Below are 230,686 nucleotides of genomic sequence, written 5' to 3' on the forward strand. Positions count from 1 at the left end.
GCTTTTGCCAATAAACCACTTGATGAAAAAGCCTGTGCAACTGTGCTCATCTGCGCAAAATTACCGAGAAAAATAACAAAGGCGCTATTATATCGGTAGATTGTGAGGATTAAACAAAAATATCTAAATGCTGGTCGTTGTCGTGATCCTTGTCGTGCTTACAGCCGTGATCATCGTCTTTTTCGCTAGCCACAGAGTTACCAACTGTTGGCCGCTGGTAAACAACCTGCGCTAATGCTTCATCGCTTGGCACTTCGACACCTTCTTGTTCAACGCGCTTCTGAATGTTGCTATCTATTTTCGGCTGAATGGTATTAGGTTGGGCTGCTGCATTTACGGGTGCACTAGTATGCTCGGCATCTTCCGATGCTACAGAGCTTTGTTTTTTATCTACTATGCCTTCTTCATCATCCGCATTAGCATTTTGTTGGTGCGCTATCTCAGCATCAACGACTTTAGAGAATTGCTGTTTCGCGTGTTGGAATGTGGTGGTAGTTGTATCGTGAGCATCTAGATGCTCGTGCTCTTCATCAATATTTTTAGAAGGGCTTTGCTTGGTTAAGCGATTGACTTTGAGTTTTTTCGGTTGCAATCGATTTGGAGCAAGCTTTGCAAGCTGAGTCGTAAAAATATCCATTGTTTACTGTGCACCTTCTCCCGCTTATGTAGCTAATATAATGAAAGAGAATATTGTTGATGATGTTTTCATATTGGTCAGCGCTAATGCCTACTATTTATGACCACTATAAAAGCTAGAAATTCTCCCCCTGTATCGGCTGGTTTTTCAACAACATTAGCGCTAGCAGCAATAACTAACAACTTTTTGTCATAAAAGAATCATTTTTAGGGGTTGCGAAGCGCAACTTTAGCCAGTATTGTTATTTGCAAGACGCATACGAACAGTTATGCACTAAAAGATAGAAACGAATATTAAGCTAATTAAAAGCTAAACAAAGGCAACTTAAATGTTATTAAACCTCAGCAAAATCCATCATCATCACCATCACACGGATTAGCCGCTCAGGTTTATTCGCTGAGGGCTATGGCTCTTTCAGCGGCATGCGAATTGAAGAATTCTAAAAACCCCGAAAGAGTCAAACTCTCTCGGGGTTTTTTACGTTTTATGGCCAAGCAATTTAGCACTAAACAAAATAGACAACTTACAAAGCATTTTAAATTTATACTTATTTTAGGAAGGGAAAATGACTACAGAAACACGCTTACGCATCGCCATGCAAAAGTCAGGTCGCCTGAGTGACGAAACACAGCAACTACTTAAACGTTGTGGCTTAAAACTTAATGTCGGTGATCGTCGTCTGTTAGCGCATGTCACTAACATGCCTATCGACATTATGCGTGTTCGCTCTAGCGATATTCCTGGCCTAGTGATGGACGGTGTGTGCGACTTAGGTATTGTTGGCGACAACACACTTGAAGAAACCGCACTAGAGCGTGAGTTATTAGGCCAAAACTCTGCATACACTAAAACCACAGGCTTAAACTTCGGCGGCTGTCGTTTATCACTTGCAATGCCTGAAGAGTTTAACTACACCGGCCTAGCCTCACTTGACGGTTTGCGTTTTGCCACTACCTATCCGCAATTAATGAAGCGCTTTGCCAAAGAAAATGGCATTAACGTTGATTTTTGTTTATTAAAAGGCTCTGTAGAAGTGGCGCCACGTGTTGGCTTAGCCGACGGCATTTGTGACTTGGTATCAACCGGTGCAACGCTTGAAGCCAATGGCTTAAAAGAAGTGGAAGTGATTTACCGCTCTAAAGCCTCACTAATCCAAGGCGTTGAACTTGCACCAGAAAAACAGGCGATTCTCGATACCTTATTACCGCGCATTCAAGGGGTAATGAAGGCCAAAGAAAGCAAGTACATTATGCTGCACGCACCAAAAGACAAACTAGAAGAAGTCAGCAACCTAATGCCAGGTAAAGAAACGCCAACGGTATTGCCACTAGCGGGTCGCGACGACTTAGTGGCAGTACACGTCGTTGCCACCGAAACTTTCTTCTGGGAAACCATGGAAGCATTAAAAGCACTCGGCTGTGACTCAATTTTGGTCATGCCAATTGAAAAAATGATGGGTTAAGGGCAAACACCATGGGCACACAATCTTTATTGTCATTACTGCCAACGACTACTTGGTCAAATATCTCTGATCAAGAGCAACAAAACGCATTGGCAAGACCAGCCATTGCAGAAAGCAGCTTACTTGCCACGCAAGTCGACAACATAGTTAACCAAGTAGCTGAGCAAGGCGACGCGGCGCTCATCAACCTAACCGAGCGCTTTGACGGCATCCGCCTTGAATCACTGAAAGTGACGGAAGCGCAAGTACAAGCGGCAGTTGATAGCTTATCACCAGCTCGCCTTGAAGCGCTAGAAACCGCTTACGGACAAATCAAACGCTTTCACCAAGCACAACAACAAGAAGATATCGTGGTAGAAACCTGCCCCGGTGTCACTTGTGTGTTAAAAACTGAAGCCATTGAAGCGGTGGGTTTATACATTCCAGCTGGTAGCGCGCCATTACCTTCGACCGTTTTGATGCTAGGTGTGCCAGCAGAACTTGCCAATTGCCCGCGCAAAGTATTGGTCTCACCGCCAGATAAAAATGGCGATATCGCCCCCGAAGTGCTAGCTGCGGCAAAGCTTTGTGGCATTGATGAAATTTATGCCGTAGGCGGCGCACAAGCGGTTGCGGCCCTTGCCCTTGGCACAGAGTCAATCAAACCCGTCAATAAAGTGTTTGGCCCAGGTAACCGTTTTGTGACCGAAGCGAAAAAACAGCTGTCACAAAAAATCCCCGGTTTTGCCATTGATATGCCAGCAGGCCCATCTGAAGTGTTAGTGATTGCTGATAGCGGCGCAAATGCTGATTTTGTTGCCGCTGATTTACTGTCGCAAGCCGAGCACGGCGAAGACAGCCAAGTGATTTTATTGTCAGATAACGAAACGCAAATTGTCAATGTACGCGAAGCACTAGATCGCCAATTAGCAGAACTACCGCGTGCCGATATTGCTCGTGCTGCGCTGTCAAAAAGTCGTTTAATTTTAACCGACGATATCGCAATGGCTGTTGAAGTATCAAACCTTTACGGCCCAGAGCACTTAATTGTACAAACGGCTGAGCCAGAAAGCCTAGTGGGTAAACTGCGTAACGCTGGCTCTATTTTCTTAGGGGCTTACACGCCAGAATCTGCTGGTGATTACGCCAGCGGGACTAACCACGTACTACCGACTTACGGCTACTCAAAAGTGGTCAGTAGTTTATCGCTTGCTGATTTCTCTCGCCGTTACACAGTGCAGCAAATTACTCGTCAGGGCTTGGCAAATTTAGCGCCAGCAATCATCGAGCTAACCAACGCGGAAGGTTTAATGGCGCACCAAAAAGCGGTAACCATACGACTAGAGGGTGAAGGCTAATGGCAACGAAAGATTTATCTAGTGCAGAAAAGCTCGCCCGTGCTGAGCTTATCGAAATGGTGCCCTATCAGTCGGCACGCCGCTTACAAAAAGCAGATGCAGATGCTAATGGCAAGCAAGCCTTTAATAGTAAAATTTGGTTAAACGCAAACGAAGCTTCAGGGCCCGGAAAATACCAGCTAAGCGCCGATTGCATTAACCGCTACCCAGATTTTCAACCAGAAAACTTGATGGCAGCGTACAGCGACTATAGCGGCTTACCTGTTGAGCAATTGCTGGCAACACGCGGGGCTGACGAAGGTATTGAATTGATTATTCGCACCTTCTGTACAGCATACCAAGACAGCATTTTAATCTGCCCGCCAACATACGGCATGTACGCCATTAGCGCTGAAAACCACGGTGCAGGTATTGTTAAAGTGCCACAAGTAAATAATCAGTTGGATGTTGACGGCATCATCGAGCAACTTGATAACGTCAATGTGGTGTTTTTATGTTCGCCGGGCAACCCAACGGGCAACTTACTACCTAAAGCACAAATTAAAGCCGTGTTAGAGGCAGCACAAGACAAAGCCATTGTCGTTGTTGATGAAGCTTACATTGAATTTTCACCCGAAGATTCAGCGCAAAGCTGGTTAGCTGACTACCCTAATTTAGTGGTGCTACGCACGCTTTCTAAAGCCTTTGCGCTCGCCGGTTTACGCTGTGGTTTTACACTGGCGTCAAAAGAAATTATCACGCTGCTAAGCAAAGTGATCGCCCCTTACCCTATTTCAGCGCCAGTTGCAGAAATTGCCAGCCAAGCGTTAACTGGTGATAACTTACAGTTGATGAAAGTGCGCGTTGAAGAAACAAAAATACTTCGCCAAAGCCTAATTAGCTGGTTAGAAACGCAAAGTTGGGTCGATGAAGTGTTTGTCAGCGACGCCAACTTTGTATTGTTTCGCACGCCATTAAAAACTGACATTTTTGACGGGCTAAAAGCGCAAGGCATATTAATTCGCGATCAATCAAAACAACTGCAATTGGAAAACTGCCTACGCATTTCTATTGGCAGTAAGCGCGAGATGGACTTAGTACAAAAAACAATGACAAATCTGGTCACAAATACTTCTGCGTTATCAGTACAGGAAACAAATTAATGAGTGGACAAAATATTTTATTTATCGATCGCGACGGTACTTTAATTGAAGAACCGCCAGTAGATTTTCAGGTCGATACCCTAGAAAAACTGGTCTTTGAGCCAAAAGTTATTCCTGTACTGCTTGCCTTACAAGCGAAGGGCTTTCGCCTTGTTATGGTGTCGAACCAAGACGGTTTAGGCACCGACAGCTACCCGCAAGCGGATTTTGACTTGCCACACAACAAAATGATGGACTTTTTCACCTCACAGGGGGTGGTTTTTGACGATGTGTTGTTATGCCCGCACTTTGAAGAAGACAACTGTAGCTGCCGCAAGCCAAAGCTTGGCATGGTGTCTGACTACTTGCAGCAAGGTAAAGTTAACTTTGCCAACTCTTATGTGATTGGCGATCGCGAAACCGATATGCAGCTAGCGGCCAATATGGGGATTCAAGGGCTGCGCTACAACCGTGACACCCTAAACTGGGACGCCATTGCCGAGCAGCTATTAACCCAGCCGCGCAAGGCAACCGTGACCCGCACCACCAAAGAAACCGACATCACCATTGATGTTAATCTTGATGGCACAGGCAATAGCATTAATACTGGCCTTGGCTTTTTCGACCACATGCTAGAGCAAATTTCAACGCACGGCGGTTTTGCCCTGAAGGTAACAGTAGACGGCGATTACCACATCGACGAACACCACAGCGTGGAAGACACCGCATTAGCACTAGGCAGTGCATTAAAACAAGCACTCGGTGATAAGCGCGGAATTGGTCGCTTTGGCTTTGTCTTGCCGATGGATGAATGCCGAGCCGAATGTGCGATTGATTTATCTGGCCGCCCTTGGCTTGAATTCGATGCTAACTTTACCGACAGCCGCGTTGGTACGATGTCAACGCAAATGGTATCGCACTTTTTCCGCTCATTGGCCGACAGCATGGCGGTAACCTTGCACCTTTCCACAACAGAAGGTAACTGTCACCACCAAGTAGAGAGTTTATTTAAAGTATTTGGCCGTGCATTGCGCCAAGCCATTACCGTGCAAGGTAGCGAATTACCAAGCACCAAAGGAGCACTGTAATGCCAGAGCAAGCAAACAGCCGCTTTGTCATTGTTGATACTGGCTGTGCCAATCTTTCCTCGGTAAAATTTGCCATAAAGCGCCTAGGCTTTGACGCCGAAATTACTGACGATGTCACCAAGATCAAAGCGGCAGAAAAAGTGATTTTACCCGGTGTCGGTAATGCCAAGCACGCGATGGAAAATATTCGCGAGAAAAACTTGGTGGCCTGTATTCAAGGGTTAACACAACCGGTATTAGGTTTTTGTTTAGGTATGCAGTTAATGTGCAGCGACTCCCGCGAAAGTTCAGCGCTGAGTCACACAAAAACGGATTCGGATGAGGGCATTGACATTATCGATTGCTTAGATTTAATTCCCACCTCAGTTGCACCACTTGAAGCGAACGGACTGCGTTTACCCCACATGGGCTGGAACACACTAACGTCAGTGATTGACCACCCAGTATTTGCTGGCATTAATGTTGGCGATTACTTCTACTTCGTACACAGCTTTGCCGCGCCAGTGAGTGATTACACGGCAGCAGCCTGTGAATACGGCAGCGCGTTTTCAGCCGCGATTGTTAAAGACAATTTTGTTGGTTGTCAGTTCCACCCTGAGCGCTCCGGCGCAAACGGCAGTAAAATCATTAAAAACTTTTTGGAGATGTAAGGTGCTGATCCCTGCAATTGATTTAATTAACGGCGAGGTAGTTCGCCTATACCAAGGTGACTACGAGCAAAAAACCAGTTACCAAACCTCTGCCGCCGAGCGTCAAGCCAGCTATGCCCAAGCAGGTGCAAAAGTAATGCACTTTGTTGATTTAGACGGCGCAAAAGACAGCACAAAACGCCAACTCACCTTACTAAAAACCTTAGTGAATCACTCAAGCATGATTATTCAAGTCGGTGGTGGCGTGCGCTCAAAACAAGACGTTGACGATTTATTGGCATTGGGCGCAGATCGCGTGGTCATTGGCAGCCTTGCGATTAAAGAGCCGCAACTAGTACGCGAATGGCTAGTGGAATTTGGCGGCGAGAAAATTGTACTTGCGCTTGATGTAAAAATTGATGAACAAGGCAACAAAACGCTACCAACCCACGGCTGGATTAAAGACAGCGGCGTTAACCTTGAAGAATTGTTAGACGACTACCTAGCCGCAGGCTTAATTCACGTACTTTGTACTGACATCAGCAAAGACGGCACGCTTTCTGGTAGCAATGTTGGCATGTACAGCGAACTTTGCAGCCAATACCCTAGCATTCAATGGCAAGCTTCTGGCGGAATCGGTTCGTTAGCGGATATTGAAGCACTTAAACCCACAGGTGTGAGTGGCGTAATTTTAGGTCGCTCATTATTAGAGGGTAAATTCACTTTAGATGAAGCGTTAGCATTATGGCCGAACGACTTTAAAAGCGCCACACAAGGAGCACAATAATGCTAGCGAAACGTATTATTCCATGCCTTGATGTACGTGATGGCAAGGTAGTCAAAGGGGTGAAATTCCGTAACCACGAAATCATTGGCGATATTGTACCGCTGGCGCAAAAATACGCCCAAGCTGGTGCCGATGAGTTAGTATTTTATGATATTACCGCCAGCTCTGATGGCCGCGTAGTGGACAAAAGCTGGGTGAGCCGTATTGCCGAAGTGATCGACATTCCATTTTGTGTCGCAGGTGGTATTAAATCCGAACAAGACGCGCGTGAAATTTTAATGATGGGCGCCGATAAAACCAGCATTAACTCCCCTGCCCTGCAAGATCCAAGTTTAATTGAACGCTTGGCAGATCGTTTTGGCGTGCAATGTGTGGTGGTGGGTATCGACAGCTATTTCGACAAAGAAACGGGCGCTTACCAAGTGTACCAATTTACCGGCGATGAAAGCCGCACGCAAAAAACCAGCTGGCACACCTTTGACTGGATTGAACGGGTGCAACAACTGGGCGCGGGTGAAATTGTTTTAAACTGCATGAACCAAGACGGCGTGCGCCAAGGTTATGATATTGACCAACTAAGCAAAGCGCGCGCGGTTGCCAACATCCCTTTAATCGCTTCCGGTGGCGCAGGTGAAATTGCCCACTTTACTGACGTATTTAAACAAGCAGATGTTGACGGCGCACTCGCTGCTAGCGTATTCCACAAAGGCATAATTGATATGGCAGAGCTGAAACAAACACTAAAAGCTGCCGATGTAGAAATAAGGATTTAACCGTGATTGTTACTCTCGAAAATTTTAACGAATTAGCATGGCAGAAAATGGATAACCTATTGCCGGCTATTATTCAAGACAGCGCAACCGGCGCCGTGTTAATGCAAGGTTTTATGAACCAAGAAGCGCTTAAAGTCACCTTGGAATCTGGCAACGCCACTTTCTTTAGCCGCTCAAAACAGCGCCTATGGATGAAAGGTGAAAGCTCTGGCAATGTACTCGCGGTTAAACAAGTGCTAGCCGATTGCGATCAAGACTCTATTTTAATTGCTGCAGTGCCGCATGGCCCAACATGCCACTTAGGTAATCACTCTTGTTTTCCTGAAGAAAAACTTAGCCAGCAAAACTTCCTATCTTACCTAGAGCGTTTTATCGGCGAACGTAAAAACGACCCAGTCGAGGAGAGCTACACCGCTCGCCTGCTCGCTAGAGGCACAACAAAAGTTGCCCAAAAAGTGGGTGAAGAAGGCGTAGAAGTTGCCCTTGCTGCCGTGGCGGAAACCAAAGAAGACTTACTTGGCGAATGTGCCGACCTTTTCTACCACACACTAGTATTACTTGAAGACAAAGGGGTTAAGCTAAACGAAGTAATGGAAGTGCTTCAGAAGCGTCATAGTAAGTAGTTTAACCATTTCCATTGAATAAAAAGATCAAACTAGGACTGTCTAGTTGATAGTTTAACGTTTAACACTTTCACTCGTTTGATCTTTTTTCTTCAGTATCAATATTGTTGTCACAGCTATAGTGCTTTTAGTCACTTCACTTAACACCTCTAGCCATGTAATTTAGCGGTACCCGGCAAATTCGTTTTTATATTAACAGCGGCATATATCGATACTGTTTATTTATACATAACGACTAAATTTTTTTTATTTTCAGGATCGTGGACATTTTGTCCAACTTTATCCAGAGCTAACATAGTCAAAGTTAAAAACCTTGAAATATTATTAACTGAATCGACCAGATTTTCCTAGACACAAATAAGTTGTAAACTTTGTGTCCTAGGAGGATGAATGAGCGCTAAAAGATTTCCCGAAGAATTTAAGGTTCAGGCCGTTAAGCAAGTGACTGAAAAAGGTCACTCCGTTGCAAGCGTTGCAGAACGGTTAGATATCTCGACAAATAGTCTTTATATCTGGTTAAAACGCTATGGCAGTAACAGCGAACACTACCAAGAATTATCCGAGCAAGAAAAGCGTATTAAAGCGCTTGAGAAAGAACTAAAGCGTACTCAACAAGAACGTGATCTATTAAAGGAAGCCGCCGTGTACTTTGCGGGCGAGTCAAAGAAAAGTACACGTTCATAAAGTCTCGGCTCAACCAATACCCCATAAAGCTGATGTGCCAAGCGTTGCAAGTTCACCGCAGTGGCTTTCATGCTTGGTTGCAAAAGCCAGAATCCAAGCGAGCTAAGGATGACAAGCGCTTAACGGGTTTAATCAAACAGTCTTGGCTTGAAAGCGGCTGCGTTTACGGTTATCGCAAAATTCAAAGTGATATGTTGGATTTAGGTGAAGTTTGCTCAAAGAATAGAGTTCATCGATTAATGCAGTTATCAGGCATTCAAGCTCAAGTCGGCTATAAGAAGCGCAAAGGCAACTATGGCACTAAGCCTTCTGTGGTCGCAGATAACCAGTTAAAACGACAGTTTGATGTAGTACAGCCAAATCAAGCTTGGGTAACTGATATCACTTATATTGATACGCACGAAGGCTTTCTCTATTTAGCCGTAGTTATCGACTTGTTTTCTCGGCAAGTCGTTGGCTGGTCGATGCAATCGATGATGCATACTGATTTAGTCTTAAGTGCATTACTCGCTGCTGTATGGCGAAGAAAACCTAAGCAAACGGTTATTATACATTCCGATCAAGGCAGCCAATTTACAGGTTATGACTGGCAACGATTTGCTGCTGAGCATAATTTATCACTCAGTATGAGTCGTAGAGGTAACTGCCATGATAATGCTGTTGCTGAGAGCTTCTTTCAGTTGCTAAAACGTGAACGGATCAAGCGAAGAAAATACAAAAATAGAGAAAAAGCTAAGGAAGATATTTTCGATTACATCGAAATGTTTTATAACAGCAAACGTAAACATGGTTATCTAAATAATCAGTCTCCAACTGACTATGATAAAACCTATTTTATGAATCAAGAAAACGTCTAGGGTAGTCTGGTCGATTCAGGTATTCAATCTGACAACAGTATTTTGTACTGGTTTTTAGTACTTTGTTCTTTTGGGGTCGGTAGTTTTATTGGCCTTTATTGTGAGCAAAAGCTAATAAAAAAACGCCTAAAGAAAATAGTACGCCTAAATCTTAGCTAATCAGCTAGTTAGCAAGAGCAAATGCCGCTGGCTTTTGCTCTTTCTTCGTTAGTTTTAACCAAGTGCAACAGGCAGTTTAACGCCGAGTTATCAATATCAGAAATTAGGTGGCAATGGAAAGCTCTAATCACCAATGTGAACACGAGAAAAACTCGAAAAGATTGAGCTTAATCGCTAAGGTCTTTTTTCCATCAATTGCCGTTTTCAGCGCTTTAATTTATCAACAATATCGATTTAGCGTCGATACTATTGAAGTTAAAATCTTCTCAAAAAATATTACATGGACAGAATTTTGTGGCGAGTACCAATGCATTGAATCTCCGCAGTTCAACATTATTACATTGGAAGAGCACTTTACGACATCAGAAGATATTTACCACCAAATAGAGCCTAACAACACGTATTTTCTCAGCATCAAAGGCTGGACTTTGTTCAAGTCCAAAAGAAAGGTTGTAAAGGTTTACTAGTAAACATGCTTTTAGCATTATCTTTAGCAGCACTTATAGCAAAATAACAGGAAACAACTATGTCTGGCATCACTGATTTAGACGAGTTATTACGCGCTATGCGCCCCAAACTAGTGGGTTCAGAATTTGTATTCTGCACGGTTTCTGGTGTGCTAGCAGATTATGCTCAGCTAAATCCAGTTGCTACCTTTATTGAATCTGAAGGGTTAACTTTGGTGCTAGAAAAGTCAGCGGCAGAAGCCGCAGGTTTGTCGTTTGATGGCACGTATCGCCAAATTACGTTAACGGTTCACTCTAGTTTGGAAGCAGTTGGTCTTACTGCTGCAGTTGCCAGCAAGTTAGCATCAAAGGGCATTAGTGCTAATGTTATCGCCGCTTATTATCACGACCATATTTTTGTGCAAAGTAGTAAAGCTGAAGCAGCAGTTTCAGCGTTAGAAGAATTTAGTGGCCAGAGTTAAGCTAAATTAGCTGAGCTGAATGAGTTGAGCTGAATTAGCTGAACTGAATAAGCCGAGCCATATGGCTAACTAAACATTTGGAGTGACGTTCTACTCCCGCTGATTTTCTCGCTAATTTTACGTGTGTTTCACGTCACTGGTAGCAATGCCATAGATACTAAATCCAAATAAAGTCGCATTTAATATGACTAGACCCCCACTTCCTAAACCCTAAATACACTCTAGTTATTGTTCTAATATCAGCATTTATTGTATTTGCCTTCTTTGCAAACGAAGCGAGAAAAGAAGTTTACTTTTTGTGTGGGAATGTTAATCAAGGCACTTCAATTGAAAGCATAGAGCGGCAATTGGCCACTATTACGTTATCAAGTTGAACTTGGCGATCAAGGTAAACGTATTGTGCACAGCAGCTGGTTAAATTTTCATAGCATGAGCTGCACGATTGAGTTTGACGAACAAGATAGAGCTACAATGGTAACCTACACCTCGTTTACGCGCTAACTGGCAAACGTGCTAGCTGACTCTGGCTAACGACTAGCCTGACTAACAAAACAAGGGTTAGCCAAGTAAAAACTCAATGCTTACGTTAAATTGAATACTTTATTCATTTTGTTATCAATTTGTTACCAATTTGTTTTGATTTGATCGTTGCAAACGCCTAATACAGTTGTATAATTCTTGACCTTGAATTATGGGCGGCAATATGACGTCTGCCGCGTTGTAAACGCTAAGGAATAGCTATGTTTAGATATTGGTCATTAAAAAAGTACGGCACTAAGTTGCAGCCAACACTTGAAAAACGCTACGGAAAACAAGAGTTCTACTCTGCCCACCAAATACGTGCAACCGTCTATCAAAAAGACTTTAACCCTAAGTTCCTTCCTCTCGGCTATTTGCTTTTTTTAGAGCCCAGTGAGCTTGATAGTGTGTTAGCAAGAGAGTTTCCTGAGATGAACATTGAGGAATACAAGCAGGAAATTATTAGTTATTTAGCTAACAAAAGTTATGAAGGGCACCTGCAAGTATTAAAACAAGCCAGCTAGTTGTTAAGACAAGCAAAACTGTGATTCAATATCGCCATTCTTTGGCGATATTGAATTATGATGAACTGGCAAATTAAGTCTTTTGAGCAGCTTACCACCAACGAGCTTTACGATTTTCTCAAACTTAGAATAGATGTGTTTGTTGTTGAGCAAACCTGCTATTACCCCGACCTTGACGACCTAGATCGTCACCCTCAAACTTTGCATGTATTCCAGTATAGTGGCGATAACATTGTGGCCTACTTACGTATTCTTCCTAAAGGAACCACTTATCAAGAATACAACAGCATTGGCCGCGTGATTATTGCTGATAGCGCTCGCGGCACAGGCTTAGGTCATGATCTGCTAAAGACAGGCATCGCCACCTGCCAAGCGCACTTTAACGAAAGGGCGATTAAAATTTCAGCGCAAGAGCATTTGGCAAAGTTTTACGGCCGACATGGCTTTAAACAAGTGACCGAAATGTACCTAGAAGATGATATTCCACATATCGGTATGCTGTTAAGTGAAAACTAAACGCTGGCTAAGTGTTGACTAAATACAGACTAGATACTGACTAGGTATTAGCCATGAAAAAACGCGCATAAAGCGCGTTTTTTAACGTTTATTACTTGGTATTTATTGTTTGATATTCACTTTCTGGTATTCACTGCTTAATACTTTTCTTTATAACTAAGTGTTATCGCTACGCCCTATTCACTGGCGATAGCCAAGGAGTTGCAGAAGGCAATTGGCGGTAATAGTCAATAGACTATTAGTTACAAGCCAGTGCGCCAAACGCTTATAGGTAAGTCATCACCAAGAAAGTAACTGGCATTACAAGCAATATAATAAAAGTTGCCAAGGTACCGATTTGGCGCGCTAGAGAAACCCCTAAAGTTTTAGTTAAGCCCATGGCATGAAGCACACGTCCTAGTAAAATAGTTAAGCCAAAAATGTGTAGCCACATTTCAGCTAAGCCAGCCAGTTCCAATACGGCTAACATAATTAATGCTAGCGGCACATATTCAGTAAAATTGGCTTGAATGCGAATGGCTTTTTCTAATGCCCTTACCCCATCACTGCCAATGCTCACTTTATGCTTTAAGCGCAATCGGCTGACATTGAATGACAAGGCAATAAATAATATTGCTAGCAAGCTGGTGTACAAACCCGTAATTGCTAACTCTGCTGAGATACTCATAGTGAATTCCTTATTGTTGTTATGTTTTTTTATTTAATATTAAAAGCTTATTGAAGTTACTAAGCTAAAAGCAAGCTAAATCATACAAATCGAGCGAATCATAATTGAGACTAGGAGCCCAGCTCAGCGGATAAAAAAATAGGAGCGGTTATGCTCCTATTAAATTCAACCAGTCAATTACCGTGCTGCTATACCGAGAACGGGTATGCAATAGCGTCGTGATGCTCGTAGCCTTCTACTGAGAAGTCATCAAGCGTCACCCAAGTTTCAATATCTTCTAGGGTTTTAATATCCGGATTAATATTGAGTTTTGGTGCTGCAAACGGCTCACGCTTAAGCTGCACATTCTTCATTAAGTCTAACTGGTCTTCATAAATATGTGCGTTAACGATTTTATGATACGCCATACCAGCTTTGTGACCAGTAATTTGCGCCACTAACGCCAGCAACACATACACTTGAATTTGGTTAAAGTTAAGCCCTAAGGGCACGTCGCACGAACGCTGATAACTCGTGAGGTAAAGCGTATCACCCAACAAAGAAAAGTTGTGTGTGTGCATACATGGGCGTAAACAGCCCATATGGAATTCACCAGGGTTGTAGAAAGATAAAATTTCACCGCGATCGTCAATGCCGTTTTTCAGGTCGTTAACCAATTTAGCTAGTTGATCAACCACGCCGCCATCAGGCTTTGCCCAGCCGCGACCTTGCACGCCATAAACACGCCCCATATCATCGTCACCTTTGCGATGAGGGTTGTTTAACCAAGCGTCGTTCTCGTTGGCGTTAGCATTCCACGTGTTACAACCGATGGCACGAAAATCGGCAGCATTGTCATAACCGCGCAAATAACCAAGCAGTTCTGCAATGGCTGCTTTCCAAAAGCTCTTACGAGTTGTAATTAACGGGAATTCATTGTTGCCGACATTATAGTTAAGTTCAGCATCAATAACGGTTAGGCAACGTTTACCTGTGCGTTTGTTATCAACCCAAACACCTTCATCAACAATGCGCTGGCATAAATCTAAATACTGTCTCATTTGCTTGCTCCAGCAATCGCCGCTTTTGCTTGCATATTACGACCAATCAAAATAATGATAACGCCTGTTAGGATCATCGGGAAACTCAAAATTTGGCCTTGGGTAATATTGGCAAAAATAAAGCCTAAGTGTGCATCGGGTTCGCGGAAAAACTCGATAAAGGTTCTAAATACACCGTAACCAATTAAGAAAGTCCCTGACGCTAAACCAAGCGTTCGAGGTTTACGCACAATCCAGTAAAGAATGGCAAATAACACCACGCCTTCAAGTGCAAACTCATATAACTGCGAAGGATGGCGCGGCACTGCTAGCGGATCATTCGGGAAGACAACACCCCACGCCATATCAGTTTGGCGTCCCCAAAGCTCAGCGTTAATAAAGTTACCAATACGCCCCATGCCTAAGCCAATTGGCACAAGCGGCGCAACAAAATCACCTACTGCTAAGAAGCGTTTATTGGTTTTGCGGGCAAATAAGAAAATTGCGGTAATTACGCCTAGCAAGCCGCCGTGGAACGACATGCCCCCTTCCCAAATTTTAAAGAGATACATCGGCTCAACCAGCAAATATTCAAACTGGTAGAAAAATACGTAGCCTAAACGACCACCTAAAATAACTCCAAGGAAACCATAAAAAAGTAAATCGCTTACTTGGTCACGTGTCCATTCGCCTTTGCTGTTATCAGCAGCGCGATTAGCGATAAACATGGCGGCAATAAAGCCTATTAAATACATTAACCCATACCAGCGGATTGCTACCGGGCCAACACTAAAAATTACCGGGTCTATAGCCGGAAATTGAATAAATTCAGAGGACATGAAAATTCTTATAATTCCACCAACTTTGCATTGGCGATAGGTTGTTAAAATTTGATTAGATTATGCCTAGTTCCACGAGCAAATTCTAGCACTGCTCTATGCTTGCTCTCAGTAATTTGTAAATTGTTTTTTAGCAAGGTTTTAACGACAGCTAAAATGCCATTCTTATCGCCACGAGAATTAAAAACACCGCGAACGCTTTTTTTAACGTTCGCACGGGTAATTTCGCTGAAAGCTTTACGCCGTAACGCGCAAACAAAGATGACGTTAAACTGATCCCCACCAGTGCGGGCAAATAGATATAGCCTAAGCTCCAATTCGGCAAGTTAGTTTGTTCAAGCCCTGTGACGATATAGCCAAGTGAGCCAAACAGCGCGACCACTAAACCACAGGCAGTGGCAACGCCAATGCTTTGCCGCATTTGCACGCCAAAATAACTCAGTAATGGAATTAATATTGCGCCCCCTGCAATCCCCATCAAACTTGCCATAATACCCGTAATTAAGCCTGAAACTTGAAACACAAATGCGCTTGGCATCGCTCTAGAGGTAGGTCGTTTAATGGAAACCAGCATGTAAACCGCTAACAAGCTAACCGCAGTGGCAAAAATGTAGGTTAATGTTTGGCCTGACAAGGTATCAGCGATAAAAGCGCCAAGTAAGGCACCGACAGCAACCACGAGCATGATTTGTCTCGCCAATTCCCAAGGAATATTGCGATTTTTATGATGTGCACGTACCGCAGAGACAGAAGTTAATACGATGGTTGCCAACGAAGTTGCTAGCGCTATTGGCATAACAATCGATGGGTCAACGCCAGCAATTGGCAGTAAATAGACCAGTGCTGGCACAATCACTAAGCCACCACCTATGCCAAGTAAACCCGCTAGCAGGCCAACGAGTGCACCTAATACCAAACAAGAAATAAAAAACGTGGTTAGCATCTCAGCTCTTTTGTTTGTGTGAATGCTAAATTTGCCTATCGCAATAACGCAACGAAAGCTACATACCCGCTCTAACAAACCCGCCTAGGCCAAGTGACTCCAATTGTTCGCTCAGGTAATTGTGAACTTGTTGAGCATTACTAAGGGTTAGTGCGTGTGACAACATGACTTTGGCGCGTTGCAATTCAACGTGGCGAATCACCCATTTAACGCGGCTAATGTTGTACGAATTCATGCTTAATTTATCGTACCCCATGGCTAATAATAGCAGAGCTCCCGCAGGCTCACTGGCTAATTCACCACATAAACTTAATGGCACCAAATACTTATTCGATTCTTGCGCAATAAAGTTGAGCGCTCGAAGCACCGCTGGATGATAGAAATCATAAATATTTGCAACTCGTGAATTGTTGCGATCTACGGCCAATAAATATTGAGTTAAGTCGTTACTGCCAACCGAGAAAAAGTCTACCCGCTGAGCTAACTCTTTTAATTGATAGAGCACACCCGGCACTTCCAACATAATGCCAACACTCGGCTTAGTCAGCTTTTGCTCATATTCAGTACACAACTCATGATACGCCTGATTAATTAAGCGCACAGCATCATCAACTTCGCCAACGCTGGAGATCATCGGCAACATAATTTCTAAATTATTGCAGCCGATATTGGCGCGGATCATCGCGCGTACTTGCAGTAAAAATATTTCAGGATGATCGAGCGTAATGCGTATACCGCGCCAGCCCAAAAACGGGTTATCTTCTTGAATGGGGAAATAAGGTAGTGCTTTATCGCCGCCCACATCTAAAGTGCGCATGGTCACGTTATGGCTTGGAAAGGCTTTTAAAACTTCTTGGTACCACACCGTTTGTTCATGCTCTGACGGGAAACAGCTGCGATTCATAAAAGGAATTTCAGTGCGATAAAGTCCAATGCCCAGCGCACCCACCTTTTGCGAATGTTCAAAGCCCGCACTTAAGCCGGCATTAAGCACCAGCTCAATACCCCGACCGTCAGGTGTTACTGCTGGTAAACCAATTACCGCCTTTACTTTCTCGGTTAATGCCGTTTCTTCGTCAATCAGGTGACGATATTCTTGAACTAACGTGGCATCGGGTGAGATAAATAAATCACCGCTGTAACCATCCAATATCGCTTCTTGATGGTCAAGGTGGCTAAGCGACAATGAACTGATGCCCATTATCGCAGGCAGCCCCATGGCACGCGCTAGAATCGCTGCGTGTGAGTTGTTAGAGCCCGTTACCGAAACAATCCCTTGCAGGCCGCGTTGCTGGTATTCGGCAATCATAGATGCGGTTACATCATCGGCGACTAAGATAAACTGCTCAGGTAATTTTTCGCTTTCCAACGACAGTTGCTGTAAGTTAAACAGCACACGGTTACCAAGGTCGCGAATATCGCTCGCACGTTCGCGCAAGTACGCTTCTTCAAGCGCTTCAAACTGTAAGGCATAGTGATCAATTACTAGCTTTAACGCACTTTCAGCACACCAGCCTGTTTTTATCTTGGCCTCAACCTCTTTGCCAATACTGGCGTTGTCGAGCATTTGCTTGTACATCTCGAAAATATCAAGCGTGTCTTGCGCGACGATGTGGTTGAGTTTCAAGCTCATAGCTTCAAAATCAACGCGCGTTTTTAGCACCGCTTTGTGATAACGCTCAATTTGCTCGGCACTGGCATACACTTTTTGCAGCGATAGTTTTTTTAAATCAGCTCTGGGCTGCACCACTCGCATAGGCGCCATGGCAACACCGGCAGAGCCCGCAATACCCGACAACTGTTGAAACGGCTGCAAGCCTGTTTGTGCCGCTTTGCCATGCTTTTCAGCATCCGCTAACACCGTCGCTAGCTGCGCCGAAAGCGTAACTAGAAAGGCTTCTTCATTCTCGTTAAAGCTACGTGATTGCTTTTGTTGAATTGACAAAATGCCAATAACTTTACGCTGATGAATAATCGGTGTGCCCAAAAACGCCCGTAAGTCGTCTTCTTGAACTTCTGGTGCTTGCTTAAAATGAGGATGCGCATGAGCATTGGCGATATTGAGCGGCTCTTCACGTTGTCCTACTAAGCCGACAAGGCCCTCAGTAAAACCGATACGAGTGTAACCCAATGAGCCTTTAGCAAGGCCATCTGAGGCCATTAATAAGAAGTGCTGATGCTGATAATCAGCTAAGTAGATAGAGCAACAGTCAGTATTCATCGCCTGTTTTACTTGCGTTACAAGTTGTTGCAGCGCGATTTCCAACTCCGGTTCGCGGCCAAACTCCAACACAATGCGGCGTAACGTGGTTAACATGCAATTCCTTTTCTAAGCGCTTACTGCGCAATTTGCTCAGATATATTTGCTCTAATGTTTCTCTAAAAAGAAGTCGTGGTGATGGCTCCACATTACTGCAGAATCTTAAGCAGAAAATACGGCAGAAGATACAGCAGAAGATAATAAAATCGCCCGCGATAAGCAGGCGATTAACACATAATAATAATCTTTTACGACAATCAGCTACGACGTTTTCTACGGTCATGACGATGAAAAGGCATTGCGCTTGAGGCAAATTCCTTCATCACTTTGCGATAAACATCCTTCTTAAAAGATACTACCTGTCTGACAGGATACCAGTAGCTTACCCAACGCCAATCATCGAACTCGGGGTGTGATGAGTGCATTAAATTCACAGCAGAATCATCTGCCACTAGTTTTAGCAAAAACCATTTCTGTTTTTGGCCAATACATACGGGTTTACTATCGTGTCTGATAAATCTCTTTGGTAATTTGTACCTTAGCCAATGCTTACTTGTTGCAACAATTTTAACGTGTTCTGGCTTTAAGCCCACTTCTTCGTATAGTTCGCGATAAAGTGTTTTTTCAGCAGACTCGCCCTCATCAATTCCACCTTGTGGAAATTGCCATGAATGTTGCCCAAAACGCCTTGCCCAAAATACCTGTCCCCTGTCATTGATTATTACTATGCCGACATTGGCTCGATAGCCTTCGGCATCTATCACAGGAACTCCCAGCAACAAATTCGTTATGCTTTGATTCTTCCACAAAGTCATGGCCTGAGCAAATTATTTGCCAGATTATTTTTTGCTGCTGAATAATCAGGTTAGAATGTCGACAAACTTAACCTCGCTCCACTACCTAACGTCACTAAATGATTACCCCAAAAGAAAATATTCCCGATTCTGAGCACGCATTAATAACTAAAGCACAAAGTCTTGCGGGCTTTACCCTTGGTGAAATTGCGGCACAAGCTGGCATTGAAGTACCTACTAATTTGCTCCGCGATAAAGGCTGGCCGGGACTGTTATTGGAACATACTTTGGGTGCAACCGCTGGCTCAAAACCAGAGCCTGACTTTCCTGAACTTGGCATTGAACTTAAAACCATTCCCATTAATCGCCAAGGTAAACCACTGGAAACCACCTTTGTGAGCGTTGCTCCATTCACCGGCCTAGTGGGTGTGAATTGGCAAAATAGCCATGTAAAAAATAAATTAAAGCGCGTGCTTTGGGTGCCGATTGTGGCTGAACGTGAAATGCCAGTGCCTGATCGCATTGTCGGCATGCCTTTTTTGTGGTCGCCATCACCAGAGGAAGAAGCGTTACTCGCAAACGACTGGCAAGAGCTGATCGACATGATAGTACTCGGTGAAGTAGAAAATATTAGCGGCAAACACGGACAAGTGATGCAGCTAAGACCAAAAGCCGCAAACAGCAAAGCTAAAACTGATGCCTTTGATAAACATGGCCGCCGCTTTAAAACGCTACCGCGAGGCTTTTATCTTAAAATACCCTTTACCCACGGCTTAATTAAAAAGTACTTAAGGGTTGGCTAGCTTTAGTAGTCAAAGGTTTATGGCTGAAAATACCGTTTATTCTGGGCGAGCGCATATTTCTGTATAGTTGCAACCGCATAACATCCTCAATATGATGTGGTTTAGTTTTAGACTGCGGTGCATGTGAGTACATTAGATGAGGTTAACAAAACGATTTGATCGACATGTAACCTTAATATTTATCACCACCGTTATCGTGCTGATAATTACCTCATACTTCACCTTTAATAAAGTGATTCGTGATCACTTTAACCATCAGCAACAAGCGGTAGTGCCGCTATTATCTCTTGCCACCAATGAAATTATTCGCCCGCTGACGATTTCTCACCATATCGCCAAAAATCACTTTATTAATCAAGTGGCTCAAGCTGATACGGTTAATATCGAACAACTTGGCTCTTACCTTAAGGGCATTAGCGATGCCTACGGATTGTTGGCGTTTGTTGCTTTTGAAAAGCATAACTTCATGCTTGACTCAGACTATAAGCAATCGCCACTGACCAGCGATCGTGCAGAGTGGTTCCACCGTTTGAAGGACTCCGAGCAAGAGCAAATTGCCGATATCGGCAATGTAGAAAACCCACACCTTTATTTTGATGTAAAACTGCGCGATGCACAGGGCGCATTTCTAGGCTTTGCCGGTGTCGGGGTCGATCTTGACCACTTCTCTGCGAGTTTTGGCACTTTTCGCGATAAATTTGGCTACGAATTATATGTTGCCGATCAGCAGCATAATATCACCATCACCTCATCATCACTGATGAAAACCGAAAGCCACCACCGCAAAGACGAAATTGTAAATTTAACCAGTTTGCCTTGGTTCGAATCTTTTGCTGCGCAAGAAAAAAAAGGACGTTCAAGCGATATGGTTGAGGTCAATGGCAGTCAATATGTGATCAGTAAAATTGCGATTCCTGAACTTAAATGGCACCTTTATCTTGTCGCTCCTCCGCCTTATAAACAAAGTACTTACTGGCAGCAACTCGTTAGTACGGTTTTTGTATTTTTGCTGGTTGTACTGGCGTTGTATTTTGCCTTTGAATACAAAAATACTGCGTTTAAGCATGATTTAGTCAAAGACTCTGAAACTGACTTTCTAACTAAACTCCCCAATCGCAGCTTTATTAATTGGAAGGCAGAAGATATTCGCAGTAAACATCGGTTTTTGTCTGTGGTAATTGCTGATATCGACAAGTTTAAAAGTATTAACGACCAGTACGGACATTTGGCTGGCGATGAAGTGTTAAAGTTAATCGCCACTGAACTGTCGAACTCACTGCGACAATTTGATGTAGTAGCCCGTTGGGGCGGTGAAGAGTTTATTATTATGCTACCCGATACCGGCCGCAACCAGGCATTTGAAATTGCCGAACGCGCTCGCCAAACCATAGCGAGCCGACAAATAAGGCTAGAGAAACAGTCGCCCATGGTTAACGTAACATTGAGCTTTGGCTTAGCCGAGGGTGATTTAAACGTAGAATCGCTAAATGCTATTGTCAAACGCGCTGATCGCGCCCTTTATCAAGCAAAAGAAAATGGTCGAAATTGCGTTATTATTGGGTAGCTATTGGCTAGCTTACGTTTACCTTAGCTAGCTATAGCTGAAACATTACTTACGATAAGCTGGTTACACTAATCACTTGGCCAAACGTCACCGACTTTCCCGATGCAACGGAAAGCGGCTGAGTATTCGCCGCTTCAAGACAAACATACTCTTGTTCGCCACCTGCATGGACATCTGCCATACCTGCCGCCGTTTTCTGCCCAGGATTCCATAGTACCCAATTGTTCACCTGGCTAGGCATTAGATGAATGACTCGCTGCTTGCCAGCGTCGACGATCTTCATTTGCTGATCAAAATAGTAAATACGATCCAGTGGCCCTACTGCGTTCTCAAGTGAGTCTTGCTGGCCTTTTTGTTCGCTGAGTTTGCAATCAAAAGGCACATTATCAAGGTTTGGAATAGTCACCTGAGCAGGGTTACTAACGGCGAAGTAGCTATGTAATGCGCCGGTAAATTCAATTGTGTCTGGTGATTGGTTTTCAATGGTTAGTTGCTGCGTAAACGTTTCACCCAAGACAAGTTTTTGTACAACTTTGGTTTTAAAAGGCCATTGCGGGTGCTGGTTTTCTCCTTGCCATACCAATTCAAGCTCTACACCTGCTTCAGTAATTAGTGAATTGCTTAGTTGCCAGACGACGTTACGAGCAAAGCCATGATTACCCGCACCCTCAGCGTTAGGGTGTGCACCAAACCAAGGCCAACACAGCGGAATACCGCCGCGAATCGCCTTGCCTTGTGAATAATCAGACGAATTCGATAGCCAAAAGACTTCTTCTTGCTCACGTGGCTGCCAAGCAAGTACTTGGCCGCCATACAAGCTAACACGGGCATGACAAGATTGATGTTCCATCACTAGCTGCGCTAGCGACTCCCCTAGCCCTTCTTGCTTGATACGGCCAAAGTTATTCTCACCAATCAATGTCATGTTAGCTCCGTAGTCGGTTTACAAATAAAATATCTAGTTAAATGGTAATTAGTTGCTGGCTAAGCGCTTATTTAACCGTAACGTGCGGTGAGCGCTTAACAACTTCATCGTTAAGCTCAATGCCGATACCCGGTGTTTCTGACACTTCAAAGAAACCATCAACTGGCTGTGGATCTTGAATACAAAGTTCACGGTTCCACGCTTTGATGGCGTAAGTGTGATGCTCGTGAATCAAGAAGTTTGGAATAGCCGTTTCTAAGTGTAATGACGCAGCCGTTGCTACAGGCCCGCCACAAACATGCGCTTGCACGCGAATATCGTAAGTGTCGGCATAGTCACACACTTTTTTCGCTTCAGTGAAGCCGCCACACAAGCCAACATCTGGTTGTAATACATCAATACTTTGATCTTCAAAATAAGGGCGGACATCCCAACGGTGGTACAAACGTTCACCACCAGCAATTGGCACATTGACGCGATCAGACACTTTTTTGTGCACTTTTGAATTTAAGTAGTTCACTGGCTCTTCGTACATCATACAGCCAACCTCTTCGATCACTTCACCCATTTGAATTGCAGAAGCGGCGCCCATTAGTGAGTGTGATTCAAAAATAATATCAACGTCTTCACCCACAGCGTCGCGAATAGCGCGCAAGCGATCACCAAATAAACGCATTTGTGGTTTAGTAAATAACTTGGTTCGATCAAACGAGGATTCGCCATTGGCGTCATAAACAATAGGGTCTACTTTTACTGCGTCATAGCCTTCGGCCATCGCTTTTAATGCAGCTTCGGCATACTCGGCAGGCTCAATCAATTTTTTACACTCTTTATCCCAGTCAAACTGCAACTGGCTCGCGTAAGTGCGTAGTTTGGTATTTGTTTTACCACCAAGTAACTGATAAACCGGCAAGCCTAATGCCTTACCTTTGATGTCCCAAAGCGCGGTATCAATGGCACTCATCGCCGCATAAAGTACAGGGCCACCACCTAGTCCCCAGAAGCTTTCACGTAGCATTCGCGACCACAATAGTTCGGTTTGAAACGGGTTAAAGCCAATTAATACCGCCTCGGCAATTTCTTTGATCATCGCGGCTGCAGCACTATGACCCCAGTCATAAGCCAAACCAGCTTCACCCACCCCGTGAATCCCCTCGTCGGTATGAATACGAACAAATACCGGATTCCATGGTGGGCGCTCAGGGCAATGGATATCAAAAATTTCTACGTGGGTAATTTTCATTGGGGATTCTCTGTTATTTATTTGAAATTATCAGTTTGGTGTTATCTAGGTTAAATAAAGCTGGACGAAATCGTGCAGTTATTAACTTGCAAAGCTTGGGTCAAGGCGATAAATACGGCGCAACATTGCTGGCCATGATTTTTGCCCACCAGTTAAACCTGTATGTACGACATTCGCTTGTGCTTTGATGTTATCGACAATGCTTTGGTCAACTTCAATCAGTTCTTGGCCTGTTGCTTGAACTTGCAATTGTACTTGGCAAGCGCGCGTTAAGTCATACATATGCATAAAGGCATCACCAATGGTTTTACCGCAGGTTAAGCCACCGTGATTGCGCAGTAACATAAAGTTAGCCGTACCTAAGTCTGCTTGTAAGCGCGCTTTTTCATCTTCGTTTACCGCTAAACCTTCATAACCGTGATAGCTCATTGATGCCAACGCAAATGCCGAATATTGACTAAGTGGCTGCAAGCCATTTTTTAAGGTTGCCACCGAAATGAGTTCATTGGTGTGCAAATGCAATACGCACATAGCATCGTGGCGCACTTCGTGTACTGCGCTATGAATGGTAAAGCCTGCTGGGTTGATTTCAAACGGGCAATCTTTATCTAAAATGTTGCCTTGCAGATCAATTTTCACCAAGTTAGACGCGGTGATTTCGTCAAATGCTAAGCCAAAGGCATTAATAAGAAACTCGTCAGTGCCGGGAATACGTGCTGAAATGTGGGTATAAATCAAATCATCCCAGCCGTGTAAGTAGGCTAAACGGTAACAAGCCGCCAAATCTATACGGGTCTGCCATTCGGCGTCTGAAACTTTATCTTTTAGGTTAAGTTGAGGAAGTTCGAACATGTTGTTTTCCACTATATCGTGCTGGCGACAACTTTAACGCACCCCAGACTTTTGTTAAAGGCTGGGATCCGCTAAGTTATAGCGATTACTCATAAATTAGCCGCCGACTTTAGCAAATATGTGTATTTTGTTTATTGCCTTACATCAACATCCTAAATATCCGTTAATCATTGCGGCAAATCGTGACGAATTTAGGCAACGACCAACAGCCGCAATGCATTGGTGGCAATCACCAACAGCTGATGTTGAACCTTCCGTACTTGCAGGCAAAGACTTAAGCGCAGGTGGCACTTGGCTGGCGATTGCTCGTTCAGGAAAATTTGCCGCACTAACCAACTTTCGCAAGCTGCCAATTGATAATTCACGTCAATACACCAGTCGTGGTGAACTTGTATTAAAAGCGCACCAATTGGGAAATGCTGAGCTAACCCAGTTACTAAGCACGCAGTACCAGCAATATCAAGGTTTTAACTTACTATATGGCGATCAACATGGTTTAACCTGCTTTGATAGCGTTAATCATCAATTTACTGAGAATAAGGCTGGATTTTTTAGCCTGTGCAATGGTGCACTAGACGACATTTGGCCCAAAATGGCACGTGGCGAGCAAGCCCTTGAGCGCTTTATCGCAAGCCAAAGCACTAGGGAGCTTAACCACCAAGACCTGCTTGGTTTATTGCAAGATAACCAAACTGCACCGGATAATCTGTTACCCAAAACTGGCTTGCCCTATGAATGGGAAAAGCAGTTAAGCGCTATTTTCATTCGCGGCGAGGAATACGGTACTCGCTCTTCGTGTGTTTATACGCTGCGCTTTGACGGTGTGGCACAGGTGACCGAAGTGACCTACGACAGGAGCGGCGATATTGACAGCCAAGTTGAATTTTCTTGGCAAACTGAAACTAAATCGCTGCTAACTTAAAACACTAACCGTTAGCCAAAGGCATTTTTTAGAATTGCGATAAATAAAGAAGCAAACACAAGCACGATTAAAATCTTACTGTATTTTTGTTGTGTCGGCTGATCGAGCGGTTTACCAAATTTTTCCCCTAATATCACCATAATGGCAACACTGATAAACACAAGGGCAAGAATAATAAGTAACGTCATGTGGAATCCTGATTAATGCATCCTATATTTATACCAATTTCAATAAATACTTGATCATTCTGGCTGGTTAAAATGCCCACAAACTGCGTTGTTATTTTTGAAATTAGAACAACTAGTTACCAAAAAATAACGCCTTGTTTATGAACCTTTTTCCTACGCCATAATTGATCAACTAATTAATTCAATTGGTATTACTTGATTAACGGCTAATAGCTAATGGCTTAATTTACGGTAAAAAATACGTAAATTGGTTACTTTAGCGCCGTTAGGCATACGCAGTATCAAGTTTTGACTGTAAAACTAACAAGATTTGTTTACCATACGCTAAATAAGTGTCAAAGCAAGAATAATCAGGGTTTAACCAGCCATGCCACAAAGTGCAGAATTCAAACAAAAGCGCCGATTTATCATTAGTTTAGGTAAAGCGCTTCATAAGTTTGGCACTAACTCTTTTCGCTCTGAAGCACACCTGCAAAACGTCGCCAATTTTCTTGGCGTCAAAGCATCTTTTATTATTACACCGACCTCGCTTACTTTTGTCTTAATTGATGATGAACATTGCGAGCACAATTATATTGTGCGAGTAAAACCCGGTGATTTGGACCTGGGCTCGCTTGCAAGAACTGATGAGTTAGTTGAAGAGTTAAGCTCGGGTCAACGCAGCTTAGCCGAAGCAACTGAGCGCATTGAAGAGATCTACAACAAACCCAACCCATACGGTAAAACCATCACATTTTTAGCATTTGGTGCGTCAAGTGGTGCCTTTGCTATGTTAATGCACACCAGTTGGAATGACGTACTTTGGTCAGGCTTACTCGGTTTGGTGGTTGCCCTATTTGTTTTCTGGTCTGAACGCTCACAGCGAATTTCAGAGTCGCTAGAGCCTTTATCTGCGTTGGTTTGCGCCTTAATTGCCTCTGCGGTGACTAATTACGATCCCCACATCAATATGGCACTGGTGATATTGTCGGCCATTATTGTGTTTATTCCCGGCCTGTCACTAACGCTGGGCTTGTCTGAGCTTGCTGCTCGACACCTTGTGTCGGGAACCGCCCGCATAATGGATGCCATTATGGTGCTCTTTAAGCTGTACTTTGGCGCTGTTTTGGGTATCGCTATTGGTAACTTAATTTGGGGAACAGCTGAATTTATCCAGCCGTCAGCTATGCCAAATTGGACCTCTTGGGTTGCGGTAACCATTTTATCTATGACCCTAGTCATCATGTTCCAAGTGCGCAAAAAAGATGCGCCTTGGGGGATAATATCCGGCTATATCGCTTATGGCGCGACACTTTGGGCGACACCTTATTTAGGCTATGCCCTTGGCGCCTTTGCCGGCGCGTTTGCTTTAGGCGTTTACAGTAACTTATTCTCACGTGTGATGAATTTGCCAAGCAGTATTGTTATGCTACTTGGTCTGGTTGTATTGGTACCCGGCAGTAAAGTGTATATTGGGTTAAACTCCGCTGTTTCTGGCCAAAATATGTTGAATACGCCAGATACCGCCTCGCAAACTTTTTTGATTTTTATGTCGCTTGTTGCAGGCTTAATTTTCGCTAATGTTGCGGTACGTTCACGCAATACGTTGTAAACAAGAAAGCCTTGTAAATTAAATGACTGCTAAATCAACCACCGACAAAAAACAAACTAAGCCACTGACTAATCAGACCGACCCCAATACATCAGCCAAAAGTAGCTATCACCACGGTGACTTGCGCCCTACTTTGTTGCAAGCCGCGTCAGAAATGATTAATGCGGGTGGAGTTGAAGCGCTTTCATTACGTAAACTTGCGGAGAAAGTTGGCGTGTCGCGTACCGCCACTTACCACCATTTTAGAAACAAACACGACTTATTGTGTGCTGTTGCGGCAGAGGGGTTTTTTCGCTGGCAAACCATCGAGCAAGCAATATTCAACGATACAGAGCGGCCAATTAACGACAGGTATCGTCAATTTATCTTTAAATACATCGACTTTGCTGCCAACAACCCAGCAATTTACGACTTGATGTTTGGCCATACCCTATGGAAAAACGATCATTCAAACCAAGAACTGCGCGACATCGCCTATCCTGTATTTCAACATCAGGTAGAAATGACCAAAGCTTGGCAGCAGGCAGGCATTTTACCCAAAGAGGAAAATACCTTGCGCCTCGCGCAAGTAACTTGGGGCACTATGCACGGTATTGCACGCTTGTTGATTGATGGTATATACGCTGACGCTAATAGCATTGAAGAAATGTGCGAGTGTGCAGTTAATGTCTTTCTTGCCAAAAAATAAATGGCGTCGTTGGCAATGCGCTAAGCTGATTTCCCAATAAGTTTACATATTTTGTAACACAATTAGCACACACAAAATTAACACATCATTAACTTTTGATAGCGCTTCCAGATCAGATTCATTACTATCTGGTGCGTTAAAACATTCCAAGTAGAAAATGTAGAGTAACTATATGAAAACAATTCTATCTTCTGCAATTTGTTCATCATTGCTATTGCTAGCTGGCTGTAACGCCATATCAGAATCAGCAACTACTGAAACAAGTTTCAAACAAACCGCACTTGCCTCTGGTATTAGCCAAGCAAACATGGACATGAGTGTTCGCCCGCAAGATAACTTCTACCGTTACGTTAACGGTGGCTGGTTAAAAGCAACTGAAATTCCAGGCGATAAAACGGCTATTGGCTCATTCTACGATTTACGTGATGACGCTGACGAAAACGTTAAAGCGATCATCGAAGAGCTAGCTGCTACGCCTAACTTGCAAGCAGGTTCAGATGAGCAAAAAGTTGCTGACTTATTCCGCTCTTATATGGATCAAGAAAAGCGTAACGGTTTAGGCATCATGCCAATTAAACCAATTTTAAATGACATTAAGGCATTGAAAAACAAGTCTGATTTAATGGCGTTTTTTGGTCAATACCAATCAGTTGGTGTGACCAGCCCAATGTATTTATACATTAGCGTTGATGCCAAAGACTCTAGCCGTTATGCAACCCATGTGTGGCAAGGTGGTTTAGGTTTACCTGACAAAGATTACTACTTTAACGATGCACAGCGCTTTGTTGATTTGCGCGCCGGCTACAAAGCACATATCGCGAAAATGTTTGCATTAGCAGGCTTTGACAATGGTGAAAAAGCAGGCGAAACAGTATTAGCATTAGAAACTAAGATGGCTGAATACCACTGGACACGTGTGCAATCACGCGACAGTGAAAAGCGCTACAACAAATTTGAAACAGCTAATTTAAAGAGTGTTTCGGAAAACATTGATTGGTCAGCATACCTAGCAGCTCAAGGTGTTGCTTCGCAAAAAGACTTAATTGTTAACCAACCAGACTTTATCGAAGGCTTTGGTAAAGTATTAGCAGAAACGTCACTTGCTGATTGGCAAACTTACTTAAAATTCCACACGTTAAGTGCCTACTCAAGTTACCTAACTGCCGATTTAGACAACGAAAACTTTGAGTTTTTCTCAAAACAATTAAGTGGTCGTAAAGAGCAACGTCCTCAATGGAAACGTGGCGTTAGTGTAGTAAACAGCAACTTAGGTGAAGTGATCGGTAAAGTTTACGTATCACGTCACTTCAAGCCTGAAGCCAAAGCACGCATGAGTGAGCTAGTGGAAAACTTACGTAGCGCTTACGGTAAATCAATTGATAACCTAGCGTGGATGTCTGACGAAACCAAGCAAGCGGCACAAGTTAAACTTGCGGCGTTTACTCCGAAAATCGGCTACCCAGACAAGTGGGAAGATTACTCATCATTGATGATCAAAGGCGATGACTTAGTGGGCAATATCATTCGCTCAGGTAAAGTATCGCACCAAAAAGAAGTCGAAAAATTAGGCGGCCCAATTCGCAAATGGGAATGGGGTATGACACCGCAAACGGTCAATGCTTACTACAACCCAACCGTTAACGAAATTGTTTTCCCCGCGGCAATTTTACAACCGCCATTCTTTAACATGAGTGCTGATGATGCGGTTAACTACGGTGGTATTGGTGCAGTAATTGGTCATGAAATGGGTCACGGCTTTGACGACCAAGGTAGCCGCTATGATGCTGACGGCAACCTGCGTAACTGGTGGACTGAAAACGATTTAGCCGAGTTCCAAAAGCGCGCGGCAAACTTAGTTGAGCAGTACGATGGTTACCAAGTATTTGAAGACTTAAACGTTAACGGTAAGTTGACGCTAGGTGAAAACATTGGTGATTTATCAGGTGTGACGATCGCTTATAAAGCTTATAAGGCGTCGCTTAATGGTAAAGAAGCACCAGTGATTGATGGCCTAACAGGCGACCAACGCTTCTTTATGGGTTACGCACAAATTTGGCGTTCAAAAATCGTTGAAAAATCAATGCGTAATCGCGTAGCGACTGACCCTCATTCACCGGGTGAGTTCCGTGCACTAGGTTCACTATCGAATATGGATGAATTCTACCAAGCGTTTGATGTAAAAGAAGGCGATGCGATGTATATCGCGCCAGAGCAACGTGTGAAAATTTGGTAATAAAACCATAACGTATAGGTCAACTAATTCAGGGTTATGCTGGTTTAGTTGGCCTACAACTCAAATTTTATCCCCTTCCGGCAATTTCGCCCCACAGTTTTCATATTGACCACTTGCCTCAATTTTTAACTCTCTCCCTCATTTAGCTTTGAAAAAGTCGAACAGCTACTTGCTCACCTATTAGGTGTGTCGGCAAATTGTTGTAAATAATATGTTAATGCTTTACTAAATGGTATTTTTAGATTAGATTTCGCCCTGTTTAATACGCTAGCGATATTTGCTGGCAATGTTGTTATAAACTTTAGTAATGCAAGGATGAAGTATGAAGAAGTTAGCTAGTTTCATTACCGCAACGATGCTTAGCCTACCAGCAACTGCTGGTATGATCGTAAGCCAAACGGATTTTTCCGACACTTCAGCATGGCAACTTAATGGCGATGCTACGCAGAATAATGATCGCTTGGTACTCACTCAAGGGCTCTCACAAAGTGGTAGCGCCTTTTTAAGTTCGTCGATTAATTTATTGAACGACACCTCATTTAGTGCGTTTTTTACCTTTGAAATTTCTCAACCAGTGGGTTTAACCGACGTTGATGGCATACAAGGTGCTGACGGCTTAGTGTTTGTCGTACAAACAAATGACACCAATGTCGGGAGTCAAGGTTTAGGCATTGGCTATCAAGGGATTGCCAATAGTTTAGGCATTGAGTTCGACACTTGGACAAACACAACGCTAAACGATATTGATGGCAACCATGTTGGTATCAACCTTGGCGGTAACAGCCAATCAGTTGCACAAGCATCTGAAAGCGATGCATTTAATACTGGTGGTATTTGGTCCGCATGGATTGATTACAACGGTATTAATGATTTGCTGGAAGTACGGTGGTCAAATACAGGAACTCGCTCTAGCGATGCAGGTTTATCACTAAATGTTGATTTAGCTAGTGAACTGGGCAGTAGCGATGCTTTCTTCGGCTTTACCTCTGGTACCGCAGCTGGTGGCGGCTTACACGAGATTGTTAGCTTTGAATTTCGCAATGATTTTGCGCCCATCAGCGCAGCTACGGCAATTGATGCACCGCCAGCTATTGCGCTAATGTTAGCTGGCCTGATTGGCATCGGGTATCGCAGAAAAGTAAAGTAGTTATATAACGTATTGATGCCAATCCGCATAACCTTAGGTATGACAATGCTTGCATAGCTGGCGTTGTCATACTGCTTTTACAGTGCTTGCTTAGCACTACATTCCCCAGACAGTTCTTTAATCAAACCCGCGACAAGCTTAATAATTGTCTACATATCGCTTAATAATCTTATCGATATCGCCTGCTTCAACCATCTGTTCCAGTGCCATGCGCCATTTTTCAATATCTGTTGATGACATATTTAAGCCACCAGCTAAATACAATTCAGGTTCAATAAGCACTTCATGTTCGCTCAAGTTTTCTACTGGATAACTAGACTTTGAGGTTAAATAGCGGGCTAAGTGGAATTCTGTAAACCAATGTTTTACCAACTTTTCTGCCAGTAAGCTTAAACAGGCTTGTTCACTGGTTACCGAAATATAGTCTGTTTCACCATGGTTTTTCAGCCACGCTTCCATTGGCGTGTCGTAATGAACACAAAGCTTTGCACGATAATGCGGCGCTTCAGAGGCGATTGAATCTACTTGATCTGACTCTATTGCGCTGCCCGCCATTAACTGCTCGCCTTGGCTAGCGTTTATAGTTTCTTGCCAACTTAACAAGCCCACTTTTATTGATACAACGGGCCCAATCCAAGTGTATAGGTGCTCACGCTCTGGGGTGCGCGCTAAGCCCGCCATCAAGGTATTTGGTTGATGTGATAGGGTTGATAGCGCGCGCTTTAGTGGCAAAATTTTACGATCAACTTGATAACCTATGCTTTGCGCTGCTTGTGCGGCAACATCCATATTAATACCAACAACCTTATTTTCCTGCTGCCATGAAAACGGAGGAACTTCCGCCCCAATTAACGTGACTTTAGGTGTCGCATAGATGGCGGTCGATGCAGGTAAAATGGTGAAAACAACCAGTGGTCGTAATAACGTTTTCAGCAGCTTAATGGTCAATGGCAAAGGTACAGCACTCAAGTTGAAGAAAGAATCAAACCAAGAATCAACCAATGGTAGCCTTAACCCCCTTCTACTGCAATTTAAGTTAGTTCCGTATATTTAATGATATTTTGGTGCGTAGCCAAACAAAATGATTAAAATCTAATACAGCAAAATAGTTAATGCTTGGATGAGGCCAATTTTATAGTTTTTTTGTGCTAATAATTGAGCACTAAATCACCATTTAGAAAAACGGTTCAATAATCAACTATGAATTTTTTAATTCAATTACATGACAACCGATAAGCTGGCAATTAAAAACAACCAATATACCCTTATAATTCAACAACCTAACAATTTAAACTTCATCGTTCACTTTTTTCGATTGCAACAATCTACTCAATTAATTTTGAATTAGACACAACTTCCCCTATCATTCTCCCCGTAACAAACAAACAGACTTTTTTAGTTCATTACAGAACAACTATACGGAGAACGAAAATGACTCAATCATTAATCAATACAAAATTACAACCATTTAACTCAACAGCTTTCCACAACGGTGATTTCGTTGACGTAACTGAGCAAGACTTACTAGGTAAATGGTCTGTAGTAATGTTCTACCCAGCAGATTTCACTTTCGTATGTCCTACTGAATTAGGTGACATGGCTGACCACTACGCTAAGCTTCAAGAAATGGGCGTTGAAGTATACTCAGTATCAACTGACACTCACTTCACTCACAAAGCATGGCACGATGCGTCAGACACAATCAACAAGATCAAGTTCCCAATGCTTGCTGACCCTACAGGTAAAATCTCTCGCAACTTCGGCGTACTAATCGAAGAAGAAGGTTTAGCATTACGTGGTACTTTCGTCATCAACCCTGAAGGCGAAATCAAAGTTGCTGAAATTCACGACTTAGGTATTGGTCGCTCTGCATCTGAGCTAGTTCGTAAGGTTCAAGCTGCACAATACGTAGCTGAGCACGACGGTGAAGTATGTCCAGCAGCTTGGACTCCAGGTGAAGAGACACTTGCTCCTTCTTTAGACCTAGTAGGTAAAATCTAAGCTAGCCTTTAGGTTAACGCCTAGAAAAGCTCTAATTGCAGATAAGGCTTAGGCCTAAGCCTTATCTGCTGACTCAAAGAGTTTCTAAATGGCTTAGCTAGATAACAAAGCGTAACAGTAGTTCTCACTGTCACGACTTAAGCTAAGCCACCATAATCCCAATTTTATTAGCATTGCTGCATCAATTGATGTGAGCGCAGGAGTTTATCATGTTAAATTCAGACTTAAAAACGCAGTTGAAAACTTATTTAGCGAACATCACAAAGCAAGTAACATTGAGCCTTGCCCTTGATGACAGCGCTAAATCACAAGAATTAAAGCAGTTGGCAGACGATATTGCATCGCTATCAACACTTATCAAGATTGAAAACAGCACAGACGCAGCAGCACGTAAGCCGTCAATGACTGTTATCTCAGAAACTGGCACTAAATTAGCTTTTGCCGGTATCCCATTAGGCCACGAGTTCACGTCACTAGTGTTAGCACTATTGCACTCAGGTGGTCATCCGATCAAAGTATCGGAAGAAGAAATAGAACAAATTAAATCGTTAGAAGGTGAGTTCCATTTTGACACTTACATTTCTTTAAGCTGTCAAAACTGCCCAGACGTAGTCCAAGCCTTAAACATTATGGCAGCAATCAATCCGCAAATTACCAGCACTATGATTGATGGTGGCTTGTTCGAAAGCGAAGTAAAAGATCGCAACATTATGGCGGTGCCAAGTGTTTACCTAAACGGTGAAAGCTTTGGTCAAGGCCGTATGTCACTAACCGACATTTTAAAGAAAGTTGATAAAAACGCAGGTGCTAAGCAAGCAGAAAAGCTTAACGAAAAAGAAGCATTTGACGTATTAATCGTCGGTGGTGGCCCAGCGGGTGCTTCAGCTGCTGTTTACGCAGCGCGTAAAGGCATTAAAACGGGTATTGTTGCTGACCGTTTCGGTGGTCAAGTTTTAGAAACTGTCGGTATTGAAAACTTTATCTCAGTGAAGAAAACCGAAGGCCCTAAATTAGTCGCTAGCCTTGAAGAGCACGTAAAAGACTACGACGTTGACATTATGACAGGTGCAAAAGGCGTTAAGTTAAGCAAAGACGAGCTAGTCAACATTGAGCTAGACAATGGTGCCACACTAAAAAGTAAGAGTGTCATTGTTGCTACGGGTGCACGCTGGAGAAAAATGAACGTACCTGGTGAAGCTGAATACAGCGGCTCTGGTGTAGCTTACTGCCCACACTGTGACGGCCCACTATTTAAAGGCAAAAAAGTGGCGGTGATCGGTGGTGGTAACTCAGGTATTGAAGCGGCGATTGATTTAGCAGGTATTGTTGAGCACGTGACTGTACTAGAATTTGATTCAAAACTACGTGCTGACGAAGTATTGCAACGCAAAGCAAAGTCTATGGGTAACATTACTATTCTTACTCAAGCGCAAACTACCAAAGTATTAGGCGACGGTAACAAGGTAACTGGCCTTGCTTACACTGACCGCGCCACAGGTGACAGTCACGAACTTGAACTAGCAGGTATCTTCGTTCAAATCGGCTTAGTACCTAACGCTGAATGGTTAGATGGCGACATTGATTTAACTAACCGTGGTGAAATCATTGTCAACGAGCGCGGCGAAACGTCAATGGATGGTGTATTTGCAGCCGGTGATGTAACCACTTCACCATACAAACAAATCGTTATCGCTATGGGTAACGGCGCCAATGCTAGCTTAGCAGCGTTTGATTACTTGATTCGCCAGGTCGATGAAAAAGGCGAAGAATCAGTTGAAAAAGTGGCTTAGTTTCATTTAAAAGCCAAATACGGCGTTATCGCCTACATTGAGAAAAGTTAAAAAGCAGCCTCGGCTGCTTTTTTTGTTTTTTGCGCTATAATCGGCGAAATAGTTATTGCTAACAGCGGTTTATGTCTGCCTTTTGAAAAACTTCCTGTACGGGTAAACCAGTGGTATTGTGCCAAACAATGGCAAAACAGATACAGCCTCTATTAGATAGCAGAGTGAGTAACGTAGACGAATGCTTAGTGTTGCAGAATTCATGACTCGCGATGTCATCAAAATTAACCTTGATGAGCGCCTGAACAAAGTTAAAGAGATCTTTGATCAATATAAGTTCCATCACTTACTTGTGGTTGATAACAACAATGCGCTATGTGGTGTACTCTCGGATCGCGACTTATTCAGAGCACTGAGTCCTAATGTTGGCCTTGCTTCTGAAACCGCAAGAGACGCGGCGACGCTAAATAAGCGGGTACATCAAATCGCTGCTCGCAATCCCGTTTGCTTACCAACAAGTGCTAGTATTACCGATGTCGTCAAGCAGTTACATGAACACCAAGTAACCTGCATGCCAATTGTGGACGAAATCAAACGACCTGTGGGTATTGTAACCACCAAAGATATTATTCGCTTACTTCACGACAAAATTGAACCATCAAACACCAACCTTTAGCCAATGTCCAAAGCCCAAAGCCCAAAGCCCAAAGCACAAAGCACAAAGAGAGTATAATGACTCCAATAACTATTCGACCAGCAACGCTAATTGATATACCTACACTTGAATTATTCGAGCAAGGGGTCATCAGCGCGGAGCGCCCTGTGGCTGACAACTTGCGCAGTGGTGATATTACCTATTATGACTTAGCAGCACTTATCACAAGCGACGAATGCCAATTATTGGTAGCTGAAACTAGCAGCAAGCTAATTGCCAGCGGTTACATTAAAGTTAAACCCTCGCCTGCTCACCACAAGTACACAAACCACGGCTATATTGGATTTATTTATGTAGAACCTGAATTTCGCGGCCAAGGCATTAGCCAACAAGTGATAAAAGCGTTATTTGATTGGGCTAAACAGCAAGGAATTACTGAAGTGCTGCTCGATGTTTATAACGACAACGCCCCCGCCATTAAGGCCTATGAAAAACTAGGCTTTAAAAAAAGCCTAGTGCAAATGCGAGTTGAAGTTTAACTGAGCTTGAGCGTTGCCCTCTTGTCTTAGCGTCTTTAAGCAGCGTCTTTAAACAAAAGCGCATGGCAAAACGAGCAAGGTTCAAGTTTTTATCCTTTGGTTTTGCTGGTCTTAATACCGAATATTGCATACGCTGGGCAAAATTTAACAAGACCAGTTGCCACTAAAACAGCACCAAGCCAAGCCCATAGCGGCCCGCCAATAATCACCCAAATAATAAGTAATGAACCTAATAAAACCCGTAATATGCGATCAATCGTGCCAATATTTAACGTCATTGATTTTTCCTCTTGTTATCCAAAATCTCTTAAAAGCTGGCTTCGAGTATATGGTGGGAAAAATTAGTTTCAGTGACTAAAGTCACACAAGCTAATCGACAAACAACCTTAGTTGATCTGGGTCAATAAGCTGGATCTGTTTTCTCGACAAGGCAACTATTCCCTTGTCTTCAAACTGTTTTAATAAACGACTGATGATTTCACGAACGCTCCCCAATTCATCGGCAATTTTCTGATGCGAGCAACTAATAACTGGGCCTTGCTCTAATAAGTAGAGCGCTAAACGTTTGTCTAATTTTTTAAACGCGACAGCATCCACTAATTGCATTAAATGGGTAATGCGGTATGAAAAAGTATGAAATATTTGTGCGCTAAAGCTCGGCTCATTCGCCATCAACTCTAAGAAAAGCGATTTAGGTACGCTAATACCTGACACCTCTGTTTCGGCAATACTGCTAGCAGGATAGCGATCGCCACTAAGTAAACAACTGATTGTTAAGATACAAAGTTGCTCAGGGCTAACGCGATAAAGTGTAATTTCTCGGCCCGTATCACTTTGCGAAAACACCCTTATTGTACCGCTGGTGACAATTGGCATCATTTGACACTCATTTGTTATTTCAAATAAACGAGTACCGACAGACACACTAAAAGTGTTAGCTTGCTCTTTAACAAAACTCATACTTGACGAAGAAAGACTATCGAAAATCGGACACGCTATCAGGTTCATTTTAATTCACTAAAGAAGTTAATTTCGCATATTCCAGCAATAACAATTAACGCAAAGAATGTTATGCAACAGTATTTTTCACACTAGGTTTGTTGCGCTTCTTCCAAGGCTTTTTTCAACCAAGCTTTCGGCGATAACTGACATGTTTTATTAAAAGCGCGCGATAGTGTTGACGGGCTTTCATAACCGACAAGCTGAGCACAATGGTCAACACTTTTACCGCTTAAAAGATGCTTTTGTGCCAATGAAACACGCCAGCGAGTTAAATAATCATTCGGTGTTTCACCTAGTACTTGCTTAAACAGCGGAGAAAATTTAGAGCGTGACATCAATGCTACTTCAGCCATTTCATCTAGCCCCCACGGGTGAGCAGGTTCGTTGTGCACAGCGCTAATCACTTTAGATAAAAACGGATGTGATAAGCCCGCAAGCAAACCTTGCTCAATTTTACGCTCAATAATTAAATGCCTTAATAAGCACACTATAAAGACTTCCATCAGGCGATTTAAAATAGTCTGCTTGCCTAAATTGTCTGATAAGGCTTCGTTCACCATCCAAGCAAAGCTATCGTTTAGTGCAGTTGCTTGACGCAAGGGTAGAATAATTGCCTCTGGTAATGCTTGGGTTAGTGGACTTTGCTGGCCAATACCATATTGCACGGTTGCACAAATCACCTCTGCATTGTCAGACTCAGTTGCGCGCAACAGATGCTGTTTAGGCCGAGGGAAAAATACAATACTTGGCTCATCAAGCAACTGCTCGCTGCCGTCTGCATCAGCAAGAGTTAAGGTGCCGCTGTGCAATATATGAATATGGCCTTCAACATGGCTTTCGTCACCAAACGCCGATAAACCACACAGCTGGCCAGTGTAAAAAACCCCTGCTTGAATACTAAAATCTTGAATAATTTGTGATAGTTGATCCATTGAATTACTTTATTTAGGTTTTTCAATCACTTAATCGAAAACCATTTAGGTTTGGACGATTTGCACGATTTTGTGGACGATTGTAGCCCAAGCCGTTTCATTTCGGCAGTACTATTTTCATCACTACGACGCAGCAGCAAATTGGCTGCAATCGAATTTAAAATGATGAGGATATACAAAATGAAAAACTTTGCACTTAAATCAATTACTGCCAGCCTTTTATTAGCAGCTTCTAGCTTCAGCTTCGCCGCTGATGTTGAGATGAACGCAGATGCTAACGACTTAGCCATTAAAGGTTTTGATCCAGTGGCTTACTTCACAATGAATAAGCCGGTTGAAGGTGACATCAACTTTACTGCAACGCATAAAGGTGCCATCTACCGCTTTAGCTCAGAGTCTAACCGCGACAAGTTCAGAGCAAACCCTGATAAATACGCACCACAATACGGCGGTTACTGTGCTTTCGGTGTGACGATGGAGAAGAAATTCGACACTGATCCAACAGCTTGGAAAATCGTTGATAACAAACTTTACCTTAACCTGAACAAAAATGTACAAAACCGTTGGGTGCAAGACACGCAAGGTAACATTGATAAGTCAGACGATATTTGGGGCGATATCAAAGATAAAACATTAGAAGAGCTTGCAGAGGACTAATAATGGCGGCAATTGAAGTAACCGATATTGATCATTTTGCTGAGTTAATCGCTAACAATGACAAAATCGTAATTGACTTCTGGGCACCGTGGTGCGCGCCATGTCGCGCCATGATGCCAGTATTCGAAAAAGTATTTAGTGGTGATGCCATCGAGGCAACAGGTGTTAAAGCAAATGTAGATGAACTGCCAGTGTTGGCACAAAAATTCGGCATTCGCTCAATACCCGCAATAATTGTTATCGAAAATGGCGAAGTAAAAACCCAAAGCTCGGGTCTAATGAACGAACAGGCTTTGCGCGACCTTGTCGCCTAACCGTTCAGCCTAAGCATTAACGTTTAACAGGAGATTTTTTATGAAAAATCAATTAGCACTTTCAGCGGCACTTGCAGCGGTCGTATCTATGGGTGTCATCAACAGCGCTGAAGCTGCTGATAACGAGCGTAAACGCGCTCCCAAAGAGCGTTGCTACGGCATTAGCCCTGCTGGCCAAAATGACTGCGGTAACTTAGCAGGTACCCACTCTTGTGCGGGTCAATCAACCATTGACAACGATCCAGGCGAGTGGCGCTTAGTGAATAAAGGTAGCTGTGAGTCACTAGGTGGCATGCTACGTAAAGAAGCGAAAGCTAAATTTAAGGCGATGCAAAACAGCTAGCCGAACTAGGTGGTTGCCTCGGGTAGCCACCAAAAAGGTTCAATTAAGACAGTTCATCATGTTGGGAAGGAAGCGATGTCTTATCAATTAACACAACGTCAAAACCATAAAAGCATCAGCAGCGAGCAATCGCAAGTACTACCTCTTATTGGTGTTGGTTTGCGTCATGTTCATTATCAAGACGCGCTGACTTCCCCCTTTAATATTGATTTCGTTGAAGTGCACGTGGAAAACTTCTTCGCTAAAGGAGGGATCACCCAAGCGATTCTCAACGATATCAAAGCGCAATACGCGGTTAGCCTACACGCAACCTCACTTGGATTAGGTTCAACCGAGCCAGTACCTGAACCACACCTAAAACGCTTTAGTGAGTTAGTGGAACAAGTTCAGCCAATACTGGTATCAGATCATGCTTGTTTTAGTTGGGGACAACTAAACGATTTAACGGTACACGCTGGTGATTTACTGCCTGTGCCATTTAATCAAGAAAGCTTGGCTGTTATGGTGGCGAATGTAAACAAAGTTCAGCAACAACTTGGCCGTCGTATTCTCGTAGAAAACTTGTCTGCTTATATCACTCCAGCAAATTCGACTATGAGTGAAAGTGAGTTCTTGATTGAGCTCTGCCGACAAACAGATTGTCGTTTATTGTTAGATTTAAACAATTTAATGGTTAACGCAATTAACACTCAAGCTGCCCATTCGAAACAAAATGGCACCCATGACAAAGCAACAAAACCCGTTGATCTTGCCTTGGCACAGTTATATGAGTTTCCAAGTCATGTGATTGGTGAAATTCATTTAGCGGGATGTAGCCCAGTTGGCGAAACAGGCATAATGATTGACGACCATAGTCAGCCAGTGTCTGGCGATGTTTGGCGATTATACGAAACGGCATTAACGCGTTTTGGGGCAGTGCCAACCTTGATTGAGTGGGATATGGACTTACCTGACTGGCAGACGTTATGCCAACAAGCCCAGTTAGCGAGAAAAATTGCCAAGCAGGTGTTGCCATGTCATTAACCAAACCATCAATTAAATCATCAAGCAACGCGTTAAAGCGCTATCAGAGTGATCTATTGGCAGCAATTATGCAGCCAAATTCTGACGGCAATGGTTTTGACAACAATGATTTCGACAACGTTGGATTAACGATTTATCAAAACAACTTTTTAGCGAGTGCCAAACGTTCACTTGCTAACAGTTTTCCCGCTGTAAAAGCCTTGCTAGAAGAAAATTTTGATGTCGCTGTTAATCATTACTTGCGAGCTCACTTAAAAACAAACGCCGATTGGGCATTGATTGGTGAGCAATTTGCCAGCTATTTAGCCAATGAGCCAGCATTAAGCGCGTTACCTTACCTTGGCGATCTCGCCGAGTTTGAGTATGCAATGTTTATTGCAGAGCGCGCCAGTGATAAAGCACTCGCACTTGGCAGTCTGTCATTGCTTGAAAAAGTTGATAGCCAACACTTAAAGATGAATTTTGCACCGGGTTTTGCCTTGCTAAATTCACCTTTCCCGATTGCTGAACTCCGTTCTCTGCTCACTGCAGAGCATGGTAATGAGCAAGATACCGAACAAGTAGCTGAACAGGCGATAAACCAAGCGTTCAATGCCTTGCTTGAACAGCCGATACAAACACATTATTTCGCTGTTTATCGCGTTGGCTACCAAGCGAAATCACTATCGCTATCAGCCGTTGATTACCTAGGCTATGAAAGGTTCAGCTCGTCTGCGTCCATCAATGATGCACTCGTCGCACTTGAAGCGCCTTATTCTCAAGCAGAGCATAGCCCTGAGCAAGGCAATGAGCACAAAAGTGAGCATAGCCTTGATGAATTTGATTTATCGCACTGGCTTGCCGACGCCATTAAGCATCAATTACTACTGGGCATTTTCGAGCTCAGCGATGTTAGCAAAGGCTCAAGTGCTGCCAGCAATACAAGTTAATCACCACAACAACTTTAACGCACTGTGATACAAGGCTAACTAAGTTTTGATGTCACGCTGCAAATCAACAAAATTTTACAATGAGGAAATTATGAATAGCAAAATTACCCTGCTAAGGGACTACTACAACTTTTTATTCGGTTTGTTTGATTACTTGCAGGCGCCAGCCTTGGCATTTGCAAGGCTCTACATCGGCTGGATTTTCTTTAAAGCCGGCTTAAGCAAAATTGACGACTGGGAATCAACATTATTTCTGTTTGAATATGAATATGTTGTGCCGTTTTTATCCTATGAAGTCGCCGCTTATATGGCAACGATTGGTGAGTTAGTATTACCTGTATTACTCGCGGCTGGCTTACTTACACGCTTTGCTGCAGCAGGTCTAACAATTGTAAATATAGTTGCTGTTATTGCCTACTTAGACATCTCATTAGCAGCAATTAACATGCATATTGTTTGGGGATTAGCACTAGCAGCTGTAATGTTGCTTGGCGGTGGCAAATTCTCACTCGATAATAAGTTAAAGATAAGCTAAACACTTATTCAGTATGCAGTAAAAAAGGCTAACAGATTAATTTTGTTAGCCTTTTTTTGTTTTTTGTGCAAGGACGTTGTAAAGTTAATAGGTTAAATAAAGCAGTTTCTCTATTGGGTAATGGTTCAATTGGGTAATGGTTCAATTAGATACTGGTGTTGGCTTGCAAATAAAGAGAGTAACAACTGAAATAACAAGGCTAAGCCGATTGCTGATTCAGTTCAATAGAACAGAGCGATTTCTTCAATACGTAGCATTCTGAACAAACAACTTTCACAAAAAACAACTTTCACAAAAACAACTTTCGCAAAAACAACTGACAAAAAAAAGCCACTGGTTGATTAACAACAAGTGGCTTTTATTTTTTAGCTTGCACCTACGGCTGCTACAAAAGTAAATTGAGGGGTTTAGCTCGCAGTATCTAGCGGCTCAAAACCTTTTACTAAATCATCAATCGCTTTCATCTGTGCTAAATAAGGCTCAAGTTTATCGAGTGGCAGTGCACAAGGGCCATCACATTTCGCTTCATTTGGGTTCGGGTGCGCTTCAATAAACAAGCCTGCGATACCCAATGCCATACCGCTGCGAGCAAGCTGTGCCGCTTGTGCACGGCGACCATCCGCAGAGTCGCTACGACCACCTGGCTTTTGCAAAGCATGTGTCGCGTCAAAAATCACCGGCGCTTGTTGCGTCATTTCATCCATTGCCAGCATATCAACCACAAGGTTGTTATAACCGTAACAACTACCGCGCTCACACAACATAATTTGCTCGTTACCTGCCTCACCAAACTTTTTGATGATATGTCGCATTTCGTGAGCGGCTAAAAACTGAGGTTTTTTGACATTGATTGCAGCTCCGGTTTTTGCCATCGCAACAACAAGGTCAGTTTGACGAGCAAGAAATGCTGGCAATTGAATAACATCAACCACATCAGCCACAGGTTGTGCTTGGTAAGGTTCATGAACATCCGTAATGATTGGCACATTAAAGGTCTTTTTGATTTCTTCAAAAATTTTCATACCTTCGTCAAGGCCAGGGCCACGGTAAGAGCTCACCGAAGAGCGGTTCGCCTTGTCAAACGACGCCTTAAACACATAGGGAATCCCCAACTTTTGGGTGACTTCCACGTAGTGCTCACAAATTTGCATCGCTAAATCACGCGACTCAAGTACATTCATACCACCAAAGAGCACAAATGGATTGTTATTTGCCACTTCAATGCCTGACACAACAACCTTTTCAATTGTCATAAGTTTTCCTTAAAAATTAACCTGATGCAGCTTGCATTAAGAGGCCACAAAGATACGCCATGTAAGTGCCAACACCGTAGCCTAGCACAGCCAATAGTACACCTACTGGTGCAAGCGATGGGTGAAATGCCGAAGCAACCACAGGGGCAGAGGCCGCACCGCCGACATTAGCTTGACTACCCACAGCCATGTAAAAGAGTGGTGCTTTGATCAACTTAGCCACCGTCAGCATCAATGTGGCGTGGATTAACATCCAAATCGCCCCAATAACGAAATAAATCGGCGTTTCCGCGATGGCTAGAATATTCATATGCAAGCCAATCGACGCAATCAAAATGTAGATAAAACTCTGTGCCACTTTGGAAGCACCATAAGCTTCTATTTCGCGAACGCGGGTAAACGACAAACTAATACCAATAGTCGTGGCGATAACCACTAACCAGAAGAATTTACTGTTTAAGCTAAACTCTTTTGCCCAAGGGAAGGTTTCGCCAAAGTACGGCCCAAGAAAATCTGCACAGAAGTGGGCAAAACCCGTGATGGTAAAGGCAATAGCAATCATACGAATATAATCGTTTAACTGCGGTGTTTTGCTATTTTGTGCTTGGTACTCTTCAACTTTAACTTTTAGTTCTTCAATCGCAGAAGTGTCGGCACCAGTTTTCGCATCAATTTCTTTATGCTTAGCCGCCATAAACAGCAATACCGCCAACCATAAGTTAGCGACAATGACATCAACAGTCACCATGGCTGAGAAAATATCGCCGCCCACTTCAAACATTTCTTTCATTGATGCTTGGTTGGCACTGCCGCCAATCCAGCTACCAGCTACTGTTGTCATCCCACGCCATACCGCGTCTGGGCCATGCCCGCCAATCGCTTCTGGGACTAGCGCGCTCATAATTAAAATGGCAATCGGGCCACCAATCACAATACCTAAAGTACCGGTTAAGAACATGATCAAGGCTTTAGGGCCAAGGTTGATAATGGACTTGAGATCAATACTAATCGTCAACAACACCAAACAGGCAGGTAACAAGTAGCGAGAGGCAACATAGTAAACATTTGAACTATGGCCATCAGCAATACCAAAGGTGTTAAGTAGCGAGGGAATAAAGTAGCACAGCAATACTGCTGGTACATAAGTATAAAACTTACGCCAAAACGGGTGGCTGCTATGCGCGGTTTTAAACACTGTCCCTAGAATAAGGGCCAGCAAACCTAAGACCACCGCATCATTAGTGATTAAAGGATTATGAGTCATTAAGGCTCCGTGAATTAGTGTAAAATTGTATTGGAAATTTTTATATTATCTAATTGTATTTTTAGTATTTGTGCTGCCGGATCTTGTGGGCATTCATTCACAAAATATTGATAATCATCGTACGCCACTTTAAAGCAATCGAGTTGATGAAGCAAAAACCCGCGATCGCGACGCTGGAATGGATCATCAGGCTTTAAGGTAATTAACACATCAACACAACGCAGCGCTTCTGTGTATTGTTGCGCGTCAATTAGCGCATTTTTCAACGCGCTAAGGTACTCCACCAACACCGCTTTGGTGTCCATGGATTCAAGATATTCTGAAGGTTCTTGCGGTAATTCGTCTAAGCGAGTATCTAACTCTTCCCAGTTAAGTGACTCACCATTAAGCGGATCGAAAATAATGGCAAACTGCTGATCACAAATCAGCCTTAACATGACCTTTTCTGGTACAAAAACGAGATCAATTTCAAAGCCACATTGTTCGCCTATCGTTTTAAATACAACGGCTTTTAGTACAGGGTGAATTTCACGGTGTGAAACTGCTTCAGCAAGTTTTAATGCAGCTACAGGCCAGCTATTTCTTTTCGTTTCAATAAACAATAAATCAAGAAACAGCAAATTAATGAAATGTTCCGCTTGTGCCAACGGCTCTTCTATATCCGCCAGCTCTTGCTCGCAATATTCCACCATTTCGTCAATCAGAGGGAGTACCGATGACTTATGTTCAAAGATAAATTCTTCAACAAGCATAACTGCACGCAGCAAGTCTTCTCGTTCGGTATTTATTTCAGACAACAACAAATCATTCATGAAAAGAAAAATTAGACCCAATAAAAACTAAAGGGACAATATGGGGATGGAAAACTACAAATTAAAGGGCTGAATAAAATTGTTCAGCCCAACTGCTTATTTACTAGACGTTAACTTTCAAAAAGACAGTTAAAAGAAGAAGGTTTCTTTGGTATGAGCGATTTTAAAGACCAGCATAACCCAGCCCATTGCTCCGACATAACCGAAAATCTGCATGGTGCGATTGCGAGCGAATTTTAAGGCATAGATGCCAGTAAAGATATAAGCGACTATCGCCATCAGCTTTTCAGCTAACCACAACTGCTCTGTTGGATTCAATGCTAGTTTTACCGCCATCACAACACCAATACCGAGTAAAAACGTATCAATTACGTGCGGAGATATCTTCACCCATTTTTTGTCTAGCATTTGCGGTGATTTCAGTAACCAGAAAAAGCGCAATGTAAAAAAGCTTACGCTGATAATTGCCAGCGTCATGTGTAAGTGTTTCATATTTCTACCTTAATGGTGTGCCCTAGAAAATTATTGTTATATACCCATGCGACTTCAAAGAGCTTGTTTCAGTTGGAATTAAAAGCGGTTTAGGCAAGGCATTGATTACAGAGAATGGTCGTTCCCTTGTCACAATCAATAACGCAGCATAAATCGCTTTTAAACCAACCCTTTGGGCGCTTCACAGGAACTCACTCTATGCGTTGCAGCTTATTGAAAGGGAATGACCATTCCGGCAAGCTGCGCCTTGATATTGAGCCCCTGTGACAGCGCTGAAATCAAGCTTCTTGATGTAGCATGGGTATAACATTAGGCCAAAGCTGTTAACTCAGCCTAATTAAGCTAAGCATGCCCAAGTTATCCGATCATTGCCAGCTAAGTCTTGCTCAGTCTGTGCATTTTGATAGCCGTTGGCAATCAGAATACCCCTTACTGCTTGGCCTTGCTGATAGCCATGTTCGAGATATATTGCGCCGCCGCTAGCAAGGTAACTTTTCGCTTCACTAACGATATGCTCAATATCAGCAAGCCCTTGATTATCCGCAACCAGCGCAGATTTCGGTTCAAATCTCACATCGCCAGCCACTAAATGTGGATCAGCTTCATCAATATACGGTGGGTTGCTTACAATGATATCAAACTTATCTTCGTTGCTTTGCGCATTGACCTCGCTAAACCAATCAGACTGATAAATCTTAACGTGATTAAGCGCTAAATGCTGTGCATTTCGCTGCGCCAATTTTACCGCATCAGGATTAAAATCAACTGCTTGCACTTGCCAACTAGGATTTTCTGAGGCCAGTGCTAAGGCGATTGCACCTGTGCCAGTTCCTAAGTCTAATAGTTGTAGGTTGCCTTTATCATGGTTTGGCGAATAATTAGGCTGATGATTAGCTTGATGATTAGCTAAAACCAACTCAATCAAGGTTTCGGTATCTGGGCGTGGGATGAGCGTTGAAGGTGCAACAAAAAATGGCAGCGACCAAAACTCTTTAACACCAACAATATAAGCAATTGGCTCGCCTGCTAAACGTCTATCGAGCATTTGTTGAAATGCGCTTAATTGAACTTCGGTGAGCTGCTTATCGTGCCAAGTAATAAGATAAGTTAAGGTTTGCTCAAATACGTCGGCAAGCAGTACTTTCGCATCAAGCAAGGGGGAGTCAGAGACATCAGCAAGCTGCTTGCTTGCTGATGCTAAAACAACTTCTATGCTAGGAAGTACTTCACTGTTCAAAACCAAAACTCGACAGTTTAGTTTTGATCAGCAAGTGACGCTAATAAGTCTGCTTGGTTTTCTTGAAGGATTGGCTCCATCACCAACTGCAAGTTACCTTCAATCACTTCGTTTAAGCGATATAAAGTTAAGTTAATGCGGTGGTCTGTCATACGCCCTTGCGGGTAGTTGTAAGTGCGAATACGCTCAGAGCGATCACCACTAGCGACTAGGCTGCGACGTGACGACTCTTCTTCTGCGCGGCGCTTGTCATCTTCCGCTTGTTGTAAACGTGCTTGTAGCACAGACATCGCTTGTGCACGGTTTTTATGTTGTGAACGTTGATCCTGACATTCCACCACCAAGCCGGTTGGAATGTGGGTAATACGAATAGCAGAGTCGGTTTTGTTAACGTGCTGACCACCAGCACCAGAGGCGCGGAAAGTATCGACTTTTAAGTCAGCTTTGTTAATTTCAATCGCTTCAGATTCCGGAATTTCTGGCATTACCACGACAGTACAAGCAGAGGTATGGACACGACCTTGTGATTCAGTTTCTGGTACACGTTGCACGCGGTGACCACCCGACTCGAACTTCATCTCACCGTAAACGCCTTCGCCGTTAATTTTTGCGATGATTTCTTTGTAGCCGCCCTGCTCACTTTCATTCATGTTCATTACTTCCACTTTCCAGCCTTTTTTCTCGGCATAGCGGCTGTACATGCGGAAAATATCACCAGCGAAAATAGCAGCTTCATCACCACCGGCACCAGCGCGAATCTCAACGAAGCAGTTGTTATCATCGTTAGGATCTTTCGGCAGTAAGAGAATTTGTAGCTCTTGCTCTAGCTCTTCAATTGCCGCTTTTGCTGCTTTGTGCTCTTCTTGCGCCATTTCGCGCATATCTGGATCACTGTCTTTAAGCATTTCGTTGGCCATTTCCAAATCTTCTTCAGCAGATTGGAAAGTTTGGAACACCTTAGTGGTGCCTTCTAGTTGAGAGAACTCTTTTGACAAGGCTTTGAACTTTTCCTGATCAGCAATGGTTTCAGGATCAGACAATAACGCCTGTACTTCTTCAAAACGCTCAACTAAACCTTCGAGCTTGCGGTATACGGATTCTTTCATTTTGTTAATTGTCTTTTCTGATATCGCGAGAGTTTAGTTATTTGGCTTATCCAAATCAAAAATGTCGCGTAAATAAATGAGTTTATCGAGTTCGCCGCCTTGAGCAGCAGATTGCAGTGCACTAGTTGGCGCATGCATTAATTTGTTTGTCAGCTTAGTGGCGAGCTCTGCCACTACCGCTTCTGGATTTTTGTTGTTGCTAAGCTGTGACAGTGCTTTTTCTAACAACACGTCACGCTCAGCCATGCATTGTTGGCGATAACTTAACACCGCATCTTGGGTATTTAAACCGCGCAACCATGACATAAACACGCCTGACTGCTCAGTCACGATACCTTCCGCTTGCACTGCAGCTTTACGGCGGTTTTCAATATTTTTCGCGATAATGCCCTGCAAGTCATCAACCGTGTATAAGAAGACATCTTCTAAATCGGATACTTGCTCTTCGATATCACGCGGTACAGCTAAGTCCACCATAAAAATAGGTTGATGTTTACGCTGCTCTAGTGCACTTTCCACCATACCTTTACCGATAATAGGCAAAGTGCTACCTGTTGAGCTAATGACAATATCGGCTTTTGCCAAGTAGTCAGGAATTTGCGCTAGGGTGATGACATCTGCGCCAATTTGCTTTGCCATATTTTCCGCGCGAGAAATTGTACGGTTTGCTACTGTGATGCTACCAACATTATTGTCGTATAAATGCTTGGCAACCAGCTCAATAGTTTCGCCTGCGCCCACAAGCAGTACACGCGCATTTTTCAGGCTCGCAAAAATATGCTTAGCAAGGTTAACGGCTGCAAAAGCTACCGAAACCGCGCTTTCGCCAATTTCAGTTTCAGTGCGAACTTGTTTAGCGACACCAAAAGTGCGTTGGAATAACCGATCCATGACCAAAGCCATTGAACCCGCCGCTTTTGCTTGCGAGTAGGCTTGTTTCATTTGGCCTAGTATTTGTGGTTCGCCCAAGACTAGCGAATCTAAACCACACGCGACGCGCATCATGTGGTTTACCGCTTGTTTATCGGTGTGCCAATAAAGGCTTGGGATAATCGCACTAGCTGGAATATTGTGGTATTGCTCGAGCCAGTTAACGACTTTCGCTTGCGTTGCTTCTAAGCTTTTGTCTTGAACCAAGTAAAGTTCAGTGCGGTTACAGGTCGATAAAATTGCTGCTTCATTACATTCCACTTGCGCTAGCATCTCTTGCAACGCTGAGCTTAATTGGTCGGGGTTAAAAGAGATTTTCTCTCGAACCGACACGGGTGCAGTTTTATGATTGATACCAACAGCTAGTATGGACATTTCGTAATTTCAGCCTAACGCAGAATGTAAATTTGGTCTTTAAAACCAAATATTGGGTAAGCGAGAGTTTTTCTTTACTCAGCCATGTCCAACTATATCAGCCTGTGCTGATTGCAAATTGAACTAGCTTAAGTATAGGAAAAATACCCAGAAAAAATTTGGCGCTAATTTTACGGAAAATTGCTCGTGATTGAAAGTGGCTAACCATTACTATATTTAAATATAACAATAGAAAAAACGAATCATCAATTAAGTTAGTAGTAGCGTTGTTTGTGAAGTCATCACTAAATTAAAAGTGACTTTAAAATAAGAACTAACCGCATTCTTATTCATTAGGTGATGAATTAATCCACTTTACTTTCCAAATATAATTCATTGGTGTTAGTTGCTAGCTATTTGCGCTACCATTTCGGCTAAGTAAACTTACCATTTAGTCACTCATACATTCCATGAAACAAGCTTTGCAATTAGTTATGTCTCGCCAATATTCGCCAGTAACACTGTCATTAAATTTAGAGCTATTGATAGCTAAGACGATGAACAGTCATTTGTTAATGGGGTTAATAGTGTGCTTAACGCTAATGCTTGGGGGTTGCGCCCAGCTAGGTAGCTTTGGCAAACAACAAAACTATGATCCAAGCACAGATCGCACAGAGCTACTAAGCAATATTAATGACTGGCAAATAAAAGGACAAATTGCCTTTATTCAGCCAAGTAAACGTGAAAAGGCTAGTATTTTTTGGCAGCACGGCGAAGATAACCAAACACTTAATTTAACCACTTATTTAGGCATCAATGTGATGTCACTGGAAAGTATTAACGGTTCACATCAACTAACTATTGATGGCAAAGATTATCAAACCCGTAACCTTGACCAACTTATTTGGCAACTAACTGGCCTTACTTTTCCCAGCGATGCGTTGACACATTGGATCAAGGCCGTACCTTATTCAGACAGCGATGAAATAAACTTATCGGCTGAAAGCCAATTACCTGCAACGATCACTAGCTATTACAATAATCAGCAATGGCGAGTGCAATACAGTCGCTACCAAGAATTTCAAGGCGTGCAACTGCCAACTAGCATCTTAATTAAACAGCAAGGCTTAACCATTAAGCTGGCAATAAGGCAATGGCAAATTTGATTGTGCAGCTAAAGCTTTTCCATAATCAATCCGCTAAGCGGCTCGCTTCAATGAATGAAAACCAAACTCAGCATTAACTTCTAACCACGAACTAAAGCCACCTGTTAAATGATAAATACAACCTACACGTTACCCTCTCCGGCCAAGCTTAATTTATTTTTACACGTTAACGGTCGCAGACCAGACGGGTATCACGAACTGCAAACCTTGTTTCAGTTTCTCGACTACAGCGACACCATTTCACTCACGCTAACTGACGATAATAAAATTACCCTAGCGACACCAATTGATGGTGTCGCCGAAGCAGATAACCTAATTGTTAGAGCCGCTAAAATGCTTGAGCCGCTAAAAAGTAACAATTTAGGAATAAACATTGCCATCAATAAAGTGCTACCGATGGGCGGTGGTTTGGGTGGCGGCTCGTCAAATGCCGCGACCATTTTGTTGGCATTGAATGAGCTTTGGCAGCTTAAGTTACCGCTGGAAAAGCTTGCTGAGTTGGGCTTATCGCTAGGGGCTGACGTGCCGATTTTCGTGCGCGGCTTTGCTGCCTTTGCAGAAGGTGTTGGCGAACAATTAGTACCCGCAGAACCTGCAGAGTGCTGGTACCTAGTAAGCAAGCCAGAAGTGCACATTTCCACCCAAGAAGTATTCCAAAGTGATGATTTACCTAGAAATACTAAGAAAATTTCGGCTTTTGAGCTAAACACTGATCACCGTCAAAATGATTGCGAAGTGGTGGTAACAAAACACTACCCTGAGGTTGCCAAGCTGTTGGCGACATTGTTAGAATACGCGCCGTCTCGAATGACGGGTACAGGGGCATGCATTTTTACCGCTTGTACCAGTGAGCAAGAGGCTTGCGATATTCAAGCTCAACTGCCTAACAACATTGAGTCGTTTGTCGCTAAAGGTGTCAACCAATCGCCTACCCATTCTGCGTTAGAAACACTGCGCAAAAATCTGGGTTAATTAACTGGCGAAATATGAATAGTTTGCTGATAGTTAAATCACGCTGGCTATCAGTGTTTACGTTTAATGTCATAAGCTTCTGAGGAACTTACAGTGCCTGACATGAAGATCTTTGCGGGTAACGCCACCCCTGAACTGGCTAAAAAAATTGCCGATCGCTTATATATCGGTTTAGGTGAAGCGAAAGTAGGTAGTTTTAGTGACGGGGAAATCAGTGTTGAAATCACTGAAAATGTTCGTGGTGCCGATGTGTTTATCATCCAATCAACTTGTGCACCTACTAACAATAACCTAATGGAATTGATTGTCATGGTTGATGCCCTGCGCCGCGCTTCTGCAGGTCGTATCACCGCTGTTATGCCATACTTCGGCTACGCTCGCCAAGACCGTCGTGTACGCAGTGCTCGTGTACCAATTACCGCTAAAGTAGTAGCAGACTTCCTTTCAAGCGTTGGTGTTGACCGTGTCCTAACTGTTGACCTACACGCAGAGCAAATTCAAGGCTTCTTCGATGTACCAGTAGATAACGTTTTTGGTACTCCTATTCTGTTAGAAGACATGAAAACCCGCAATTTAGAAAACCCGGTAGTGGTTTCTCCTGATATCGGCGGTGTTGTACGTGCTCGCGCAGTAGCAAAATTACTTGATGACGCTGATTTAGCGATTATCGATAAGCGTCGCCCGAAAGCCAACGTTGCACAAGTAATGCACATTATCGGTGATGTTGAAGGTCGTGACTGTATTATCGTTGACGACATGATTGATACAGGTGGCACATTAGCGAAAGCTGCTGCTGCACTTAAAGATCACGGCGCGAAAAATGTTTACGCTTATGCAACACACCCAGTACTTTCTGGTAATGCAGCGCAGAACTTACGTGAGTCTGTGATTGATGAAGTCATTGTGACTGACTCAATTCCATTATCAGATGAAATTAAAGCGTTAGGCGACCGTGTGAAGCAACTAACGTTGAGCGGTATGCTATCTGAAGCTATTCGCCGCGTAAGTAACGAAGAGTCTATTTCTGCAATGTTTGAAGCTTAATAGCAGTAAACATTAAAGACGTTAAAAGCCGTGCTCAAGCAAATGCTTGGCGCGGCTTTTTTGTGCCTGTAAATTACATGAAAGGCGCTAATTCAATGATAGCGCCAGACTCTTGATTTGTTCTAGCTATCAATTCACGTTATGGATTCAACCCTTAGCGATGACTTTGTAGTTCATAATCTCGGATCAAAAGCGGCCTCAATTGAGGCCGCTTTTAATTCTATGAGATTTACTCTAGATAACTAGTTTAAGCTTTCTTTTTAGCAGGCGCTTTTTTGGTTGCCGCCTTTTTAGCTGGGGATTTTTTTGCAGCGGTTTTCTTAGTCTGCTCTTCCTGCCATTTGCCATCAATGTACTTGGCTACCCAGCCAGTCGCTTTACCTTCTACCTCAGTCATTACATACTGTTCTTTCGTTTTACGACTAAAGCGAACAATGGCTTGGTTACCCTCTGGATCTTGCTCTGGCGCATCTGCTAAGTAATAGAACTTAGATGAAATTCTATCTCTAAAGCGCTTTAACTCAGCCACTTTAGGAGCACGTGTTTCACGCGATTTCGGGAAAGTGCTCGCTGCAAGGAAAATACCCGCTGCACCATCACGTAACACGAAGTACGCTTCAGATTTTTCACACGGAAGCTCAGGCAATTGCACCGGATCTTCTTTCGGTGGCGCTGCTTCACCATTAGCTAACAACTTACGAGTGTTTTTACACTCACTGTTAGTACAGTCGAAATACTTACCAAAACGCCCTGATTTAAGCTCCATATCAGAGCTACAGCGATCGCACTCTAACACTGGGCCATCATAGCCTTTAATCTTGAAATCGCCCTGCTCTAGCTCGTAGCCGTCACAAACAGGGTTATTACCACAAACATGCAATTTGCGCTTTTCATCGATTAAGTAGCTGTCCATCGCCGTTGAACACTTAGGGCAGCGATGCATCGCACGTAGCGCTTCAGTTTCCTCATCTTCCGCCAGCACGCTGACCGCTTCTTCACCTGGAATAAGGTTCATGGTGGTAGTACAACGTTCTTTTGGTGGCAACGAGTAGCCAGAGCAACCTAGGAATACGCCGGTAGATGCCGTGCGAATACCCATTTTTCTACCACAGGTCGGACAATCGATATCCGTTAATACTGGCTCGTTGCTACGCATACCGCCTTCCTCTGATGGCTTATCAGCGTTTTCTAACTGGCCTTTGAAGTTGGCATAAAACTCGTTAAGTACCGCTTTCCACTGCGCTGAGCCTTCTGCGATATCATCAAGCTCTTGCTCCATGTTCGCGGTGAAGTTATAGCTCATCAGATTTTCAAAACTTTCCGACAGGCTATCGGTGACGATTTCACCCATTTTCTCAGCGTAGAAACGTTTTTTCTCCAAACGCACATAACCACGATCTTGAATGGTGGAAATAATGGATGCGTAAGTCGATGGGCGACCGATAGAGCGTTTTTCTAGCTCTTTTACGAGTGACGCTTCACCAAAACGCGCTACTGGTTTTGTGAAGTGCTGAGTCGGGTCTAGCTTATCAAGATTAACCGCATCACCTACCGCCAAATCTGGCAAGTGCTTGTCATCACCTTTATTAAGCTGCGGGTGAACTCTTGTCCAACCGTCAAATCGCATAACACGCCCTTTGGCTTTAAGTTCAAAGTCACCTGCACCAATGGTTAAGGTAGTTACGTCATAACGGGCTGCGGTCATTTGACAAGCCACAAACTGGCGCCAAATTAATTCATATAAGCGTTTCGCATCAGCATCAACACCGTTTAACAATGCTGCTTCTAATTTCACGTTGGATGGACGAATTGCCTCATGCGCTTCTTGAGCGTTACCTTTACTGCCGTAAACTTTTGGTTTTTCAGGTAAGTAATCAGCACCAAATTCATTGGCAATAAAATCACGGGCCATCTTCACAGCATCAGCACTTAAGTTGGTTGAATCGGTACGCATGTAAGTAATGTGACCTAATTCATACAGACGCTGTGCTAAGCCCATAGTGCGCTTAACACCATAACCTAGTTTAGTACTCGCAGCTTGTTGTAGCGTTGAAGTAATAAATGGCGCTGATGGTGAGCTTTTCGAAGGCTTGTCTTCACGTTTAGCAACCATTAACTGCGCTTTTTCAAGTAGCGCAACTGCTGCCATGGTTTGCGTTTCATTAGTTGGTTTAAACGCTTTACCCTTTTCATGGGTCACCGCTAGAGTTAATGCAGTGCCATCAGCTGTCGTTGTGTCAGCACTGACTTCCCAAAACTCTTCCGGAATAAAGGCTTTAATTTCGCGCTCACGTTCAACAACAAGCTTTACTGCGACTGATTGCACACGACCTGCTGACAAGCCTCTAGCGACCTTCTTCCACAGAAGTGGACTGACCATAAAGCCGACTACGCGGTCTAAGAAACGGCGTGCTTGCTGGGCATTAACGCCCGGCATACTTAACTCACCTGGCGTAGCAAACGCCTGTTGAATGGCATTTTCTGTAATTTCATTAAATACCACGCGCTTAAACTTATCATCGTCACCACCGATGATTTCTTTTAAGTGCCACGCGATTGCCTCTCCCTCTCTATCCAAATCGGTTGCGAGATAGATAGTGTCTGCTTTATCGGCTAGTTTGGTCAACTCACTGACCACTTTTTCTTTACCCGGCAAGATATGATAAGACGCTTGCCAATCTTTCTCTGGGTCTATGCCCATGCGATTAACCAAGGCTTGGCGGTCACGCTTGGCTTTGTATTTAGCCTTGGTTTCAGGCGACATCTTTCGCACTTCGGCCGCTGGCTTTGTAGCGACTTTTTTCCCGGTACTGCCCGTAGGCAAGTCACGTACGTGACCGACACTCGATTTAACAACGAAGTCTTTACCAAGGTATTTGTTAATTGTCTTTGCTTTGGCTGGTGATTCGACAATTACCAATGATTTTGCCATATGTTCTTTAATTCCTGCTTAGACAGCCGACATTTTTATGTATAAGCGATTTAACGCCGTCGAAAAAGTTAAGATGTGTGCGAGCTACAACTGGACTAACTTTGACGCGAGGCAGATAAAGTTTGTCTTAAATATCGTGTAAATTATTATTAGTAGATATATCCATAAATATGCAAGGTGACAAGCATTTATTCAACTTGACCTATGTAAATCTCTTATTTGATTATAATATCCACCAGTTTTCGCGCATCATAATCGACTTTGCCGAAAAACTTAAGAGGCTATCGATAATAAAATTGAATCAGTAAGATTTCTAACCAGAAAACTAACAAACATTATCCAAGTGCCAACCACTTATGGTTTGTCGACATATAAGCCGAATTTCAGTTTTTACGACAATGCATTTGAAATAACGTAGAAAGACGCAAAATGTATCACTAAAAATTAACAGCAAGTTTAGGTCTGACGGTTAACTTGATACTTAGGCAAGTTGCTAAGACTAGGTATAAAAAAGAAAAAGCTGGCATGGCCAGCTTTTGTAGATTTGGAAAAGGGGTAGCTTGAAGCTGTTAAAGAACGCCTCGCTCCATTTGGTTTAATTCAATCGATTTAAATAATGCCGTAAAGTTACCTTCACCAAAGCCTTTATCGTCAACTCGTTGAATCATCTCTATAAAAATAGGGCCGAAAATATTCTTGGTGAATATTTGCAATAGATATGAATTTTCTTTTTGGCTGTCTACCAAAATCTGGTGCTGACGAATACGTTCATGATCTTCCTTTACCCAAGGAATGCGCTTAAACACATCATCGTAATATTCAGGCACAATATTCAAGGTATCAATAATATCGCTATCAATTTTGTCTAACGAACTCACTAAATCATCGGTAATAAACGCTAAGTGTTGTACGCCTGGGCCGTTATACTCGTCCAAGTACTCATCGATTTGATTGTTATTAGTGCCCTTACCTTCGTTAATTGGGATCGAAAAATTACCGCAAGGCGATTGTAAGGCGTAAGAGACAAGTGCTGTTTTCTCGCCTTTAATATCGAAGTAACGCACTTCCGTAAAGCCAAATACTTCTTTGTAGAAATTCGCCCACTTTTCCATCGTGCCTTGGTAAACATTATTGGTTAAGTGATCAACGGCTTTAAAGCCTTTATCTTGAACTTCAACGGGATCTGGATGATCTTCAAAATCTTGCTGATAAATTGAGCCACTTAAGCCAAAGCGTTCAATAAAGTAAATTAGGCTATCGCCGATGCCATAAATCGCTGGGTATGGCAGCTTGTTCGCTGCATTTTCTGCTGATTTGGCACCACGTTTAATTGCTTGTTCAAACGCGAATTCAGCGTCTTCTACCCGCCAACCCATAGAGCAAATCGCTGGTCCATGACTTTTCGCAAACTCTTTAGAAAACCCCGACTGCTCATTATTCAGTAAAAAATGGATATCATTTTGATTAAAGTAGTCGATATCACGCCCTTTAAACTTTTTGGTTTTCGAGAAGCCAAAACCGTAAAAAGCTTTTTCCATAAAATCGATGTCAGGTGTCGCGTATTCTGTAAATTCAATACCACACAATTTTAGTGGGTTAGCAACGTCATTCATTATTATCTCCCTGTGACCTGTTGTACCTTTCCTTTTATTATTCATGGAAAAACTCTGGTGAGAAGATAACCAGTGGCTAAGCAAAATCTGGCGATGTAAATCATGTGATACGTTTGTTTTTCAAAAAAAATGACTAACATCTAGCCAGCCTTGATAGGCTCTGTAGCGGCTCTGTAAAGCTATAATTACACCTATGTATTTGGTCACCGATTAGGCTCGGGTAGTGAGCAAATAAGTTAACTGAAGAAAGTAAACAAACGAGCGTTTAAGATGGCTTAAATCGCATTAGTAAAGGCAGGATTTTTGTTGCTGAACGTGACAGAAAAGCATTAAAAAAGGCACTGTAGCCTAGCTAGCAGCACCTTTTTGATTCTATTGTTGTAAAAGGCTCTTGTTAAGCCTTAACCATAGTTAGCCGTTATTGCGACGCTCACGACGTTTTGGACGTTCAGTGACAACTGGCGCATCAGCAACTGAGATTTCTAACGCTTGACGACGAATGCGAACACGCTTTAATTGCTTAAATGAAGCAGTCGGCATACCTTTTGGCAGTTGTACAAAGCTGTGACGTTCATGCAAGTTAATTGCACCAATGTAGCTGCTATCCAACGAAATTTCGTTAGCAATTGCACCAACGATATCACCCGGCTTAGCACCGTGCTCTTTACCTACCTCTAAGCGGTAAGTTTGCCAGTCAATATCATTACGTACTGGTTTTGCTTTACGTGGTGCACGTTCGCCACGACCATCGCGTTCACCTCGTTGACCTCGACCATCACGCATATCGCGACGACGCCCATCACGGCCACGGTCATTGCGATCATTACGGTCAAATTCACGACGAGGTTTTGGATCTTCTTTTGGCTGAAGCGGTTGTTTTAATTGCTTTAAGTAAAGCAATGCTGCAGCTAAATCAGTCATTGAAACTTCTGATGTCTCAGCCATCTGCTCGATAATAGCGCGCATACCGTCAAGCTCTTTCGACTCGATAACTTCTAACAATTGTTGCTGAGTTTTTTCGATACGTGCTTTACCAATCTCTTGAATGCTAGGTAATTCAAATGGATTGATGACGCCAGAAGTTAAACGCTCGTAATGACGTAATTGGTACATTTCTCTCGGGCGAACAAAAGAAATAGCGGTACCGCTGCGACCAGCACGACCGGTACGACCAATACGGTGAACGTATGACTCATTATCACCCGGCAAGTCGTAGTTAATAACTAAGTCGATGCGAGGAATATCTAGACCACGTGCTACCACGTCAGTTGCGATCAGAATAGAAGAGTGACCATTTTTAATTTGATCAACCGTACGTTCACGCTGTGCTTGGTTCATATCACCATTTAACGCTACTGCAGGGTAGCCTTGGCGCTCAAGTTTTTCAGCTACTTCAACGGTGTCGTTACGGGTACGCACGAAAATAATCATGGCATCGTAATCAAAGGTTTCAGCGATACGCTCTAGTGCAGTTAGTTTGTTAATACCACTCACTTTCCAAGCAAACTGTTCAATATTTGCTTTGGCTTTTTTCACTGCCGCAATTTTTACGTGCTCAGGATCAGTTAAGAAACGATTAGCCACTTTACGGATTGCTGGTGGCATTGTCGCAGAGAATAACGCCATTTGCGTATCATCGTTAAGGTGCTCTAGGATCCACTCAATGTCTTCTAAGAAACCCATGTTAAGCATTTCATCAGCTTCGTCTAATACACAAAGCTTAAGCTCGTTAAGTTTTAGGCTCTTACGACGTAAGTGATCCATTAAACGACCCGGCGTACCAACAACAACTTGCGCACCGCGCTCTAATTGTTGAAATTGTGGGCCATATGATTGACCACCGTATAAAGTAGCAACACGTAAGCCTTTAATATTGGCAGAAAATGACTCTATTGCTTCAGCAACTTGAATTGCTAACTCACGAGTAGGCGCAAGCACCATTAATTGTGGCTTGCGAATACTTGGGTCAATGGCAGCAAGTGCAGGCAAACTAAATGCCGCAGTTTTACCCGTACCTGTTTGTGCTTCACCAAGCACATCACGACCATCTAAAAGTGGCGGAATAGTTTGGGCTTGAATAGCCGTAGCTGATTCAAAACCAAGCTTGTTTAAGGCTGAAAGAATATTTTCAGGCAAGCCTAACGCATCAAAGCCAGTTACGGCATTGTTCTGTTCACTCATAATTTTTTATCTCTTGGCAGGAAGTCCTGCGATACAACTTTGAGGAAACCACCAAGAAGACTTGAGGCACATTCGAAAGGACAGCGTTATCGCTGAACAAGGCAAGTCTATTGGGCGGATATAACCCCTACGAAATTAGACATCTTTACCGACATTAGATGTTAAGCAACACGAGCTATTTAGCCGATAATGATTGAGGCGCGCATTATACAGAGACTAGCTTATTTAGCAAGGTAATTGAGAAGTCTAGTTTGTTATTAAATGTTGTTAGATAAAATAATCGTGGAACTCAAGTACGATATTCAAGAGAAAAATATCGACATTTGTTAATCATTCAATGACATCTGTTGAAAAGAAAAAGCCCCTTGCGGGGCTTTCAATTAACTATCAACTTTTTTATAACTTTTTACAGCGCACTTGAGCAACTTTGCACGCCGCCAAAAGGCCCTGTTATACCAACATTTTGCGTCGGCGGTATTACGTCTTCTTCCGTCAAATCTTCAGCAGATGTAGGAATGGTAAACACTGTAAACTCTTCATCTTCAGTACCTTCAACCCTCGCTTTAATAACTAGCTCAATATCAACCCAACTTCCTAGTGACTGCGGGTATAAAATATCAACTAGCGCTCGTCCTTGTTCATCTGTGGTAACTTCACCTTGAATAGCGACAGCGTTACCAGGTGTTAAAATTCCATCTCCATTAATATCTTCACCAGCATCTAAGATTCCGTTGCGATTTACATCTTCATTGGTACAGCTAATAGGCGAGGTGATAGACAAATCATCAGTAGATTGTGCTCTACCAGATGTAGTCCAACGAACAAATGAACCTGTAGCATCAAACAGTCTCGCCCAATACCCCTTATAATAACGTGTTGGAACTGCGCTAACAGTAAGCGATACATTTTCCACAGGGGCTGAGTCAACGTCGGTCACGAATACCGTAAACTGTTTGTTGTAAGTGGTAGTATCTACTTCTACGATATTGTTACCTGTTCCCAAGGTGATAAATAACTCACGATCAGCAACCGTCAGGTTAACAGAGCTTGATTTATCCTGTTGCTCTCGAACGGTTGCCGTAACCGTTACGCCTTCTTGAGCTGAAACAACATTGGATGTGTAAACAGTTGATGCATTGCCGTTACTATCCGTAATTGCACTAGCAGGGAAGATTGAACCGCCATTTGTGTCATCTAACGTAAAGTCAACCAGCTTACCTTTAACCAAGTTATCATTGGGATCGCGCAACGTTACCGAGATAACCGAAGTCTCGCCATTAGGTTCAACTGAGGCTGGAGAGGCTTGTGCTACAACGGTTTCAACCGTTTCAGCAACAAATTCAAAAGTTAATAGGTTACTAAGCGCTGTTTCTCCATCACCACCAGTAAAAGTAACAACCGCAGGACCAGCATTGTCCGCTTGAACAGTAACTGACACTTGGCCATTTACCGTGGTGCCACTTAAGGCTGAAAGCGTTCCACGAGTGGTAGTAAAATCAACTCTAGTACCATCTTCAACAGGTGTACCGTTATCTAACCAAGTTAACGTAATATCTGCCGATTTTGATAAACCCACATCTGGTGCTAAAGCATTGCTTGGGTTAACAACTGAACCGTTGTTGTTATCGAAGGCTGTAAATAAAAATGAATCTGATTGAACAGAAACTGGTAGGTTTTCGCTTGCGCCTAGGGCCTCTGCAACAATTGAGTTTGTACCACCAGATAAGCCAGTAGCAGTGAAAATCGCTTGACCTGTAAAGTCTGTTGTCACCACTGATGGTATATCGATTTGTGCCGATGAGCCATTCGCTAACGATAAATTGACAGCTTGATTAGCAATACCATTACCATCGCTATCTCTAAGATTTAACACATAATCAGTAGAGTCGTTAATTGCTAGCGCAGATGAACCATTAAGTTGAATAGCTGTGCCAACAACTTGTACGAGCACACTATCTGTGATGCTTCCGCTTGAAGCGGTTATCGTAACTAGACGATTTTCAGGGTTTCGAGTCGTTAGTTTAGCTGAAGCAAGGCCATCGGTTTCCGTTTCTGCTTTTTCAACTTCTACTTCGCCAGATGACACTTCAAAGCTTACCGTCGCACCTTCAACCAAGTTATTTCGGCTGTCCTTAACGAGAGCTGTTAATTGTACTTCCCCCGCGCCACTTGATGCTATTTGAGGACTGTCAGCGAACAAAGTTAAACTAGTTACCTCAGGCCCTTCGTTGCCGATGCTATTGCCTTGGCTAGTAAAGACAATCTCGGCTGTTGATTGGGAATCATCGTCATTTAGCACAGAGGCACGAATTGTTCCTGCGCCAGCAAGAGTGCCAACAATTATTTGTATGGTTGCAACACCATCTGCGTTTGTAGAAGCCGCACCGTTTTCCGGATTAAGTGAAGCCAGCATGGGTTCATCAACAACAAAGGAAACAAGTGTATTGGCAACTGGTTGATTATCTTGTGTCACTGTTGCTGTTAGCTCAATCGGAGCAGCTGCTGTGACAAGGTTATTATCTAGTGTGAGGCTTATAACTCGAGGAGCCGTTTGATTTCCGCCCCCATTATCAGGATCTGGGTTTCCTTCTGAACTTAGACCACCATCACCACCGCCACAACCTACCAAGGTCATAAGCGCCATGGCAAAACTTAAGCGTCGAAACAGCTCCATACTGTCATCTCCATGTACATTTTTATTATAGATCTATCCCATCTTAACTGATAAAGATCGAAAAGGTCACTACCTAAATGCAAAAAGCCAGACCAGTTCAGCAATTAATTTAGTTTTTTCAATTAAATTTAACTGTTACTCTTACAGCCAAATTTCTATAACAATAAGTGGTTGTATTCGATACCATGTCGTCAGATCAAAGTTCAAATCTAACGCGCCGCATTGTTACCGCAATGGTTTCAGGCATTTTACTTGGCGCTTTGTTGCAATGGTTAATGCCCAACGGCAAAGATTTTGTTATTCCGCTCGGCCTTTTTGATTTTTCACTTCGCGCCTTTTTAGTGGATGGTATTTTTGAAGTTGTCGGTAAAATCTTTATTGCCAGCTTGCAAATGCTGGTTGTGCCCTTGGTATTTGTATCGCTAATTTGCGGTACTTGCTCATTAAAGGACACTTCTAAGCTTGGTAAAATAGGCGGTAAAGCCGTTGGCCTTTATCTTATTACCACAGCAATCGCGATTAGCTTCGCAATGACCTTAGCCATGGTTATTAGCCCAGGTGAAGGTGTTAATATGGCAGCAGATACCACTTTTGCCAGCCGTGAGGCGCCATCGCTTGCACAAACCATTATCAACATGTTCCCAAGCAATCCGTTTGCGGCCTTTGCTGAAGGTAACATGCTGCAAGTGATCGTTTTCGCATTGCTATTTGGTATTGCGATAGCCCTTTCAGGACAAGCGGGTGAACGTATTGCAGGAATTTTCGAAGACTTAAATGTTGTTATTATGCGCCTTGTAACCATTCTAATGAACATTGCGCCATACGGTGTATTCTGTTTATTAGCAGGCCTGTTTACCGACTTGTCTATCGAAACCTTTGGTAACTTGATTGTTTACTTTATGGTTGTGTTCTTCGCCCTAGTGATTCATGGCTTACTCACCTACCCTATTTTGCTAAAAGCATTTACTGGTTTAAACCCAATTATTTTCCTTAAGAAAATGCGCGAAGCCGCTATCTTTGCTTTCTCTACATCAAGCAGTAATGCCACAATTCCTATTACACTTGAAACAGCAACGAAAAAGATGGGGGTGAAAAACTCTATCGCTTCATTTACCGTGCCGCTTGGCGCCACCATCAATATGGACGGTACCGCAATTATGCAAGGTGTTGCCACGGTATTTATTGCGCAAGTGTTTAACCAAGACTTAACACTCGTTGATTACCTTATGGTCGTACTAACAGCTACATTAGCGTCTATTGGTACCGCAGGTGTGCCAGGCGTTGGCTTAATTATGCTAGCAATGGTGCTAGAACAAGTTGGCTTACCTGTAGAAGGTATTGCATTGATAATCGGTGTTGACCGACTGCTAGATATGACCCGTACGGCAGTTAACGTAACGGGTGATAGTATGGTTTCGCTTGTCGTTGGTAAATCTGAGGGGCAATTCGAATCAGATACTTACCACAACTTAGATGCTGGAAAAGATATTGAAAATATCGACTTTCATCATCTAAAAGACTAGTCGTCAGCATAAGGCCGCACTAGCCACTCAATACTAAGCTATAGTTAAGCCAGAAGTATGGTTAAGCTAGAAATATCATTAAGCCCGATTTAGTTCGGGCTTTTTTGTAGCTGCTAAATCGCCCCATTACCTTTGAACCGAGTGATTTACAGACAAAAAAATAGCGCCTTCCGGCGCTATTTTTATGAGATTCTCTATTAGAACGGCATTTTAAAACCTGGAGGCATTTGCATACCACCAGTAAGATCTGCCATTTTAGATTTATTTTGCTCTTCAACACGACGTACAGCATCGTTAAATGCCGCGGCAACAAGGTCTTCAACCATGTCTTTGTCGTCTTCCATTAAGCTCTCGTCAATTTCAACACGGCGTACACTGTGAGAGCCCGTCATGGTTACTTTAACCATACCTGCGCCTGATTCACCAACAACTTCCATATTTGCCAGTTCTTCTTGTGCTTTTTGCATTTTTGCTTGCATTTGCTGGGCTTGCTTCATTAAGTTGCCCATGCCACCTTTCATCATAATATGTCTCCAATACGTAGTTGTTGCCAAAGATAGTGACTCTTGGTGAACAATTCAAGGGAATTAGAGTTTACCAAGTGGTTTTGTTGATCGATGCTTGCACTATCTCGCCACGATACTCGACTCATCGAGCACCGCTTGAAAGTTTGTTTGTAAATAGTTAACGATAGGGTCTGTTGCTAATACCTGCTTAGCATATTCGTATCGCTTACCATTGATTTGACTCTGGATTTGCAGCGGATCGTCTATAGTTTCATCAACTACAACCAAATCAACCTGCATTGGCTGACTAAAATGCTCTGACACAAAGCTGCGCAGCTGGGTTAATGCCAAATCAGTAATCAAATGCTTAGCTGACTGGTTTAACTCTAGCACCAGATGATTGTCAGTGGTTGCGTTGCCAATAACTGACTGCTGAGCCAAAATTCGCAAACGGCCATTGAGCGCCATAGCGTCAATCATATTCGCCCATTTATCGACTTGGTTGGCTTTTTTGACTATTGATGGGTCAACCTGCTCTATCGCGAATCCCTGCTCTGGTAAAGTTTCAGGTGCAGGAACATCAGGTTTGGGCTTAGCTTGTGCTGCAAGAGTCTGACGCTCAGTCGCGTCGTCAGGCTTTTTTACCGACTTGCTCTCCAGCTTTTTCTTGCGGCTTCGAAGCATATTTCGAGTCGCTAATGCCGATTCCACACTCGCACTTAACAAACCATCTTCTGAAGAAGTTTGAGCTGTTTCTGTTGCAGAATGACTTGCTTCGGGCAAAACATCTTGAGCAATGTTTTGCCCAATATTCGCTGTTGCATCTGCAGTGGTTTCGGATGTCGTCTGATTAGCAACCACTTCCTTTAGTTGCGGCTCTTGCAACTGTGCGTTTTGTATATTTGCTGTTTGTGACTGAGCTTGTTGCTCTATTGCCAGCAGCTCTTGAGCAAGTTGTTGCTCACTTACCTCTTCAGCCTGTATTTCGCCTTTCATTTCGGGCTGTGTTTGATTGGCACTGCTGTCGTTTTCTGCGACTGGTATTGATTCAGGATGAATTGTCTTTTCTTCTGCACTTACTTGAGCAACCTGAGCCACTTGAGCTGTCTGGGTTACTTGTGTCTCAGGTAGGGTGACATCATCAAAGTCTGCTATCGAGGCGTCTTTCTTTGCGTAGCTTTCAGTTTTGTTCTGTGCTGAATTATTTTGTGCTGAAGTATTTTGTTTCGGGCTAATAGCTGGCGCAGCAATATCGGCATCTGCCATCGGCTTAAACGCTAATAACCTCAGCAAAGTCATATCAAATGCAGCTTGCTCATCTCCTGCATAAGGTAAGTCTTTTTTGCCATTAAGCACGAGTTGGTAATACAGCTGAATATCTTGTGCTGACATCGCACCAGCAAATTTTTTGATCAGCTTGCTGTGCTCTACCGAAAGATCAAAATGTTGCTCGGTAATTTGGTACATCGCCACATGGTGCAACAACTGCAACATCTCAGCATGCAAGCGCTGGTAACTCGGCGCATAAGCGGCAATTTCTTGCGACAACGCCATTAAGCCCTTGGTATCTTGCTTGACCAAGGCGATAAGAATTTTATACGGCCAATGCTGATCCACACCGCCCAGCATGTGCTGCAAATTCTCAACACTAATATGGCCTTGCCCTTGAGCAATGGCTTGATCTGTCAAACTAAGTGAATCACGCATACTGCCACGAGCTGCTTTAGCTAGCACATTTAAGCTTTCAGCTTCGAATGTCACTTGTTCGGCGTTGAGAATTTTCTCTAGTTGTTGTTCAATTTGTGCAACAGCCAAGGCTTTTAAATGGAACTGTAAACAGCGCGATAACACAGTTACAGGTAGTTTTTGTGGGTCTGTTGTGGCGAGAATAAATTTAACGTGTTCAGGCGGTTCTTCAAGTGTTTTAAGCAGCGCATTGAAACTACTTCTCGACAGCATATGCACTTCATCAATCAAATACACTTTGTAACGCCCACGCGTTGGAGCATATTGCACGTTGTCTAATATTTCGCGCGTATCATCAACCTTTGTTCTTGAAGCTGCGTCAATTTCCAATAAATCAACAAAGCGACCTTGGTCGATGTCTAAGCAAGTATCACAATTGCCACAAGGTTCAGTGCTAACCCCTTGCTCACAGTTTAAACTCTTCGCAAAAATTCGAGCTATCGTCGTTTTACCAACACCGCGCGTACCGGTAAATAAGTACGCGTGGTGCAAGCGTTGCTGGCTAATTGCGTTCACAAGCACAGAAACAACGTGCTCTTGTCCCATCAACTCAGCAAAGGTTTTTGGGCGCCATTTGCGCGCCAGCACTTGATAGCTCATTGGTTGTTATTCGCCTTCGTACTGAATTAGCGTAGTAATGTTCAAGCCAAGCGCAGCTAGCTTTTCTTCACCACCTAAGTCTGGCAATGAAATAACGAACGCAGCATCTTGTGTTGTTGCGCCTACGCGACGAATTAACGCGGTAGTCGCTTCAATGGTGCCGCCAGTTGCTAATAAATCATCAACAATCAGTACCTTGTCTTCTGGTAGTAAAGCGTCTTGGTGAATTTCTAAGGTATCAGTACCGTATTCTAGTTCGTAATCTTGCGCGAAGGTTTCGCGAGGTAGTTTGCCTGGTTTACGCACTGGCACAAAGCCAACGCCTAATGCTAAAGCTAATGGCGCACCGAATAAGAAGCCTCTTGCTTCCGTGCCAACTATTTTGGTAATCCCTTGGTCTGCATATTTATTTTTAAGCAGTTCAATCGTTAACGAAAAAGCTTGGTGGTTTTCTAAAATCCCCGTGACATCACGAAACATAATGCCTGGTTTTGGGTAATCTTCGATGGTGTGAATGGCACTTTTTAAAAGTGAAATATCTGATTCTGTCATTGCTTCATTTGAGTCTTAATCTTGGAGGTTAAGGATAAATGAATTTAAACAATTTTTACAGAGAAGCGACGCGAGTATTTTGCTTGTTCAGTTGGGCGATTAATGTTAGGAATTTAACATCATCAATGGGCTTGTCGAGAATACAATCACAAAGCGATTGTTCGATTAAATGCTTCATTGACTCACGACCTTGGGTGGTCATAAAAATGATGGGGATCAAGTGCTCGTCTTGGCTGATGTTTTTTAGCAGCTTAACACCATCCATTAATGGCATTAAGTGGTCGATAATAAGCAAATCAAAAGGCTGCTCTTGGTATTTTTTATAACCATCTAAGCCATTTTTCGCATTGGCCACATGGTGTCCACGGCCAGCGAGTAAGCAATTGATTTGTGCCAATACGGCAGAATTATCATCTACCACTAAAATGTTCATCGAGATATGCTGTGATCCAGCAGAACCTATTAAGCTAGGTAAGTGTACCAGCCCATTAGCATAGGTAATAAAGGCATTGAAACTAGGGCAACTAGAGCTAAAAACAAATGACGCTTTGACGCACTATCTTTGAAATTCTCGTTGTGAGACATCTTCTACTTCCTACACAGGTTAAAAACGTCGCGCATTATAATAGATGATTGATTTTATGAACAGAGATTTTGATCTAGATCAAGTTTATAACCAACATGTTGGCAGTTAATATGCAGGCTAAGTTACTGAGCTATTTATGTTAGTTGGTAGCGTTTGTGAGTTAAAAAATAATAGTTCAGTTCCTCATTTAGCCCAGTATTTACCAAGTCAGTGACAAGAAAGCTCACAACAAAATCTACAACTAAAGCCGTGCAATCATACCTTTTCAGCTTGATATTATTAGCGATTTAAGCCCAGCAGAATCGATACTGAGCTAAAAACCAACTAAGGCCAATAAAGCGCATTAACGGCGACATTGCCCTTTAACAGATGCTTGGTAATCTCCATTAACATTAGGCAAATTATTGGTTAACTGACGAATTCGTGTATCGCTTGATGGGTGAGTTGATAAAAACTCTGGCGGAGCGCCCTTGCTCACCTTTGCCATATTGCGCCAAAGCTGAATCGCCGCCTGTGGCTCATAGCCGGCTTTGGCCATTAATTTTTGACCAACAATATCAGCCTCTGACTCGTGCGTGCGCCCATAAGGCATTAACACGCCATATTGTAAACCCAGACCTAACCCAGCCATCCATGCATTTCGATTTTGCACATTTTGGCTAGCCAGTGCAGCGTCAGCAGCTTGCAAGCCAATTTGCGCCAATTGGCCTGAAGACATACGTTCATTAGAATGCTGCTCAATAACATGGGCAACCTCATGACCAATAATGGCTGCTAACTGTGCAGGCGTTTCAGCAACCTTTAGAATGCCAGTGTAAACACCTATTTTGCCACCCGGTAGGGCAAAAGCATTCACTTGTTCAGAGTCAAACACCACCACTTCCCAATCACTTGCCTTAGGCTGGCCTGGCAATTGTTGAATAATGTCGTCAGAAATACAGCGAACATATTGATTAGTCTTGCTGTCTTGGTAGATTTTCTCTTTTTCTTTTAACTGCTCAAACGAAGATGCGCCCATTTTGTTGAGCTCACCAGCCGAAAATAAGGTGATCTGCTGGCGTCCCGTTGACGATGTAGAACAAGCATTAATGAACAAGGCCAATGCGACTACTGCCAAACTACGTTTCATACGAATTCCTTCTACCTAACGTTATCATTTGTTTTTTTATTGTGTATTGTTGTGGGGGTATTCACTAGCTTAAACAACTTACTAAGGTGCAATGTTAACTAGGGCGAAACTTTAACAAGCGTGCTTTCGTCTTTACTAACCCCATAAATGTCTGATGGCGAGAAGCCCAAGGTAATGTGAAAGTCTTTTGGCGCTAGGCCAAATGCCTTACGTAAGTCATCTGCTTGCTCTGAACTAAGTACCACAAAATACGCTTTTCCTTGGTCTTTTATGACACGCCCTAGCCCTTTCACCTGAAACTTAATTTGACGACCACTGGCTAATAACGCGTTAACTTGCTGCTCACTAACCTCTTTGATCTCATAAGGGTTAATTAAGGTGACGTGAAACTTGCCATGGTCGCGGTTGGCTTGGCCAGCTCTGAGTGTTTTAAAAGCATCAGTTTCAATAGCCTGTAACTGCTGCAAATAGCCAGCGATGATATCTTGTTGAACTATGCCACCAACGTAACTTAAACCCGTACTATCACTTAGTTCGCTAGCGCTGACAGCAATTGATTTAACCAAAGCGTCCTCACTTATGTTTAGCTTATGCTGGTCAGCCATAGCGCTGCTCACCATTGTTGATACCCATAAAACTACTAAAATACCTATCGCTTTTACATTCATTATTCTCTTCGCTTTGCTGTTGTCGTTAGCCCAGTATTCTTATTTTACGTTAGGGCTAAGCTATTGTGTATAACACCTATATATGTCGCTGTTTTTGGGCGTACATGCCTAGTCCAACAAACACAGATACCACAACCGGCACTAGGTATAGATCAGAAATTTGCGCCAATAATTCAGCTAGCAATCCACTTAGCCATACAGTTGCAGCACCATAACCAAACGCACAAACTAGAACAAAAATTAACGTGCGTACTACCAAGTGCTGGTTTTTAATGAGTTGGCGAATCGATTGAGAAATTTCACCGCCAAATAGTACCAGCAATGTCGCAATGATCGCCATTGCACATTGCCCTTGATACGGTCTAAACCACTGACCTAACTGACCCGCCAATTCAATTAACTGCGCTTGCACTATTAAGCCTCGTGCTTAGATAGCAAATCGACTAAATCTTGCTCAGTTAATACCGTTACACCCAAGTCTTGTGCCTTGGTCAATTTTGAGCCAGCCTTTTCACCCGCAACAAGATAATGCGTTTTAGCAGAAACACTACCAGAAACTTTTGCACCCAAGGCCTGAAGTTTTGCTTTAGCCTCATTTCGCCCCATTTGCGACAAGGTGCCAGTTAACACAAAAGTTTGGTCGGTGAGTGGCTGCTCATCTGCCGATTTAACGGCTAATGCTGGCCAAGTTACACCGGCATTTAGCAACTTTTCAATAACCGCTAAGTTCGTTTCTTGAGCAAAGAAAGTCGCGATATTATTGGCAACTACTTCACCAACATCAGATACCGATTGCAAAGACTCTCGGTTAGCCTGCTGCACCGCATCTAATGTTAGATAGTGATTAGCTAAATTCGCAGCCGTCGCTTCGCCAACTTCACGAATACCTAACGCATAAATAAATTTAGCAAGCGTGGTCTTTTTCGCTGTTTCTAATGAAGCAACGAGTTTCTCTGCTGACTTCTTGCCCATACGTTCTAAGCTGCTGAATTGTAATTCGTTTAAGTCAAATAGATCAGCAGGGGTTGCAATCAGGTTTTCGTCTACCAACTGCTCAACTAACTTGTCACCTAAACCGTCAACATCGAAGGCTTTACGTGAAGCAAAATGTTTAATCGCCTCTTTGCGCTGTGCACCACAAATTAAACCACCAGTACAACGCAGCACAGCTTCACCTTCAGGTTTAGTGACCGGAGAGTCACACACAGGGCAAGCGTTTGGGAATACTACTGGCGTGGCATCATCTGGGCGGCGTTCAACAACCACGCTAACCACTTGCGGTATAACATCACCTGCACGTCGAATGACCACAGTGTCGCCTTTTTGTAGTCCTAAGCGATCAATCTCATCTTGATTGTGTAAGGTTGCATTACTTACCGTTACCCCACCAACAAATACTGGCTTTAATCGAGCTACCGGCGTAATTGCGCCAGTACGCCCTACTTGAAACTCTACATCTTCAAGTAATGTAATTTCCTCTTGGGCAGGGAATTTATAAGCTGTTGCCCAGCGCGGTGCTCTAGCAACAAAGCCTAGTTGCTGTTGCAGTGCAATATCATCAACCTTCAATACTGTGCCATCAATTTCGTAGCTTAAAGCATCGCGTTTATTAAGAATATCCTGATAAAACGCCTCGCATTCGCTAGCATTGGCTAAGAACTTCACCTCTGGACACATTGGCATACCAACCGTTTTAAGCTGGTTTAAACGAGCGAAATGAGAGTCAGCTAACCAAGCTTGACCTTCATCGCTGACATAACCAATACCATAGGCATAAAAAGCAAGGTTACGCTGTGCGGTAATTTTAGAGTCTAGCTGACGTAGGCTACCAGCAGCGGCATTACGCGGGTTAGCAAATACCTTTTCACCTTTCGCTTTGGCGCGCTCATTAAGCTGCTCAAAGCTGGCTTTGGGCATGAATACTTCTCCACGTACTTCCAACACAGCTGGATAATCAGTGCCCATCAGCTTTAAGGGAATTGATTTAATCGTGCGAATATTTTCCGTGATATTTTCACCTGTTGTCCCGTCTCCTCGCGTTGCCGCTTGCACCAGCACACCTTGCTCGTAGCGCAGGCTCACCGCTAAGCCATCAAGTTTAGGCTCTGCACAAAACGCTAGTGTTTTGCTACTCGCCAGTCGATCATTAATGCGAGTAACAAAAGCCTGCCATTCTTCTTGGGAGAAGACGTTATCAAGCGATAGCATAGGTAATTGATGAGTCACTTGCGTAAAGGCTTTTAGCGCCTCTCCACCTACCTTTTGCGACGGTGAATCAATGCTTTTTAGCGCAGGAAATTCTGTTTCGATAGCAATAAGTTCGCGCATTAGTCGATCGTATTCGGCATCGGGTACAGAAGGCTGATCTAGCACGTAGTATTCGTGATTGTATTGGCGGATTTGCTCGGAAATTTTTTCCACTTGCTGCTGTGCAGTTTCTAGTGACATATTCAATTCTATTCTTTGGTAAAAGCGTGGTGAAAAAAGTCGTGAAAAAAGCCTCCAACTGGAGGCTTTTTATCTTCTAACTCATTCTATTAACTTTGCGCAATACGCTGTTTTCGGTCGAACTCTCTGATTTTGCTCAAGTAATGCTGTTCAGTTTGCTTGGTCATCGCACTGCGCTTGTCATCAAGGATCTGACCATTAAACTCTTGTGCAAGCTGCTTAGCTGCCGCTAACATTTGTTCAAATACTTCAAATGGATCACCCGCATTTGGCAAGGTCATAAACATGCTGACCCCTTGCGTAGTAAAGTTTTCCATATTGTCTAAATCAAAGGTGCCAGGGTTCATCATATTCGCAAGGCTAAAGGTAACTTTTCCGTTGCCTGCACTGTCTTGATGGCGGTGGAAAATGTTCATATCACCGTACTTCATACCCAGTGTTAGCAGGCTTGGCAATAACGCCGCACCAGACATTAACTGCCCTTGCGGCATTACCACAGATAACACAATAACTTCTGTTTCAACTTCTGGTTGCTCGAGCTCTGGCGTATTGTCAGACGCTTCAACTTCGTCAATTGACTGAGCGCCGAAGGTTGGCTCTTTGCGATCACCTGCATCTGCAGTATCAATGCTGTCATCAAAATTTAGCTCAATTTGATTTTTCTTGAGCACCGCACCGCTCGTTGCTTTGGCAACATTGGCAGCAGAAGCAGGTGTAGTAACTTTCGGCTTAGCTTGAGTGACCGGAGTTTGGTAAACGCTAGGCTCAGATTCTAGAACCAGCTCTTCGGCCGCTGGTGCTGCTTTTTCTTCCTCTGGCAACTCAGGAGCAACAGTTTGTTCAGCAATATCCACCGGCAAAGGTTCATCATTGTATGCCGGTGCAGGCGCTGGCTGATTAGGAATTTCTTCGTCTGCTGGCGGGTGCTCAATTTCGCCAGTAAGCGCGGAATCGGCAACAACTCTCGCCTCGCTTACGCCATCTTGATCGAACCCTTTGCCATCAAAGTCGCGCGACATCGGCTCAACTTTGGTGTCACTTGTTTTTAACTTATACGGATTTTTGTTTTTGCGAATAGTCCACAAACCGTGGATAAAAATGGCGGCAATTACAATTGCACTGATAATGATTAATGCGTTTCGAAAATTATCTTCCATCATCGAGCCTGTTTATTATGATACTTCTGCCATGGCGATTGCTTCATCTATGTCTACTGAGACCATGCGAGACACACCGGGTTCCATCATGGTTACCCCCGTAAGATGAGAAGCCATCTCCATCGCGATTTTATTATGACTGATATATATAAATTGCACAGTTTTAGACATTTCACCAACCAGATTACAAAAACGCTCAACATTGGCGTCGTCTAGCGGTGCGTCTACTTCATCCAGCATACAAAATGGCGCTGGTGTCAGTCGGAAAATGGCGAACACTAATGATAATGCCGTTAGCGCCTTTTCTCCACCTGAGAGCAAATGAATTGTACTATTTTTTTTGCCGGGAGGACGCGCCATAATGGTCACGCCAGTATCAAGCAAATCATCTGACGTTAATGCCAAATAGGCTTGCCCGCCGCCAAACACTTTCGGGAAAAGTGCAGAAAACCCTTGGTTAATCTGCTCAAAAGTGGTTTTAAACTTCTGCCGACTTTCTTTATCAATCTTTGCTATTGCAGATTCTAACGTGGCAACTGCTTGAGTTAAATCCTCAATTTGTAAATCTATTTGATTTTTTCGCGTTTGTTGCAGCTGAAACTCATCAATCGCTGCTAAATTAACCGCTCCAAGCTCTCCGAGCTGGCGTTGCACTTGTTTTAGCTGTTGCTGATAGCTAGCCACTGAGCCTGTTGGCTCACCAAACACTTGCTGCTGATTAAGCTCTTTCAACTCGCTGAGTGACTCTTTTGCAGCGTTTAATTCAAAAACGAGTTGCTCTTTTTTCAACGCTTGTTGATGAGCCGTATCGTTATGCTGATTAACTTTTGTCTCCAATTGGGAAATTTGCTGCGCTAGCTGAGACTTCTTAGCCTTGCTTTCATCCAGTTGCAATTCAGCACTGGCAAGTTTTACTTTGGCTTTTTCCACACTTTCGTTGGCAGCAACGACTTGTTGCTCAAGCGTTGCCGTTTTGGGCAATTGTGCTAATTCTTGTTGATAGTGACTTAATTGATCATCCGTACTATGGCGCTGCTCACTGGTGTGAGCCAATTGCAATTCACTTTGTCGAAGGCTTAACGAGTGCTGTTGGTGTTGAAGCTGCAACTGCTGCAATTGTTGCTGCGCATCATTGAGCGCTTGTTGCTTCGAATGTTTTTGCGCAATTAGCGCAGCTAGCTGCTCTTGCAGCGCCCGTAAGGCTTGTTCACTTTGCTCAATAGCCTCGGCGCTTAGCGCTTCACTCGCTTGCCCAGCTTTGCTTTGTTCTAATGTTGAAATAGCACTTTGGTGTTCTAGCGTCAGCTTACCAAGCTCTTGAGAAAGCGAAGCTAACTGGCGATTTCGTTGATCAACTTGTGATTGAGCAAAGTCATACTCGCTTTGCGCTTTTTGTAGCGCTAATTTTTGCTCAGCAAGCTGATTAGCAATCACAGTACTTTGCTTCGCAAGTGACTGTTGCTGACCTTGTAGCTGTTTCAGTTTTTCTGACTGTGCATCAACAATTGGCGATAGCTCAGTTATTTGCTGGTTAAGCTCATCATACTCGTATTGCAGGGTTAAACGGTTAATGCCTTGTGATGCTCGCCCCTTTGACAATATCGCCCTTGACCACAAGGTGCCGTCAGCACTAATGATGTATTGCTCATCTGTTAGCGTATCCACTGATGCCAACATGGCTTGTAGCGAGGCTTCATCTTCTGCGACTTTAACTTGATTGAGCAAAGGCACAAAGCCCAGATGAGTGGTTACTTTGCTGGCTAGACTGCCAATATTGGCATGTTGTTCGAGGTTCTCTTGGTTAATGAACCAAAATCGTTCAGCAGCTTTATGCTCATTATTTTGAGAACTGTTTTTAGAATCGCTTTGAGAATTGTCGTGAAAGCAGCTTTGAGAATCGATTGCGCTGCTCTCTAGCGTATTCGAAATATTAGCTGATATAAGCTGGAAGTTATCAGCGCTAAGTAAATAAGCGTCCAGCCATTGACCGAGCACTTTATCTACAGCCGCCTGCCAGTTTTTATCAACTGAAATAGCCTCGCGATAACTATTAAATTCAGTAATGCCTTGCGCCGTAAGCCAGTGCTCACATTCACTTTGCCACTCTTCTTTTACCGCAAGTTGCTTGGTTAATTGTGCCAATTGCAGGTTGAAAGACAATTGCAATTGCTTGTTGTCAGCTAAGGCTAACTCTGCTTGTTTGATATCTTGTTCAAGCTGGTTGTTACTTTGGGCTTGCGCGTTTAGTTGAGCTTGGCTGTTAGTAATTTGGTCTTTCAATCGCTGAATTTGCTCTGTTAGCGCGCTCAGGTCCGCTACTGGCTGTTCATTAAGCTCTTTGAATTGCAATTGCTTTGCTTCTAGCTGAGCAGTTAACTTAGCCAATAGTTCTTGGCTCGCCAGTTGAGCTTCTTGCTGCGCCAAACGCTGCTCTTGGGCGGCGAGGCGCTCTCGGCTTTGCATTTGCACAAGCTGTTCTTGTGATGCCACTTGTTGTTCAAGGTTTAACAGCTCAGCTTTAGCGCTAACAAGTGCTTGCTCTGCCGCTAACGTTTGCGGGGCAAGTGCTGCTAGTTTTTCCTGCCAGCGAGCAATTTCTTGATGATACTGCTCGCTTTTGGCGACAATATCTTGCTGCTTTTGCAGATAACGGGCGACTTGCTTTTCATTATTACTCAATAAATGCTGAGCGGTCGCGAGTTCTTGCTGGTAACGACTATGCTCTTGATTTGTACTGGTTAACGTATGTTGAGCGTCGCTAAGTGTTTTGTAATCATGCTCTATCGCTTGTTCTTGTTTTGATAAGGCAAGTTTCTGTTCACCTAGTGCGTTTTTCGCCTCTGCCATGTGCACATTTAACTCAGCAATCACGGTATTGAGCTTATCTAATTGCTTTTGCGCCGATTGATACTTTACCGTTGCAATAATCGATTTCAGTTCACGTTCTTGTGCTTTTAACTTGCGATATTGGCCTGCTTGCTGCGCTTGCTGATCTAAAACATTTAGGTGAATGCCAATCTCTTGACTGATATCGGCAAGGCGCGACAGATTATCGCTGGTATGGCCGAGTTTTAGTTCGGTTTCACGGCGGCGCTCCTTGTATTTTGAAACACCTGCGGCTTCTTCCACAAAAACGCGCAGCTCTTGAGGTTTTGACTCAATCAGCCGAGAAATCATCCCCTGTTCAATAATCGCGTAGCTTTTTGGACCAAGGCCTGAGCCAAGAAACACGTCGGTAATGTCTTTTTTTCGACACTTACAACCATTTAGGTAGTAAAGATTTTGGCCATCGCGATTTACCGTGCGCCTGATCGCCACTTCATTTCGCTCTGCAAGATTAGCCGCCAGATGAAAATTATTGGTAGGTAAGTCCTGCGTGCCTTCGCCCTGTGTTTCGAAAATGAGTTCAACACTCGCCTGCCCTATAGGTTTTCGCTCAGCTGAGCCATTAAAAATGACGTCAGTCATCGCATCGCCACGCAGGTTTTTAGCTGAGCTTTCGCCAAGCACCCAACGTACAGCGTCGATAATATTTGATTTACCACAACCGTTAGGGCCAACGATCGCAGTCATTTGATGAGGAAAAGGAACTTTTGTGACATCGACAAACGATTTAAAACCAGCAAGTTTGATTTGTTTTAAACGCATATCTGAGTGAAATTAAGGCGATGCCGAGTTGTTCTTGTTATAGGTGCAATTTATCAAATTTTGTCATACTTTGTCACACCTAATTGCGCTTAAAGGCGGTCTTAGCCCTTGGCTCCTAATGAAATTTTCTTATAATCGGAAATATCACATTTATCACTGCGGCACTTTGCCCGCATGACACATCAAAGGCGCATATGTTAGCAAACAGCGGTTCCGGCTATTTTTTTCAAGGTTTTAACTTAATTAACTCCAAAGGGTTAAGGCGTTTTGTATTAATTCCACTAGCCGTTAACTTGGTCATTTTTGGAATCACTTTTTATTGGCTACTGCTGCAACTCAATGATTACATCTCACAATTATTAGGTTGGCTACCAGAGGCATTATCTTGGCTAGAGTATATGGTGTGGCCAGTTGCTGTTGTCGCAATTTTAATCGGCTTTTCCTTTATTTTTAGCGCTATTGCTAACTGGCTCGCAGCGCCGTTTAATGGCCTGCTCGCCGAAAAAGTAGAAGCAAAATTAACGGGGCAGCAAGATAACAGTGGTGGCCTATCTGATGTGTTTAAAGACATTCCACGAACGCTCAGCCGAGAGTGGTGCAAACTGCGTTATTATCTGCCACGCGCCATTGGATTTTTTATTATCATGTGGGTTCTGCCACTCATTGGGCAAATAATTTGGTTTTTGTTTGTTTCATGGATGATGGCGGTTCAATACTTAGACTACCCATTCGATAATCATAAAATTAACTTTGAGTTAATGCGTGGTCGCCTCAATGAGCATAAAGGTCAAAGCTATAGTTTCGGCATAACAACGGCGCTGTTTTCAATGATCCCTTTTGTTAATTTAATTGTCATGCCAGTGGCAATTTGCGGTGCTACCGCACTATGGGTTGATCACCATAAACAAGAAATGAAGGCGCAAGTTAACACCCGTGACACGCAAATGTAAAAAGGAACTCGCAACGAGAATTCTTTTTCATTTCAGCTATTTTGCCCAAAAAGGTTGACCCTTATATCGCTAACTTTTACAGTTAAATAAAAGTGATGGAGCAATTTTTGATGAAAGCTAAATTAACCGTTGGCGCCTTGTTAGCAATGTGTCCTCTGACTTGGGCTAGCGCGCAAAACACGGATGCAAATTCTACTGAGCTACAAACTGCAGAAACACCTGTAGAGCAGGTAGCAAACGAGTCACAAGCCGTTGAAGAAAAAATGATTGATTTAGCGCAAGCATCAAAAGAGCAAGAAGCTCCATCTGATAGCTCTGTGCCTCCCACTGAAGAAACGACTGAAGTAACAACTGAGGTAACAGATGAATTTGAACCCTCAGTCGCTGAAATGCCCACTGAAGTGTTCAGTGTCGAAGAACAAACAGATTTATCAGCCACCTTAGATGACCTGTCGAGTGACGTTCAAGCTGCAGAAGCCACTATCGAAAGTTCTGTAGACGATACACCTTACAATTTTGTCCGCCCTGTCCCTGAAGAAGGCGATGTTTTTATTCCTGTGCTCTCCGATGCAAAAGTCTTTGCAGAGTTTATCGATGAACTACCGGCTGTAGTGAACTTTTTTACGATGGCTAGCGAAGACGAAATTATCGCTTTTTACAGCGAAAACTATGGTGAACCTGTTGAACAAGAACGCAAGCGTGGTCGCTTAAATGTTACCTTTTACCTGCAAGATGTAGCGACGCGTGTGGTGATTTCGGAGCAAGATAATCGTCGCCAAGTGGATGTACTGCAAGAGAGTGCAGCGCTGTAGCTTAAACTTATCGATAGCTAACAAGTTCAAACTCGAATACACGAACAATAAAAAGCCGCAATTACTTATTTGAGTAATTGCGGCTTTTTTAGTTTCTGCCTCTGGCAATAGCTACTTTCGCAATAGCTAATAGCTTTCTTTTGTTAAGCTTTGCGCCAAGTCGTTTTACCAGCGCTATCTTCTAGCACAATATTCATGGCTTTGAGCTTATCGCGTGCTTCATCTGCAAGCGCCCAGTTCTTATCTGCACGCGCTTGGTTACGTTGAGCGATCAAAGCTTCAATTTCAGCGACTTCGTCACTATCACCGCCACCTTGTAAAAACTCAGCAGGGTCTAGCTGTAAAATGCCAATTAAGCCACCTAAGCCTTTAAGGGTTCCAGCAAGCTCTACCGCTAATGATTGCTCACCCTGTTGCTTTGCAACGTTTAGCTGTTTTGCCAACTCAAATAACACAGCAATCGCTTGTGGCGTGTTAAAGTCGTCATCCATCGCCGCACAGAACTCAGCAACTTGCGGATGTGCTTTTTCAAGTACAAACTCTGCTGGCACATCAACATCACGCAACGCAGTGTAAATTCGCTCAATAGAAGCTCTTGCTTGATCAAGATTCTCCGTCGAGTAATTTAACTGGCTACGGTATTGACCAGAAGTTAAGAAAAAGCGCGTGGTTTCCGTATCGTACTTTTCCAATACTTCACGAATGGTAAAAAAGTTGCCCAGTGACTTAGACATTTTCTCTTGGTCTACTTGCACCATACCGGTGTGAATCCAGTAGTTCACATAAGGTGTGTCTAATGCACAGCAGCTTTGTGCAACTTCGTTTTCATGGTGTGGAAAAGACAAGTCAGAACCGCCACCGTGAATATCAAAATGGTGACCAAGCTCTTTCGCATTCATCGCAGAACATTCAATGTGCCAGCCTGGGCGACCGTTGCCCCAAGGTGATTCCCAGTATGGCTCACCAGGCTTTGCCGATTTCCACAAAACGAAATCAAGAGGATTGTTCTTGGTTTCATCAACATCTACGCGCGAGCCAGCTTGCAACTGTTCTAAGTTTTGACCACTTAATTTACCGTAATCTTTAAAACTTGAAACATCGAACAACACATCACCACTGTCAGCTACGTAGGCGTGCTTCTTGGCAACAAGCGTTTCGATCATTTCGATAATTTCGTTCATGTGTGTGGTAACACGTGGTTCGATATCTGGGCGCAGTAAATTCAAGGCATCAAAGTCTTGATACATTTCTGCGATATTACGCTCGACTAACTCTAACGGCTGCTCGCCATTTTCATTCGCGCGCTTAATGATTTTATCTTCAACGTCAGTGATATTGCGCACGTAATTAACATCGTAACCAGAAAACCTTAAGTAACGAACAATGTTGTCAAAGCCAATATAGGTTCTAGCGTGGCCTATATGACACAAGTCGTAAACGGTAACACCACAAACGTATAACCCAACCTTGTTGGCTTCAATAGGTTTAAACACTTCTTTTTGTCGAGTTAGGGTGTTGTATATTTGCAACATTGTGTTTTGGTTTCCTTTAGTACAAACAAATTAATAAACATAACCTTGGTGGCAAGAAGCAAGCTTTTCAATTCATCGTGCCTCAGCCCAGCGCGCCATTGTAACGTATCATTTATAGTCAAACCACAGCCTAGCTTAGACAAAACGAGAAAAAGCGAATTAATTACGCTACAATCTGCCAACACTTTTAAAACAGGATAAATTCATGATTACTTTTAAAACAAATTTAGGCGATATCAAAATCAAATTAGACTTTGACAACGCTCCTGTTACCGCAAAAAATTTCCAACAATACGCTGAAGACGGTTTCTACAATGGCACTATTTTTCACCGTGTAATTAAAGGCTTTATGGCGCAAGGCGGTGGTTTAGCTTCAGGAATGGACGAAAAAACAACGCGCGAGCCAATTCAAAACGAAGCAAACAATGGCCTAAGCAACAAGCGTGGCACATTAGCAATGGCACGTACGCAAGATCCACATTCAGCGTCTGCTCAGTATTTCATCAACTTAGTTGACAACGGCTTCTTAGACTTTAAGAGTGAAGACATTCAAGGCTGGGGCTACTGTGTATTTGGTGAAGTCGTTGAAGGCATGGAAGTGGTTGATAAAATGACTACAGTTGAAACAGGTCGCTTTGGCTTCCACGATGATGTGCCAAAAGATGAAATTATCGTTGAAGAAACCATCGTAGAATAATTCGATAGTTTAGGTACCTATGAGAGTGGTTAAGTTAAATACTTAGCCACTTTTTATAATTGATGAGCAGTTTAAACACCACCTCTCCTGTCAGCTACTTTATTGCTGACTTGCACCTCGCCGATAACAGGCCAGATATTACCGCTTGTTTTTTATCGTTTTTACAAGACCAAGCACCTAAGGCTGAAAAGCTATTTATTTTAGGTGACTTATTCGAGTATTGGCTGGGTGACGATGACGATAGCCCTTTTGTCGAAACGATAGCAAACGCGCTAAAAACACTTAGCACACAAACGGATATTTTCTTTATCCAAGGCAACCGCGATTTTTTATTGGGCAAAGCATTTGCTAAACGCAGTGGTATGACACTGCTGCCGGATGTTGAAAAGATTTCACTTTACCAGCAAGAGTTAATTATTTTACATGGCGATACCTTATGTACTCGCGATCTTGCTTACCAAGCGTTTCGAAAGAAATCACGCAGTTGGTGGTGGCAAGGCATTATGAAAAACTTGCCCTTGTTTTTACGCAAACGCATTGCTGAAAATTATCGTAAGAAAAGTGCCGCTTCCACTGCGATGAAATCTCAAGATATTATGGATGTCACTCAACAAGAAGTTGAACGCGTAATGGCAGACATGCAGGTTGATTTAATGATCCACGGCCATACCCATCGCCCTGATGTGCACCACTTTACCAGCGAAAATGTGGCACGCACACGCGTTGTGTTGGGTGATTGGTACGACCAAGGTTCATGGCTTAAGTTTACGCCACAAGGCTACGAGTTAATGAACCAGCCATTTGACAATAAATAGTTGAGCAGTTAATAGTTGAACCGTAAATAATTGAGCACTGATAAAAGACAAAAGCCCGCGCATTGCGAAAACAGTAGTTGTAAAAACAACTTGCGGGCTATTAATCGCTAATAAACTAGCCTTTTAACTTCACGTTATTTACCCAACGTTTAACGCGTTTTTCCAATAACGGCAGTGGCATCGCGCCGCCGCCCAGTACCGTATCGTGGAAGCCTTTAATGTCAAAACGCTCTTTTAGCGACTCTTTGGCATATTCACGCAGCTTCAGAATCTCTAACATACCAATTTTGTAGGCTGTCGCTTGCCCCGGCCAAACAAGGTAACGACGCACTTCTGAAATCACCGCATCTTCAGCAACAGGAGAATTTGCTTTAAAGTAATCAATTGCTTGTTGCTCTGTCCACCCCTTGGCATGCAAACCAGTATCTACCACTAACCTTACCGCGCGCCAAATCTCGGTTATTAAGCGGCCAAAATCAGAGTAATCATTTTCATAAGCACCCATCTCTTTTGCTAACAGCTCAGAGTAAAGTGCCCAGCCTTCTACATAAGCGGTAAACTGCGCATTAGTGCGGAATTTTGGAATACCGGTTAACTCTTTTGCTATAGAAATTTGCATATGGTGACCAGGGTTACCTTCGTGATAGGCAATGGCTTCCATTTCATTTTTCGGCATAGAGCGCATGTCTGAAAGGTGAGCGTAGTAAACACCGGGACGAGAGCCGTCAGCGGTGCCCGGGAAGTAATGCTGAGCAGCGCCATCTTGCTCTCTAAAAGGTTCAACACGTTTTACCACTAAATCAGCTTTGGGCAAAATACCGAAATAATTTGGCAGTTGGCCTTTAATGTAGTCTAAATACGCTTCAGAGTCGGTAATATAACCTTGGCGGCCTTCATCGGTATTTGGATAAAAGAACTGATCATCGGTTTTAATAAACTGGAAAAAGGCTTGTAAATCTCCTTCAAAACCAACCTTTTCTTTAATCGCTTTCATTTCACCAATTAAACGCTCAACCTCAGCTAAGCCAAGTGCATGGATCTCTTCTGCGGTTAAGTCTGTGGTGGTTGAATGCTTGAGGCGCATATTATAAAAATCAACGCCATTTGGCTGTTTAGCGACACCAGTGGCAATTTCATCAGCATTAGCAATATCTTTTTCAAACCAAGCAACTAGGGCTTGGTAAGCAGGTAAATAGTCATTAACAAGCACGGCTTTGGTTTGTGCAAGTAATTCTGTAGCTTGTGTTTCATCGAGCTTACCCGCTTCGGTCAACGCCTTTACTTTTGCTTTTGCATCAGCCCAAAGAGGCGCATCTTGTGCGTTTTCATCATCGCTAAAAGGTAGCCCCGTGATCACGTTTTTTGATTGTTCAATAACACCTTGGTAGGCAAATTTTGGTGGTCTAACACCATATTCAGCATGCTCTTTGGCACGCGTAAGTAAACTTGTTAATGCGCTTGATAAGCCAACAATGCGTTTGTTGTATGCTTGCATATCACTAACGTCTTCAACTTTATGAAAGTTAATCATAAATTGGGTTAAAAACGCTTGTGCGCCATTCATTTGAGTAAAGACATAACCGTTTTTCGGGAATTCAGCCGCTTCTTTTGCTTGCTGATATTGATAAAGCCATAAGTCATAAGACTCTTTTGCGTCATCGTCTAATTTTTCGTAATTAAACTTACCCTTTAGTTCATTCACACTCGCCGCTTGCCAATCTAATAACGCTTGTTCTTCTTCGCGGGTCATGGCATTAAATTCGTCATAGCGATCTTTGCGGCCAAGGAAGGTCATCATTAACGGGTTCATTTGTAGTTGCTGTTCGTATTTTTCATCGAACCATATATTTAGCTTCTCAGACTCCGTCATAACCGACTGAGCAATACTCGATGGATTTTCTGCAGCATTTTGGGCGGTGGCTTGAGCATTTGTGCTTTCACCAGTGTTATTACTTGGTTGGCAAGCTGCCAATACGGCGACAGCACAGGCAGTGAAAATAAAGGTACGCATCTGACTTCCCTATATCATTATTATCGTTTTATGGTTAGCTATTGATAATAGCCAACTTTTTAAACGCCTAGCAAGAAAATATAAACACCTATGCTTTGAAGAAAATCAAGCGTGATAACTAAACCAGACTTACTACGGCTCTTTATCTATGCTTCTTTAACTGAGGCCGTTTAACTAAAAACGACACAGATCATTTTTTATTGGCAGCCAACAAGGTAAAATGCCGCCTCTTTTGTTATCTGATCAAGCAACGAATTACTACATATGCAAGCTGAACACCAAGCATTACTTGAACCAATAAACCAGTTTTTACAGTGCTCTACACCTCAAGCGTGGATCGAAGCCGCGAAAAAGCCCGAAAACTTACCCATGGTGTTGCTAGATCATCTGGTGTGTGAGTTAAAAGCAGGTCAGCAAGCAATGTACTTAATTCGCAAGTATGCCGTAGATAAAGAAAGCGGCGACGCTTTGCTCAAGTGGTTAGAACCATTTGAACGCTTAATTTATAAAAAAGAAGGCGATTGGCGTGAACTCGCCGATAAAAACAAATTATCTAAATCCGTGCTGCCTAAATCTAATTCGCCTTATGGTCAGGATTTGATCGATAAAATGGTCTTACTGATTAAAGAAGAGTTACATCACTTCTATCAAGTGCTAGAAATCATGGACGAATACAACATTGAATATCGCAGCATTACGCCTGCTCGCTATGCTAAAGGACTAATCCGCAACGTGAAAACTTATGAGCCAGACACGTTAATCGATAAGCTCATTATTGGTGCCTATATCGAAGCGCGTTCATGTGAACGATTTGCCGCACTCGCACCACACGTAGATAAGCGACTTAGCGACTTCTATATCTCGCTGTTAAGAAGTGAAGCACGCCACTACCAAGACTATCTAGCACTTGCTAAACAAATCGCTGGCGAAGGTAATGAAGATAAAGTAGAAGAGCGAATTAAGTTCTTTGGTGAAATTGAAGCTGAATTAATTTCGTCGCCAGATACTGATTTTAAATTCCATAGCGGTGTGCCAGCGTAAAATTAACCTCTGTTACGAACAAGTTAATTCCTGATAGCTTAGCAAAACACAAAGCACAGCACAGCACAGCACAGCACAGCAAAAAGCTAACAGCGTAGCGCGCTACTAAATCACTAATTAGCGCGCTCTTGTTGTACTCTTCTCGCCTCTTATATTCTCGCCACTTGTTTTAAAGCTTTAAGGCTTTAATTGTATTATTCGTGAAACCGACATGAGTAATAGTATGCCCGCAGCTAAATAGCTTGGCTCTGGTACCTCAACAGGCGATGCTGATAGTGCTGTGCCATTAACCCTGATATTTCTAAACGCAATTGCTTCAGTGCCACCATTGGTATTAGCAGAAATTCTTACGCCAAGCGTGCTTCCAGTGTTAACAACCATTTGATTAAATGAAGTAAAACTATTGGTTAGATTAACACCACTGACAGCCATAGGATCGTCCAACGTCGTCGTATTGCCATTTTCCAATTGATAAGTTTGCTGGCCTGCATTGTCAGCAGTACCCGAAAGCATTAACTGCCAAGCACCGCCATCTAATTGATATTCGATCGAGAAAATATCACTTGGTTCAAAATCTCCCATTGCGGCAATATCAATTGCCAAACTTAACTGATTAAAACCATTAATATCAAACAGCCAAATAGCATTAACATCGCCACTCAGATTATCGGGATTAGTGGTATCAACTATGCCAAAAAATGGCGCTGCGTCTGCAGCTTTAATGATGCCTAAACTATCATTGGCTGAGGCCAATGAATCATCTAAGAAAACAAGTGGTACTGAGCCTGCTCCTCGGCGATAAATTTGAGCACCATCACTTGATGAGCCAAATGCATCTGTAAATGCATTTTGATAGCTAATTAGACCTACTGTGGTTTGGTTAGACAGGTCTCGTCCAATTAATGTGGCCGAGGCAGAGGTGGCTGTTAAGGCACAAATGACGCACCAAAGTGCAAGCAGAAAAGCTTGTGTTTTCATAAACTAATATCCTTATTGTTGTTGATGTAATCCATTTACAACAAAAATTTTAGCCCAGAAAAACAAAACCGCCACTCGAGATAGCTCATAGGTGGCGGTTTTGACTAGTTACAGTAGTAATTTTTACTTTAAGATTGTATCAACTGTACCTTGGGCCAATGGATGGTAGCCTGGGCGAGCTTGCTGATAAACACGTGTTGCCCACGCTTTACCTTGCTCGGTTTCTGCTAACTTTTTATAAAGTGGCACAATTAATTTGCGACGACCAATGCCCACTAAATATTTTTCCATTGCGGGATATACGGCATCGTAGCCAGTGCGCAGCGCTAATAAATACCAAGCGTGGGCTTTTTCAGCATTAGTGCTATTGGTTAGGTTGAACTGCTTATCTAATGCTTGCATTTGCGCTTGGCTGATCGTTAACGGAAGGTTATTAATGAAATGCAGCCATTGATGCACAGTCCACTCAGTTGTTGGCAATGTGTCTACTGACAATGTTCCAGTAATGAAGTCATTAATTTGCGTATCAATGATGGTAAATGCATTTGATTTAGGCTTTGGTACATAGCTTGGTAAACCTTGCTCAAATATCCATTCATTAATCTCTTCTTGAGAAACAATACCCGGGTGCTTAGCTAAGAGCTCGGCGTCAATGTATTTAACGAATGCTGCAGTGCCTAAAGGCTGGAAGGCATGGTCGTCAAAATACTTGCGTACAAACTTATCAAAAATTTCACGGCCAAATTTTTGTTCTAGGTAGATAAGGAATAACTGACCTTTCGTGTACGGTACGCCAGAGAAGGCGTCGTCGGGGTCTCGACCCGCTAAATCAATGTATAGCTGGGTATCACCCGGCGCTAATTCTGCAATTTCAAAGCTTAAGCCTTGTGCGTCTAACGACTGCTCCATCACTGCGCGATCTCGACCAAACACACGCTCCATGATGCGGTTTTCAACATAGCTGGTAAAACCCTCGTTTAACCATAAATCGCGCCAGCTTTCGTTCGTCACTAAATTACCTGACCAAGAATGTGCTAACTCGTGGGCGATTAAGTTGACCAAGCTTTTATCACCAGCAATAACGGTTGGAGTGATAAAAGATAGTCTCGGATTTTCCATGCCACCAAACGGGAAGCTAGGTGGCAAAATTAGTAAATCGTAACGGCCCCAACGGTATTCACCATACATTGCTTCGGTTGCATCAATCATGGCTTGGGTGTCATTAAACTCAGCAACCGCAGAGTCAACTAAGCTAGGCTCGGCGTAAATACCGGTAATGTCACTCATTGGTTTAAACACCAAATCGCCGGCTGCAATCGCAATTAAATAAGGCGGTACCGGTTGTGGCATATCAAAGAAATAGTCGCCATCGCGCTTAGTGTCTGGGTCATTATTAGCACTCATCACCGCCAATACGTTATCAGGCGTTGAAATACGGGCTGTGTATGTCATCCGAACACTTGGCGTGTCTTGCACTGGGATCCAAGAACGAGCGTGAATTGCTTGGTTTTGGCTAAACATAAATGGTAGTTTTTTGCCCGCAGTTTGCGCTGGCGTTAGCCATTGTAAACCAGAAGCCTTGGCGGTCGATTCGTAATATATTCTGAGTTTGTCAGCTTTAATACGCGCATTGACCGTTAATTTGCTACCCAAAACTTTGTCGCGAGGTGCCAGTGTATAGTCAGCTTTTTGCCAAGCACCACCCGTGCGCTTTGCCATCACGCGATGAATAATCAAGTCGCGCGTATCTAAGTAAATTGGCTGCTTGTTATCAACTAACCACTTTAAATCTAGCTCGGCAAATCCTTTTAACGCCTTGTTGTCAAAATCAATGGCCAAATCTAGGTAAGTATGCGTGGTTATTACCTGATCATAATTTGCGTAAGTATAAGCATCTTTCGTTTGTGCAAATGCGCTGCCAACCAGCCCAGCACAAAACACTAATGCCGTTATTATTCTTTTCATTAGTTTTTCTCGTGAATGAAGGAGACAAAAAAATATGGCTGTAAGTTAACCCTAACCTACAGCCATATTCAAAATTGTTAGCAGTATATGCTATTAGAATTCGATCGGCTTTTCCATGTGAATAACCACACGACGGTTCTGGCCGCGACCCAAGATAGTTTCATTCGATGCAATATGGCGCTTCTCACCATAACCTTTGGCTTCGATACGGCTTGTATCAATGCCGTTTTTAACAAAATATTCGCGAATTTTATTCGCACGGCGTTTTGATAACTCTAAGTTATTCCAACGGCCACCGTAGCTGTCTGAATATGCATCAATCAACACCAGTTCTAACTCAGTGTCTAGTTTTAAGTACTGTGAGATCATCGCCATTCTGCGCTCTGATGCTTTGGTAAACTTGTCACTGTTTGATTGATAATTAAGTACGGTATACGAAATATCGTCGAAGCTATAATTTAATAAGTTGCCAACACAGCCAACAAATTCTTTGTAAGCACGCATAAAACGCGCATTGGATAAACCAACAGATATTTTGTCGTTGTCACTATACCAATCGTTGTAGTAAAACGTTGGATTCATGCCCTGCTCAAGTTCGCTTAGCATAGTCCACGCAACTTTCTTATCTAAACTCGGTGAAAACTGCTTGTATAGCTTCATATCAGCGATAGTGTAGCTGTTCATGCCAGGGCGATAATTCGGCGCGACAGATCTTACCTCAGCAAGCGAGTAGTTATCTGGCAAACGCAGCATATCAAGTTCAAACAGCATGTTATTATTGCGGTTCGCTTTACTGACAAATTTAGCTTCGCCGTAATTGGGAATATTGTGCGATAAAGTACAATTTAAACGAGAATTATTGGTAACCTGCCAGTGTGAATTTTCCAAAGATGCAGTATATTGACGAACACCAGCATTAGCAGTGCTTGCGGTTAAGATGGTAGCCACAGCAAGGCCAGTACCCAAAATAGTACCTAGCTTTTGAGTTACTTTTGTTGAACGACAACTTGTATCTAATTTGAAAAATGACATCTTTTGCGAAACCTTGCCTAGCGTGGAAAGCAACAAATTATTCATAACAGGAACTTACATTCTTTATCCGACAGGTTTTTATCGGCATTTATTTCACTAACTTTAGCGATAATTCGCGCATTTTTAAATTGCTAATGTCGAGATTAACATGATTTTTTGCGATAATGCCTGGCATTTTAGGCTAGATCAAAAAAAGCATGTCAGACGTTGTAAACACTAATGCCGAACCCACCACTGAAAAATCACTTTTTGCGCAGCGGTTTCGCGGTTATTTCCCTGTTGTTATTGATGTTGAAACCGCTGGTTTTAATGCCAAAACAGATGCCCTATTAGAAATTGCAGCCAGCGTATTATCACTTGATGAAAACACTGGTGAACTGAGTATCGACGAAAGCATATGTTTTAACATTGAGCCGTTCGAAGGTGCAAACTTGGAACCATCTGCACTGGCTTTTACTGGTATTGACCCTACTCACCCACTGCGCGGCAATGTTCAAGAAGCGCATGCACTTAAAGAAATATTTAAATTAGTTAGAAAGAAAATGAAGGCAGCAGGTTGCCAGCGCGCTGTGATGGTTGCCCACAATGCCGCCTTTGATCTAGGTTTTCTTAATGCAGCAGTGGAACGTTGCAATATTAAACGCAGTCCGTTTCACCCGTTTGTAAGCTTTGATACCACCACGTTATCTGGCCTTGCCTTTGGGCAAACCGTGTTAGCAAAAGCATGTGAAGCCGCACAAATCGATTTTGACAACGGCGAAGCCCATTCAGCCCTGTACGATACAGAAAAAACAGCAGAGCTGTTCTGCACAATTGTTAACAAGTGGCGTAGTTTAGGCGGCTGGCCATTAGGCTAACGCTTTTATTCAAATTGTTATTGCACGTGCAATAGCATAACAGACAATAAAAAAGCCCGATTGAGCGTTTCAATCGGGCTTTTTTAAGTTCAGAAAATATTAATACAAGAAAATACTATGAGTTTTCTTCGGTATTCATTTTCGCCGCAGCTTCTTTAATAACGGTTTGCAGCTCACCCTGTTGGAACATTTCTAGAATAATGTCACAACCGCCAATTAGCTCGCCTTCAACCCATAGTTGAGGGAATGTTGGCCAATCAGCATATTGTGGAAGTTCTGCACGAATGTCTGGATTTTGTAAAATATCAACAAAAGCAAATTTTTCACCACAAGACATTAGCGCTTGAGCCGCTTGCGCTGAGAAACCACAGCTTGGTAATTTTGGCGAACCCTTCATGTAAAGTAAAATAGAGTTCTCAGCAATTTGCTGTTTAATGCGTTCAATCGTTTCCATAATAACCTCTTGTGATAACTACGCGTTGACTATGCACATAACTATGCGATAACAATGATTGATATGGGCAGTTAACGATATTTTCAACACCAACCTACCAACAAATAAAAATCATCTATTTTATAGCGTTAAAGCCTTGATAATAGCGCTAGCAATACCTATAAATTTCGGTACACTATGCGTGGCTTCAAAAAACCTGAGTATTTTACTAGGTTTTTCAGAAAAACAAACCTATAGATGAGTTTGTTTAAGAATAAAATTTTCTAATCAATATAAATTTCTGGAGAATAACATGGCTATTGAATTACCAGCTTTACCGTATGCAATGGACGCATTAGCACCTCATATTTCACAAGAAACTTTAGAGTTCCACTACGGTAAGCATCACAACACTTACGTAGTTAAATTAAACGGCTTAATTGAAGGTACTGACTTTGCGGGTAAATCTCTAGAAGAAATCGTTAAGTCTTCAGAAGGCGGCGTATTTAACAACGCTGCACAAATCTGGAACCACACTTTCTACTGGAACAGCTTAAGCCCTAACGGTGGCGGTGAGCCAACAGGTGCACTAGCTGACGCAATTCACGCTAAATTCGGTTCTTTTGAAGAATTCAAAGCGGCATTCAACGACAAAGCAGTAAACAACTTCGGCTCAAGCTGGACTTGGTTAGTTAAAACAGCTGATGGCGGTGTAGACATTGTTAACACTTCAAATGCGGCAACACCATTAACTGAAGATGGCGTAACTCCACTAATGACTGTTGATTTATGGGAACACGCTTACTACATCGACTACCGCAACTTACGTCCTAGCTACCTAGAAGCATTCTGGGCGTTAATCAACTGGGAATTTGCTTCAGCAAACTTTGCTTAATTGACCCTGTGTAAGTTGATCTTGGTTTAGCCACCAAGCGTAGCTAAACTAGCAAGCAATATTTATCGAAAGCCGACATTGTCGGCTTTTTTTATGCCGCAAATTCAGCGTCTTAAATACACTTAGTGAGCAAAGAAAATTACAAAAAACTGTGAGTTTTTTTCGCCGAAATCTAAAATCCAACTAAGCTTATAAATATATCCCCTGTTTTGTCGGTCTTAATTATTGTTGCCTTAATTTAGGTATGGGAGACAGTTATGAGCATTTTCACGCACTACCAATCTCGCTATGAACAGGCGCAGCAAGAAGAATTTTCTCTGCAAGAATTTCTCAATATTTGTCGTTCAGACAAAATGGCCTACGCCAGCAGTGCAGAACGCTTACTCAGCGCCATTGGCGAGCCAGAAATGATTGATACATCCACTGAGCCCACGCTCAGCCGGATATTTTCTAATCGTGTTATTGCTCGTTACCCCGCATTCAAAGATTTCTATGGTATGGAAGATGCCATAGAGCAAATCGTTTCCTACCTAAAACACGCGGCACAAGGCTTAGAAGAGCAGAAGCAAATTCTTTACTTACTCGGCCCCGTTGGTGGCGGTAAATCATCTTTGGCAGAAAAGCTGAAGGCGCTAATGCAGCAAGAGCCCATATACGTATTAAGCGCTAATGGTGAGCGCAGCCCAGTTAATGATCACCCTTTTTGCTTATTTAGCCCTGACGCCGATGGCAAAATTTTACAAGAAGAATACGGCATTCCAGCCCGCTATTTAACGTCTATTATTTCGCCATGGGCAGCTAAACGTCTGCACGAATTCAAAGGCGATATTGCGCAATTTAAAGTCGTTAAAGTATACCCGTCTATCTTGGATCAAATCGCCATTGCGAAAACTGAACCGGGGGATGATAACAACCAAGATATTTCGGCATTGGTAGGTAAAGTTGATATCCGTCAGTTAGAACATTTTGCTCAGAATGACCCTGATGCCTACAGCTACTCAGGTGCGCTGTGCCGCGCTAATCAGGGGGTGATGGAATTTGTTGAAATGTTTAAAGCACCAATTAAAGTGCTACATCCGCTATTAACCGCAACACAAGAAGGCAATTACAATCCAACCGAAGGATTATCGGCGCTACCTTTTAGCGGCATGATTCTAGCGCATTCCAATGAAAGCGAATGGCAGACTTTTAGAAACAACAAAAACAATGAAGCGTTTCTCGACCGCGTTTATATTGTAAAAGTGCCTTACTGTATGCGTATTTCTGAAGAAGTCAAAATTTACAGGAAACTAATTGAAAACAGTGAGTTAAAAGAGGCACAGTGCGCACCAGACACATTAGAAACACTAGCCCAGTTCTCAGTGTTGTCACGCTTGAAAGAGCCTGATAATTCAAGCATTTATTCAAAAATGCGAGTTTATGATGGCGAGAGCCTAAAAGACACAGACCCTAAAGCTAAGTCTTACCAAGAGTATCGCGACTATGCAGGCATTGATGAAGGCATGTCAGGGTTATCAACCCGCTTCGCCTTTAAGATTCTATCGCGGGTGTTTAACTTCGATCATTTAGAAGTGGCTGCCAACCCTGTGCACCTTTTTTACGTGCTCGAACAGCAGGTAGAACGAGAACAACTTCCCAAAGAAACCCAAGAGCGTTACTTAGAATTTATTAAAGGTTACTTAACACCTAAGTACATCGAGTTTATTGGTAAAGAAATTCAAACGGCATATTTAGAATCGTATTCAGAATATGGTCAAAATATATTTGACCGCTATGTCACCTATGCCGATTTCTGGATTCAAGACCAAGAATATCGCGATGCTGAAACAGGCCAACTATTTGACCGTGAGGCATTGAATAACGAATTAGAAAAAATCGAAAAGCCAGCAGGTATTAGCAACCCCAAAGACTTTCGTAATGAAATTGTTAATTTTGTTTTACGCGCAAAAGCAAACAACAACGGTAAAAACCCTAATTGGACAAGTTACGAAAAGCTGCGCACGGTCATTGAGAAGAAAATGTTCTCAAATACGGAAGACTTGCTACCGGTTATTTCATTTAACACCAAAACTTCAACTGACGATCAACAAAAGCACGACGATTTTGTCGAACGTATGATGAGCAAGGGCTACACCAAGAAGCAAGTGCGACTGTTATCTGAATGGTATTTGCGCGTAAGAAAGTCGTCTTAGCAAAGATGTAATAGCTAAGCCGTTAAGGAGTTGCAGTATGGCGAACTTTATTGACAGACGATTAAATAGTAAGAATAAAAGTACGGTTAACCGCCAACGTTTTATTCGCCGCTATAAAAGCCAGATCAAAAAGTCGGTTTCCGATGCCATTAACAAGCGCGGTGTCACTGACGTTGATAGTGGCGAAAGCATTACTATTCCTAAAAAAGACTTAAGCGAACCTATATTTCATCAAGGCAATGGTGGTATTCGCGACCGCGTTCACCCCGGCAATGATCAATTTACCCCCGGTGATCGCATTAATCGACCACCACAAGGTGCAGGCCAAGGATCAGGTAATGGCAACGCGAGTAATTCTGGCGAAGGGGAAGACGATTTTGTCTTTTCCATCTCCAAAGATGAATACCTCGATTTACTGTTCGAAGACTTAGCACTACCTAACCTTGAAAAAAATCAACTAGACAAGTTAGTCGAATATAAAACGGTGCGAAGTGGCTTCTGTGCTGAAGGAGTGCCAGCAAATATTGATATAGTTAAATCACTACAAGGGTCAATTGCTCGCCGAATCGCCATGACATCAAGTAAACGCCGCGAGCTCAAGGAATGCCAAGCAGCGCTTGCTAAGCTTGAGGCAGACCCACACGATCATATTCAAGAAGAAAAGACACTCAAGCAGCAAATAAACGAATTAAAAGAAAAAATCAGTAAAGTGCCTTTTATCGACACCTTTGATTTACGTTATCGCAACTATGCAAAACAAGCCATTCCAACATCAAAGGCGGTAATGTTCTGCTTAATGGATGTATCGGGTTCTATGGATCAAGCCACGAAAGACATTGCTAAACGGTTTTATATTTTGCTTTATCTCTTTTTAACGCGAACCTACAAAGAGATTGATGTTGTTTACATACGTCATCATACCCAAGCGAAAGAAGTGGACGAACAAGAATTTTTCTACTCACAGGAAACCGGTGGCACTATCGCATCAAGCGCACTTGAACTGATGACTGAAATTATTCAAGACAGGTACAGTGCAAACGATTGGAATATTTATGGTGCGCAAGCATCAGATGGCGATAACTGGGCCGACGATTCACCGCTGTGTAAACAGTTATTAATGAATAAAATTTTACCTAAATCTCGTTATTTTAGTTATATCGAAATCACGCAACGTGCTCATCAAACGTTATGGCACCAATATCAAGAAGTGGCTAGCCAGTGCAGTTATTTTGCCATGCGCCATATTAAGTCAGTTGAAGATATTTACCCCGTATTTAGAGAGCTGTTCAAAAAAGACGAAAAATCTGCCGCATAACCAAACTCAACGCAGTAATAGCGATAGAGCGAGATAAAGTGATTAAGGAGCGTTATGACCACACGCAAACCATTAGACGACAGCCCAGATTGGACATTTGAAAAGCTCGAACAATATCAAGCGGAAATTGCGCGCGTTGCCGAGCATTACCAACTCGACACTTACCCCAACCAAATTGAAGTAATTACTGCCGAGCAAATGATGGACGCTTACGCTAGCGTTGGTATGCCTATTGGCTACAACCATTGGACCTTTGGCAAAAAGTTTATCCAAACAGAGCGCACCTACAAGCGTGGTCAAATGGGTTTAGCTTATGAAATTGTCATCAACTCAGATCCCTGTATTTCCTATTTAATGGAAGAAAACACCATGACCATGCAGGCACTTGTTATGGCGCACGCTTGCTATGGGCATAACTCATTTTTCAAAGGGAATTACCTGTTTAAATCATGGACAGATGCAAGTTCAATTATTGACTACTTACTGTTTGCAAAAAATTACGTTGCCAAATGTGAGCATAAATATGGCATTGATGACGTTGAAGCAACATTGGATGCCTGCCATGCACTCATGAATCACGGCGTTGATCGCTACAAACGTCCACAAAAGATATCGTTAGATGAAGAATTAAAGCGCCAAGAAGAGCGGGAAGCTTACTTGCAATCACAAGTGAATGACTTGTGGCGCACCCTGCCAACTCAATCAGCAGAAAAACAAAAAAACAAAACCCGTTTTCCAAGTGAACCGCAGGAAAACATTTTGTATTTCATCGAGAAAAATGCCCCCTTGCTCCAGCCATGGCAACGAGAGATTGTCCGAATTGTTCGCAAAATATCTCAGTACTTTTACCCGCAAAAACAAACTCAAGTAATGAATGAAGGTTGGGCGTGTTTTTGGCACTACACCATACTGAATCATTTGTATGATGAGGGGTTACTAAGCGACAAATTTATGCTGGAATTCTTGCATAGTCACACCAATGTTGTTGCCCAACCAGAATACAATAGCCCCTATTACTCTGGCATTAACCCCTATGCATTAGGGTTTAATATGTTTATGGATATCCGCCGAATATGTGAAAAACCGACAACTGAGGACAAACGTTGGTTTCCTGATATAGCGGGTACTAACTGGCTTGAAACTGTGCATTTTGCTATGCAAAACTTTAAAGACGAAAGTTTTATTAGCCAGTTTCTTTCACCGAAAATCATCCGTGATTTCAAGCTATTCCACATTCATGACAACGACAAATTTAATTACATTGAAGTTGGCGCAATACACAACGATATGGGCTATCAGCAGATTCGTTCAACGCTATCTAACCAATACAATTTAAGTAATCTAGAAGCTAACATTCAGATTGTGGACGCCAATGTTAATGGCGATCGTTCACTGACGTTAAAGCATACGCCATACAACAAAGTACCACTTGGTGACTCAAAAGATGAGGTACTTAAGCATTTACACTACTTGTGGCAATTCAACGTCAAGCTGGTACAAGAAGATGAGTTTGGTGATGAAATAGCGCTAGCGAGTTGCCCACTAGCTCAAGAAGATGAAACATAAAGACAATACCTAAGAGACTAATACCAAAAAACACGCCTCACCAGGACATGCTAAATAAAGATCGTTTTACAATCGGCCATTGCCGCCGCCGTTACCTATTCGGCTATAGCTGACGAACAAAAAAGAGTAATCAGAAAGCCCTTCAACACCATCACTAGCAAAGTGACTCCAAACCTTTTAGTCACTGTTAACGCAAATGAGCAAATTAACGCTAATTCAAATTACCGCGCAAAATCGATGCATCGCAGCGCCATTAGACTGCGATGCGCTATTCTTCGTCGGTTAACATTAACCGCCGTTGACTTCTTTGCCAGTAAAGCCTTGTAAGAATAGGTTAGCAAAATCTGTTGAATCGGCGATATCTGCACGTTGCATACAAGTTAAGCGCTCAGCACAAGTCTTCCCTTTAAAGCGCGTTCCTGTCGCTTTAATCCCTTGCCTAAAGGTCATTAATTGTTTATTGAAGGTAGTCTGCAAAGGAGGTGATGTGATGGTAATAACTTCGATGTTATCGTCGTACCAAGCAAGCTCACCATCTTTTTTAGCCACTAAAGGTTTTTCGTTCATTTTGGCATAAAGCTTTGGAAAAGCCTTTTCTGGTGTTTCGTATTTAGCAGTAATAAATTTAATAACATTCGGAATTTGCTCATACTTGCGAGCGTATGATTTAGCGAAATGATCATCGGCAAGCGCAAGATCCTGTACGCCATATTTTTCATCTAAGAACATCATACCGAGTAAAAAGTCTGCACCGTCGTATTCATACTTAGCGGCTTTTTCAAGATAATCTTGAGCGTCATCAATATCTTGCAATTCCTTACTGGTCATAAAAATATAACCTGCTTTAAATTGCGCCGAGGTATAACCAGCACGAGCAGCCTTTTTAAAGTACTTTAACGCCATTTTTTCATTTTTAGGCGCACCATAGCCGTGGTGATAAAATTGCCCTAACGTTAACATTGCCAGCGAATGCCCTCGTTTAGCAGCCTTTTTGTATTGCTTGAAGTAATTTATACAAGAGTCTGTATTACATTCATCTATTTTTTCTGCAAATGCCGACGTTGAGCCAAGCATCATAACGGCGACCAGTGTGCCAATAAAGAGTGAGAGTTTTATCATTTTATGCCTATCCTTGATTAACAATTTAAAGTTCTATGTTCCTGCACGCTCATAAGTAAACATTTTAAAGAAAGTTTAGATGTTTACTATTGCGCATAAGCATTTCCGCTAAAACCATCTAAAAACAAGTGCCTAAAATCAGTTGCGTCAGCAATCTCTGCACGTTGCAAGCAGGTCAGGCGCTCGACACACGTTTTGCCTTTGAAGCGAGTACCTGTTGATTTAATGGCTTTGCGAAAAGTGACCAACTGTCGATTAAATGTTGTTTGCAAAGGCGGAGAAGTAATGGTGATAACCTCTACACCATCGTCATACCACGCCAATTCACCATTTTCATTCGTCACCAGCGGCTTTTGATTCAACAAACTGTATAGTTCAGGAAAGGCTTTGTCCGGCGACTCATATTTGGCATTAATAAACTTCACCACATTAGGTAGTTGCTCGTGTTTTCTCTGATAAGCATTGGCGAAATGATTATCAGCTTTAGTCAAATCTTGAACGCCATATTTTTCATCTAAGTACATCATACCTAAGAGGAAGTCGGCACCGTCATACTCGTATTTAGCTGCTTTTTCTAGGTAATCTTGAGCTTTATCTAAATCTTGCAGGTCCTTGCTAGTCATATAAATATAACCAGCTTTAAATTGTGCTGATGTATAACCAGCACGGGCAGCTTTTTTGAAAAACTTTAACGCCATTTTTTCGTTTTTAGGTGTGCCATAACCATGATGATAAAACTGACCTAACGTCAGCATCGCCAGTGAGTGTCCGCGCTTGGCGGCCTTTCTGTATTGTTCGAAGTAGTTGATACACGTATCGGTATTGCACTCGTCTATTTTCTCTGCAAGCGCACTACCACCGAGAAATTGCATAAGCACAAATGCTGCGCCAAAAATGGTGATTCTTTTAGTCATGTTCATTCCTTTACTAAATCAACAGAGTCCTTTAACAGCTTAGCTCATCGTTGATATTTTAGTCATTCCATTAAACTTTAGAGGTACTATACCCATAAATAAACACCGTTTATCACCATTAACCAACCACTTATCACAATGAAATATTTATTTACATTTGCCCATAAAAAAACGGGTAAAGGCTAAGCCTTTACCCGTTTTTTTATGGGCAAATGTATTTTATTCAGCGAGTTCTTTTAACACTTCATCTTTCAATTCAAGCCATAATTGGCCAGATTCAACACCGTATTTACGTACCGCAAATACTGATTCGTCAAATTTGCCAGCCTTAGCTAGATCGATTAAACGCTGGTAGTAGCCACGAGAAATTTCTCGACCTCTTGGGTGCTGGAAATATAAGCCACCCAAACGAGAATACAGCCCTCTAAAGCCATTTAAGATCAGTAAGTAAATAGAATTGCCCGACGCCATTACCAACTCTTTGTTAAGTCGATAATCGAAGTCAGCAAACTTTTCACCGTCATCTTCAACTTCTTTATAAGCTTCCAATAGCTCAATAGTTTTTTCAGGATTATTCTTAATCGCACCACGCACATAAATTGCGCTAATATTAGTGCGCGCTGACATTAAGTTATCAACTAGCTCTGGAACACCTTCGTGATCAAGCTGTGCTAAGGTTTCAAGAATGTTCAGGCTAGATGTTTCCCAGAAGTTATTTACTCTTGTTGGTTTACCGTGCTTAATCGTTAGCCAGCCATCGCGTGCCAATCGCTGTAGCACTTCTCGTAAAGTTGTACGAGTAACACCAATAAGTTCAGAAAGTTCGCGCTCAGCGGGTAAAATTGAGCCAGGAGGAAAGCCACCATTCCAGATAGATTCAACAATGTACTGCTCTGCAAAACCTGCTGGACTCTGTGCTTTTATTACCATTTTTTTCTTAGCCTCAATTGCCTGCATCTTTAATTCAGACTGATTGTACCAGAACATCCAACTTGTACAACCAGTTAAGTTATCAGCTAGTGTGTGGCGAATGCCGCTTAGAATGGCTATTTACGGTAGGTTGCAATTTTGACAGCCCAATTTTGATAGCGAGTATAAGTTGAATTAATCTCGTTAATATCAACCTAGCGTGATCTAACTTAGTATGGAGAAACTAACAACTTCGTTCCTATGCCAGCCAATACCCTACTCAATGCCATTCATTAAGTAGGAGCTTGTAGCAATTCACCTATTTTCATATGAATAAAGTAAACGGTTGTCGTTATGCCTGCGATAAAAAGCGACAAGTAAGCTGTGCCGGCAAATATTGGTGGTGAAAACAAACTACTTAGTCCTTCAACTGTGCTGACTATTCGCGCATTGCTTTCCGCTAAATAAATACTAGAAGAGAGCGTTGCCATTGAAGCTAATAGATAAAGTAGCGTTACCAACCATTTGGTCTTCCTTGTCAATAAACTCCTGCCAGCAAACGTTGCGACTATGGTTGAAAACGTAATGGTTAGCCAAACTTGAAACTGCGTTGAAATTGCATCCTCATTTAGCCTGATTAGTTGCACTGCATCATGCACCGTTAATGCTTCCATAATTTACCTATTAATGTGTTTAAACCCCTAGCTGCAGTGGTTGCCAATATCTACAGCCAACTTAAGTAGATAAGTCTTAGCATTCATGGAAGAGCTAACTACGTGCGTTAGCTTAACGACTAAAGGTAAATTGAAAGTAAACTGAGCTAAGCCAGAACTAAACCAGAGAGATAATTGCGCTGAATTTGTCTTGATTCGTTTGATAAAAAGCGACTAACGAGAAGCGTTTGGTAAGGCGTGAGACTAAGGCTAATCCAATCCCAAAATGCCGCTCTTGCAGCTGATATTCAGGCTGCTCTGCCGCTAAATTTGAAAAAACAAGTCGTTTGTTTTTAGCCTCTATATGCCAAATAACGTTTGTTCCCTCTGCTTTGCCATGATGGACTACATTATTAAACAGATTAAAAATAATGAGCTCTAATACCTCTTCTGGCATTGCAACGTCATAGTTGTTGTCTAATACCAGTTCAACAGAGATACCGTGAACTTTACATGCATCATCTAGCTGCATTAAGGCCTGCTTTATTGTCTTGGTGACATTCGTAGCACCACTGAATGACTGCTCTGACGTTAGCCATAATAAACCACTGCTAAGCCGATTCATTCGACTCATCGATTTCTCAAGTCTTTGTATAGCGCCAGTACCTGCCAAATCAGGATTAGATGCAGTTAAAAGCTCAACAGAATTTCTCATCACTTGCAAAGGTGTGCGAAGCTCATGAGCCATGCCTTGATTAAACAATTCTTGTTGCGACAATAGCTCTGCTTTTTGTTGCAATGCCTGCTGCAATTCCAACGCTATATGTTTGACGTCTTGTTCTTTAAGCTCTTCGATTAACTCATTTCCTTGTTGAGAAGAGTACTCTACATGAGTAAAGATATGGCTAAGTTGAGAAAAGGGTTTCAATGCGTAGCGTGCAGATACATTTGCCACCCAAAACGTTAACAGCACCGTTGGGATAAGCAGTACCAATAGAATAAGCAAAACATCGTTTAATGCTTTATCCACCACAGAAACATCAGTGGTATCGTATAACAGGGTACCTTGCGCCGTTGTCAAATAATGATAGTGGCGTTGCTCAACACTAAACTCACCAAATTCGCTGCTTTGATCAAATTCAAAATATCGCAACTGCTGAACCAAATTCGGTGCCAACTCTCCCAAGCTGTCGATTAGCTGAATATTATAGGGTAGCGCCTCACCCTCTTTAACCTTGGCATGGGCCAGCGCTAATCGGTCATTAAACAAGGCATCTTCAAATGAATAGGTGATCAACAGTGTCGCTGCTGTAAACAGCACAACAATGCTAAATGTAAGGCCGGAAATAATAGTGACTAGTCGACTAAATAAGGTTCTGGTGGGGGTCTTTTTCATCCACTTTTCTGTTGACATATAAGCTATCTACCCTATTGCGCTTTCGTCTATGTCAAATTTATACCCAACCCCGCGCACCGTGGTGATAAATTCTTGGCCAAACTCACTTTTAAATTGTTTTCGCATTTTATAAACATGTGCTCGCAGTGGATCACTGTCAGGAGTTTCTTCCCCCCACAAGGAGCGATGAATAGTAGACGTTTTTACCGCCGACGGATACTGCTCCATCAGCAACTTTACAAACTCAAAGCTAACCTGATGTAGCTGCGCGCAGTGCCCTGCCACTGACAACGTCATGTCATCAAGTGTTAGTGTCACGCCTGCTTTTTCGATAACAGATAGCTTTTGGGGCGCATGTGCCGCCTTTGCCAAACAAACAGTAATACGCGCCGATAATTCGGCAAAGGAAAAGGGCTTAGCTAAATAATCCCATGCCCCTGAGTCAAAACCCTTCAAGATGTCAGTTTCTTTTGAGCGCGCCGACATAATAATGACAGGTACCGCGGTTAAGTGTTCAGTTAGTAGTGAACGGCAAACATCTAAACCGTCCACATAAGGCAAATTTAAATCAAGCAGAATAAGGTCGTAATGATTGCTTTCAATCAGGTGTAGGGCTTGCCTTCCATTGTAAGCGAAATCGAGCTCGTACCCTTTAACCGATAGGTACTCAGCAATCCCCTGAGAAATATCAATATCATCTTCTATTACTAGTATTGCCGTCATCTAATGCCTATTTATTATTTTTAGTTTTTAACTGTTTTAACTTTTCTTTTTTGCATCAGCCAATGAGCCAATAAATGGATATACGTGCTCTATCATCCATTTTTCCATGCCAACCCAGCCGTCCTCAACCTGAAACATCACGACAACTTGCAATTCATTTATTGGGTCAACCCAGAATACCGTGCCGCCAAGCCCCGACCAAAAGAAGCTGCCTTGCGCTCGGCTGTCACCAGCCACCTCTTTTACACCAATACCGTAGCCAAAACCAGCACCATGGTATACGCGCGGCAAAAAGTGTTTGTCTAAGCCTTCAATGTGTGAGCTTACCATGCGAGAGACTAATTCTTCTGAGAGTATTCTCTGCCCTTCGAACACGCCGCCATTTGCCAACATGTCCGCGAAATTAGCAAAATCTTGCGCGGTTGATACTAGCCCCCCACCTGCTGAAATTAATCTTGGTTTAGTTAAGAATTCAGAATCTTGGGCCTTTTCAACAAACAAAATGTTGTCTTTGTTGAAGGTATAGGCCTTTTCAAAGGTACCAGCATCATACTCATACATGTCAACCAAACGACGATGATCTGCTTGTGGTACATAGAATCCCGTATCTATCATTTTTAAAGGCCTAAACAGGTTATGTTGGAAATATTCCTCGAGTGGCTGATTGGTGACCGCTTCAATGATGGCACCTTGAATATCGCTCGCGATACTGTATTCAAATTTACTGCCTGGTATGAACTTCAAATCGATTCCTGATAGGTCATTGACCAAGTCAGATAAGTCATTGCGCCTCGACAAGGGATTGGCGATAAGGTAGCGAAAATCCACCCAATTTTTAATACCGCCGCCATAGCCAAACCCCGCAGTATGGCTGAGTAATTGATGTACCGTGACTCTTTGGCGCTGGCCTTGATATTCAAATGGTTTAAATGCGGGTAGATAGTCTCGAATATCTGCCTCTAAGCTAACAAGTCCCTTATCAACTAGTTGCAATAGCGCTACTGCAGCTAATGGCTTAGACATAGAATAAATTCTAAAAATATCGTCTTTAGCAATGTTTCGATCATCATTGATGTTCACTTTGCCGTAGGCGCGATGTAAGACGAGTTTATCTTGATGCTCAATATGCAGCACAACCCCAGGTAGCTGATGCTCGGCTAAGAGAGCATTTAATTTCTGCTCAAAATCACCAACACCAGACATATTATTTTGATCTGCGTGCACAGAAGTCGTGCCTAACGAAAATACTGAGCATACCGCGCAGCCAACTAATAGTGCATTCTTTAACTTTTTCGACAACATAATTCATTAGTTTCCTATAGGTATTGTTTTATGTGGCCTAAGTTAACGGGTGCAATGTGAATTCAATGTAAATTGCTAGACGATATTGCGACTAGCTGGGAAAGTGAAAAAGCTAAAGCAGTGAAATTTATCTATCAGGTCTTTATCAAAACTATCAAGGTGCATTTGCTGTCAAAGCAATTATCGAAAAACAAAGTACCGAGACACAATGTGCAGAGAAATAAAGTACCGAGAAACAAAGCACTTAAAGACAAGGCATCAATTGATTGCTAACAAGATCAAGCAGCGCTAAGGAGCACTGTTAGATAAACCTAAACCATTGAATTTAAGTTTAAAAAGTTCTTGCCGTTTGCTTCATAGATAACTATTACTATATAGCGAGTAAAATTTATACAACAATGGAGTAGGCATGTCACAAGATAATTCTAACAATACCGCGCAAAGCACTGTTACTTCACCTATATCGATGCTTTATCATTGGGAAAGCGAGCATCCAGATATGCTTTATATGACCCAGCCAGTTAATGGCGAATACATCGAATTCACTTGGAAAGGAGCCATCACCGAAGCACGAAAAGTCGCTGCGGCACTACGCGCCAGTAACTACCCTAAAGGCAGCCGCATTGCTATTCTTTCTAAAAACTGTGCACATTGGATCATTGCTGATATAGGGATAGCAATGGCAGGTCATGTGTCGGTACCCATTTTTTCAACCGCAGGCAAAGACACAATACATTACGTATTAGAACATGCGGAATGCCAAATGATTTTTGTTGGCAAACTGGATGACCCTAAAGCATCAATTAGTTACCTTCCGGATAACGTCAAACAAGTTGCTTTTCCGTATGAAGGTGCAGATGTGCCAATTTCCTGGGAAGAGTTCACTAATGTTGACCCAATAGCTGACAGCCCAGTGCCTGATATGGATGATATTTTCAGTATTATTTACACCTCTGGCAGTACTGGGCAACCCAAAGGTGTTGTTCACACTTACCGAACCTTAAGCTGGGCAGCCAGTAACTCAATTCATGTGTTGGGTGTGAGTACCGAAGATCGCGTCATGAGCTACCTGCCACTAGCACACATCACCGAAAGAGCCTTGATACAGCTTTCTGGGTATTACTCAGGCATTAAGTTGTACTTCGTTGAATCACTCGATACTTTTACGCGCGATGTAAAGAATTGCGACCCAACGCTGTTTGTCTCAGTACCGCGCTTGTGGACAAAATTTCAAATGGGAATTTTGTCAAAAGTTCCACAGAAAAAGCTCAACTTTTTACTAGCCTTACCTATTATTGGCAAAAAAGTCGCGTCAAAAATAAGAAAACAATTGGGGTTAGACTCCGCAAGGCATTATGCCTCGGGCTCGGCACCTTTAGCACCAGCCACAATAGAGTGGTTTGGAAAAATCGGCATTGATATTTGTGAAGCATGGGGCATGACAGAAAACGCAGCCTATGGCACGAGTTGTATACCGTTTAGAAAAGAAAAAGTCGGCTCAATCGGCAAAGCCTATGACGGTGTAAACATGCGTATTGCCGAAGATGGTGAAATTCAATTGAAAGCCCCTTGCAACATGATTGGCTACTACAAGGACCAGGAAAAAACCTCTGACGTATTTACCAATGATGGCTACCTAAGAACTGGTGATAAAGGCGTTGTTGACAGTGATGGCTATTACCGCATCACAGGTCGATTAAAAGATATATTCAAAACCGCAAAAGGCAAATATGTCACACCAGCGCCAATTGAAGCCAAAATTATGGAAAACTCGAGTGTTGAGCAAGTGTGTGTAACTGGCACCAACTTAGCCCAACCAATTGGCTTACTTGTTTTATCTGAAGATGCAAAAAAAGAAAGCAAGGCGGATAACGAGGCAAGCTTGCTTGAGACCTTAAATAGCATCAATCAAACGCTAGAAAGCCATCAACGACTTGATCGCTTAGTGGTATTTAACGAAGAGTGGTCAATTGGCAACGACCTACTGACACCAACATTAAAAGTTAAAAGGCATTCGATAGAAGAGAAATTCGCCGATATTATCGCTCACGCCCACAGCGATAAAATTGTTTGGACAAATTAACTAGCAATTCGCGCCCGCAATAAACTCGTCGAATGACAATGTTCGACGAGTTTTCATAATAACGCTTTATTTGGCAAAGTCTTTAGCTAGACGGAAGCATGTCAAAATGAAATTGCGGCCTATAAACCAGAGTTCTAGAGTGTTTACTCACCAACTAACCATAAACAAACTTGCCTTTCTCACTCTCTATATCGACAACCAAGCTTTAGAGTATTTACTCGCCAGCTACTGAAAACACAAACAATCCAATAAATACATTGACTAGCAAGCAGTCATACGACAGATCAAGTAAACTGCAAAAAATTGTAGCCAGCCCTAATTATGTCTATTTTTATATGATATATTCTGCCAACTTTGTCGAAAAATGTATCGATATACCAGTTTTCTGGGCACGATACTTTAAAACTAAATTTCTAAAAGGTTAGTTATGCAGCAGTCAGTTATGAGTGCGTTTTTCAAAAACTTCCTCGGTAATTCGCCGGAGTGGTACAAATACGCCATTATTGCTTTCTTAGTTATTAATCCCATTTTATTTTTCTACGTTAGTCCTTATGTTGCCGGTTGGGCACTCGTTCTAGAGTTTATTTTCACCTTAGCAATGGCACTAAAGTGTTACCCCCTGCAACCTGGCGGCCTACTCGCTATCGAAGCAGTAGTTATTGGCATGACCTCGCCTGAGCAAGTACTCCACGAACTTATTGTCAATATTGAAGTTCTGCTGCTACTGATCTTTATGGTTGCGGGCATCTACTTTATGAAGAACCTGTTACTGTTTTTATTCACTAAAATCATTACGACAGTTCGCTCAAAAACGATGGTGTCTTTACTGTTTTGTTTTTCTAGCGCCTTCTTATCAGCTTTCTTAGATGCGTTAACGGTAATTGCGGTAATCATCAGTGTCGCGGTTGGCTTTTACTCGGTTTATCACAAAGTTGCCTCAGGTAAAGAAATTGCGCACGACCATGACCACACACATGATGGTGATGTGCATGACGTGTCACGCAACGACTTAGAAGACTTCCGTGCTTACTTACGTAACTTGCTAATGCACGCTGGTGTCGGTACCGCGCTAGGCGGTGTTTGTACCATCGTTGGTGAACCACAAAACCTAATTATTGGTCAACAAGCTAACTGGGAATTCGTTGAGTTCGCTATTCGTATGTCACCTGTGACTGCACCTGTATTTATTGCTGGTATGCTCACTTGTGTGTTACTGGAAAAAGTAAAATGGTTTGGTTACGGCGCTCATTTACCAGAGAGCGTACGTTCTATTTTGCAAGATTTCGACGCTGAAGAATCAAGAAAGCGTACGACTCGCGATAAAGTAAAACTAGTGATGCAAGGTATTGTAGGTATTTGGTTAATTATCGCATTAGCACTTCACCTTGCGGCCGTTGGCCTAATCGGCTTAAGCGTTATTATTTTCGCAACAGTATTTACTGGGGTAAACGAAGAGCATCAAATTGGTCATGCATTTGAAGAGGCATTGCCATTTACTGCACTACTGGCCGTATTTTTTGCCGTGGTTGCAGTAATTATTGACCAACAATTATTCACGCCAGTTATTGATTGGGTATTAACCTTTGAAGGTAATATGCAGCTAGTGATGTTCTACCTAGCAAATGGTTTCTTATCAATGGTTTCAGACAACGTATTTGTTGGCACGGTTTACATTACCGAAGTTAAGAAAGCCTTGTTAGCGGGTCACATTACTCGCGATCAATTCGACATGTTAGCAGTTGCCATCAACACGGGAACAAACTTACCAAGTGTTGCAACACCAAATGGCCAAGCTGCGTTCTTGTTCTTGTTAACTTCAGCTTTGGCACCGCTTATTCGCTTATCATACGGTCGTATGGTGGTCATGGCTCTGCCATACACCTTAGTGTTAACAACGGTTGGCCTAATTACCATTTCTAGCGGTTTCTTAGAGTCAAAAACACAAGACTTCTACGATGCTGGTATTATCCATCATCATAAAGCTTCTGAAGCGCAGGCCCCTAGCGGACACTAGTCGCAAAACTTATTAACAAAAAGCACCTTAACGGTGCTTTTTTTTCGCGCCCTGTTCGATACAATGCCCTCAATACAACACCTTCAATAAAATGCTGTGAAACCAATTAAATGAAATAATTTGACGATTGGTATTCGCTATAACTATAAGGAAACTACGTGAATTTTATTAGTAATCTCGCCACGAAAAAACAAGCTTGGGGATTGTTAGCCACCTCGGCGCTGGGTCTAGAATTCGCGGCCCTGTATTTTCAATATGTGATGGAGTTAGCGCCGTGCATTATGTGTATTTATCAGCGGGTGGCAATTTGGGCGATCTTTTTTGCTGGCGTTGTTGGCTACCTCGCCCCTAATCAATTGGTTGCTCGACTAGCTGGCTATGGACTGTGGGGAACAGGCGCAATATGGGGCCTAATCATCGCACTTGAACATGTCGAAATGCAAAGCGCAACCTTATCACTGTTTTTTACCTGTGACTTTACACCAAACTTCCCAAGCTGGGCGCCTTTGCATGAATGGTTACCAGCATTGTTCGAAGCAACAGGCGATTGTGGTGAAATTAGTTGGCAGTTTTTAGGCTATAGCATGCCGCAATGGATGGTTGTGGTTTACGGTGTTTATACTGCATTGCTTGCAGCTGTGCTAACCACGCGTATTGCCGTTGCCAAAAATCTTTAGTTCAAAGCAACAAGCTACTTTACAAAAAATTAGAGCGCCTTTCGGCGCTCTTTGCTAACTGCACTTCGATTTATACAAGTAACAATTTACACAAGCAGCCAGTAACAGACACCAGTGGTGACCGTTACGGTCAGCAAGCTCAATACAAAGCCTTCCCTTACCATATCTTTGATTTCCAACATATTCGTTCCATACGCAATGGCATTAGGCGCAGTCGCCACAGGTAACATAAATGCACAGCTTGCACAAATTGTTGCAGGGATCATAAAAATTCGTGGGTCTTCACCTACCGATAAAGCCGCCGCCGCTAATATTGGCAAGAGTAGCGTTGCAGTGGCTGTATTGCTGGTAATTTCGGTTAAATAAGTTACTACTAAACAAATTACCAACACCATAGCAATCAACGGAATAGTTGCTAATGAAGATAGCCATTCACCAATAAGAGTACTTAAGCCAGAGCTCACAAAACCTTTTGCAATCGCAATACCACCAGCAAATAGCAATAACATCCCCCAAGGGATTGTTTGTGCCGTTTGCCAATCAAGCAGCCTGCCCTTCTGACCTGTTTCTTGGTCTACTCGGCCATTTGGCACAATAAACATGATCACCACAGCAGCAAGCGCGACAGTGCTATCACCAATACCTTTTAACCCCAATAAGCCAGTCCAGCCGCCAAAAGGCTCTTGTCTAGTGATCCAAGCGAGCGCAGTTAAGCCAAACACCCAAAGTACACGTTTTTCTTCCGTACGCCACGGCGCTAGTTTAGGTAAATCGATATCTAACGAGGTATTCACATTTCTGGTCAGCCAGAGTGCCATTAAAGGCAGTGAAAGCACCACAACCGGCACACCAATTTTCATCCAGGCCAGAAAGCCCATTTCTTGGCCTACGTTTTCTTGGTAAACCCCCATGAAAATCACATTGGGCGGCGTACCTATCGGGGTTGCAACGCCACCTAAGCTTGCGGCATACGCAATACCAAGAATAAGCGCACAAGCCAGTACTTTATTGTCTAGTTTGCTGATAATCGCTAACGCAATTGGCAGCATAATTAACGTGGTTGCTGTATTTGAAATCCACATACTGAGCATTGCAGCTGACAGCATAAAAGCAAATACCAAGCGTTTGCCACTGCTTAGCCCAACCATATTAATCATGTAAATTGCTAAGCGCTCATGCACTTTGCTGCGCTCAAGCGCTTTTGACAGCATAAATGCCCCCATCAGCAGCAATATCACGTGACTACCTAATGCTGATGCAGCAGTTTTATGATCTATCACGCCAAATAGTGGCAGCAGTGCAAAAGGTACGAGCGATGTAACGGGAATAGGTAAGGCTTCACTCACCCACCAAATCACAGTTAACAGCGTAATGGCAGCTGCTGTGGCGGGTAATTGTGGTAAACCTGCGGCTAGCAACAACACATAACTGACAAGCGAGACCACAACACCCGTCAGCAAATAAAAATACTTGTTAGTTAATACAGCTCCTACGTTCATGTTATGAAATTCCTAACGCTGTTCGGCCTTGCTGCCACTCTTTAATTTGCGTTAACTGCTCATACTTAACAGGGCTTTTTGAGAGCATTCTTGCCAACCTTGGCTGGCTGGCTTGTTGTACTTGAATATTAGCCTTGTCGATGACCTCAACTGCTGCGGCTCGATCATTACAAACTAACAACATATCACAACCAGCAGCTTGGGCGGCTTCAGTGCGTTCGACAAAGCCACCAATTGAACCAGCACCAGCCATTGACAAATCATCACTAAAAATAACACCGTCAAAATTTAACTGGGCTCTTAATACTTGTTGTAGCCAGAATGACGAGAAACCAACAGATTTATCGTCAAATGCTGGGTAAATCACATGTGCCGGCATCACAGCATCAACTTTTTTCGCATTGATAAGTTGACGAAAAGGTTCCATATCAATACCTAAGATCTCAGCACGATCACGATTATCTATCGGCAGTGCAAAATGAGAGTCTTCTTTAACACTGCCATGCCCAGGAAAATGTTTGGCGGTGCACTTCATACCTACCGAATGCATGCCATTAATAAAGGCGTCGGCAAGTTGATAAACTGCATCAGGCTGTGAATGAAAAGCTCGATCACCAATCACGTCGCTAACGTCATTGATATCCAGCACAGGAGCAAAACTGATATCAACGCCAACCGACATCACTTCCAATGCAACTAGCTGCCCACAAGCATTGGCCAGCGTTGACGCCTGCTCAAGGGAGTGGCCAGCTTGTTGCCAAAGTTTTCCCATGGCTGGAATGGTGGAAAATCCATCGCGAAAACGTTGTACTCGCCCGCCCTCTTGGTCAACAGCGATTAAAATATCATGTTGCGCTGCGTGGCGAATATCGCGGGTCAATTCCGAAACTTGGGCGGGAGACTCGTAGTTACGGCTAAATAAAATAAGCCCACCAACGAGCGGATGAGTCAAAATTTCCTTATCTTCGTCAGTGAGTGATGTCCCTTCGACATCGAGCATGATGGGTCCAATCATATCCTTGGTGCTCTTAAGGCATTAAAAAAGCGATATTTAATCATATTAAATATCGCTTGGATAATAAAAGGGTTATGCCGGGTTTATTGCAGCCTTCTCGTCAACAAACAATCGACAACCAATAATCGAAAACCAATAATCAACACTCAGTAGTCGATAGTGAATCTAACGAACCGGAGCTGCCACGCCTGAAGCAACATAAGGAATAACTTGTTGAATCAAATCCTCAACGCCTAAGTTTTTACTAAAATCATTTTTCGCAATATCAAGCAAGGCATCGCTAGAAGACATAGTAAATACGATAGTGCCCATGGTGAAGTGCAAACGCCAGAACATTTGTTCTGCGGTCAAGTCTGGGTAGGCTCGTTGCACCGCTTGAACAAAACGTTCAATCACATTGGGGTACTGGGTGGTTAAAAACCAACGTAAAAAGCCTTGGCTATCGGTGTAGCCACGCCCCAATAACTGCAAGAAAATGCTTGTGCCGTTTTCTCTTAATTCGTTTAACGACAGTAAGGGCTGAACAAATGCAGAAAACACTTGGTGCAATGTTGGCGCTTCTTGGTCGTAAACATCAACCAGCGCTTTCTCTAGCTTCGGGGCCAGCTCATTCATATATCTTGAAATTACTGCTTTAATAAGCTCTTTTTTCGAACCAAAATGATAATTTACCGCAGCTAAATTAACTTCAGCTTGGCTAGTAATTTCTCTTAGCGATGTTCCGTTAAAGCCTTTTATGGCAAAAAGTTCTTCCGCCGCATCTAATATTTTATTTTTTGTACTCATACCCTGCGCGCCTACTGCTTAGACAAATGCCGTTTAAACGTACAGTTAAAACGTGCGTTTAAAATAGCGTACCTAAGACGCTGCCGTCAATTAATATAGCGAAAACAAAAGAACTGAAACAAACTAGAAGTAATTAATTGAAGAGATTAAATAGCGCGGGCGTAAGAATGGGTCAATCGTTCTACGAAAAACTTAATACTTTTTTAAATATCGACGGAACTTTTCAAGCGTGTTCACCTCAAACAGTATACACATGACTTCTCCCTGGCTCAGCGACCTGATCTGTCAATCGGCACTGAGCCATTTTTTTATTCTAAAATCGCCCTTAGCGTTCCCCAAAAATGTATCAAACTGGCGACCAACTATTACACATTTAAACAAATCACCAACAGTAAAAAACACAAGATATGGCTAATATATCACCATCTTTTCAAGGTGAAGCTTGTTAAGTGACTTTGTTATACTCTCCTTCTTTTGGCCCAGCACCTATCGCTGGGCTTTTTTTTGCACTAATGTTTTTGTTCACTATTTCAAGCAAAATTTCAGTTCGCTTTTTAGCCAAAGCCTGTATTAAAAGCGTACTGAAAAATCATTAACACTATGATTTTTATGACCTTAGCTCAAGACTTGTAGAGAACTTTATCTTTGGTTATTAGTTAGATAGAAAAAAGATGATAAAAATTCAGCCAATTAACGCATAAAGGTCTACAATTAAGTTTACTTAGTCGTAAATCAAACAAGAAGGTCTGTTAAGTAGTGAAGAACAGCTTTCACTATAGACAAGTTCTTGAGGGGTTCGCTACTAAGTGACATGCAATACTTCCTTGTTTCATGAAATCCCAGCCGCGTAGCCTAAAAACTGCGCGGTTGTTCTTTATAGCTTGCCTATATTTTATAGCTTACTCTTATACAGTCGGCTCAAGATAGTTGGCTCAAGACTACTCAAACCAGCCTCGACAAAACCTCTAGCGAGCTCTCGATTCTTTAAAAATAATCTCACTGCTTTATACTTGCCTTACTTTTAAAATAATAAAGCTCAAACTATGAACAAACTCTTCAAAGTCACAGCTGTTGCTGGTGCACTTGCATTGGCATTAACTGGCTGCACCCCCTCAAAACAAGCTGAATCGAACCAACAAGCAAGTGAACAGGTAAAAACTGCCACACAAACTCAAGCATTAACTGCCAAAGACGCAGATGCTTTCTTAAGCCGTGTTGAAAAAGAAATTCAAACGCTGAACGTTGAAGGTGCACGCGCTGAATGGATTTACCAAAACTTTATTACCGAAGACACCGCTGCTTTGTCGTCTGCTGCGGGCAAGCGCTCAACTGAAGCAGGTGTTAAGTATGCAATGGAAGCAGCGAAATTTGATGGTGTGGAAGTCGCCCCAGCGCAGCGTCGCAAATTAGAAGTATTGAAACAAGCACTCGTTATTCCTGCGCCGCAAGATTCAGCAAAAACTGAAGAGCTCGCTAATTTAGCTGCCGAAATGGGTAGCATGTATGGTAAAGGTACTTACACAACCAAAGCAGGTGAAGAATTAAGTTTAGTCGCAATGTCATCAAAAATGGCAACATCACGTGATTACGATGAATTACTAGAGCTTTGGCAAGGTTGGCGTACGGTTAGCCCTGCAATGAAGCCGCTCTATGAGCGTCAAGCAGAGCTGGGTAATGAGGGCGCACAAGCCTTAGGTTATGCCGATGTTGGCGCCATGTGGCGCTCAAAATACGATATGCCTGCGGATGAGTTTGCCAAAGAGCTCGATCGCTTATGGGGTCAAGTGAAGCCACTTTATGACGATTTACACTGTTACGTTCGTGCTGAATTAGGTGAACATTACGGTGAAGACAAAGTGCCGCAAGACCAACCTATTCCAGCTCACTTACTGGGTAATATGTGGGCTCAGCAGTGGGGCAATATTTATGATTTAGTTGCACCAGAAAATGCAGATCCTGGTTATGATGTTACTGAGCAGCTTGCCAAGCATAACTATGATGAAATTCAGATGGTGAAAGGTGCAGAAACCTTCTTCACTTCATTAGGTTTTGAGCCATTACCAGAAACATTCTGGACACGTTCATTATTCACTAAGCCTGCGGATCGCGACGTAATGTGTCATGCATCGGCATGGAGCATGGACGGCGCGGATGATATTCGCATTAAAATGTGTATTCAAAAAACGGGTGAAGAATTTGCTACCATTCATCACGAGTTAGGCCACAACTTCTACCAACGCGCTTACAAAAACCAACCAGTATTCTTCCAAGGCTCTGCTAACGACGGTTTCCACGAAGCCATTGGTGATACCATTGCGCTTTCTGTGACACCTAAATACCTTAAAGAAATTGGCCTAATTGATGCCGTACCAGACGAATCAAAAGACATTGGCCTACTGATGAAAATGGCATTAGACAAAGTTGCCTTTATCCCATTTGGTTTATTAGTTGATCAATGGCGTTGGAAAGTGTTCTCGGGCGAAGTAACCCCAGAGAATTACAACCAAGCTTGGTGGGAACTACGTGAGAAGTATCAAGGGGTAAGTGCACCTGTTGCGCGCCCTGCTGATGCTTTCGACCCTGGCGCAAAGTACCACGTACCAGCGAATACACCGTATAGCCGCTATTTCCTTGCGCATATTCAACAATTTGAATTCCACCGTGCGCTGTGTGAGATTTCTGGCAATACTGACGCGATTCACCGTTGTTCGATTTACAACAATAAAGACGCAGGTGAAAAGCTTAACAAAATGCTAGAAATGGGCATGAGCCAACCATGGCAGCAAGCCTACAAAGTCGTAACAGGTAATGAGCAGATGGATGCGACCGCTATCCTTGATTACTTTGCGCCACTGCACACTTGGTTAAAAGACCAAAACAAAGGTCGCCAATGTGGCTTTTAATGACTTAGGCCTAAGTTAATTAAAACAAGCTAAGCATTGATAGAAACGCCTCGAATTAACCGAGGCGTTTCTCAATATAAGCCTTGAAAAGCTTTCCCAACGGCAACTTGTAGATTAAGAATTGAGCTTGATTAACCATTAACAAAGCAGAAACTAACGCTAACTCCACTTTATTTTTGCACGTCACCTCGCTATGCTTATCCGGTTTTATAGCGCCCAAAGGGCGCTATTTCCAAGCAGTAACGAACGACAAAAATAACAATAAAATGAAAAGTATTACGCTTGAACTCACCAATGTATATGCCAAAGGTGACTTTACCGCGACTGTCTATTTGGGTAGTGAGCATAACCCAGTTAACTTAATTATTGATACCGGCAGCAGTACCTTAGTCGTCGAGCCCAATAACTACCAGCCCGAACAAGATAAAAAATTAGTTGCGACACCTATCGTACAAGAAGTTAATTATGGATTAGGAGGCTGGGCAGGTGCCATTGTCCATAGCCAGCTATGTTTTTTTTCAAGCAAGACTGAAAATAGCAAAACTAAAACTAACAATCATTCAAGCGTCGGCAATCAAAAGGCAAACAAGGCGCTGGTGTGTGACACCTCAATTGCAGTTGTTGAAGCTGAGCCAACCAAAACGTTTGGTGATGCTGACGGCATTTTAGGGCTCGCCTATCACCACTTAAATAAAAGCTTTGATCTGACAGAGTTTTATAACGAAAAACAAATTAGCCCCGCACTTAGCCTACCTTGGCCGTTTTCAATTGATGATAAAACATCAGCTAACCAATCAGCAGATAAAAAAACATCGAGCGAACAGTCGCTAACTGATAATTCAACACAATTTGAAAGCCTTAAGGCATTTAAAGCTTTTTTGTGGCAACAGCCAGAGCACGATATTAAGCCGTTATTTACTCAAATTGCCGATCAGCATTTGGTTGATAACCGTTTTAGTTTTTATGCCAAGCGCTCAAGTGTTCATGTAGCAAGCGAAAATATCAGTGCAGTCAGCCCAACCGCGAAGCAAATAGAAAAATTAGTGGCAGACCCACTTAATCAAGGGCGACTAATCTTAGGTGGCAGCGAAGCGCAGACTGAGCTCTACCGTGGCACATTTAAAACTATCAAGGTTTTTCATGATGTTTATTACAACGTAAAACTGCATTCGGTGCAGGTTGGCAATAATACGCCGATACTAGCCCAGGCATTAGCACCTAAAGATGAAAAGTCTTATTTTACCAACGCCATTATAGATACTGGTGCTAGCCTAACGATATTGCCTCACGGTTTATTCCAACAAGTTACAGAACAGCTTAATGAAATGAACCCTAAGTTTGCTAAGTTACTAGCACCATTTGCAGAAATCAATCAGCAATACTTGGGAATAGACGCTAACCAATTAGAGCTAACCCAATGGCCCGATTTAACCTTTCGATTTATCGGTGAAAACGATAAAAGTAGTGAACTTGTAGCGTTAGTTTGCCCTCCTAGCCACTACTGGCAAGTTAATACCCCAGAGAAAGGTAAAGCCTGCTTTAAACTGCTCAGCCAGTTACCAAACTGGCCAAATCAAAGCATTATAGGTTTACCGCTAATTACCAACTACTACACAGTATTTGATAGAAGTGTTAACGGCACAGGAGTGATTAGATTTGCACAGCAAAGCTAAAACTATACTGACGTCAGCCAAGACAAAGAATAGTTTTGAAACAAAAAGATTACTTGTACGCCCACTCAATAGCCAAGATAAGGCACTTTTTGTTGAAATGCACACAAATGAAAAGATCATGAAGTACACAGGGGGTGCAGTATCATCAGAGGCAGCACATGCTAAGTTTGTAACCTCGTTAAGACTTAATCAAATAAAAGGTATTCAGTTTAAAACATGGACAATAGTTTCCTTACAATCGAATAGCCCAATTGGTTTTCAAGTACTTTATAAAACAGACGAATTACCAAATGACCAAGCCGTTGAAATTGGCATTATGATCGCGCGACATGCCCAAGGTAAGCAAATACCGGAAGAAGCAATGGGCGGCTTGATGCAGTTTGCTTTTAGCTACTTAAACATAGAAAAGATTATTGCTCGCTTTTCAAAGCAAAATATTGCCACGAAGAGGTTTGTAAAAAAGTTGGGCTTTGTTTTCGACGACAATTTGGAAGAAGACGATAGTAGATATTCCTATTTCGATTGTCAGTCATGGAAAAAAACAATTATTAATAACACCTTTTCATAATTTCCACTTTCTTAAGTGTGACTATTTAAACAGTTCTTGATAGCTGCTATGTTAGTCGCAACACAATCATAAAAATAATAAAAAGCTACAGTTTAGATGTCTGGAAGTTTAGTTTGCGTAGGAGTTGGTATTACCCTTGGCGCACATATCAGCCCTATTAGTCGCAGTCATATCGAACAAGCCGACAAAGTTTATCTATTAATGTCTGATGGTTTTGTTGAAAGTTGGGTTAGCTCAATGAACAACAACTGCCAAAGCCTACAACCTTTTTATGACGAAGGTAAATCTAGGCATAGCACCTATCAAGAAATGACCAACGAACTAGTTTCTGCCGCTCAGTCAGGACTAAAAGTTGTGGCCGCGTTTTACGGCCACCCGGGTGTTTTTTCCTGCGTTGCACACAAAGCTATCGCTGCACTCCAAAAACGAGATATCCCAGCCAAAATGCTTGCTGGTATTTCGGCTGAAGACTGTTTGTACGCCGATCTAGGGATAGACCCAGGTAAAACCGGATGTATTCATTACGAAGCTAGCCAATTTATGCTTTACCAACGAGCTGTAGACACTGCTGCACATATGGTTTTATGGCAAGTAGGTATTGCGGGTGACGTAAGTGTTAGCAAATATTCAACGGGCGATGAATACGCGCAAGTATTGGTGGATTTGCTGTTAAAACATTATCCTGCTGACCACCAAGTGATACTCTATGAAGCGAACACTTTACCTACTGAAAAAGTACGAAGAGATAAAGTCAAATTGAGCTTCCTCGCGAAAGCCAAATTAAATATGCAAACAACTTTGGTGATTCCGCCTAGTACAGACCTAATACCCAATAAACCTATTCGGGAAAGTTTGAATAAATTGGATAAAACTTCTTTTTTAACCCTAGTTCAATAACAAAGGAAAAAATAATAATGACAGATATAATTAACTTACTAGAAAAACTGGGGAGTGATGCATCTCTAGAGTCAAATATCGAAAGCGTTCAAAACAGCTATGTGCTCTCCACTAACGAAAAAGAGCTACTAGCAAGTATTGCCAATGAAAAGTCGCTCCAGCCTGAAATAAAGTGTTTTATCATTGCCCCAGCTGAAGATGATGACGATAATCAAGAATCACCAAAAGAAGATGATGATAAAAAAGAAACAGAAAACTGTTTATCTTTAATAGCAAACGGGTAATCTCAATAGGCACTGACACCCAGTGGCAGTGCCTAACAATTGAAATTAATGATTTTATTTAAAATTCTAGCTTTCATTTCACTATTTACTGTTTCTACAGTTTGGGGAAAAACGCCTGAGATAAATGCGTTGCTTGCGCAGGCTGAAAACGTGCGCCAAGAAAACCCTAAAAAATTTAATGAAACAATAAACCTGTTAGAGTCCAAAGCATTAAGTTTTTCTCACGAACAAAGGATGAATTACTATGTGTTAAAGGCCTACAAATTAACCATAATGGGGAATTACGCTGAAGCAGAGCAACTTCTTGATACCGTCTCAAAGAATTCATCAAACAATGAACTAATATTAAGGGCAACTTATGGCCTGATTAGTGTTTATCTAGCTAAAAAAGATTGGACTAACGGTTTCCTATTTGTAGAAAAAACATTACAGCAAATAAAGCAAGTTAATAATAATCCTCATACCATTTATGGGTTGCTAACTGTTATTGTTTTTTATAATCAAATTCAGCAATTTGAATTATCGCTAAGTTATATCAAGACGCTAAATACAGAACAGTTAACACTAAAAAACAAATGTTTTGTGGAGCAGCTGAGATTAGAGGCAAGTCAAAACAAAAACTTTTCGTCAGTTATTCAGATATTTCAAATGGAAGAAACTATAAAAACTTGCGAACAAGCTAATTGGCCTGTTGCGGCTGCAGTCGTTAGAGCCTATTTAGCCAAAAACCACCTGGAAAACGGTAGTCCTCAAAAGGCCATTTTATCATTAACCCCCTTTATTGGCGATGTGCTTGCCACTAAGTTTTCACTAGCAATCATTGATTTTTACAATACATTAGCTAAGGCTTATTACCAGCTTGGTAAAGCTGACAAGAGTAGTCACTATGCTGATTTAGCTGTCGAGAATATAACCCATAACAACACTAAGCAAACAGTTGACGCTTACCACCAGAAATACCAATTGGAATATGACGCAAAGAATTTTGAAAAAGCATTGGATTACTACATTAAGTATGCCGAAGCAGACAAAGCTTACTTAAACGATATTACAGCGAGAAATGTTGCTTTCCAACTTGCACAGCATCAAGCTATACAACAAAAAAACCAAATAGAACTGCTCAACAACCAAAACGAGCTATTAAACAATAGAAATGAGTTATTGCGGGTTGAGCAATCATTAGCCAGAACTGAAGCTGAGAACACAAAACTTATTGCCTCATTATTAATGGCCATTATCGCCCTGCTTGCATTCTTTGGTTATCGTTCTTGGCGTACGCAACGCCGCTTGAAAACCCTCGCAGAGTTTGATTATTTGACTAAGGTTTACAATCGCGGACACTTTATGACGCTAGCCGAAGAAACCTTAAAGTTAGCAACTAAAGCCAAGCAAACTGTAACCTGCATTATTTTTGATTTAGACAAATTTAAAATGATTAATGACCGATACGGCCATTCAGCAGGCGACCTTGCATTAAAAGCCGCGGCAAGCGCCGCGCACTCGTGTGTACGAGACAACGACATTTTCGCCCGCTTAGGTGGTGAAGAATTTGTTATTTTGCTCCCAGGCTGTGATACCAGCGCAGCTTGTTATGTCGCAGAAAAGTGCATGCGTGCATTTGAAGCAATCGATACCAGTGATTCCGGCCATGAATTTTCGGTCACGGCAAGCTTTGGTATTACCACCAGTAAAATATCAGGCATGGCTATTGATGATTTAATTGCCGATGCCGATAAAGCGCTCTACCAAGCAAAAAATAATGGCCGTAATCAATACCGAATTTACGAACCATAATGCTTACTCACCCCCCCTGCTTAACGAGCGTAAATTTAATGAAGCTGGCCATAGAGATACAAATGCAAGGCGATTGATATATCACCGCTTTGCTGCTCTGCCCACTTTATTGGTTTCAGCTTGTCTAACTGGTTGCTTATCTGACACAAACTTTTGTAAATCATATTTATATGTCTAAAGCGTTATCGAACTGCGAACTCCTCTCTAAGTTCAAACATAGGCAACTTGCTCTCTAAAGCGCTAAACAAATTCCTTAAAAATTACACGATATAAACCCTGCGAACGGCTAAATATAAACTAAGCTTTTCAATAGCATCGAAAAATTTAGCGCTGCAGGTTAATTGCTTCGTAATGATCTCAAAATTCACTCACGCCACATATAAAAGCTTGTTAGCTATCCTTTTTTGGCTATTTACCAGCTCAACCATTATCGCTGGTGAAATAACGAGTTATTCAGTTCCACCCAATGTGAAGACCGCACAAGCAGTATTTGAACCTTCAGCATCATCTGCCGCTGATCTTTTGCCCGCTAATAACAGTTCAGAAACTAACGTTACACATAGTGCCCACCAAGACTCTACTGTGTTCTGGGTAATGGCACTTTTCTGCGGCATTGCTGTATTGATAATTGTTTGGCTACTTTTCGCCCATAGACGAACGCAGCAATCGTTAATTCATGCCAATTTATCGCTTGAGCAACAAGTCGCACTTCGCACAACTGAATTACTCGACAACGAACGAAACTTTCGCGGCCTGTTTGACTCTTCCCACGTCGCCTTAATGGTCATGATCCAACACAAAATGGTTGACTGTAACCAAGCCGCACTGACCCTTTACGGTATTGAAGACAAAGAGCAGCTTGCCAATGTCTTTCCGTTTGGCGTTTCGCCAGAGTTCCAGCCAGACGGTTCTAGCTCGCAAGAAATGGTCGATATCAATATTGCCAAAGCCAAAGAAACGGGCTTTAGTTCGTTTGAGTGGGAGCATATTCGCTTTGGCAACCAGAGGTTTTATTGTGAAGTAAACCTGCAACCTATTGACTGGCAGAAACAGGCAGGCATTTTATGTACCGTACGCGATATTACTGCCAAAAAGCTCGCCGACAGATTAAATCGTAAAAATGATATTCGCCTTAAAGTTGCGGCAGAAGCGGCGGAACTCGCCGATTGGGAGTGGACACCTTCGCTTAAGCGCCTTAGTGGATCAGAAATGCTCGCCAAAATCGTAGGGATAAAACCTGGCCGTATTGACGTTAACAAAGCGCTATACCCGCTCGTTAATCGAAAAGACCTTGCGAGCGCACTGCGCAAGCTTAAACGCTTTAGATCAGGCGATGATATTTTTTGTAAATTTGAAGTAAGGCTTAAACATACTGGCGACTCAGACTATCGCTGGATTGCCACAACACTGCGCAAAGCCGCATCGCATACCTACCAACTGGTTGGGGTTAGCCAAGATATCACCCGCTTTAAATCTGCCGAGCAACTAGCGACAGATAATCAAATACGATTGAACATCGTACTTAATGGTGCCAACGCAGGTATGTGGACTTGGGATGGCGAAAAAAACACCTTCACAACCAACGAAACTTGGACCCAAGTGCTTGGTTATGAGCCTCGCCAGCTTAATTTGTCTTTAGGGGAAGATGTTGAAAAATGGGTGGAATTAATCCACGTTGATAACCGCGATGAAGTGCAGCAGTTATTCAACGACTATATCGACAACAAGGCTGATGAACTGCGCGTTGAATGCCAGATGAAAACACGACAAGGCGAATGGCGCTGGTTTCTGGTAAACGGTAGTGCGCTAACTCGAAATGAGAAGAACAAAGCTTTAAAAATATCGGGATTAATTGTTGATATTACCAAAGCTAAATCGATGCAATTACAGCTTGAGTCTTCACGCGAGATTGCAGAGCATGTCGCAAAAGAACGGGAGATTATCATCAATACAATTCCCGGTATTGTTTACACCTGCCGCCTTGACGAAAACTGGAGTATGTTGTTTATGAGCGACATGACTGAACAGCTACTCCAAATTGCCCCCATCAAATTTTTATCTGGCGAAGTCAGTTTTGCCAGTATTATCCACCCTGATGACAACGACAGAATCACAAAAGCTGTGTACGACGCTGTTGCTCGCCATCAGCCGTATACCGTCGAATATCGATTGTTTCGCGCAGATGGTGAGCAGCGCTGGGTCTATGAATGTGGTCAAGCTTCGTATGATTGTGACGGGCGACCCAAAGTATTGCATGGCACCATTATCGACATAACTGATCGCAAAGAGTCAGAAGAGCTGTTTCACGCGCTGATTGAATCAGCACCAGAGTGCATGATGGTCATCAACCAAAAACGGGAAATTGTATTGGTGAATGCACTCGCGCAAGAATTGTTTGGCTATTCAGAAAAAGAGTTTTTGGGGCGCTCTATCGATATGTTGATCCCCGAAAAAATCAGGCCAATACATCAAGTTCACGTTGAAAAGTATATGGATAATCCATCTGTGCGTGATATGGGCGCCAATATGTCGCTTGCCGCGCTGCACGCTAAGGGCTTTGAATTCCCGGTTGAAATTAGTTTGAGCCCACTAAACACTGGGGAAGATATGCTAATTTGTGCTTCCATTCGCGACATTTCTGAGCGTAAGCTTGCCGAACAGCAGTTGCTCAGTGCCAAAGATACCGCCGAACAAGCGACGCGTGCTAAATCAGATTTTCTTGCTAATATGTCTCACGAAATTCGTACACCAATGAATGCCATTATTGGCATGTCGCATTTGGCGTTGCAGCAATCATTGCCAACCAAAGCACAAAATTACATTCAAAAAGTGGAACTAAGCGCGCAGTCACTATTGGGCATCATTAACGACATACTAGATTTCTCGAAAATTGAAGCTGGCAAGCTAGATATTGAACAAGTGGACTTCAGCTTAAATGAAGTTATCGACCACTTTAGTAATACTTTTGCCCTAAAAGCTGCGCAAAAGAACATCGAACTGCTTATTGATTTACCGCGCAATACGCCAACTAACTTGGTTGGCGATCCGCTTAGGTTAAAGCAAATTCTGATCAACCTTGGTAGCAACGCGATTAAATTTACCGACAGTGGTGAAATTAAGCTAAAAGTCAGCAGTGAATTACTGCCAAAAAGCAATGCTAATGGGACATCGGTTGACTCACTTTCGCTTAAATTCAGTGTCTCAGATACTGGCATAGGAATGACTGACGAGCAGCAAAACCGATTATTTCGTGCGTTCTCACAAGCCGATAGCTCAACCACACGCAAATACGGTGGTACAGGTTTAGGGTTAACAATTACTAAGAACCTAGTAGAGTTGATGGGTGGTAAAATCTCGGTAAGCAGTAAAAGCCTTGAAGGAACGACATTTGAATTCAACTGCACATTCAGGTTAAGTGACAAAACGTTAGATGAGAAAATTGTTGTTCCTGCGCATTTATCTCAGTTACACGTATTGGTTGTCGATGACAACGAAAGTGCCCGAGAAATACTGTCAGAAATGCTTAACCAACTAGGGTTTCAGGCACAAGCAGTGGACTCTGGACAGCAGGCACTCGACCTAATTAATGACAATAAAACCTTGTTTGACCTCATTTATGTTGATTGGGTTATGCCCAAAATGGACGGCCTTTCTTTTATAAAAGCACTGGCTGAACGGCCACACTCAAATAAACTGCCGAAACTAGTGATGATGACGGCGTACGATATTCAAGATATGGCCGAAAAAGCGCAGCAACGCTCAGTAAGTTATGACGCATCCTTAACCAAGCCGACGAGCCCAAGTCATCTATACGAGAGCATTTTAGAGGCGTTTAGCCACCACCAAGAAGAAGCGACTGCACCGCAGCAGCAACAAAGTTCGCTAGAAGCAGTGCAGCATTGGCCTGAGCTTTCAGGTAAACGAATATTGCTGGTTGAAGACAACGAGTTTAACCAAGAATTAGCAAAAGATTTACTAACTGGCGAAGGTATTATTGTTGACCTTGCTGAAAATGGCCAAATTGCATTGAACAAACTTAAACCCGATATTTATGATGCAATTTTAATGGATTGCCAAATGCCTGTAATGGATGGCTATACCGCGACCAGTCATATCCGCAAAAATACTGCATACGACCAACTCCCGATTATCGCCATGACCGCCAACGTTATGCAACGCGATGTTGAACGCACTTTAGCAGTGGGTATGAATGCACATATTGGCAAGCCAATTGAAGTGCGTGCACTGTTTAGCACACTATCTCAATGTATCTTCCCAACTGAAGTAGCTACTTATTCAACCAAAGAGCAACTGACGCAGGATAAAGAGCAAACACCTGTAAAAGCCGCTACAACAAAAGACGCCCATGCCCAACAAAACGCGCCACTACCAATAATTGCAGGTGTTAATTCTAAACAAGGGTTAGCCACTGTTGCTGGCGATATTAAGCTCTACCATAAATTGCTACATCGATTTATTGATGGCTACCAAAACTTTCCTGACGATTATCAACAGGCCGATCTTGAAACCAAAATCCGTATTGCTCACAGTTTAAAAGGCACTTCCGCTAACATTGGCGCTATTGAGGTGCAACAACTAGCAGCGCAATTAGAGCAAGATCTAAGCGCTGATGTAGACACTAAGGCGTTATCGCTGCTCGCGACAAAACTTGCCAATAGTCTGTCTTACGCTTTGACCTCAATCACAGAATACATAGACCTTATTGATCAAGCAGATGCAAATCACCCGTCTGAATACCAACACGATTCAGCAACTAAACAAACGAGCACACTTTCAGACGTTGAAATAACTGCGATGTTGCAAGAGACAATCGCTCTGGCTGAGGAATTTGACAGTGATGCCGTTGATAAATTGGCTGCAGTGTTAATGAAAATTGGTGACAGTCCCATACGCCCACAATTAGAACAAGCCAATCAACAACTCAGTAGTTATGATTTTGAAGCAACGGCTGCCATCTTAAAATCCGTCGTTTAATTATGTATGGAAGTTAGCCACCCCTAAGATTGAACAGACTATGATTAGAAATCCTAGCTGATTGCCAAAATTCACCTGCCCTTGAACACTCAGAAAATACTAGTTGTTTTAATATTGCAGCTAACTCATGGCGATAAGTTAGCAAAGTGTAACTAAATAGCAAAAAAGTGACTTTTCAACTATTGTTTTGTACTAGCTAAGTGCCTGAGCGCTTGGCGTAAACTTTGTTCGCTTAGTCATATTAATGTCATTAATTTATTGAACTATATGTAGAAATTATTTATTAATAAGTCATGTCTAAGTGTGAGTTGTAGTTCAATTCGCTTGCAGTTTAAGCGTTAAAGGAAACACGTGGTAAGGGCAATTATGATCAAGAAAAATATCTTTAAGTACATTTCTTCGCACTTGAATCTGTTTATTATACTTCCCTGTATATTGCTTGGTGGCGTGGTTTTCTACGACGTATATCACTCCTACAATCGCATGAATAACGCGTACGACTCAGAATACAATGCATTTCTATCACATAGTGTCTTAGGTGTTGTTCATGAAGTGCAAAAAGAACGAGGCATGACTGCGGGCTTTATTGGTTCATCAGGGCAAAAGTTTGCCACTGAGTTAAGGCAGCAAAGAAGCTTAGTTGACAGCGCACTTGCCAAAATTAAAACCGACAGCAAAGCATGGCCATTAAGTGCTGATATGCAAACATCGTATGATGACTTTCTCGCTGCTTTTGCTAACCTGCAAGCAACTCGCCAATCAGTCAGTAGCCTAAGTATTCCAACCGCTGATGCGCTGCGTTTTTACACTAATATTAACAATAAAGGCTTGCACGTAGTGATTATGGCGTCAAAGCTGAGCTCTAACCAAGTCATCTCGTCAGAACTGTTTAGTATTTACAACTTTTCAAGTGCCAAAGAATCCGCAGGCATAGAGCGAGCTGTGCTGGCAAACGTACTGGCAACTGATCAGTTTACGCCGCAACAGCGCGCAAAACATACCGAATTGATGACCAAGCAAGAGGTATTTTTATACGAAGCGTTTGAGTCGGCAACACCAGAGCTTTTAAGCTTTTTCCAGCAAGCAACGGGTAGCTCAGCAGCGCTAAATGTGAAGCAAATTAGGCAGGCAGTAGCTGATAAGAACAGTAATTTTAACATTCAACCACAGCTTTGGTTTCAATACGCAACTCAGCGCATCAATGCTTTAAGAGACGCGGAAGAAAAAGCACTATCGATAGTTGATAAAACCGCGATTAAGGTTCAACAAGAGGCAGTGGTTGTATTGGTGGTAGAGCTTATTGTACTCGCCATTGGCGCACTAACGACCATTGGCATTTATATTTCCCTTAGTCTTCGTAACCACCAATCGGCCAAGATTAAAGAAGGTATCGATATTGCCCTTCACCGCCGAGATTTACTGCACGAGATTAAAATTGTGAGTTACGACGAGCTGGGTGAAGCTGCTCAAGGCATTAATTCATTAACCCAATTGTTCGCCAAGGATTTAAGCCAGTTTTCAAGTACCGCAAAAGATATTACCCAATCTACTAGCGAAACCGCTTCAGCCATTGAGCAAAGCAAAGTGAATTTAACGGAGCAACACTCAGGCATTCAGGTGATTTTTTCTGCTGCCGAGCAAATGAATAACAATGTTTCAGTGATTGCCAGTGCCATGCAAGAAAACAGCGAATCTGTCTATAAAGTGGCTGAAGAATCTCAACAAGGCAAAATTACGGTAACAGAAGCAGTAAGCGTGATTCAAAACGCCGCAGAAGATATGGCAAAATCAGCCGAAGCGATTAATCAATTAAATGAACGAGTGGGCAGCATTACCGACATGGTTCAACTGATTGGTGGCATCGCTGAGCAAACCAACCTGCTAGCGTTAAACGCCGCAATTGAAGCCGCTCGTGCCGGTGAGCAAGGGCGAGGTTTTGCGGTTGTCGCCGATGAAGTTCGCTCGCTTGCCAGCCGCACTCAGCAGTCAACCGAAGAGATCTCATTGGTGGTTGATGAGTTACAAAAAGGCTCAACACAGGCGTTTGATATTATTAATCACGGTAAAAAAAATGCCATGGCAGCTTCCCATCAAGCCGAGTTGATCAAAGCTGCGCTAGATCGCATCACGACTCAGATTGATGAAGTGAAAAATGTTACCGATTCAGTAACCGTGAGTACTAAAGAGCAGGCGCAGTCTATTGAAGAAATTAACACTAACATTGAAAATATCTTCCAACAAGCTACAGAAAACGTGAGTGGTGCTGAGCAAATTGCTGTCGCTGCCGTTACCATTGCCGATTCAGCGGTGGATATGGACAACCAAATAGAGAAGTACAACTACTCCTAATATAGGGCTGAATCCGACGCTTGTTTCACTCTAGTTTTTTTACTGAGGTTAGCAACCAAAGTCTGGAATAAGAAAGCACAATTAAAAACGCCGTTATTGAGAGCAATAACGGCGTTTTTTATCAATTTTAAAATAATACATACCTAGCTTTGGCTCGTAACTCTAATGCTTAGTTCTTTTAAGTAATAGAAAAGCGTGAATAACTTGCTTTCAACTGCTTACTTTAGTTACTCATCTTCAACTCTTACGCCCCAAACATCATGCTCGTCGGCATGAATAATTTGCACCCAAATTTGATCGCCTGGCTGTGCATCGTAATCGTCTGATAAGTAAACCTTGCCATCAACTTCTGGTGCATCCATGTAAGAGCGACCAACAATACCAAGTTCGTTTACTTCATCTACTAATACTAGGTATTCTTGTCCGATACGATCTTGCAGTTTTTGAGCGCTGATTTCAGCCTGCACAGCCATAAAACGCTGTAGCCTATCTTCCATAACTTCTTCTGACACATGATCAGGCAATTCATTGGCAGTTGCACCTTCTACTGGCGAATACTTAAAACAGCCAACGCGATCTAGACGTGCTTCACGTAAGAACTCCAACAACTCTTCAAACTCTTCTTCTGTTTCACCTGGGAAGCCAACAATAAAAGTTGACCGAATCACCAACTCTGGGCAGATTTCACGCCATTTTTGAATACGCTCAAGTACACGGTCAGAGCTGCCAGGGCGCTTCATCAATTTTAAAATACGCTTGTTGGCATGCTGAAATGGAATATCAAGGTACGGTAAAATTTTACCTTCTGCCATTAGTGGAATAATGTCATCCACATGCGGATATGGGTAAACGTAATGCAAGCGCACCCAAATACCGAGTTTTGAAAGCTGTTCACATAACTGTTTTAGATGAGTTTTTACTGGCATACCCTCGTAAAAATCCATCTTGTGTTTCACATCAACACCGTAGGCCGAAGTGTCTTGTGAAATCACTAATACTTCTTTAACGCCCGCATTCGCTAAACGCTGTGCTTCGCCTAAAATATCTCCCATTGAGCGCGAGTCTAAATCGCCTCGCATTGACGGAATAATGCAGAATGTACAACGGTGATTACAGCCTTCTGATATTTTCAAATAAGCAAAATGCTTAGGCGTCAGCTTAACACCCTGATCCGGCACAAGATCAACAAACGGGTTATGCTGTGGTTTAGCGAGGTGTTCATGAACTTGCGTTAACACTTCTTCATAAGCATGTGGGCCAGTGACGCCAAGCACATTTGGGTGAATTTCGGTAATCTCATCTTCCTTCGCCCCTAAACACCCTGTTACCAGTACTTTGCCATTTTCTTTCAGCGCTTCGCCAATGGTATCGAGTGACTCTTGTACTGCGGCATCAATAAAACCACAGGTGTTTACAATCACCATATCAGCATCGTGATAGCTTGGCACAACGTCATAACCCTCAGTACGTAACTGGGTCAAGATGCGTTCGGAATCAACTAAGTTCTTCGGGCAACCAAGGCTAACAAAACCGATGCGTGCAGAGATTTCTGAATTTTGCTTAGTGCTAGATACGCTAGTATTAAGTTCCTTTGACTGTTGTTCTAACACCTTACTTGGCGTTTCCATTGTCGTAGTTTGTTTTGGATCGAATTGTTCAACAGTCATAGTGCTTATTAATCCTACGTAGTCGTTTTACAGGTGATTTTGCGGGTGCGAATTGTACATTATTTATTAGATAGCTGAAACTATAAAACCCACATCAATTAGGCATGGTCATCACAACATAATTGGTATATTCTTTGGTTGTAACCACATGAAAGCTAAGGAGTTGTAATGCTTAAAGGAAGAAAGCTAATAGAATTATCTTATGATGTTCAAACTGGCTTAGGTAATACTGATGTACCTGATTTTGATGCACTTCGCACAATGGGAATGGCTGCAACATTAGCTATTCACCTAAGAGGATTGCCTGAAATAAATTATGAACTACTGAGAAAGGTTAGTGACCATTATTTTAATATTCCATCATATGCACTAAAAGAAGCAGTTAGCATTCTTGGTGAAGTTGAATTTATCCGAATTATCAAGAAAGGCACTACAATAAAGTCTATTGTCCCTGACATCCCCCATTTTAAGGACCTATATGAAGGTGTAGGCGACTACTTTTCGTTTACAGAGCTTAATGAACATGAACAAGGCACTCTGTTAATACTGTCTCAACTTCAAAATAAGCCTGAAAACAAGCACAGAATCCAACACGCAACAGGAATAGAAAGCTCCCTATTAGAAAGGTGTATGCAAATTGGTACACATGGGCATTATTTCAAAGAATTTAGAGCGCGTGGTAAAGATATTATAGTAAGTCCGTTTTATTTTGCAGATAACCTCGATGAACTTGCTGATATGACTGCAAAATCAGGCTCTAGTGATATTAAAGTTGTACTAGATATAATCAAAAACAATCAAGGTTGGCCACTTTCACTAATTGAAAAAAGGCTAGAACTAGGCGGAACCAAGTTAACTACTACGCAGAAAACATTGCTAGTACAATTATGCTCAGAAGGCATACTTAAGCCACCTTCTATCGAATTTAACGGAACAAAAGAAACATTTATTTTCACTCCTCGCCCTGGTCAAACTAAACTTGATGCAAGTAATCGTGAAATATATGAACGCGCAATGGCGCTAGTATCATGTGTTCGTAAAGGTCAATTATTAGCTGAGCAATACAGAATAAGAATGCCCGTTAGAATTCTTGAGACATTGAGGGATAAAGGTTTTATAGGCTCAAATTCAGAAGCTGCAAACCAATATCGAAATTTGGTATTCCTTAAAGTTGGTCACCTTGTTCCCACTACTGGTGATCGCTGCCAATTTACTTTGATTAGAAACGAAGAAAATACAGAAGCGTTAAACTTAGCTATAAGCCTTTTGCGAACAGGAGAGCTGGCAAATATGGATGTAAACCAAGAAGCGAGATTGGCTTTATCTAAGGATGAAAAATATATCCAATCTATAATCTCTTCTGCCGAATTAAAGAAAAGAGAACAGATAACGTTTGATGCAGATGCTGTTGAACAATATGAGCAATTACTACTGGCATACGAATAATTATGGGATTTTTAGACAAAGATACATACCAAAAAGAAAAAGCTATTCGCTTTTGCTTGGTCAATAATTTAATACCGTTCCTCGAAGTAAATGTTCAAAATTATAGAGAGTTATCTGATACTGCGACTTTAATTACAGATATTGATGTTTTAGGTGTTAAAGTTGACTCTACGGGTCAGCCCAAAAGAGTAGTCTTTGACTGCAAGACTTTGGGAAAAACAAGCCCTATAAATAGAGCGTTTTGGGCTTCAGGGTTAATGAATTTTGCCGCATGCTCAGAAGCTTTCATTATATTGAAAAAAAAAGCTTCTGAAGCACATAGATTATCAGCTAAACAAATTGATGTTCACTTGTTCGATGATAAACAATTTGATAATTACGCTAACTCTTGCAGTATTGATTACAACATTGACTACGCCTACTCAACAGATATTAATAACTGGGCTAAGCAATTAAATAGTGTAAAAGGTAATGATAAACTTGAGCAATTCTTAAACTTCTTAAATAGCGACATTCCTTTAGAGACAGACTGTGTACGTGCATTAAGGCGTTTTCTTTCTGCTTTGCAAAAAATCAAAGGAGAACTAGACCCTGCTAAGCCTAAACATCAATCTTTTTTCTATTGCGCGTTAAGTGTTTTTACATATTTAATGGCTCAGATTGTCCACGACCTTAGGAATATTGTAGATTTTGATGCTTCAGAGAAAACATTTGAAAAGTTGTTAAAATATTATATTTGGGGTGGCAAGAATAGCTTCAATCACAAAAAAAGCATGACTGAGCTATTTAGCTCTCAAAACGAAGCCTCAACCAATAGTGAACCAACGTTGAAAGAATGGCCTGAATTTATTGAGTTAACACGAAAGCTGATGGACTCGCCTGCAAGTATACAAGAATGCATACACCCAATTAGAGAACTATCATTTAGGGCTATTGTAGACAAAACATCCTCTAAAGAGATTAATTTATCAGAATCAATAAATTCAAACTCAAGGATATTTCAGTTTACCTATTTAATGGCTAGATATCTCGTTAATTCAGCACAGCTTCCGTCTGACTTTACTTCGATGATTGATAATGCATTTGCGGAAATAAGAGAACTGTAATTAGGTTGCCCCCAAATCCTGCCGACTATACATTGTGCTTAATTTAACTAAGATTAAGTACGATGTATGTTAGAAAACCTATCAAGTAACACGATTAAGCAGGTTCGTAATACGAATAACCCATGACCTTTCCCCTGAATTAGTACCGCTTCTTCAATGAGATAATTCATATTAAGCAGCCCGTTTCGCGAACTCAACAGGTGATAAATAATTCAGTGAGCTATGCGGTCGAACATGGTTATAGTGCTCACGCCATTTATCGATTTCATACCTAGCTTTTTCCATCGTTCTGAACCAATGCTGGTTCAAGCATTCATTTCTGAACTTGCCATTTAAGCTTTCCACAAAGGCATTTTGAGTAGGTTTTCCAGGCTGAATAAAGCTAAGTTTCACATGACTTTCCTTCGACCAGAAGAACATCGCTTTACTCGTAAACTCAGTGCCGTTATCACAAACGATTGAGCCAGGCCTTGCTCGCATATCTATTAGCTGAGATAAGAAACGAGCGACTTGTCTGCCACTAATTGAAACACAAACAAGCTGACCAACCATTTCTCTTGAGTAATCATCAACAACATTAAGTGTTCTAAATCGTCTACCGTTTGCCAACTGATCGGATACGAAGTCCATCGACCAACGCTGATTTAACGTTGATGGCACCTCCATGGGCAGTCGAGGCCGCTGTATTTTCTTGCGCTTTTTTGTACGAACTTGCAGACCTTCTTCGGTGTAAATTCGATAAGTTTGTTTCTTGTTTTTAACTAAACCTTCAGCTCTAAGTAACCCGTGCAGCATAAGATATCCATAGCGAGGATATTCTGCTGCCAAAGCCCTTAGACGCTCTCTTATGACAGTGTCAGCCTTCTTTCTTGGACGATATCGAAATGCAGTGCGACTGACACTTGATAGTTGGCAAGCCACTCGTTCACTGAGGTTAAACAGTTCGATTAAATGACTCGCTACCCGCTTTCTATCCGAAGGCTTTACCACTTTTTTGAAAGTACATCCTTCATTCCTTCTACTTCAAGCAGCTTTTCCGCTAATAGCCGTTTGAGCTTATTGTTTTCAGCTTCAAGCGCTTTAAGACGTTTTGCTTCATTGACTTCAAGGCCTGCATATTTGCTACGCCAGTTATAAAACGTACCAGTAGATATGCCCATTTCTCGGCAAATATCGTCAACTTTAGTGCCTGCTTCATGCTGTTTGATGGCTCGAATGATTTGTTCTTCGGTGTAACGTTTTTTCATTTTGAGATCTCCACTGTCTCCAGTTTATTGGAAATCTCATCAAAGTCATGGTCTTAATTTCGGGGGAAAGGTCACATATATTCAGAAAACGGTATCCATAAATGCAAACGAATTAAGAGTGGTATTACTGGTATGCAATACAACCAATCACTCGTATAAGTAAGCGAATTAAAATATTCCAACACTTCACCTGTAGGGATTCCAATGAAATAGCAATAAACCAAAAGAACAAGTAAAAAATAAATTAGTATAGGTAATACAATCATATTCTTAGTTACTTTTTTATTTTGATTGTTGTAGAAAAAAAGTAGTTAAGCTCACAATTATTCTAGTGCTTGATTAACCTATCACTAGATTACAGAGTTAGTTACAAGTCTTATATAACTTCTTTTGACGGTGAGTTGATTATGAAATAAGGGGAGAGAATTTTGCGCTGTACAGTAACGCTAGATTTACCTTAGGCACCCAAGGCTAACAAAACCGATGCGAGAGCCCTGTGTTTGGCTGTGGTCAACTTCACTGGCTTGTTCAGCAATTACTTGGTTGGGGGTATCTAGCGTAGTGGTTTGCTTGATATCAGTTTGAACAGTCGGTGCTGGATTATTCGGATCGAATTGTTCAACAGTCATAGTGTGCCCTTATGTGTCGAAGTCTTAGTGATACAGAGATTTTAGGGCGCGGATTATACAGTAATCCATGACTAATATATACCAAGATAACCATTACTAATTTTGATCATCACAACGCAACCCTATGTCTCAATTGACAAGCCTTAGCAGACTCAGTAACGTCACACACAAATAATTATCATCCTCTTACTGAGCAACAAGTGACCATAATGAATTATCAATACCTAACCTTCACTATCGAAGATCGCCTTGCCACTATTACCTTAAATCGCCCAAAAGCCGGTAATACACTTAACCTCGAGTTTTCTAAAGAACTTGAAGATGTGACTCGCCTTTGCCAGATAAACAAAGACATTGGCGCAGTGTTGATTAATGCCAATGGCCCGTTGTTCTGTGGTGGTGGCGATCTCGATTATATGGTGAATGGCGAAGATAACGTTGAGCTAGCATTGAAAAAGTTAGCCGACAGCCTACACGTTGGTTTTGCCAGTATTGCTCGCATCAATGTGCCAGTGGTTGCAGCGGTTAATGGCGCTGCGGCAGGTATTGGTTTGAGCCTAGCATTAATTGCTGACATCACCATTGCGTCTGAAAAAGCGGTTTTCGTACCTGCTTATACGGCGATTGGTGTTAGCCCGGATGGTGGCCTTACTCATATGCTACCACGCATTATCGGCAAAAAACGTGCGCAAGAAATGTTGTTATGTAATCGTAAACTATCGGCCCAAGAGGCTGAAAGCTGGGGCATGATTAATCAAGTAACTAACCCAGATGAATTAGCCGACGTCGCACTGAAAACTGCGAGCCAACTTGCGCAAGGACCAACGTTAGCACTAGCGAGCATTAAGTCACTGTTAAATGCTAGCAGCACGCAAACCATGGAATCTCAAATGCATTTAGAAGGCATTGCGTTAGCCGCAAACTCTGTGACTGAAGACGGCCAAGCCGGTATTACCGCATTCTTGAATAAAACCAAACCTGAATTTAAAGGCCGCTAATAACAACGGAAAATATTTAAGTTTTAGGTACTTGCGCTATGGTTGAACTTTCGGGTTCGACCATATGCAAGTGCACATCTTGCTGTGGGAATGGAATGCTAATGCCCTCACGATCAAATCGCAGTTTAACCTCTTTAGTAATATCCCAATAAACATCCCAGTAAAAGTCTGTTTTCACCCACGGTCTTACAATAAAATCAACAGACGAGGTGTTTAAGGTATTCACCTTAATGATAGTTTCCGGCGATTTAAGCACGTTCGCGTGGCTGGCCACAATTTCCGTCAATATTTGTTCAGCCTTTAATAAATCGTCTTTGTAGCCAATACCAAATACCATATCAACGCGGCGAATGCGCTCTTGTGTCACATTCTTGATCACATCACCCCAAATTTTACTGTTTGGAATAATAATGATTTGATTGTCGAAAGTGCGTATTGTGGTATTCACTAAGCTCATATGGCTAACCTTGCCATTAACGCCACCTGCATAGACAAAGTCACCTTCGTCAAAAGGTTTGTAGATTAACAGCATCATGCCAGAAGCCAAATTCGACAAGGTATCTTGCAGCGCAAAACCAATAATAATACTGGCAATACCAAAACCTGCTAACACAGGGGTAATATCAATACCAATTTGTGACAGGCCAATCATAATGCCGATAATTAATACCACCTTACCAGACATATTGACGAAAAAGTCTTTCATTAATCGCGACATGTTGACTTGCTTTGCACTGGTCGCGCGATTAACTGCAACTGCTGTTAGTTTGGCGAGTTTACTGGCAATAAATACAATAAAAGCGAAAATAAGTAGCTTAAACAGATACTGCACACCATTGTTCATCAGCCAATTAACAAATTTTTCTCCCAAGTTTGCGAAAATACCGCCTAGCACTTTGAAATCGAGAATTTCGTAGGTCAGCTCCCCCGTAGATTCAAACATTAGCTGCTGATACTGCGAGGTTTCTATACCGGCATTTTTCGCCAATTTGATCATCGCTTTAAGACTTTTTAGTGCAATGGTTAATCGCTGCGATACCGCCAGTAATGACACTTCAAGGTTTGCTTTTTCCGATAGTGGGCTCGCTGAAATTTGCTGTTGCAGCACTTGGCGTTGACGGTGGTAGTAATTAATTGATGCCGCGAGCATTCTAATTCTACCTTGCAGTTTTACATTGAAGTTTCCCTGCGCATTCACAGTCGCAACTTTTAACGCATTTAACCAACTAATGTTTTCCGCACTCCACTGATAAATAAGATCAATCAATGCTTGCAGCTCACCAAAACTGTTCAGCACGAGTAATCTTTGCTCAGCAGGAGCATTGCTTAGATTTTCAGAAACATCTTGTGTTTTGGTATTCAGAAAATTAATCGCACTTTCAACGTATTGGACTTGGCTTCTAACAAGCTCTTGAAGTGCATCTATGGGAATAGTTTCACTTTTTATCGCTTCGTCAATATCGCGCCTTAATTCAAGATTCTTATGAAACAACTGCAATTGAATAGCACTAAAGTCATCTCCTTTTGCTTGACCTAAGCTTTCTGTTAAGGCGATCAGTTCGGCTTTCAGCGCTTCAATTTCAAGCGCTAACTTGGTCGACTGTACTGGTGTTTTTGACTGCTGCAAAGAATCAGCGGGAAGCTCACTCTCTTGCTCGGTTAGCGGTTCGCTAGACTGTTCGTTTGTCTTTTCAATAGTTTGTGAATTTGTTTGTTCAAGGGGGATTGCAAGTGCATGAGTGGTTAGCATAAGCATGCTAAAAGCAAGCGTGGACGCCATTAGGAAGCGCATTGACCTAGTGATAATTACGTTAAACAGCATAAGCCCTGCCCTAATTAATTTTTTTCTTATCAGCCCATTGAATAGGTAACTGATTAAAATCTTTATTATTAGTAGTCTAGGACATGATCTGGGTAATTTAGCTAAGCGCGCAATTTTAATCGCTGAAAACCAAGAATAATCTTCGCAATAAAGGACTGAGAAAGTAGCGCTTAACTAAGTATTAAAAATGTGAAGTGCCTAATTACAGCATAAGTACAGTGTCAAGCTTAGGCACTGTGTGGTAATGTTAAAGACAAGGGCTTAGTTGATAAATCATTAAGATAGGTTATCAACCGAGCTAACGATCCCTTGCATACCAGCATTAATTTCTTTAAATACACCGTCAACTTGCGCAATTAGCGCTGCGCCAGCTTCTGACTTTTCTTGTGTTAATTGAATATCTTCATTAAGTGATGTTGTCATTGTTTGGTTGTTTTTTACAACCTCAGAAATTTCCGCTGTAGAAGCGCTTGTTCTCGCCGCTAAACTTCTTACTTCATCAGCAACTACCGCAAAACCTCGCCCCATTTCACCAGCTCGCGCCGCTTCAATGGCAGCGTTTAGCGCAAGTAAGTTGGTTTGATCGGCAATGGATGAAATAGTATTGACGATATCGCTAATTTTGTCTGACTGATTCGCCAATCCAGTAATATTAGCTGCTAAATTTTCAACGTTTCCGGTAATTTCATCCATGATGTTCACCGAATCATTTAACACTTCTTTCGCCACTTCAGAGACTTGTTCAGTTTCCACAACAGTTGATTGCACCGCTTCTGACGCATTTTTCAGGTTAGCAACTCGTGCGGTAATATCAGACGCAAACTTAACAATTCGAACTAGCTTACCCGTATTGTCAAAAATAGGGTTGTAACTCGCCTCCAACCAAACCACATCGCCATTGGCTGTGCGACGCTCAAACATGCCTTGAACAAACTGACCACTGTTGAGCTTTCGCCAAAACTCAGCACACTCAGGGCTTGAAGTAAGTTCTTTTGAGCAAAAAATCTTATGATGCTTGCCTTTTATTTCATCCAAACTGTATTGCATGGCTTGCAAAAAGTTGTCATTCGCTTCGAGAATGGTGCCATCAAGTGCAAAGGATATTGTCGCAGTGGAGCGATCCAAGGCTGAAAGCACGCCATTTTGCGTGTCCGCTCGTTCAACGAACTCTGTGATATCAGACGCAATTTTAACGATTGAATCAACCTGACCTTGCTCGCCTTTTACTGGAATATAACTGGCCTCTAGCCAGACTTCTTGATTGTTCTTAGTAATTCGCTTGAATTTATCGGTAAATGACTGACCTTGCGATAACTTTTGCCAAAAGCTTTGATAGTCACTGGATTGACTATAAGCCCGATCGCAGAATATGCGGTGGTGTTTGCCGAGCACTTCATTGCGGGTATATCCAACAACATTTAGAAAGTTTTCGTTAACATCAATGATGGTGCCATCATGCTTGAACTCTATAAACGCTGTTGAGCCTTTAATGCTATCCAGTACATTTCTTGCCTTTAAATCTTCCTGATTCTGAGGAGCTATCTCTTGTTCAACTTTTTTAAACTTAGAAAATAGATTCATGTAATTCCCCTAGAACGAATAAAGCGGTATAAGAAGTATTGCAGTAAATAGCATTACTGGTTGAAAAATGACCGCGGGATTCTCTACTGGAAATGTTACAAATTTATGACAAAGCAGAGTATTTAGCAGTGGTCAAACCAATGAAGAGTCCTATACAACATTTTGCTTGGCCGTTTTCATATGCCTGAATGTATTTGGTTACTTCTTTAGCATTCCAACTAGGTTTATACGCAGGCAGTCAACAATTAGTTCTTTCACCGGGAACAAACTTAGACATTCCTGTGCAAGATATACAAACGCCAGAGGTAGTTAAAGAGTAGCACTGCCTTTATCAGTACTTGGCATCGATACTTAGCTTTTAGGAAAAAAGTACTTTGCTTGTGCCCTATCAATGTGCTCTATCAATGTACTCTGTCAATATAATCCAATGTTTCAGCAGATAAAATTGAGTCGTTATAGTATAGTGCGCGCGCGTTGATAACAGCGCTTAGTTACAGGCAAAACTAGAAGCGAAACCTTGAGTTATGGCCATAGTTTTTGCATTTCAAATTACTTTCGAATGAATTTATCTGGTCGGCTATAGTTTCAATAGCAGACGCTACCATGACGAAAAGAGCTTACATTAATGGACAACATAACTTCTTCTGAGCAACAGCCAGCGATTCCATTTTCCGCTATTGCGATACGCGCATGTAAATTTAGCATTATCATCGGGTCAATTTTAACTATGATAAACCAATGGAATGGCATATTTGGCGATGCCAATATTGCAGTTATTCCTATGCTACTCACCTATTTAGTGCCGTTTTGCGTGTCGTCTTACAGCAGTTACCTAAGCGAAGTGTCTTGTCGTAAACGTGAAACCGACATGCGCAATATGCTAGTGAACAAGCAAGCACATAACCAAAGCTTGCAGCAAACAGGTAATAGCATGCATTCCCTTACTCAAACCTTAGTAACCAATGCTACGAACGTGAATGCGGCCTCGAGAAAGCGAGTGCCATTTATTGAGAGCTTGGTAGGCATTATGGCAGATTCAGTAAATCAAAGCCGCAATAGCTGCACCGAATTAACTGATTCTCGTACTCATGTTGCTGAGCTAAAACAAATGTTTACTGCTATTACTGAACATATAGAACAGCTGGTAAACGAAATTAAAGTGAATGCCGATAGCACCATTTCGTTAAAAGCCGAGACTGCAGAGTTTTTAAAAGACTTCAATCAAGTGGTTGAGATGGCCGACACCATTAGTTCACTATCAGAAAAAACCAACTTACTTGCTTTGAATGCATCAATTGAAGCAGCGCGTGCTGGTGAATTAGGGCGAGGTTTTGCAGTCGTCGCAGAAGAAGTAAAAACCTTAGCGAACGCATCGAAAGACAGTGCTAGTGATATTGATCAAGTTTGTCAGGCACTTAGAGTGAAACAACAAGAAATTGAACAGAAATTTGAAGCCTTGGCCAACTCACTATCGCAATCGATGAATTTATCAACCAGTGGTCAGAGCAATTTATCAGGCCAAATGGAGCACGCTCTCTCTGCCATTGAAATTATCAACACGCACTTAACCGATATTATCAGTCAAAACGAACACGCCTGCGATCGCTTTAGTGAAGTTGCAGAGCAAATTGATATGATGAAAGCTGATGCAGAAAAAGCAGTGCAAGGCTCTGCCAACAATATCCAAATTGGTCAGCAAGTACTTGAGCTAATTGATGATGTAAGGGCAGCTTCGTAACTAGCAGCGAGCAGTTTTAAGCTAAATGGAGATTAGCAATAACCTCCATTTAGCGATTTTCGGAATTTTTTAATGCAGCGAAAAATTCTATGAAACGAGAGACCAAAATAGATCTCTCGTTTTTATATATCCTAGCCTTTTAAAAATTTTATTTTGTCGCTCGATATTTTGCCGTAACTTAACCAGACTAGTTGGAAAGATTTTCCACCGCTGTCACTATCCCTGACATACCAGCATTGATTTCTCTAAACACACCATCTACTTGGGTGATTAATGCACTGCCAGCTTCCGATTTTTCTTGCGTTAATTTAATATCTTGCGACAGAGAAGTTGTCATTGTTTGGTTGTTCTTAACCACTTCGGCAATCTCAGCAGTTGATGCACTTGTTCTTGCCGCTAGACTCCTTACTTCGTCGGCCACAACCGCAAAACCGCGCCCTAAATCACCCGCTCTTGCTGCCTCAATCGCGGCATTTAATGCCAGCAAATTGGTTTGGTCGGCAATCGACGAAATGGTGTTAACAATATCGCTGATTTGATCCGATTGATTCGATAACCCTGAAATATTAGTGGCAAGATTTTCAACATTGGCAGTTATTTCATCCATTGTTGCCACAGAATCATCTAGTACGCCTTTTGCTAACTCTGACACTTGCTCAGTTTCTGCAACTGTTGACTGCACGGCTTCTGAGGCATTTTTCACGCTTGCTATGCGATCAGTAATATTTGATGCAAATTTTACTATTCTGATTAGTTTGCCTTGGTTATCAAAAATTGGGTTGTAGCTTGCTTCCAGCCAAACAACATCACCAGCGGCATTGCGACGTTCAAACATACCTTGCACAAACTGCCCACTGTTTAATTGTCGCCATAATTGTGCGTACTCTGGGCTAGCAACAAGCTCTTTCGAACAAAATATTTTGTGATGCTTTCCTTTGATGTCTTGAAGCGAGTATTGAACGGTTTGAAGGAAGTTTTCATTAGCGTCAAGAATGGTGCCATCGAGTGCAAAAGAAATCACCGCACTCGATCTATTTAACGCCGAAACCACACCATTTTGAATGTCTGCTGCCAGCACATAGTCGGTAATATCAGTTGCAATTTTAACAATCGAAATGATCTGGCCATGCTCGTCTTTCACTGGGTTATAGCTAGCTTCTAGCCAAATCGCTTGGTTATCTTTCGTAAAGCGTTGGAATTTATCAGTAAAAGCATGCCCTTGTGCTAGTCTTTCCCAAAAGTTTCTGTACTCACTTGAATTACTATACGCTGGCTCGCAAAAAATTTTGTGATGCTTTCCGACTATATCAGTTAAGCGGTAGCCCGTCGCATTTAAAAAATTACTGTTTGCATCCACTATGGTGCCTTGTGGTGTGAACTCAATATATGCAGTTGAACTCTTGATGCTCTCTAATATATGTCTTGCCTTGATATCGGCTTGTTGCTGAGCAGTCACAGCGTGTTCAATTTTTTTTGTAGTTCTAGGAAAAAAGTTCATACAGATCCTTGATGATAATACTCTCGGGGCGAGCATGAGAAGATACAGACAATTTCACGAAAATTCTTGATATAAATTAAAGATTGCTACCTTTTGCTACAATTTAATTACATTTCGAACACTTTCTGTACCATTAAGTTCAAAAAATGGATTTATGAATAACCAAGAAATAAGCTATTAACCGTCAACTCGATGCCTTTTCCTGTAATTTCGAAATAAAAACGTTGACCGTATCATTTGCTTGCCAGCCATTAAAACCTTGAATATTGACCAATCGGGCAATAATATTTTTGTCTTCTATACTTGCTCCAACCTATTTTCGCGATTGCGTAATAGGCGAAGCTGTATCGTAAAGGAGATTAAAACAAACAAAAATTCAAACAATCGGAGACTAACAATGAAAAAAGTAATGGTTTTTATCGCCAGTATTTTGCTTAGTTGTTCCGCCGTAAGCAAAGATAGATTAGAAGTATTTACAGACTACGACCTAGGTACTGATATATTTTCAATTACAACGGTTAAAATTGACCCAAACATGGAAGATATTTACCTAGCTGGGCTCAATCAGAGTTGGGTAAAGGCAGTAAAAATTCAAAAAGAGCTTGGCTATATTAAAGATTGGCGAATCTACGCCAGCGACTTGCCACAAAGTGGTCATTTCAACATGGTATTAATGGTAGTGTTTGAACAAGCCAATGATATGGAGCCCAACAAAAAACGCTATGATGCCTTTATGAAGAAATGGGGCGAAGCCAATCAGAAAAAATCCCAACAAATTTCCGCTAAATACCCTGAAGTTCGCACACTGACGGGCGAATACCGAATGCGTGAAATTATTATGAAGTAGCGAATTAAAATAAGTTACCAATTTTGGCGATACTTGCTAAGCGCATAAACTTCCCATGTGTCGCCTATCTAATTTATGTACTTCTCACCGAACAAATCGACAACAATTTCTGTACATTAAATAATTTGATGTTCGGCCAGCAGATTTTTATTTAACCAGTTGGTTAGTTTTTGCTTTTCTCATACGATAATTGGTTTTCATGTTTTCTTTAACTGCCGAACAAATTTAACTAGTGAATTAACTAGTGAGCAAGGCGTAAAAGAAGACATGAGAAAATATGAGTACTACTCGATGCATTATTTTAAGTAGGTGTAACCATCTAAACAATATTCATAGAAATCAATCCAGTTAACCCCTTCGCGTGGCTTAATTTGGCCTCGTTGAATTTGTTTATCGATCTCTTTTTTGATCGCCTGCGCCATAATTTCTGGCGTGTATTGCATGGTAGAAAGTACGCCTTTAACTGAGCTACCTTTGACCACTTCTTCAATGTAGAAATCTTTTGGATCGTCATCGTAACTGACAATATGCACTTCGTTTAAACGGCCAAACAAATTGTGCATATCGCCCATTACATCTTGATAGGCGCCAGTTAAGAAAATACCAATAAAGTAATCTTCGTCTTTATTGAGCGAGTGCAGCGGCACGTTGCTAGCAACTGGGTTACCTGTCGCCTCATCACCGATGAATTTGTCAATTTTGCCATCGCTGTCGCAGGTAATATCCACTAGGCTGCACAGCTTAGTAGGTTTTTCTTGATGGCGAGAGATAGGCACAATCGGCAATACTTGATCAATTGCCCAAGAGTCGGCAGCAGATTGGAAAACCGAGAAGTTAGCCAAGTATTGCGACGAGAGCATTTCTGGAATTTCTTTTAGCTCTTCCGGCACAAACTCTTGTTGCTGCGCCAGCACATCAATGGTTTCTAGCGTCCGCCAGTAGATAGTTTCTACTTTCGCCATTTCTTCAAGCGAGAGTACATCGAGTTTAAACGCTTGCATCGCCTGTTCTTTTAACTGAGCAATATCATTAAACGCTTCTTGGTAGTTATCTTGATTCAGGCCTGTTTCAATATCACGCAAATTGGTGACAATTATATGCTCACCCGTTGCTTTGCGTGTGCTGTACTCGGCGCCGCGCGGGTGTATTTCACCAATCACTTTAGTCACCACACACGAGTGATGCGCTGTCATGGCGCGGCCACTTTCGCTCACTAGGTGTGGATGGGCAACGCCAGCTAAGTCACAGCTTTGTTTAAAGCCATAAACGATATCGGCAATATATTCTTCTAAGCCATAGTTACAGGAGGAATCATTGGTTGATTGCGAGCCGTCATAATCAACGGCTAATCCACCACCGACATCAACATATTCCAGTGGCACACCTTGTTTAACAAGACGCGAGTAGACCAAAGACGCTTCTTGCACCGCTTCTTTAATAGCGCGAATATCGGTGAGTTGGCTGCCAATATGAAAATGTAGCAACTTGATGGTATCAGCCATGCCCTCTTGTTCGAGCAAGGTTACGGCATTTAAAATTTCGGCAATGCTTAGGCCAAATTTAGCGCGCTCACCACTTGAGCTTTCCCACTTACCGCGACCTTTCACCATCATTTTTACCCGCAGGCCAATAATAGGTTTAACGCCAAGCTGTTTGGAAAGCTTGATTAACATAGTGAGTTCACTGAACTTCTCAACCACAATCACCATATTGCGATTGATTTTTAGGCCAAGTAAGGCAAGGCGCAGGTATTCTTCGTCTTTGTAACCGTTAAGGATCGTCAGTGAGTTTTTATTGGTATTGTAGGCAAGTGCCGCAATCAGCTCTGGTTTTGAGCCAGCTTCAAGGCCATAGTCAAAACGCGTACCGGCATCGACAATTTCCTCGATGACCTCGCGCATTTGATTCACTTTGACCGGAAATACCCCCATATATCGGCCTTCGTAGTCAGCCTCTTCAATGGTGCTGCGAAACGTGCGATTTAGGCGCTCTACTTGTGAACGTAGTATGTCATGAAAACGAATAACGGCTGGAAATTCAATACCCTCTGTGACCATTTCATCAACGATTTCACGTAAGTTAATTTTTAAATTCGGTTGGTCATAACGTGGCGTTACTTGCAAGTCGCCCTGCTCGCCAATAGCAAAGTAGCCGTTGCCCCAACGGTTTACTCGGTAGGTTTTTTCGGCATCATCAATAGTCCATGCCGCACTGGTATTCGCTAATTCTTGTATTGCTAAATCATCACGGCTCATAAGTTAGCCTCCGCGCCATTTTTAATATGAGCACTAACATCCGAATTTAAACAAAGCAGTAACTCACGTACCACTTTGGCAGCAAACACATCGCTATTACCTGTACTGTCAATTTCAGGAGAAAGTTCAACCACATCGCAGCCAACAAAGTTTTTGCGCTGTAAAATTTTGCACAAGCTAACAAACGAATGAAAGTCTTCCCCGCCCGGCTCAGGAGTGCCAGTGCCAGGGAAAAAGCTGGGGTCAAAATAGTCTAAATCTAGCGTTAGATAAATCGGTCTATCATCGGCTATCGCTTCTACCGCCGACAAAAAGTCTGCACGACTTTGCATAATCGTTTGGTTATCGCGCATCCAATCGTATTCTTCTTTAGTACCTGAGCGAATACCGTACTGAATCAGCTGGTTTTGCTCGGTGAAATGGTCGCTCACTCGGCGAATAATTGAGGCATGTGAATAGTGATAGCCCAAATAGCCATCACGCAAATCAGCGTGGGCGTCTAAGTGCAGTAACACAAGATCAGGGTATTCTTGTAAATAACGAGTGATTGGTGCGTAAGAGATCGAATGCTCACCGCCAAGAGTTAATACTCGTACCTTGTCTTTGGCTAACGAGACATCAGCGAACACGTCATTAAAGGTACTATTCGCTTGTAAGTATTGCGTTTTAATATGCTCGGGATCTGTGTCTTCAGTGATATTTATATCAATAGGTAAGTTGCCTAAGTCACTAAAGCAGTAGTTTTCCAAATCGTCGTCTAAATAAGGCGAGTATGACTCAATGCCATCAGAAACTGCTCGCAGCGCATTGGGGCCATGTTTAGTGCCTTTGCGAAAACATGCCGTGCCATCAAATTCAAAACCAATTAAATGGGTAGTATTTGCATTGATCTCCAACTCAGTAGATGACCATTCAAACGGCACAGGTGCCTTAATTAACGGGGTGTTGATCGTTTTTAAACTACTCACTGATTTTGCCACTGATTTTACCCAAATATTAACTCACAAAATTTTGCGCAATTATGCAAAAATTCCTGAATAAGTATAGTATTTTTTAGTACGCCAAATAGTAGCTAAAATAACAGCCCAATAGCGCCATTTAATGGGCGATAAAACATAGTTGTAAACCACAAAATAATTTGTAAAATACCGCACCATTTTTTTGCGTGTTGCTTTAGAGGGCAAGTCGTGTTTTTTGAAGGTTCAGAAAAAAAAGCCGAAATATTAGTTAACCCCAACACATTAAACTTGTTAATTGATATTGATAATGAATTTTGGGCAGCATTAGTCAATTGCTGTCATGCGCAGATTTTATCAAGCATTGAAAACGAGCACTGCAAGGCATTCTTATTGTCGGAATCCAGCTTGTTTGTTTGGCATGATCGCATGCTTATTCTTACCTGTGGTGTTACCCAGTTAATTAACTCGGTGGATTACTTTGTTAAACACCAAGGCAAAGATGCCATTACGCATCTTATTTACCAGCGTAAAAACGAATATTTTGCGCAGGCGCAGCCAAGCTGTTTTGGTGATGATATTAAGCTGCTCGCCAGTCACTTTCCGGGTAAAGCCTATCGCTTTGGTGAAATGGATAGCCACCATAACTATGTGTTCCATCTCGATAACGATTTTGTTGCCGACAAAAGCGACAAAACCTATGAGCTGCTGGCGTATCAAATTAGTGAACAAGCCTCGCAACATTTAACCCAACCAAATTTATCAGCTGAAGAGATTCGCGCTTATTTAAAAATCGACGAGCTATTACCGGGCTTTGCGATAGATGATTTCGTGTTTGAGCCTTACGGTTATTCACTCAATGCCATTAAAGGCCACGAGTATTTAACCATTCATGTTACGCCCCAAGCGGATAGTAGCTATATCTCGTTTGAATCAAACCTTAATTTGGTGTCACTTGCACCGCAAATTTTAGCGGTATTAGCGCCAGCGTCGTTTGATTTGATGAGCTTTAATGAAGCTGATTTTGCCGAGCAAATTCAGACAGCCATCCCCTCACAATACGTCAGTAAATCGCTGGTGAGTAAAACCTTAACCAATGGCTACCTAGTCAACTTCGCCAACTTTATTTTACCGAGCGAGCAATTTTCAGCGCCAATTGAACTGGATATTTCAGGAGAAAACCATGCACTCTAATTTATGGGTAGAAGAAAAATTTGAAGATTTCTTAGGGCTAAAATTTAAAGTCGAGAAAGTGCTATTTTCTGGCAAAAGTGAGTTCCAAACCGTTGATGTAGTGGAAACTAAAGGCCACGGTAAAATGCTACTAAATGACGGTTTAATCATGGTCACTGAACGTGATGAATTTGCCTACCACGATATGATCACCCATGTACCTTTGTTTGTGCACCCTAACCCGAAAAATGTGCTGGTGATTGGCGGCGGTGATGGTGGTACCGCGCGTGAAGTGATTCGTCATCCATCCGTTGAAAAATGTACTATGGTGGAAATTGACGGCATGGTGGTTGACGCCTGTAAAGCCCATATCCCACAAACTGCTGGTGCATTAGACGATCCACGCATCAACCTAATTATTGGTGATGGCGTTAAGTTCGTACAAGAGACAAATGAAAAGTTCGACGTGATTATTGTCGATAGCACAGATCCTATCGGTCCTGCGCAGCCATTGTTTGGCGAAGCTTTTTACCGCGATGTATTTAGCTGCTTAACCGACGATGGCATTGTCGTTTCGCAAGGTGAGTCCTCATGGTACGCTCTAGAAATTCAACAATCATTGCTGAAAGTGCTAAACGCAGTATTCCCAAATAACTACCTGTACAGCTTTAGCAACCTCACCTATCCAGGCGGTTTGTGGAGCTTTACTTTTGCGTCGAAGAAATACCACCCAGTTAACGACTTTAACCCAGCACGTGTAGCGGAAAGTGGCCTAGATTTTGACTATTACAACGCAGCACTACATAGCGCGGCTTTTGCCTTGCCAAGCTTTGCGCAAAAAGGATTGGCTGGCCTTATTTGCAATGGTAAATAGGGATAATGAGAAATAATCCGCCGCTAGGTATGTATTCACAAGTTAGCTAGCAAATAACGAATAAGGGCACTCAAATGAATGCCCTTTTTATTATCAATTTGTCTGGTTACTTTATTTTCCTCTAGGGCGTTAACCACCAAACTGAAAACGTACACCTGCATTAACGGTAAAACCATCGTTGCGTGACCAAATATCGGTTGTCCAGCGGCCACTAGGTGCTTGTGCTGGCAGCAGTAATGGATCTTCTTTGGTCTGTCGCACATTCAGCAGATTTTCCGCATTAACAAACCAACTCACCTTACCAATAGTAATTTGGCCCAACAAACCTAAATGCCAATAGGCATCACTGCGCTCGCGATATGGGTTGTTTTCAAGCGCTTGCGTACCGGTGTAATACGCCTCAAAACCGAGTAAATGGCTGCCGTGCTCTTCCCACATTATCACTAATCCAGTTGAATGCCGTGGCGTTAAGGTGATCGGTGAACGGCCTGATGTCAACAAATTAGGTTTAGTAGCATCGGTATATAAATAACTACCAGTAAATTTAATGTCGTGCCAGCGATAACGCAGCAGCAGTTCTGCACCACTAATGCGGCTCTCACCTTGTGCATTAACTATCGCAACTTGTTTACCACTATTATCTTCAACATCAGCCTGTAAATTATTGAGAGTCGCTAGTTCAGTAACATTATCAATATGAGAAGCAAAGAAAGTAACGCTAGTTTCGATGTCACCAAGCGCATAGCTAACATCTATTGACGCAGTTGACGCTTGCTCTTCTTCAAGATCGGTCAATGGTGCTAAACGCGACAGCCCAGTTTCATCAATATCTTCGATAAATGGTGTTGGTGCGTAAAAGCCTTGACCGAAAGCACCGCGAATCGTCCAATTATCAGGGCTATAAAGCACAGAAATTCTCGGGCTAAATTGAGTGCCATATTCACTGTGCCAATCTGCTCTAGCGCTCAGTGATAGCGCAAGCTCGTCACTGGCATCATAATCTAGTTGCGTAAATAAACCGGGGACATCGTAGGTGTAGTTAAATTCAGAGAATGTTTCTGAATCAAATTGCTCTGACTGAAACGCCGCGCCAATGAGCCATGCCGCTTGATCGCCATAACCTGAAACACTGGACTCAATTAAGTAGCTTTGATGAGAATCGTCTTCAAACACAGTGCCGTATTGATGCTCATGATCTTGATTCATTGCCGAGCCACGCACATTTAAGTTCAATGTTTCAGTTAGCGGTGCGTCATAAATAAAGCCAAGATCGGTGCGCACAGTGTCTTGATCTTGCGCAAACGGATTTCCATCTGGCGCAGTCGCACCCTCGCGCGTGCCACCTGTACGCTGCTCTTTCATCGCCCCTAAGGTTAAGTAAAGGTTGGCACCATCCTCCCCTTGCCAGTAAAAACGCGGACGTACTGTCGCGCGGTCATAACCAGCCATATCAATCCAACCATCATCGTCGAGATCTTCTTCTTTTTGATGGTGAACGCCAGCAGTTACCGAAGCACTTAGCGTATCTGTTATAGGTGACGCAAAATAAGAGGTAATATCTTGTCCATCTTTTGAGGTTAAATTGACGAGTACCTCTCCCTCGACCTCGCCCTCTCTATTATGGCTAGGCGTTCGTGAAATTAAGTTGATCACACCACCTAGTGCGGAACCACCATAAAGCGACGACGCAGAGCCTTTGATAATTTCAACGTTCGCTAAATCTGTTGGGAGGATTTGTAATAAGCCGATAGACGCTGTTTGCCCGCCATATAGCGGCAAACCGTCACTGAGCAATTGTGTGTAACGTCCATATAAACCTTGCAAGCGAATATTGGCGCTACCAAGCGCTGGCGATGTGGTTTGCACACGCACTCCGCCAGTTTCAGCCACTAACATGGAAATATTGCCCGGACGCATTAGTGCTTTTTCTTGCACTTCTTCGCCATTTATCACTTCGGTTCGAGTGGCGGATTCAGTGACAATACGCCCTAAGCGGGAAGCGGTCACTTGAATACGTTCTACTCCGTTATCTGAATGGTCATGATGGTGATGACCACTTTCTTCTTGGTGGCGGTTATGTTCTTTGTGTTCGCCATGTTTTTCACTGGCGATTGATATGGCTGGCAACATCGCGACAGCAATGGCTAGGCTAATTTTATTCAAAAGCATTTTTACCTCGTGAATGCTTAGGTACTTAACGGGGCTTGCGTGTAAAGAGTTGCTCATGGCAACAAAGCACGTCTTTTAGTGTTTAATGATTAAAGATTTGGGCGCAAAGCCGTTTCTAGCTATTCACTCCAAGCTATTTATTCAAAGCTATTTGGGAGATATGCCAAAGCTTGCGCAAAAGTTTTAAGCGGCGCTTATCGGCGGGCGATAAAGCGAATTAGATATAAAATAGGTATGTGTAAACTGATAACTGTAAATAGGATTGGTAAGAAAAACAGGTGCTGGACTGCCAATAAAAGCCGTTAAATAAAGAGGTGCTGAGCACATACTGCCAGCACAAATACAGGAACCGTCACTACAATCGACATTGCAGCTTGGCTCACAATTCCCGTCGCAGCAGTCACTGTGTTGTTCATTGTCGGTTTTTTCGTGTTCTGGCCGTTCTGTGTCTAACTCTTTGGTATGAGCTAAGTCATTGTTTAACTTAACCGAAGCGAGAACCGTTTGTGTGTCGCCTGCTGTCTTGTCACTGGCGACAATGAGATCAGCAGTGGCTAGTGGATCAGCATTAGATGTATCAACACTAGATGTATCAACACTCAAGAAGTCATCAACCACAACAGTCTGCACTGCTGCCTGAGCGACAAAAGCAAACAATAACAGTAAGATGACAAAAACTCTAAATGACGAGTGATACATAAAATTCTCAAAATAATAGCGCTGTATATTCTAGTGCCAAGCTTTTATAAAAGGAATGGCTGGTGCAAATTTATGTACTGACCCTCGTTAAAATCGTCGTTTCTGTCATCACCCTTGTGACGATTTTCGTATTTACCGTTATCTGTTTTTTTACAGTCACCGTTTCTACACTCAGTTCGCAGCAATAATCCCTTGGCTTTTAATTGGCTAAAATGCTATCATGCCGCGCCTTTTTATTCTGGCTAAGATTTAAGCTTGGTTAACACTAGGTTTAAGTTGGTTAAATTAAAAGGTTTTCAGGTTGTTCTTGGTCGCAAAGAACAACAAATTTTGACTTATTAATAGAGTATTTATCATGACTGATTTATTTACTTTGGATGCTGAAGTACGTACTGACCTAGGGAAAGGTGCGAGCCGCCGCCTACGTCACGCGAACAAAGTTCCAGCTATCCTTTACGGTGAAGGCAAAGAGCCTGTATCTTTAACACTTGCTCACAACAAAGTATTCCGTGCGCAAGAAGAAGAAGCATTCTACTCTCACGTATTAACGTTAAACGTTGACGGTGAAAAAGTTGAGTGTTTATTAAAAGACATGCAACGTCACCCTTACAAGCCGCTAGTAATGCACATGGACTTCATGCGTATTGATGCTACACACGCTGTACACACTAACGTTCCAGTTCACTTCTTAAACGAAGAAGCTGCTGCGAAGAAAGGTGGTTCTGTTGCTCACCACATCGCTGAAATCGCAATTACTTGTTTACCAGGTAACTTACCAGAGTTCATCGAAGTTGATTGTGCAGACTTAGAAGTTGGTCAAACTCTTCACCTATCTGACGTTAAATTCCCAGAAGGCGTTACTTCTGACGAATTAGCTAAAGGTGAAAGCCACGACCAAGCTGTTGTTACATTAAACGCTCCTAAAGGCGGTAACGACGAAGCTGCTGAAGAAGAAGCGACTGAAGAGTAATCATAACGTTCGTTTATGACTATTCAATTAGTTGTGGGGCTGGGTAATCCCGGCCCTGAATACACAAAAACTCGCCATAACGCTGGCGTCTGGTTCGTCGAAGAACTTGCTCGCATCCATAACATCTCCTTAAAACCCGAAAAGAAATATGCTGGCCTGTATGGCAAAGGGCAAATTGCGGGTCAACTTGTTCATTTACTTATTCCAACCACTTTTATGAATCGCAGTGGTCAAGCCGTGGCACCGTTGGCGAATTTTTTCAAAATTCCCGTTAGCGAAATGCTGGTAGCACACGATGAAATGGACATGTCACCGGGAGTTTGTAAAATAAAAATGGGTGGTGGCCATGGTGGTCATAATGGCTTACGAGACATTATCGCCAGAATGGCAAATAATAAAGATTTCTACCGTTTGCGCATTGGTATTGGTCACCCTGGCCATAAAGACCGCGTAACCGGACACGTACTTGGCAAAGCACCTGCTGCCGAGCAAACGTTAATTGATCAAGCGGTTGATGAAGCAAGCCGCTGCTTTGAAATTTGGCTAAAAGACGATTTAAAGAAAGCACAAAATCGCTTACACAGCTTTAAAGCTGCTTAGTTCGGCTTTCTAGTGTTAGCCAAAAGCACTGACAAAAATTAATTTGCCGCACATCGGCGATAACGAGATAGGAAAAAATCATGGGTTTTAAATGTGGTATTGTTGGTTTACCAAACGTAGGTAAATCTACTTTGTTCAACGCATTAACAAAAGCGGGTATTGAAGCGGCGAACTTCCCGTTCTGTACCATCGAACCTAACACGGGTGTGGTACCTGTGCCAGATCCTCGCTTAGATCAAATCGCCAAAATTGTTAACCCTGAGCGCGTTATCGCAACCACTATGGAATTTGTTGATATTGCTGGTCTGGTTGCTGGTGCATCAAAAGGTGAAGGTTTAGGTAACAAGTTCTTAGCCAACATTCGTGAAACCGATGCGATTGGCCATGTGGTACGTTGTTTTGAAAACGAAAACATTGTTCACGTTTCGGGTAAAGTTAGCCCAAGCAGCGATATTGACGTAATCAATACAGAATTAGCCCTTGCTGATATGGACACGGCTGAGCGTGCTCTACAAAAACAAGCGAAAAAAGCCAAAGGTGGCGACAAAGACGCTAAATTCGAAGTACCTGTGCTAGAGAAAATCTTAGCGCACGTAGAAGAAGGCGAAATGATCCGCTCACTAGAGCTAACAAAAGAAGAGTTAGCTGCCGTTAAATACCTTAACTTCTTAACCGTTAAGCCAACTATGTACATTGCCAACGTTAATGACGATGGTTTTGAAAATAACCCATACCTTGATGAAGTTCGTGAAATTGCCGCCAAAGAAGGTGCCGTGGTAGTACCTGTATGTGCAGAAATTGAGGGTGAACTTTCGGAAATGGACGAAGAAGATCGCGAGATCTTCATGGAAGAAATGGGCTTAACTGAGCCAGGTTTAAATCGCGTAATCAACTCTGGTTACGGTTTATTGAGCTTACAAACTTACTTCACCGCTGGTGTTAAAGAAGTACGCGCTTGGACTGTGAAGCAAAATGCCACTGCCCCACAAGCAGCTGGTGTAATTCACACTGACTTTGAGAAAGGTTTTATCCGCGCTGAAGTTGTCGGTTTTGACGACTTTATCGAAAACAATGGTGAGTCAGGCGCGAAAGAAGCAGGTAAATGGCGCTTAGAAGGTAAAGACTACCTTGTAAAAGATGGTGATGTTGTTCACTTTAGATTTAACGTTTAAACCTACGTTAACTAAATGCTTAATCTGGCGTTTATCTTAATGATTGAAGAAGGAGCCTAATGGCTCCTTTTTTCTTTTCAGTATTTGATCAACTCACTCTCTATTTGCCATAACCTTAAAGCTTTAAAAAAGCACCTGCTTATACCTGTTTATATAACTGCTTATTTACATCCGCGTATATGAATACAAATCACAGGCTAAGAACAAGCTGCGAGCAGACATAGATTATTGATAGCTAAAAGTGGCTAATGCAGCGATTGCTCTTCTAATACTAGTTTTACCATTACTTCGTTAAATATACCGGTGCTTTAACTCTAGCTTCTTAACTCATCTCTTTTAACTGTGCAGTGATACTTCTAAAATATAAAAACAAATAACGCGTTAAATTGGTCGTAAAAACATGCTTCTCGCGTAGTAATTAAACGCCTTGTTGGTAATTTGTCCAAACAAACCAAAGTAGTCATATTTTTGCAAAAAAACGGTTGACGCGCTGCAATCAGATTTGCATAATACGCGCCACTTGCTGAGAGGCAAGATTGTAAATGGCTACATAGCTCAGCTGGTTAGAGCACATCACTCATAATGATGGGGTCCCAAGTTCAAATCTCGGTGTAGCCACCATTTACAATGCGGGAGTGGCGGAATTGGTAGACGCGCTGGATTTAGGTTCCAGTACCGCGAGGTGTGAGAGTTCAAGTCTCTCCTCCCGTACCATTTTAATAACAGGCTGTCTGTTATTAAAATATGAAACATCGTTGGGGTATAGCCAAGCGGTAAGGCAGCGGGTTTTGATCCCGTCATTCTCAGGTTCAAATCCTGATACCCCAGCCACTTTCATAGCCTAGGCTAAAGTTGTGGTGAGTATAAATCATCGATGTTTGCCCTTAAGATTGGGGTATAGCCAAGCGGTAAGGCAGCGGGTTTTGATCCCGTCATTCTCAGGTTCAAATCCTGATACCCCAGCCAATCTTAAGAAACAGCATGAAATCATGCGAGAGCGGTAACTCTATAAAAATACAATATTACTAAATGCGGGAGTGGCGGAATTGGTAGACGCGCTGGATTTAGGTTCCAGTGCCGCGAGGCGTGAGAGTTCAAGTCTCTCCTCCCGTACCATTTAGTAGAACCTTTCACTTATCTTTATGCACTAAAGAAGTGAAAGTTGTAAATGGCTACATAGCTCAGCTGGTTAGAGCACATCACTCATAATGATGGGGTCCCAAGTTCAAATCTCGGTGTAGCCACCATTTACAAATGAGTGTTGAATGTAGCACAAGAGCGGCGGCTCTATAATAACGACAACTTTTCAATGCGGGAGTGGCGGAATTGGTAGACGCGCTGGATTTAGGTTCCAGTGCCGCGAGGCGTGAGAGTTCAAGTCTCTCCTCCCGTACCATTGAAAAACTAGTAATGTCGTTCAGATATTACAAATCATCTCAATATGATTGGGGTATAGCCAAGCGGTAAGGCAGCGGGTTTTGATCCCGTCATTCTCAGGTTCAAATCCTGATACCCCAGCCAACTTTCTCTACATACTTTCCAGTAATTAAATTCCAAAAAAATTACTCGGTTAAATAATTGCCCAAATGCAATACCTATATCGGTATTCCGTTTATTCGTACATTATTAATTTGATAACATTACTTGTTTGATATTGCCTTTATCGAGTGGCGAAATTGGTAGACGCGCTGGCCTATGCTGAAGAAAAAGGGTTCCAGTGCCGCGAGGCGTGAGAGTTCAAGTCTCTCCTCCCGTACCATTGAAAACTAGTAATATCGTTCAGATATTACAAATCATCTCAACATGATTGGGGTATAGCCAAGCGGTAAGGCAGCGGGTTTTGATCCCGTCATTCTCAGGTTCAAATCCTGATACCCCAGCCAACTTTCTCTACATGCTTTCCAGTACTTAAATTCAAAAAAATTACTCAGTTAGATAATTGTTAAAATTTAACCCTATAGCTATGTTCAGTTATTTTTGAACTATCTGCTTTGATATTTACAAACAAATTGCTACTTGTAACTGTGATCTCATTGAGTTTTACGAAAAAGAATCGCAGTGTACGCGATTAAGCCTCAGATTCCCTATTTAAGAATAAAGCTTTATTAACGCTTCTTAGTCAGAAAGGACAATTTGATATGACTATAGGCAGTTTGTTTGGATGGCGAGAGAAGAAATGCCGTTAAATACTTTTTATTAAAGATGTTTTAACGACAAAGCACCTAATTAAAGATAGAGTTGAATAAATTAAAGGGCTTTAGGTTAAAGCCCACAAGCATACGCTAATACTTTGTTTTTAATCACAGGCGTAACACGCTGCGCCGCAAATAAGCCAATATTTCGAACCGCTTTTAAAACTGGTGAGTCATTAGAGAAAGTAGCGTATAGGCCGTCCATTGCCGACATCATTAATAAATTGTCTCTTCTGCGCATTTTTTCATAACGATTCAATACACTTGAAGCATGCCAGCTAGTGCCATTTGCAATAGCATCTGCAATCGCGTTACGAAGCGCGAGCACATCTTTAAAACCAAGATTCACGCCCTGCCCCGCTAATGGGTTAATTGTATGGGCGGCATCTCCTAGTAAGACAATATTACCTTGCACATATTTATTTGCATGTTGTCTGGTTAATGGAAAGTAGCCTTTATCAACAACTTCAACTTTACCGAGCTTCTCTGGGAAGTATTGTGAAATTTGCGCGGTTAGTTCTTCATTATTAAGTTGTGCTAATTGTTTTATGCGGTCTCTATCCTCATACCATACTAAAGAGGCATTGTGCCCTGGCATTGGCAGCATGGCTAATGGTCCAGATGGCGTAAACCGTTGCCAGGTGATGTCTTGTTGAGACAGCTCAGTTTTCACATTTATCAACATTGCTGATTGCTGGTAATTCCAACCAGTACAGCCTATTCTTGCTTGTTTTCTAACAAACGAATTAGCGCCATCGGCAGCTACCACTAACCGCGCGATAAAATTCTCCTGCGTAGTTTCTACCAAAACACTATCGACTTGCTGATTAATATTAGTTATTGGTTGCCCCAAAACTAACTTAATTCCCTGATGTTGCTCCACTTGCTGCCATAGTGAGAGTTGAATTAATCGATTCTCTACGATATGACCAAGATGCGGTTGATTAATCGCGTCGGCATTGAACTCTGCATAAGCAAGTTCTGACTCCCAAACCCCCAACCGACGATAAGGGCAAGCACGCCATTGCAGTATTTGTTGCCATGCGCCTAAGTCTTTAAGTAAGTTTTCAGAGGCTACCGATATCGCCGAAACGCGCAAATCGAAAGCTTGTTCATGAGAAAATTCTTGTGGCTGATGTTGCTCAAACACTACGACCTTGAGGCCAAGCTCAGCAAGAGATAACGCAGTAGCAGCACCAATCATACCGCCACCAACAATAAGTACATCGTACTGTTGCATAATTTAGTTTTAATTAACTTAGAAAAATCGTGTTTAGTTTAAAAGGTATTAACGATCTTGGCGAGTACCATCACAGTACTGAAAGCGCTTTTTATTTGATAAGTATCAATATTTAACACTCCATGCGAGTTATCTCTTCAAGAATTGAAATTAACGATTATACTCAAGTTGGCAATTCTGCCATTCCAATAATTAAGGAAAGATTATGTCTGCATTAAAAGAAGAAAAAATTGTCGCTCCGGATATTAAACTCGTATACGACCTAACAGAGAAACCAAATCTTACTAATTTACAAGCCAAGCCTGATCGTGCTGTGCTTGCTAACATGCGGCTTGATTTAGTGTTACCAGAAGATAACATCATGACCGTTGATATAGATTTTGACACCACAAGTGGCTACCATGGTAATACGATGATGGTAATGGATGACTTTGGTGTCGAAATGCTAGCAACAGCATTTGCAGTGAAGTATGGACAAGAACAAGCTGACGTTGTTACAAAAGCTTGGCAACAAAAACAACAACAAGATGATCCAAGAAAACCAACTTATTTACTGGTGCAAAAGCCTGAGTCTGAAGGCGCTTTACCAAAAGTCTATGCGATTTGCGGTACGAAAAAGCATGAAAACGACATTGCGCCGGACAGTATTATCTAATTTTCCACAAGCTATGTGGCAGCGCTTGCTGCCACTTTCACTATTGCCTATTTTCGTATCTTTACTTTTCCCATCAACTGCGAATGCCCAAGTAGACAACCTAGCAAAGGTTTATAGTATAACCCAAGACAGTAACGGCTTTGTTTGGCTAGCTGGACATCAAGGCTTAACGCGATTCGATGGCACCAACAGCATAACTTTTTCCGCCAACGATCCTAACTGGCAACTTCCCTTCACTTGGACACATGAAATAGAGCCACATGGTGAAAAGTTTATTGTTTCTTCAGAAAGCTTAGGCACATGGCTCTTCGACCCTAGCAATGGTCAGTTTGAGCAACTGAATATTAATACGGAGCGCTCAAGCCACTATCATAGTATCGAATTTAAAGGGAACTATTACATCTCATCTGGTAAGCGTGTATACAAACATGACAGTAGCACTAGCTTAACCAAAGACATCTTCAAGGGAGCAGCACCAACACATTTAGTCAAAACGTCGAACCACCTATACATGGACGCTGGTTATGAGGGTGCTTACATTCTAAAAGATGAGAAATTTAACCAATTAATTAGCGAGAAAGTAAATACGATCGCCGCGGTTGGCCAATACCTTATCGTAGTTACGCCCAACCAAATATACACGTATAACGGTGAGCAAGTTGTCGCCTCTATTCCCACAACTGCCGGTATTAATGGCATAGCGAAAGAGCACCATACAAATAACTTTTTTACCATTTCTAACGAAGGCGAAATCAAACGTTATAGAGCTGAGAACCTTACGGAACTGCCACATAACTACGAGCACGCAGATAAAGGACGTGTCAAAGCAGCCTATCATGATAGCTCTAAAGTCTTATGGCTGGCCTCTAACCTAGGTATACAAAGGCTTGTTGAAAGTTCTTTGCAAAATCATCCCGTGACTTTTGATGTCGCTAATAACTCTAACGAGATATCCGTATTTTCAGGAGAGTTAGTTATTGGTAGTTATGGTCAAGGTTTGCATGCCTTTGACCCTAAATCGACTATTTTTCCAGCCAACATTAACGAAGCATTTACGACCAGTGCAAAACGAGTCATGGATTTACAACCCGTCGGTGACGACCTGTTCATTGCGACATTTGATGGGCTTTGGCAGTTCAATGCTAAAAATGAAAGTCTAGCGCGTGTGCCATTTTCCAATAACAACAAACTACTGATAAAACTCGCATATCAAGATGGCCTACTTTATTTAGGTAGTAACTCTGACGGTCTTTATATTTATGATATAGAAAAGCAAGCAATCATAGATCATGTCAATAAAGACAAAGGCTTAACATCAGTTGAAATCATTGACATTCTCCCTTTTGACAATGGTGATGTATGGCTAGCGGGTACCAAAGGCATTTCAATCTACAATCGCTTTAGTAAGTACATTAACAATGTGCCAAATCTTGGCCCAAACAAAGTCATTTCACTCGAACATGCAAACGGCAAAATATTTGCCGGCACATTAGGAGACGGTATAAACATACTAGACCGTCAAGGGACTTTACTATCTGTGATTGCTCAAGGTATTGAGTTTACCTATAGCTCAACAATTAAAAACAAAATTTGGATCGGCTCTGCGGTTGGCCTATACACAATAGACCCAACCACTCATGAAGTTGCTCTAATTCCGACGACCGAAAAATATTCATTTTCTGATGCCGCACGCTTAGTTGGCGACTCAGTGTTTTATGCCCATTTTGGCGGTATATTAGAAGTCCCAATAGAGCAACGAAACACTTACAGCGCCGATGTTTATATTGGCAAAACAATTGTTTCTGGACGTCAGTATCTACAAAACCAGGAAATTAATATTTCATCTGCGAGTGACGTAGTGTCATTTGATTTGGTCAGTTTAGATTATCGTCCAGGCCAAGCAAAAAAATTCAAGTACAAGCTCAATAATGGCGCCTGGAATCATATCAATGGTAACCAGCTAACGTTAACGGGGTTGGCATCAGGTCGCTACAACATTGAAATTATGGCGACCAATAGCTTAGGTCAGTGGAGCGAGAAACGAGCTTATGCCAATATTAATGTTGCTTACCCATGGTATTGGACACTGCAGGCTCGCATTGTATATGCCGTTACCTTAATTTGTCTTATTGCATTGTTTTCTTGGACGTTTTATTTACGAACGCAATCCATTCGAAAAATCTATTTGCTGCTCGAAACAGAAGTAAAGCGCAAAGGGAAAAGCGCATTGTCAACACAACGAAACTTGCAATCAATCGTTACCTTGCTTCATGAAAACAAGCAAGAACAGGCAATTGAAATCGCCGAGCAATGTATCAGCCAATTTGCTAATGAAGAATCTGAAGAAACGCCAGACGCTCTTTACGGCAGTAATTTGAATATCGCGGTACCCTATTTCGCTGAATTTTTACATCGTAAATATCATGTGAAAATGACGTACGATTTGTATGCTAAAAACGAACAGTTGAGCTACGAGCTACAAGCCAATATTTATAAGCTAATATACGAAGCCGTAACATGCGCAATACTGCACGGTGACTCCAGTCACTTCCAATTAACGCTAAAAGAATTCAAAGATAAGCTTTGGCTAACCATCAGCGACGACGAAGACAGCTTTACTCATTTTAATAGCAAGGTTACGTTTAATATGTCGATGTATTACATTCGACAAATAGCTAATAAGTACAAGGCATCGGTTAACACCTTTGAGCCAAAAGACGATAAAGGCAGTCAAATTGTGATTAGCTTTCCGATGCGTCTTACTAGTTAACATATAAGCAGCGACTAATCTCAGGGTCGCTGTTCAACACGAAAGCCTATTGCCCTAGAGCCCTTATAAAGAGTAAAATACGCGACCTTAAATTCTCCAGCAAAAACTGGAATCAATTTTCTTATGGGCACGTAGTTATGAGTAAAAAGTTATATATTAAAACCTGGGGCTGTCAAATGAACGAGTATGACTCGCAGAAAATGGCAGATTTACTGGATTCAACACACGGTTTCTCGTTAGCCGAAGAAGCAGAAGACGCCGACGTGATATTACTCAACACCTGCTCTATCCGCGAAAAAGCGCAAGAAAAAGTATTTCACCAGTTAGGTCGCTGGAAGTTACTAAAAAATGACAACCCAGATTTGATCATTGGCGTTGGCGGCTGTGTTGCCTCGCAAGAAGGCGATGCGATTCGTGAGCGTGCACCCTATGTAGATATGGTCTTTGGTCCACAAACCCTTCACCGTTTACCAGAAATGATCCAACAAGTATCTGGCGAAAAAGCGCCAGTTGTTGATGTTAGCTTCCCAGAAATTGAAAAGTTTGACCGCCTACCTGAGCCAAAAGCAGAAGGCGCAAGTGCATTTGTTTCTATTATGGAAGGTTGTAGTAAGTACTGTACCTTCTGTGTTGTACCTTACACCCGTGGTGAAGAAGTTAGCCGTCCGTCAGATGACGTTTTATATGAAATCGCGCAATTAGCGGAACAAGGGGTTCGTGAAGTTAACCTATTGGGCCAAAACGTAAATGCTTACCGCGGTGAAAACCATGATGGTACTATCTGTCGCTTCTCTGAATTATTGCGTTTAGTGGCAACCATTGACGGTATTGACCGCATTCGCTATACAACCTCGCATCCAGTAGAGTTTACTGACGATATTATTGAAGTTTACAAAGACGTACCTGAATTGGTTAGTCACCTGCATTTGCCAGTACAAAGTGGCTGTGACCGCATTTTAACGCAAATGAAGCGCGGTCATACTGCACTTGAATACAAATCGCAAATTCGCAAATTGCGTAAAGCGCGCCCTGACATTTGCATGTCATCTGACTTTATCATTGGCTTCCCGGGTGAAACTGATTTTGATTTTGAACAGACGATGAACCTGATCAAAGATATCGATTTTGATTTAAGCTTTAGCTTTATCTATAGCGCTCGCCCAGGTACACCAGCTGCTGACTTACCTGACGATATCAGCGAAGAAACCAAGAAACAGCGCCTACAGATCTTGCAAGATCGCATTAGCCAGCAAGCATTGCGCATTGCGCGCCAAATGTTAGGCACAGAACAACGTATTTTGGTTGAAGGTCCATCGAAGAAAAATCCAATGGAACTTCGTGGCCGTACCGAAAACAACCGTATTGTGAACTTTGAAGCACCGCACCACGTAATTGGTCAGTTCGTTGATGTTGAAATTACTGACGTATACGCTAACTCATTGCGCGGTAAGCTGGTTCGTGAAGAAAAAGACATGGGTTTACGCATTGCGCATTCACCGTCTGATATCTTGGCCAACAGCCATCATGAAGCTAATGCGGCGGCAAGTACCAATGGCACCGACGACTTAGGTGTTGGCACGTTTACGCCTTAGTAAGTATGCTATCGGCATAAAAGCTTCTTTGCTTTTATGCCGCACTTTATTTAGTTACAGGCTTTTCATCTTTAACACGCAAAGACAACACAAAAAGACAAACGGAAGATTTCTTGAGCACAGATAACAGCACCTTGCTAACCTTAGAGCCCGTCGACAATGCCCGTCAGGCAAACCTTTGTGGCCCACTAGACGATAACTTAAAAACCATTGAACGCCGCCTTGGTGTAGAAATTAGCTATCGTGGCAACGAGTTTAAAATTGTCGGCAGTCCATCCAACACGGAAGCGGTTTGTGACTTGCTCAAAGAGTTGTACGTCGAAACTGAAACCGTTAAAGGCAAGATGAAAACCATAACTGCTGAGATGGTGCATTTAGGCATTCTTAACGCCAATGTGTTAGAGCAAGCGCCTAGTAAGGTTGATGTCGACTATGAAAAAATGGTCACCATCAAAACTAAGCGCGGTATTGTGAAGCCGCGTAACCTGAATCAATCAGCCTATGTGCAAAATGTCATTACCCACGATATCAGCTTTGGTATTGGTCCAGCAGGTACGGGTAAAACATACTTAGCGGTTGCCTGTGCGGTAGATGCGCTAGAACGCCAAGAAATTCGTCGTATATTGCTAACACGCCCAGCGGTTGAAGCCGGTGAAAAATTAGGTTTCTTACCAGGTGATTTATCACAGAAGGTCGACCCTTACTTGCGCCCACTTTACGATGCCTTGTTTGAAATGCTTGGCTTTGAAAAAGTCGAAAAGCTGATTGAGCGCAATGTTATTGAGATCGCACCACTGGCATACATGCGCGGCCGTACATTAAACGATGCTTTTATTATTCTGGATGAAAGCCAGAACACGACGGTTGAGCAAATGAAAATGTTCCTAACCCGTATTGGCTTTAATTCGCGCGCGGTGATCACCGGTGACATTACCCAAGTTGATTTACCACGAGGGCAAAAATCAGGTTTACGCCATGCCATTGAGGTATTGCCAAACATTCCAGGTATTAGCTTTAACTTTTTCCAATCAAAAGATGTTGTCCGCCACCCTGTGGTTGCACGTATCGTTGAAGCTTACGACGCCCATGACACTAAAATGGCCAAGTTAAAGGCAGAGCGCAAAGCCCAAGAAAGTGCGCAAAAGCAAGCAGAATTAGCCGTACAAGCCACGGCAGCGAATATTGTTACTGCAGCTCAAGAAAACACGCAGCAAAGCGCTAGCAAAGTACAAGAGAGCAAAGAACGGCCAAACACAGAGCAAAAGACCTCTAATGACGATAACACTTGATATTCAGCGAGCCGTTGAAGCGGATGTAACCGCAGGCCTAGTTGAAAATGACCAACTGCCAAGTAATGAAGACTTTCAGCGCTGGGCAGAAGCTGCACTGCTGCAATACGACAAGCCATTTGAACTTACCATACGCTTAGTCGATGCGGCTGAAAGTCAGTCGCTCAACCATACCTATCGCGATAAAGACAAACCAACCAATGTGCTGTCATTTCCATTTGAAGTACCAGAAGGCATTGAAATGGACTTGCTCGGCGATCTGGTTATTTGCGCGCAAGTGGTTGAAAACGAAGCAAAGGAACAAAATAAAACCCGTGCAGCCCACTGGGCACATATGACCATTCACGGATGCTTGCATTTACTTGGCTTTGATCATATAAGTGATGACGAGGCGGAAGAAATGGAAGCCTTAGAAATAGACATTCTAAAAAATCTTGGGTTTAATAACCCCTACGAATTAACATAGGAAACTAAACAGCTCTATGAGCGAAGACAACCCCCATTCTAGCAACGGCTCTGCAAGTAAATCATTTCTCGACAAAATAGTTCAAGCATTTACTGGAGAGCCGCAAAATAAAGAAGAACTCGTTGATGTGATAAATGACGCAGAAGATCGCGAGTTAATCAAACCAGAAACCAAGCAAATGATTGAGGGGGTTCTGGAAGTTTCCGAAATGCGTGTCCGTGAGATCATGATCCCACGCTCGCAAATTGTCTCATTAGACATTAACCAGCCACTGGCTGATTTCCTACCTATTATCTTAGAGTCGGCGCACTCGCGTTTTCCTGTAGTTAACGACGATATTGACCACGTAGAAGGTATTCTGCTGGCGAAAGACTTGCTTGCTCATGCGTTCAAGGAAAATGGTGATAACTTTACGTTAAGCGATTTAATTCGCCCAGCCATGATTATTCCAGAGAGTAAGAAGGTTGAATCGCTACTCAAAGAATTCCGCGCTAAACGCTACCATATGGCGATTGTCGTTGATGAATACGGCGGAGTTTCTGGGTTAGTTACCATTGAAGATATTCTGGAATTAATCGTTGGTGAAATTGAAGATGAAACCGACGACGAGTTGGAAGAAGAAATCAAACACTTGGCCGGTAACGTTTATCAAGTAAAAGCGTTAACGGATTTAGAAGATTTCGACGATTACTTTAACTGTGAGTTTGATGAAGCGGATTCAGATACTATCGGCGGTATCGTCTTACATCAATTTGGCCATATGCCACAAAAAGGCGAAGAAGTGGCAATTGGCAACTGGGCATTTAAAGTGGTGTCTGCCGACAGCCGTCGCCTACAGGTATTGCAAGTTACCGTTCCAAAAGATCACGAAGTGAATGGTAAAGTCGCCGACTAGCACCTTGTTTATCTTACCTGTTACCTATCCATGATCCTTAGCACACTCAAAGGTACTGCCAGTCGCGTCAAGTCGGCCAGCTTGGTCTGGCAAAACTGGCTAAGCTTTATTGCCGGCTTAGCCATGGTATTCGCTTATGCCCCCTACAGCCAATGGTGGCTAAGTTTTGCTGCGCTTACCTGCTGGGGCACGCTAGTACATGGCCAATCGCCGAAGCTCGCCGCCGTGCGTAGCTATTTTTTCGGCCTTGGTTGGTTTGGTGCCGGGATCAGCTGGGTACATGTTAGCATTGACCAGTTTGGCGGCCTGCCATTAATTGCTTCGCTTGGCTTAATGGCGCTGCTATGTGCCTATTTAGCCCTGTTTCCTGCGCTCGCTAGCTATCTTAGTGCAAGATGCTCAACCAGCCGACAGCTTAACTTACTACTGTTCCCTAGTATTTGGCTGCTAACCGAGTGGCTGCGCGGCTGGGTATTAACTGGCTTTCCATGGCTTTCAATTGGCTACAGCCAACTCAATTCTCCGTTGGCAAGTCTCGCTCCGATAATTGGCGAAGTGGGTATCAGCTTCATAATGCTGGTCATAGTGACCAGTGCGCTTACTCTGTATTTTAAGCAACAAGTTAAACTCGCTGGCGCCCTGCTCACGAGCTGTGTGCTAGGTATTCTTGTCAGCCAGCAATTGACGTTTGTGAAACCTTCAGGTGAAAAGAAATCGGTCGCACTTGTACAAGGCAATATCGCGCAAGAGCTTAAATGGGCCCCAGAGCAAGAATGGCCAAGCATGTTAAAGTATTTAGACTTAACACGAGCCAACTACGATGCCGACCTAATTGTTTGGCCAGAATCGGCGATCCCCAAAATAGAGCCACTAGCTGGCGAATTTCTTGATATGGCCGATAGCGCTGCCGCGCTTAATAACACTGCGATTATTACCGGCATTATTAATTACAACTTTGAAAGCAAAGAGTACTTCAATAGTTTAATTGTCTTAGGTAAGGAAAGCGCTACCGATACCAGTGGCAGTTACTTCTATCCAAATGCCAACCGCTTTTATAAGCACCATTTATTGCCGATTGGTGAATTTGTACCATTTCAAGAATGGCTGCGACCTATTGCACCGTTTTTCAACTTGCCAATGTCATCCTTTACCCGTGGCAATTACATTCAATCAAATTTAAAGGCGAATGGCTTATCTATTACACCGCTAATTTGCTTTGAGATTGCCTTCCCAGAACAACTTCACGCTAATTTTAAAGCTGACACCGACATGTTGCTCACCGTTAGTAACGACGCTTGGTTTGGCACTTCTCATGGACCACACCAGCATATGGAAATCGCACAAATGCGCGCCTTAGAATTTGGTCGGCCGTTAGTTCGTTCTACTAATACTGGCGTAACGGCCGCGGTTGATCATCAAGGTCAGTTTATTGCTCGCATTCCACAGTTTGAAGAGCAGGTACTTAAAGCAGACGTAGCGCTAGTAAAAGGTTACACGCCGTTTAGCCGATATCAGCGCTATCCAACCTATATTCTGGCAACACTTTTGTTTTTGCTTATCATCGGCGTTACTCGAAAAACAAAAATTTAGTCAAAAAGCTTCTGCTATTCCTAACATAATCACTTATTGCTTTTTTCTTTGCTTGATGGGTATTTGATCATATGATTAAACGCTAAAAGGAATAACTATAAGTGAGCCACTATGAGCTTGACTTCAAGGTTTAATCTGCGCCGTCTATTTGGCCTATTTTTATCGTCGGCAACACTGCTAGCGTTAGTGACTGGTGTAACATCAGCCAACGCTGCCACAACGCTAATTCACAATGTAAAAGGCTATACCATCAACGATGGCAAGCTGGCAGAATTCTCTGCCATTCAGTTTACTGACGATAAAATTGACAATGTTTATGCGACTAAGCCAAGCGGCATTGATAGCTCAGTAAAGCTTATCGACGGGCAAGGCAATACACTATTGCCCGGCTTAATTGACGCTCATGGTCATGTCTTAAATTACGGCTTAAGTCTAATGCAAGTGGACTTGGTCAACTCCACCAGTGAGCAAGAAGCCGTCGCGCGCGTTAAAGCGTATCGTGAAAAAAACCCTGAACAGCGATGGGTACAAGGGCGAGGCTGGAACCAAGTGCAATGGCCAGTTGACCAATTTCCAACGGCTGCATCACTCGATAAGCTATTTCCAAACACTCCGGTATTCTTAGGTCGTGTCGACGGTCATGCTGGCTGGGCTAACAGCAAAGCAATGGCACTCGCAGGTATTACCAAAGATACTAAAGCCCCTGTTGGTGGCGAAATTATTAAAGACAGCCAAGGCAAGCCAACAGGTATATTCATTGATTACGCGATGAATTTGATCACAGATAAAATTCCGCCCCTGTCGAATGCAGAACAAAAACGTGTTTTAGTCAAAGCCATGAAGGCGCTAGCAGAAGTTGGCTTAACCAGTGTTCATGACGCTGGTGTGACCGCAGAGCACATTGAGCTTTACCAAGAGTTAGCAAAAGACAAACAAATGCCCATTCGCGTAAATGCCATGCTCTACCTACCAAGCCCTGGCTGGCAACAAAAGCTGGATGACGGCCAATTTGCCTCAGACGATCATTTCTTTCAATTTAATAGCGTAAAAATACAATCAGATGGTGCATTAGGAAGTCGCGGTGCAGCATTGCATGAAGACTACTCTGATCAACCGGGCACTAAAGGGATATTGCTGCATAAAGATAAAGATTTGGCGAATTACATTCGCACAGCTATGGCTAAAGGCTATCAGGTGAATACTCATGCGATCGGCGATCATGCCAATACCTTAACCTTTGATCACTATGCCAAACTGATTGAGCAATCCGGCAGCCAGAAAATGCGTCATCGCATTGAACATGCGCAAGTACTTCAACTCGATGATATTCCAAAATTTGCAAAGCTAAATGTTATTGCATCTATTCAAGCAACGCATGCAACCAGCGATAAAAATATGGCTCAAGACAGAATAGGCAAAGAACGACTCAAAGGTGCTTATGCTTGGCGCAGCTTACTTAACGCTGGTGCACGTATTGCCAATGGTTCAGATTTCCCCGTCGAACCAACTAATCCATTTTATGGCCTTCACGCGTCAATTACTCGCCAAGACAGAAACAACCAACCATTAGGAGGCTGGATTTCCGAAGAGTCACTTACCACGGTGGAAAGCCTTAAAAGTTTCACGATTGATGCCGCTTATGCTGGCCATCAAGAAGGTATGCTAGGCAGCTTGGAAGCTGGTAAACAAGCTGACTTTATCCTCATCAAAGAAGATTTGTTTACACAAGAGCCTAGTACGATTTGGCAAAACAAAGTGCTTGCAACTTGGGTGGCTGGGAAACCCGTTTTCACAAAGTAGCCTTGTGTCAGGTACTTCTGTATTAAGTATTTTTCAACAACAAAATTGATCGTTTAAATAGTAAAAAATGCACGTAACAAACAATTTATGCGAAATCGTGAATTCACTCTATTAAAACAATGTCACAACAATGTTAATATTACGTCATTAGTTGCCAAATCAATTGTCATACTATGTGTCAAAGTGCTTTACAATTAATGCTGTGGCTAGCTAACAACCAAACATAGACTTATGTAAAATATAGATTTTTTATAATTTGCATATTAATTGCATTGAATAAAAAATTAATGGCGCTAATTAAAACTAAATAAAGTTTTCTGAATACGGAGTTCAGTATGTTTCTAAAGCCAAGTAAATGGATACTTTCAGGACTAGTTGTCGTAGCTAGTTCATTCGCTAATGCGAGCACATTGACATTGAACGTTGAGAACGCAACACAAAATGGCTCGGATTTTGGTAATAGCTTTACCAAGAATTTTAGTGCAAATGGCGAAACTCAAACACTAACAATTACTGCGTGGGCTGATACAAAAAGTGCTGATGGCTCTTCCACTGATTTACTGATAGAGGCTGCAGAAATTGGTGACTATCCAGGAGGCTTAGGTATTTCTAACAACACTTCTGGCGATGGTCACACTGCGGACAACTATCAATCCAATCCAAACGAGCGTGATTACGACTTCTTCTTGCTTGATTTTGGTGATTTGAGCGTTACGTTAAACTCAATTACGTCTGGCTATCTAGAGTACGGAGCAAGTTCAACTCAGGTATCTGTTGCGGCAGTTACAACAGGAGACCTAGCCGATAAAACCTGGAATCAGGTAGACAATAACTTTTCATTGAGTTCGGGTTATGGTCAATTTATGGGAAATAGCGGCAGCTATTACGTTAACTCATTCACTTCTGAAGCTGGTGAGGATCTCAGTTCTGCCAGTTCAACAAGGTGGATCGTAGGTGCTTTTAATCACCATTTTGGTGGTGATGCTAGTTTAGAAAGTAATGATGGTTTTAAGTTAGCTAGTATCGGCTTTACAACCAAACCGAACAAACCAGGCACCTCTATTCCTGAGCCAGCACCACTTGCTTTGATGCTAGTTGCACTAGTTGCTTTAGCAAGGCGAAAAGTTAATAAATAAATGCAGATATAGCTCAGTGTAACTCGTTGGGTTATCGCTTTTGACAAAAGATGGCTAACGCCATCTTTTTTTATTTTAAGTTACAATCACACATACTAATATTAAGTTAGCTGTTTACTGTTAGGTTACATCATGCTCCGAAGTTTTGCTCTATTACCTTTACTTGCTAGTTTTTCAATACTTGCATCAAACGATCTTGAAAAAGCAATTAGCGCGTATCAAGTCGATGATATTGAAGCGGCATATATTCACCTAAAAAACACACTCAATAGCGATGCGGAAAACCTACCTGCCAAAGTACTTATGGGCAGAGTACTCTTGCGTAAGGGTTTGTACTCAGAAGGTATTCAAGAATTTAATGACGCACTTGCTGCTGGTGCTGACGCTAACCAATTTATCTTCGAACAAGTAAGGGCAATGTTACTATTAGGCAAAAACCAAGAGCTAATTGACTTATTAGATAACCTTATATTAAACAAAAAAAATCAAATCGCTACACTGCAAATAAAAAGTAATGCGTTTATCGCGTTAGAAAAATATGATCAAGCATTAGGAGCACTAAAGCAGGCTGAAAACCTCAACTCCAAAGATATAGGCGTAATTAGTTCTCTTGCTAATTTTTTCATTGCCGAGCGCTCATTTGAACAAGCTTGGCAGTATATCACGCTACTAACAAGGCTTGTTCCTGACAATAATAAAACGTGGAAGCTAAGAGCGGATTATTTTACAGCTAAAGGTAATGCGCGCGAGGCGTTAGAAAATTTAGAAAGAGCACATCAGTTGGCTCCTGAAGACCCTATCGTGATGCGCGCTTTAGCGCACAAATACACCGATGCAAAGCAGCACGAGAAGGCATTAATGTTAGTTGAAACCATTATCGAGCTTACACCTAATGACCCCTATGCCCGCTTATTGAAGAGTCAGCTGTTAACGCGTACCAATCAACTCGATGAAGCTCAACAAGTCCTTGAAGATATCAGCGCAAAGCTGTCTTTACTGACAGAAGCACAAAAAAGCAGCAATGCATCATTAGCCTATATTTCTGGTGCTGCGGCCCTTATGCAAGGTAACTTGGAGCTCGCGCAAAATGAGTTAGCGTTCTACACTAGCTACCAACCTAATGACGTTGCAGGGCTTAATATGCTAAGCGCAATATATCTGCAACTGGGTAAAGTCGATAAGGCTCAAGAATTATTAGAGCGTAACGAAAAAGTTGTACTAAAAGATTTAGGCTTATCATTAAAGCTGTTTAAGGTGTACTTAAGTACCAACAAAATATACAAAGCTAAAAGTGTCCTTGAAAGTTTATCTAGTACATTCAAAGACAACAGCCAAATTCTTATCGCCCAAGCTAATTACCTTGCTAAAAGTAAGCGCTACGAAGAAGCGATGACATTGCTTAAAAGCCGACAGCCAAATGCACCGAGTGCAAGTTACACCCTTACAAAGGGGCTTATTTCGTTGGAAATGGGTAACTTTAAACAAGCACTCGAAGTAGCAGATAGTTTGCTTGCGATAAGCTCAGAAAACATCGACTTTATTAATTTTAAAGCGGTCACCTTACTTAAAGTCGGTAGACCAGACCAAGCAGTATCGCTGTTTACACAAGTGCTTGATAGCACGCCTGAGCATTATGCGACTAAGTTTAATCTCGCAAGCGCTTTAGCAGCAACAAATGAACACAGTGAAGCTTTGAGGGTAGTTAATTCATTGACTGAACAAGGTCACGGAGGCTCAGCATTACTCCTGTTAAAAGCCAAATTAGCCCGTGACACCAACCAACCGCAACTTGCAATTACAACAGCGCAAAAATTGCTGACAACCTCGCCGAATAACGTTGATACGATTGCGTTTTTAGTCGAGGTTTATTATCGCACAGGTCAATTTAAAGAAGCTTTAACACACGTAGAGCGCTTAAATGATTTAGTTTTCCTTGAACCTAATCATTTGGCATCTAAAGCGAAAATACTTATTCAATTACAAGATTATCAAGCAGCCCAACAAACATTGAAAGTACTACTTGGGCTCGCGGAATCTGCAAATGACTTCTACCAGTTGAGCTTATTACAAAGCCAAGCACAAGATTTGGAAGCCGCTTATCATAGTATCGAGCAAGCGATAGAGAAATCGCCAGCTGAGCCTGTTTTGCACTTAACACAAGCGAAACTAGCAATTGAAATGAAACCAGTTGTTGAAAGTCAGCGCTTATTAGACAAGCTATCACAGAACTATCCAGAAGATGCCAATGTATACCTGTTGCAAGGCGACTTGCTATTTAAGCAAGGAAAGCAAAAACAGGCATATGCTGCTTATCGCCAAGCACTCTCACTCGATAACCAATTTGAACAAGCAGCAGCTCAACTATACGTGTTGGCAAGTCAGGGAGTTAATAGCAGGCAGTTTAGCCAACAGATGGAAAAAATATTAACGAATAAGCGAGGAACAATGCTAATGCGAAACTTTCTTGCTGATTTTTACTTAAATCATCAACAACTTGATAAAGCTAAGCATCATTACAAATTACTAGCAGAAGCAAGCCATGGAAACAAAGCTGTTTTCTATAACAACTTGGCAAATATTTACCTAGATGAAGATATCGACACTGCTAAAGCCTATGCTGATAAAGCGTTATCTTTAATGCCAAATTCAACGGCAATCATGGATACTTACGCCTGGGTGCTAGCTAAGCAAGGTAGTTACACTGAGGCACTAACAAAGCTTAGAAATGCTAACGCGCTAAACTCTGAAGATCCTGTCATCTCTTATCATATCGGCTATACCTTACATAAATTAAATCGCGATGGCGAAGCAAAGCTTGAGCTGAAAAAAGCCGTAAGTAGTACGCTAGATTTTAAAGGTAAGAGTGATGCGCAAGACTTGCTACGTTTCTTAGAAGTTGGTGAGCAAGGCAACTAAACCTTGTATTTATTAATGACTAACATAAAGCCAAAGGTGCTACAGCTAAGGGAGCTAATAATACTTGGGCTACTTGCCACACACTAGCCTTGCTTTACACTATCCTGGTTGTGAGTCGAGTCTAAAGACAAAAAGCGGCAAAGATAATCTGCCGCTTTTTTGGTTTTTGGTTTTTGGTTTTTGCTTATTAGGTGCGCTTATGCACTCCTGTTAGCTTTTGATTTCGTTGCCATTCGCATTTGCTGAATAACACTATAGAAATATGGCACTAATAAAGTACCTAAAATAGTTGCCGCTAACATGCCAGCCAAGACCGTCAAGCCAAGCGATATACGACTACCAGCTCCGGCGCCGGAGGCGAAAACCAAAGGCAGCACCCCAAGTACAAAAGACAGGGCAGTCATCAACACTGCTCTAAACCTCAGTTTAGCTGGTTGCAAAGCCGCATTGAAAACGCTCTCTCCTTTAGCATGCAACTCCATAGCAAACTCAACAATTAAAATAGCCGTTTTCGTCGATAAACCAATTAACAAAATTAACCCTACTTGCGCATAAATATTGTTCGCCATACCAACGGTATACAACGCCAACATAGCGCCAAATATAGCAATAGGCACAGCTGCAATTACTGAAAAAGGAATTGTCCAACTTTCGTATTGAGCAACTAAAAATAAATACACAAACACTATGGCTAAGCCAAATAAAATAGGGGCAAGGTTACCAGCCTCTAGTTCTTGCTTTGATTGCCCTGCCCATTCAAACACATAACCATCAGGTAATTGGCTGGCAAGCTCTTCCATTACAGAAATTGCCTGACCAGAAGAGTAACCATCGGCAGCTTGTCCAGTAATCGATGCACTGCGATAAAGATTAAAGTGATTAATGCTAGTTGGCCCAAGGCTTGGTGTTAACTTTGCAAGCGTTGTTAAGGGCACCATTTCACCGTCTTGATTGCGCACATAAAAATAATGTAGATCTTCAGGCTTCGCACGGTAGCTACTTTCTGCCTGAATAGTCACGCGATAGGTGCGTCCAAATTGGCTAAAGTCATTAATATATAAAGAGCCCAATTGTGCTTGCAGAGTCGTAAAAATATCTGACAGTGCAACCCCTTGCGCTTTGGCTTTGTTGCGATCCACCTCTAATTGATACTGTGGCACACTGGCGCGATATGTACTAAAAACTCTATTGAGTTCAGGGCGAGCATTAGCTTGAAAAATTAACCCATTCATTACCTGAGCAAGCTCTGCAGGGCTATTTCCTTGACTATCTTGAAGCTTAAACTCAAATCCTGAGCTATTGCCCAGCCCAGGAATAGGTGGCGGGTTGAACATCATAATTTGTGCATCCGGTATCGCCCAAAGTTGCCCCATTAATCGTCCTAACACTTGCCTTAAACCAAGCTCGGGCGTGTTGCGCTCTTCCCAGTCTTTAAGCATAACAATAGCCATTCCCTGATTCGCACCTGCACCGCCCAGCATAGATGAACCAGCCACCGTAATAACGTCAGTAACAGCAGGATCAGCCTTCAAGATAGGCGTAATTTTGTCGATAACCGCTTCAGTTCGATTGGCCGAAGCAGCATCTGGAAGTTGTATATCAACAAATAGATAACCTTGATCTTCTCCGGGAACAAATGCTGTGGGCACATTAGTCGTTAGCCACCCAGTCGCCGAAAAGCCAACTAATACCAGAATGCCTACACGTGCACTGCGTTTTAAAATGTACTGTACACCATTGGTATAACTTGCGGTAAGTTTGTTAATTGCTCGCTCTAATGGCTGCAACCAGCCAATAGGCTTCATTTGCTTTTCATCTAGCAATAAAGTGCAAAGTGCAGGGCTTAACGTTAATGCATTAAGCGATGAAATTAACACAGCAAACGAAATCGTCACTGAGAACTGTTTGTAGAGCTCCCCTGTAATACCCGGCATAAATGCAACAGGTACAAACACTGCTAGCAGCACTAAGGTGGTTGCAACAATCGGCCCCGACACTTGTGACATCGCCTTAGCAACAGCTTCTTTAATCGGCAGTTTTTCTTCTTTTAACAAACGTTCTACATTTTCAATCACCACGATGGCGTCATCAACCACAATACCAATAGCAAGTACAAGCCCAAATAAAGTAATGGTATTTATCGAATACCCCATTAGCATCATAAAGGCGAATGTACCAATTAGTGAGACAGGGATAGCGATTGAAGGAATAAGGGTTGCTCGCCAATTTTGTAAAAAGAGGAAAACAACCAGTATTACCAATCCTACCGCTTGGTAAAGCGTCACAATAACTTCATCGATAGAGCGAGTGATAAATTTAGTCGTATCGTAGGGAATCGCATAGGCCAATCCGTCTGGGAAGCGCTGTGAAAGCACATCCATTTGCTGTTTGACCAACTCGGCAACTTGCGTAGCATTTGCATCTGGCAACTGATAGATCACCAAAAATGCAGTTGGCTGGCCATTTAATCGCGCTTCTATTGAGTAGTTTTCTGCACCTAACTCAATACGCGCGATATCCGACAAGCGGATAAAGTTGCCGTTACCCTGCGCTCGAATAATAGTATTTTCAAACTCTTTAGCCGTTTTTAACCGCCCTTGCGCTTGTATCGCATACTCAAATTGTTGGTTTTCAGCGACAGGACTTGCGCCAAACTTGCCTGCGGCAACAATAACGTTTTGCTCTTGTAAGGCTTGTTTAACCTCAGTAACCGTTACCCCCAAAGAGGCCATGCGATCAGGTTTTAACCAAGCCCGCATGCTGTAGGTCATTTCCCCCATCACAGTCGCCGCCGCTACGCCAGGGATACGTCCCAAAGGCTCAGTGAGTTGATTTGTTGCATAGTTGCTCAGAAACAGTTGGTCTATGGTGTCATTTTCTGCGTAAAGGTTAATCGCCATTAACATGTTAGAAGACTTTTTCTTTACACTAACACCTTGGCGCGTAACTTCTTGCGGCAAAGAACTTTCTGCCAATGCAACTCTATTTTGCACATTGACTTGGGCAATATCGCCATCGGTACCCACTTTAAAAAACACATTAATAACCGCAGTGCCATTATTTGAGGCAGTAGATTCAATGTACATCATGTTTTCCACGCCATTGATTTGCTCTTCAATGGGGCGAATTACCGCTTCCTCGACCACTTGGGCACTAGCACCAGGATAAACAGCGCTTATTTCTACTTGCTGTGGTGTGATCTGCGGGTACATGTTGACAGGTAACAAGCCCATCGCAATAACACCAGCCAAAGAAATAACAATCGCAATAACAATGGCAAACTTAGGACGATGAATAAAAGTATTACTGATCATAATTGTTTTGTCCTTTGCCCTGATTTATTCCTTAACCTGATCTTGTGTTGTTAAATCAGAAATCACGCCGGTCAATGGGTCAACCTGTTTTTCTACAAGGTTAACTTCACTGCCCGAGCGGACTTTTTGCAGCCCCTCAATGATCACTTTATCGCCAGTGGCCAAGCCTGATTCAACCACACGCATTGCGTTTATTTGGCGCCCTAAAACCAATTTACGCTGAACCACCTTGTTATCGTTATCGACGACCAAAACCGACTCTCCTTGCTGGCCTAACTGGACAGCAATTTTCGGTACCATTGGCAATGCTTGTTTGGCATTTCCCTCAACCAATAAGGTGACATATAAGCCAGGAACTATAAGCCCTTCAGGGTTTTCAAATTGAGCTCTTAATTCAACGGTTCCCATACCGGCATCAATTTTAGTATCGGCAAAAACAAACTGCCCCTGACCTTGGTAAATCGTGTTATTAGGGAGTTTTAACGATAGGGTAAAGCCTGCTTGTTGTGCTTGTGTTGCTTCAGAGCGTGACTGCAAATAAGTGATATATTCACTCTCATCTATCTGGAAATTTACGTATACGGGGTTAGTCGCTTGCAAACTCGCTAATTCACCTGAACCGGGCCCAACTATATTGCCAATATCTTGGACTATCTTGCCAATCTGCCCTGCAAACGGTGCATGAATGCGAGTATAGCTAAGGTCTAATTCTGCTTTTTCTAGTGCCGCTTGTGCAGAGCTCACCGCCGCCTTTGCTTGCAAATCTTCTGCAATCAGCTTGTCGAGATCAGATTGCGAAATAAAACCCTGTGGAGCAACTTCCTGACCGCGAGCTAGATTACGCTTCGCTCGCTCTGCAGCTGATTGCTTACTTTCAAGTTCAGCTTTTGCTTGGGTCAGTGAAGCTTGGTAGGTTGAATCGTCAAGCTCAAATAGCAATTGATCTTTATCTACTGTGCTGCCTTCTTCAAAATGTTTAGCAATTAACTCACCCTCTACCCTAGCCACTATGCTAGCCTGCTGTGAAGCTTGCGTTCTCGCGACAAAGTCTCGAACAAAACCAACAGGTTCAGCAGTAATGCGATATACCGAAACCGCTGGTTTTGGCGCAGCCGAAGGTTGTGTACTTTCTTGGCTACAAGCCAAAAGCATGGCAAGCAAGCTCAGTAATATGCTGTGTTTAACAGTTTGCTTCATTCTTTGAAGAACCAAAGGCTTGGCTGCGTAGACTTCAGGTTGGATGCTTTTTTGCAACATTTACTCAACTCCGTGCTATTAATTAAAAGCTTGAGACTTTAGATGTGTTAAATAAAAAAAGTTCGACTTGTTGAGCGTTTTATTTAACACATTGCTTAACAAGTAAAAAACTGATGGATAGTTCGATTATGGCATCACACGATGGCAATCGCGAGTAACAATTTTTTAACAAACAACAAGATCACAATTGAGTGCAATAAGAACAGTCGATTGAATGTAAGTTGAACGCCTAACCTAACCATAGGGTTATGCCAAACACATCAATCATTGAAAACAACTACTGCCTGGCCAAAGCCTGCGCTAATAACTTAACTGATAACCGCACTAGTTAAATTGGCTGCGAATTAAGTTAGCGCTATTGGTCATACTCGCGATTGTTGTTAATACCCCAGCAATTGAGCCAAAAATGATAAACAGAGATTCACCTGAAATTAAGGCGACGGCGCCGAGTAACAAGGCAATACTTAACACAATTGGCACGCGATAATTCTTCCACACTCCCTGCTCACTTAGTTTGAACAGTTTTCCCATCACTTCTGGCGGCTCGGCATTCAAGACAAAATAAGCGAAACTGTCATTCACCAAGCGAATATCATCATTATCAACACGGATAAGCCCATTTAAAGCCAAGTGCTCAACCATTTGACTATTATTTGGATTTAAATAGCGTTTTTTTGCTAGGTTAAATAAGGCGAGTTTTTCCGCATTTGAACACAACTCCCATTTAAACCGATAAAAAGCCTCTGCATGAATTAGTATCAAATTAATCGTTGCCCATTTTTTCTGAGTTGCTAATAACGGTGAAACATCCTCGCTGAGAGATTGCGGATAAACATAGGATTTTTTTGGTCCCGCATTTTGCAAATCAGCCAGTTCAGCCAACGCGTCTATTGATTTAAGTTCCGGAAAATGTGCTAACTCACGCGTGAGTAATGCCTGGTCAACATCGGTTGAGAAAGCCTCTGGCAATTTAAAATTAAAATCCATTAAGCATTCTGACCAAGATAAATACTCGATATGTTCGAGGCGCATTTCATCGCTTTCCGCTTGTGCTAGCGCATCTTTTAAAGCGACCCTTTGTAAACAATGAAAACCACTGTACATGCAAAAGTCGTTAACTTTTTTATCCAGCACCAAGCCTTTTAGATCAATGATGATAGAGAGCAAATGTTGGCGCAGCCCTCTTTGCTCCAAGCAGGTTTCCAAATCCCATAATTGCACTGATAAGTTTGATACTTTCTGGTTATCGTCAACGTCGCCATCAACACTAATTTTAAGGTTAGGTAATTTTATCTGCTGGTCTACAATTGCAGTAAGGGCAGGGCTTAGCACAGCTAATTGTTTCACAAAAGGGTTATCGAGCTTATCGCCTTTAAGCAGGCTAGCATATAAATTCAATTCAACCCCATTTAAGCGAATATTATCGCCTTTAATGAGTAAGTTAGCGTTTCTCTTATCTGTTGGAATATCTGCTAAGTCTTGGCTTAATTTTTCAATATGGCGCAGAAAATCCATGCCGAAATACATAAACGTCCAAAGCACCTTACTGTGCAGTAAATACCAAATAACACTCAGCAAAAATACAAGGCATATCATCAATACACTGTAACCAACCATGGTGATGAATGGCTTCTCCAAATTAAGCTTTACGCTTTGTGCTTTTGGCTTAGGTAACATGTAGACTTGCAGCCAACGCCATAATTGCTGATTACCCACCGCTGTTGCGAAATTTGGAAAATCTTCCGGAGTTACACTGTTGTTGGTGCATTTAGTATGATTTAAGTAATTTTTATCTCCTAACATCAACGTAGCAGGTTGCTGTTGGTAATTGGTAATGGAGTTAGGGAATAGAGTCAGCGCTTGTTTAGTGATTTCTTCTCGCTTAGCGTTAATAAGCGCACACTGATAATTTTGTTGTTGCAAGGCGACACCGTGAAACGATGCCTCGCTGGTCGCTGAAAGGTACCAAAATACAATGACGAAAATCGCTGATACTGTTATCCAAAGCTTAGCGGGAATGTACTTCATCGCTCGTGCTAAGCGGCGAATATCTTTAAACAAATGATTCGGTAAACGCTGCCAAATAAGACTGATGCCATACAACACCGTACCTAAAATGACCAAAGTTAATGGTAAATACCAAATCATTTCGTCAAGCGGTAAAAGCTTAACAACCGCACTAATGGTAACCACCATCACGATAACATTAGTAGCAATAAAACCCAGTCGGCGTTGTAACTCATAGCTAATAATAACTGGCGAGTGCATCGTCGCTTTTGCATCACTGCTATCATCAGTATTAGCGTTAGCTGAATAATTTGAAAGCTCAGTATTTGTAACGTTGACACGGCTATTTACCGCCATGCTTAACCCTTTAACTAAGGCAAAACTGACCAGCATCAAGGTCGTAATCACTAGCATGTAATAAATAAATTTATTCGTTTGAAACCAAGTTGTTAGCTCGTTTGGCGCAAAGACCACCAGTGCCCATTCATCAATAACGGTCGGGTACAAATAAAATGTACCGGCTTTTCCATGGTAATTACCTGATACCCTTACCGCCTTTTCTTCAGCTAATGACGAATAACCTGAAGACTTTATCCACTCTGTTAAACCTTGCTGGTTATTACCACTAAAAAAGATGTTCTCGTTAAGTGCTCGATCAGCCTGTGAATGAAACAGTACTTGCCCTGAGTTTCGGTCAAGTATCATATGTCTAAGATCGGCAAATAATGGGCTGGGGGTGAGTCGTGTTAAATGTTCAAAGTTAAGGTATTTTCCCTTAGCCTGCTTGTCACTTTCCTCATCGAAAACCGCAGCCAATTGAAAATATTCCATTGCGGGTATTAATACATCGGCAATTAATACTAAGCTACCTTCGCTTTGCTCATTCAAATATTCGAACAAGGGCATGGATAAGGTGGTGCCCGTTGTGCCATTAGTAATGTTACGCAGCCGCTGCATGTATACATTACGCATAGTTCTCGAGGCTGCCGTGATATTTTCGTTCAATGGCAACTGCCAGCCTTGTTGATCGCGAACCTTTTTAAAGTATTGACGGTGCGACAAGTTAATGGTTCTTGGCGTACTAAAATTTTCACGATAATAAAGCGATGGTAGCGCTGGGTTGCCATAGCGGTTCACCGCCAACAGGGAAATCAAGCCATTAGGCAGCGCTAGAGCCGCCCTTTCATCGACAAGTTTAATACCTGTTGGTTTATTGTCTGGATTTCGCGTTAATTTCAGACTTTGGGCGAAAACTCCCACAGATGGCAGGTTTGCAACGCGGCACGGTAGTGTATTGGTCATATTGCTTACTACCTGCTGATATGCGAGCCCTTCTTTATTTTTATTTAACTGTTCAAATGATGTGTACTCAGCCTGTAATTTTGCTCGCTGCTCTTGTTCGTCTTTACTTTCTTTATTTTGCGTAACATCGGTTGAGTTATCTGAATGTTGGCTAACAGCTAAACAGGTACTTAGATCGTCTGATACGCCCTTTTCTCGGTTCGCATTTACCGCATAACTTACCAATAGACTCGTTTGTGGTGTGTTACGGCAGTATGCCCCCTGCTCACTTTGTTTCACGAAAATTGGAATAGAGTGGCTGTCTTTCACATTCTTGGGAGACTGCAAATCAAGGCAATAACTGCCAAGTTCACTTGGCTGCGCAATCAATTGGCTCAATTTCTGATAAAAAGGCCGATAACGGTGCACCGCATTGAATATTCCATATATTTCAGTATTAAACTGATCAGCAAGCGCCTTAATGTATTTTTGCGTGGCATTCGCTTTCACATGCGATAAATACTTACTTTCGACGCTGGCCAACACCAAAGCAAGTGATGCACTGAAGGCCAAATAGCAGGTAAGCACAACAAAACCGCGAAAGAATTTGGTGGTGAATTGGTTTTTAGGTTGCAGGTAAAGGCGAAGAATGGCGACTAGTACGCATAATGTCAGAACTGAGATAACTATCAACGGAATATTCCACTTGCTAGTGGCACGCTTGGATAATTCGATGTTTTCGACAAAGCCAACAAGCGTTAACGTCGTCGCTTGAACATAATTATTGTCGTTTTCTTGGCTCTTGTCTTTCGCTGGCTTTGGATAGGCAAGCTCTTGCTCAAGTGTGAAGGGGAAGACATAAACCCGATAATCACCGTGCGCTAATTCAACATCAATATGCGAAGAATGTGACGGTAAATTAACTTTCTCTCTTTCTTGCAGTGCTGTTTTGTTGCTAGTTGTCGAGAAAATACTTTGCTGATTTTTAATAAAAGATTTAGCAATAAAATTCAAATCGCTAAAAGATATTTTGGTTTCATTGCCTAACGTGGTTAGCACTTTGTCTTGAGCGTTGACGATCAATATTTTACTAAAGACTGCGCCAGCTTTCGGGAGAATGTCACTATCACTTAAGCTCGCCAACTCATGTTGTTCCCCCCCATTACCTTTTTGAACCACTAGCTTTTTAGCTTTTAACAAATAAACCGCATTTTTAAACGCCGACTTCCTATCGCTAGCATTAGCCACCTGACTTTTATAACTGGCAAATAGGCCACGAATCGCAGTATCTGACTCGCCATTTTGGTGGGCGCTGCGCAGTTTATTGAGGTTATTGTTAAATTCCACCGACGCCTCGTAAAGAAGCCGATAGTTTTCATTATTTACATGACTATTACGCTGGCCGATATCGTGGAAGAAATAAAATGTCACAGATATGACGATAAAAGCAGGGATTAACAACCATTTACGAGGCCGCTTTAAAGGTGCAGATGTGGCATTCGCCGCTTGTCCTGAGGATTGTGCTGCTTGGTTGGCTTCCATGCATGTTCTCCGGTCGCTTTATTAACTATCGAACAATATCGCCATAACGCAAGTAAAACGGGGGCTAGACGTGCAAAAACAAGAAAATAGATTATGCTCAATGGACAGCGATTACCGTCACTGAACAAAGGAACACACCATGAAACTATGTGCATTGGTTGTAGGACATAAAAAGAATAACCCTGGCGCTAAGAATCAAGACGCAGGACTTAGTGAGTTTGAATTTAATGAACAGTTAGCGATTGATATTGAAAGAAAAGTATCAAGCGTCACCGTCCAACGAGTATACCGACGTACCTACCGCCAGCTGCCATCAGACATTGATGAACTCGCCCCAGACTTTATCGTTAGCCTGCACTGTAATGCGTTTAATCAACAAGCAAGTGGTTGTGAAATGCTGTACTACCACAGATCACAAAAAGGCAAAGCCATGGCCGACATTCTCCAAACTAAAATACAAACAGCGCTTGGCAATAAAGACCGTGGCCTAAAAGCTCGTAGTGCAGAAGATCGCGGTGGATATTTGCTTCGCTATACCAGCGCCCCTTGTGTTATTAGCGAGCCATTTTTTATCGATAACGATGAAGAACTCGGTAATGTAAAAACAAATTACGACCAACTGGTTGCAGCCTATGCAGAAGCTATTGAGGCAATAGCAGTGAGCGATGCAATTGTGACATAGATCTTTTACCTTAGTTCACTCGTTTATTAGTTATACAAGGGCTGTATAAACGCGTACAAGTCTCAGTTGATATGCCATTTAACGGTCACCACGCTCAACAGGTTAAAGTTTAACCAACCATTGCCGACAAAGAGTTATATGTAGGCTAATCAACTGTAAGGACGCTAGGTAACTATTATGTTTAATCCGATAGAACAAACTGTTAGTACTAGGGTAACCAGTACATCGGAAACCCATAAGAAAAGAAAATCACTGCAAACTTTTTTACGAAATAAGTTTGCAGATGACGATGGCAGTAATGGAAAAGAATGGAGCGGCGAAGAACGCCGTCAAAGTGATGATCGTCGCCAAAAAAACATGATAGGTCAACGCCGCCTCGACAGTCGCAATAAAACCGATCGCCGTCAAGCGCAATTTTCAATTGAAGTTTAATTCATCTGCCTGTCACAATAATCAGTTAATAAATTATGTATATCAGTTAGCTAGCAGCATTCTAGTCGCATTAATGCTAGCTCAACTATCCAACCAACACGTATACGATTAACTAATACTTACTTATAAATGATGAAATACCGCTCACTACCCCTGTCAAAAGCTCTGCTTTTTGCTGTGCTTTTAATCCTAATGATGGGTTTTCAGTCAATTGCAAGCACTGAACAGTTAGACAAGGCACACTCAAGCTCTCAGCAATCACCTGCATCATCGCCAGTACCAATGACTATTATTGCGCATCGCGGTGCCAGTGGTCATTTGCCGGAACATACCATGGCGAGTAAAGCACTTGCCTACGGTATGGGGGCTGACTTTCTCGAGCAAGACGTTGTCATGAGTAAAGACGGCCACCTTATTGTTCACCACGATTTAACCTTAGATGCCACAACCAATGTCAAAGCACTGTTTCCTAATAGGCATCGCCAAGACGGTCATTTCTATGTGATTGATTTCACTTTAGCAGAGCTAAAAACCTTGTCAGTTTCAGAGCGTGTCAACACTTCCGGCATAGCAAAATACCCTAATCGATTTCCAATTAACACTGGGGAATTCAAACTACACACGTTAGCTGAAGAGCTAACGTTAATTCAAGCACTCAACACAAGCCATAATAAGCAAGTTGGCATATATCCAGAAGTGAAGTCACCATGGTTTCATCATCAAGCAGGAAAAGATATCAGCCTTGCTGTTTTGCAAACGTTAAAAGCCTTTGGTTACACACAAAAATCTGACAAGGTATTTTTGCAAAGTTTTGATGCCAATGAGCTAATGCGCATCAATAGTGAGTTGCTGCCCAAATTAAAGATGGACATCGCTTTAGTGCAGCTTATCGCGTTTACTGACTGGCAAGAAACAAAACAACGTGTTGGCGGCAAATGGCAAAATTACAGCTACGACTGGATGTTTTCGGCACAAGGGGTAGCGCAAGTCGCTCGCTATGCCGATGGTATCGGCCCGTGGTTTCCTATGCTTGTCGATGACAACTGGCAAGCTTCCGCGCTGTTAACTGAGGCGCAGCGACTGAATATGACCATTCACCCATATACATTTCGCATTGAAGATACACCTAAGCGCTTTGCGAGTTTTGAGCATTGGTTGCAGTACACCAACAAAAAGCTGGGTATCACTGGAGTTTTTACTGATTTTCCTGCTCGCGCAAAATCGGCATTAATGCACTGAGTGGTGCAAAGTATCTGACTATTTAACTTATTAACGCCGTATAAACTGATAGAATAATGCAGATATTAGCCACACAATACTAAGTTATCGCTAGGTGCACTGCGCATTGCTAAAGTAAAAGCTAAATTAAAAGCTAAATTAAAAGCTAAATTAAAATTATCAATGAAATACCTAATTCAACTAGCAAGATATATAGCACTGGTTGCACTCGTTATTGCTACCAGTGTTAGCAGTCAAACACACGCCAACGTTCCCAAACAAGAGATAACCATTAACTCCGGCAAGTACTTCAATTACTACCATATTCAGTTTGATTTAATTCCTAACCAGTACCGCATTAATACACGTTATGGCTTTAATCCAGGTGGGCAGTTTGAAGTATTTATTCCCAAGGAGCTATTCCCTATACCCGCACCAAACTGTCGTGAACATATTATTGTACGTATGCCCTACTCTAATAACACACATCAGAAAAAAGCTTTGTTTGAAAGGCTTTCGCAATCAAAAGAGACAACTCGGGTAACACTTGAGCTGAACCCTTACCTCAACATTGTTACCGAATCACCACTTGCTCTTGAGTTAACTTATTGCAATGTGTTTTTTCGACATAAACATGGTGATTACTACAATAAGCTAAACTAGCATCCGAAATTAATTATTATTAATCATTCACTTACAGTTAACTGGTTGCGGTTAGCTGAGGAATTCGCCGCATATGAAAACTGCACCCAAGCGACATTTCGTCCAAAACTGACTAGGTTATAACTTTTTTTCATTTCCAACAGACCGACTGGTCGGTTACTATGTAATTAAGCTAGTCAAGGTAAAGACTCATGAGAGATCCAGAACAAACGCGACAATTGATATTAGAGGTCAGTGGTGAAGAAATTCGTAAAAACGGATTTCAAGCGACGAGTCTATCGACAATTTTGTCTCACTGTCATATATCAAAAGGTGCGCTTTACCATCACTTTGCAAACAAGCACGAGCTTGGTTATGCGGTAATTGAAGAAATATTTACGCCAATGTTCCTTGCTTCATGGGAGCCTGCGGTTACACAAGCCGACCCAATTCAAGGGCTTTGTAATTTTTTTCATGACTCAGCAAACGATATGAGCTGTGAAGACGTAGTATGTGGTTGTCCACTTAATAATTTATGCTTGGAAATGGCAAGTGTTGATGAAGGGTTTAGACTGCGTACTTTAATGATGCAGCAAAAACTAAATACGCTTATTTCTGAGAATTTAAGACGAATAAGCGATCAATTGCGAAATGATATTGATTTTTCTCAGGTCGCATATTTTATCGTCTCGGTGTTTAACGGTTCAACAAGTTTGAGTAAAGGCACGCAAGAAAAAGCATTGTTCCAAACCGTGATGGCGGAACTTTGCAATTATATTCAGTCGCTTAGACGTAGCCACTAACCAAAACAAACAAGATCAATGAATTTACTGCTCGCTGTGGTCATTTTTTGTATCTAAATTTCAACAGACCAACTGGTCGGTTTAACTAATATTAAGGGTTTTATTATGTATAAGGTATTAACTACCATCGTATTGCTGATTAGCAGTATGTTTACGGTGCAAGCGGCTAGCGTGTCGCCATACCAAACACTGGAGACTACAGGCAACAGCTTGTTTAACCGCATCGCCCAACAACAGCAAGAATTAGCGAAATTCCCTGATTTAATGCGCACTATTGTTGAAGAAGAATTAATGCCACATGTCGACTACAAATATGCAGCATTTCGCATTCTAGGTAAGCAATTAAAGAAAACTACTAAAGAAGAGCGCAATAAGTTTGCCGACGCAATGCGCCATTACTTAGTTAGAACTTACGCTACAGCATTAGCCAGCTATACCGACCAACAAGTGATTTATGAGCCAGAAAAGTCTTTTGAAGGCAAACGTGTTGTTGCGGTTTCAACGCGCATTATTGATAAGGATGCCCCTGAAATTGAGATTCAGTTCAAAATGCGCCGCAATAAGAAAACAGGCCAATGGAAAGCGTTTGATATGGTCGTTGAAGGTATTTCATTGCTTGAAAGTAAAAAAGCAGAATTAAATCGTAAAATTCAACAACAAGGTTTGTCACAAGTTACGCTAGAGCTCGCATCTATCGCAAAATAACTTGGCTTAAGAATTGTTAAACCATTGTTTTTAATTGAACTTATGGATTAAAGCATTCTCCCTAAACATCTTTTCCTTTACTCTCTTCGGGCCACATTACCATTTGGGAATGTGGCTCTTTTTTACCGCAAAATGGCCATTTATCTGCTTACACTCATTAAGAGTCATACTCACTATGAATTTTAGATATCAGCCGATATACTGCTGATTAACAGGTAACGTAATGGAGGCTAAGAATGTCTGGAACGACTATGGTTGTGCTTATCGTGTTTATTTCTGTCGGCTTTGGTGTAATGTACGATATGTATCAAAAGCACCTACGTTTTAAAGAAAAGTCACTGAAATACAACGCGGAAAATAGTAAAGAGAATGCTGCGCTCAAATCACAAGTCGCACAATTAGAAGAGCGTGTACAAGTATTAGAAAAAATCGTGACTGACGAAGGTTATGCCGTGAATAAGGAAATCAATGGGTTGTAGCTCGTTGCAAATGCGACATCGAAATAAATTGAGTATTCATACCAGTTAAAGGTCTAAAATTGAAGTTAATTATGCGTAGCGAGTTTGACGACTTGCGCCTTAACGACACCCATTGCTTTGACACAGACAGCAATGGTGATAAACAAATTGTGCGAATTTACTGCGGTGAAACATTAATAGCGAAACGAGTAAAACATAAAAAGTCGATCCGCTACTTTGGTATCCAAGGCTATCAGCAATATCTCACCAATACCTAACCATCAGGGGCAAACTAGCCTAGCCTGCGCTACCAGTTAAGCTAAACTTATATGTACTAGTTCAGGTGATTACTTTTCTAATGACTAATGTGAATTACTAGTATAACTACGATTCACTTAGTGCTTTTTCCGCGGCTTTAACAACGGCTTCGTCAAGCTCAGGAATACTGGTATCAATGCCCACTTCCATCGCTTTAACAACTGCTTTTAGCACCGCAATACGTGCGTACCATTTTCGGTTGCCTGGGATCACTTGCCACTGGGCATGGTTTGTATTGGTAAATTTAAGCATATCGTTAATGGCAACATGATAATCATCCCACTTTTCACGATTGCGAATATCTTCTTCAGTTAGCTTCCATCGCTTAATAGGGTTGTGTAAACGTTCTTTAAAGCGCTTTAGCTGTTCATCGCCACTAATGTGCAAAAATACTTTGACGATGCGTACATCATCATCTGCCAACAAACGCTCAAACTCATTAATTTCTTGATAAGCTCGCTGCCACTCATTAGGTTTGGCAAATTCCTCTACTCGCTCTACTAATACTCGGCCGTAATAAGAACGATCGAAAATCGCAATACCGCCTGGTGCAGGCAATTTCGTTTGGAACCGATATAAATAATGCTTTGCTTGCTCAATTGGATCCGGTGCCGCAATGGGGTAAACCGTAAAGCCCCTTGGGTCTAACTTTTCGGTCAATCGACGGATAGCGCCACCTTTGCCGCTGGCATCCCAGCCTTCGAAAACAATTAAAGCACGCTTACCTTGCCTAAAATACGCTTGTTGCACTTGTAACATTCGTTGCTGCCACTTTTTCAGCTGCTTTTCGTACTTCGGTTTGTCTTCAATCGCTTGCGTTAAATCTACAGCTTCAAGTTGTTCGCTTGGTAAGACTTTGATGTCAGAAGGTAAATGCATGGAACTAAAAATAAATAGGGTTAAGTAAATTGACTATAGAAGAAGACAAATCGCACCACAAGTACAGGGAACACATGCTCAACAATAATTATTAACTACTTGATATTTATCAAGCTATCGAAGCGTTATGGCTATAGGTGTTGATAGCAAAAGGCGAGTGCCTAGTGCTTAGTTTGCATTTTTAATTGCACTAAACACCGCCAATTACTTCCCTGAACAGAAGAATGATTTCGCGAGGTTAACTTAATGCTGACGTTGCTTTCGACTCTGAGAACGACTTGCACTTTGCCTGCTCGACGTATGATTGCGTTTCTTATAATTACTGCGCGCATAATTTTTTGCAGGCTTATTTGCCGACTTGTTATAGCTTTTTCGACTTTGACTAACGTTTTTATAAGTACCGTTTTTATAAGCACTGTTTTTGTAACCGCTGTTTTTACTTGCTTTTTGATACTTCTTGTTAGCATGACCAGCAGCCTGATGACGCAATTGACTATTAATATTGGCAACAGGTTTTTTCTTGTTATTGGCGCTGGCAAAATATTTCTTAGTTGAGCGGCTAGCTGATTGTTGACGACTACGGCTATTGACTTGAGCAGGTTTCGCTTGAACACGCTTTATGCCAGCTTTAGAGCTCGTAGTGTAACGGTTTGACTGGTTGCGCTTAAAGTTGTCACGCTTAGCTGATTGGCGATCTTGTTTATGCAAAAGCTTCGCACTATTTCGCTGATACTGTTTGGGCGCTCTGGTTTTTATCACACTAGTGTTTGACGCACTGCTGCTTCGCTTATTCAAATCACCTTTTACACGTTTAAAAGTGTCATGTTTACGCTTGTAGTTATGTTGCAGGGCATTGTGCTTATGGTTTTTTATCCCCCTCTTGCCGCTAGTTGAGCTTTTGCCAACATAACGCACCGCGTGATTACGCTTATGAGGGTACTGGCTGCGATATTTTTCTTTAACCACCGCCGTGCGATAGGCAACATTGCGACGGTGGTAAGGTTTATGATGCCAGCGTTTGCTATAGCCGCTATATAAAATGTGATGGCGTTTGCGGTAATAGTGGCGATAGTGATTGTGGAAGTTTCTGCGATGATTGATCACCACATAACCGTTATGCCAATGAAATGCGCTGAAAAAGAAGCCAACGCCAATATGAACACCTCGGTGCCATGTAATAGGCCAATAATCATGATGATGGCGGTGAAACTTATAGCGGTGTCGCCAGTAAACGGGCGGGTAATGACGCCAGCGCCAATCACCATAAACCACACGAGTGTCGTAATAAGGTACATAAACCACTTCTGGTTCACGCGACACAATCACAATTTTTTCTTGCTCGTATTCAACATCAACTTTATCAATCGCGTCTAAACTTCCTGCCTCTTGAGCTTGCAGGCGTAGCGATTGAATACTATCGAGCACATCTTGCTCTTGGGCTAAAAACGCATCCCCAAGTTGGCGCAGCCAAGTTAAATCTTTATTCATTTGCTCAAGCACAGTCTCAAACGGTACTAACGCAATAACACTTGCATCCCAGTCCTGCTGCGAGGCTCGTTCGCTAAGTGTTTGTGTTGAAACATCTCCTTGCAGCTCACGCCAACGGTAAGCTTCAATAACCTCTAGGGGGTAACTAGCAGCGATCAGAATGTGGCTAAGTAGGCTGTCGGGATACAAAGCAATGGGTGCCAAAAGCTGTGCTAATTGTGCTTTAGAAAGCAATGCTTGCTCATCACTGTTGGTAGAATTTTGCTTTTTTGATTGATGATTATATGGCTGGTGCTCATTCGATTGATAGGTACTATCACTATAATCGATTGCATGAACCGCAGTGCTATTGAAGGCTAATCCACTCGATAGCGCAGCAGCCAGCAATAACGCGGGGTTGAACAGGTGAGTTTTCATAATAAAAATCCCTCTCTTGACGAGTTGCCTTTTACTATAAAAACCGCAAGCTGAATTATTGCTGAACAATTATCAAGCAGCTATCGTTCGATTACGGAACGGTTCATATTTACTTTCTAGCTCACAGCTTTCTAGCTCACAACCTTCTCGCTCAAAACTTTCTAGGTAACTTCTTTGTTGCTAAAGACATGATTTACATGAGCCAAAACAAACAAGAATAAGTCACTGCTTTCCTGCTTGTTATAATGTTCCTATATGGTAATAAATCCAATCTAAGTAGCAACACATGACTGCAATTAGCAATCTCAACATGAATTTTGAACAGCGCGTGGTTGTATCAACAGCACAGCAAAACTGGCTGGCCAGCCCCAAGGCTGGAGTATGGCGCAAGCCTTTGGCCCGAGAGGAGGCAGAACAAGGCCATGCGACTAGCATAGTGCGTTATGACGCTGGCGCTTCTTTTTCAGAGCATAACCACCCGTTAGGTGAAGAGATTCTGGTATTAGATGGCGTATTTTCAGATCAAACCGGTGACTATCCAGCGGGTACTTATATTCGTAACCCCAAAGGTTTTGTGCATGCCCCTTACTCTGAGCATGGCTGCACGTTATTCGTCAAATTACATCAGTTCCAAGAGTCTGACACCACACAAGTCAGGGTGAATACGCAAACGACAGCCTGGTTACCTGGCCAAGGCGGATTGCAAGTGATGCCATTGCATGAGCATGAAGGAGAGCACGTCGCTTTAGTGAAATGGCCTGCAGGTGAGAAATTTAAACCTCACCGCCATTTTGGTGGTGAAGAAATATTGGTGTTATCTGGTGAATTCAAAGACGAGTTAGGTAGCTACCCCACCGGAACCTGGCTGCGCAGCCCCCATATGAGTCAGCATCACCCGTTTGTAGAGCAAGAAACGATTATTTGGGTAAAAACGGGGCACCTGCCTTTTGACCCATACCAAGCAGTTTAAAATGTTTAATTGCTCCATCAAGCACTAATCAGCAGATAACAAACAGCTAGTGAGCTCGTTATCTAATAAAGCAATTGCCTAACAAAGCGAGCAAAGCTAACTCTGGACTAATATTACTGAAAATGCGCTTAGCCAGATTAATTTTATCCAGTAAGAAATTCGCTGGTACAAGCCAACCTTACTAGCTATGCCAGTACCTTTTTGAGCTTGCGATTGTTTAACTGATTGTGCCATCTTGACTAAATAGTAAATTGCCAATATCACCGTCAGTACAGACGCAATTCGAAACCATGTTGGCAGCGCTAGATTATCACCGCTAAATGCCACCAACATGGGCGCAATTAATAACGAGAGCAACATAATAAAGCCAGCCCAAGAGTGGACTTTGCAGCTGTGGGTTGGCTCCTTTGTGTACGGGTCTTTATCCATAGGGAAATAGCCCGCTACCCAAGTTCCTAGGCCGTGAATAATAATTAAATAGCCAGTTGACTGTATTGCTATATCGGCGCCAGCACGCGCTTGAACGTACCAGCCAAATACACAAAAAATTGCGCCTAAAGGATAGTTATTGATCAGCGGTGATAGTTTCTCTGTTGGGCTGCCAGCCGCGCCCAGTTCGCTACAGAATTGATTGCTGTGATTGTAATTGGGATAGAACTTGGCCGCGATATAAACGCCAATGGTTATCCAAATAGTCGCAATAAGCCCAGATAAACCTGAGATAACTTCTAGAACGTTGATAAAATTTGTCTCCATACAAAACCATATAAAACCATGAGAACCATAAAAAACTGGGTTAACTGAGCTGCAACCCAAGCACTAGCTTCAGTTGATGTGAAATGATAGCTCAAACAATGCTCCGCCTAATTCGGCATCACGTTTGATATCAATTTTTCCTTGGTAGCTAGTCACTATATCTCTGACAATCGCTAAGCCGATACCGTGACCCTGTTCATAGGTGTCAGCCCGCACACCGCGCTGCATAATGCTGTCCCGTTTGTGCTCAGAAATACCAACCCCATCATCTGCTATCGATAATGTTAAATACTTGGCACTCACATTGACCGTTACCGCCACTTTAGCTGTCGCGGCTTTGTATGCGTTGTCGAGCAGATTACCAAGAATTTCCATTAAATCAGCTTCATCGCCTTTGAATTTAGCGCCGTCAGCGACTTCAACAGCGACGGTGACTGTTTTATCACGATAAATTTTTGCCATAGCAGACAATAATTTATCGATGCAAGGCTTAATATCAACACTCAAGCGCCAAGCTGATTGGCCAGCACTTTGCGCGCGCTTTAGCTGGTGCTCGACAATATGGTTAATCTTGCTGACTTCCTGCTGAATTTCACTAGACACCGCTTCTGCACTGCTAATCGTCGCTAAAGGTGTTTTTAAGCTGTGTGCTAAATCCGCAAGCGCATTACGGTAACGCAGTCGTTGAGTCTGCTCGTTAGAGAGTAGATTATTAAGCTGACTAATTGCCGGCTTTACCTCTATTGGGTAATCACCGGCTACCGACTCACTGTCGCCCTGCTCGATGGTTTTTAATTCGTGAGTTAGCTGTTTTAACGGTTTTAACGTCCACGACAGCCACCACCACATCACGGCGGCAAAAACAATGGCAATTATCGCCAGCCAGATCAGCAGTTGCTGACGAAACGCTTTTTGCGCTGCCATATAATCTTGCTGGCTTTTAGCGATGTGTAAGGTTAGCGGCATATCTTGGTTAAGATCGGCAAAGTTAACAGAAAAGCTAGAAACAAACATCGCTTGCTCTGCGAAAGTCACCGAGTAAAATGCCCGCTCCCCTTGAGCAGGATAAAACAAGTTGTCCATTGAGGTAATATTAAGTGCGGAGTCAGAATGCCAAATCAAGCGCTGCGTTTTCGTTTCTATGGGTGTTTCTGTAGACGTTCCTGCTATCGGTATTTGATCGGAAATAAGCGCATACAAGCCGGAGTCAATCACATTAAACTGACTTTCTTGAAAGTTAGTTGGCGTTAAAAGTTCACCATCGATGTAATCAGTTTCCGCCAATATGCTGTAGCTATGAGCGGTTAACTCCTGTTCAACGGCTTTTAACAAATGTTTGGCAAAAGCATCATCAAGGGTAAAGCCTATAGCCGGTAGCAATACAAATAGCATTACTACGGCACTGGCGATTAGTCGGGATTTTAACGAAGGTACGTCCATCACCTACTCTTATTGGCATAAATATTGGGGTAAAAATTCTGAGCTAAGTGGCATTCGCTAGCGTAAATTTGACTCGAGCACAAATTCACTCGAATACAAGTTAACTGTCACTGGTTAGCTATCAATGGTGCGCAAACGATATCCCTGGCCACGTAAGGTTTCGATAAAGTTATGTTCACCCTCAGGGTCAAGTTTCTTACGCAGGCGCCTGACAAATACTTCAATCACATTTGAGTCTAAGTCAAAGTCTTGGTCATATAAGTGTTCGGTCAAGCTCGTTTTAGAGACCACTTTGCCTTGCTGTAGCATCAGGTAAGCAATCAGTCGGTATTCATAACTACTCAGTGACACCTCTTGATCGTTAACCAATACTTGGTGGCTCGCTGTATTGATACTCAGCGCGCCGCTTGTTAATACTGGGCTTGCTTGCCCTGCACTGCGGCGAATAAGTGCGTTCAGTCGAGCGTGTAATTCTTCATACTGAAATGGTTTGGTAAGGTAATCATCAGCGCCAGCGTCAAGACCTTGCACCTTATCTTGCCAGCGATCGCGCGCTGTTAGGACAATGATCGGGAACTTAATATCAAGCTGCCTAAGCTCAGTGATCAATGAAATACCATCTCTTTTTGGTAAACCAATATCAATCACCGCAGCATCGTATGGGTGCTCACTGCCAAGGTATAAGCCTTCTTCGCCATCAAATGCCGAGTCAATACTAAACCCTTGCTTAGCCAGTGAAGATTTTAAATTTTCATGTAGCTGTTGATCGTCTTCAACAAGTAATAAACGCACAGACAACTCCTCTATTACTGTGAGTAATTAAGCAAAATCCATTAGCCTTTGATTTTGCCACTACCATCAACAAAAACACTGACAATACGGCCGTCTTTTTTGATCAACTTAACGCGATAGCCATTACCGGACGGCTGCACTTTAAGTACTTTACCGCCAAAGCGCGACTGCACCTTTTTTGCCGCTTGCTGAGCCGTAACCCCTTTCGAGCGACTTTGCCCGCCTTGCTGCTTATCAAAATAAGGCTGAGCAGTCGCCGTAGGCGTAGTCGCCAACAGCAAACAGCATGAAATGAATATTAACGCCAACCTTGTCATAACAACCTTATTTTATTGCTTTATTTTACAGAGCTTATCTAATCACTTTAGTGTAAAAGAATGCAATCGCAGATGAAATGTTTTTGCCAATTTTGCCTTAGATTAGGAGAAATAAACTGAACATTTGCTGAACTCAAAGTTCAGTTTTTATTCAGTTGTACATTGCTTTAATAAGCCTCAATTGCAACAGGAGGCACAAAATGAATACTGAAATCACAACTCAACATTCTGCCAACAAAGCACGCCTATTGGCGATGAAAAAACAGCATAAAGGTAAGCGCGGTGCAATAAAGCAGCTACTACGCAAGCGTCAAGCTAATCGCCAAGAAGTTCACTGGTTTAAATTTGTTGCTTGTATTTGGTGTTTGCTATTTATTGCACTGACTGCCGAAGCCAACGAGCAAACGCAGCATACATTTACAAGTGAAGAGGCAGTAACTGAAGGGGCAACAACGACGATTGCCAATCAACTGCTAGCAGCAAAGCAGCCAAGTGAGTTTCAGCAAATTAAGGTCATTGCTGATTACACTCGCGAGCTGCAAAGTATTGATAATGATAGTAACAGCAATATCAACGGCGTTAATCAATTACCTTCAGCAGCAAATCAAAAGCTTAGTGAAGCGCCATTGCTGCCAGTTAGCACCAGAATTTCTCGTGCCGAGCATCAAGCAGCCAAAGCACTAAGCCAATTACCGACCAGTAAGCAGAAAATCGAAATAAAGGCGGCACGTAGTTTTCGTCAAGAATTTAGTATATTTGACGCTGTTACGCGCTTGTTTGATGACATTGACGCTGACGGATTCTTTCGCACCTTTAGCGTGACTTTCGATGCTGATGTATATACCTACAATGGTGTTAATGAGGCATTGGTATACGCTGATATCTATCTTCGCCAAAGCGGCAGAGACTGGGAATACTTCTACTCGACCGATAACTTTATGATCTTTGGTGAATCAACTGACGACCAATACGAAGTATTAAGCACGTTAGCCAGTGGCTACCAAACAGATCACTATGATGTGCTCATTGACCTTTACCAAGTGGGTTACAGCAACATTGTTGCCACCTATAGCAGTGATGACAGCAGCAGTTTATACGCTTTACCGCTTGAAAGTGAAAACTACGATGTTTATTACGAAGAAGAAATTCATGTCCATGGCGGTAGCTTTGCATGGTTTGGCCTAGCCATCATTGCGGCAATGCTGTGGCGAGGCCGTTCACAGTCTTAATGAAAGTTGAAATACTTGCGCGGGCGAATACCAAGTTAGTTTGAAAATTTAGGCCGGAATATTATATATTCAGTGTAGTTGTAGACTCGATTGAAAATTAGATTGTAAAGTGGGCTGCTAAGTGAGTGTCGCTAGACAAATCGTAGGCATTAGGCACTTACTTGTATGAGCATAATCACAAACACAATTACCCTAGGATTATTTGAATACCAATAAGGATAGCTAGCATGTCTGCCTCGGCAATTGCGTTAACCGCATATATCACTGCGCTTGGCGAAAGCATACAAGACGTTAATGATCAGCGCTTATCACTCACAGAAACATCGCTGACAATTGAATACCAAGACACTTATATTCCGTTTAGTCATAGTCAATGGCGAGTGCTTAATCACACGGTATGCTTTGATAACGATCGTAACTCACCTGAATATTCTGACTGTACCGTTAAAGCGAAGTCATTATTCAATCAAATATGTTCGGCGCTATCCAATCGCACAAGCCCGTACTGGCATCATCAAAATTATAAGGAAATGTATTGTCAGGCCGCGGTTAACTTCCAACCTATGGTAGCCACCATCTCTTATGGCGACAGCACTCAATTATCGCCACAAGAAAAGAAGTGTAATCAACTGATTTTAAAAGCACTTGTTAACCAAGACGCTAAATCAATTCAAGAAAAAAATGCTGCTTGTGACGCTGTTCACAGCAAATCTCAACCGTCAGTTGCTAATAAGCCTGAGTAACATACTCAGGCGCTAAATTAGCGCTCAGCTAACTATTCTTAAGTAACCTTTATTAACTCACTAGGCTAAGCCCTGGTAACGTAATTTCAAAACGAGCGCCAACTGGAGAGTTTTGTAATTGAATGCGACCGTTAAGCACGTTGCCCATTAAGCTGCCAACCGTTGTCAAACCCAAGCCAATTTTGTTGCTATTGCGCTGCGTGGTATAGAAAGGTTCGAAAACTTTATCGCTATGTTGCTGATCAATACCACAGCCATCATCTTGATAGTTAATAACAATTTCATTGCCTTTACGAATCGCACTAATGTGAATATTGCCCTGCGCTTTGTCAATAAAGCCATGGGCTAATGAGTTTTCAATTAGCTGATAAAACACTTGCCACAAACACTCTTTTACACAAGTAATAGGCAATTCCTGCGAGTCAATAAACAATTGATGATCGCCTAATACGCTATGCAAACTTGCCTTAACTTCCGCAAAAAAAGTGCTCAATTCAAACGTTTGTTGAACATCACTGACTTGCTTGGCATCCAGCTGTTGGAATTGGCTTAGCAGCGAATCTGCTTTAATAAGATTTTTCTTATTAATTTCAGAAAGCTGATGCAGTTGTGTAAGGTGCTCTTCAAATGCGCGGCGAGACATAACACCGTTTTCTAGTGCATCAAACAACTTCTCAATTTTATCAACAATCGCACTAACCGTGGTCAAGCTATTGCCAATTGGCGTGCTAATTTCATGGGCAAAACCACACAATAACGCATTGGTGGTGAGCATTTTCTCTTCTTCAATTCGCTCAATTTGCTGTCGAGCTTGTCGCTCGATGCGATTGGCAAGCGCCTTATTTGTCGCCTCAAGCTCGCTGGTGCGTTCATCAACCGTCAAACTCAATTTCGTATTGGCATCCAATAATTGCTGACGATTGTAATCGTTCTCAAAAACAACCGCGGCAAGGTTGGCGCTTAGCTCAATAAACTGAATATCTTCATCAGTAGGCTTGCAAGGAGTGCTGTAATACATTGCAAAAGTGCCATATACACGACCATCTTGACCAATAATCGGCTCAGACCAACAAGATTGTAAACCAGCTTCTAACGCCAAGCCCTTGAATTGCACCCAGTATGGATGCGTATTGATGTCTTCAACAATGACGCGCTGTTCAATAAAAGCGGCAGTGCCACATGAACCTACGCCCATACCAATGGTTGTGCCATTTAACGCTTCGCAATAAAAATCAGGCAGAGAAGATGAAGCAACTGAGTGCAAAGTTTTCGCTTCGTTATCCAGCAATAGCACCGAACAGTACATATTGGGGTTATATACTTGTGCTTTGTGGCATAAGGTATTGAGCACAGAATCAAGCGAATCACCCGATGCTACCATGCGTAAAACTTCATTCCGCCCTTCTTCAAGCTCCATAGCTCGTTGCCAATAGGCAAGTTGTTCATTTAATGAGGCGGTATTGATTGGGCGTCGAATTTGGGTCATGGCTACAACTTAAGGTTACTACTTAACACATAGCAATTTGCTAGGCTCACATCCTAGCACTTTAGCGGATTTTAAATCTACCTTCACCAACAACACTATTTTATTTTGATATAAATCAAGCGATTAACTTATTATTAGGCTAATTTCTTGTAAGCGTATAAGCTGCAGTGTACGCAAATCACTTTTTATATATTTTTCAATCACTTGCTAATTCAATACCACCAATAGTGAACAGCAGCAGATATACAGATGGCAGCAATCAGTTACAGTGGCTAGCTTTTCTTCTGCTCAGGCTTTGTATTCTGCGACTTTGCTTGCTGTAAACATTGAGCTTGACGATTTTCGCGAGTAACCAGTAAAAAAGTAAGATACATTTTGGTGGGTAAACTAAATATTAAACCAAGTGCGATACATGCGGCACTCAGCACCATACCTGTAACTCCCATGGTCTGTGAAATATTGGTATAACTGATCAAGTAGTGGCCAAGTAACAACAGGCAAATACCAATAAGAATACAAATTTTAAGTACTTTTATGGTTTTTTCTTCGGACATAAGCTTCTCTCCACACGCCCTTCTCAATCACCATAACATAAGCCTGTTGAGTGACTTTGATTCATATCATCATATTGATCTTTTCCAAATTCGCGCCATATTACTCAATAACTTCGCTCAATATTTTCTAACTTTCTGCTTAAAGGATGCGCCATGTTAAATTTCAGCTATAGCAATAACACCTGTATTCATTTTGGTACACGGCAAATTGCTAAACTTGCTTCTGCCATTGATAAAAACCACAAAGTACTGCTGGCTTATGGCGGTGGTAGCATCAAAAGTAACGGCGTATATCAACAAGTTTGTGACGCCCTAGCAGAACATCAAGTTATTGAATTTTCAGGGATAGAGCCCAACCCAAGTTACGAAACAACAATGAAAGCTGTTGAGCTGGTCAAATCAGAGCAAGTTGACTTTATTCTTGCCGTCGGTGGCGGCTCGGTCATTGATGGCTGTAAATTCATTGCCGCAGCTGCCAAGTTTGACGGTGAACCTTGGGACATTCTCGCCAAAAATGCCAAAGTATCTGATGCTGTGCCGCTGGCTGTCGTACTCACTTTACCGGCAACGGGCTCTGAATCGAACAGCTTCGCGGTAGTCTCTAGGTTAGCGACGAAAGACAAATTCGCCTTTGGCTCACCACTGGTACAGCCCAAATTTGCAATTTTAGACCCAAGTGTGATGGCAAGCTTGCCAGAACGTCAAATCACCAATGGCATTGTTGATGCGTTTGTTCACGTTATGGAGCAATATCTGACGTATAGCGTTAATGCCAAAGTCCAAGACAGATTTGCCGAAGGTATTTTGCAAACACTGATTGAAGAAGGCCCTAAAATGTTCGCTGAACCCGATGCAGACACGCGTGCCAATGTGATGTGGAGCGCGACTATGGCGCTTAATGGCTTAATTGGTGCTGGCGTGCCACAAGACTGGTCAACCCATGGCATTGGCCATGAAATTACTGCGTTATACGGCCTAGATCACGCCCAAACATTAGCGATTATTTTACCAAGAATGATGTGGGAAATGCGCGAGGAAAAGCAAGCGAAACTACTACAATTTGCACGCAGGATTTGGCACATTGAAGAAGAAAACGCCGACGATGCAATTCGTCTTGCCATTGCTAAAACCGAGCAGTTTTTCCAACAAGTAAAAATGAAAACGCGATTAAGTGACTATCAACTTGAAAGTGACGTAGTTGACGCATTAGTGGCTCAACTAGAGCGCCATGGTCAAACCGCCATGGGCGAAACCAAAGCGGTTACCATAGAACGTAGCCGAAAAATTATTGAGCTAAGCCTATAATAATACGAAGTAGCTAATAAGCGCTTTGTTAAAGCATGGCTCTTAACAAAAGCGCTTTGGTAATCTTTTCTAGCTAAGTAAAAGTGGCTTTATCAAGCTGTATGCAATCACCCACATAATCACAGCAATTGTTAGGTTAATAGCTCGCTGTACATGCGCTTGAGCCAACCAGGGTGAAAGCTTAGCAGCACCAAGTGATAAGGCGTAAAACCACGCCAATGACGCTAGTATCGTGCCTAACCAAAAAATGTACTTATCATCGCCTTGGTATTGACCACTGATACTGCCAATAATCACCACAGTATCTAGGTAAACGTGTGGGTTTAATAAAGTGACTGCTAACGTTGTAAAAATCACCACCTTGCGTTTACTTGGTGCGGTACTTTTAGCCGCTTCAACTGCTTGCGCATTGATTGCGTCACGAAAAAACATTGCACCGTAAACACTAAGGAAGATAACGCCTGCCCAAGTAATAATTTGGTAGGCTAAATCGTTACTTGCAATCAAGGCTCCGCCACCAAACACGCCTAGCGACATCAATAAAAAGTCACAAACAATACAAACCGTTGCAGCAGTTAGGTGATGATTTTTCTTAATTGATTGGCTCAGCACATACGAGTTTTGTGCGCCAAGCGGCATAATTAGCCCCAACGTAATAACAAAGCCTTTGGCTAAGGTGGTAAACATATTTATTTCAAACCAAGAGTAATTGCGAGATGTGTGAACAATAAGCCTCGCCACATATTAAGTAAAATTAATAAATTTAATTTATCATTAACTTTATTAATGCCAATGTTAATATCGGTTTATATATATCACGCTTTCACGATTAGGCTGTCACTGCGATGAAATTACAATTTGACTATAAATTACTGGCCGCGCTTGACGCGGTAATTGCCGAGCAGAGTTTTGAAAAGGCGGCTGATAAGCTTGCCATTACGCAATCAGCAATCTCTCAGCGGATTAAACAGCTAGAGCAACAAGTTGCACAGCCCGTAATCATTCGAACCAGCCCGCCGGTAGCGACAAGTATTGGCGAAAAGCTGCTTAAGCACTACAAACAAGTTAGCTTGCTGGCACAAGAGCTAGTGCAAGAGATACTGCCAAATGATCAACAAGAAGCGCTCAGTATTTCGATTGCGATTAACGCCGATACCCTCGCTAGCTGGTTTATTCCAGCCATAACCCCGTTACTAAAACAAGAAGCTATTGTATTAGATTTACATATTGCGAACGAAGCGGACACCCAGTCATTACTAACAAAAGGCAAGGTTTTCGCCGCCATTAGTAACCAAGCGAAAAGTGTTGCAGGTTGTAAGGTTGAGCATTTAGGGCAACTAAACTATTTACTGTGCGCTAGCCCTGAATTTACCCAACGCTATTTTCAAGATGGGCTAACACAAAATGCCTTGTGCAAAGCGCCTGCTGTAACCTTTGATGCCAGCGACAATATGCACCACCAATATCTGAATGAACAATTTGGCATGAGTAAAGGGCAATATCCTTGCCACCGCGTCGGTTCTTCTGAAGCATTTGTGCACTTTACCTTGTCTGGCCTTGCTTATTCATTACTGCCAATCACGCAAGCAAAACCCTACTTAGCAAGTGGTGAATTAATCAGCCTTGCCCCCAAAAAGCAGCTAGTACAGCAACTTTACTGGCATAGCTGGGTGCTGGAGCGTGGCAGTTACAAGCGAGTCACAGAGCATGTGGTCGATTATGCCAAGCAGATACTCATTGCTAGCTCGCACTAGTTGGTGCGCCTGTTATCAAGATGAATCCAGAAAAGTAAATTTATGTAAAGGCTGAATAGCTTTTTCAACAATCGAGGTCTTTAAGTCAAATTTTTGAAATAGTGAAAAATATGACAACTCCCCTCAACAAACTAATTTATGTGTTGTTATTAGTTGCTTCTGGACTGATGGCAGTTAGTACCCTATTGATTGGCAGTGATGCCAGCATAACCCGCGTAACAGACTTTTTTGGCCTGTCAGGTGGCTTTATTTCAGCAAATGGCCACATCATGGCAGCATTGGGTTTTGCCCTTATCTCAGTGCTAGCTTTGCTTGTGCTTGTAAAACCAGAGCACAGAAAGCTGAGCCAACTAATGGGGCTTGCGTTAGTCGTTATTAGCCTAGTGCCATTAATCAGCTTGTTCAGTGAGCAGCGCTGGATTGCATCACTTGGTGGCTTCCCTGCAATTGGCTCTGGTCAGGGCATTATCAAATACTTTGCATTGCTCGCGCTAGGCGTTCACTTGCTTGCCGAAGATAAACTAAGTCTAACTCAACAACGCTTAGTACAAATTTTACCGGTTGTATTGGTATTGCTATGGATTGGCGGCATGAAATTTACTGAGCTAGAAGCGAAAGGAATTGAGCCACTGGTTGCCAGCTCGCCACTGATGAGCTGGATGTATCAAGTATGGTCGGTGCAAACCACCTCTAATATCATCGGTGTGTATGATTTGATTGCGCTGGTGGCATTATTACTGTCATTGCGAATTCACGCTTTATTTATTCCGGCTGTGTTGATGTCTGGTGCGGTAATGCTGGCTACGCAGAGCTTTTTATTCACTTGGCCTGACGCCAAATCAGCCGAAACCCTGCTATCATCAGGCGGTCAATTTCTGATCAAAGATTTATGGTATTTGGCGAACTTGGTGTTTTACTACCAGCTAACAAAATTAGAGCGCATCATTGAGTAAAAAGTGAAGTAGAAAGATGCAGTGAAATATTTTCTGCTTGTGTAAGAAATATCTTAAAAAGGCTTAGCAGTTATTTAAAAGTAAGTAATTTAAAACTTGCATGCTAAGCCTTTTGTTTTTCTATAAAAAAACCTGATCGAAAATTACGCATTCGAAAAATAATAGTTGATTTAATTAGGGCGTTTTGATCTTTCGAGATTGAATTTTGTTTAATCTAAACGCTTTCTGATCGCGGCGCTCGCTTTGTCGCATAGTCGTTCTCGACTTTGTCTCCTGAGTCGCTCTACCTCCTGCATCCATGCAGTCGTATGTAAAAATCGAGCAACAATGAGCAGGAAGCGTTTAGGTGAACCCCATCTATTAAAACAAAAGGGGCAGCGTCTGTTTGAATTTTCTACTGTGTTGGCACTTATTTATGGAGAATGACTACACTGCACAAGTGCCGCCTTGTATAAAACCCAAACAGACTGCTGCAAAAACAACCCTGAAAGATCAACACGCCCTAGCCAAACATATCTTTTAAGCTGTCTGCAAAGGCAACAAAACGTTCTTTTAGTGATTTTTTCAACTTGATATCAATACCACCAAAAATCACCAGTCCTTCAATCACTAGTGTTGGGCCATCATTGGAAACCATGGTATTGGATTTATTATCAATACCGCCAAAAATGCAAAACGCTTTAGTAACTACGTTTACACCTTCAGGAATATAAATATCGTCACCACTGAATAAGCTAAAAATTTTAACGTGAGTTTGTCGATAGCTAAATTGCGCTTGGCTAAAGTCAATATCGGAGCCAGAGAATATGCTTAACACGCGAATTTCTTTTGCGACTTTCCATGCGCCTGAGCGATCGCTGCCACCAAATATGCTCACTAAGGTATCGCGCTCCGCGGCTGGGTCGTTATCAAAGCTAAAGCCCAAATCTTGCTTTTTCGAATCGACGTACTCTTTATTAACGGCCAAGTCTAAATCGGCAGCTTGCTGAAAAATTTCCTCGTTATCATCACTTTCCATCGCAATATCCAAGCGGCGCTCAAATGCTTCATAGCTCAGCTCTCCATGGCTGTAATTCATTATCAATTTATCAATCACTTCATCACGAACGGTTTGCGTGGGTCTGTCTTGAATGGCAACAGGCATAATCATTCCTTTACTTATTTAAGCTGATTTTACGTTACAGCAATATTTGATAGCTTGAGAATTAAGCAACACTTAGACCAATAGCATTATTACTTAATTTTCAATTGGTTAACTAATAACAAAGGCTATGACTTATTGTATTCCCTGCGTTTTTTAGTCAATTTGACCACTTTATTCGTTTACTAGCATATTCTGAACAGACCACTTTCAAGCCTTCATTAAATCAATTAGGCCCTGTTTAAAACGAGGGAAAATGCTCTGACTATCAGCACCTTCTTGTTCTTCAATGCATATCACGCCAATACCGAGATCGTTTGCACTATACTCCCCTAAACTACCGGGAGTTGGGTAACCAATATCTGCTTGCAGTGGATAGTTAGAGCACCTAGCCAGCATGCTAGCTGCAGATTTCGCGCTTTCACCAGTATAAACAATTGATGGTTGCCAACTATGAAAATGCACAATTAACCTTGGCTTGGTTTGTTCAATTAGCGTTACGAGCGCACTAATTTCAGGCTCAGAAGCTGGCGCAGTACCTGGAAAGTAGCGTTCCTCTTCAAACGCTGAACTCCAACACGTTGAAGGGTAATTGCGATTTAAATCAACCCCTCGGCCATTAGTGCGTTCATTGCGCTGATAGCCATCAGGGTTCAAGCAAGGAATAAGCAGCCATGGCTGCGATATATTTTCCGATTCCAGCCACGCTAGCCATTCATTTGCGAGCACCACGCCTTCGGGCTCATCGCCATGTACGCCACCAATAAAAAGCACTGGTGATGCAGCTGACATTTGCTCGGGAGCAGCGCTGCCATAAAGCGAGATAGTTTGCCCAAGAGCAGAACTTGCCCAGTTGGTTTGCTGCCAAATATTCTTACTACTACCTACAATTAGCGGCTTTGAACCTTTAATCATGGAATGTTACTTATTGCAGCAGCGGATGATTATCCGGCAACTGATTCATTATCCATTTCACCAGACGCTTCTTGATATTAAGTAGGTTTTCATCTTGTGCTGGCAATGGAATAACTAACTTGTCATTGACCAAAAGCCGATAAATACACTCAATTTTGACATCGTGAGAGTCAGATGCGCTAAATTGCTGGTAGCCGCGCTTTTTCGCGTAAGTTTCGCCCACCGTTAGTGCTTTTTTTAATAGTTCTTTCTCGTGCTTAATTTTTTTCATTGTTATTCCTTAACTTCTTTATGCCCAGCGTGATGATGTACTAATGACCAATCACGAGGGGCTTGCTCAATACATTTCACACAAAACAGCGAAAATCCTAACTTGCTTGCTCGCCCTTGCTCTGTCGTTACCCATTCACGAACTGTCCACGGGGGTTGATGACGAACGTGTTGATTATGACCGCAGGCTAAACGCGCTACCCAGTGCTGTTCTTCGTCTTGATGATAACCAACAATCGGTTGTTGCATTGTGCCTTGTACCTAAAAAAATATACCTAAAAAATATGCCTAACAAATTGATTACAAAATCAGTTTATACAAACTATCAGTGAACAAACATTAGCAGGAGAATTAGCGATATGGAATGAAAAGGAGAAAAGTGTTGAGTTAGAGCTTACCAGCAAAAAACAAAACCGAATTTGGGTGTTAATTACCTTCAATTTTGATAAATAGCTCTAAATACCGCCTGAAAGACAGTTATTAGCGAGTAACAGACATTAGCCTAGACAATATTGAGAATTCTCTGCAAATCCCCCAAGAACACATCGCAACAGCAGTTAACACAATGAAATTGTTGAATAAAAATGGTAATTACCATGAAGTCTCTGTAACATTTCGGCAAAGATAAACAAGTACTTTTATTTCTTAGGTAAGAAATTGAATTAACTGAGGTTTATGGTTGCTTAATTAGATAATCGTAGTCGGTATTACTGAGATGTCTACAAACTAAACTATTATGCATATAAGGAGTAAAATGCGAGTTTTTGGAGAAATAAAAGGAGTAAACCCCGGCGATTTATTTGAAAATCGTATAGCTCTGAGAGAAGTAGGGATTCACCCTCCAAATCAAAAAGGTATTAGTGGTTCTTCATTCGTAGGTGCTGACTCTATAGTCCTTTCAGGGGGTTATGAAGATGATGAAGATTTCGGTGATGTAATTATTTATACAGGTGCTGGTAGTTAAAAAAACAATAAGCAGATTTCAGATCAAAAGCTAGAAGGTGTAAATTTAGCATTAGCTAAAAGCAAAATAGAAAACCTCCCCGTTAGGGTAACACGCGGATACAATCACAAACACGAATTAAGCCCAACTAAAGGTTATCGATATGCTGGTTTATACTATGTTGATAGTTATTGGTGCGAGACAGGAAAGTCAGGATATAAGGTTTGGAGGTATAGGTTAATTGCTCAAAAACCATTCATGGTTGAGTACGTGTTAAATGAGCCAACCGGGAAATATGACGCACCGGGTCGAAAACCTTCAATAGTTAATCGCATAGTGAGAAATTACCAAAAGGCTCAAAACGTAAAATCATGGTACGGGCACCAGTGTCAAGTATGTGGAATAGCAATTGAAACTAGTGCAGGTTTATATGCTGAAGCCGCACATATAAAACCTTTAGGTGAACCGCATAACGGGCCTGACATAGAAAGCAACCTTTTATGTCTATGTCCAAATCATCATGTAATGTTTGACAATGGTGGCTTCGCAATAAATGACAATCTAGAGCTTATTGGTATTGAAGGTAAGCTCCGAGTTGCCAAAAAACACCGAATTGATTTTGAATTCATAAAATACCATCGAGAGCATTATCTTAAAAATACATAATAAGGCAATCAAACGGAATTATAGAAGCTGGCTCGCAGCTTCGCGCTAAGTATAGCTGCCTTCTATAATCCGTTTATTTTTGTTGTTATCAAAGTTCACTTTTAGCACAAATCCAATGACCGGATTTGATTAGGTTTTAATCACCTATTCTAACTCCGACTTATTCAACTAAGCTGAGTTAGCAAGAGGTGTGCTCCCTGCCCATCAATGGGCAGTAAACTCCTGTAGAAGCACGGGTCGCTAGTAAATCGATATATAGTGAAAGTATTAGAAGCTATAGCTTACTTGCGCTGAAATATTGCGGCCAGCTTGGGTGTATTGGTTTAAGTTGGCATTTGCTGCTTGCCCCGCAATACTGCTGTAAGGCGTATACTCTTTGTCAAACACGTTAGTCACTGCCATATCTAACGTCCAGTTAGCTACTTGGTAGCGCGCAAATAAATCTACTAGTCCGTAACCCGCTGCCGTTGCTAAGTCGTTACCTTGGCTATCGGTCGGTAAGTCTGTCATGCGTTTAGCTAATCGCCATGCGGCTGTTAACTGCCAGTCAGTTAAATCGTAGTTCACACGAATATTACCGTTTAAGGGATTTACTGTGGTTAACGCTTGGTCGGTTTCTTTATTTTCACCGTCTGCATATGCCGCACTTATCGCGACTGACAAGCTGTCGTTAAACCAATATTCGCCTTCTAACTCAACCCCTTGAATTTCAGTTTCGCTAACATTTTGGTATTGAAATAAGCTTTTGTTTACACCTGGAATAAAGGTTGGCTCAGTGCCAATGAGCTTAGTTTCAATAAAGTTGTCGAACTGACTGTAGAACGCAATGGCATTAAAGCGCCAGTCATCATTGCCAGCACGTAAGCCAAGTTCAAATGAGTCGCTCTCTTCGGCGTCGAGATCATTATTCGGTAAAATTTGGTAGAAAGGCTCTACCCCATGGCTTTGATACGCTTGATCATGTGGCGGAATTTTAAAGCCAGCAACGTATTGCGCATAAACAGAGACATGCTCATTTAACTGATAGATTGCCGCCAGCTTAGGTGAAAGCGCGGTTTCACTATAATCATCCAACTCTGCGGTGTTAAAGAATTCGTTACTTTTCGCTTCTAAGTTGTAGTAATCAAAACGAGCACCTGCCACCAAAGACAAGCCTGAATCATTAAATTTAATCGTGTCTTGTAAAAATACCCCAGCTAACGTGGTATCAGCACCAGGAAAGGCTTTTTGCGGCTGATTGCTAAACTCTGTGCTACCATCTGCGCCAACACGAGTTTTAAAGCGCGGTCTTAGCGTGTCGTATTGATCATAATCTAGGCCGTAAACCAGTTGGTGACTAACATTTTCTTGTGCAATTTGTTTGGCGAATACGTTGCGTAAACCAACAATGTCTTGCTCAAAATCGTAAGCATTGTAGTCTAGCGACGCACTGCCTCGCACCGCTCTAACTTGCTCACTTTCTTGTTCATAACGGCTGAAATACGCCTGACTTTGCCAGCTATCGTACCAAGCTGTTTTGGCTGTTGAATGAAAATCAACACTTACCGCCCAGCTGGTATCATCATTTTCGGTACTATTGGTAGCACTAACAATTTGTTCAACCTCTTGCTGATAATAATCCAAGGTAAATTTAATACTGTGATCGTTATCTAGCTGCTTAAAGGTTTTTAGCAATAACGAGCGGCCATCACTGTCGTAACCGGGTAATTCCTCATCAAAGTTTTGTACTTCACTGCCGCTTTGAATACCAACTACAGCGCTTGTCGCCCAGTCACCTAGGTAAGTAGCGCCAGTTAAGTTAAATTCAGTTTGCTCATTTTCACCTTGATAACCCGCACTTAACACTAAGTGTTGTTTTTCACTGCCAAGGTAATCTAGTGGGTCTTTAGTGCTGATCACCACAATACCGCCCAAGCCATCAGAGCCATACAATGATGAGGCCGCGCCTTTAGCGACTTCAACTTGTTTAATGCTGTAGCTGTCAAAATAGCCACGTCCGACAATTAACGAGCCGCCACCTGCATAGGCATCGTTGGTGCGACGACCATCTTTAATGTACACCAAGCGATTACCGCCAACACCACGCACGGTAATACCTTGTGCCTGCGCGCCATTACCTTCAACACTAATACTTGGATCGTAACGGAACATAGTATTTAGGTTAGTGATTAATTGGCGTTCAATATCCTCTTCGGTGACAACGGTGACACTGCCGGCAACATCGCCCAAGTTTTGTTCGATACGAGCGCCAGAAACGATAATATGTTCGACGATGGCATCATCCTCTTCTGCGAATGCAGTAGGTGCTAAAACGCTGGTTGCACCCGCAAGCGCAAGTGCCAAAGGAGATAGTGAAAAAAGTGACTTATGTTTATGTTGTTTCATGATAATTCGTTAATTTATTGTTGTTATCGCGGTGAGTGTTTACAGTTTTGTCATTAACTTTGCTCATCAGCCGACAGGGCACTAACGACGCGAGCCAATTAAAAATTTTTATCAAAAACACTAGGGCGAATTTATTGCTATCTAGCTTCCCGCTGACGGCATTTGCTTGAATGGCTCGTTTCTCTAGAGGTTGCTCTGAACTTGTCAAAACGGTTCAGAAACTCCCTCTATTCAAACACAACCACTAGTTGCAAATAATTCTCATTCCAAGTTCGAGGGCTGTACGATAGCAATGAATTAAAATTAGATCAAATAAAAATCATTATCATTTGCGATTGTTGGGTTTTGTTGTGATAATCCCCGTTATTGAATCCGCTCATAGTTAGAAAAATCAACAAAGGAGGTTTTGTGAACTCTATGTATCACAAGGCTCAAGCCCTTATAAAATCTACAACCAACCAATTTTTCCAGCACTTTGGCTGGCACACTATCAAACAAAAAATTAAGCAAAACATTCGAAAAAAAATTGGCCGAAGCTTTACGCTTGGCGCTAGCAATAGCCAGTTGGCAAAGTTTGCGCATCAAGCCAAGACATCAATTTTGCTGCTGTGTTTATTCACTAGCTTGCCAAGTTCGGCTGAGCGCCTGATCACAGCTGGCGGAACGATCACAGAAATTGTTTACGCGCTTGGCGCAGGCGACCAAATTGTCGCGGTTGATCAGTCAAGCACCTACCCTGCTGCTGCAACAAAATTACCCATGATTGGCTACTATCGCGATCTTGCGAGCGAAGGGGTATTAGCGCAAAACGCTGATATGCTACTTGCCATCGAAGGGGTTGGCCGAGCCAATGTGCTTAAGCAAATCGCCAGTGTCGGCGTGCAGGTTAAAGTACTTAACAAACCAGAGTCGGTTGAAGAGCTTTATGCTTTGATTGACGAATTGGCACTAATTCTCAACAAACCCGCTCAAGCCAAAGCATTAAAGGAAAAAATTGCAGCTTCACTGCCAGAAAAACAGCAACTAGGCGGTAATGCGGTATTTTTGCTGTCGGTTGGGAGCCGAGGTTTAGTGGCGGCAGGCCAAGATACTGTGCCTAATTTGTTATTTGATTATTTAGGTATCAACAATATTGCAGGCGAGCATAACGGCTATAAAACACTTGGTCGTGAAGCCTTACTTACCGCGAACCCTGACTTTATTGTCGCCGCTTCACATAGTGTGGTGAGTCTCGGCGGCAAGCAGGCGTTCTGCCAGCAAGCTGCATTGGCACTAGTTCCAGCAGCAACCAAGTGTCGATTACTGGTTGTCGACGGCCTTAAAGTGCTCGGCATGACCACACGACTTGCTGAAGCGTTAGCAGAGGTAAAAACTTACGCATTAACGCTTTATCAGCAAAAACCTGACGGACAATTCTCAACTAAAGTGAGCCCGCAATAATGAGCACAGTTGCTCAAGTGCTGGTGAAGCAGCAACGTCATAGTCTTATTTGGCAGGCTGCAATTGTCGGCTTGATGTTGATACTAGCAGTAATTGCGCTAGCGTATGGCCCTGCTGGCTGGGATTGGCGCTTAGCGTTCGCCTGGCCGTTTAGCCCAGAAACCTTTGGCTTTACCGAACTGCAATTGCAGGTTGTTATGCAAATTCGTCTGCCCCGCTTATTTATCGCCATATTAATCGGCGCGGTATTAGCACAATCAGGCACAGCAACACAAAGCTTGTGCCGCAATCCGCTGGCAGAGCCAAGTATTATTGGTATTAGCGCAGGTGCCGCTGTTTGCGCCGTTGCGGTAATCGCTTTCGCGCCGCGCTTTGGCTACTCGCCGGATGTCATCTTGCCTTACGCCGCCTTTGCTGGCGCACTACTCACTACTTGCTTGGTTTATTTGCTCGCCAACCGCAACGGCGATATGCAAGTAATCACCTTGATTCTGGTGGGAGTAGCGATCAACGCCTTAGCCATGGCCTTAATTGGTTTGTTTAGTTTTTATGCCGACGACAACGCGCTGCGCTTAATAAACTACTGGACGCTTGGTTCACTAGCCGGTGCTACTTGGCCTGGTATTTTACAGGCGCTACCGTTATTGCTGTTAAGCCTTGGCGGACTTTATTGGCGCCAATCTCAAATAAACATCTTGCTACTTGGTGAATCAGAAGCCAAATACTTGGGCATAGATACGGTGCGTTTAAAGCGCGAAATTATCGTTTGGGTAGCGCTAGGCATAGGCGCAGCAGTTGCGCTTGCTGGCATGATTGGCTTTGTTGGTTTGGTTATGCCGCATATTGCTCGCTTGCTGGTTGGCCCTAACTTAAAGCAAATGTTACCACTGGCGATGCTACTGGGTGCCTTAATGCTATTGCTTGCCGACTGGCTAGCCAAGGTACTTGTTGCCCCTGCCGAACTGCCTATTGGTATTATTACAGCTCTGATTGGTGCACCGTTATTTGTTTACCTGCTGCTTGAACAACAAAGGAGCAATCATGGTTAGTGAAAAAAGGCTGCTGGCCGAAATTAATCAATTAGTAATTAGCTTTCGCGAGCTCAATATCACGCGTGGTCAGCAACGTATTTTGAGTGATGCCACAGGCCATATCTTTAGTGGCGAATTAGTCGCCCTCATTGGCGAGAATGGCGCGGGTAAATCAACGTTACTGCATGCACTTGCAGGCCAGATCCCAGCAACTGGCTGTATTGAATTGCATGGCAAAGCATTGTCCGCTTGGCCAATTCATGAACTGGCAAAATACCGCGCGGTACTTAATCAGCATAATGCTCTGCCATTCGCCTTTTCAGTGCCAGAGCTTGTCACCATGGGACGCTATCAGATGGTTGAAAGCAATGCTGAGCGCAATGACAAAGTTGCACAGTATATTGCTGAAGTAGAGCTATCGCACAAAGTCAGCCGCAAAGTGAATCAGCTCTCTGGTGGTGAATTACAGCGCTTGCAATTTGCGCGCTGCCTTTCACAGCTTGACGCCCCCGTTGAGTCTGCAATCCCTGAATCTAAAATAGATGAACTGCAAACAGCCGAGCAACAAAACGCAGAACTTGAGTCAAACAGCCAAGAGCAACAGGCACCCAAGCTAATGCTATTAGATGAACCAACCGCCGCGCTGGATTTACGCCATCAACACAGCTTACTTAAGTCAGTGAAGTACTTTACCCAGCAAGGTAATAGCGCCATTGTCGCCATTCACGACCTTAACTTAGCGGCCTTGTACGCAGATAAAGTGATGCTGATAAAAGATGGCAAACTGGCTTATAAAGGCAGCCCACAATCGGTCTTAACTAGCGAGATATTAAGCCAAACGTATCAAACCCCAATTAATGTAATGCCCTATCCACAGGCCAATGTGCCTATGGTCTACTCGGCAGTAAACCAATAAAAAAGCGCTAGCTGATGCTCGAACTAACACCAATATCAAGCAGAAAGCTCGCGACGAGTAAGGAGAAGAACAATGCGTAAACAAGCTTTATTTGAAGCCAAACAATTAGTCAGAAGTACCGGAGTTGGCGTGATCGCCACTCACTCAAATAATTTAAAAGGTTACCCATTTGGCTCAGTCAGCCCCTATTTATGTGACAGTGATGGCAGTTTGTATTTTTATATTAGCGATATTGCCCAACATGCGAAAAATCTAACGCTTGATCCAAAAATGTCGATCACCATTTTTAACCAAGCTGAGCAAGGCGATCAAAACACCCAAGGACGTGTCACTATTGTTGGCGATACCACTCCCGTTGATGCGGAGCTACAAACTGAGCTTATCGATAAATACGTGCGCCTTTACCCAGCAGCCGAAAGCTACAAGCGGGCGCATGATTTCAAATTATGGCGATTGAACGTAAAGCGCGTTCGCTACATTGGCGGCTTTGGTAAGATTTTCTGGCTAGAAAAAGACGAATGGCAGGCACCAGAAAGCCCATGGGACAACGCTAGTGAGCAACATATGATTGAGCATATGAACGAAGATCATCAAGATGCAATGGCCTTAATGTTAAAACAACATTTTAACGTTGAAGACGAACAGCCAGTGATGGCAGGTGTGCTTGCTGACGGTTGTTTCTTACAAAGTAAAGAGCGTAACTTCTGGCTCGACTTTGAACAACCTTGTGAAAACTCTACCGATGTTCGTAAAGCTTTGGTGAAATTAACGCACGATGCACGAGCGGCTTTAGCTTAAAACTAGCGCGTACTTCATCTAAGCTAGCCTAATAGTTTAACTGCTCTCCCCCTTAGCTAGCATGTAAATAGCAGCTAACTCACCGCAAATTATTGAGTTAGCTGCCCTACCCGCCAATTATCAAACCATCTATCGTTGTCTTAGGGCGACTCTTTTGTCAGTTTTCTCATCCGACCAGAAATTGATGTTTAGTCGTGTTTTCGATAATAATATCAAGATGAAAAACTGATAAAGACGCTTATCAACACATTATGACAACTAATGCGCCCGCCATAGAAAACGCCGCTCATGTCTCAACGAAAGTCTTATCGAAGCACACTACTTTGTTTGAGTTAGCTGGCTATATTCAGTCAATTTATCTAGTCAAACAAGGTGACGAACTCTTGTTACTTGACGGTTGTTGCCGCGCCGATATTAAAGTGATTCGCGAATATATAGAGCACACGTTAGTGCTGCCATTGAGCGCGTTAAAGCTGGTAGTGGTTACCCATATGCACCCTGATCATGCGGGTGCCGCGCATAAACTCCGCAAGCTAACTGGTTGCCAAATCGCAGCAGCGAACGTTGACGGCCATTGGTACAGTGGCCTTGATGGTAAGCTGATGCATTTAACTGACATTGCCCTAGCCAACTGGGTTGGGCAACGAAAAGGCAAAGGTAAGCGCAATTTGTGGTACAACCCGAAACTCTCACCAGACATCAAACTTGATGACGGTCAGCTATTACCAGGCTTTGGTGACTGGCAGGCATTATTTACTCAAGGCCATACCGATCGTGACTTATCCCTTTATCACCAGCCAACAGGCAAAGTTTATGTCGCTGACTTAATGGTGACGGTGAAAGGCCGCTTTATCCCGCCATTTCCTTTGTTTTATCCCAATCGCTATCAAGCTTCACTTCATCGTATTAAAGATCTGTCACCCAGCGGCATTATGTTGGCGCATGGCGGCGAAGTGCACCCTGACGATGATGATTATCAGCACTTATTTGAACGCGCCCCGAAAGTGCCACTCACTCATTGGCGCTCGGTAAAAATAAAGCTTAAAAAAGTGCTCTTTGCTCGTTAAGCTAATAAGTAAGTAATTAACAAACTCTTTATAGCAATTTGCTATCCAAGACAATACTTTACAGGACAGTGCTTTATGGATCGCAGCACCTTTATCAGCCAGTGTTTACAGCAAACCGATAACGCTCTGCCACATGAGGGCATCGAAAAGCACCGAAAAATGGCAACCAGTCCGTTTGTTTTTTTTCGCGGCTCAGCGCCTTTATTTTATGCAGATATTCAAGCGGGCAATTTAGCGCTTCCCGAAGAGCTGTCTTTGTTACCGTTAACCAATATTATGGGCGATTGCCATGCTTCAAATTTTGGTTTTTTAACCGAAGAAGGTGCGCACGGCGATACGGTAATTTTCAGCCCAAACGATTTCGATGATGCCTGTATTGGCCATGCTACTTGGGACCTTGCGAGATTTATTACCAGTTTGTTTTTAACGCAATGTCACTGCCAAGGGGTAAAAGCGGGGGAAATTACCGCAGAAAAAGACTATTCAAGCAAACCTGTTATTTCACTTGAAGATTGCCACACAGCCGCCAAAGATTTTTTAACCAGCTACCTTGATACTTGTCAGCAGTGTATTGATACTCCACAGCAGCGTAATCAAGCCCTTACCGAATTTTCCGAGCAACACTTGTTGCACAAACATTGGCTAAAAGCACAATCGCGCGCCGCTAATGGCGACACTTTTTACAGCAAAAGTGCATTAGCTAAGGCTGTTGATTTAACCGATGACGGTATTTGCTTTGCCAACTTGCCAGAGAAATTTGCCAAGCTTGACGATGACGACTATCAAGCGCTACATCACCAATTTAGGCCATATGTTGACGATCATATTCACGATATTGTCGCTCGCTTAAACGCAGGTACTGGCTCAGTAAATATGGGGCGCTACTACTTATTAGTTGGCCCGCAAACATCGCCACAAAGCCAGTTATCACTGTGTCATATTGTTGAAGTAAAGCAGCAACGTAAAGCCGCACCACTCGCTTATTTTGACGACTTATCACCAGTAAACCAGCTTAACGCGGCGCATCTCACGGTAAATTGCCAACGTCGGATGCAGCGCAACCCAGATTTGGTGCTAGATGAAGTTGAATGGCAAGGTCATCATTGGCTAGTGCGCTCTCGCCATCATGCGAAAGTGGGCATCAAGCCAGAGCACATCGGCTTAGGTAAAAAAGCGACGAGTAAACAAGGCTTTGTGCAATACGCACAGGCTTGCGGCCAAGCACTAGCCCTTGCCCATTGCCGTGGCGATCGCCGCTCAACCCTATTTGAACAAGCGGTTGTAAATACTCTGCCAGACGTGACTAGCAGTTTAATTAGTGCTTGTCATCACTATGCCGAGCAAGTTCAAGCAGACACAAAAGCGCTTAACGTTATGCTTCATGCTTAACGATTAATAACGTAATCCAAGCCACTCGTAATCGCTGCCACTTGCGCCAAAATACAATTTTCATCGTCGACTTTCGGGCTGTCTGGGTAAACTTCCGTTGTCGTCGCGAAACTGGCATCAGCAAGTCCTGCGCATAGCCCTAACTTCTTATAGGCATAGTTAATCACGCCGTGTTGCTCTAATGGCGCACCGATAATCTCACCGTTTTCGTCAGCAGGCGCGATATGAGTGACTTGGGCAACAGCGGCAATAATAGCTTGTTGAAATGCAGGCTGAGGATTTTCGCTATCCCCCACCAAGTAAAAACCATCAGGAATATTCCAGTTGGTTTGGGTAATCCCTTCACGCGCAGCAAGTGCTGGTCGAAACTCACTGTTATCAGTGTCTGTGGTTTCATGTAGGTCAATATGAATATCAAACTTAACCCCTAAACTTGCGACATAAGCCATAGTCAATGCCGACTCTTGCGCAGGGCTTTCTTCAAAAAACGAGCGATTTGGGTCAATCGCCTCAGGATTCCAGCGATTAATGGTTTCATAACCCCAAGGGCTTAAACACGGTAGTACCAGAATATTATAGTGTGTAGCGTAATCAGCCAATTTGGTTTCGGCAAAACGTATCGCGCCTTGCACACCGCTGGTTTCATAACCGTGCACACCACCAGTGACTAAAACCGTTTTTTTCTCATTTGACCAGTTTGCACTTTTAATTGCCCACAACTTGTAGTCACCTGTGTGATAGGCCAAAGTGCCATAGCTTTCGACATGAATTTCGGCATTACTTTCGACAGTTAAGTCGCTCGCTAGTTTATTAATTTTAGCTTCAACTTCTGCTTGATAAGAGCGTTTAACTGACTGGTTTTCAAGCCATAACGAACGCTCTGCTTGCCCCCATTTCTGGCCAAGCTTGCCAATTGGATACTGTGACATGGTCTATTACCTTTTTTCTTTTGTTACCGCGATATAACTAACGCATTGTGTTTTACGCAAGAAAAAGCGAGCACATGGCTCGCTTTCGAATATTTTACATTGATGCCTGCTTGTCTACTTGTCAGCACGGCTCATAAAACGTTTTTCTTCGGTATTCACCTTAATGCGCTCACCGTTTGAAATATGCTCAGGCACTTGCACAATAAGCCCAGTTGATAAGGTTGCTGGCTTAGTACGTGAAGTAGCTGATGCCCCTTTAATTGAAGGGTCGGTCTCAACAATGTCTAATTCAACACTTGAAGGTAAATCTAGCCCCACTGGGCTGCCGTCCACCAAAATCACTTGCAAACCTTGCGTGTTTTCATCAATAAATAACACTTCTTCGGCAATAGACTCTTTATTCATGTTGTATGGGGTGTAGTCTTCATTGTCCATAAACACGTACTCGTCACCATCAAGGTAAGAGAACATCGCTGGACGGCGAACAAGATCGGCTAAATTTAGCATGTCGACATCTTTAAAGGTTTCATCAACTTTTTGCCCCGTCACCACATTGTACATACGCATGCGGTACAAGCTGCCACCTGCACGGCCCTGCGGGACAGAGCGCTCAATATCTTTAACAAAATAAACGCCGCCGTTATATTCAATTGCGGCATTTTTCTTAATATCACTTGCCTTTGGCATAAGTAAGCTTCCTTATAAAATTAACGGCGAAACGTTAGCATAAAAATCAATGGAATACAGCCGCTGGTGATATCAAAAATAAAGCGCAATTCGACGCTATACGCATCGAACTGTGCTGTGCGTTTTACTATTAGAAGACACAATATAAGCGATTGAAACGGCGAGCCAGGCAATAAAACCACTGCTTATTCATTACCCTTCATCAACTAACAAATTAATAAAAAACAACGTGTTAGTTTATGTTAATTTGCAAATCAATAAAAAATCATTCGCCAAAAGCTCAAAATTTACAAATCAAGATTCTTTTGCATTAGACAACTTTTATCTTGTTAATGGCGGTAAATAGTAGCAGCCATTGACGGTGATATTATTCCCGCTTTCTTACTCAATCGCTAACAAAAATAAGACAGAGAGAATCATGATCAGACCAAAATTTTTAGTTGCTAGCATAGCCACCGCATTAAGCGCTGCCGCTATTGCTCAAGACGAAGCTGCCCCGCCCCTCGATGCATCCACACAAGAACCAGAGGTTATTACCGTAACCGCGCAAAAAAGGGTTGAGCGGTTAATTGAAGTACCTATTGCCATGACCAATATTCGCGCAGAAGATATGCACCAAACGGGTGTTCAACAACTTAAAGATGTGGCCCAGTATATTCCGAATTTTACGATGAGTGATGGCTCTGACTTTACCGCTCGCGTATCGATTCGAGGTGTTGGCTCAAACAGCCGCAATATTGGCTTTGATTCACGCGTGGGGGTTTATCTTGACGGCGTTTATTTAGGGCAATCACCGGCGTTAAACCAAGCACTCCTTGATTTAGAGCGCATTGAAGTTCTGCGCGGGCCACAAGGCACTTTATTTGGTAAAAATACCGTTGCCGGAGCCGTTAACTTAATTTCCACCAAACCCCATGACGAATTCACTGGCAAGATTAACACCTCATTTGGTAATTACGGCGCGAAAGAAGTTGCCTTACTTGCCAATATACCGCTAACCGACAACTTATTTTCAAAAGTCTCCATCAGTAAACAGCAACGTGATGGCTTTGTTGAAAACCAGATCACCGGGGATGATATCAATGAGCTTGACGATAGCTCAATTCGGGCGCAGCTGTTGTACGTTGCTGATGACGAGCGTTTTGAAGCCCGCTTATCGGTTGATGCACTAACCGGTGATCGACTCTCTTACACCGGAGAAGCTGTCACCGATCCTTTTGGTGTAACCTCACCAGCCATTGAATTGGGTGAATTTGAAACGGCAACAGGCACAAACCCCTATGAAGATCGCGACATCAAAGGGGGCTCGTTATCCCTTGATTGGGAACTCGATAGTGGCTTTGCCGTGCGCAGTATTACCGCCCAACGCGATAGCGATATTGAATATATTAACGATACCGATTACTCCCCTATCGACTTAGTGACCATTAATTATCAAGATAGCTATGAGCAGTTTAGTCAGGAGCTACAATTAATTTCGCCAGATAGCGGAGATGTTAAGTACGTTCTCGGCCTGTATTATTATGATCAAGCGGCAACCAGCACTCGAGCCGTTATCGGAGGTGAACAAGGCGGTTTGCTCGGTGTCTCAGCGCCGGTGATCACCGACGGTGATGTTGATACCACCAGTTACGCTGCGTTTATCAATGGTAGCTATCAATTGTCTGAGGTTTGGAAATTAGGTTTTGGTATACGCTACTCAACCGAAGAAAAAGAGGTTGATTGGTTGATTGACGGCGCTGGTGCTCCGGCATTTGGTGTCGCAACGGGAACTGTTGTAGATAGTAGAAAGGATGTGCATTTAGCGCCTACTTTGAGCATTAATTATGAATTTAACCGCTATTTATATGCTTACTTTAGATACGGTAACGCTTATAAAAGCGGTGGCTATAACCTAGATTTTTTAACGGCTGACACCCTAAGCCAAGGGATTGAATTTGACAAAGAAACCGTTGATAACTACGAATTAGGGCTAAAAGGTCATTTATTGGGCGGTGACTTGAACTTTACGCTCGCGGCTTTCCAAACCTTTTACGACGACTACCAAGTGAACCAATTTATTGAGCTGGACAATGGTGGTACGTCGATCAGTATTGAGAATGCTGCCGAGGTGAAAACCCAAGGTATTGAAGCAGAGCTAACTTACAATATTGACGATCACTGGGTAACCTTTGCCTCACTTGGCTTACTCGATGGTGAGTTTGAAAGCTTTCCCGGCGGTGGACCAAATGGCTCAGACGCGTCTGGCAATGACTTACCCTTTGTTTCTGACGTTACTTTTAGCCTAGGAGCACAGTACCATCACTATATTCAAGCCTTGGATGCACAATTATTAGCTCGCCTCGACTATGCTTATCGCTCAGACTTCTATGATACCGTTGATAATATCAGCAGCCGTGATTTAGTTGATGGCACACAAGTCCGCTTTGGTGAAGTCGACAGCTATAACACCATCAATGCTCGCCTTAGCCTAACCAGTGAACAAGATACTTGGGAAGTGGCGTTGTGGGTTAAAAACTTAACGGATGAGAGTTATCTGACTCGCACTGGCAGAGATTTTCTCGGCACGATCAGACACTTTAGAGGCGCGCCTCGCACCTATGGTGTCGAGTTTAACTACCAGTTTTAAATTATTAATCACAAATTTCCTTTGTTAGTAATAAGCCAGTGCATTGCATAATGCGCCGGCTTATTTTTATCTGACCAATGAGCGCTGTAACTCGCAGCTTCCTCTTTTATTCCCCAGCTCATACGCCAATTAACTTTTACTATAACAACGATGCTCAGCGCAAAAACATTGACAATATTTAAGCCTTAGTAACCGCGAGCTCCAATAAGAAATAGTGCATGCCAAACCAATTGATAAACTGACTATTATAAGTTGCTGCTAGCCTAGAGTTATTGCTGGAGCATGTTGAATTGACGCGTTAGTCGCCGCTGTCAATTCAACGCCCTGGTATTACTGATTAAAAATCGTGTAATAAAACATGATCGACTTATGCAGGTTATCAGTGCTGATGCGTTCGTTTAAGCCGTGAAAGCCCGCCAATTCTTTTTTTGATAACAGGATAGGATTAAAACGATAACTATTTTGTGCCACTTGGCTGTAATACCGACTGTCTGTTGCGGCGACCGTCAAGCCCGGAATGACCACTGGGTTATCAAATACAGTGCGAGTGGTTTTTGCCAGCAGCTTAAAGCTCTTACTTTGGTAATCGGCAACTTTAGAAGCCTCCATCTCACGCATCACATTCACACTAACACGCTTATCGTTAATGGCTGTAGAAAGGTGTTCAACCACTTGCGCTACGGTCTGCTTGGGGTGAATACGCAAGTTAATCACTGCCTCGGCAGTTTGCGGCAAGACATTAGGTTTAATACTGCCGCTTAGCATAGTCGGCGCTACTGTGGTATTGGTTAACGCATTGGTGATTGGGTTCGCCGCTAGACGGTTTTCCAGCAGGCCACCAAATAACCATTGATTGGCAAACACCAACTGTTTATCAAACGACATGTATGGCGCTAACTGCTTAAACATGGCATTGGTCAGCTCATCAATGTTGTTGTCCATTGGCATATGGCGAATATTTACTAGTGCTGAGGCCAAAATATCAACGGCTGTTGCTTGTGGTGGAATAGAGGAATGGCCGGCTTCTGCATGTGCGGTTAACGTCACATTAAGGTAGCCTTTCTCGGAAAGATTGATGGACGCGACGGCCTCATCAACGCCGGGAAACATTCCGGTAAAGACAAAGGAGCCTTCATCCAATGACCAGGCTAACGCTATCTCACGCTCGGTAAAGTACTGGCTGACTCCTTGCGCACCATCAAGGCTACCGATTTCTTCGTCATGAGTAAACGCTATATACAAATCGTGCTGAGGCACAATCCCTTGCGCTAGCGCTAGCTCGATAGCTTCTGCAATCGCAATAACAGCGCCCTTGTTATCCAGCGCACCACGCCCCCAAATATAGCCATCGGCAATCTGCCCCGAAAATGGTGGGTATTGCCATTGCTGGGCATTCGGTGTTGGCACGACATCATAGTGTGCTGATATCAGTGCTGATTGCTCACTGCTTTGGCCCTGCCAATGAAACAGCATGGTATGATCAGCAATCACCGTACGCGCTAACTGTTGATGTAATCGTGGGTAACGTTGAGCAAACCACAATTGAAAATCGATAAACGGCTGATAATCTCTCTGTGCCGGTTGAAAATGTGAAATCGTTTTAAAGCGCAACGCTTCAGCCAAATGGCGCTGTGCTTGGCCAACATCAATCGATAGTTGACTCGTACTACCTGATACTGCCTGTGCGCCAGCAGATTGTTTTTTATCGTTTTGCGCCTCGGTGACATAAATCACAGTGCGGGTGCATAATGCTGAAACGAAAATCAGCAGTACCAAAAATACATTTAATCCAAATTGCTTAACCATAGTCCATCTTTTTTAGTGCGGTTCAAAGTATGGCTATCTAAACGAATATTTACCTCTATTTCTTCTGACTCTGTAAATTAGGAGTTTTTTGTCTTGTTAAATAGGATTAATCGGTTGTTTTAATCGCAGTATTTTCGCCTGAATCGGCGCTTAGTGCTTGCTGACGGTATTTTTTGGGTGTTTGTGCAAAGTGTTTTTTAAAGTGCGTAAAGAAGGTTGAGGTTGAATTGAAGCCAACGTCATAACCAATTTCTGTGACTGATTTTTCAGAGTGATGGCGCAAGTATTTAGCCGCTTCAACAATGCGGTAACGATTAATAAGATCGTAAAACGACAAACCTGCGTAGCCGTTAATAGTTTCTGAAATATGGTGAACAGGATGTTCTAATGCATTCGCGATATCGACAATTTTCAGACCCGGGGTTAGAAATGCTTTATCGCGCTCAACATACTGGGTAATTTTATGCCAAAGTTGTGCAGCCGCGTGAGTGGTTAGACTACTGGTGCGGTATTTTCCCTCAACCTCAGGTTCTTTATCATCGTTATCACTTGAGCCATCAGCAACTGGCTTGTCTAGAGCACTGGCTGAAACTGCATGCTGGTGATTTAGCTCCTGCTCTGCAGGCGATTTTTTCGTTAATACCGTGTTACTCACCGGTGTTTTTAACGCTATCAGCTCTTCTTTTAGTTGTTCAATTGCCGGTTTAGTTTGGTGGCTACTGAAAAAGGCAAAAAGCAGTAGGATCACAGTTGGTGTAATCGCAAATAACAGGTTTTGACTATATCGCGGTACCAAAGCAAAATAACTGAGCAGCTCATAACTGATTGACGCTAGCATACTAACAATTGCACAGTATGCTACGACCGACAGCCAGCGCAATTGAATATCTTCAATCGCCGAAAAATAGTCTCTAATGTTAACCTGATGAGACTTGAGCCTTGCTAAAACCAATAGCCCGTAACCAAACATCGACGTATAAGCCAACCATTTGTGCAATGTTCTACTGGCAGCAAGCGGCTGACAATTGGGGTTTACCCAACAATCCAATGCCAACCACGATGTTTGACTCACGGGAAGTTGCCACCACCAGAGCAACATTAACAAAGGCGCAGGTACAAAATGTAGCAGGTAGCCCATTCGCCAACGATGATGACTTGTCGTTAAATTGCAGGTATATAAATACAGTAACGGACCGAAACACATTTGCAGTGAAGAAAAATAAAAACGCTCCTGTGCCAGCCAATGATGGTTGACATCGAACAAGACAAAGTTGAAGGCAAATGCACTACTGAGCACCAACAAGGTAGCGGCGTAAAAACGGCTTACACGGTCAAGCACTGAATTGCAGCAAACGGTAGCGGCAATACTAACGGCCATCGAGGCACAAATAATAACAACGAGATGATAAAGCGCTAATGAATGCGGCTTAACAAACCAATCGACGAGGTTTTCTACGGCCATAATTTCCATTGATGGTTACTTATCCTTCTATCTTGCCTTATGCTCCTGCTCGTTGCCTGTTTGATATCAACATTAGGTGAGATTGCTAAATGCACATGCTGAGTGAACTCTATGACAAAACAAACGAAGAAACATTAACATAAAAAATCAACGGAATACATCCGAAATAGCGCCAAGCAACGGGCGCTATCATTATCCGACTTCAAGCACTAACCCGTAAACTTGGTGAGCTAAGCATTTAGCGATGCTGAACGTTGGCCAATGCCTTCGCTTGTTGTGCGGCATTGGCCACGTTTTCAGTCATTTCGGTATCTGACGAACAACTTGCACCACGTTTGTATAAAAACGTTGGTATTTCTATCTATCTCATCAAGACAGTAAGCTATCTGCGCACGCGGGTAATAAACTCAAGACGATTGCCGCTTGGCTCGCGGATCATCATATGCTGTGTGGGGCCTCGACCTAGGTTTTCAGGTGCAAATTCAATTTTTACACCTGGTACTGATTTTAGCGTTTCGTGAAGTTGGTTTAACTTGGCTAAGCTGTCTACCTGAAATGCCAAATGGTGCAAGCCAACATTAGTTTTGCGGTTAAATGGCGTTGCCTGCTCACCATTTGTCGTTTGCCATAACGTTACGGTTATCGAGCCATTATTTAAAAAGTAGGCGGGATAGTCCGCATCTTTACCTAGCACTTTAAAACCCAGCGTTTCAGTGAAAAATGTTTTTGAGCGCTCAAGATTAGAAACCGCAAGCCCTACGTGGTCAACACCACCAATTGGGCTCGTTTGCTGGGCAACCTGAGCTTTTGGCTCAGCAGCATAAGCGGCAGTGCTGCAAACAACTGAGACTGCTGCACTAATAAGTCCAGCAGTAATCGCACCAGTAAAGACACTGGCAGTACCTAAGCGGTTTAGGCTAAAAAGATTTGTTTTCATCGGTGATCCCTTAGTAATAATTTTCCGATAAGAACAGTTTAGTTAAAAAATATATTCAACTAAGTAATGAGTATGCGATGACTAGCTGGCTTTTTCCGACCAATGGTTATTACGCGTGAATTTCTGTAGGTGCCACTTTGTTCCAGCTAGAGTTTTTTTGACAACTAAAATCACGTGCCTTGAAGTAGCAGAGTTATATACACTACTTAATAAAGTAACCAATTGCTCGCCACTCGCCGCTTTGTTTGCTTAATGTTAACGTTTCAATAGCTTTAGTTTTTTGTTCAAATTGCGTCTTAAAGGTCAGCACTAAATAGTGCCCGTCGGGTATTCCTGGCAACGACGTATGTGTTTGAGCTGAGTGTTTCTTTCGCATGACGACCTTCCCTAACGGTTTTCTGACGTTGCGTAGCGCTTTTTGCCATATACCGCTGGTTAACTGCGATTTGAATAAACTATCTGCTTCTTGCCAGCTCTTGTTATATTCACCTGCATCAATCATTTGTAGCCAATTCATGCCTGCATTGTCGTCTAGTAACGATGCATCATTTGCAAAAGTTATAGGCACTAGTACCCAACTAATCATCAGAATAAATAGCACTTTCTTCATATTAATCCCTTTAATAATGAATGTTTAGCGTAAGTGTTTACGCAATCTAAAGAACGTTTTAGCTCTCTAAAATCATTTTTAAGTTATTGAGACCAAACTGCAGGTCATCACCAATCACTTGTTTAAAATCGATAAATAAAAACATGAGATTCATCGGATAATTTAAATGCCCTTGAAAGCCCCAGCTAACTTGAGTTTCTGTGCTACTAACTGCTTCGGTGGTCATATAAGCAGGAGAAGTCGCCTCAAAGGGTTTGATGAACCTGAGCTCGTAGTCAATTTTTTCTCCTTCTTGGATAGCAATAATTTCTTGCTCACCAGTGCCGACATCTGGGTGCTCTGACTCCCAGCGAGAAACAAAACCAACTTGTGCATCGTCGCCACGAAAGGTTTTTACCATGTTGGGATCAATTTGTGCCCACTTACTATAAATATTCTGATTTTTTAAATACTTTACGTAATCAAACACTTCTACTTTAGGTTTGTTAATAATGACTTGTCGCTCTACCTCGTAGCTATTGGGTAGGAATAAGGCAACGATTAATGGCAATGCGATAATAGCGCCAATAATTAAAATGAGCTTTTTTAACATGATTAGAACATCCCGTTTCAATATTAGAATTGTTTTGGCTTGATATATGCTGAATCTAGTTAGCTTTACTGATTAGCAGTAAGTGTTTGTTATTTAAAGAAAACCTTCACCTAACCAACCCGGCAATCAAAAATTCAACAAGATCTGACGTATAAAGCCAATATTGTTTTAGCAGTTTGGTTGAGCAGTATTCATTTTGCAAATCTAAGTAAGCTAAATGCACTTAGAAATGAACAGAAAAGCGGTTATTTACCGGTAAAAAAATAGGCTTCATCCTTGAAGCACAAAGGAAGTGCGAAAAAGATAAAACGCACTGGGGTATTGGGAGAAAAAACTCATTCAAAAACACTTCGCTAACAATCGCTCGCGTTCAATTTGCGTAAAACGTCTGCTCGCTTGGTACTGATACTATTGACCTAGCATTTGTGAAAATACTTTCACATTTTTTATTCTTTTACCAATTACTGTAAATCCTTTAAAAACTTCCCGTTTAGTGGCTGAGCTTTGCTATTCTCAGCACTCGAAAAGCCGCATATTCAACAACATTAAAAAAGCGCGTTGCATCAAGCTAACGCGCTTTTTTACTATTACTTTTTTACTATTACTCTTTCACTACTAACGGTTAGATTAAAACGGACAGAGTTAAGTGTATTTAAGCTAGCAGTCGCTCTACATAGGGGCGAACGGCACTTACTGTTGTGCAATGATTGGGAATAGAAACACTGCGGTAACCATCACCTAAGAATGCGCGATCAATTTCAATTAATACGCCCGTTTCACTGCCATTATCTACAAAGGTCACTTCCAGTTCGCGAGCGCCAAATAGCGAACAGCTCTGTGGTTTAAACTCATATTCTTGGTAGCAAGGTAAGTGAGATGCAAAACCATGGCCACGCACTTGCCCCGCTTCAATATCAATTTTAAATAATGAGTAGCCGCTTTGTTCCACTAACTCTAATACTGCTAATTGAGTGGCTGAAGGGTGAATAAACAAGCTGTCTTTATCTGAGCCGTCTAATCCATTTTTAATATCTAAGCCGGTTTGCAGCCAAACTTTGGAAACATGTTGGCCAAACAGTTCAGTCGCTGGTGTTTCTGGATGCAAAGTTAAAGTGAACTGACGGGTAATGACTTCACCCGGTGCCACCGTAATATTGAGTTCTTGATGCCAATGCTGCAGCACGATGCTTTTATTGTAAGTCACTTCTTCATCACCAACATCCGCTTCGGCTTTAGCCTGTGCCATCACCGCAAGTTCTAGCCCATTAAGCTCTTGCGCAACTTCACCACCAGTAATGACCACTTCAACATCGAAGTCATCGCCAGCGCGCATTGTATCTGACAGTAAAATCGCATCGACTTTTGCTTTACCAATGCCAACACTGGCTAATAGTTTCTTTAACATGATTAATTCCTTAATTTGACTCGAGCCTGTTAATCGCTCACTTCACTTAAACCTAAATTTTGATAGTGCCGTACAACATTTTCGCTGATCTTCCCCCAATGGGACTGTTTTGCTCGGATTTGATGTTGCTCGAACGCCGCTTGATCAACAAACTCTTCATACACATTAAACCGGTTCGCATATTGTTGCGCGGGCTCGACATTAAATACTAAGCAGCCGGGCTCAGCTCTGGTCAGTTCGATATGCCGTTCAAGCGCTTCTTTAACTAGGCTCAATTCACTTAGAGGCACTTCAATATAGCCTTGTAAGATTACCTTGGACATTAGGGTTAGTACCTTTTTGATGTTGTTGTTATGACAGTTAACGCTTTGATTAGTATACGAATGGCTGTGTTAGCTGAAACCATTAAAAACAGCAATTAGAACGATGGCAATAGTAAAGGTGGCAACGCCTGCAAACAGGCAATGGTTTTTCATTTGCTGAGATACTGGGCTTCTTGGATATGTGCCTAAACTCACCAGTTTTAACACGCTAAAGCCTACCCCATATAAAAGGCGATCAACAATAAGCTCAACCACAAGGTAGCGAACAAGACTCATAATAAATCGACCGATTGGTGCTAGTGCTTCTTCCATAACCTTCCCTGCCTGATATTTCTTTTGGCTAGTTATTTATATACCTAGTTATTTCTTTACCTAGTTAACTGTATAAGGGGGTTTAGTTATTTTTCAATGGCTGAAATTGTAAAATAAATTAACCACAATAAAGACATCTTAATGTGTAGCTTTTTATTTTGTTGACTTGCCGTTAGAATGAGCGGCTTTGTTAATCATTCGCTGAGTTTCGTTTGTTGTCTTTAATTCACTTATCTTGTCGTCGCCCTATTGCTAAGCTTTCAGGTGTTAACCGAAAAAGCCCAATACAATGGCTAGGCGCGCTATCGCTAGGCTTGATGCTAAATGGCTATGCTCAAGCAAACGAGACAAGTTCGAAGCAACGAGTAAAAACGCAGTCAATCACTAGCTTTAACAACACATTAGCAAGAAAAGTTAGGCATACGCTCAATAAATACAGTATTCCTGGCGGTGCTTATGCCATTGTCCGCGGCGACCGTATCGCAGCAATTGAAACCTTTGGTCATATCGACAAAGAAAAAAGCCAAAAAGTGAATTACAGTACTGTGTTTCGATTAGCGTCAGTGTCGAAACCTTTTGCGGCAACACTAACCACTATGTTGGCACATGAGCAAAAGCTATCGCTGAACGACCCGATCACAAAATACGTTCCCCATTTTCAGTTAAAAACCACGGGGAAAGCAGAAAAGATAAAGCTCAAACACATTCTCAGCCATACCAGTGGCTTAATGCCAAATACTTACGATAACCTACTCCATGAAAAGTGGAGCATGGACAAGGTGATAGGCCGTTTTAATCGCCTTGATCCAATATGTGAGCCAGAAAAGTGCTATGGCTATCAGAATATTGCGTATGGTTTTTTGCAACCGGCCATCGAAGCTAGCCAAGAAAAGAGCTATGCCGAGCTGCTCGAAGAAAAAGTGTTTAAGCCGCTAAACATGGCCAATGCCAGCGTTGGTATTGGGGTGTATCGCGATAACAGCAACACCGCGAAGCCTCATATTTTACGCAAACGTATTAAAACCGGTAAAAAAGACAAACAAGGGAATGCCATCAGGCGTTATGTGTGGCGTGAAGTTTATGTTTCACCTGATTACTACAAAGTTGAGCCTGCAGCTGGCGTAAATGCCAGTATCACCGATTTGGCGAACTGGTTAATTGCCAACCTAGGCCACAAACCAGAAGTGCTTTCACCGGCATTGTTGGCGGATTTGACCACGCCACGAATCCGCACTCGCAAAGACCTGAAGCGCCGCCACTGGCGCTCACATCTTAAAGATGCCCACTATGGTTATGGCTGGCGTGTTTATCAATTTGACGATTACCCGATTATTTACCATTCCGGCTGGGTTGAAGGGTTCCGCGCCGATATTGGCTACTCGCCTGACTTAGGTGTGGGATTTGCGATATTAATTAATGCTGAGTCTAATGCGATCAATAAAATTTCCAGCGACTTTTGGGCAAGTGCAGATAAAATTGCTGTACCTCAGCAGACTAAAAATATCGCTCAAACAACAGAATCACACAACCAAGCTGAAAGGCATGAAGGCAAAGCATTTGCCAATCACTTTTAGCCTTTAGCCTTTAGCCTTTAGCCTTTAGCCTTTAGCCTTTAGCCTTTAGCCAAAATGCTATCTAGCCAGCGTGTTGGCAGCAGGCGCTTTAGGTAAGCAAACAAATAGGTTGGGAAAGTGACGCGATAACGAACTTTCGGGCGCTTACTTTCTAGCGAATGAATCAATGCTTTAGTCACGGCAATCGGTTCTAAAGCAAATTTTGCATTCGACTCTTCTGCCGCCAAACGCTCTAGCTGCTGTTCATAGCTAGCTCGGTGAATGCTGTTTTCAATATCAATATTGGCCTTAAAGGCTTTTAGCGCATTTACACGGAACGCGGTATTAATAGGCCCCGGCTCAATCAATATCACTTTAATATCCGTATCAAGTAATTCAAGGCGCAAGGTATCGGTTAGTCCTTCCAGTGCATATTTTGACGCGTTGTAAGCGCCACGATAAGGCATCGAAACAAAGCCAAGCACTGAGCTACATTGAATAATACGGCCATGCCCCTGCGCGCGCATTATCGGTAAGACTTGTTTGGTCAGTTCATGCCAACCAAAAACATTGGCATCAAATTGCGCTTTTAATGCCTCTGTAGGCAAATCTTCTAATGCCCCCGGTTGACCAAATGCCCCATTGTTAAACACATAATCTAACGTGCCACCAGTAATCGCCAAAATCGCCGCCAAAGTGCTAGATATCGAGTCTGTATCGGTATAATCAAGGTGGAAAGCGTTGAGCCCTTTTGCTTGTAACACCTCGATATCTTCTGGGTTACGCACGGCCGCAAATACTTGATAGCCACGCGCGTCCAAAGTTAATGCCGCATGCAAGCCAATGCCGGACGAGCAGCCAGTGATCAGAATCGATTTAGTCATATTAATCCAATTTAAGCGTTCAAAAGGCCGATTATTAAGAGTGAAGAATTTAAGTAAGTGTTAAAGGCAACCTTAGATCACTACTTGCGTCATCTCTGCAATGGTAAATGAAGCAATCGCGCCATCCACCGCTTTTAAATAAGCTTGCAGCGCTTCAGCCTCCATATGTGCTTGCCAGCTTGCTCTATCTTGCCATGTTTCATAGAACATAAAGTGCGCGGCATTTTCATTGTCTTGATGCAAGTCGTATCGCAGGCAGCCGTCTTCAGCCAATGTTGGTTTGATCAATTTCTTTAACTCAGATTTCACCAGCTCGATATGATCTGGCTGGGCGTATATATGAGCAATCACCGTTAGTGGCTTAGAGCCTTGTGAAAGTGGCATAGCCTAGTTCCTTTGATACCAATTAAAATTGTTGGATAGAATAAAAAAGCGACAGGCTTATGTTAGCCTATCGCTTTATAACTTGCTGCTTTTTCTTACGATTTTTACTTAGTTAACAGCTAAACTAAAATTAACTAAAACGTGATTGTAAGTAACCAAATACCGCGCGAATACCAAAGGCTTCACCACCTTTTGGTCGGCCCGGCAAGGCACGAACGTTGTAGGCCATTACATCGAAATGACACCAGTCAGTCTCTTTCGGTAAAAACTCTTGAAGATAAAGCGCTGCGGTAATCGCGCCGCCAAATGGGCCATTGGCACAGTTGGTCATATCGGCAATATCACTTTTTAGCATATCGCGATAAGCTTGGTGCAGCGGCATACGCCATACTGGGTCTTGCACGCCTTCACCTGCTTGGCTAATACCGTTTGCCGTTTCATCTTTTGTCGCAAAAAAGCCTGGTAACTCTGTACCTAAGGCGACACGCATCGCACCTGTTAAGGTTGCAAAGTCGATAATCAGCTCAGGCTTTTCATCTGCTGCATCGGCTAATGCGTCACATAACACTAAACGCCCTTCCGCATCGGTATTATCAATCTCTACATTTAAGCCAGTGCGGGTGGTGATCACATCGCCCGGTCGAAAGGCATTACCGGCAATAGCATTTTCAACTGCGGGGATCATCACCCGCAATTGCACGTTTAAACCAAATGCCATAATCATTCGTGCTAAGCCCAGTACATGGGCTGCGCCGCCCATGTCTTTCTTCATTAAGCGCATACCTGAGGCTGGTTTTACGTCTAAACCACCGCTATCAAAACATACGCCTTTACCCACTAAGGTCACTTTCGGTGCATCACTGTTACCCCAACGTAAATCTAATAGGCGCGGTGCATGGCAACTAGCGCGACCAACAGCATGAATCGTTGGGTAGTTCTCTGTTAACAACTCATCACCAACGACTTCGCTAAAGCTGGCACCAAATTCTTCTGCTAAGGCCTGACATGTTTGTGCTAGATGCTGCGGCATCATATCTGCCGCTGGCGTGTTTACTAAGTCTCGGACTAAAGCTGTGGCTTCACTTAGCTTGATGGCTTCGTCCACCAATACCTGCTTACCAACGGCTAAAACAGGTAATGTTTTCGCATGTTTTTCATTGGTAAGGTAACGGTCGAAACGATAGCCACCGACACACCAACCAAAGGCAACTGCTGAGTTATTGGCTTCATCCGTTTCCAATAAGTACTGACCAGCAGGTAACTTATTCACCAAATCGCCACAAGCAAAGTATTCGCTCGCGTCGTTAACCACCATAACGGCAGCCGCTAAACTACCGGACTCATTTGGGATAGTGGCTAAACCTTTACCCTGATAGCCTGTGGTTGCAAGCCAAGTTTGCGTTGCTGCTCTTTGTTTACCCAACCATGCGTCATATGCATCATTAGTCAGCACGTATAATGGAATGCCTGTGCTTTGTGCGTTAATTAGTTGTGACATAAGAATTCTCTGATTAGATGTCCTTTATAAAAATTAGTGCAACGTTAAACAAATTGCAGGCAGAGGTAAACGGTTGATGATGAAGAAACGAGTAGTTGAATATTTTCTCTTCTACCTAGAAAGCAGATTCAATGATTTAAACAATGAAAATTACTGCGATAACATAAAAAGGGAGCGACTTACTCGCTCCCTTTTTCCGTATTTAAAGCGACTTTAGATTAAAACGATTTTCTAAAGGTTACGCCAAATGTACGCGGCTGATTGGTGCTAAAACCCAAACGTGCACGGCCACCGCGCTCACGATCAAGTGCTAAGTTAGCATTTTCATCGGTTAGGTTGTTAATGTAGGCCACTAACTCCCAGTCTTCATAGATTAAACCAGAGCTAACATTTAGCACTTGGTAATCGTCAAGCTCAAGATCTAACTCAGTCACTTCAATACCTGTTGCGCCGCCAAATGCTAGGCCAGACACAAAGTTACCGGCACCTGCCACTTGATCACTCGGTTGAGTAATTCTGTCGCCAACGTATTGCAATGACGCAGAAACATAAGTGTACTCAGAGCCAAATAACGGCTTAGCTAAGTCGTAAGTACCGGCGATTGAGAATTGCACTTCAGGTACAGAAGCTAAGCGGTTACCGTCTTGCACGCCGCCTAAGACTTCACCCGCAGAGTTTAGCACCGTCGAGTCAAACTCCGCTTCTAACACTGAGCCCGATAGCGTTAGGTATAACTGCTCGGTTGCTTGGCGCGTTACTTCAAATTCAACACCTGCAGTGTGCGCTTCAGGTACGTTAAATGAAATACGTGATGAACATGAACCCGCATCTAAAGTGACTTGTAAGTTATCAATGTCGGTGTAGAACACAGCAACATTAGCGCTCCACTTTTGCGTTTGCGCTTTCGCACCAACTTCATAGTTGACTAGCTCTTCGTCGTTATAGGACTGGAAGTCACCAAACACCGCTAAATCTTGCGGATCACACAAGCTACGGTTAAGTGGGTCGTTAACCCCACCTAAACGGAAACCTTGTGAGATTTGCGCGTTCAAATTTACCGTTTCGTTTAAGGTGTAATTGGCAATTAACCTTGAAGTGAAACCGTCTGACTCGGTTGAGTCGACTTGATCATCGCCATTAGAGAACACACCACCTGTAGTAAAGCGTCGAGTTTCTTCATAATCGTAGAAACGAGTGCCTGCAGTTAGTACTAAGCGATCGCTGACATCGTAGTTAATTTCCGCAAAAACAGCCACTTGCTCTAAATCATAAGGCAATACGGCATTGTAAGGTGAATCACTTGGGAAACCATTGGCTGTCGCGGCAGCAACGCCTGCACCTAGTGCTTGGTCAGTAAAGGCATCGTAACCCGGTGTTGGCAAAAACTGGCCGTATTCACGTTGAGTGTCTGAATAAAAAGCACCAACTAACCACTGAAAAGCGCTGTCGGTGTTTGAGCTGAATCTTAACTCAAAGGTGTCTTGTTCAATATCCGTGCGATCTTGTAAGTTTGACGGTAAAACAAAAGCTTCTTCAGGAAAGCCTAAATCAATACTGATGCTACCGGTTAGCGCACTGGCATCGCGACTGACTAATATTTCGCGATCGGTGTAGCTATAAACAAAGGTCGCATCAAAGGTATCTAAATTCAACTCGGCGGTTAAATCAACAATCGTGGTATCGTCTTCAAAGCTTTCATCTAGCAATAAAAACT

Annotated in this window: 193 protein-coding genes, 9 tRNA genes and 1 pseudogene (2 of these 203 only partly in view); 108 read left to right on the plus strand and 95 right to left on the minus strand. The window is 42.5% G+C overall.

From position 1 onward, the window contains the following. Nucleotides 1-50: the 5' end (the start) of an ATP-dependent DNA helicase gene (locus DXX94_RS03840; RefSeq protein WP_116013970.1), read on the minus strand. Its footprint begins 1,882 nt before the window's first position; the window shows 50 of its 1,932 coding nt (coding positions 1-50); the start codon lies at nt 48-50; its stop codon lies beyond the left edge, outside the window. A 59-nt stretch (nt 51-109) separates the two neighbouring features. Beyond that, a complete protein-coding gene (locus DXX94_RS03845) occupies nt 110-637 on the minus strand; it encodes a hypothetical protein (protein ID WP_116013972.1) in 528 nt (175 codons plus the stop codon). Nucleotides 638-1,202: 565 nt separating this feature from the next. Between DXX94_RS03845 and hisG the strand changes: the two genes are divergently transcribed. The 13 genes from hisG (at nt 1,203) to DXX94_RS03910 (ending at nt 12,644) form a co-directional block, all read left to right on the plus strand. Beyond that, the gene (hisG, locus tag DXX94_RS03850) at nt 1,203-2,099 is read left to right on the plus strand and encodes an ATP phosphoribosyltransferase (protein WP_116013974.1); all 897 of its coding nucleotides are present in this window, start codon (nt 1,203-1,205) and stop codon (nt 2,097-2,099) included. Nucleotides 2,100-2,110: 11 nt separating this feature from the next. Then, entirely contained in the window at nt 2,111-3,436 is a 1,326-nt protein-coding gene (gene hisD / locus DXX94_RS03855) for a histidinol dehydrogenase (protein ID WP_116013975.1), read from the plus strand. After that, the gene (gene hisC / locus DXX94_RS03860; RefSeq protein WP_116013977.1) at nt 3,436-4,578 is read left to right on the plus strand and encodes a histidinol-phosphate transaminase; all 1,143 of its coding nucleotides are present in this window, start codon (nt 3,436-3,438) and stop codon (nt 4,576-4,578) included. Before hisD ends, hisC begins: the two co-directional genes overlap by 1 nt. Further along, nucleotides 4,578-5,645, plus strand: coding sequence for a bifunctional histidinol-phosphatase/imidazoleglycerol-phosphate dehydratase HisB (hisB, locus tag DXX94_RS03865; RefSeq protein ID WP_116013978.1), 1,068 nt, complete (start codon nt 4,578-4,580; stop codon nt 5,643-5,645). Before hisC ends, hisB begins: the two co-directional genes overlap by 1 nt. Continuing rightward, complete coding sequence (gene hisH / locus DXX94_RS03870) at nt 5,645-6,295, plus strand: imidazole glycerol phosphate synthase subunit HisH (RefSeq protein WP_116013980.1); 651 nt, start codon at nt 5,645-5,647, stop codon at nt 6,293-6,295. Before hisB ends, hisH begins: the two co-directional genes overlap by 1 nt. Before the next feature lies 1 nt (nt 6,296). Then, nucleotides 6,297-7,061, plus strand: a complete 765-nt coding sequence (gene hisA / locus DXX94_RS03875; protein WP_116013981.1) for a 1-(5-phosphoribosyl)-5-[(5-phosphoribosylamino)methylideneamino]imidazole-4-carboxamide isomerase — start codon at nt 6,297-6,299, stop codon at nt 7,059-7,061. After that, nucleotides 7,061-7,834, plus strand: coding sequence for an imidazole glycerol phosphate synthase subunit HisF (hisF, locus tag DXX94_RS03880; RefSeq protein WP_116013983.1), 774 nt, complete (start codon nt 7,061-7,063; stop codon nt 7,832-7,834). The genes hisA and hisF overlap by 1 nt, the downstream gene beginning before the upstream one ends. 2 nt (nt 7,835-7,836) lie before the next feature. Further along, nucleotides 7,837-8,457 carry a bifunctional phosphoribosyl-AMP cyclohydrolase/phosphoribosyl-ATP diphosphatase HisIE gene (gene hisIE, locus DXX94_RS03885; RefSeq protein ID WP_116013984.1) on the plus strand — a complete coding sequence of 207 codons (621 nt, stop codon included), beginning with the start codon at nt 7,837-7,839 and terminating at the stop codon, nt 8,455-8,457. A 390-nt stretch (nt 8,458-8,847) separates the two neighbouring features. Beyond that, nucleotides 8,848-9,998 (plus strand): IS3 family transposase gene (locus tag DXX94_RS03890; protein ID WP_116013626.1). Its coding sequence is split into 2 segments (ribosomal slippage): nt 8,848-9,094 and nt 9,094-9,998, totalling 1,152 coding nucleotides; the frame shifts between segments, so codons are not numbered across the junction. 272 nt (nt 9,999-10,270) lie between these two features. Beyond that, nucleotides 10,271-10,624, plus strand: coding sequence for a hypothetical protein (locus DXX94_RS03895; protein WP_116013986.1), 354 nt, complete (start codon nt 10,271-10,273; stop codon nt 10,622-10,624). 59 nt (nt 10,625-10,683) lie between these two features. Next, nucleotides 10,684-11,085, plus strand: coding sequence for an ACT domain-containing protein (locus DXX94_RS03900; protein ID WP_116013987.1), 402 nt, complete (start codon nt 10,684-10,686; stop codon nt 11,083-11,085). Nucleotides 11,086-11,825: 740 nt separating this feature from the next. After that, complete coding sequence (locus DXX94_RS03905; protein ID WP_116013989.1) at nt 11,826-12,128, plus strand: DUF6559 family protein; 303 nt, start codon at nt 11,826-11,828, stop codon at nt 12,126-12,128. Nucleotides 12,129-12,188: 60 nt separating this feature from the next. Beyond that, a complete protein-coding gene (locus tag DXX94_RS03910) occupies nt 12,189-12,644 on the plus strand; it encodes a GNAT family N-acetyltransferase (protein WP_220348169.1) in 456 nt (151 codons plus the stop codon). Nucleotides 12,645-12,909: 265 nt separating this feature from the next. On the opposite strand, the gene DXX94_RS03915 is transcribed toward DXX94_RS03910, so the two are convergent. The 6 genes from DXX94_RS03915 to rppH all read right to left on the minus strand — a co-directional run bounded on the left by DXX94_RS03915 (nt 12,910) and on the right by rppH (nt 19,136). Next, nucleotides 12,910-13,311: an MAPEG family protein gene (locus tag DXX94_RS03915; protein ID WP_116013992.1), complete on the minus strand. Its 402-nt coding sequence runs from the start codon at nt 13,309-13,311 to the stop codon at nt 12,910-12,912. Between the two features lie 188 nt (nt 13,312-13,499). Further along, complete coding sequence (locus DXX94_RS03920; protein WP_116013993.1) at nt 13,500-14,351, minus strand: thymidylate synthase; 852 nt, start codon at nt 14,349-14,351, stop codon at nt 13,500-13,502. Next, nucleotides 14,348-15,169 carry a prolipoprotein diacylglyceryl transferase gene (gene lgt / locus DXX94_RS03925; protein ID WP_116013995.1) on the minus strand — a complete coding sequence of 274 codons (822 nt, stop codon included), beginning with the start codon at nt 15,167-15,169 and terminating at the stop codon, nt 14,348-14,350. The genes DXX94_RS03920 and lgt overlap by 4 nt, the downstream gene beginning before the upstream one ends. 151 nt (nt 15,170-15,320) lie before the next feature. Next, nucleotides 15,321-16,112 carry a sulfite exporter TauE/SafE family protein gene (locus DXX94_RS03930; protein ID WP_116013997.1) on the minus strand — a complete coding sequence of 264 codons (792 nt, stop codon included), beginning with the start codon at nt 16,110-16,112 and terminating at the stop codon, nt 15,321-15,323. A 58-nt stretch (nt 16,113-16,170) separates the two neighbouring features. Next, complete coding sequence (ptsP, locus tag DXX94_RS03935) at nt 16,171-18,429, minus strand: phosphoenolpyruvate--protein phosphotransferase (RefSeq protein WP_116013998.1); 2,259 nt, start codon at nt 18,427-18,429, stop codon at nt 16,171-16,173. A gap of 200 nt (nt 18,430-18,629) precedes the next feature. Beyond that, on the minus strand, nt 18,630-19,136 hold the full coding sequence (gene rppH, locus DXX94_RS03940; RefSeq protein ID WP_116002335.1) for an RNA pyrophosphohydrolase: 507 nt from the start codon (nt 19,134-19,136) through the stop codon (nt 18,630-18,632). 149 nt (nt 19,137-19,285) lie between these two features. Between rppH and mutH the strand changes: the two genes are divergently transcribed. Then, nucleotides 19,286-19,969: a DNA mismatch repair endonuclease MutH gene (mutH, locus tag DXX94_RS03945; protein ID WP_116014000.1), complete on the plus strand. Its 684-nt coding sequence runs from the start codon at nt 19,286-19,288 to the stop codon at nt 19,967-19,969. A 136-nt stretch (nt 19,970-20,105) separates the two neighbouring features. Next, complete coding sequence (locus tag DXX94_RS03950; protein ID WP_116014001.1) at nt 20,106-21,533, plus strand: sensor domain-containing diguanylate cyclase; 1,428 nt, start codon at nt 20,106-20,108, stop codon at nt 21,531-21,533. 49 nt (nt 21,534-21,582) lie between these two features. On the opposite strand, the gene DXX94_RS03955 is transcribed toward DXX94_RS03950, so the two are convergent. The 3 genes from DXX94_RS03955 to DXX94_RS03965 all read right to left on the minus strand — a co-directional run bounded on the left by DXX94_RS03955 (nt 21,583) and on the right by DXX94_RS03965 (nt 24,553). After that, nucleotides 21,583-22,458, minus strand: a complete 876-nt coding sequence (locus DXX94_RS03955) for a D-hexose-6-phosphate mutarotase (RefSeq protein WP_116014003.1) — start codon at nt 22,456-22,458, stop codon at nt 21,583-21,585. A gap of 67 nt (nt 22,459-22,525) precedes the next feature. Next, nucleotides 22,526-23,701, minus strand: coding sequence for a mandelate racemase/muconate lactonizing enzyme family protein (locus DXX94_RS03960; protein WP_115999836.1), 1,176 nt, complete (start codon nt 23,699-23,701; stop codon nt 22,526-22,528). Between the two features lie 81 nt (nt 23,702-23,782). Further along, nucleotides 23,783-24,553, minus strand: a complete 771-nt coding sequence (locus DXX94_RS03965; protein ID WP_116014004.1) for a class II aldolase/adducin family protein — start codon at nt 24,551-24,553, stop codon at nt 23,783-23,785. Nucleotides 24,554-24,671: 118 nt separating this feature from the next. On the opposite strand from DXX94_RS03965, the gene DXX94_RS03970 reads away from it, so the two are divergent. After that, nucleotides 24,672-25,475: an NRDE family protein gene (locus tag DXX94_RS03970; protein ID WP_116014006.1), complete on the plus strand. Its 804-nt coding sequence runs from the start codon at nt 24,672-24,674 to the stop codon at nt 25,473-25,475. A gap of 11 nt (nt 25,476-25,486) precedes the next feature. Here the strand turns inward: DXX94_RS03970 and DXX94_RS19255 are convergent, their stop codons facing one another. Then, nucleotides 25,487-25,663, minus strand: coding sequence for a hypothetical protein (locus DXX94_RS19255; RefSeq protein ID WP_181901471.1), 177 nt, complete (start codon nt 25,661-25,663; stop codon nt 25,487-25,489). Nucleotides 25,664-26,030: 367 nt separating this feature from the next. On the opposite strand from DXX94_RS19255, the gene DXX94_RS03975 reads away from it, so the two are divergent. The 4 genes from DXX94_RS03975 to DXX94_RS03990 all read left to right on the plus strand — a co-directional run bounded on the left by DXX94_RS03975 (nt 26,031) and on the right by DXX94_RS03990 (nt 31,322). Beyond that, the gene (locus DXX94_RS03975) at nt 26,031-27,254 is read left to right on the plus strand and encodes a threonine/serine ThrE exporter family protein (protein ID WP_116014007.1); all 1,224 of its coding nucleotides are present in this window, start codon (nt 26,031-26,033) and stop codon (nt 27,252-27,254) included. Nucleotides 27,255-27,276: 22 nt separating this feature from the next. Beyond that, entirely contained in the window at nt 27,277-27,942 is a 666-nt protein-coding gene (locus DXX94_RS03980; RefSeq protein ID WP_116014009.1) for a TetR/AcrR family transcriptional regulator, read from the plus strand. 172 nt (nt 27,943-28,114) lie between these two features. Continuing rightward, nucleotides 28,115-30,175: a M13 family metallopeptidase gene (locus DXX94_RS03985; RefSeq protein WP_116014010.1), complete on the plus strand. Its 2,061-nt coding sequence runs from the start codon at nt 28,115-28,117 to the stop codon at nt 30,173-30,175. A gap of 322 nt (nt 30,176-30,497) precedes the next feature. Beyond that, nucleotides 30,498-31,322 carry an L-type lectin-domain containing protein gene (locus DXX94_RS03990; protein WP_116014012.1) on the plus strand — a complete coding sequence of 275 codons (825 nt, stop codon included), beginning with the start codon at nt 30,498-30,500 and terminating at the stop codon, nt 31,320-31,322. Between the two features lie 138 nt (nt 31,323-31,460). Here the strand turns inward: DXX94_RS03990 and DXX94_RS03995 are convergent, their stop codons facing one another. After that, nucleotides 31,461-32,324: a substrate-binding periplasmic protein gene (locus DXX94_RS03995; protein ID WP_181901472.1), complete on the minus strand. Its 864-nt coding sequence runs from the start codon at nt 32,322-32,324 to the stop codon at nt 31,461-31,463. A gap of 429 nt (nt 32,325-32,753) precedes the next feature. On the opposite strand from DXX94_RS03995, the gene ahpC reads away from it, so the two are divergent. The 4 genes from ahpC (at nt 32,754) to DXX94_RS04015 (ending at nt 36,298) form a co-directional block, all read left to right on the plus strand. Next, nucleotides 32,754-33,323 (plus strand): alkyl hydroperoxide reductase subunit C, encoded by a 570-nt coding sequence (ahpC, locus tag DXX94_RS04000; protein WP_115999828.1) that lies wholly within the window; start codon nt 32,754-32,756, stop codon nt 33,321-33,323. Between the two features lie 209 nt (nt 33,324-33,532). After that, nucleotides 33,533-35,113, plus strand: coding sequence for an alkyl hydroperoxide reductase subunit F (ahpF, locus tag DXX94_RS04005; RefSeq protein ID WP_116014015.1), 1,581 nt, complete (start codon nt 33,533-33,535; stop codon nt 35,111-35,113). 232 nt (nt 35,114-35,345) lie between these two features. Continuing rightward, a complete protein-coding gene (locus DXX94_RS04010; protein WP_116014016.1) occupies nt 35,346-35,780 on the plus strand; it encodes a CBS domain-containing protein in 435 nt (144 codons plus the stop codon). Between the two features lie 56 nt (nt 35,781-35,836). Further along, nucleotides 35,837-36,298: a GNAT family N-acetyltransferase gene (locus DXX94_RS04015; RefSeq protein ID WP_220348034.1), complete on the plus strand. Its 462-nt coding sequence runs from the start codon at nt 35,837-35,839 to the stop codon at nt 36,296-36,298. Between the two features lie 89 nt (nt 36,299-36,387). Here the strand turns inward: DXX94_RS04015 and DXX94_RS04020 are convergent, their stop codons facing one another. The 3 genes from DXX94_RS04020 to DXX94_RS04030 all read right to left on the minus strand — a co-directional run bounded on the left by DXX94_RS04020 (nt 36,388) and on the right by DXX94_RS04030 (nt 38,232). Continuing rightward, nucleotides 36,388-36,576: a YgaP family membrane protein gene (locus tag DXX94_RS04020; protein WP_116014019.1), complete on the minus strand. Its 189-nt coding sequence runs from the start codon at nt 36,574-36,576 to the stop codon at nt 36,388-36,390. Nucleotides 36,577-36,667: 91 nt separating this feature from the next. Continuing rightward, nucleotides 36,668-37,306: a Crp/Fnr family transcriptional regulator gene (locus DXX94_RS04025; protein ID WP_116014021.1), complete on the minus strand. Its 639-nt coding sequence runs from the start codon at nt 37,304-37,306 to the stop codon at nt 36,668-36,670. A gap of 83 nt (nt 37,307-37,389) precedes the next feature. Then, nucleotides 37,390-38,232 (minus strand): AraC family transcriptional regulator, encoded by an 843-nt coding sequence (locus tag DXX94_RS04030; RefSeq protein WP_116014022.1) that lies wholly within the window; start codon nt 38,230-38,232, stop codon nt 37,390-37,392. A gap of 180 nt (nt 38,233-38,412) precedes the next feature. Between DXX94_RS04030 and DXX94_RS04035 the strand changes: the two genes are divergently transcribed. The 6 genes from DXX94_RS04035 to DXX94_RS04060 all read left to right on the plus strand — a co-directional run bounded on the left by DXX94_RS04035 (nt 38,413) and on the right by DXX94_RS04060 (nt 42,033). Continuing rightward, on the plus strand, nt 38,413-38,889 hold the full coding sequence (locus tag DXX94_RS04035) for a YHS domain-containing (seleno)protein (protein ID WP_115999821.1): 477 nt from the start codon (nt 38,413-38,415) through the stop codon (nt 38,887-38,889). A gap of 2 nt (nt 38,890-38,891) precedes the next feature. Next, entirely contained in the window at nt 38,892-39,203 is a 312-nt protein-coding gene (locus tag DXX94_RS04040; RefSeq protein WP_116014024.1) for a thioredoxin family protein, read from the plus strand. Nucleotides 39,204-39,243: 40 nt separating this feature from the next. Continuing rightward, nucleotides 39,244-39,546: a BufA1 family periplasmic bufferin-type metallophore gene (locus tag DXX94_RS04045; protein WP_115999819.1), complete on the plus strand. Its 303-nt coding sequence runs from the start codon at nt 39,244-39,246 to the stop codon at nt 39,544-39,546. 75 nt (nt 39,547-39,621) lie between these two features. Beyond that, nucleotides 39,622-40,569, plus strand: coding sequence for a DUF692 domain-containing protein (locus DXX94_RS04050; protein WP_116018279.1), 948 nt, complete (start codon nt 39,622-39,624; stop codon nt 40,567-40,569). Next, nucleotides 40,512-41,498 carry an HvfC/BufC N-terminal domain-containing protein gene (locus tag DXX94_RS04055; RefSeq protein ID WP_116014026.1) on the plus strand — a complete coding sequence of 329 codons (987 nt, stop codon included), beginning with the start codon at nt 40,512-40,514 and terminating at the stop codon, nt 41,496-41,498. The genes DXX94_RS04050 and DXX94_RS04055 overlap by 58 nt, the downstream gene beginning before the upstream one ends. Before the next feature lie 91 nt (nt 41,499-41,589). Further along, nucleotides 41,590-42,033: a DoxX family protein gene (locus tag DXX94_RS04060; RefSeq protein WP_115999817.1), complete on the plus strand. Its 444-nt coding sequence runs from the start codon at nt 41,590-41,592 to the stop codon at nt 42,031-42,033. Nucleotides 42,034-42,440: 407 nt separating this feature from the next. Here the strand turns inward: DXX94_RS04060 and kdsA are convergent, their stop codons facing one another. The 7 genes from kdsA to hemA form a co-directional block, all read right to left on the minus strand. Further along, entirely contained in the window at nt 42,441-43,286 is an 846-nt protein-coding gene (kdsA, locus tag DXX94_RS04065) for a 3-deoxy-8-phosphooctulonate synthase (protein WP_116014027.1), read from the minus strand. 16 nt (nt 43,287-43,302) lie between these two features. Then, a complete protein-coding gene (locus tag DXX94_RS04070; protein WP_116007517.1) occupies nt 43,303-44,550 on the minus strand; it encodes a DUF819 family protein in 1,248 nt (415 codons plus the stop codon). Between the two features lie 14 nt (nt 44,551-44,564). Further along, complete coding sequence (locus tag DXX94_RS04075) at nt 44,565-45,362, minus strand: SirB1 family protein (protein ID WP_116014029.1); 798 nt, start codon at nt 45,360-45,362, stop codon at nt 44,565-44,567. Nucleotides 45,363-45,491: 129 nt separating this feature from the next. Next, on the minus strand, nt 45,492-45,854 hold the full coding sequence (locus DXX94_RS04080; protein ID WP_115999813.1) for a SirB2 family protein: 363 nt from the start codon (nt 45,852-45,854) through the stop codon (nt 45,492-45,494). A 337-nt stretch (nt 45,855-46,191) separates the two neighbouring features. Beyond that, on the minus strand, nt 46,192-47,091 hold the full coding sequence (gene prmC / locus DXX94_RS04085; protein WP_116018281.1) for a peptide chain release factor N(5)-glutamine methyltransferase: 900 nt from the start codon (nt 47,089-47,091) through the stop codon (nt 46,192-46,194). A 17-nt stretch (nt 47,092-47,108) separates the two neighbouring features. Beyond that, nucleotides 47,109-48,197 (minus strand): peptide chain release factor 1, encoded by a 1,089-nt coding sequence (prfA, locus tag DXX94_RS04090; RefSeq protein WP_116014031.1) that lies wholly within the window; start codon nt 48,195-48,197, stop codon nt 47,109-47,111. 33 nt (nt 48,198-48,230) lie between these two features. Continuing rightward, the gene (hemA, locus tag DXX94_RS04095) at nt 48,231-49,502 is read right to left on the minus strand and encodes a glutamyl-tRNA reductase (protein ID WP_116014032.1); all 1,272 of its coding nucleotides are present in this window, start codon (nt 49,500-49,502) and stop codon (nt 48,231-48,233) included. 473 nt (nt 49,503-49,975) lie between these two features. Here hemA and lolB point away from each other — a divergent pair, with 473 nt between their 5' ends. The 3 genes from lolB to DXX94_RS04110 all read left to right on the plus strand — a co-directional run bounded on the left by lolB (nt 49,976) and on the right by DXX94_RS04110 (nt 52,663). Then, nucleotides 49,976-50,647, plus strand: coding sequence for a lipoprotein insertase outer membrane protein LolB (lolB, locus tag DXX94_RS04100; RefSeq protein ID WP_181901473.1), 672 nt, complete (start codon nt 49,976-49,978; stop codon nt 50,645-50,647). A gap of 108 nt (nt 50,648-50,755) precedes the next feature. Then, nucleotides 50,756-51,619 carry a 4-(cytidine 5'-diphospho)-2-C-methyl-D-erythritol kinase gene (gene ispE, locus DXX94_RS04105; RefSeq protein ID WP_181901474.1) on the plus strand — a complete coding sequence of 288 codons (864 nt, stop codon included), beginning with the start codon at nt 50,756-50,758 and terminating at the stop codon, nt 51,617-51,619. 93 nt (nt 51,620-51,712) lie between these two features. Further along, the gene (locus DXX94_RS04110; protein WP_115999808.1) at nt 51,713-52,663 is read left to right on the plus strand and encodes a ribose-phosphate pyrophosphokinase; all 951 of its coding nucleotides are present in this window, start codon (nt 51,713-51,715) and stop codon (nt 52,661-52,663) included. 247 nt (nt 52,664-52,910) lie between these two features. Here the strand turns inward: DXX94_RS04110 and topA are convergent, their stop codons facing one another. The 4 genes from topA to DXX94_RS04130 form a co-directional block, all read right to left on the minus strand. Next, nucleotides 52,911-55,595 (minus strand): type I DNA topoisomerase, encoded by a 2,685-nt coding sequence (gene topA / locus DXX94_RS04115; protein ID WP_116014035.1) that lies wholly within the window; start codon nt 55,593-55,595, stop codon nt 52,911-52,913. A gap of 569 nt (nt 55,596-56,164) precedes the next feature. Beyond that, nucleotides 56,165-57,208: a 4-hydroxyphenylpyruvate dioxygenase gene (gene hppD, locus DXX94_RS04120; RefSeq protein ID WP_116014037.1), complete on the minus strand. Its 1,044-nt coding sequence runs from the start codon at nt 57,206-57,208 to the stop codon at nt 56,165-56,167. Between the two features lie 411 nt (nt 57,209-57,619). Next, on the minus strand, nt 57,620-59,389 hold the full coding sequence (locus DXX94_RS04125; RefSeq protein WP_116014038.1) for a DEAD/DEAH box helicase: 1,770 nt from the start codon (nt 59,387-59,389) through the stop codon (nt 57,620-57,622). A gap of 406 nt (nt 59,390-59,795) precedes the next feature. Continuing rightward, nucleotides 59,796-62,063 (minus strand): Ig-like domain-containing protein, encoded by a 2,268-nt coding sequence (locus DXX94_RS04130; protein WP_116014040.1) that lies wholly within the window; start codon nt 62,061-62,063, stop codon nt 59,796-59,798. Between the two features lie 185 nt (nt 62,064-62,248). Here DXX94_RS04130 and DXX94_RS04135 point away from each other — a divergent pair, with 185 nt between their 5' ends. After that, entirely contained in the window at nt 62,249-63,586 is a 1,338-nt protein-coding gene (locus tag DXX94_RS04135) for a dicarboxylate/amino acid:cation symporter (RefSeq protein ID WP_116014041.1), read from the plus strand. Nucleotides 63,587-63,783: 197 nt separating this feature from the next. Here the strand turns inward: DXX94_RS04135 and DXX94_RS04140 are convergent, their stop codons facing one another. From DXX94_RS04140 to smc, 10 genes are all read right to left on the minus strand, one after another. Beyond that, nucleotides 63,784-64,113 carry a YbaB/EbfC family nucleoid-associated protein gene (locus DXX94_RS04140; RefSeq protein ID WP_116002332.1) on the minus strand — a complete coding sequence of 110 codons (330 nt, stop codon included), beginning with the start codon at nt 64,111-64,113 and terminating at the stop codon, nt 63,784-63,786. 99 nt (nt 64,114-64,212) lie between these two features. After that, nucleotides 64,213-66,438 carry a DNA polymerase III subunit gamma/tau gene (gene dnaX, locus DXX94_RS04145; RefSeq protein WP_116014043.1) on the minus strand — a complete coding sequence of 742 codons (2,226 nt, stop codon included), beginning with the start codon at nt 66,436-66,438 and terminating at the stop codon, nt 64,213-64,215. Nucleotides 66,439-66,444: 6 nt separating this feature from the next. Further along, complete coding sequence (gene apt, locus DXX94_RS04150) at nt 66,445-66,990, minus strand: adenine phosphoribosyltransferase (RefSeq protein WP_115999801.1); 546 nt, start codon at nt 66,988-66,990, stop codon at nt 66,445-66,447. A 55-nt stretch (nt 66,991-67,045) separates the two neighbouring features. Continuing rightward, on the minus strand, nt 67,046-67,423 hold the full coding sequence (locus tag DXX94_RS04155; protein WP_116014045.1) for a response regulator: 378 nt from the start codon (nt 67,421-67,423) through the stop codon (nt 67,046-67,048). 496 nt (nt 67,424-67,919) lie between these two features. Beyond that, nucleotides 67,920-68,705 (minus strand): M48 family metallopeptidase, encoded by a 786-nt coding sequence (locus DXX94_RS04160; protein ID WP_116014046.1) that lies wholly within the window; start codon nt 68,703-68,705, stop codon nt 67,920-67,922. 98 nt (nt 68,706-68,803) lie between these two features. Beyond that, a complete protein-coding gene (locus DXX94_RS04165; RefSeq protein WP_116014048.1) occupies nt 68,804-69,373 on the minus strand; it encodes a hypothetical protein in 570 nt (189 codons plus the stop codon). 76 nt (nt 69,374-69,449) lie between these two features. Next, nucleotides 69,450-69,785, minus strand: a complete 336-nt coding sequence (locus DXX94_RS04170) for a DUF3392 family protein (protein WP_220347631.1) — start codon at nt 69,783-69,785, stop codon at nt 69,450-69,452. A 2-nt stretch (nt 69,786-69,787) separates the two neighbouring features. After that, nucleotides 69,788-71,821, minus strand: coding sequence for an NAD-dependent DNA ligase LigA (gene ligA / locus DXX94_RS04175; protein ID WP_116014049.1), 2,034 nt, complete (start codon nt 71,819-71,821; stop codon nt 69,788-69,790). 89 nt (nt 71,822-71,910) lie between these two features. Then, nucleotides 71,911-72,981 carry a cell division protein ZipA gene (zipA, locus tag DXX94_RS04180; RefSeq protein ID WP_258872094.1) on the minus strand — a complete coding sequence of 357 codons (1,071 nt, stop codon included), beginning with the start codon at nt 72,979-72,981 and terminating at the stop codon, nt 71,911-71,913. A gap of 12 nt (nt 72,982-72,993) precedes the next feature. Further along, the gene (gene smc / locus DXX94_RS04185) at nt 72,994-76,626 is read right to left on the minus strand and encodes a chromosome segregation protein SMC (RefSeq protein ID WP_116014051.1); all 3,633 of its coding nucleotides are present in this window, start codon (nt 76,624-76,626) and stop codon (nt 72,994-72,996) included. 194 nt (nt 76,627-76,820) lie between these two features. Here smc and cysZ point away from each other — a divergent pair, with 194 nt between their 5' ends. Beyond that, nucleotides 76,821-77,576: a sulfate transporter CysZ gene (gene cysZ, locus DXX94_RS04190; RefSeq protein WP_116014052.1), complete on the plus strand. Its 756-nt coding sequence runs from the start codon at nt 76,821-76,823 to the stop codon at nt 77,574-77,576. Nucleotides 77,577-77,686: 110 nt separating this feature from the next. Further along, entirely contained in the window at nt 77,687-78,388 is a 702-nt protein-coding gene (locus tag DXX94_RS04195; protein ID WP_116014054.1) for a hypothetical protein, read from the plus strand. Nucleotides 78,389-78,531: 143 nt separating this feature from the next. Here DXX94_RS04195 and cysS read toward each other — a convergent pair whose 3' ends face one another. Next, a complete protein-coding gene (gene cysS / locus DXX94_RS04200; RefSeq protein WP_116014055.1) occupies nt 78,532-79,920 on the minus strand; it encodes a cysteine--tRNA ligase in 1,389 nt (462 codons plus the stop codon). Nucleotides 79,921-80,125: 205 nt separating this feature from the next. Here cysS and DXX94_RS04205 point away from each other — a divergent pair, with 205 nt between their 5' ends. Then, nucleotides 80,126-80,617 (plus strand): peptidylprolyl isomerase, encoded by a 492-nt coding sequence (locus tag DXX94_RS04205; protein ID WP_116014057.1) that lies wholly within the window; start codon nt 80,126-80,128, stop codon nt 80,615-80,617. A gap of 62 nt (nt 80,618-80,679) precedes the next feature. Next, nucleotides 80,680-81,432, plus strand: a complete 753-nt coding sequence (locus tag DXX94_RS04210) for a UDP-2,3-diacylglucosamine diphosphatase (RefSeq protein WP_116014058.1) — start codon at nt 80,680-80,682, stop codon at nt 81,430-81,432. A gap of 115 nt (nt 81,433-81,547) precedes the next feature. Here DXX94_RS04210 and DXX94_RS04215 read toward each other — a convergent pair whose 3' ends face one another. Further along, entirely contained in the window at nt 81,548-83,443 is a 1,896-nt protein-coding gene (locus DXX94_RS04215) for a DUF885 domain-containing protein (protein WP_116014060.1), read from the minus strand. A 264-nt stretch (nt 83,444-83,707) separates the two neighbouring features. Between DXX94_RS04215 and miaE the strand changes: the two genes are divergently transcribed. Then, nucleotides 83,708-84,484, plus strand: coding sequence for a tRNA isopentenyl-2-thiomethyl-A-37 hydroxylase MiaE (miaE, locus tag DXX94_RS04220; RefSeq protein WP_115999789.1), 777 nt, complete (start codon nt 83,708-83,710; stop codon nt 84,482-84,484). Nucleotides 84,485-84,661: 177 nt separating this feature from the next. Here the strand turns inward: miaE and DXX94_RS04225 are convergent, their stop codons facing one another. The 3 genes from DXX94_RS04225 to DXX94_RS04235 all read right to left on the minus strand — a co-directional run bounded on the left by DXX94_RS04225 (nt 84,662) and on the right by DXX94_RS04235 (nt 88,459). Continuing rightward, entirely contained in the window at nt 84,662-85,462 is an 801-nt protein-coding gene (locus tag DXX94_RS04225) for a hypothetical protein (protein ID WP_116014061.1), read from the minus strand. A 123-nt stretch (nt 85,463-85,585) separates the two neighbouring features. Continuing rightward, the gene (locus tag DXX94_RS04230) at nt 85,586-87,427 is read right to left on the minus strand and encodes a M1 family metallopeptidase (protein ID WP_116014063.1); all 1,842 of its coding nucleotides are present in this window, start codon (nt 87,425-87,427) and stop codon (nt 85,586-85,588) included. A 93-nt stretch (nt 87,428-87,520) separates the two neighbouring features. After that, a complete protein-coding gene (locus DXX94_RS04235; RefSeq protein WP_116014064.1) occupies nt 87,521-88,459 on the minus strand; it encodes a flagellar protein MotY in 939 nt (312 codons plus the stop codon). Nucleotides 88,460-88,656: 197 nt separating this feature from the next. Between DXX94_RS04235 and rnt the strand changes: the two genes are divergently transcribed. Next, nucleotides 88,657-89,316, plus strand: coding sequence for a ribonuclease T (gene rnt, locus DXX94_RS04240; RefSeq protein ID WP_116014066.1), 660 nt, complete (start codon nt 88,657-88,659; stop codon nt 89,314-89,316). 115 nt (nt 89,317-89,431) lie between these two features. On the opposite strand, the gene DXX94_RS04245 is transcribed toward rnt, so the two are convergent. Further along, nucleotides 89,432-89,770 carry a Grx4 family monothiol glutaredoxin gene (locus DXX94_RS04245; RefSeq protein WP_115999785.1) on the minus strand — a complete coding sequence of 113 codons (339 nt, stop codon included), beginning with the start codon at nt 89,768-89,770 and terminating at the stop codon, nt 89,432-89,434. Nucleotides 89,771-90,062: 292 nt separating this feature from the next. On the opposite strand from DXX94_RS04245, the gene sodB reads away from it, so the two are divergent. The 4 genes from sodB (at nt 90,063) to DXX94_RS04265 (ending at nt 95,717) form a co-directional block, all read left to right on the plus strand. After that, entirely contained in the window at nt 90,063-90,644 is a 582-nt protein-coding gene (gene sodB, locus DXX94_RS04250) for a superoxide dismutase [Fe] (protein ID WP_116014068.1), read from the plus strand. A gap of 257 nt (nt 90,645-90,901) precedes the next feature. Further along, a complete protein-coding gene (locus DXX94_RS04255; RefSeq protein WP_115999783.1) occupies nt 90,902-92,836 on the plus strand; it encodes a PrkA family serine protein kinase in 1,935 nt (644 codons plus the stop codon). A 37-nt stretch (nt 92,837-92,873) separates the two neighbouring features. Beyond that, nucleotides 92,874-94,151 (plus strand): YeaH/YhbH family protein, encoded by a 1,278-nt coding sequence (locus DXX94_RS04260; RefSeq protein ID WP_116014069.1) that lies wholly within the window; start codon nt 92,874-92,876, stop codon nt 94,149-94,151. A gap of 54 nt (nt 94,152-94,205) precedes the next feature. Next, nucleotides 94,206-95,717 (plus strand): SpoVR family protein, encoded by a 1,512-nt coding sequence (locus tag DXX94_RS04265; protein ID WP_116014071.1) that lies wholly within the window; start codon nt 94,206-94,208, stop codon nt 95,715-95,717. 288 nt (nt 95,718-96,005) lie between these two features. Here the strand turns inward: DXX94_RS04265 and DXX94_RS04270 are convergent, their stop codons facing one another. The 7 genes from DXX94_RS04270 to DXX94_RS04300 all read right to left on the minus strand — a co-directional run bounded on the left by DXX94_RS04270 (nt 96,006) and on the right by DXX94_RS04300 (nt 102,733). Beyond that, complete coding sequence (locus DXX94_RS04270) at nt 96,006-96,836, minus strand: tetratricopeptide repeat protein (protein ID WP_116014073.1); 831 nt, start codon at nt 96,834-96,836, stop codon at nt 96,006-96,008. Between the two features lie 86 nt (nt 96,837-96,922). Beyond that, nucleotides 96,923-97,750, minus strand: coding sequence for a tetratricopeptide repeat protein (locus tag DXX94_RS04275; protein WP_181901475.1), 828 nt, complete (start codon nt 97,748-97,750; stop codon nt 96,923-96,925). Between the two features lie 219 nt (nt 97,751-97,969). Then, on the minus strand, nt 97,970-98,680 hold the full coding sequence (gene fadR / locus DXX94_RS04280) for a fatty acid metabolism transcriptional regulator FadR (protein ID WP_116018287.1): 711 nt from the start codon (nt 98,678-98,680) through the stop codon (nt 97,970-97,972). A gap of 272 nt (nt 98,681-98,952) precedes the next feature. Continuing rightward, a complete protein-coding gene (locus DXX94_RS04285; RefSeq protein ID WP_116014076.1) occupies nt 98,953-99,333 on the minus strand; it encodes a hypothetical protein in 381 nt (126 codons plus the stop codon). A 157-nt stretch (nt 99,334-99,490) separates the two neighbouring features. After that, nucleotides 99,491-100,708, minus strand: a complete 1,218-nt coding sequence (locus DXX94_RS04290) for a sensor histidine kinase (protein WP_181901476.1) — start codon at nt 100,706-100,708, stop codon at nt 99,491-99,493. A 27-nt stretch (nt 100,709-100,735) separates the two neighbouring features. After that, nucleotides 100,736-101,431, minus strand: a complete 696-nt coding sequence (locus DXX94_RS04295) for a response regulator transcription factor (RefSeq protein ID WP_116014079.1) — start codon at nt 101,429-101,431, stop codon at nt 100,736-100,738. Between the two features lie 36 nt (nt 101,432-101,467). After that, nucleotides 101,468-102,733 (minus strand): serine hydrolase domain-containing protein, encoded by a 1,266-nt coding sequence (locus tag DXX94_RS04300; RefSeq protein WP_116014081.1) that lies wholly within the window; start codon nt 102,731-102,733, stop codon nt 101,468-101,470. Between the two features lie 409 nt (nt 102,734-103,142). Here DXX94_RS04300 and DXX94_RS04310 point away from each other — a divergent pair, with 409 nt between their 5' ends. The 3 genes from DXX94_RS04310 (at nt 103,143) to dsbB (ending at nt 107,507) form a co-directional block, all read left to right on the plus strand. Then, entirely contained in the window at nt 103,143-104,816 is a 1,674-nt protein-coding gene (locus DXX94_RS04310; RefSeq protein ID WP_116014084.1) for an AMP-binding protein, read from the plus strand. 427 nt (nt 104,817-105,243) lie between these two features. Beyond that, on the plus strand, nt 105,244-106,830 hold the full coding sequence (nhaB, locus tag DXX94_RS04315) for a sodium/proton antiporter NhaB (RefSeq protein WP_116014085.1): 1,587 nt from the start codon (nt 105,244-105,246) through the stop codon (nt 106,828-106,830). A 158-nt stretch (nt 106,831-106,988) separates the two neighbouring features. Further along, complete coding sequence (gene dsbB, locus DXX94_RS04320; protein WP_116014087.1) at nt 106,989-107,507, plus strand: disulfide bond formation protein DsbB; 519 nt, start codon at nt 106,989-106,991, stop codon at nt 107,505-107,507. A gap of 86 nt (nt 107,508-107,593) precedes the next feature. On the opposite strand, the gene DXX94_RS04325 is transcribed toward dsbB, so the two are convergent. The 3 genes from DXX94_RS04325 to DXX94_RS04335 all read right to left on the minus strand — a co-directional run bounded on the left by DXX94_RS04325 (nt 107,594) and on the right by DXX94_RS04335 (nt 110,807). After that, a complete protein-coding gene (locus DXX94_RS04325) occupies nt 107,594-109,006 on the minus strand; it encodes an SLC13 family permease (protein WP_116014089.1) in 1,413 nt (470 codons plus the stop codon). A 1-nt stretch (nt 109,007) separates the two neighbouring features. Further along, on the minus strand, nt 109,008-110,018 hold the full coding sequence (nagZ, locus tag DXX94_RS04330) for a beta-N-acetylhexosaminidase (protein WP_116018289.1): 1,011 nt from the start codon (nt 110,016-110,018) through the stop codon (nt 109,008-109,010). A 168-nt stretch (nt 110,019-110,186) separates the two neighbouring features. Continuing rightward, entirely contained in the window at nt 110,187-110,807 is a 621-nt protein-coding gene (locus DXX94_RS04335; RefSeq protein ID WP_115999770.1) for a TetR/AcrR family transcriptional regulator, read from the minus strand. A gap of 1,043 nt (nt 110,808-111,850) precedes the next feature. Here DXX94_RS04335 and DXX94_RS04340 point away from each other — a divergent pair. The 8 genes from DXX94_RS04340 to DXX94_RS04375 all read left to right on the plus strand — a co-directional run bounded on the left by DXX94_RS04340 (nt 111,851) and on the right by DXX94_RS04375 (nt 126,270). Next, entirely contained in the window at nt 111,851-113,710 is a 1,860-nt protein-coding gene (locus DXX94_RS04340; RefSeq protein WP_116014090.1) for a M2 family metallopeptidase, read from the plus strand. Between the two features lie 266 nt (nt 113,711-113,976). Continuing rightward, nucleotides 113,977-115,383, plus strand: a complete 1,407-nt coding sequence (locus DXX94_RS04345; RefSeq protein ID WP_116014092.1) for a pepsin-like aspartic protease — start codon at nt 113,977-113,979, stop codon at nt 115,381-115,383. Continuing rightward, nucleotides 115,367-115,951 (plus strand): GNAT family N-acetyltransferase, encoded by a 585-nt coding sequence (locus tag DXX94_RS04350; protein ID WP_116014093.1) that lies wholly within the window; start codon nt 115,367-115,369, stop codon nt 115,949-115,951. The genes DXX94_RS04345 and DXX94_RS04350 overlap by 17 nt, the downstream gene beginning before the upstream one ends. A gap of 96 nt (nt 115,952-116,047) precedes the next feature. Further along, on the plus strand, nt 116,048-116,848 hold the full coding sequence (locus tag DXX94_RS04355; protein ID WP_116014095.1) for an SAM-dependent methyltransferase: 801 nt from the start codon (nt 116,048-116,050) through the stop codon (nt 116,846-116,848). 17 nt (nt 116,849-116,865) lie between these two features. Further along, the gene (locus tag DXX94_RS04360) at nt 116,866-117,132 is read left to right on the plus strand and encodes a hypothetical protein (RefSeq protein ID WP_116014096.1); all 267 of its coding nucleotides are present in this window, start codon (nt 116,866-116,868) and stop codon (nt 117,130-117,132) included. A 48-nt stretch (nt 117,133-117,180) separates the two neighbouring features. Next, nucleotides 117,181-118,926 (plus strand): tetratricopeptide repeat-containing diguanylate cyclase, encoded by a 1,746-nt coding sequence (locus DXX94_RS04365; RefSeq protein WP_116014098.1) that lies wholly within the window; start codon nt 117,181-117,183, stop codon nt 118,924-118,926. 351 nt (nt 118,927-119,277) lie between these two features. Beyond that, a complete protein-coding gene (locus tag DXX94_RS04370; protein ID WP_116014100.1) occupies nt 119,278-123,921 on the plus strand; it encodes a PAS domain S-box protein in 4,644 nt (1,547 codons plus the stop codon). A 483-nt stretch (nt 123,922-124,404) separates the two neighbouring features. After that, a complete protein-coding gene (locus tag DXX94_RS04375; RefSeq protein ID WP_258872096.1) occupies nt 124,405-126,270 on the plus strand; it encodes a methyl-accepting chemotaxis protein in 1,866 nt (621 codons plus the stop codon). Between the two features lie 227 nt (nt 126,271-126,497). On the opposite strand, the gene rimO is transcribed toward DXX94_RS04375, so the two are convergent. Beyond that, nucleotides 126,498-127,937, minus strand: a complete 1,440-nt coding sequence (gene rimO, locus DXX94_RS04380; RefSeq protein ID WP_116014103.1) for a 30S ribosomal protein S12 methylthiotransferase RimO — start codon at nt 127,935-127,937, stop codon at nt 126,498-126,500. 168 nt (nt 127,938-128,105) lie between these two features. Between rimO and DXX94_RS04385 the strand changes: the two genes are divergently transcribed. Continuing rightward, the gene (locus DXX94_RS04385; RefSeq protein ID WP_116014105.1) at nt 128,106-129,383 is read left to right on the plus strand and encodes a hypothetical protein; all 1,278 of its coding nucleotides are present in this window, start codon (nt 128,106-128,108) and stop codon (nt 129,381-129,383) included. A gap of 2 nt (nt 129,384-129,385) precedes the next feature. Then, nucleotides 129,386-130,489, plus strand: a complete 1,104-nt coding sequence (locus DXX94_RS04390) for a hypothetical protein (protein WP_116014106.1) — start codon at nt 129,386-129,388, stop codon at nt 130,487-130,489. 171 nt (nt 130,490-130,660) lie between these two features. Here DXX94_RS04390 and DXX94_RS04395 read toward each other — a convergent pair. Together DXX94_RS04395 and DXX94_RS19260 are read right to left on the minus strand one after the other, a co-directional pair. Next, nucleotides 130,661-131,736 (minus strand): IS3 family transposase gene (locus DXX94_RS04395; RefSeq protein ID WP_116014108.1). Its coding sequence is split into 2 segments (ribosomal slippage): nt 130,661-131,487 and nt 131,487-131,736, totalling 1,077 coding nucleotides; the frame shifts between segments, so codons are not numbered across the junction. A 452-nt stretch (nt 131,737-132,188) separates the two neighbouring features. After that, nucleotides 132,189-132,365: a hypothetical protein gene (locus DXX94_RS19260; RefSeq protein WP_181901477.1), complete on the minus strand. Its 177-nt coding sequence runs from the start codon at nt 132,363-132,365 to the stop codon at nt 132,189-132,191. A 209-nt stretch (nt 132,366-132,574) separates the two neighbouring features. Here DXX94_RS19260 and DXX94_RS04400 point away from each other — a divergent pair, with 209 nt between their 5' ends. Next, nucleotides 132,575-133,363: an enoyl-CoA hydratase/isomerase family protein gene (locus DXX94_RS04400; RefSeq protein WP_116014109.1), complete on the plus strand. Its 789-nt coding sequence runs from the start codon at nt 132,575-132,577 to the stop codon at nt 133,361-133,363. A gap of 16 nt (nt 133,364-133,379) precedes the next feature. On the opposite strand, the gene DXX94_RS04405 is transcribed toward DXX94_RS04400, so the two are convergent. Both DXX94_RS04405 and DXX94_RS19635 read right to left on the minus strand, forming a co-directional pair. Further along, nucleotides 133,380-135,113 carry a mechanosensitive ion channel family protein gene (locus DXX94_RS04405; RefSeq protein WP_258872097.1) on the minus strand — a complete coding sequence of 578 codons (1,734 nt, stop codon included), beginning with the start codon at nt 135,111-135,113 and terminating at the stop codon, nt 133,380-133,382. Between the two features lie 348 nt (nt 135,114-135,461). Continuing rightward, complete coding sequence (locus tag DXX94_RS19635) at nt 135,462-136,766, minus strand: methyl-accepting chemotaxis protein (RefSeq protein ID WP_116014111.1); 1,305 nt, start codon at nt 136,764-136,766, stop codon at nt 135,462-135,464. A gap of 625 nt (nt 136,767-137,391) precedes the next feature. Here DXX94_RS19635 and DXX94_RS04415 point away from each other — a divergent pair. Further along, nucleotides 137,392-138,504, plus strand: a complete 1,113-nt coding sequence (locus tag DXX94_RS04415) for a methyl-accepting chemotaxis protein (RefSeq protein ID WP_116014112.1) — start codon at nt 137,392-137,394, stop codon at nt 138,502-138,504. A gap of 187 nt (nt 138,505-138,691) precedes the next feature. Here DXX94_RS04415 and DXX94_RS19640 read toward each other — a convergent pair whose 3' ends face one another. Beyond that, the gene (locus DXX94_RS19640) at nt 138,692-140,002 is read right to left on the minus strand and encodes a methyl-accepting chemotaxis protein (protein ID WP_116014114.1); all 1,311 of its coding nucleotides are present in this window, start codon (nt 140,000-140,002) and stop codon (nt 138,692-138,694) included. A 397-nt stretch (nt 140,003-140,399) separates the two neighbouring features. Between DXX94_RS19640 and DXX94_RS04425 the strand changes: the two genes are divergently transcribed. Continuing rightward, nucleotides 140,400-140,849 (plus strand): hypothetical protein, encoded by a 450-nt coding sequence (locus DXX94_RS04425; protein ID WP_116014115.1) that lies wholly within the window; start codon nt 140,400-140,402, stop codon nt 140,847-140,849. A 296-nt stretch (nt 140,850-141,145) separates the two neighbouring features. Here DXX94_RS04425 and speA read toward each other — a convergent pair whose 3' ends face one another. Further along, nucleotides 141,146-143,104, minus strand: a complete 1,959-nt coding sequence (speA, locus tag DXX94_RS04430; protein WP_116014117.1) for a biosynthetic arginine decarboxylase — start codon at nt 143,102-143,104, stop codon at nt 141,146-141,148. Beyond that, a complete protein-coding gene (gene speB, locus DXX94_RS04435) occupies nt 143,101-144,072 on the minus strand; it encodes an agmatinase (RefSeq protein ID WP_258872098.1) in 972 nt (323 codons plus the stop codon). Before speB ends, speA begins: the two co-directional genes overlap by 4 nt. A gap of 219 nt (nt 144,073-144,291) precedes the next feature. Here speB and DXX94_RS04440 point away from each other — a divergent pair, with 219 nt between their 5' ends. Beyond that, entirely contained in the window at nt 144,292-145,254 is a 963-nt protein-coding gene (locus DXX94_RS04440) for an adenosylmethionine decarboxylase (RefSeq protein WP_116014118.1), read from the plus strand. Further along, a complete protein-coding gene (gene speE, locus DXX94_RS04445) occupies nt 145,244-146,107 on the plus strand; it encodes a polyamine aminopropyltransferase (RefSeq protein WP_116014120.1) in 864 nt (287 codons plus the stop codon). Before DXX94_RS04440 ends, speE begins: the two co-directional genes overlap by 11 nt. Before the next feature lie 129 nt (nt 146,108-146,236). Here speE and DXX94_RS04450 read toward each other — a convergent pair whose 3' ends face one another. Together DXX94_RS04450 and DXX94_RS04455 are read right to left on the minus strand one after the other, a co-directional pair. After that, nucleotides 146,237-148,276, minus strand: a complete 2,040-nt coding sequence (locus tag DXX94_RS04450) for a TonB-dependent receptor plug domain-containing protein (RefSeq protein WP_116014121.1) — start codon at nt 148,274-148,276, stop codon at nt 146,237-146,239. 183 nt (nt 148,277-148,459) lie between these two features. After that, nucleotides 148,460-148,975 (minus strand): hypothetical protein, encoded by a 516-nt coding sequence (locus tag DXX94_RS04455; RefSeq protein WP_116014123.1) that lies wholly within the window; start codon nt 148,973-148,975, stop codon nt 148,460-148,462. A gap of 355 nt (nt 148,976-149,330) precedes the next feature. On the opposite strand from DXX94_RS04455, the gene DXX94_RS04460 reads away from it, so the two are divergent. The 12 genes from DXX94_RS04460 to DXX94_RS04515 all read left to right on the plus strand — a co-directional run bounded on the left by DXX94_RS04460 (nt 149,331) and on the right by DXX94_RS04515 (nt 153,600). Next, nucleotides 149,331-149,945: a 50S ribosomal protein L25/general stress protein Ctc gene (locus DXX94_RS04460; RefSeq protein ID WP_374188827.1), complete on the plus strand. Its 615-nt coding sequence runs from the start codon at nt 149,331-149,333 to the stop codon at nt 149,943-149,945. Between the two features lie 15 nt (nt 149,946-149,960). Further along, the gene (pth, locus tag DXX94_RS04465) at nt 149,961-150,545 is read left to right on the plus strand and encodes an aminoacyl-tRNA hydrolase (protein WP_115999748.1); all 585 of its coding nucleotides are present in this window, start codon (nt 149,961-149,963) and stop codon (nt 150,543-150,545) included. Between the two features lie 80 nt (nt 150,546-150,625). Further along, nucleotides 150,626-151,717, plus strand: coding sequence for a redox-regulated ATPase YchF (gene ychF / locus DXX94_RS04470; protein ID WP_116014126.1), 1,092 nt, complete (start codon nt 150,626-150,628; stop codon nt 151,715-151,717). A gap of 544 nt (nt 151,718-152,261) precedes the next feature. Continuing rightward, nucleotides 152,262-152,338: transfer RNA gene (locus DXX94_RS04475), tRNA-Met, on the plus strand. A gap of 8 nt (nt 152,339-152,346) precedes the next feature. Further along, a tRNA-Leu gene (locus DXX94_RS04480) sits at nt 152,347-152,431 on the plus strand. A gap of 42 nt (nt 152,432-152,473) precedes the next feature. Then, nucleotides 152,474-152,548 (plus strand) — tRNA-Gln (locus tag DXX94_RS04485). Between the two features lie 60 nt (nt 152,549-152,608). Continuing rightward, nucleotides 152,609-152,683 (plus strand) — tRNA-Gln (locus tag DXX94_RS04490). A 65-nt stretch (nt 152,684-152,748) separates the two neighbouring features. After that, nucleotides 152,749-152,833, plus strand: a tRNA-Leu gene (locus DXX94_RS04495). Between the two features lie 54 nt (nt 152,834-152,887). Further along, a tRNA-Met gene (locus DXX94_RS04500) sits at nt 152,888-152,964 on the plus strand. Between the two features lie 64 nt (nt 152,965-153,028). Further along, nucleotides 153,029-153,113: transfer RNA gene (locus tag DXX94_RS04505), tRNA-Leu, on the plus strand. Between the two features lie 50 nt (nt 153,114-153,163). Next, a tRNA-Gln gene (locus DXX94_RS04510) sits at nt 153,164-153,238 on the plus strand. Between the two features lie 287 nt (nt 153,239-153,525). After that, a tRNA-Gln gene (locus DXX94_RS04515) sits at nt 153,526-153,600 on the plus strand. Nucleotides 153,601-153,979: 379 nt separating this feature from the next. Here the strand turns inward: DXX94_RS04515 and DXX94_RS04520 are convergent. Next, entirely contained in the window at nt 153,980-155,149 is a 1,170-nt protein-coding gene (locus DXX94_RS04520; RefSeq protein WP_116014128.1) for an FAD-dependent oxidoreductase, read from the minus strand. Between the two features lie 205 nt (nt 155,150-155,354). Between DXX94_RS04520 and DXX94_RS04525 the strand changes: the two genes are divergently transcribed. The 10 genes from DXX94_RS04525 (at nt 155,355) to prsT (ending at nt 170,258) form a co-directional block, all read left to right on the plus strand. After that, a complete protein-coding gene (locus DXX94_RS04525) occupies nt 155,355-155,804 on the plus strand; it encodes a hypothetical protein (protein WP_116014129.1) in 450 nt (149 codons plus the stop codon). Continuing rightward, on the plus strand, nt 155,770-158,574 hold the full coding sequence (locus DXX94_RS04530; RefSeq protein WP_147302236.1) for a ligand-binding sensor domain-containing protein: 2,805 nt from the start codon (nt 155,770-155,772) through the stop codon (nt 158,572-158,574). Before DXX94_RS04525 ends, DXX94_RS04530 begins: the two co-directional genes overlap by 35 nt. Before the next feature lie 137 nt (nt 158,575-158,711). Then, nucleotides 158,712-160,166 carry a tRNA (N6-isopentenyl adenosine(37)-C2)-methylthiotransferase MiaB gene (gene miaB, locus DXX94_RS04535; protein ID WP_116014132.1) on the plus strand — a complete coding sequence of 485 codons (1,455 nt, stop codon included), beginning with the start codon at nt 158,712-158,714 and terminating at the stop codon, nt 160,164-160,166. A gap of 113 nt (nt 160,167-160,279) precedes the next feature. Then, entirely contained in the window at nt 160,280-161,455 is a 1,176-nt protein-coding gene (locus DXX94_RS04540) for a PhoH family protein (RefSeq protein ID WP_116014134.1), read from the plus strand. Continuing rightward, entirely contained in the window at nt 161,439-161,921 is a 483-nt protein-coding gene (ybeY, locus tag DXX94_RS04545) for an rRNA maturation RNase YbeY (protein WP_116014135.1), read from the plus strand. Before DXX94_RS04540 ends, ybeY begins: the two co-directional genes overlap by 17 nt. A gap of 16 nt (nt 161,922-161,937) precedes the next feature. Continuing rightward, on the plus strand, nt 161,938-162,816 hold the full coding sequence (locus tag DXX94_RS04550) for an HlyC/CorC family transporter (RefSeq protein WP_116014137.1): 879 nt from the start codon (nt 161,938-161,940) through the stop codon (nt 162,814-162,816). Nucleotides 162,817-162,846: 30 nt separating this feature from the next. Further along, complete coding sequence (gene lnt / locus DXX94_RS04555; RefSeq protein ID WP_116014139.1) at nt 162,847-164,406, plus strand: apolipoprotein N-acyltransferase; 1,560 nt, start codon at nt 162,847-162,849, stop codon at nt 164,404-164,406. 111 nt (nt 164,407-164,517) lie between these two features. Beyond that, entirely contained in the window at nt 164,518-166,206 is a 1,689-nt protein-coding gene (locus tag DXX94_RS04560; protein WP_116014140.1) for an amidohydrolase, read from the plus strand. A 335-nt stretch (nt 166,207-166,541) separates the two neighbouring features. After that, nucleotides 166,542-167,342 carry an exosortase-dependent surface protein XDP1 gene (xdp1, locus tag DXX94_RS04565; protein WP_147302237.1) on the plus strand — a complete coding sequence of 267 codons (801 nt, stop codon included), beginning with the start codon at nt 166,542-166,544 and terminating at the stop codon, nt 167,340-167,342. 132 nt (nt 167,343-167,474) lie between these two features. Next, nucleotides 167,475-170,258 (plus strand): XrtA/PEP-CTERM system TPR-repeat protein PrsT, encoded by a 2,784-nt coding sequence (gene prsT, locus DXX94_RS04570; RefSeq protein ID WP_116014144.1) that lies wholly within the window; start codon nt 167,475-167,477, stop codon nt 170,256-170,258. A gap of 197 nt (nt 170,259-170,455) precedes the next feature. Here the strand turns inward: prsT and DXX94_RS04575 are convergent, their stop codons facing one another. The 3 genes from DXX94_RS04575 to DXX94_RS04585 all read right to left on the minus strand — a co-directional run bounded on the left by DXX94_RS04575 (nt 170,456) and on the right by DXX94_RS04585 (nt 179,659). Beyond that, the gene (locus DXX94_RS04575) at nt 170,456-173,572 is read right to left on the minus strand and encodes an efflux RND transporter permease subunit (RefSeq protein WP_116014145.1); all 3,117 of its coding nucleotides are present in this window, start codon (nt 173,570-173,572) and stop codon (nt 170,456-170,458) included. A gap of 24 nt (nt 173,573-173,596) precedes the next feature. Continuing rightward, nucleotides 173,597-174,769, minus strand: a complete 1,173-nt coding sequence (locus tag DXX94_RS04580; protein WP_116018295.1) for an efflux RND transporter periplasmic adaptor subunit — start codon at nt 174,767-174,769, stop codon at nt 173,597-173,599. 384 nt (nt 174,770-175,153) lie between these two features. Then, entirely contained in the window at nt 175,154-179,659 is a 4,506-nt protein-coding gene (locus DXX94_RS04585; RefSeq protein ID WP_116014147.1) for a hypothetical protein, read from the minus strand. A gap of 139 nt (nt 179,660-179,798) precedes the next feature. Between DXX94_RS04585 and DXX94_RS04590 the strand changes: the two genes are divergently transcribed. From DXX94_RS04590 to DXX94_RS04625, 8 genes are all read left to right on the plus strand, one after another. Then, on the plus strand, nt 179,799-180,341 hold the full coding sequence (locus DXX94_RS04590; RefSeq protein ID WP_116014149.1) for an N-acetylmuramoyl-L-alanine amidase: 543 nt from the start codon (nt 179,799-179,801) through the stop codon (nt 180,339-180,341). A 177-nt stretch (nt 180,342-180,518) separates the two neighbouring features. Further along, nucleotides 180,519-180,773: a hypothetical protein gene (locus DXX94_RS04595; RefSeq protein ID WP_116014150.1), complete on the plus strand. Its 255-nt coding sequence runs from the start codon at nt 180,519-180,521 to the stop codon at nt 180,771-180,773. 192 nt (nt 180,774-180,965) lie between these two features. Beyond that, nucleotides 180,966-182,012 carry a glycerophosphodiester phosphodiesterase gene (glpQ, locus tag DXX94_RS04600; RefSeq protein WP_181901478.1) on the plus strand — a complete coding sequence of 349 codons (1,047 nt, stop codon included), beginning with the start codon at nt 180,966-180,968 and terminating at the stop codon, nt 182,010-182,012. A 162-nt stretch (nt 182,013-182,174) separates the two neighbouring features. Then, a complete protein-coding gene (locus tag DXX94_RS04605) occupies nt 182,175-182,654 on the plus strand; it encodes a hypothetical protein (RefSeq protein WP_116014154.1) in 480 nt (159 codons plus the stop codon). 191 nt (nt 182,655-182,845) lie between these two features. Further along, on the plus strand, nt 182,846-183,436 hold the full coding sequence (locus DXX94_RS04610; RefSeq protein WP_116014155.1) for a TetR/AcrR family transcriptional regulator: 591 nt from the start codon (nt 182,846-182,848) through the stop codon (nt 183,434-183,436). A gap of 105 nt (nt 183,437-183,541) precedes the next feature. Continuing rightward, on the plus strand, nt 183,542-184,141 hold the full coding sequence (locus tag DXX94_RS04615) for an MlaC/ttg2D family ABC transporter substrate-binding protein (RefSeq protein ID WP_116014157.1): 600 nt from the start codon (nt 183,542-183,544) through the stop codon (nt 184,139-184,141). A gap of 236 nt (nt 184,142-184,377) precedes the next feature. Further along, nucleotides 184,378-184,620: a hypothetical protein gene (locus DXX94_RS04620; protein WP_115999728.1), complete on the plus strand. Its 243-nt coding sequence runs from the start codon at nt 184,378-184,380 to the stop codon at nt 184,618-184,620. Between the two features lie 59 nt (nt 184,621-184,679). Further along, complete coding sequence (locus tag DXX94_RS04625) at nt 184,680-184,877, plus strand: hypothetical protein (RefSeq protein WP_116014158.1); 198 nt, start codon at nt 184,680-184,682, stop codon at nt 184,875-184,877. A 106-nt stretch (nt 184,878-184,983) separates the two neighbouring features. Here DXX94_RS04625 and DXX94_RS04630 read toward each other — a convergent pair whose 3' ends face one another. Together DXX94_RS04630 and DXX94_RS04635 are read right to left on the minus strand one after the other, a co-directional pair. Then, nucleotides 184,984-185,796: a polyphosphate kinase 2 family protein gene (locus tag DXX94_RS04630; RefSeq protein WP_116014160.1), complete on the minus strand. Its 813-nt coding sequence runs from the start codon at nt 185,794-185,796 to the stop codon at nt 184,984-184,986. Between the two features lie 243 nt (nt 185,797-186,039). Further along, on the minus strand, nt 186,040-187,701 hold the full coding sequence (locus tag DXX94_RS04635; RefSeq protein WP_116014162.1) for a DUF3300 domain-containing protein: 1,662 nt from the start codon (nt 187,699-187,701) through the stop codon (nt 186,040-186,042). A gap of 286 nt (nt 187,702-187,987) precedes the next feature. On the opposite strand from DXX94_RS04635, the gene DXX94_RS04640 reads away from it, so the two are divergent. After that, nucleotides 187,988-188,671: a cupin domain-containing protein gene (locus DXX94_RS04640; protein ID WP_116014163.1), complete on the plus strand. Its 684-nt coding sequence runs from the start codon at nt 187,988-187,990 to the stop codon at nt 188,669-188,671. A gap of 96 nt (nt 188,672-188,767) precedes the next feature. On the opposite strand, the gene DXX94_RS04645 is transcribed toward DXX94_RS04640, so the two are convergent. The 4 genes from DXX94_RS04645 to DXX94_RS04660 all read right to left on the minus strand — a co-directional run bounded on the left by DXX94_RS04645 (nt 188,768) and on the right by DXX94_RS04660 (nt 191,934). Further along, nucleotides 188,768-189,427, minus strand: coding sequence for a DUF998 domain-containing protein (locus DXX94_RS04645; protein ID WP_116018297.1), 660 nt, complete (start codon nt 189,425-189,427; stop codon nt 188,768-188,770). Between the two features lie 69 nt (nt 189,428-189,496). Beyond that, nucleotides 189,497-190,867: an ATP-binding protein gene (locus DXX94_RS04650; RefSeq protein ID WP_116014165.1), complete on the minus strand. Its 1,371-nt coding sequence runs from the start codon at nt 190,865-190,867 to the stop codon at nt 189,497-189,499. A 114-nt stretch (nt 190,868-190,981) separates the two neighbouring features. Continuing rightward, a complete protein-coding gene (locus DXX94_RS04655) occupies nt 190,982-191,659 on the minus strand; it encodes a response regulator transcription factor (RefSeq protein WP_115999721.1) in 678 nt (225 codons plus the stop codon). A gap of 41 nt (nt 191,660-191,700) precedes the next feature. Further along, nucleotides 191,701-191,934, minus strand: a complete 234-nt coding sequence (locus DXX94_RS04660) for a PepSY domain-containing protein (protein ID WP_181901479.1) — start codon at nt 191,932-191,934, stop codon at nt 191,701-191,703. Between the two features lie 242 nt (nt 191,935-192,176). On the opposite strand from DXX94_RS04660, the gene DXX94_RS04665 reads away from it, so the two are divergent. Further along, nucleotides 192,177-193,205, plus strand: coding sequence for a choice-of-anchor H family protein (locus tag DXX94_RS04665; RefSeq protein WP_116014168.1), 1,029 nt, complete (start codon nt 192,177-192,179; stop codon nt 193,203-193,205). 227 nt (nt 193,206-193,432) lie between these two features. Beyond that, nucleotides 193,433-193,948, plus strand: a complete 516-nt coding sequence (locus DXX94_RS04670) for a hypothetical protein (protein ID WP_116014169.1) — start codon at nt 193,433-193,435, stop codon at nt 193,946-193,948. A gap of 52 nt (nt 193,949-194,000) precedes the next feature. Here the strand turns inward: DXX94_RS04670 and DXX94_RS04675 are convergent, their stop codons facing one another. Both DXX94_RS04675 and DXX94_RS04680 read right to left on the minus strand, forming a co-directional pair. After that, entirely contained in the window at nt 194,001-195,434 is a 1,434-nt protein-coding gene (locus DXX94_RS04675; RefSeq protein ID WP_116014171.1) for a GAF domain-containing sensor histidine kinase, read from the minus strand. 272 nt (nt 195,435-195,706) lie between these two features. Further along, complete coding sequence (locus DXX94_RS04680) at nt 195,707-195,988, minus strand: hypothetical protein (protein WP_116014172.1); 282 nt, start codon at nt 195,986-195,988, stop codon at nt 195,707-195,709. Nucleotides 195,989-196,141: 153 nt separating this feature from the next. On the opposite strand from DXX94_RS04680, the gene DXX94_RS04685 reads away from it, so the two are divergent. Beyond that, a complete protein-coding gene (locus DXX94_RS04685) occupies nt 196,142-197,293 on the plus strand; it encodes an iron-containing alcohol dehydrogenase (protein ID WP_116014174.1) in 1,152 nt (383 codons plus the stop codon). Nucleotides 197,294-197,362: 69 nt separating this feature from the next. On the opposite strand, the gene DXX94_RS04690 is transcribed toward DXX94_RS04685, so the two are convergent. Beyond that, entirely contained in the window at nt 197,363-197,980 is a 618-nt protein-coding gene (locus DXX94_RS04690) for a LysE/ArgO family amino acid transporter (protein ID WP_116014175.1), read from the minus strand. Between the two features lie 158 nt (nt 197,981-198,138). Between DXX94_RS04690 and DXX94_RS04695 the strand changes: the two genes are divergently transcribed. After that, nucleotides 198,139-199,047, plus strand: a complete 909-nt coding sequence (locus DXX94_RS04695; protein ID WP_116014177.1) for a LysR family transcriptional regulator ArgP — start codon at nt 198,139-198,141, stop codon at nt 199,045-199,047. Nucleotides 199,048-199,157: 110 nt separating this feature from the next. Further along, complete coding sequence (locus DXX94_RS04700) at nt 199,158-200,000, plus strand: DUF417 family protein (RefSeq protein WP_116014178.1); 843 nt, start codon at nt 199,158-199,160, stop codon at nt 199,998-200,000. Between the two features lie 502 nt (nt 200,001-200,502). Here DXX94_RS04700 and DXX94_RS04705 read toward each other — a convergent pair. The 4 genes from DXX94_RS04705 to DXX94_RS04720 all read right to left on the minus strand — a co-directional run bounded on the left by DXX94_RS04705 (nt 200,503) and on the right by DXX94_RS04720 (nt 202,575). Further along, nucleotides 200,503-201,144: a LiaF domain-containing protein gene (locus DXX94_RS04705; RefSeq protein ID WP_116014180.1), complete on the minus strand. Its 642-nt coding sequence runs from the start codon at nt 201,142-201,144 to the stop codon at nt 200,503-200,505. 207 nt (nt 201,145-201,351) lie between these two features. After that, nucleotides 201,352-202,056 carry a M14 family zinc carboxypeptidase gene (locus DXX94_RS04710; RefSeq protein WP_116014181.1) on the minus strand — a complete coding sequence of 235 codons (705 nt, stop codon included), beginning with the start codon at nt 202,054-202,056 and terminating at the stop codon, nt 201,352-201,354. A 10-nt stretch (nt 202,057-202,066) separates the two neighbouring features. Then, the gene (locus DXX94_RS04715) at nt 202,067-202,327 is read right to left on the minus strand and encodes a DUF5062 family protein (RefSeq protein ID WP_115999711.1); all 261 of its coding nucleotides are present in this window, start codon (nt 202,325-202,327) and stop codon (nt 202,067-202,069) included. Between the two features lie 2 nt (nt 202,328-202,329). Then, nucleotides 202,330-202,575 carry a DUF3565 domain-containing protein gene (locus DXX94_RS04720; RefSeq protein WP_116014183.1) on the minus strand — a complete coding sequence of 82 codons (246 nt, stop codon included), beginning with the start codon at nt 202,573-202,575 and terminating at the stop codon, nt 202,330-202,332. A 505-nt stretch (nt 202,576-203,080) separates the two neighbouring features. Between DXX94_RS04720 and DXX94_RS19475 the strand changes: the two are divergent. Both DXX94_RS19475 and DXX94_RS19400 read left to right on the plus strand, forming a co-directional pair. Further along, nucleotides 203,081-203,497, plus strand: a pseudogene (locus tag DXX94_RS19475) (YDG/SRA domain-containing protein); the annotation flags it as partial. 42 nt (nt 203,498-203,539) lie between these two features. Further along, nucleotides 203,540-203,935 carry an HNH endonuclease gene (locus tag DXX94_RS19400; protein WP_220348040.1) on the plus strand — a complete coding sequence of 132 codons (396 nt, stop codon included), beginning with the start codon at nt 203,540-203,542 and terminating at the stop codon, nt 203,933-203,935. A gap of 267 nt (nt 203,936-204,202) precedes the next feature. Here the strand turns inward: DXX94_RS19400 and DXX94_RS04730 are convergent, their stop codons facing one another. Continuing rightward, nucleotides 204,203-206,320: a TonB-dependent hemoglobin/transferrin/lactoferrin family receptor gene (locus DXX94_RS04730; protein WP_116014185.1), complete on the minus strand. Its 2,118-nt coding sequence runs from the start codon at nt 206,318-206,320 to the stop codon at nt 204,203-204,205. 417 nt (nt 206,321-206,737) lie between these two features. Between DXX94_RS04730 and DXX94_RS04740 the strand changes: the two genes are divergently transcribed. The 6 genes from DXX94_RS04740 to DXX94_RS04765 all read left to right on the plus strand — a co-directional run bounded on the left by DXX94_RS04740 (nt 206,738) and on the right by DXX94_RS04765 (nt 212,961). Continuing rightward, complete coding sequence (locus tag DXX94_RS04740) at nt 206,738-207,760, plus strand: heme/hemin ABC transporter substrate-binding protein (RefSeq protein ID WP_116014188.1); 1,023 nt, start codon at nt 206,738-206,740, stop codon at nt 207,758-207,760. Further along, nucleotides 207,760-208,809, plus strand: coding sequence for a FecCD family ABC transporter permease (locus DXX94_RS04745; RefSeq protein ID WP_116014189.1), 1,050 nt, complete (start codon nt 207,760-207,762; stop codon nt 208,807-208,809). Before DXX94_RS04740 ends, DXX94_RS04745 begins: the two co-directional genes overlap by 1 nt. Then, nucleotides 208,802-209,707 carry an ATP-binding cassette domain-containing protein gene (locus tag DXX94_RS04750; protein WP_116014191.1) on the plus strand — a complete coding sequence of 302 codons (906 nt, stop codon included), beginning with the start codon at nt 208,802-208,804 and terminating at the stop codon, nt 209,705-209,707. The genes DXX94_RS04745 and DXX94_RS04750 overlap by 8 nt, the downstream gene beginning before the upstream one ends. Before the next feature lie 72 nt (nt 209,708-209,779). Continuing rightward, entirely contained in the window at nt 209,780-210,505 is a 726-nt protein-coding gene (locus tag DXX94_RS04755; protein ID WP_116014192.1) for a HugZ family pyridoxamine 5'-phosphate oxidase, read from the plus strand. Between the two features lie 251 nt (nt 210,506-210,756). After that, entirely contained in the window at nt 210,757-211,572 is an 816-nt protein-coding gene (locus tag DXX94_RS04760) for an MBL fold metallo-hydrolase (protein WP_116014194.1), read from the plus strand. Nucleotides 211,573-211,647: 75 nt separating this feature from the next. After that, nucleotides 211,648-212,961 carry a DUF2252 family protein gene (locus tag DXX94_RS04765; protein WP_116014195.1) on the plus strand — a complete coding sequence of 438 codons (1,314 nt, stop codon included), beginning with the start codon at nt 211,648-211,650 and terminating at the stop codon, nt 212,959-212,961. On the opposite strand, the gene DXX94_RS04770 is transcribed toward DXX94_RS04765, so the two are convergent. Then, nucleotides 212,958-213,890 carry a M14 family metallopeptidase gene (locus DXX94_RS04770; RefSeq protein ID WP_116014197.1) on the minus strand — a complete coding sequence of 311 codons (933 nt, stop codon included), beginning with the start codon at nt 213,888-213,890 and terminating at the stop codon, nt 212,958-212,960. The genes DXX94_RS04765 and DXX94_RS04770 overlap by 4 nt on opposite strands. A 114-nt stretch (nt 213,891-214,004) precedes the next feature. Continuing rightward, the gene (gene efpL, locus DXX94_RS04775) at nt 214,005-214,577 is read right to left on the minus strand and encodes an elongation factor P-like protein EfpL (protein ID WP_116014199.1); all 573 of its coding nucleotides are present in this window, start codon (nt 214,575-214,577) and stop codon (nt 214,005-214,007) included. Nucleotides 214,578-214,995: 418 nt separating this feature from the next. Here efpL and DXX94_RS04780 point away from each other — a divergent pair, with 418 nt between their 5' ends. Next, complete coding sequence (locus tag DXX94_RS04780) at nt 214,996-217,206, plus strand: TonB-dependent receptor (RefSeq protein WP_116007389.1); 2,211 nt, start codon at nt 214,996-214,998, stop codon at nt 217,204-217,206. A gap of 330 nt (nt 217,207-217,536) precedes the next feature. Here DXX94_RS04780 and DXX94_RS04785 read toward each other — a convergent pair whose 3' ends face one another. From DXX94_RS04785 to DXX94_RS04820, 8 genes are all read right to left on the minus strand, one after another. Beyond that, nucleotides 217,537-219,012, minus strand: a complete 1,476-nt coding sequence (locus DXX94_RS04785; RefSeq protein WP_116007388.1) for a M20/M25/M40 family metallo-hydrolase — start codon at nt 219,010-219,012, stop codon at nt 217,537-217,539. Between the two features lie 106 nt (nt 219,013-219,118). After that, a complete protein-coding gene (locus DXX94_RS04790) occupies nt 219,119-220,483 on the minus strand; it encodes a helix-turn-helix domain-containing protein (RefSeq protein WP_116014200.1) in 1,365 nt (454 codons plus the stop codon). Nucleotides 220,484-220,856: 373 nt separating this feature from the next. Next, entirely contained in the window at nt 220,857-221,411 is a 555-nt protein-coding gene (locus tag DXX94_RS04795; RefSeq protein WP_116014202.1) for a VOC family protein, read from the minus strand. A 202-nt stretch (nt 221,412-221,613) separates the two neighbouring features. Next, the gene (locus DXX94_RS04800; protein ID WP_116014204.1) at nt 221,614-222,021 is read right to left on the minus strand and encodes a DUF4019 domain-containing protein; all 408 of its coding nucleotides are present in this window, start codon (nt 222,019-222,021) and stop codon (nt 221,614-221,616) included. Between the two features lie 58 nt (nt 222,022-222,079). Beyond that, a complete protein-coding gene (locus tag DXX94_RS04805; RefSeq protein ID WP_116014205.1) occupies nt 222,080-222,613 on the minus strand; it encodes an SRPBCC family protein in 534 nt (177 codons plus the stop codon). A 652-nt stretch (nt 222,614-223,265) separates the two neighbouring features. Then, a complete protein-coding gene (locus DXX94_RS04810; protein WP_116014207.1) occupies nt 223,266-224,018 on the minus strand; it encodes a sporulation protein in 753 nt (250 codons plus the stop codon). Between the two features lie 29 nt (nt 224,019-224,047). Further along, nucleotides 224,048-224,341 carry a putative quinol monooxygenase gene (locus tag DXX94_RS04815; RefSeq protein ID WP_116014209.1) on the minus strand — a complete coding sequence of 98 codons (294 nt, stop codon included), beginning with the start codon at nt 224,339-224,341 and terminating at the stop codon, nt 224,048-224,050. A 69-nt stretch (nt 224,342-224,410) separates the two neighbouring features. After that, nucleotides 224,411-224,653 (minus strand): hypothetical protein, encoded by a 243-nt coding sequence (locus DXX94_RS04820; protein ID WP_116014210.1) that lies wholly within the window; start codon nt 224,651-224,653, stop codon nt 224,411-224,413. A gap of 215 nt (nt 224,654-224,868) precedes the next feature. On the opposite strand from DXX94_RS04820, the gene DXX94_RS04825 reads away from it, so the two are divergent. Then, the gene (locus DXX94_RS04825; protein ID WP_258872099.1) at nt 224,869-226,227 is read left to right on the plus strand and encodes a serine hydrolase domain-containing protein; all 1,359 of its coding nucleotides are present in this window, start codon (nt 224,869-224,871) and stop codon (nt 226,225-226,227) included. 38 nt (nt 226,228-226,265) lie between these two features. Here the strand turns inward: DXX94_RS04825 and DXX94_RS04830 are convergent, their stop codons facing one another. The 4 genes from DXX94_RS04830 to DXX94_RS04845 form a co-directional block, all read right to left on the minus strand. After that, complete coding sequence (locus DXX94_RS04830; protein ID WP_116014212.1) at nt 226,266-227,090, minus strand: SDR family oxidoreductase; 825 nt, start codon at nt 227,088-227,090, stop codon at nt 226,266-226,268. 72 nt (nt 227,091-227,162) lie between these two features. Then, nucleotides 227,163-227,474 (minus strand): putative quinol monooxygenase, encoded by a 312-nt coding sequence (locus tag DXX94_RS04835; protein WP_116014213.1) that lies wholly within the window; start codon nt 227,472-227,474, stop codon nt 227,163-227,165. A 130-nt stretch (nt 227,475-227,604) separates the two neighbouring features. After that, nucleotides 227,605-228,972 (minus strand): leucyl aminopeptidase family protein, encoded by a 1,368-nt coding sequence (locus DXX94_RS04840; RefSeq protein ID WP_116014215.1) that lies wholly within the window; start codon nt 228,970-228,972, stop codon nt 227,605-227,607. A 218-nt stretch (nt 228,973-229,190) separates the two neighbouring features. Continuing rightward, nucleotides 229,191-230,686 carry the 3' portion of a TonB-dependent receptor gene (locus DXX94_RS04845; RefSeq protein ID WP_116014216.1) on the minus strand. Its footprint extends 877 nt past the window's final position, so the window shows 1,496 of its 2,373 coding nt (coding positions 878-2,373); its start codon lies off the right edge, out of view; it ends in the stop codon at nt 229,191-229,193.

This window comes from Thalassotalea euphylliae (assembly GCF_003390375.1).
GTDB classification, from domain to species: domain Bacteria; phylum Pseudomonadota; class Gammaproteobacteria; order Enterobacterales; family Alteromonadaceae; genus Thalassotalea_F; species Thalassotalea_F euphylliae_A.

Bases quoted from the DNA above. Each gene is read 5' to 3' on its own strand.
- DXX94_RS03845 (WP_116013972.1), bottom strand. From the start codon at position 637: ATGGATATTTTTACGACTCAGCTTGCAAAGCTTGCTCCAAATCGATTG.
- hisG (WP_116013974.1), top strand. From the start codon at position 1,203: ATGACTACAGAAACACGCTTACGCATCGCCATGCAAAAGTCAGGTCGC.
- hisD (WP_116013975.1), top strand. From the start codon at position 2,111: ATGGGCACACAATCTTTATTGTCATTACTGCCAACGACTACTTGGTCA.
- hisC (WP_116013977.1), top strand. From the start codon at position 3,436: ATGGCAACGAAAGATTTATCTAGTGCAGAAAAGCTCGCCCGTGCTGAG.
- hisB (WP_116013978.1), top strand. From the start codon at position 4,578: ATGAGTGGACAAAATATTTTATTTATCGATCGCGACGGTACTTTAATT.
- hisH (WP_116013980.1), top strand. From the start codon at position 5,645: ATGCCAGAGCAAGCAAACAGCCGCTTTGTCATTGTTGATACTGGCTGT.
- hisF (WP_116013983.1), top strand. From the start codon at position 7,061: ATGCTAGCGAAACGTATTATTCCATGCCTTGATGTACGTGATGGCAAG.
- DXX94_RS03895 (WP_116013986.1), top strand. From the start codon at position 10,271: ATGGAAAGCTCTAATCACCAATGTGAACACGAGAAAAACTCGAAAAGA.
- DXX94_RS03900 (WP_116013987.1), top strand. From the start codon at position 10,684: ATGTCTGGCATCACTGATTTAGACGAGTTATTACGCGCTATGCGCCCC.
- DXX94_RS03905 (WP_116013989.1), top strand. From the start codon at position 11,826: ATGTTTAGATATTGGTCATTAAAAAAGTACGGCACTAAGTTGCAGCCA.
- DXX94_RS03910 (WP_220348169.1), top strand. From the start codon at position 12,189: ATGAACTGGCAAATTAAGTCTTTTGAGCAGCTTACCACCAACGAGCTT.
- DXX94_RS03915 (WP_116013992.1), bottom strand. From the start codon at position 13,311: ATGAGTATCTCAGCAGAGTTAGCAATTACGGGTTTGTACACCAGCTTG.
- DXX94_RS03920 (WP_116013993.1), bottom strand. From the start codon at position 14,351: ATGAGACAGTATTTAGATTTATGCCAGCGCATTGTTGATGAAGGTGTT.
- lgt (WP_116013995.1), bottom strand. From the start codon at position 15,169: ATGTCCTCTGAATTTATTCAATTTCCGGCTATAGACCCGGTAATTTTT.
- DXX94_RS03930 (WP_116013997.1), bottom strand. From the start codon at position 16,112: ATGCTAACCACGTTTTTTATTTCTTGTTTGGTATTAGGTGCACTCGTT.
- ptsP (WP_116013998.1), bottom strand. From the start codon at position 18,429: ATGTTAACCACGTTACGCCGCATTGTGTTGGAGTTTGGCCGCGAACCG.
- mutH (WP_116014000.1), top strand. From the start codon at position 19,286: ATGATTACCCCAAAAGAAAATATTCCCGATTCTGAGCACGCATTAATA.
- DXX94_RS03950 (WP_116014001.1), top strand. From the start codon at position 20,106: ATGAGGTTAACAAAACGATTTGATCGACATGTAACCTTAATATTTATC.
- DXX94_RS03955 (WP_116014003.1), bottom strand. From the start codon at position 22,458: ATGACATTGATTGGTGAGAATAACTTTGGCCGTATCAAGCAAGAAGGG.
- DXX94_RS03960 (WP_115999836.1), bottom strand. From the start codon at position 23,701: ATGAAAATTACCCACGTAGAAATTTTTGATATCCATTGCCCTGAGCGC.
- DXX94_RS03965 (WP_116014004.1), bottom strand. From the start codon at position 24,553: ATGTTCGAACTTCCTCAACTTAACCTAAAAGATAAAGTTTCAGACGCC.
- DXX94_RS03970 (WP_116014006.1), top strand. From the start codon at position 24,672: ATGTGTATTTTGTTTATTGCCTTACATCAACATCCTAAATATCCGTTA.
- DXX94_RS19255 (WP_181901471.1), bottom strand. From the start codon at position 25,663: ATGACGTTACTTATTATTCTTGCCCTTGTGTTTATCAGTGTTGCCATT.
- DXX94_RS03975 (WP_116014007.1), top strand. From the start codon at position 26,031: ATGCCACAAAGTGCAGAATTCAAACAAAAGCGCCGATTTATCATTAGT.
- DXX94_RS03980 (WP_116014009.1), top strand. From the start codon at position 27,277: ATGACTGCTAAATCAACCACCGACAAAAAACAAACTAAGCCACTGACT.
- DXX94_RS03985 (WP_116014010.1), top strand. From the start codon at position 28,115: ATGAAAACAATTCTATCTTCTGCAATTTGTTCATCATTGCTATTGCTA.
- DXX94_RS03990 (WP_116014012.1), top strand. From the start codon at position 30,498: ATGAAGAAGTTAGCTAGTTTCATTACCGCAACGATGCTTAGCCTACCA.
- ahpC (WP_115999828.1), top strand. From the start codon at position 32,754: ATGACTCAATCATTAATCAATACAAAATTACAACCATTTAACTCAACA.
- ahpF (WP_116014015.1), top strand. From the start codon at position 33,533: ATGTTAAATTCAGACTTAAAAACGCAGTTGAAAACTTATTTAGCGAAC.
- DXX94_RS04010 (WP_116014016.1), top strand. From the start codon at position 35,346: ATGCTTAGTGTTGCAGAATTCATGACTCGCGATGTCATCAAAATTAAC.
- DXX94_RS04015 (WP_220348034.1), top strand. From the start codon at position 35,837: ATGACTCCAATAACTATTCGACCAGCAACGCTAATTGATATACCTACA.
- DXX94_RS04020 (WP_116014019.1), bottom strand. From the start codon at position 36,576: ATGACGTTAAATATTGGCACGATTGATCGCATATTACGGGTTTTATTA.
- DXX94_RS04025 (WP_116014021.1), bottom strand. From the start codon at position 37,306: ATGAACCTGATAGCGTGTCCGATTTTCGATAGTCTTTCTTCGTCAAGT.
- DXX94_RS04030 (WP_116014022.1), bottom strand. From the start codon at position 38,232: ATGGATCAACTATCACAAATTATTCAAGATTTTAGTATTCAAGCAGGG.
- DXX94_RS04035 (WP_115999821.1), top strand. From the start codon at position 38,413: ATGAAAAACTTTGCACTTAAATCAATTACTGCCAGCCTTTTATTAGCA.
- DXX94_RS04040 (WP_116014024.1), top strand. From the start codon at position 38,892: ATGGCGGCAATTGAAGTAACCGATATTGATCATTTTGCTGAGTTAATC.
- DXX94_RS04045 (WP_115999819.1), top strand. From the start codon at position 39,244: ATGAAAAATCAATTAGCACTTTCAGCGGCACTTGCAGCGGTCGTATCT.
- DXX94_RS04050 (WP_116018279.1), top strand. From the start codon at position 39,622: ATGTCTTATCAATTAACACAACGTCAAAACCATAAAAGCATCAGCAGC.
- DXX94_RS04055 (WP_116014026.1), top strand. From the start codon at position 40,512: ATGCCAACAAGCCCAGTTAGCGAGAAAAATTGCCAAGCAGGTGTTGCC.
- DXX94_RS04060 (WP_115999817.1), top strand. From the start codon at position 41,590: ATGAATAGCAAAATTACCCTGCTAAGGGACTACTACAACTTTTTATTC.
- kdsA (WP_116014027.1), bottom strand. From the start codon at position 43,286: ATGACAATTGAAAAGGTTGTTGTGTCAGGCATTGAAGTGGCAAATAAC.
- DXX94_RS04070 (WP_116007517.1), bottom strand. From the start codon at position 44,550: ATGACTCATAATCCTTTAATCACTAATGATGCGGTGGTCTTAGGTTTG.
- DXX94_RS04075 (WP_116014029.1), bottom strand. From the start codon at position 45,362: ATGAATGATTTGTTGTTGTCTGAAATAAATACCGAACGAGAAGACTTG.
- DXX94_RS04080 (WP_115999813.1), bottom strand. From the start codon at position 45,854: ATGAAACACTTACACATGACGCTGGCAATTATCAGCGTAAGCTTTTTT.
- prfA (WP_116014031.1), bottom strand. From the start codon at position 48,197: ATGAAAGAATCCGTATACCGCAAGCTCGAAGGTTTAGTTGAGCGTTTT.
- hemA (WP_116014032.1), bottom strand. From the start codon at position 49,502: ATGTCCATACTAGCTGTTGGTATCAATCATAAAACTGCACCCGTGTCG.
- lolB (WP_181901473.1), top strand. From the start codon at position 49,976: ATGTCTCGCCAATATTCGCCAGTAACACTGTCATTAAATTTAGAGCTA.
- ispE (WP_181901474.1), top strand. From the start codon at position 50,756: ATGATAAATACAACCTACACGTTACCCTCTCCGGCCAAGCTTAATTTA.
- topA (WP_116014035.1), bottom strand. From the start codon at position 55,595: ATGGCAAAATCATTGGTAATTGTCGAATCACCAGCCAAAGCAAAGACA.
- hppD (WP_116014037.1), bottom strand. From the start codon at position 57,208: ATGAATGACGTTGCTAACCCACTAAAATTGTGTGGTATTGAATTTACA.
- DXX94_RS04125 (WP_116014038.1), bottom strand. From the start codon at position 59,389: ATGAGTGAACAGAACAATGCCGTAACTGGCTTTGATGCGTTAGGCTTG.
- DXX94_RS04130 (WP_116014040.1), bottom strand. From the start codon at position 62,063: ATGGAGCTGTTTCGACGCTTAAGTTTTGCCATGGCGCTTATGACCTTG.
- DXX94_RS04135 (WP_116014041.1), top strand. From the start codon at position 62,249: ATGTCGTCAGATCAAAGTTCAAATCTAACGCGCCGCATTGTTACCGCA.
- dnaX (WP_116014043.1), bottom strand. From the start codon at position 66,438: ATGAGCTATCAAGTGCTGGCGCGCAAATGGCGCCCAAAAACCTTTGCT.
- apt (WP_115999801.1), bottom strand. From the start codon at position 66,990: ATGACAGAATCAGATATTTCACTTTTAAAAAGTGCCATTCACACCATC.
- DXX94_RS04155 (WP_116014045.1), bottom strand. From the start codon at position 67,423: ATGAACATTTTAGTGGTAGATGATAATTCTGCCGTATTGGCACAAATC.
- DXX94_RS04160 (WP_116014046.1), bottom strand. From the start codon at position 68,705: ATGAAACGTAGTTTGGCAGTAGTCGCATTGGCCTTGTTCATTAATGCT.
- DXX94_RS04165 (WP_116014048.1), bottom strand. From the start codon at position 69,373: ATGAATGTAAAAGCGATAGGTATTTTAGTAGTTTTATGGGTATCAACA.
- ligA (WP_116014049.1), bottom strand. From the start codon at position 71,821: ATGTCACTAGAAACTGCACAGCAGCAAGTGGAAAAAATTTCCGAGCAA.
- zipA (WP_258872094.1), bottom strand. From the start codon at position 72,981: ATGATGGAAGATAATTTTCGAAACGCATTAATCATTATCAGTGCAATT.
- smc (WP_116014051.1), bottom strand. From the start codon at position 76,626: ATGCGTTTAAAACAAATCAAACTTGCTGGTTTTAAATCGTTTGTCGAT.
- cysZ (WP_116014052.1), top strand. From the start codon at position 76,821: ATGTTAGCAAACAGCGGTTCCGGCTATTTTTTTCAAGGTTTTAACTTA.
- DXX94_RS04195 (WP_116014054.1), top strand. From the start codon at position 77,687: ATGAAAGCTAAATTAACCGTTGGCGCCTTGTTAGCAATGTGTCCTCTG.
- cysS (WP_116014055.1), bottom strand. From the start codon at position 79,920: ATGTTGCAAATATACAACACCCTAACTCGACAAAAAGAAGTGTTTAAA.
- DXX94_RS04205 (WP_116014057.1), top strand. From the start codon at position 80,126: ATGATTACTTTTAAAACAAATTTAGGCGATATCAAAATCAAATTAGAC.
- DXX94_RS04210 (WP_116014058.1), top strand. From the start codon at position 80,680: ATGAGCAGTTTAAACACCACCTCTCCTGTCAGCTACTTTATTGCTGAC.
- DXX94_RS04215 (WP_116014060.1), bottom strand. From the start codon at position 83,443: ATGCGTACCTTTATTTTCACTGCCTGTGCTGTCGCCGTATTGGCAGCT.
- miaE (WP_115999789.1), top strand. From the start codon at position 83,708: ATGCAAGCTGAACACCAAGCATTACTTGAACCAATAAACCAGTTTTTA.
- DXX94_RS04225 (WP_116014061.1), bottom strand. From the start codon at position 85,462: ATGAAAACACAAGCTTTTCTGCTTGCACTTTGGTGCGTCATTTGTGCC.
- DXX94_RS04230 (WP_116014063.1), bottom strand. From the start codon at position 87,427: ATGAAAAGAATAATAACGGCATTAGTGTTTTGTGCTGGGCTGGTTGGC.
- DXX94_RS04235 (WP_116014064.1), bottom strand. From the start codon at position 88,459: ATGTCATTTTTCAAATTAGATACAAGTTGTCGTTCAACAAAAGTAACT.
- rnt (WP_116014066.1), top strand. From the start codon at position 88,657: ATGTCAGACGTTGTAAACACTAATGCCGAACCCACCACTGAAAAATCA.
- DXX94_RS04245 (WP_115999785.1), bottom strand. From the start codon at position 89,770: ATGGAAACGATTGAACGCATTAAACAGCAAATTGCTGAGAACTCTATT.
- sodB (WP_116014068.1), top strand. From the start codon at position 90,063: ATGGCTATTGAATTACCAGCTTTACCGTATGCAATGGACGCATTAGCA.
- DXX94_RS04255 (WP_115999783.1), top strand. From the start codon at position 90,902: ATGAGCATTTTCACGCACTACCAATCTCGCTATGAACAGGCGCAGCAA.
- DXX94_RS04260 (WP_116014069.1), top strand. From the start codon at position 92,874: ATGGCGAACTTTATTGACAGACGATTAAATAGTAAGAATAAAAGTACG.
- DXX94_RS04265 (WP_116014071.1), top strand. From the start codon at position 94,206: ATGACCACACGCAAACCATTAGACGACAGCCCAGATTGGACATTTGAA.
- DXX94_RS04270 (WP_116014073.1), bottom strand. From the start codon at position 96,836: ATGATAAAACTCTCACTCTTTATTGGCACACTGGTCGCCGTTATGATG.
- DXX94_RS04275 (WP_181901475.1), bottom strand. From the start codon at position 97,750: ATGACTAAAAGAATCACCATTTTTGGCGCAGCATTTGTGCTTATGCAA.
- fadR (WP_116018287.1), bottom strand. From the start codon at position 98,680: ATGGTAATAAAAGCACAGAGTCCAGCAGGTTTTGCAGAGCAGTACATT.
- DXX94_RS04285 (WP_116014076.1), bottom strand. From the start codon at position 99,333: ATGGAAGCATTAACGGTGCATGATGCAGTGCAACTAATCAGGCTAAAT.
- DXX94_RS04290 (WP_181901476.1), bottom strand. From the start codon at position 100,708: ATGAAAAAGACCCCCACCAGAACCTTATTTAGTCGACTAGTCACTATT.
- DXX94_RS04295 (WP_116014079.1), bottom strand. From the start codon at position 101,431: ATGACGGCAATACTAGTAATAGAAGATGATATTGATATTTCTCAGGGG.
- DXX94_RS04300 (WP_116014081.1), bottom strand. From the start codon at position 102,733: ATGTTGTCGAAAAAGTTAAAGAATGCACTATTAGTTGGCTGCGCGGTA.
- DXX94_RS04310 (WP_116014084.1), top strand. From the start codon at position 103,143: ATGTCACAAGATAATTCTAACAATACCGCGCAAAGCACTGTTACTTCA.
- nhaB (WP_116014085.1), top strand. From the start codon at position 105,244: ATGCAGCAGTCAGTTATGAGTGCGTTTTTCAAAAACTTCCTCGGTAAT.
- DXX94_RS04325 (WP_116014089.1), bottom strand. From the start codon at position 109,006: ATGAACGTAGGAGCTGTATTAACTAACAAGTATTTTTATTTGCTGACG.
- DXX94_RS04335 (WP_115999770.1), bottom strand. From the start codon at position 110,807: ATGAGTACAAAAAATAAAATATTAGATGCGGCGGAAGAACTTTTTGCC.
- DXX94_RS04340 (WP_116014090.1), top strand. From the start codon at position 111,851: ATGAACAAACTCTTCAAAGTCACAGCTGTTGCTGGTGCACTTGCATTG.
- DXX94_RS04345 (WP_116014092.1), top strand. From the start codon at position 113,977: ATGAAAAGTATTACGCTTGAACTCACCAATGTATATGCCAAAGGTGAC.
- DXX94_RS04355 (WP_116014095.1), top strand. From the start codon at position 116,048: ATGTCTGGAAGTTTAGTTTGCGTAGGAGTTGGTATTACCCTTGGCGCA.
- DXX94_RS04360 (WP_116014096.1), top strand. From the start codon at position 116,866: ATGACAGATATAATTAACTTACTAGAAAAACTGGGGAGTGATGCATCT.
- DXX94_RS04365 (WP_116014098.1), top strand. From the start codon at position 117,181: ATGATTTTATTTAAAATTCTAGCTTTCATTTCACTATTTACTGTTTCT.
- DXX94_RS04370 (WP_116014100.1), top strand. From the start codon at position 119,278: ATGATCTCAAAATTCACTCACGCCACATATAAAAGCTTGTTAGCTATC.
- DXX94_RS04375 (WP_258872096.1), top strand. From the start codon at position 124,405: ATGAATAACGCGTACGACTCAGAATACAATGCATTTCTATCACATAGT.
- rimO (WP_116014103.1), bottom strand. From the start codon at position 127,937: ATGACTGTTGAACAATTCGATCCAAAACAAACTACGACAATGGAAACG.
- DXX94_RS04385 (WP_116014105.1), top strand. From the start codon at position 128,106: ATGCTTAAAGGAAGAAAGCTAATAGAATTATCTTATGATGTTCAAACT.
- DXX94_RS04390 (WP_116014106.1), top strand. From the start codon at position 129,386: ATGGGATTTTTAGACAAAGATACATACCAAAAAGAAAAAGCTATTCGC.
- DXX94_RS19260 (WP_181901477.1), bottom strand. From the start codon at position 132,365: ATGACTGTTGAACAATTCGATCCGAATAATCCAGCACCGACTGTTCAA.
- DXX94_RS04400 (WP_116014109.1), top strand. From the start codon at position 132,575: ATGAATTATCAATACCTAACCTTCACTATCGAAGATCGCCTTGCCACT.
- DXX94_RS04405 (WP_258872097.1), bottom strand. From the start codon at position 135,113: ATGCTAACCACTCATGCACTTGCAATCCCCCTTGAACAAACAAATTCA.
- DXX94_RS19635 (WP_116014111.1), bottom strand. From the start codon at position 136,766: ATGAATCTATTTTCTAAGTTTAAAAAAGTTGAACAAGAGATAGCTCCT.
- DXX94_RS04415 (WP_116014112.1), top strand. From the start codon at position 137,392: ATGGACAACATAACTTCTTCTGAGCAACAGCCAGCGATTCCATTTTCC.
- DXX94_RS19640 (WP_116014114.1), bottom strand. From the start codon at position 140,002: ATGAACTTTTTTCCTAGAACTACAAAAAAAATTGAACACGCTGTGACT.
- DXX94_RS04425 (WP_116014115.1), top strand. From the start codon at position 140,400: ATGAAAAAAGTAATGGTTTTTATCGCCAGTATTTTGCTTAGTTGTTCC.
- speA (WP_116014117.1), bottom strand. From the start codon at position 143,104: ATGAGCCGTGATGATTTAGCAATACAAGAATTAGCGAATACCAGTGCG.
- speE (WP_116014120.1), top strand. From the start codon at position 145,244: ATGCACTCTAATTTATGGGTAGAAGAAAAATTTGAAGATTTCTTAGGG.
- DXX94_RS04450 (WP_116014121.1), bottom strand. From the start codon at position 148,276: ATGCTTTTGAATAAAATTAGCCTAGCCATTGCTGTCGCGATGTTGCCA.
- DXX94_RS04455 (WP_116014123.1), bottom strand. From the start codon at position 148,975: ATGTATCACTCGTCATTTAGAGTTTTTGTCATCTTACTGTTATTGTTT.
- DXX94_RS04460 (WP_374188827.1), top strand. From the start codon at position 149,331: ATGACTGATTTATTTACTTTGGATGCTGAAGTACGTACTGACCTAGGG.
- pth (WP_115999748.1), top strand. From the start codon at position 149,961: ATGACTATTCAATTAGTTGTGGGGCTGGGTAATCCCGGCCCTGAATAC.
- ychF (WP_116014126.1), top strand. From the start codon at position 150,626: ATGGGTTTTAAATGTGGTATTGTTGGTTTACCAAACGTAGGTAAATCT.
- DXX94_RS04520 (WP_116014128.1), bottom strand. From the start codon at position 155,149: ATGCAACAGTACGATGTACTTATTGTTGGTGGCGGTATGATTGGTGCT.
- DXX94_RS04525 (WP_116014129.1), top strand. From the start codon at position 155,355: ATGTCTGCATTAAAAGAAGAAAAAATTGTCGCTCCGGATATTAAACTC.
- DXX94_RS04530 (WP_147302236.1), top strand. From the start codon at position 155,770: ATGAAAACGACATTGCGCCGGACAGTATTATCTAATTTTCCACAAGCT.
- miaB (WP_116014132.1), top strand. From the start codon at position 158,712: ATGAGTAAAAAGTTATATATTAAAACCTGGGGCTGTCAAATGAACGAG.
- ybeY (WP_116014135.1), top strand. From the start codon at position 161,439: ATGACGATAACACTTGATATTCAGCGAGCCGTTGAAGCGGATGTAACC.
- DXX94_RS04550 (WP_116014137.1), top strand. From the start codon at position 161,938: ATGAGCGAAGACAACCCCCATTCTAGCAACGGCTCTGCAAGTAAATCA.
- lnt (WP_116014139.1), top strand. From the start codon at position 162,847: ATGATCCTTAGCACACTCAAAGGTACTGCCAGTCGCGTCAAGTCGGCC.
- DXX94_RS04560 (WP_116014140.1), top strand. From the start codon at position 164,518: ATGAGCTTGACTTCAAGGTTTAATCTGCGCCGTCTATTTGGCCTATTT.
- xdp1 (WP_147302237.1), top strand. From the start codon at position 166,542: ATGTTTCTAAAGCCAAGTAAATGGATACTTTCAGGACTAGTTGTCGTA.
- prsT (WP_116014144.1), top strand. From the start codon at position 167,475: ATGCTCCGAAGTTTTGCTCTATTACCTTTACTTGCTAGTTTTTCAATA.
- DXX94_RS04575 (WP_116014145.1), bottom strand. From the start codon at position 173,572: ATGATCAGTAATACTTTTATTCATCGTCCTAAGTTTGCCATTGTTATT.
- DXX94_RS04580 (WP_116018295.1), bottom strand. From the start codon at position 174,769: ATGAAGCAAACTGTTAAACACAGCATATTACTGAGCTTGCTTGCCATG.
- DXX94_RS04585 (WP_116014147.1), bottom strand. From the start codon at position 179,659: ATGGAAGCCAACCAAGCAGCACAATCCTCAGGACAAGCGGCGAATGCC.
- DXX94_RS04590 (WP_116014149.1), top strand. From the start codon at position 179,799: ATGAAACTATGTGCATTGGTTGTAGGACATAAAAAGAATAACCCTGGC.
- DXX94_RS04595 (WP_116014150.1), top strand. From the start codon at position 180,519: ATGTTTAATCCGATAGAACAAACTGTTAGTACTAGGGTAACCAGTACA.
- glpQ (WP_181901478.1), top strand. From the start codon at position 180,966: ATGATGGGTTTTCAGTCAATTGCAAGCACTGAACAGTTAGACAAGGCA.
- DXX94_RS04605 (WP_116014154.1), top strand. From the start codon at position 182,175: ATGAAATACCTAATTCAACTAGCAAGATATATAGCACTGGTTGCACTC.
- DXX94_RS04610 (WP_116014155.1), top strand. From the start codon at position 182,846: ATGAGAGATCCAGAACAAACGCGACAATTGATATTAGAGGTCAGTGGT.
- DXX94_RS04615 (WP_116014157.1), top strand. From the start codon at position 183,542: ATGTATAAGGTATTAACTACCATCGTATTGCTGATTAGCAGTATGTTT.
- DXX94_RS04620 (WP_115999728.1), top strand. From the start codon at position 184,378: ATGTCTGGAACGACTATGGTTGTGCTTATCGTGTTTATTTCTGTCGGC.
- DXX94_RS04630 (WP_116014160.1), bottom strand. From the start codon at position 185,796: ATGCATTTACCTTCTGACATCAAAGTCTTACCAAGCGAACAACTTGAA.
- DXX94_RS04635 (WP_116014162.1), bottom strand. From the start codon at position 187,701: ATGAAAACTCACCTGTTCAACCCCGCGTTATTGCTGGCTGCTGCGCTA.
- DXX94_RS04640 (WP_116014163.1), top strand. From the start codon at position 187,988: ATGACTGCAATTAGCAATCTCAACATGAATTTTGAACAGCGCGTGGTT.
- DXX94_RS04645 (WP_116018297.1), bottom strand. From the start codon at position 189,427: ATGGAGACAAATTTTATCAACGTTCTAGAAGTTATCTCAGGTTTATCT.
- DXX94_RS04650 (WP_116014165.1), bottom strand. From the start codon at position 190,867: ATGGACGTACCTTCGTTAAAATCCCGACTAATCGCCAGTGCCGTAGTA.
- DXX94_RS04665 (WP_116014168.1), top strand. From the start codon at position 192,177: ATGAATACTGAAATCACAACTCAACATTCTGCCAACAAAGCACGCCTA.
- DXX94_RS04670 (WP_116014169.1), top strand. From the start codon at position 193,433: ATGTCTGCCTCGGCAATTGCGTTAACCGCATATATCACTGCGCTTGGC.
- DXX94_RS04675 (WP_116014171.1), bottom strand. From the start codon at position 195,434: ATGACCCAAATTCGACGCCCAATCAATACCGCCTCATTAAATGAACAA.
- DXX94_RS04680 (WP_116014172.1), bottom strand. From the start codon at position 195,988: ATGTCCGAAGAAAAAACCATAAAAGTACTTAAAATTTGTATTCTTATT.
- DXX94_RS04685 (WP_116014174.1), top strand. From the start codon at position 196,142: ATGTTAAATTTCAGCTATAGCAATAACACCTGTATTCATTTTGGTACA.
- DXX94_RS04690 (WP_116014175.1), bottom strand. From the start codon at position 197,980: ATGTTTACCACCTTAGCCAAAGGCTTTGTTATTACGTTGGGGCTAATT.
- DXX94_RS04695 (WP_116014177.1), top strand. From the start codon at position 198,139: ATGAAATTACAATTTGACTATAAATTACTGGCCGCGCTTGACGCGGTA.
- DXX94_RS04700 (WP_116014178.1), top strand. From the start codon at position 199,158: ATGACAACTCCCCTCAACAAACTAATTTATGTGTTGTTATTAGTTGCT.
- DXX94_RS04705 (WP_116014180.1), bottom strand. From the start codon at position 201,144: ATGCCTGTTGCCATTCAAGACAGACCCACGCAAACCGTTCGTGATGAA.
- DXX94_RS04710 (WP_116014181.1), bottom strand. From the start codon at position 202,056: ATGATTAAAGGTTCAAAGCCGCTAATTGTAGGTAGTAGTAAGAATATT.
- DXX94_RS04715 (WP_115999711.1), bottom strand. From the start codon at position 202,327: ATGAAAAAAATTAAGCACGAGAAAGAACTATTAAAAAAAGCACTAACG.
- DXX94_RS04720 (WP_116014183.1), bottom strand. From the start codon at position 202,575: ATGCAACAACCGATTGTTGGTTATCATCAAGACGAAGAACAGCACTGG.
- DXX94_RS04730 (WP_116014185.1), bottom strand. From the start codon at position 206,320: ATGAAACAACATAAACATAAGTCACTTTTTTCACTATCTCCTTTGGCA.
- DXX94_RS04740 (WP_116014188.1), top strand. From the start codon at position 206,738: ATGTATCACAAGGCTCAAGCCCTTATAAAATCTACAACCAACCAATTT.
- DXX94_RS04745 (WP_116014189.1), top strand. From the start codon at position 207,760: ATGAGCACAGTTGCTCAAGTGCTGGTGAAGCAGCAACGTCATAGTCTT.
- DXX94_RS04750 (WP_116014191.1), top strand. From the start codon at position 208,802: ATGGTTAGTGAAAAAAGGCTGCTGGCCGAAATTAATCAATTAGTAATT.
- DXX94_RS04755 (WP_116014192.1), top strand. From the start codon at position 209,780: ATGCGTAAACAAGCTTTATTTGAAGCCAAACAATTAGTCAGAAGTACC.
- DXX94_RS04760 (WP_116014194.1), top strand. From the start codon at position 210,757: ATGACAACTAATGCGCCCGCCATAGAAAACGCCGCTCATGTCTCAACG.
- DXX94_RS04765 (WP_116014195.1), top strand. From the start codon at position 211,648: ATGGATCGCAGCACCTTTATCAGCCAGTGTTTACAGCAAACCGATAAC.
- DXX94_RS04770 (WP_116014197.1), bottom strand. From the start codon at position 213,890: ATGTCACAGTATCCAATTGGCAAGCTTGGCCAGAAATGGGGGCAAGCA.
- efpL (WP_116014199.1), bottom strand. From the start codon at position 214,577: ATGCCAAAGGCAAGTGATATTAAGAAAAATGCCGCAATTGAATATAAC.
- DXX94_RS04780 (WP_116007389.1), top strand. From the start codon at position 214,996: ATGATCAGACCAAAATTTTTAGTTGCTAGCATAGCCACCGCATTAAGC.
- DXX94_RS04785 (WP_116007388.1), bottom strand. From the start codon at position 219,012: ATGGTTAAGCAATTTGGATTAAATGTATTTTTGGTACTGCTGATTTTC.
- DXX94_RS04790 (WP_116014200.1), bottom strand. From the start codon at position 220,483: ATGGAAATTATGGCCGTAGAAAACCTCGTCGATTGGTTTGTTAAGCCG.
- DXX94_RS04795 (WP_116014202.1), bottom strand. From the start codon at position 221,411: ATGAAAACAAATCTTTTTAGCCTAAACCGCTTAGGTACTGCCAGTGTC.
- DXX94_RS04800 (WP_116014204.1), bottom strand. From the start codon at position 222,021: ATGAAGAAAGTGCTATTTATTCTGATGATTAGTTGGGTACTAGTGCCT.
- DXX94_RS04805 (WP_116014205.1), bottom strand. From the start codon at position 222,613: ATGTTAAAAAAGCTCATTTTAATTATTGGCGCTATTATCGCATTGCCA.
- DXX94_RS04810 (WP_116014207.1), bottom strand. From the start codon at position 224,018: ATGTTAAAGAAACTATTAGCCAGTGTTGGCATTGGTAAAGCAAAAGTC.
- DXX94_RS04815 (WP_116014209.1), bottom strand. From the start codon at position 224,341: ATGTCCAAGGTAATCTTACAAGGCTATATTGAAGTGCCTCTAAGTGAA.
- DXX94_RS04820 (WP_116014210.1), bottom strand. From the start codon at position 224,653: ATGGAAGAAGCACTAGCACCAATCGGTCGATTTATTATGAGTCTTGTT.
- DXX94_RS04830 (WP_116014212.1), bottom strand. From the start codon at position 227,090: ATGACTAAATCGATTCTGATCACTGGCTGCTCGTCCGGCATTGGCTTG.
- DXX94_RS04835 (WP_116014213.1), bottom strand. From the start codon at position 227,474: ATGCCACTTTCACAAGGCTCTAAGCCACTAACGGTGATTGCTCATATA.
- DXX94_RS04840 (WP_116014215.1), bottom strand. From the start codon at position 228,972: ATGTCACAACTAATTAACGCACAAAGCACAGGCATTCCATTATACGTG.